This window comes from Streptomyces sp. NBC_00086 (assembly GCF_026343255.1).
Classification (GTDB): Bacteria; Actinomycetota; Actinomycetes; order Streptomycetales; family Streptomycetaceae; genus Streptomyces.
Window position 1 is genome coordinate 6,149,503 of sequence record NZ_JAPELZ010000001.1, and the last position, 228,032, is coordinate 6,377,534.

Annotated in this window: 204 protein-coding genes, 2 tRNA genes and 2 pseudogenes (2 of these 208 only partly in view); 128 read left to right on the forward strand and 80 right to left on the reverse strand. The window is 72.4% G+C overall.

The window, feature by feature from the left end; all coding sequences use genetic code 11:
• The 10 genes from murD to OG276_RS27920 form a co-directional block, all read left to right on the forward strand.
• On the forward strand, positions 1–1,205 hold the 3' portion of the coding sequence (gene murD, locus OG276_RS27875; RefSeq protein ID WP_266909439.1) for a UDP-N-acetylmuramoyl-L-alanine--D-glutamate ligase. 265 nt of this gene lie to the left of the window's left edge; 1,205 of the gene's 1,470 nt are visible here — the last part of the coding sequence; its start codon lies off the left edge, out of view; the stop codon is at positions 1,203–1,205.
• Between the two features lie 227 nt (positions 1,206–1,432).
• Positions 1,433–2,746 (forward strand): putative lipid II flippase FtsW, encoded by a 1,314-nt coding sequence (gene ftsW / locus OG276_RS27880; protein WP_266913164.1) that lies wholly within the window; start codon positions 1,433–1,435, stop codon positions 2,744–2,746.
• Positions 2,747–2,752: 6 nt separating this feature from the next.
• Positions 2,753–3,847 (forward strand): undecaprenyldiphospho-muramoylpentapeptide beta-N-acetylglucosaminyltransferase, encoded by a 1,095-nt coding sequence (murG, locus tag OG276_RS27885; RefSeq protein WP_266909440.1) that lies wholly within the window; start codon positions 2,753–2,755, stop codon positions 3,845–3,847.
• 31 nt (positions 3,848–3,878) lie between these two features.
• On the forward strand, positions 3,879–4,754 hold the full coding sequence (locus OG276_RS27890) for an FtsQ-type POTRA domain-containing protein (RefSeq protein ID WP_323182367.1): 876 nt from the start codon (positions 3,879–3,881) through the stop codon (positions 4,752–4,754).
• Between the two features lie 280 nt (positions 4,755–5,034).
• Positions 5,035–6,234: a cell division protein FtsZ gene (gene ftsZ / locus OG276_RS27895; protein ID WP_243330151.1), complete on the forward strand. Its 1,200-nt coding sequence runs from the start codon at positions 5,035–5,037 to the stop codon at positions 6,232–6,234.
• On the forward strand, positions 6,231–6,962 hold the full coding sequence (pgeF, locus tag OG276_RS27900) for a peptidoglycan editing factor PgeF (protein ID WP_266909441.1): 732 nt from the start codon (positions 6,231–6,233) through the stop codon (positions 6,960–6,962). Before ftsZ ends, pgeF begins: the two co-directional genes overlap by 4 nt.
• A gap of 3 nt (positions 6,963–6,965) precedes the next feature.
• A complete protein-coding gene (locus OG276_RS27905) occupies positions 6,966–7,685 on the forward strand; it encodes a YggS family pyridoxal phosphate-dependent enzyme (protein WP_266909442.1) in 720 nt (239 codons plus the stop codon).
• A gap of 151 nt (positions 7,686–7,836) precedes the next feature.
• Positions 7,837–8,457, forward strand: coding sequence for a cell division protein SepF (locus OG276_RS27910; RefSeq protein WP_266909443.1), 621 nt, complete (start codon positions 7,837–7,839; stop codon positions 8,455–8,457).
• 60 nt (positions 8,458–8,517) lie between these two features.
• A complete protein-coding gene (locus OG276_RS27915) occupies positions 8,518–8,814 on the forward strand; it encodes a YggT family protein (protein ID WP_112450285.1) in 297 nt (98 codons plus the stop codon).
• Between the two features lie 82 nt (positions 8,815–8,896).
• Positions 8,897–10,168 carry a DivIVA domain-containing protein gene (locus OG276_RS27920; RefSeq protein WP_266909444.1) on the forward strand — a complete coding sequence of 424 codons (1,272 nt, stop codon included), beginning with the start codon at positions 8,897–8,899 and terminating at the stop codon, positions 10,166–10,168.
• Positions 10,169–10,574: 406 nt separating this feature from the next.
• Here the strand turns inward: OG276_RS27920 and ileS are convergent, their stop codons facing one another.
• Positions 10,575–13,721 carry an isoleucine--tRNA ligase gene (gene ileS / locus OG276_RS27925; protein WP_266909445.1) on the reverse strand — a complete coding sequence of 1,049 codons (3,147 nt, stop codon included), beginning with the start codon at positions 13,719–13,721 and terminating at the stop codon, positions 10,575–10,577.
• Between the two features lie 641 nt (positions 13,722–14,362).
• On the opposite strand from ileS, the gene OG276_RS27930 reads away from it, so the two are divergent.
• The 6 genes from OG276_RS27930 to OG276_RS27955 all read left to right on the forward strand — a co-directional run bounded on the left by OG276_RS27930 (position 14,363) and on the right by OG276_RS27955 (position 20,203).
• On the forward strand, positions 14,363–15,223 hold the full coding sequence (locus tag OG276_RS27930) for a TraR/DksA family transcriptional regulator (protein ID WP_266909446.1): 861 nt from the start codon (positions 14,363–14,365) through the stop codon (positions 15,221–15,223).
• 219 nt (positions 15,224–15,442) lie between these two features.
• Complete coding sequence (gene lspA, locus OG276_RS27935; protein ID WP_266909447.1) at positions 15,443–16,006, forward strand: signal peptidase II; 564 nt, start codon at positions 15,443–15,445, stop codon at positions 16,004–16,006.
• Positions 16,007–16,093: 87 nt separating this feature from the next.
• Positions 16,094–17,035 carry an RluA family pseudouridine synthase gene (locus tag OG276_RS27940; protein ID WP_266909448.1) on the forward strand — a complete coding sequence of 314 codons (942 nt, stop codon included), beginning with the start codon at positions 16,094–16,096 and terminating at the stop codon, positions 17,033–17,035.
• On the forward strand, positions 17,032–17,526 hold the full coding sequence (locus OG276_RS27945) for a GNAT family N-acetyltransferase (protein WP_266909450.1): 495 nt from the start codon (positions 17,032–17,034) through the stop codon (positions 17,524–17,526). Before OG276_RS27940 ends, OG276_RS27945 begins: the two co-directional genes overlap by 4 nt.
• 248 nt (positions 17,527–17,774) lie before the next feature.
• Positions 17,775–19,367 carry a Na+/H+ antiporter gene (locus OG276_RS27950; RefSeq protein WP_266909451.1) on the forward strand — a complete coding sequence of 531 codons (1,593 nt, stop codon included), beginning with the start codon at positions 17,775–17,777 and terminating at the stop codon, positions 19,365–19,367.
• Positions 19,368–19,504: 137 nt separating this feature from the next.
• The gene (locus tag OG276_RS27955; protein ID WP_266909452.1) at positions 19,505–20,203 is read left to right on the forward strand and encodes a DUF4328 domain-containing protein; all 699 of its coding nucleotides are present in this window, start codon (positions 19,505–19,507) and stop codon (positions 20,201–20,203) included.
• A 40-nt stretch (positions 20,204–20,243) separates the two neighbouring features.
• On the opposite strand, the gene OG276_RS27960 is transcribed toward OG276_RS27955, so the two are convergent.
• Complete coding sequence (locus tag OG276_RS27960) at positions 20,244–21,296, reverse strand: SDR family NAD(P)-dependent oxidoreductase (RefSeq protein ID WP_266909453.1); 1,053 nt, start codon at positions 21,294–21,296, stop codon at positions 20,244–20,246.
• The gene (locus tag OG276_RS27965; protein ID WP_266909454.1) at positions 21,293–22,507 is read right to left on the reverse strand and encodes a glycosyltransferase; all 1,215 of its coding nucleotides are present in this window, start codon (positions 22,505–22,507) and stop codon (positions 21,293–21,295) included. Before OG276_RS27965 ends, OG276_RS27960 begins: the two co-directional genes overlap by 4 nt.
• A gap of 73 nt (positions 22,508–22,580) precedes the next feature.
• Between OG276_RS27965 and OG276_RS27970 the strand changes: the two genes are divergently transcribed.
• Together OG276_RS27970 and OG276_RS27975 are read left to right on the forward strand one after the other, a co-directional pair.
• Positions 22,581–23,267, forward strand: coding sequence for a response regulator transcription factor (locus OG276_RS27970; protein ID WP_266909455.1), 687 nt, complete (start codon positions 22,581–22,583; stop codon positions 23,265–23,267).
• On the forward strand, positions 23,264–24,691 hold the full coding sequence (locus OG276_RS27975) for a cell wall metabolism sensor histidine kinase WalK (protein ID WP_266909456.1): 1,428 nt from the start codon (positions 23,264–23,266) through the stop codon (positions 24,689–24,691). The genes OG276_RS27970 and OG276_RS27975 overlap by 4 nt, the downstream gene beginning before the upstream one ends.
• Positions 24,692–24,773: 82 nt before the next feature.
• On the opposite strand, the gene OG276_RS27980 is transcribed toward OG276_RS27975, so the two are convergent.
• Together OG276_RS27980 and OG276_RS27985 are read right to left on the reverse strand one after the other, a co-directional pair.
• On the reverse strand, positions 24,774–25,604 hold the full coding sequence (locus tag OG276_RS27980) for a PIG-L family deacetylase (RefSeq protein WP_266909457.1): 831 nt from the start codon (positions 25,602–25,604) through the stop codon (positions 24,774–24,776).
• 238 nt (positions 25,605–25,842) lie between these two features.
• A complete protein-coding gene (locus OG276_RS27985) occupies positions 25,843–26,835 on the reverse strand; it encodes a ScbA/BarX family gamma-butyrolactone biosynthesis protein (protein ID WP_266909458.1) in 993 nt (330 codons plus the stop codon).
• Positions 26,836–27,218: 383 nt separating this feature from the next.
• Here OG276_RS27985 and OG276_RS27990 point away from each other — a divergent pair, with 383 nt between their 5' ends.
• The 4 genes from OG276_RS27990 to OG276_RS28005 all read left to right on the forward strand — a co-directional run bounded on the left by OG276_RS27990 (position 27,219) and on the right by OG276_RS28005 (position 30,744).
• Positions 27,219–27,914 carry an HAD family phosphatase gene (locus tag OG276_RS27990; RefSeq protein WP_266909459.1) on the forward strand — a complete coding sequence of 232 codons (696 nt, stop codon included), beginning with the start codon at positions 27,219–27,221 and terminating at the stop codon, positions 27,912–27,914.
• A gap of 75 nt (positions 27,915–27,989) precedes the next feature.
• The gene (locus OG276_RS27995) at positions 27,990–28,757 is read left to right on the forward strand and encodes a glucose 1-dehydrogenase (protein ID WP_266909460.1); all 768 of its coding nucleotides are present in this window, start codon (positions 27,990–27,992) and stop codon (positions 28,755–28,757) included.
• 142 nt (positions 28,758–28,899) lie between these two features.
• Positions 28,900–29,685, forward strand: coding sequence for a ScbR family autoregulator-binding transcription factor (locus tag OG276_RS28000; RefSeq protein ID WP_266909461.1), 786 nt, complete (start codon positions 28,900–28,902; stop codon positions 29,683–29,685).
• A 279-nt stretch (positions 29,686–29,964) separates the two neighbouring features.
• The gene (locus OG276_RS28005) at positions 29,965–30,744 is read left to right on the forward strand and encodes an AfsR/SARP family transcriptional regulator (RefSeq protein WP_266909462.1); all 780 of its coding nucleotides are present in this window, start codon (positions 29,965–29,967) and stop codon (positions 30,742–30,744) included.
• 216 nt (positions 30,745–30,960) lie between these two features.
• On the opposite strand, the gene OG276_RS28010 is transcribed toward OG276_RS28005, so the two are convergent.
• Positions 30,961–31,302, reverse strand: coding sequence for a helix-turn-helix transcriptional regulator (locus OG276_RS28010; protein ID WP_266909463.1), 342 nt, complete (start codon positions 31,300–31,302; stop codon positions 30,961–30,963).
• Positions 31,303–31,504: 202 nt separating this feature from the next.
• Between OG276_RS28010 and OG276_RS28015 the strand changes: the two genes are divergently transcribed.
• Positions 31,505–33,001 (forward strand): MFS transporter, encoded by a 1,497-nt coding sequence (locus tag OG276_RS28015; RefSeq protein ID WP_266909464.1) that lies wholly within the window; start codon positions 31,505–31,507, stop codon positions 32,999–33,001.
• Positions 33,002–33,135: 134 nt separating this feature from the next.
• A complete protein-coding gene (locus OG276_RS28020; RefSeq protein ID WP_266909465.1) occupies positions 33,136–34,638 on the forward strand; it encodes an FAD-dependent monooxygenase in 1,503 nt (500 codons plus the stop codon).
• Positions 34,639–34,744: 106 nt separating this feature from the next.
• Here OG276_RS28020 and OG276_RS28025 read toward each other — a convergent pair whose 3' ends face one another.
• The 3 genes from OG276_RS28025 to OG276_RS28035 form a co-directional block, all read right to left on the reverse strand.
• The gene (locus OG276_RS28025) at positions 34,745–36,442 is read right to left on the reverse strand and encodes an FAD-binding oxidoreductase (RefSeq protein WP_266909466.1); all 1,698 of its coding nucleotides are present in this window, start codon (positions 36,440–36,442) and stop codon (positions 34,745–34,747) included.
• Positions 36,443–36,496: 54 nt separating this feature from the next.
• Positions 36,497–37,468 (reverse strand): amidohydrolase family protein, encoded by a 972-nt coding sequence (locus OG276_RS28030; protein ID WP_266909467.1) that lies wholly within the window; start codon positions 37,466–37,468, stop codon positions 36,497–36,499.
• Positions 37,469–37,533: 65 nt separating this feature from the next.
• Entirely contained in the window at positions 37,534–38,025 is a 492-nt protein-coding gene (locus tag OG276_RS28035) for a cupin domain-containing protein (protein WP_266909468.1), read from the reverse strand.
• Positions 38,026–38,307: 282 nt separating this feature from the next.
• On the opposite strand from OG276_RS28035, the gene OG276_RS28040 reads away from it, so the two are divergent.
• The 10 genes from OG276_RS28040 (at position 38,308) to OG276_RS28085 (ending at position 50,664) form a co-directional block, all read left to right on the forward strand.
• Positions 38,308–39,450: a 3-deoxy-7-phosphoheptulonate synthase gene (locus OG276_RS28040; protein ID WP_266909469.1), complete on the forward strand. Its 1,143-nt coding sequence runs from the start codon at positions 38,308–38,310 to the stop codon at positions 39,448–39,450.
• A gap of 17 nt (positions 39,451–39,467) precedes the next feature.
• Positions 39,468–40,268 carry a 2,3-dihydro-2,3-dihydroxybenzoate dehydrogenase gene (locus tag OG276_RS28045; protein WP_266909470.1) on the forward strand — a complete coding sequence of 267 codons (801 nt, stop codon included), beginning with the start codon at positions 39,468–39,470 and terminating at the stop codon, positions 40,266–40,268.
• 110 nt (positions 40,269–40,378) lie between these two features.
• The gene (locus OG276_RS28050) at positions 40,379–41,035 is read left to right on the forward strand and encodes an isochorismatase family protein (RefSeq protein ID WP_266909471.1); all 657 of its coding nucleotides are present in this window, start codon (positions 40,379–40,381) and stop codon (positions 41,033–41,035) included.
• A complete protein-coding gene (locus OG276_RS28055; RefSeq protein WP_266909472.1) occupies positions 41,032–42,909 on the forward strand; it encodes an anthranilate synthase family protein in 1,878 nt (625 codons plus the stop codon). The genes OG276_RS28050 and OG276_RS28055 overlap by 4 nt, the downstream gene beginning before the upstream one ends.
• Positions 42,897–43,235, forward strand: coding sequence for a hypothetical protein (locus OG276_RS28060; protein ID WP_266909473.1), 339 nt, complete (start codon positions 42,897–42,899; stop codon positions 43,233–43,235). Before OG276_RS28055 ends, OG276_RS28060 begins: the two co-directional genes overlap by 13 nt.
• Positions 43,236–43,358: 123 nt before the next feature.
• Entirely contained in the window at positions 43,359–45,557 is a 2,199-nt protein-coding gene (gene tkt, locus OG276_RS28065; protein WP_266909474.1) for a transketolase, read from the forward strand.
• Positions 45,554–46,831 carry a 3-phosphoshikimate 1-carboxyvinyltransferase gene (aroA, locus tag OG276_RS28070; protein ID WP_266909475.1) on the forward strand — a complete coding sequence of 426 codons (1,278 nt, stop codon included), beginning with the start codon at positions 45,554–45,556 and terminating at the stop codon, positions 46,829–46,831. Before tkt ends, aroA begins: the two co-directional genes overlap by 4 nt.
• The gene (locus OG276_RS28075) at positions 46,828–48,081 is read left to right on the forward strand and encodes a 3-hydroxybenzoate 6-monooxygenase (protein WP_266909476.1); all 1,254 of its coding nucleotides are present in this window, start codon (positions 46,828–46,830) and stop codon (positions 48,079–48,081) included. The genes aroA and OG276_RS28075 overlap by 4 nt, the downstream gene beginning before the upstream one ends.
• Positions 48,078–49,262, forward strand: a complete 1,185-nt coding sequence (aroC, locus tag OG276_RS28080; RefSeq protein ID WP_266909477.1) for a chorismate synthase — start codon at positions 48,078–48,080, stop codon at positions 49,260–49,262. Before OG276_RS28075 ends, aroC begins: the two co-directional genes overlap by 4 nt.
• A gap of 178 nt (positions 49,263–49,440) precedes the next feature.
• A complete protein-coding gene (locus OG276_RS28085) occupies positions 49,441–50,664 on the forward strand; it encodes a transposase (protein WP_266909478.1) in 1,224 nt (407 codons plus the stop codon).
• A 22-nt stretch (positions 50,665–50,686) separates the two neighbouring features.
• Here the strand turns inward: OG276_RS28085 and OG276_RS28090 are convergent, their stop codons facing one another.
• Positions 50,687–52,654 (reverse strand): helix-turn-helix domain-containing protein, encoded by a 1,968-nt coding sequence (locus tag OG276_RS28090; protein ID WP_266909479.1) that lies wholly within the window; start codon positions 52,652–52,654, stop codon positions 50,687–50,689.
• A gap of 146 nt (positions 52,655–52,800) precedes the next feature.
• On the reverse strand, positions 52,801–53,829 hold the full coding sequence (locus OG276_RS28095) for a mechanosensitive ion channel family protein (protein ID WP_266909480.1): 1,029 nt from the start codon (positions 53,827–53,829) through the stop codon (positions 52,801–52,803).
• A 50-nt stretch (positions 53,830–53,879) separates the two neighbouring features.
• Here OG276_RS28095 and OG276_RS28100 point away from each other — a divergent pair, with 50 nt between their 5' ends.
• Positions 53,880–54,449 (forward strand): dienelactone hydrolase family protein, encoded by a 570-nt coding sequence (locus OG276_RS28100; protein WP_266909481.1) that lies wholly within the window; start codon positions 53,880–53,882, stop codon positions 54,447–54,449.
• Positions 54,450–54,553: 104 nt separating this feature from the next.
• Here the strand turns inward: OG276_RS28100 and OG276_RS28105 are convergent, their stop codons facing one another.
• From OG276_RS28105 to OG276_RS28125, 5 genes are all read right to left on the reverse strand, one after another.
• Complete coding sequence (locus OG276_RS28105) at positions 54,554–55,492, reverse strand: zinc metalloprotease (RefSeq protein WP_266913168.1); 939 nt, start codon at positions 55,490–55,492, stop codon at positions 54,554–54,556.
• Between the two features lie 222 nt (positions 55,493–55,714).
• Positions 55,715–57,394 carry an alkaline phosphatase gene (locus OG276_RS28110; RefSeq protein WP_266909482.1) on the reverse strand — a complete coding sequence of 560 codons (1,680 nt, stop codon included), beginning with the start codon at positions 57,392–57,394 and terminating at the stop codon, positions 55,715–55,717.
• 108 nt (positions 57,395–57,502) lie between these two features.
• Entirely contained in the window at positions 57,503–58,300 is a 798-nt protein-coding gene (locus OG276_RS28115) for a DsbA family protein (RefSeq protein ID WP_266909483.1), read from the reverse strand.
• A 73-nt stretch (positions 58,301–58,373) separates the two neighbouring features.
• Positions 58,374–59,063 carry a hypothetical protein gene (locus OG276_RS28120; RefSeq protein ID WP_266909484.1) on the reverse strand — a complete coding sequence of 230 codons (690 nt, stop codon included), beginning with the start codon at positions 59,061–59,063 and terminating at the stop codon, positions 58,374–58,376.
• Between the two features lie 50 nt (positions 59,064–59,113).
• A complete protein-coding gene (locus OG276_RS28125) occupies positions 59,114–60,439 on the reverse strand; it encodes a DUF2252 domain-containing protein (RefSeq protein ID WP_266909485.1) in 1,326 nt (441 codons plus the stop codon).
• 171 nt (positions 60,440–60,610) lie between these two features.
• Here OG276_RS28125 and dnaE point away from each other — a divergent pair, with 171 nt between their 5' ends.
• Positions 60,611–64,156: a DNA polymerase III subunit alpha gene (dnaE, locus tag OG276_RS28130; RefSeq protein WP_266909486.1), complete on the forward strand. Its 3,546-nt coding sequence runs from the start codon at positions 60,611–60,613 to the stop codon at positions 64,154–64,156.
• Between the two features lie 94 nt (positions 64,157–64,250).
• Here dnaE and OG276_RS28135 read toward each other — a convergent pair whose 3' ends face one another.
• Positions 64,251–64,421, reverse strand: a complete 171-nt coding sequence (locus OG276_RS28135) for a hypothetical protein (protein ID WP_266909487.1) — start codon at positions 64,419–64,421, stop codon at positions 64,251–64,253.
• A 223-nt stretch (positions 64,422–64,644) separates the two neighbouring features.
• Between OG276_RS28135 and OG276_RS28140 the strand changes: the two genes are divergently transcribed.
• The 4 genes from OG276_RS28140 (at position 64,645) to OG276_RS28155 (ending at position 68,694) form a co-directional block, all read left to right on the forward strand.
• Positions 64,645–65,982: an NYN domain-containing protein gene (locus tag OG276_RS28140; protein ID WP_266909488.1), complete on the forward strand. Its 1,338-nt coding sequence runs from the start codon at positions 64,645–64,647 to the stop codon at positions 65,980–65,982.
• Between the two features lie 91 nt (positions 65,983–66,073).
• Positions 66,074–67,048, forward strand: a complete 975-nt coding sequence (locus tag OG276_RS28145; protein ID WP_266913170.1) for an ABC transporter ATP-binding protein — start codon at positions 66,074–66,076, stop codon at positions 67,046–67,048.
• Positions 67,045–67,950: an ABC transporter permease gene (locus tag OG276_RS28150; protein ID WP_266909489.1), complete on the forward strand. Its 906-nt coding sequence runs from the start codon at positions 67,045–67,047 to the stop codon at positions 67,948–67,950. Before OG276_RS28145 ends, OG276_RS28150 begins: the two co-directional genes overlap by 4 nt.
• Before the next feature lie 51 nt (positions 67,951–68,001).
• Positions 68,002–68,694 carry a hypothetical protein gene (locus OG276_RS28155; protein WP_266909490.1) on the forward strand — a complete coding sequence of 231 codons (693 nt, stop codon included), beginning with the start codon at positions 68,002–68,004 and terminating at the stop codon, positions 68,692–68,694.
• 134 nt (positions 68,695–68,828) lie between these two features.
• Here the strand turns inward: OG276_RS28155 and ybaK are convergent, their stop codons facing one another.
• From ybaK to OG276_RS28170, 3 genes are read right to left on the reverse strand one after another with little or no spacing between them, the layout of a single operon-like run.
• Positions 68,829–69,317: a Cys-tRNA(Pro) deacylase gene (gene ybaK, locus OG276_RS28160; RefSeq protein WP_266909491.1), complete on the reverse strand. Its 489-nt coding sequence runs from the start codon at positions 69,315–69,317 to the stop codon at positions 68,829–68,831.
• Between the two features lie 10 nt (positions 69,318–69,327).
• Positions 69,328–70,065, reverse strand: coding sequence for an LON peptidase substrate-binding domain-containing protein (locus OG276_RS28165; protein ID WP_266909492.1), 738 nt, complete (start codon positions 70,063–70,065; stop codon positions 69,328–69,330).
• A gap of 34 nt (positions 70,066–70,099) precedes the next feature.
• Positions 70,100–71,704 carry an oxidoreductase gene (locus tag OG276_RS28170; RefSeq protein WP_266909493.1) on the reverse strand — a complete coding sequence of 535 codons (1,605 nt, stop codon included), beginning with the start codon at positions 71,702–71,704 and terminating at the stop codon, positions 70,100–70,102.
• A gap of 182 nt (positions 71,705–71,886) precedes the next feature.
• Between OG276_RS28170 and hisD the strand changes: the two genes are divergently transcribed.
• From hisD to OG276_RS28215, 9 genes are read left to right on the forward strand one after another with little or no spacing between them, the layout of a single operon-like run.
• Positions 71,887–73,209, forward strand: a complete 1,323-nt coding sequence (hisD, locus tag OG276_RS28175) for a histidinol dehydrogenase (RefSeq protein ID WP_266909494.1) — start codon at positions 71,887–71,889, stop codon at positions 73,207–73,209.
• Positions 73,206–74,348, forward strand: coding sequence for a histidinol-phosphate transaminase (locus OG276_RS28180; protein ID WP_266909495.1), 1,143 nt, complete (start codon positions 73,206–73,208; stop codon positions 74,346–74,348). The genes hisD and OG276_RS28180 overlap by 4 nt, the downstream gene beginning before the upstream one ends.
• Positions 74,345–74,938 (forward strand): imidazoleglycerol-phosphate dehydratase HisB, encoded by a 594-nt coding sequence (hisB, locus tag OG276_RS28185; protein WP_215035049.1) that lies wholly within the window; start codon positions 74,345–74,347, stop codon positions 74,936–74,938. The genes OG276_RS28180 and hisB overlap by 4 nt, the downstream gene beginning before the upstream one ends.
• A 1-nt stretch (position 74,939) precedes the next feature.
• Positions 74,940–75,107: a hypothetical protein gene (locus OG276_RS28190; RefSeq protein WP_266909496.1), complete on the forward strand. Its 168-nt coding sequence runs from the start codon at positions 74,940–74,942 to the stop codon at positions 75,105–75,107.
• Positions 75,104–75,754: an imidazole glycerol phosphate synthase subunit HisH gene (hisH, locus tag OG276_RS28195; RefSeq protein ID WP_266909497.1), complete on the forward strand. Its 651-nt coding sequence runs from the start codon at positions 75,104–75,106 to the stop codon at positions 75,752–75,754. The genes OG276_RS28190 and hisH overlap by 4 nt, the downstream gene beginning before the upstream one ends.
• Positions 75,754–76,488 (forward strand): bifunctional 1-(5-phosphoribosyl)-5-((5-phosphoribosylamino)methylideneamino)imidazole-4-carboxamide isomerase/phosphoribosylanthranilate isomerase PriA, encoded by a 735-nt coding sequence (gene priA / locus OG276_RS28200; RefSeq protein ID WP_266877054.1) that lies wholly within the window; start codon positions 75,754–75,756, stop codon positions 76,486–76,488. Before hisH ends, priA begins: the two co-directional genes overlap by 1 nt.
• Entirely contained in the window at positions 76,485–76,901 is a 417-nt protein-coding gene (locus OG276_RS28205) for a RidA family protein (protein ID WP_266909498.1), read from the forward strand. The genes priA and OG276_RS28205 overlap by 4 nt, the downstream gene beginning before the upstream one ends.
• Positions 76,898–77,653 carry an imidazole glycerol phosphate synthase subunit HisF gene (gene hisF / locus OG276_RS28210; protein WP_266909499.1) on the forward strand — a complete coding sequence of 252 codons (756 nt, stop codon included), beginning with the start codon at positions 76,898–76,900 and terminating at the stop codon, positions 77,651–77,653. Before OG276_RS28205 ends, hisF begins: the two co-directional genes overlap by 4 nt.
• A 29-nt stretch (positions 77,654–77,682) precedes the next feature.
• Positions 77,683–78,909 carry an MFS transporter gene (locus OG276_RS28215; protein WP_266909500.1) on the forward strand — a complete coding sequence of 409 codons (1,227 nt, stop codon included), beginning with the start codon at positions 77,683–77,685 and terminating at the stop codon, positions 78,907–78,909.
• Between the two features lie 129 nt (positions 78,910–79,038).
• Here OG276_RS28215 and OG276_RS28220 read toward each other — a convergent pair whose 3' ends face one another.
• Entirely contained in the window at positions 79,039–79,671 is a 633-nt protein-coding gene (locus OG276_RS28220; protein ID WP_266909501.1) for a TIGR03085 family metal-binding protein, read from the reverse strand.
• 84 nt (positions 79,672–79,755) lie between these two features.
• Between OG276_RS28220 and hisI the strand changes: the two genes are divergently transcribed.
• The 11 genes and pseudogenes from hisI to lgt all read left to right on the forward strand — a co-directional run bounded on the left by hisI (position 79,756) and on the right by lgt (position 89,079).
• Positions 79,756–80,145 (forward strand): phosphoribosyl-AMP cyclohydrolase, encoded by a 390-nt coding sequence (gene hisI, locus OG276_RS28225; RefSeq protein WP_266909502.1) that lies wholly within the window; start codon positions 79,756–79,758, stop codon positions 80,143–80,145.
• 31 nt (positions 80,146–80,176) lie between these two features.
• Positions 80,177–81,667, forward strand: coding sequence for an anthranilate synthase component I (locus OG276_RS28230; RefSeq protein ID WP_266909503.1), 1,491 nt, complete (start codon positions 80,177–80,179; stop codon positions 81,665–81,667).
• Between the two features lie 14 nt (positions 81,668–81,681).
• On the forward strand, positions 81,682–82,356 hold the full coding sequence (locus OG276_RS28235; protein ID WP_266909504.1) for a TIGR02234 family membrane protein: 675 nt from the start codon (positions 81,682–81,684) through the stop codon (positions 82,354–82,356).
• Positions 82,357–82,535: 179 nt separating this feature from the next.
• On the forward strand, positions 82,536–82,787 hold the full coding sequence (locus tag OG276_RS28240; RefSeq protein WP_266909505.1) for an HGxxPAAW family protein: 252 nt from the start codon (positions 82,536–82,538) through the stop codon (positions 82,785–82,787).
• Between the two features lie 62 nt (positions 82,788–82,849).
• Positions 82,850–83,320, forward strand: coding sequence for a DUF2752 domain-containing protein (locus OG276_RS28245; protein ID WP_266909506.1), 471 nt, complete (start codon positions 82,850–82,852; stop codon positions 83,318–83,320).
• 162 nt (positions 83,321–83,482) lie between these two features.
• Complete coding sequence (trpC, locus tag OG276_RS28250; protein ID WP_243330285.1) at positions 83,483–84,292, forward strand: indole-3-glycerol phosphate synthase TrpC; 810 nt, start codon at positions 83,483–83,485, stop codon at positions 84,290–84,292.
• Between the two features lie 9 nt (positions 84,293–84,301).
• A complete protein-coding gene (gene trpM, locus OG276_RS28255) occupies positions 84,302–84,511 on the forward strand; it encodes a tryptophan biosynthesis modulator TrpM (RefSeq protein WP_250743802.1) in 210 nt (69 codons plus the stop codon).
• Between the two features lie 196 nt (positions 84,512–84,707).
• Entirely contained in the window at positions 84,708–85,973 is a 1,266-nt protein-coding gene (gene trpB, locus OG276_RS28260) for a tryptophan synthase subunit beta (protein ID WP_266909507.1), read from the forward strand.
• The gene (trpA, locus tag OG276_RS28265; protein WP_266909508.1) at positions 85,970–86,782 is read left to right on the forward strand and encodes a tryptophan synthase subunit alpha; all 813 of its coding nucleotides are present in this window, start codon (positions 85,970–85,972) and stop codon (positions 86,780–86,782) included. Before trpB ends, trpA begins: the two co-directional genes overlap by 4 nt.
• A gap of 122 nt (positions 86,783–86,904) precedes the next feature.
• Positions 86,905–87,690: pseudogene (locus tag OG276_RS28270) on the forward strand (DsbA family protein); the annotation flags it as partial.
• A 330-nt stretch (positions 87,691–88,020) separates the two neighbouring features.
• Complete coding sequence (gene lgt / locus OG276_RS28275) at positions 88,021–89,079, forward strand: prolipoprotein diacylglyceryl transferase (RefSeq protein ID WP_266909509.1); 1,059 nt, start codon at positions 88,021–88,023, stop codon at positions 89,077–89,079.
• 133 nt (positions 89,080–89,212) lie between these two features.
• Here the strand turns inward: lgt and OG276_RS28280 are convergent, their stop codons facing one another.
• The 7 genes from OG276_RS28280 to OG276_RS28310 form a co-directional block, all read right to left on the reverse strand.
• Positions 89,213–90,034, reverse strand: coding sequence for a CoA ester lyase (locus tag OG276_RS28280; RefSeq protein WP_266909510.1), 822 nt, complete (start codon positions 90,032–90,034; stop codon positions 89,213–89,215).
• Positions 90,031–91,206 carry a CaiB/BaiF CoA-transferase family protein gene (locus tag OG276_RS28285; protein WP_266913172.1) on the reverse strand — a complete coding sequence of 392 codons (1,176 nt, stop codon included), beginning with the start codon at positions 91,204–91,206 and terminating at the stop codon, positions 90,031–90,033. The genes OG276_RS28280 and OG276_RS28285 overlap by 4 nt, the downstream gene beginning before the upstream one ends.
• A gap of 98 nt (positions 91,207–91,304) precedes the next feature.
• Entirely contained in the window at positions 91,305–92,210 is a 906-nt protein-coding gene (gene rbsK, locus OG276_RS28290; protein ID WP_266909511.1) for a ribokinase, read from the reverse strand.
• On the reverse strand, positions 92,207–94,198 hold the full coding sequence (locus OG276_RS28295) for an ADP-ribosylglycohydrolase family protein (RefSeq protein ID WP_266909512.1): 1,992 nt from the start codon (positions 94,196–94,198) through the stop codon (positions 92,207–92,209). Before OG276_RS28295 ends, rbsK begins: the two co-directional genes overlap by 4 nt.
• 695 nt (positions 94,199–94,893) lie before the next feature.
• A complete protein-coding gene (locus tag OG276_RS28300) occupies positions 94,894–96,081 on the reverse strand; it encodes an ADP-ribosylglycohydrolase family protein (RefSeq protein WP_266909513.1) in 1,188 nt (395 codons plus the stop codon).
• Positions 96,078–97,295, reverse strand: coding sequence for an ADP-ribosylglycohydrolase family protein (locus tag OG276_RS28305; RefSeq protein WP_266913174.1), 1,218 nt, complete (start codon positions 97,293–97,295; stop codon positions 96,078–96,080). Before OG276_RS28305 ends, OG276_RS28300 begins: the two co-directional genes overlap by 4 nt.
• Positions 97,296–98,464: 1,169 nt before the next feature.
• A complete protein-coding gene (locus tag OG276_RS28310; protein WP_266909514.1) occupies positions 98,465–99,451 on the reverse strand; it encodes an ADP-ribosylglycohydrolase family protein in 987 nt (328 codons plus the stop codon).
• 268 nt (positions 99,452–99,719) lie between these two features.
• On the opposite strand from OG276_RS28310, the gene OG276_RS28315 reads away from it, so the two are divergent.
• From OG276_RS28315 to OG276_RS28325, 3 genes are all read left to right on the forward strand, one after another.
• Entirely contained in the window at positions 99,720–100,451 is a 732-nt protein-coding gene (locus OG276_RS28315) for a VIT1/CCC1 transporter family protein (RefSeq protein ID WP_266909515.1), read from the forward strand.
• Between the two features lie 375 nt (positions 100,452–100,826).
• Positions 100,827–105,365 (forward strand): glutamate synthase large subunit, encoded by a 4,539-nt coding sequence (gene gltB, locus OG276_RS28320; RefSeq protein WP_266913176.1) that lies wholly within the window; start codon positions 100,827–100,829, stop codon positions 105,363–105,365.
• A complete protein-coding gene (locus OG276_RS28325) occupies positions 105,358–106,818 on the forward strand; it encodes a glutamate synthase subunit beta (protein ID WP_266909516.1) in 1,461 nt (486 codons plus the stop codon). Before gltB ends, OG276_RS28325 begins: the two co-directional genes overlap by 8 nt.
• Before the next feature lie 131 nt (positions 106,819–106,949).
• On the opposite strand, the gene OG276_RS28330 is transcribed toward OG276_RS28325, so the two are convergent.
• Positions 106,950–107,732 (reverse strand): GntR family transcriptional regulator, encoded by a 783-nt coding sequence (locus OG276_RS28330; protein ID WP_266909517.1) that lies wholly within the window; start codon positions 107,730–107,732, stop codon positions 106,950–106,952.
• Complete coding sequence (locus OG276_RS28335; protein ID WP_266909518.1) at positions 107,729–108,277, reverse strand: GntR family transcriptional regulator; 549 nt, start codon at positions 108,275–108,277, stop codon at positions 107,729–107,731. The genes OG276_RS28330 and OG276_RS28335 overlap by 4 nt, the downstream gene beginning before the upstream one ends.
• 149 nt (positions 108,278–108,426) lie before the next feature.
• Here OG276_RS28335 and OG276_RS28340 point away from each other — a divergent pair, with 149 nt between their 5' ends.
• The 3 genes from OG276_RS28340 (at position 108,427) to OG276_RS28350 (ending at position 112,510) form a co-directional block, all read left to right on the forward strand.
• Positions 108,427–108,816: an ATP-binding protein gene (locus OG276_RS28340; protein WP_266909519.1), complete on the forward strand. Its 390-nt coding sequence runs from the start codon at positions 108,427–108,429 to the stop codon at positions 108,814–108,816.
• Positions 108,817–108,992: 176 nt separating this feature from the next.
• Positions 108,993–111,554: a molybdopterin-dependent oxidoreductase gene (locus OG276_RS28345; protein ID WP_266909520.1), complete on the forward strand. Its 2,562-nt coding sequence runs from the start codon at positions 108,993–108,995 to the stop codon at positions 111,552–111,554.
• Positions 111,551–112,510 (forward strand): xanthine dehydrogenase family protein subunit M, encoded by a 960-nt coding sequence (locus OG276_RS28350; RefSeq protein WP_266909521.1) that lies wholly within the window; start codon positions 111,551–111,553, stop codon positions 112,508–112,510. The genes OG276_RS28345 and OG276_RS28350 overlap by 4 nt, the downstream gene beginning before the upstream one ends.
• Before the next feature lie 15 nt (positions 112,511–112,525).
• Here OG276_RS28350 and OG276_RS28355 read toward each other — a convergent pair whose 3' ends face one another.
• Positions 112,526–113,524 (reverse strand): GlxA family transcriptional regulator, encoded by a 999-nt coding sequence (locus OG276_RS28355; RefSeq protein WP_266909522.1) that lies wholly within the window; start codon positions 113,522–113,524, stop codon positions 112,526–112,528.
• 111 nt (positions 113,525–113,635) lie between these two features.
• Here OG276_RS28355 and OG276_RS28360 point away from each other — a divergent pair, with 111 nt between their 5' ends.
• From OG276_RS28360 to OG276_RS28370, 3 genes are all read left to right on the forward strand, one after another.
• The gene (locus OG276_RS28360; RefSeq protein ID WP_266909523.1) at positions 113,636–114,553 is read left to right on the forward strand and encodes an NAD-dependent epimerase/dehydratase family protein; all 918 of its coding nucleotides are present in this window, start codon (positions 113,636–113,638) and stop codon (positions 114,551–114,553) included.
• A gap of 118 nt (positions 114,554–114,671) precedes the next feature.
• Positions 114,672–114,878, forward strand: coding sequence for a hypothetical protein (locus OG276_RS28365; protein WP_266913178.1), 207 nt, complete (start codon positions 114,672–114,674; stop codon positions 114,876–114,878).
• On the forward strand, positions 114,875–115,960 hold the full coding sequence (locus tag OG276_RS28370) for a hypothetical protein (protein WP_266909524.1): 1,086 nt from the start codon (positions 114,875–114,877) through the stop codon (positions 115,958–115,960). The genes OG276_RS28365 and OG276_RS28370 overlap by 4 nt, the downstream gene beginning before the upstream one ends.
• Positions 115,961–116,043: 83 nt before the next feature.
• Here the strand turns inward: OG276_RS28370 and OG276_RS28375 are convergent, their stop codons facing one another.
• Positions 116,044–116,511, reverse strand: coding sequence for an SgcJ/EcaC family oxidoreductase (locus OG276_RS28375; protein ID WP_266909525.1), 468 nt, complete (start codon positions 116,509–116,511; stop codon positions 116,044–116,046).
• A gap of 96 nt (positions 116,512–116,607) precedes the next feature.
• On the opposite strand from OG276_RS28375, the gene OG276_RS28380 reads away from it, so the two are divergent.
• Positions 116,608–117,102 carry a MarR family winged helix-turn-helix transcriptional regulator gene (locus OG276_RS28380; RefSeq protein WP_266909526.1) on the forward strand — a complete coding sequence of 165 codons (495 nt, stop codon included), beginning with the start codon at positions 116,608–116,610 and terminating at the stop codon, positions 117,100–117,102.
• Between the two features lie 109 nt (positions 117,103–117,211).
• Positions 117,212–118,609 carry a DUF1906 domain-containing protein gene (locus OG276_RS28385; protein WP_266909527.1) on the forward strand — a complete coding sequence of 466 codons (1,398 nt, stop codon included), beginning with the start codon at positions 117,212–117,214 and terminating at the stop codon, positions 118,607–118,609.
• Between the two features lie 19 nt (positions 118,610–118,628).
• Here OG276_RS28385 and OG276_RS28390 read toward each other — a convergent pair whose 3' ends face one another.
• Genes OG276_RS28390 through OG276_RS28405 form a run of 4 tightly spaced genes read right to left on the reverse strand, consistent with a single transcriptional unit; the run spans position 118,629 to position 122,818 of the window.
• Complete coding sequence (locus OG276_RS28390; protein ID WP_266909528.1) at positions 118,629–119,150, reverse strand: pyridoxamine 5'-phosphate oxidase family protein; 522 nt, start codon at positions 119,148–119,150, stop codon at positions 118,629–118,631.
• A gap of 36 nt (positions 119,151–119,186) precedes the next feature.
• Positions 119,187–119,915 (reverse strand): VWA domain-containing protein, encoded by a 729-nt coding sequence (locus tag OG276_RS28395; protein ID WP_266909529.1) that lies wholly within the window; start codon positions 119,913–119,915, stop codon positions 119,187–119,189.
• A 51-nt stretch (positions 119,916–119,966) separates the two neighbouring features.
• Positions 119,967–121,157: an acyl-CoA dehydrogenase family protein gene (locus tag OG276_RS28400; protein WP_323182368.1), complete on the reverse strand. Its 1,191-nt coding sequence runs from the start codon at positions 121,155–121,157 to the stop codon at positions 119,967–119,969.
• Positions 121,154–122,818 (reverse strand): FadD3 family acyl-CoA ligase, encoded by a 1,665-nt coding sequence (locus OG276_RS28405; RefSeq protein WP_266909530.1) that lies wholly within the window; start codon positions 122,816–122,818, stop codon positions 121,154–121,156. The genes OG276_RS28400 and OG276_RS28405 overlap by 4 nt, the downstream gene beginning before the upstream one ends.
• A 121-nt stretch (positions 122,819–122,939) precedes the next feature.
• Here OG276_RS28405 and OG276_RS28410 point away from each other — a divergent pair.
• Positions 122,940–123,329: pseudogene (locus OG276_RS28410) on the forward strand (flavin reductase family protein); the annotation flags it as partial.
• Positions 123,330–123,376: 47 nt separating this feature from the next.
• Here OG276_RS28410 and OG276_RS28415 read toward each other — a convergent pair.
• Entirely contained in the window at positions 123,377–124,015 is a 639-nt protein-coding gene (locus OG276_RS28415; RefSeq protein ID WP_266909531.1) for a PadR family transcriptional regulator, read from the reverse strand.
• A gap of 124 nt (positions 124,016–124,139) precedes the next feature.
• Here OG276_RS28415 and OG276_RS28420 point away from each other — a divergent pair, with 124 nt between their 5' ends.
• The 3 genes from OG276_RS28420 to OG276_RS28430 are packed head-to-tail and all read left to right on the forward strand — an operon-like array spanning position 124,140 to position 126,937.
• On the forward strand, positions 124,140–125,270 hold the full coding sequence (locus tag OG276_RS28420; RefSeq protein ID WP_266909532.1) for an LLM class flavin-dependent oxidoreductase: 1,131 nt from the start codon (positions 124,140–124,142) through the stop codon (positions 125,268–125,270).
• A gap of 3 nt (positions 125,271–125,273) precedes the next feature.
• Positions 125,274–126,050: an SDR family NAD(P)-dependent oxidoreductase gene (locus tag OG276_RS28425; RefSeq protein ID WP_266909533.1), complete on the forward strand. Its 777-nt coding sequence runs from the start codon at positions 125,274–125,276 to the stop codon at positions 126,048–126,050.
• Positions 126,047–126,937, forward strand: a complete 891-nt coding sequence (locus tag OG276_RS28430) for an alpha/beta hydrolase (protein ID WP_266909534.1) — start codon at positions 126,047–126,049, stop codon at positions 126,935–126,937. The genes OG276_RS28425 and OG276_RS28430 overlap by 4 nt, the downstream gene beginning before the upstream one ends.
• Positions 126,938–126,952: 15 nt before the next feature.
• Here OG276_RS28430 and OG276_RS28435 read toward each other — a convergent pair.
• Positions 126,953–127,027, reverse strand: a tRNA-Ala gene (locus OG276_RS28435).
• 67 nt (positions 127,028–127,094) lie between these two features.
• On the opposite strand from OG276_RS28435, the gene OG276_RS28440 reads away from it, so the two are divergent.
• Positions 127,095–127,421: a hypothetical protein gene (locus OG276_RS28440; protein WP_266909535.1), complete on the forward strand. Its 327-nt coding sequence runs from the start codon at positions 127,095–127,097 to the stop codon at positions 127,419–127,421.
• Between the two features lie 44 nt (positions 127,422–127,465).
• The gene (locus OG276_RS28445; protein ID WP_266909536.1) at positions 127,466–127,813 is read left to right on the forward strand and encodes a hypothetical protein; all 348 of its coding nucleotides are present in this window, start codon (positions 127,466–127,468) and stop codon (positions 127,811–127,813) included.
• Here OG276_RS28445 and lepB read toward each other — a convergent pair.
• The 5 genes from lepB to OG276_RS28470 all read right to left on the reverse strand — a co-directional run bounded on the left by lepB (position 127,794) and on the right by OG276_RS28470 (position 132,471).
• A complete protein-coding gene (gene lepB, locus OG276_RS28450; RefSeq protein ID WP_266913182.1) occupies positions 127,794–128,513 on the reverse strand; it encodes a signal peptidase I in 720 nt (239 codons plus the stop codon). The genes OG276_RS28445 and lepB overlap by 20 nt on opposite strands.
• A gap of 163 nt (positions 128,514–128,676) precedes the next feature.
• The gene (locus OG276_RS28455) at positions 128,677–129,834 is read right to left on the reverse strand and encodes an acetyl-CoA C-acetyltransferase (RefSeq protein WP_266909537.1); all 1,158 of its coding nucleotides are present in this window, start codon (positions 129,832–129,834) and stop codon (positions 128,677–128,679) included.
• A gap of 15 nt (positions 129,835–129,849) precedes the next feature.
• Entirely contained in the window at positions 129,850–130,485 is a 636-nt protein-coding gene (locus OG276_RS28460; RefSeq protein ID WP_266909538.1) for a TetR/AcrR family transcriptional regulator, read from the reverse strand.
• 25 nt (positions 130,486–130,510) lie between these two features.
• Positions 130,511–131,326, reverse strand: a complete 816-nt coding sequence (locus OG276_RS28465) for an SDR family oxidoreductase (protein WP_266909539.1) — start codon at positions 131,324–131,326, stop codon at positions 130,511–130,513.
• On the reverse strand, positions 131,323–132,471 hold the full coding sequence (locus OG276_RS28470) for an acyl-CoA dehydrogenase family protein (RefSeq protein WP_266909540.1): 1,149 nt from the start codon (positions 132,469–132,471) through the stop codon (positions 131,323–131,325). Before OG276_RS28470 ends, OG276_RS28465 begins: the two co-directional genes overlap by 4 nt.
• Before the next feature lie 46 nt (positions 132,472–132,517).
• On the opposite strand from OG276_RS28470, the gene OG276_RS28475 reads away from it, so the two are divergent.
• The 3 genes from OG276_RS28475 to OG276_RS28485 are packed head-to-tail and all read left to right on the forward strand — an operon-like array spanning position 132,518 to position 135,500.
• Entirely contained in the window at positions 132,518–133,372 is an 855-nt protein-coding gene (locus OG276_RS28475) for an enoyl-CoA hydratase (protein WP_266909541.1), read from the forward strand.
• Positions 133,372–134,517, forward strand: a complete 1,146-nt coding sequence (locus OG276_RS28480) for an acyl-CoA dehydrogenase family protein (RefSeq protein WP_266909542.1) — start codon at positions 133,372–133,374, stop codon at positions 134,515–134,517. Before OG276_RS28475 ends, OG276_RS28480 begins: the two co-directional genes overlap by 1 nt.
• Entirely contained in the window at positions 134,517–135,500 is a 984-nt protein-coding gene (locus OG276_RS28485; protein ID WP_266909543.1) for an acyl-CoA dehydrogenase family protein, read from the forward strand. The genes OG276_RS28480 and OG276_RS28485 overlap by 1 nt, the downstream gene beginning before the upstream one ends.
• Here OG276_RS28485 and OG276_RS28490 read toward each other — a convergent pair.
• Genes OG276_RS28490 through OG276_RS28500 form a run of 3 tightly spaced genes read right to left on the reverse strand, consistent with a single transcriptional unit; the run spans position 135,482 to position 137,425 of the window.
• On the reverse strand, positions 135,482–135,865 hold the full coding sequence (locus OG276_RS28490; protein ID WP_266909544.1) for a DUF2568 domain-containing protein: 384 nt from the start codon (positions 135,863–135,865) through the stop codon (positions 135,482–135,484). The genes OG276_RS28485 and OG276_RS28490 overlap by 19 nt on opposite strands.
• A gap of 56 nt (positions 135,866–135,921) precedes the next feature.
• Positions 135,922–136,716 (reverse strand): class I SAM-dependent methyltransferase, encoded by a 795-nt coding sequence (locus OG276_RS28495; RefSeq protein ID WP_266909545.1) that lies wholly within the window; start codon positions 136,714–136,716, stop codon positions 135,922–135,924.
• Positions 136,717–136,771: 55 nt separating this feature from the next.
• The gene (locus OG276_RS28500; RefSeq protein WP_266909546.1) at positions 136,772–137,425 is read right to left on the reverse strand and encodes a response regulator transcription factor; all 654 of its coding nucleotides are present in this window, start codon (positions 137,423–137,425) and stop codon (positions 136,772–136,774) included.
• Between the two features lie 228 nt (positions 137,426–137,653).
• Between OG276_RS28500 and OG276_RS40855 the strand changes: the two genes are divergently transcribed.
• The 4 genes from OG276_RS40855 (at position 137,654) to OG276_RS28530 (ending at position 142,306) form a co-directional block, all read left to right on the forward strand.
• Positions 137,654–138,808: a peptidoglycan DD-metalloendopeptidase family protein gene (locus tag OG276_RS40855; protein WP_323182369.1), complete on the forward strand. Its 1,155-nt coding sequence runs from the start codon at positions 137,654–137,656 to the stop codon at positions 138,806–138,808.
• Between the two features lie 149 nt (positions 138,809–138,957).
• Positions 138,958–140,163 (forward strand): sensor histidine kinase, encoded by a 1,206-nt coding sequence (locus OG276_RS28520; RefSeq protein WP_266909547.1) that lies wholly within the window; start codon positions 138,958–138,960, stop codon positions 140,161–140,163.
• A 127-nt stretch (positions 140,164–140,290) separates the two neighbouring features.
• Positions 140,291–140,494, forward strand: a complete 204-nt coding sequence (locus OG276_RS28525) for a cold-shock protein (protein WP_112447913.1) — start codon at positions 140,291–140,293, stop codon at positions 140,492–140,494.
• Between the two features lie 120 nt (positions 140,495–140,614).
• Positions 140,615–142,306: a DEAD/DEAH box helicase gene (locus tag OG276_RS28530; RefSeq protein WP_266909548.1), complete on the forward strand. Its 1,692-nt coding sequence runs from the start codon at positions 140,615–140,617 to the stop codon at positions 142,304–142,306.
• A gap of 86 nt (positions 142,307–142,392) precedes the next feature.
• Here the strand turns inward: OG276_RS28530 and OG276_RS28535 are convergent, their stop codons facing one another.
• The 5 genes from OG276_RS28535 to OG276_RS28555 are packed head-to-tail and all read right to left on the reverse strand — an operon-like array spanning position 142,393 to position 146,844.
• Complete coding sequence (locus OG276_RS28535; RefSeq protein WP_266909549.1) at positions 142,393–143,325, reverse strand: tyrosine-protein phosphatase; 933 nt, start codon at positions 143,323–143,325, stop codon at positions 142,393–142,395.
• Between the two features lie 31 nt (positions 143,326–143,356).
• Positions 143,357–144,463: a nitronate monooxygenase family protein gene (locus OG276_RS28540; protein WP_266909550.1), complete on the reverse strand. Its 1,107-nt coding sequence runs from the start codon at positions 144,461–144,463 to the stop codon at positions 143,357–143,359.
• A gap of 4 nt (positions 144,464–144,467) precedes the next feature.
• Positions 144,468–145,220 carry a CoA-transferase subunit beta gene (locus OG276_RS28545; protein WP_266909551.1) on the reverse strand — a complete coding sequence of 251 codons (753 nt, stop codon included), beginning with the start codon at positions 145,218–145,220 and terminating at the stop codon, positions 144,468–144,470.
• A complete protein-coding gene (locus OG276_RS28550) occupies positions 145,217–146,068 on the reverse strand; it encodes a CoA transferase subunit A (protein ID WP_266909552.1) in 852 nt (283 codons plus the stop codon). The genes OG276_RS28545 and OG276_RS28550 overlap by 4 nt, the downstream gene beginning before the upstream one ends.
• On the reverse strand, positions 146,065–146,844 hold the full coding sequence (locus OG276_RS28555; protein ID WP_266909553.1) for an enoyl-CoA hydratase family protein: 780 nt from the start codon (positions 146,842–146,844) through the stop codon (positions 146,065–146,067). The genes OG276_RS28550 and OG276_RS28555 overlap by 4 nt, the downstream gene beginning before the upstream one ends.
• A 56-nt stretch (positions 146,845–146,900) precedes the next feature.
• On the opposite strand from OG276_RS28555, the gene OG276_RS28560 reads away from it, so the two are divergent.
• Positions 146,901–147,665: an SDR family oxidoreductase gene (locus tag OG276_RS28560; protein ID WP_266909554.1), complete on the forward strand. Its 765-nt coding sequence runs from the start codon at positions 146,901–146,903 to the stop codon at positions 147,663–147,665.
• Between the two features lies 1 nt (position 147,666).
• Entirely contained in the window at positions 147,667–148,575 is a 909-nt protein-coding gene (locus OG276_RS28565; RefSeq protein WP_266909555.1) for an SDR family oxidoreductase, read from the forward strand.
• A gap of 153 nt (positions 148,576–148,728) precedes the next feature.
• Here the strand turns inward: OG276_RS28565 and OG276_RS28570 are convergent, their stop codons facing one another.
• Complete coding sequence (locus OG276_RS28570; RefSeq protein WP_266909556.1) at positions 148,729–149,406, reverse strand: hypothetical protein; 678 nt, start codon at positions 149,404–149,406, stop codon at positions 148,729–148,731.
• A 257-nt stretch (positions 149,407–149,663) separates the two neighbouring features.
• Here OG276_RS28570 and OG276_RS28575 point away from each other — a divergent pair, with 257 nt between their 5' ends.
• The 6 genes from OG276_RS28575 to OG276_RS28600 are packed head-to-tail and all read left to right on the forward strand — an operon-like array spanning position 149,664 to position 154,903.
• On the forward strand, positions 149,664–150,446 hold the full coding sequence (locus tag OG276_RS28575; RefSeq protein WP_266909557.1) for a 2-keto-4-pentenoate hydratase: 783 nt from the start codon (positions 149,664–149,666) through the stop codon (positions 150,444–150,446).
• 15 nt (positions 150,447–150,461) lie between these two features.
• A complete protein-coding gene (locus tag OG276_RS28580) occupies positions 150,462–151,364 on the forward strand; it encodes an acetaldehyde dehydrogenase (acetylating) (protein WP_266909558.1) in 903 nt (300 codons plus the stop codon).
• On the forward strand, positions 151,361–152,398 hold the full coding sequence (gene dmpG, locus OG276_RS28585; RefSeq protein WP_266909559.1) for a 4-hydroxy-2-oxovalerate aldolase: 1,038 nt from the start codon (positions 151,361–151,363) through the stop codon (positions 152,396–152,398). Before OG276_RS28580 ends, dmpG begins: the two co-directional genes overlap by 4 nt.
• A gap of 51 nt (positions 152,399–152,449) precedes the next feature.
• Positions 152,450–153,589, forward strand: coding sequence for a Rieske 2Fe-2S domain-containing protein (locus OG276_RS28590; RefSeq protein WP_266909560.1), 1,140 nt, complete (start codon positions 152,450–152,452; stop codon positions 153,587–153,589).
• Entirely contained in the window at positions 153,589–153,819 is a 231-nt protein-coding gene (locus OG276_RS28595) for a hypothetical protein (protein WP_266909561.1), read from the forward strand. Before OG276_RS28590 ends, OG276_RS28595 begins: the two co-directional genes overlap by 1 nt.
• Entirely contained in the window at positions 153,812–154,903 is a 1,092-nt protein-coding gene (locus OG276_RS28600; RefSeq protein ID WP_266909562.1) for a ferredoxin--NADP reductase, read from the forward strand. Before OG276_RS28595 ends, OG276_RS28600 begins: the two co-directional genes overlap by 8 nt.
• 143 nt (positions 154,904–155,046) lie before the next feature.
• Here OG276_RS28600 and OG276_RS28605 read toward each other — a convergent pair whose 3' ends face one another.
• Positions 155,047–155,940 (reverse strand): IclR family transcriptional regulator, encoded by an 894-nt coding sequence (locus OG276_RS28605; protein WP_266909563.1) that lies wholly within the window; start codon positions 155,938–155,940, stop codon positions 155,047–155,049.
• Positions 155,941–156,184: 244 nt separating this feature from the next.
• On the opposite strand from OG276_RS28605, the gene hsaA reads away from it, so the two are divergent.
• The 5 genes from hsaA (at position 156,185) to OG276_RS28630 (ending at position 161,423) form a co-directional block, all read left to right on the forward strand.
• Entirely contained in the window at positions 156,185–157,354 is a 1,170-nt protein-coding gene (gene hsaA / locus OG276_RS28610) for a 3-hydroxy-9,10-secoandrosta-1,3,5(10)-triene-9,17-dione monooxygenase oxygenase subunit (protein WP_266909564.1), read from the forward strand.
• Positions 157,351–158,220, forward strand: coding sequence for a 4,5:9,10-diseco-3-hydroxy-5,9,17-trioxoandrosta-1(10),2-diene-4-oate hydrolase (gene hsaD / locus OG276_RS28615; RefSeq protein WP_266909565.1), 870 nt, complete (start codon positions 157,351–157,353; stop codon positions 158,218–158,220). Before hsaA ends, hsaD begins: the two co-directional genes overlap by 4 nt.
• Positions 158,221–158,296: 76 nt before the next feature.
• Positions 158,297–159,202, forward strand: coding sequence for a VOC family protein (locus OG276_RS28620; RefSeq protein ID WP_266909566.1), 906 nt, complete (start codon positions 158,297–158,299; stop codon positions 159,200–159,202).
• Positions 159,190–159,699: a flavin reductase family protein gene (locus OG276_RS28625; RefSeq protein ID WP_266909567.1), complete on the forward strand. Its 510-nt coding sequence runs from the start codon at positions 159,190–159,192 to the stop codon at positions 159,697–159,699. The genes OG276_RS28620 and OG276_RS28625 overlap by 13 nt, the downstream gene beginning before the upstream one ends.
• A complete protein-coding gene (locus OG276_RS28630; RefSeq protein WP_266909568.1) occupies positions 159,696–161,423 on the forward strand; it encodes an FAD-dependent oxidoreductase in 1,728 nt (575 codons plus the stop codon). Before OG276_RS28625 ends, OG276_RS28630 begins: the two co-directional genes overlap by 4 nt.
• Here OG276_RS28630 and OG276_RS28635 read toward each other — a convergent pair.
• Positions 161,420–162,064, reverse strand: coding sequence for an HAD family acid phosphatase (locus tag OG276_RS28635; protein ID WP_266909569.1), 645 nt, complete (start codon positions 162,062–162,064; stop codon positions 161,420–161,422). The genes OG276_RS28630 and OG276_RS28635 overlap by 4 nt on opposite strands.
• A 258-nt stretch (positions 162,065–162,322) precedes the next feature.
• On the opposite strand from OG276_RS28635, the gene OG276_RS28640 reads away from it, so the two are divergent.
• Positions 162,323–162,535 carry a hypothetical protein gene (locus OG276_RS28640; protein ID WP_266909570.1) on the forward strand — a complete coding sequence of 71 codons (213 nt, stop codon included), beginning with the start codon at positions 162,323–162,325 and terminating at the stop codon, positions 162,533–162,535.
• A 4-nt stretch (positions 162,536–162,539) separates the two neighbouring features.
• Here the strand turns inward: OG276_RS28640 and OG276_RS28645 are convergent, their stop codons facing one another.
• Positions 162,540–163,433, reverse strand: a complete 894-nt coding sequence (locus OG276_RS28645) for a hypothetical protein (RefSeq protein WP_266909571.1) — start codon at positions 163,431–163,433, stop codon at positions 162,540–162,542.
• Positions 163,434–163,585: 152 nt separating this feature from the next.
• On the opposite strand from OG276_RS28645, the gene OG276_RS28650 reads away from it, so the two are divergent.
• From OG276_RS28650 to OG276_RS28680, 7 genes are all read left to right on the forward strand, one after another.
• Positions 163,586–164,359, forward strand: a complete 774-nt coding sequence (locus OG276_RS28650; protein ID WP_266913186.1) for a serine protease — start codon at positions 163,586–163,588, stop codon at positions 164,357–164,359.
• Positions 164,360–164,636: 277 nt separating this feature from the next.
• A complete protein-coding gene (locus OG276_RS28655) occupies positions 164,637–165,296 on the forward strand; it encodes a response regulator transcription factor (RefSeq protein WP_266909572.1) in 660 nt (219 codons plus the stop codon).
• Between the two features lie 751 nt (positions 165,297–166,047).
• A complete protein-coding gene (locus tag OG276_RS28660) occupies positions 166,048–167,235 on the forward strand; it encodes a sensor histidine kinase (RefSeq protein WP_266909573.1) in 1,188 nt (395 codons plus the stop codon).
• 1,317 nt (positions 167,236–168,552) lie between these two features.
• Entirely contained in the window at positions 168,553–168,912 is a 360-nt protein-coding gene (locus OG276_RS28665; RefSeq protein WP_266909574.1) for a chorismate mutase, read from the forward strand.
• 46 nt (positions 168,913–168,958) lie between these two features.
• Complete coding sequence (gene pepN / locus OG276_RS28670) at positions 168,959–171,502, forward strand: aminopeptidase N (protein ID WP_266909575.1); 2,544 nt, start codon at positions 168,959–168,961, stop codon at positions 171,500–171,502.
• A 1,487-nt stretch (positions 171,503–172,989) separates the two neighbouring features.
• Positions 172,990–174,390: an aminotransferase class V-fold PLP-dependent enzyme gene (locus tag OG276_RS28675; RefSeq protein WP_266909576.1), complete on the forward strand. Its 1,401-nt coding sequence runs from the start codon at positions 172,990–172,992 to the stop codon at positions 174,388–174,390.
• A complete protein-coding gene (locus OG276_RS28680) occupies positions 174,387–175,796 on the forward strand; it encodes a lysine N(6)-hydroxylase/L-ornithine N(5)-oxygenase family protein (protein ID WP_266909577.1) in 1,410 nt (469 codons plus the stop codon). The genes OG276_RS28675 and OG276_RS28680 overlap by 4 nt, the downstream gene beginning before the upstream one ends.
• 40 nt (positions 175,797–175,836) lie before the next feature.
• On the opposite strand, the gene OG276_RS28685 is transcribed toward OG276_RS28680, so the two are convergent.
• Entirely contained in the window at positions 175,837–177,648 is a 1,812-nt protein-coding gene (locus tag OG276_RS28685) for a bifunctional UDP-sugar hydrolase/5'-nucleotidase (RefSeq protein ID WP_266909578.1), read from the reverse strand.
• Between the two features lie 140 nt (positions 177,649–177,788).
• Here OG276_RS28685 and OG276_RS28690 point away from each other — a divergent pair, with 140 nt between their 5' ends.
• Both OG276_RS28690 and pyk read left to right on the forward strand, forming a co-directional pair.
• Complete coding sequence (locus tag OG276_RS28690) at positions 177,789–178,490, forward strand: SIMPL domain-containing protein (protein ID WP_266909579.1); 702 nt, start codon at positions 177,789–177,791, stop codon at positions 178,488–178,490.
• A 146-nt stretch (positions 178,491–178,636) separates the two neighbouring features.
• A complete protein-coding gene (pyk, locus tag OG276_RS28695; protein WP_266909580.1) occupies positions 178,637–180,064 on the forward strand; it encodes a pyruvate kinase in 1,428 nt (475 codons plus the stop codon).
• A 16-nt stretch (positions 180,065–180,080) separates the two neighbouring features.
• Here the strand turns inward: pyk and OG276_RS28700 are convergent, their stop codons facing one another.
• Entirely contained in the window at positions 180,081–180,653 is a 573-nt protein-coding gene (locus OG276_RS28700) for an alpha/beta hydrolase (protein WP_266909581.1), read from the reverse strand.
• An 86-nt stretch (positions 180,654–180,739) separates the two neighbouring features.
• Between OG276_RS28700 and OG276_RS28705 the strand changes: the two genes are divergently transcribed.
• Complete coding sequence (locus OG276_RS28705; RefSeq protein WP_266909582.1) at positions 180,740–181,357, forward strand: TetR/AcrR family transcriptional regulator; 618 nt, start codon at positions 180,740–180,742, stop codon at positions 181,355–181,357.
• 101 nt (positions 181,358–181,458) lie between these two features.
• Positions 181,459–181,917: a MarR family winged helix-turn-helix transcriptional regulator gene (locus OG276_RS28710; protein WP_266909583.1), complete on the forward strand. Its 459-nt coding sequence runs from the start codon at positions 181,459–181,461 to the stop codon at positions 181,915–181,917.
• Here the strand turns inward: OG276_RS28710 and OG276_RS28715 are convergent.
• Both OG276_RS28715 and OG276_RS28720 read right to left on the reverse strand, forming a co-directional pair.
• Positions 181,914–182,636 (reverse strand): helix-turn-helix domain-containing protein, encoded by a 723-nt coding sequence (locus OG276_RS28715; RefSeq protein WP_266913188.1) that lies wholly within the window; start codon positions 182,634–182,636, stop codon positions 181,914–181,916. The genes OG276_RS28710 and OG276_RS28715 overlap by 4 nt on opposite strands.
• 152 nt (positions 182,637–182,788) lie before the next feature.
• Positions 182,789–182,861, reverse strand: a tRNA-Leu gene (locus tag OG276_RS28720).
• 99 nt (positions 182,862–182,960) lie between these two features.
• Here OG276_RS28720 and OG276_RS28725 point away from each other — a divergent pair.
• Positions 182,961–183,620 carry an ANTAR domain-containing response regulator gene (locus OG276_RS28725; RefSeq protein ID WP_250744985.1) on the forward strand — a complete coding sequence of 220 codons (660 nt, stop codon included), beginning with the start codon at positions 182,961–182,963 and terminating at the stop codon, positions 183,618–183,620.
• An 88-nt stretch (positions 183,621–183,708) separates the two neighbouring features.
• On the opposite strand, the gene OG276_RS28730 is transcribed toward OG276_RS28725, so the two are convergent.
• The 8 genes from OG276_RS28730 to OG276_RS28765 all read right to left on the reverse strand — a co-directional run bounded on the left by OG276_RS28730 (position 183,709) and on the right by OG276_RS28765 (position 193,350).
• The gene (locus OG276_RS28730) at positions 183,709–184,425 is read right to left on the reverse strand and encodes an ABC transporter ATP-binding protein (RefSeq protein ID WP_266876958.1); all 717 of its coding nucleotides are present in this window, start codon (positions 184,423–184,425) and stop codon (positions 183,709–183,711) included.
• Positions 184,422–185,324 carry an ABC transporter ATP-binding protein gene (locus tag OG276_RS28735; protein ID WP_266913190.1) on the reverse strand — a complete coding sequence of 301 codons (903 nt, stop codon included), beginning with the start codon at positions 185,322–185,324 and terminating at the stop codon, positions 184,422–184,424. Before OG276_RS28735 ends, OG276_RS28730 begins: the two co-directional genes overlap by 4 nt.
• 5 nt (positions 185,325–185,329) lie before the next feature.
• Complete coding sequence (locus tag OG276_RS28740; RefSeq protein ID WP_266909584.1) at positions 185,330–187,054, reverse strand: branched-chain amino acid ABC transporter permease; 1,725 nt, start codon at positions 187,052–187,054, stop codon at positions 185,330–185,332.
• Between the two features lie 5 nt (positions 187,055–187,059).
• Entirely contained in the window at positions 187,060–187,992 is a 933-nt protein-coding gene (locus OG276_RS28745) for a branched-chain amino acid ABC transporter permease (RefSeq protein WP_266909585.1), read from the reverse strand.
• Between the two features lie 122 nt (positions 187,993–188,114).
• Positions 188,115–189,353 carry a branched-chain amino acid ABC transporter substrate-binding protein gene (locus tag OG276_RS28750; protein WP_266909586.1) on the reverse strand — a complete coding sequence of 413 codons (1,239 nt, stop codon included), beginning with the start codon at positions 189,351–189,353 and terminating at the stop codon, positions 188,115–188,117.
• Between the two features lie 541 nt (positions 189,354–189,894).
• Positions 189,895–190,293, reverse strand: a complete 399-nt coding sequence (locus OG276_RS28755; protein ID WP_266909587.1) for a hypothetical protein — start codon at positions 190,291–190,293, stop codon at positions 189,895–189,897.
• A gap of 258 nt (positions 190,294–190,551) precedes the next feature.
• Complete coding sequence (locus OG276_RS28760; RefSeq protein ID WP_266909588.1) at positions 190,552–191,025, reverse strand: PaaI family thioesterase; 474 nt, start codon at positions 191,023–191,025, stop codon at positions 190,552–190,554.
• Positions 191,026–191,079: 54 nt separating this feature from the next.
• A complete protein-coding gene (locus OG276_RS28765; protein WP_266909589.1) occupies positions 191,080–193,350 on the reverse strand; it encodes an FdhF/YdeP family oxidoreductase in 2,271 nt (756 codons plus the stop codon).
• A gap of 415 nt (positions 193,351–193,765) precedes the next feature.
• Between OG276_RS28765 and polA the strand changes: the two genes are divergently transcribed.
• Positions 193,766–196,489: a DNA polymerase I gene (gene polA / locus OG276_RS28770; protein ID WP_266909590.1), complete on the forward strand. Its 2,724-nt coding sequence runs from the start codon at positions 193,766–193,768 to the stop codon at positions 196,487–196,489.
• Between the two features lie 38 nt (positions 196,490–196,527).
• Here polA and OG276_RS28775 read toward each other — a convergent pair whose 3' ends face one another.
• The gene (locus tag OG276_RS28775; RefSeq protein ID WP_266909591.1) at positions 196,528–197,421 is read right to left on the reverse strand and encodes a DUF4184 family protein; all 894 of its coding nucleotides are present in this window, start codon (positions 197,419–197,421) and stop codon (positions 196,528–196,530) included.
• A 174-nt stretch (positions 197,422–197,595) separates the two neighbouring features.
• On the opposite strand from OG276_RS28775, the gene OG276_RS28780 reads away from it, so the two are divergent.
• The 3 genes from OG276_RS28780 (at position 197,596) to OG276_RS28790 (ending at position 200,367) form a co-directional block, all read left to right on the forward strand.
• Positions 197,596–198,963, forward strand: coding sequence for a lytic murein transglycosylase (locus tag OG276_RS28780; RefSeq protein ID WP_266909592.1), 1,368 nt, complete (start codon positions 197,596–197,598; stop codon positions 198,961–198,963).
• A 271-nt stretch (positions 198,964–199,234) separates the two neighbouring features.
• A complete protein-coding gene (locus tag OG276_RS28785; RefSeq protein ID WP_243338278.1) occupies positions 199,235–199,375 on the forward strand; it encodes an SPW_0924 family protein in 141 nt (46 codons plus the stop codon).
• 14 nt (positions 199,376–199,389) lie between these two features.
• Positions 199,390–200,367 (forward strand): DUF3068 domain-containing protein, encoded by a 978-nt coding sequence (locus OG276_RS28790; protein ID WP_266909593.1) that lies wholly within the window; start codon positions 199,390–199,392, stop codon positions 200,365–200,367.
• On the opposite strand, the gene hrpB is transcribed toward OG276_RS28790, so the two are convergent.
• Both hrpB and OG276_RS28800 read right to left on the reverse strand, forming a co-directional pair.
• The gene (gene hrpB, locus OG276_RS28795; RefSeq protein ID WP_266913192.1) at positions 200,357–202,864 is read right to left on the reverse strand and encodes an ATP-dependent helicase HrpB; all 2,508 of its coding nucleotides are present in this window, start codon (positions 202,862–202,864) and stop codon (positions 200,357–200,359) included. The genes OG276_RS28790 and hrpB overlap by 11 nt on opposite strands.
• A gap of 19 nt (positions 202,865–202,883) precedes the next feature.
• The gene (locus OG276_RS28800; RefSeq protein WP_266909594.1) at positions 202,884–203,732 is read right to left on the reverse strand and encodes a class I SAM-dependent methyltransferase; all 849 of its coding nucleotides are present in this window, start codon (positions 203,730–203,732) and stop codon (positions 202,884–202,886) included.
• Positions 203,733–204,090: 358 nt separating this feature from the next.
• Between OG276_RS28800 and rpsA the strand changes: the two genes are divergently transcribed.
• The 5 genes from rpsA to OG276_RS28825 all read left to right on the forward strand — a co-directional run bounded on the left by rpsA (position 204,091) and on the right by OG276_RS28825 (position 208,685).
• On the forward strand, positions 204,091–205,608 hold the full coding sequence (gene rpsA, locus OG276_RS28805) for a 30S ribosomal protein S1 (protein WP_266876946.1): 1,518 nt from the start codon (positions 204,091–204,093) through the stop codon (positions 205,606–205,608).
• Between the two features lie 181 nt (positions 205,609–205,789).
• Entirely contained in the window at positions 205,790–206,728 is a 939-nt protein-coding gene (locus OG276_RS28810; RefSeq protein WP_266909595.1) for a PAC2 family protein, read from the forward strand.
• A gap of 61 nt (positions 206,729–206,789) precedes the next feature.
• Entirely contained in the window at positions 206,790–207,401 is a 612-nt protein-coding gene (coaE, locus tag OG276_RS28815) for a dephospho-CoA kinase (protein WP_266909596.1), read from the forward strand.
• A gap of 110 nt (positions 207,402–207,511) precedes the next feature.
• The gene (locus tag OG276_RS28820; RefSeq protein WP_266909597.1) at positions 207,512–208,231 is read left to right on the forward strand and encodes an alpha/beta hydrolase; all 720 of its coding nucleotides are present in this window, start codon (positions 207,512–207,514) and stop codon (positions 208,229–208,231) included.
• A gap of 58 nt (positions 208,232–208,289) precedes the next feature.
• Positions 208,290–208,685: a tetratricopeptide repeat protein gene (locus OG276_RS28825; RefSeq protein ID WP_266909598.1), complete on the forward strand. Its 396-nt coding sequence runs from the start codon at positions 208,290–208,292 to the stop codon at positions 208,683–208,685.
• A 27-nt stretch (positions 208,686–208,712) separates the two neighbouring features.
• On the opposite strand, the gene OG276_RS28830 is transcribed toward OG276_RS28825, so the two are convergent.
• Positions 208,713–208,970: a DUF6343 family protein gene (locus tag OG276_RS28830; RefSeq protein WP_266913194.1), complete on the reverse strand. Its 258-nt coding sequence runs from the start codon at positions 208,968–208,970 to the stop codon at positions 208,713–208,715.
• 76 nt (positions 208,971–209,046) lie between these two features.
• The gene (locus OG276_RS28835) at positions 209,047–209,703 is read right to left on the reverse strand and encodes a hypothetical protein (RefSeq protein ID WP_266909599.1); all 657 of its coding nucleotides are present in this window, start codon (positions 209,701–209,703) and stop codon (positions 209,047–209,049) included.
• A 147-nt stretch (positions 209,704–209,850) separates the two neighbouring features.
• Here OG276_RS28835 and OG276_RS28840 point away from each other — a divergent pair, with 147 nt between their 5' ends.
• The 3 genes from OG276_RS28840 (at position 209,851) to OG276_RS28850 (ending at position 215,513) form a co-directional block, all read left to right on the forward strand.
• Positions 209,851–211,212: a helix-turn-helix transcriptional regulator gene (locus OG276_RS28840; protein ID WP_266909600.1), complete on the forward strand. Its 1,362-nt coding sequence runs from the start codon at positions 209,851–209,853 to the stop codon at positions 211,210–211,212.
• 219 nt (positions 211,213–211,431) lie between these two features.
• Positions 211,432–214,308, forward strand: a complete 2,877-nt coding sequence (locus tag OG276_RS28845; RefSeq protein WP_266909601.1) for a DEAD/DEAH box helicase — start codon at positions 211,432–211,434, stop codon at positions 214,306–214,308.
• The gene (locus tag OG276_RS28850; RefSeq protein ID WP_323182370.1) at positions 214,305–215,513 is read left to right on the forward strand and encodes an SWIM zinc finger family protein; all 1,209 of its coding nucleotides are present in this window, start codon (positions 214,305–214,307) and stop codon (positions 215,511–215,513) included. Before OG276_RS28845 ends, OG276_RS28850 begins: the two co-directional genes overlap by 4 nt.
• Here OG276_RS28850 and OG276_RS28855 read toward each other — a convergent pair.
• The gene (locus OG276_RS28855) at positions 215,494–216,039 is read right to left on the reverse strand and encodes a hypothetical protein (RefSeq protein ID WP_266909602.1); all 546 of its coding nucleotides are present in this window, start codon (positions 216,037–216,039) and stop codon (positions 215,494–215,496) included. The genes OG276_RS28850 and OG276_RS28855 overlap by 20 nt on opposite strands.
• A gap of 163 nt (positions 216,040–216,202) precedes the next feature.
• On the opposite strand from OG276_RS28855, the gene OG276_RS40860 reads away from it, so the two are divergent.
• Complete coding sequence (locus OG276_RS40860; protein WP_323182371.1) at positions 216,203–216,898, forward strand: chaplin; 696 nt, start codon at positions 216,203–216,205, stop codon at positions 216,896–216,898.
• Here the strand turns inward: OG276_RS40860 and OG276_RS28870 are convergent.
• Entirely contained in the window at positions 216,891–217,565 is a 675-nt protein-coding gene (locus OG276_RS28870; protein WP_266909603.1) for a DUF2293 domain-containing protein, read from the reverse strand. The genes OG276_RS40860 and OG276_RS28870 overlap by 8 nt on opposite strands.
• Before the next feature lie 141 nt (positions 217,566–217,706).
• Here OG276_RS28870 and OG276_RS28875 point away from each other — a divergent pair, with 141 nt between their 5' ends.
• Entirely contained in the window at positions 217,707–218,096 is a 390-nt protein-coding gene (locus OG276_RS28875; protein WP_266909604.1) for a cupin domain-containing protein, read from the forward strand.
• A gap of 28 nt (positions 218,097–218,124) precedes the next feature.
• On the opposite strand, the gene OG276_RS28880 is transcribed toward OG276_RS28875, so the two are convergent.
• Positions 218,125–219,570: a WGR domain-containing protein gene (locus tag OG276_RS28880; RefSeq protein ID WP_266909605.1), complete on the reverse strand. Its 1,446-nt coding sequence runs from the start codon at positions 219,568–219,570 to the stop codon at positions 218,125–218,127.
• 92 nt (positions 219,571–219,662) lie between these two features.
• On the opposite strand from OG276_RS28880, the gene OG276_RS28885 reads away from it, so the two are divergent.
• Positions 219,663–220,337, forward strand: a complete 675-nt coding sequence (locus tag OG276_RS28885) for a uridine kinase (RefSeq protein WP_266909606.1) — start codon at positions 219,663–219,665, stop codon at positions 220,335–220,337.
• Positions 220,338–220,577: 240 nt separating this feature from the next.
• Positions 220,578–221,228: a hypothetical protein gene (locus OG276_RS28890; protein ID WP_266909607.1), complete on the forward strand. Its 651-nt coding sequence runs from the start codon at positions 220,578–220,580 to the stop codon at positions 221,226–221,228.
• A 46-nt stretch (positions 221,229–221,274) separates the two neighbouring features.
• Here OG276_RS28890 and OG276_RS28895 read toward each other — a convergent pair whose 3' ends face one another.
• Together OG276_RS28895 and OG276_RS28900 are read right to left on the reverse strand one after the other, a co-directional pair.
• Positions 221,275–222,204, reverse strand: coding sequence for a carbohydrate kinase family protein (locus tag OG276_RS28895; protein ID WP_266909608.1), 930 nt, complete (start codon positions 222,202–222,204; stop codon positions 221,275–221,277).
• Positions 222,201–223,175, reverse strand: a complete 975-nt coding sequence (locus tag OG276_RS28900; RefSeq protein ID WP_266909609.1) for a pseudouridine-5'-phosphate glycosidase — start codon at positions 223,173–223,175, stop codon at positions 222,201–222,203. The genes OG276_RS28895 and OG276_RS28900 overlap by 4 nt, the downstream gene beginning before the upstream one ends.
• Positions 223,176–223,868: 693 nt before the next feature.
• On the opposite strand from OG276_RS28900, the gene OG276_RS28905 reads away from it, so the two are divergent.
• Positions 223,869–224,246 carry a cupin domain-containing protein gene (locus OG276_RS28905; protein ID WP_266909610.1) on the forward strand — a complete coding sequence of 126 codons (378 nt, stop codon included), beginning with the start codon at positions 223,869–223,871 and terminating at the stop codon, positions 224,244–224,246.
• Here the strand turns inward: OG276_RS28905 and OG276_RS28910 are convergent.
• The 3 genes from OG276_RS28910 to OG276_RS28920 all read right to left on the reverse strand — a co-directional run bounded on the left by OG276_RS28910 (position 224,243) and on the right by OG276_RS28920 (position 227,184).
• Entirely contained in the window at positions 224,243–225,547 is a 1,305-nt protein-coding gene (locus OG276_RS28910; RefSeq protein ID WP_266909612.1) for an MFS transporter, read from the reverse strand. The genes OG276_RS28905 and OG276_RS28910 overlap by 4 nt on opposite strands.
• Positions 225,548–225,689: 142 nt before the next feature.
• Positions 225,690–226,259 (reverse strand): methylated-DNA--[protein]-cysteine S-methyltransferase, encoded by a 570-nt coding sequence (locus tag OG276_RS28915; protein WP_266909614.1) that lies wholly within the window; start codon positions 226,257–226,259, stop codon positions 225,690–225,692.
• A 40-nt stretch (positions 226,260–226,299) separates the two neighbouring features.
• Complete coding sequence (locus tag OG276_RS28920) at positions 226,300–227,184, reverse strand: glycerophosphodiester phosphodiesterase family protein (protein WP_266909616.1); 885 nt, start codon at positions 227,182–227,184, stop codon at positions 226,300–226,302.
• Between the two features lie 244 nt (positions 227,185–227,428).
• Between OG276_RS28920 and uvrB the strand changes: the two genes are divergently transcribed.
• Positions 227,429–228,032: the beginning of an excinuclease ABC subunit UvrB gene (uvrB, locus tag OG276_RS28925; RefSeq protein ID WP_266909618.1), read on the forward strand. The gene runs 1,556 nt beyond the window's last position; the window shows 604 of its 2,160 coding nt (coding positions 1–604); it begins with the start codon at positions 227,429–227,431; its stop codon lies beyond the right edge, outside the window.

Sequence of the window (228,032 nt, forward strand, 5' to 3'; positions counted from 1 at the left end):
TGTTCGCGGCAGCCGCCGCGGCCGGCGTGGACGTGGTCGGCGACGTCGAGATCGCGTGGCTGCTGCGCGAGGTCGCCGAGGACCAGCGCGCCGCCCGGTCCGGTGAGCCCCGCAGGGAACCGGCCCCCTGGCTGGCGATCACCGGAACCAACGGCAAGACCACCACCACCCAGATGCTCGCCTCGATCCTCAAGGCGGCCGGGCTGCGCACCGCGGCCGTCGGCAACATCGGCACCCCGATCATCGACGTGGTGCTCGGCGAGGAGCAGTACGACGTACTCGCCGTCGAGCTCTCCAGCTACCAGCTGCACTGGGCGCCCTCGGTGCGCCCCCACTCCGCGGCCGTCCTGAACCTGGCCCCGGACCACCTCGACTGGCACGGCTCCATGGAGGCGTACGCCGCCGACAAGGGCCGGATCTACGAGGGCAACACGGTCGCCTGCGTCTACAACGCCGCGGACAAGGCCACCGAGGACCTGGTCGTGGAGGCGGACGTCGAAGAGGGCTGCCGGGCCATCGGCTTCACCCTCGGCGCCCCCGGACCCTCCATGTTCGGCGTCGTCGACGGCATCCTCGTCGACCGCGCCTTCGTGGAGAACCGGCAGAAGAACGCCCAGGAACTCGCCGAGGTCGCGGACGTCAACCCGCCGGCCCCGCACAACATCGCCAACGCCCTCGCCGCCGCGGCCCTGGCCCGCGCCTTCGGCGTGGAGCCGCGCGCCGTCCGCGACGGACTGCGCGACTTCCGGCCGGACGCCCACCGGGTCAGCCACGTGGACGAGGTGGGCGGGGTCACCTACGTGAACGACTCCAAGGCCACCAACACCCACGCCGCGGAAGCCTCCCTGGCGGCCTTCGAGCCGGTCGTCTGGATCGCCGGCGGCCTCGCCAAGGGTGCGACCTTCGACGAGCTCGTACAGAAGGCGGCCAAGCGCCTGCGGGGCGTCGTACTGATCGGCGCGGACCGGGCTCTGATCGCCGAGGCACTGGCGCGACACGCCCCGGAGGTCCCTGTCGTGGACCTCGAACGGACCGACACTGGGGCGATGCTCGCGGCGGTCCGGGAAGCGGCCCGGCTCGCGGAGCCCGGCGACACGGTTCTGCTGGCACCTGCCTGTGCCTCGATGGACATGTTCGCGAACTACGGCAAGCGTGGGGACGCGTTCGCCGACGCGGTGCGCGAACTGGCCTCCGAGCGGGCCTAGGAACGACCCCTGGGGTCCGGCTCGACCCAGGGGCGGGTTCCCTCCGGCCGGCCGGCTGCTCGCCCCGTACGAGTTGGAGGGGAAGATCACAGATGCCGGCCAAGCAAGTGCTGCCGGGGCGGCGGCCGTCCGACGACAGGACCGCCAAGGCTGCCCAGACTGCTAAAGAGGGCAAGGGCACCAAGGGAGCCAGACCCGGCGCACCCAGAGCGCCCAGGGCCGGCCGGATGCTGGGCCGGGGGAGCGCCGCGGCACGTCCGAGGCGGCCCGCCGGGGGCGGACCGCTGACCCGGCTGCGGCGCACGCAGCGGCAGTTGCGCCGGGCCTGGGACCGGCCCCTCACGGCGTATTACCTGATCTTCGGCAGCTCGCTGCTCATCACCGTGCTCGGCCTGGTGATGGTCTACTCGGCCTCCATGATCAAGGCGCTCCAGCTCGGCCTGGGTGACGCCTACTTCTTCAAGAAGCAGTTCCTGGCGGCCGCGATCGGCACCGGACTGCTGCTGCTCGCCTCCCGGATGCCCGTCAAACTCCACCGGGCACTGTCCTACCCGGTGCTCACCGGCACGCTCTTCCTGATGGTCCTGGTCCAGGTGCCCGGGATAGGAGTGTCGATCAACGGCAACCAGAATTGGATCTCCCTTGGTGGTCCGTTCATGCTCCAGCCCAGTGAGTTCGGCAAACTGGCACTGATCCTCTGGGGCGCCGACCTGCTGGCACGCAAGGGCGAGAAGGACCTGCTGAGCCAGTGGAAGCACCTGCTGGTGCCGCTGGTCCCGGTCACCTTCCTGCTGCTCGGGCTCATCATGCTGGGCGGGGACATGGGCACCGCGATGATCCTCGGAGCCATCCTGTTCGGCCTGTTGTGGCTGGCCGGGGCGCCGACGCGGATGTTCGCCGGGGTGCTGGCCTTCGTGGGCGTGCTCGTCGCCCTGCTCATCAAGACCAGCCCGCACCGCATGGACCGGCTCCAGTGCATCGGAGTGACCGAGCTGCCCGAAAACGGGCTGTGCTGGCAGGCGGTCCACGGAATCTACGCCCTCGCGTCGGGCGGATGGTTCGGTTCCGGGCTGGGTGCCAGTGTGGAAAAATGGGGGCAACTGCCAGAGGCCCACACCGACTTCATCTTCGCCATCACCGGTGAGGAACTGGGGCTGGCGGGGACGCTGTCGGTGCTCGCCCTGTTCGCGGCCCTAGGCTATGCGGGTATCCGCGTGGCCGGACGCACGGAGGACCCCTTCGTACGGTTTGCCGCGGGAGGCGTGACCACCTGGATCACGGCGCAAGCCGTGATCAACATCGGTGCGGTGCTCGGTCTGCTGCCGATCGCCGGGGTCCCGCTCCCGCTGTTCTCCTACGGTGGGTCAGCCTTGCTGCCGACCATGTTCGCGGTCGGACTGCTCATCGCCTTCGCGCGTGAGGAGCCGGCGGCACGGGCGGCGCTCGCGATGCGGAGGCCCAAGAACGGCCGGCCGCGGACCGGGCAGAGATGGAAGTCGATGAGACGGCGCGTCAAGAAGCGTCCGTCCGGAGAGCGGTGAATTTCGGTGCATGTCGTACTCGCCGGTGGGGGGACCGCCGGCCACATCGAGCCGGCGCTGGCCCTCGCGGATGCCCTGCGCAGGCAGGACCCTTCCGTGGGCATCACCGCCCTCGGCACCGAACGCGGACTCGAAACCCGCCTGGTGCCCGAGCGCGGCTACGAGCTGGGACTGATCCCGGCCGTTCCGTTGCCCCGTAGGCCCACACCCGAGCTGATCACCGTCCCAGGACGGCTGCGCGGCACCATCAAGGCCGCGGAGGAGATCCTCATCCGCACCAAGGCCGACTGCGTCGTCGGCTTCGGCGGCTACGTGGCCCTGCCCGGCTACCTCGCGGCCAAGCGCCTCGGGGTGCCGATCATCGTCCACGAGGCCAACGCCCGGCCCGGACTGGCCAACAAGATCGGCTCCCGGTACGCGTTCGCCGTCGCGGTCTCCACCCCCGACAGCAAGCTGCGCGGTGCCCGCTACGTGGGCATCCCGCTGCGCCGCTCCATCTCCACCCTCGACCGGGCACTGGTCCGCCCGGAGGCGCGCGCCGCCTTCGGCCTGGACCCGAACCTGCCGACGCTGCTGGTCTCCGGCGGCTCGCAGGGCGCCCGGCGCCTCAACGAGGTGATCGAGCAGGTCGCGCCGACCCTCCAGCGCTCCGGGGTCCAGATCCTGCACGCGGTCGGCCCGAAGAACGAACTGCCGCGTGTCGACAACATGCCCGGGATGCCGCCGTATGTGCCGGTACCGTACGTGGACCGGATGGATCTCGCGTACGCCGCCGCCGACATGATGCTCTGCCGCGCGGGCGCGATGACCGTCGCCGAACTGTCCGCCGTCGGGCTGCCCGCCGCCTACGTCCCGCTGCCCATTGGCAACGGCGAACAGCGGCTCAACGCCCAGCCGGTGGTCAAGGCCGGCGGCGGCCTGCTCGTGGACGACGCGGAACTGACGCCCCAGTGGGTGCTCAGCCAGGTCCTCCCGGTCCTCGCCGACCCGCACCGCCTGTACGAGATGTCCCGCGCCGCCGCCGAGTTCGGCCGCCGGGACGCCGACGACCTGCTCGTCGGCATGGTGTACGAGGCGATCGCAGCCAACAGAGCCCGCTGACGCGGGAAGCACCGACGCAGGAGGCACAGGAGTGGCCGGAGCGAGCACCGCGCAGCGTGGCGGCCCCGGAGCCGCCGGGGAGGGCTCCGGCCCGCTCAGGCGGCCGGGGGCGCCCAAGCCCCCCAAGTCGTCGAAGCCGCCCAAGGGATCGGGCCCCGGGGGATCCCGCGGTCCGCGCCCCGGCGGACGGCTCCCGGGAGGGCTGCGCCGGGGACCCCTCGTGGTCGCCGGCCTGGTCCTCGCCCTGCTCCTGGCCGCCGGCTGCACCTGGATCCTCTACGGCTCCTCCTGGCTCCGGGTCGAGAAGGTCACCGCCGCCGGCACCGAGGTCCTGACCCGGGACCAGGTACTGGCGGCGGCGGCCGTTCCCGTCGGCGCACCCCTGGTGTCCGTGGACACCGACGAGATCGAGGCCCGGATCCGCGGCCGCCTGTCGCGCATCGATTCGGTCGATGTGGTGCGGGCCTGGCCGCACGGAATCGGGTTGAAGGTGACGGAACGCAAGCCCGTTCTGCTCATCAAGAAGAACGCGCAGTTCGTGGAAGTGGACGCTTCCGGTGTGCGATTCGACACGGTCGGACAAGCACCGACAGGTGTTCCGCTCCTCGAACTGAGCTCGAAGCAGTCTCCGAGCGGCCGCCGATTCGACGAGGAACGGCTGCTGCACGAGGCCGTCGCCATCGCCGGCGTCCTCCCGGAATCCGTCCGCAAGGAGACCGTGCAGGTCAAGGTCCGGTCCTACGACTCGGTGGTACTGGAGTTGACCGGCGGCCGGACGGTGGTCTGGGGGAGCGGCGAACAGGGCGCGGCGAAGGGTCGCGCGCTGACAGCGCTCCTGAAGGCCTCGCCCAAGGCTGACCGATTCGACGTGAGCGTCCCCACCGCCCCGGCGGTGTCCGGTAGTTGACGTCCGGTCGAACAGCGTCGCACCCTGGTTGGCCACCGATACGGGTGATCACATAGGGTGAAAAGAAAAACGGGAGGTTCGGCGTGTTCGTTGAACACGCGCTACTTGTCGACTTAGTGTCCTGTTCGGAAGAGTCCAAGGAACAGACACACTCATAACCCTAAACTTCAGGGTTAGGGTTCGGGTCGGCGTGTACGGACCGTCCCAATTTCGGCATCAGTCGTCGCACCGCAGGCCCGCGAGGCGAACGACACGTAACTCGAGGCGAGAGGCCTTCGACGTGGCAGCACCGCAGAACTACCTCGCAGTCATCAAGGTCATCGGTGTCGGCGGCGGTGGTGTCAATGCCATCAACCGAATGATCGAGGTCGGTCTCAAGGGCGTCGAGTTCATCGCCATCAACACAGACGCCCAGGCGCTGTTGATGAGCGACGCCGACGTCAAGCTCGACGTCGGTCGCGAACTCACCCGGGGTCTTGGCGCCGGCGCCAACCCGGATGTCGGCCGCAAGGCGGCAGAGGACCACCGCGAGGAGATCGAGGAGGTCCTCAAGGGGGCCGACATGGTCTTCGTCACCGCCGGTGAAGGCGGCGGCACCGGAACCGGCGGCGCACCTGTCGTCGCCAACATCGCGCGCTCGCTGGGCGCCCTGACGATCGGTGTGGTCACCCGGCCGTTCACCTTCGAGGGCCGGCGCCGCGCGAACCAGGCCGAGGACGGCATCGCCCAGCTCCGCGAGCAGGTCGACACCCTCATCGTCATCCCCAACGACCGACTGCTGTCCATCTCGGACCGCCAGGTCAGCGTGCTGGACGCCTTCAAGTCGGCGGACCAGGTCCTGCTGTCCGGCGTCCAGGGCATCACCGACCTCATCACGACCCCGGGTCTGATCAACCTCGACTTCGCGGACGTCAAGTCCGTGATGTCCGAGGCGGGCTCGGCCCTGATGGGCATCGGCTCGGCCCGCGGCGACGACCGCGCGGTGGCCGCAGCCGAGATGGCGATCTCCTCGCCGCTGCTGGAAGCGTCCATCGATGGCGCCCGTGGCGTGCTGCTCTCCATCTCCGGTGGCTCGGACCTCGGTCTCTTCGAGATCAACGAGGCCGCGCAGCTGGTGAGCGAGGCGGCGCACCCCGAGGCGAACATCATCTTCGGAGCCGTCATCGACGACGCGCTCGGCGACGAGGTACGGGTCACCGTCATCGCGGCCGGGTTCGACGGCGGACAGCCCCCGGCCCGCCGCGACAACGTCATCGGCGCGGCCTCCACCAAGCGCGAGGAGCCGGCCCCGGCTCCGGTCCGTGCCGCCGAGCCGGCCCGCCCGGCCTTCGGCGGACTCGGCTCGGTCACCCCGCGCGAGGAGCCGGTCCGCAGCGAGCCGGTCCCGGTCGCCGAGGCTCCGGCCCCGCAGGTCCCGACGGCCCGGCCGTACCAGGACAGCCCGGCCGAAGAACTGGACGTTCCGGACTTCTTGAAGTGACCCTGGAGCAGTACAGCGCGAGCGGCGCCCACTTCGCCTTCACCGACCGGTGGGGCGGGGTGAGCGCCGTTCCGTACGAGGAGCTCAATCTCGGCGGCGCGGTCGGAGACGACCCGGCCGCCGTTCGCGCGAACCGGGCCGCCGCGGCGAAGGCGCTGGGCATCGCGCCGGACCGGGTGGTCTGGATGAACCAGGTGCACGGCCGCGAGGTGGCGGTGGTCGACGGCCCGTGGGGCCCGGACCAGCAGATCCCCGCGGTGGACGCGGTGGTGACCGCCCGTCGGGGGCTTCCCCTCGCGGTCCTCACAGCCGACTGCACGCCCGTCCTGCTGGCCGACCCCGTCGCCGGCATCGCGGGAGCCGCCCATGCCGGGCGGCCCGGGCTGGTCGCCGGAGTCGTGGGCGCCGCCGTCGAGGCGATGGTCTCGCTCGGGGCCGACCCCGCGCGCATGGTGGCCCGTACCGGACCGGCGGTGTGCGGGCGCTGCTACGAGGTTCCCGCCGAGATGCGGGAAGCGGTCGCCGAGGTGGTGCCGGCCGCGTACGCCGAGACCAGCTGGGGGACACCGGCCGTCGACGTGGTCGCCGGGGTGCACGCGCAGCTCGCGCAAGCGGGGGTGGCCGACCTCGGGCGGTCGCCGGTCTGCACACTGGAGTCGCGGGACCACTTCTCGTACCGCCGCGACCGGATGACCGGGCGGCTTGCCGGATATGTCTGGTTGGACTGAAGAATGACGGATCGTAAGTCCGAGCTCGCCGAGAACCTCGCGCGGGTGGAGGGGCGGATCGGGGCCGCCTGCGCGGCCGCCGGGCGCAAGCGGGAAGAGGTGACCCTCATCGTGGTCACCAAGACCTACCCGTCGAGCGACGTACGACTGCTGGCGGACCTGGGTGTCCGTCACGTGGCGGAAAACCGGGACCAGGACGCGGCCCCCAAGGCCGAGGCCTGTGCGGATCTGCCGCTCACCTGGCACTTCGTCGGCCAGTTGCAGACGAACAAAGTCCGTTCCGTGGCGGGATACGCGCATCTCGTGCAGTCCGTCGACCGCCCCAAGCTCGTGGCAGCCCTCTCGGCGGCCGCGGAGGGCGCCGGACGGGAACTGGGCTGCCTGGTGCAGATCGCCCTCGACGCCGAGTCGGGCGAACGGGGGGCCCGCGGTGGCGCGGCGCCCGAGCAGCTCGCCGAGTTGGCGGACCTCGTGGCGGCGGCCCCGGGGCTGCGCATCGACGGCCTCATGACGGTCGCTCCGCTGGCCGGGCGCTACGCGGGACGCGAACAAGCGGCCTTCGAGCGGCTGGTGGAATTGTCATCCCGCCTGCGCGCGGACCATCCGGCTGCCACGATGGTGTCGGCCGGGATGAGCGCAGACCTGGAACAGGCCGTTGCGGCCGGTGCGACACATGTACGCGTCGGCACTGCGGTACTCGGCGCGAGACCCCGGCTCGGGTAACGTCGCGAAGAAAGTCGGACCACAGCAGAAAATATGGTCATTTCCGCTGATGAGCGGACAGGCCACGTGGATCGCGGGCAGTTGGTGACATTCGTGACACGGCGATACACCTGCGACAGGGCGATCCACCACAGAGCGGAGGACTCAGAGAATGGCCGGCGCGATGCGCAAGATGGCGGTCTACCTCGGCCTCGTGGAGGACGACCGGTACGACAACCCGGGGTACGACCCCGACGACGAGTTCGAACCCGAGCCGGAGCCGGAGCGATCGCGCGAGCGGGATCGCCGGCAGCAGCCCGTTTCGCATCAAACGCCCGTATCGGACGAACCGGTACGAGTTGCCCAGCCTCCGGCACCAAGAGAACCCATCTCAATGCCGGTTGAAAACGGACGTCCTGCGCGAATCGCCCCCGTGGCGTCCATCACACCCGAACGCTCGAATCTGGAGAAGAACGCCCCCGTGATCATGCCCAAGGTCGTCTCCGAGCGGGAGCCGTACCGCATCACGACGCTGCACCCCCGGACCTACAACGAGGCCCGTACCATCGGGGAACACTTCCGTGAGGGCACTCCGGTGATCATGAATCTCACGGAGATGGATGACACGGACGCCAAGCGTCTGGTCGACTTCGCCGCAGGTCTCGTCTTCGGTCTGCACGGCAGCATTGAACGCGTGACACAGAAGGTGTTCCTGCTGTCTCCTGCTAACGTCGATGTCACGGCGGAGGACAAGGCCCGCATCGCGGAGGGCGGGTTCTTCAACCAAAGCTAGACCGATCCGTCAGATACGGGACCGGGTACAGGGCGGAAGCAGGGGAGAGGGAAGCGCGGGATGGGCGTAGCACTGCAAGTGGTTTACATCGCGCTGATGTGCTTCCTCATCGTGCTGATCTTCCGACTGGTCATGGACTACGTGTTCCAGTTCGCACGTTCATGGACACCCGGCAAGGCGATGGTGGTCGTTCTGGAGGCCACCTACACTGTCACCGATCCACCGCTCAAGCTTCTTCGGCGGCTCATCCCGCCGTTGCGTCTCGGGGGCGTGGCACTCGACCTGTCCTTCTTCGTTCTGATGATCATCGTTTACATCCTCATCAGTTTCGTGAGCACCGCTGCGAGAAGCGTGTGAACGATGAGCTTCCCCGCAGGCGCGGGGACAGTCCCGATACGGTCCTGCCGACTGCCGACGACTACGTAGAGGTGAAGAAGACATGCCGCTGACTCCCGAGGACGTGCGGAACAAGCAGTTCACGACCGTCCGCCTGCGAGAAGGCTATGACGAGGACGAGGTCGACGCCTTCCTCGACGAGGTCGAGTCCGAACTGACGCGCCTGCTGCGCGAGAACGAGGACCTGCGCGCCAAGCTGGCGGCCGCCACGCGTGCCGCCGCGCAGAACCAGCAGCAGGGCATGCGCAAGCCGGACCCCCAGGACGGTGGAGGCCAGCGTGGCCCCGGAGCCCCCGTGCCCGCGGCCATATCCGGCCCCCCGCAGCAGCAGCCCCAGATGGGTCCGCCGCAGCTTCCGGGTGGCCCGCCTCAGCTTCCGGCCGGCCCCGGTGGGCACGGCCAGCAGGGTCCCGGCCCGATGGGCAACCCCATGCAGCAGCACACCATGGGTGGGCAGCAGCAGATGGGCCAGCAGGGCATGGGTCAGCAGGGCATGGGCCAGCAGGGCATGGGCCAGCAGGGTCCCGGCCTGATGGGCGGCCCGATGCAGGCACAGCAGCAGCAGTCCATGGGTGGCCAGAACCCGCTCGGCCAGCAGATGGGCCAGCCGATGGGGCAGCAGATGCAGCCCATGGGCCAGCAGATGCAGCCGATGGGCCAGCAGATGCACCAGCAGCCGCAGCAGCTTCCGCAGCAGGGTCCCGGTGGCGACAGCGCCGCCCGCGTCCTGTCGCTCGCGCAGCAGACCGCCGACCAGGCGATCGCGGAGGCCCGCTCCGAGGCCAACAAGATCGTCGGCGAGGCCCGGTCGCGCGCCGAGGGCCTGGAGCGGGACGCCCGCGCCAAGGCCGACGCGCTGGAGCGGGACGCACAGGAGAAGCACCGCGTCGCGATGGGCTCCCTGGAGTCCGCCCGCGCCACGCTGGAGCGCAAGGTCGAGGACCTGCGGGGCTTCGAGCGTGAGTACCGCACCCGCCTGAAGTCCTACCTGGAGTCGCAGCTGCGCCAGCTGGAGACGCAGGCCGACGACTCGCTGGCTCCGCCGCGGAACCCCGCCGGTCCCGCGCTGCCGCCGTCGCCGACCCCGTCGATGGCTCCGGCCGGTGCGATGCACTCCATGGGTGGCCCGTCGATGGGTGGCCCGTCGCCGATGGGCGGTCCGTCCCCGATGGCCCCCTCCTACGGTGGCGGCCAGCAGCAGATGTCCCCGGCCATGACGCAGCCGATGGCTCCGGTGCGGCCGGCTGCTCCGCAGCCGATGCAGCAGGCGCCGTCTCCCATGCGGGGCTTCCTGATCGACGAGGACGACAACTAAGCGGCATCATCCGTCGGCAGACGGTACGGGCCGGGCCCGGTTCCCCTTCGGGGGCACCGGGCCCGGCCCGTTTCCGTACCCGGACGGTGCGAGGCCCCCGCGGGCCGGGCGCACGCCGCTGCGCGGGGCGGAAGTCCCCTACCCGCCCTTCCACCGTTCCCAGGGTCGGCCCTGACCCGCGCCTCAAACGCCGGACGGGCTGAAAGCAGGGGGCCCGGGCTGCGCCCGGACCCCCTGGGGCTCCGCCCCAGACCCCGCGCCTCAAACGCCGGCGGGGCTGGATGTGGCCAGCGTTTGAGGCGCGGGTCCGGGCAGCGCCCGGGGAACGGCGGAAGGGCGGGTAGGGGAAACGCGAAACGGCCCGCACCCCCCGGGGAAGGGGGCACGGGCCGCTTCGGGCCGGGGGCTACGCCTTGCGGAGGCGGAAGGTGAGGCCCAGGGGCTCGTCCGTGAACGGGTCGCCGTACGTGGCGTCCGCCTCGCCGGAGGCGTAGTCCGTGGCCAGGACCTCGTCGGCGATCAGCGAAGCGTGGTCGGTCAGCGCTGCCACCAGCTCGGGGTCCGACGAGGACCAGCGCAGGGCGATGCGGTCCGCGACGTCGAGGCCGGAGTTCTTCCGGGCCTCCTGGATCAGGCGGATCGCGTCACGGGCCAGGCCCGCCAGACGCAGCTCCGGGGTGATCTCCAGGTCCAGGGCGACCGTCGCGCCGGAGTCGGACGCCACCGACCAGCCCTCGCGCGGGGTCTCCGTGATGATGACCTCCTCGGGGGTGAGGGCGACGGGCTCGCCGTTCACCTCCACCGAGGCCTCACCGGAACGCAGGGCCAGGGACAGCGCCGCCGCGTCGGCCGCGGCGACCGCCTTCGCCACGTCCTGCACGCCCTTGCCGAAGCGCTTGCCCAGCGCGCGGAAGTTCGCCTTGGCCGTGGTGTCGACCAGGGACCCGCCGACCTCCGAGAGGGAGGCCAGCGAGGAGACGTTCAGCTCCTCCGTGATCTGCGAGTGCAGCTCGGGGGAGAGGGTCTCGAAGCCCGATACGGCGACCAGCGCACGGGACAGCGGCTGGCGGGTCTTCACGCCCGACTCGGCGCGCGTCGCGCGGCCCAGCTCCACGAGGCGGCGTACCAGCTGCATCTGCTGGGACAGCGCCGGGTCGATGGCCGAGGCGTCCGGGACCGGCCACGTGGTCAGGTGCACCGACTCCGGGGCGTCCGGGGTGACCGGGACGATCATGTCCTGCCAGACCCGCTCCGTGATGAAGGGGGTGAGTGGGGCGAGGAGGCGGGTGACCGTCTCCACGACCTCGTGCAGGGTGCGCAGCGCGGCCGCGTCGCCCTGCCAGAAGCGGCGCCGCGAGCGGCGGACGTACCAGTTGGAGAGGTCGTCCACGAAGGAGGAGAGCAGCTTGCCGGCGCGCTGGGTGTCGTAGGACTCCATCGCCTCCGTGACCTCGGTGGTGAGGGTGTGCAGCTCCGAGAGCAGCCAGCGGTCCAGGACCGTGCGGTCCGCGGGCGCCGGGTCGGAGGCCGAGGGGGCCCAGTTCGACGTGCGTGCGTACAGGGCCTGGAAGGCGACCGTGTTCCAGTACGTGAGGAGCGTCTTGCGGACGACCTCCTGGATCGTGCCGTGGCCGACGCGGCGCGCCGCCCACGGAGAGCCGCCGGCCGCCATGAACCAGCGGACGGCGTCCGCGCCGTGCGTGTCCATCAGCTGGATCGGTTCGAGGGTGTTGCCCAGGTGCTTGGACATCTTGCGGCCGTCCTCGGCGAGGATGTGGCCCAGGCAGACCACGTTCTCGTAGGAGGACTTGTCGAAGACGAGGGTGCCGACCGCCATCAGGGTGTAGAACCACCCGCGGGTCTGGTCGATGGCCTCCGAGATGAACTGCGCCGGGTAGCGCTTCTCGAAGATCTCCTTGTTCTTGTGCGGGTAGCCCCACTGCGCGAACGGCATCGAACCCGAGTCGTACCAGGCGTCGATGACCTCCGGCACGCGCACCGAGGTGCGGGTGCAGCCCTCGGCCGTGCAGGGGAAGGTGACCTCGTCGATGTACGGGCGGTGCGGGTCCAGGTTCGACTGGTCCGTGCCCGTCAGGTCGCTCAGCTCGGCCAGGGAGCCCACGCAGGTGAGGTGGTTGTCCTCGCAGCGCCAGATGGGCAGCGGGGTGCCCCAGTAGCGGTTGCGGGACAGCGCCCAGTCGATGTTGTTGTTCAGCCAGTCGCCGAAGCGGCCCTGCTTGACGGAGTCCGGGAACCAGTTGGTCTTCTCGTTCTCCCGCAGCATCGCGTCCTTGACGGCGGTGGTGCGGACGTACCAGGACGGCTGCGCGTAGTAGAGCAGGGCGGTGTGGCAGCGCCAGCAGTGCGGGTAGCTGTGCTCGTAGGCGATGTGCTTGAAGAGCAGGCCGCGCGCGTCGAGGTCGGCGGTCAGCTTCTCGTCGGCCTTCTTGAAGAAGACGCCGCCGACGAGCGGGACCTCCTCCTCGAAGGTGCCGTCGGGGCGGACCGGGTTCACGACGGGCAGGCCGTACGCGCGGCAGACCGCGAGGTCGTCGGCGCCGAAGGCGGGGGACTGGTGGACCAGACCGGTGCCGTCCTCGGTCGTGACGTACTCGGCGTTCACGACGTAGTGGGCGGGGGCGGGGAACTCGACCAGGTCGAAGGGGCGCTGGTACGTCCAGCGCTCCATCTCCTTGCCCGTGAAGGACTCGCCGGTGGCCTCCCAGCCCTCGCCGAGGGACTTCTCCAGCAGCGGCTGGGCGACGACGAGCTTCTCTTCGCCGTTGGTCGCCACGACGTAGGTGACGTCGGGGTGCGCGGCCACCGCGGTGTTGGAGACCAGGGTCCAGGGGGTGGTCGTCCAGACGACCAGCGCCGCCTCGCCCGCGAGGGGGCCGGAGGTCAGCGGGAAGCGGACGTAGACCGAGGGGTCGACGACCGTCTCGTAGCCCTGGGCCAGCTCGTGGTCCGAGAGGCCGGTGCCGCAGCGGGGGCACCAGGGCGCGACGCGGTGGTCCTGGGTGAGCAGGCCCTTGTTGAAGATCTCCTTCAGCGACCACCACACGGACTCGACGTACTCGGGGTCCATGGTGCGGTAGGCGTCGTCGAGGTCGACCCAGTAGCCCATCCGGTTGGTGAGCTCGGTGAACGCATCGGTGTGGCGGGTCACCGACTCGCGGCACTTGGCGTTGAACTCGGCGATGCCGTACGCCTCGATGTCCTTCTTGCCGTTGAAGCCCAGTTCCTTCTCGACGGCGAGCTCGACGGGCAGGCCGTGGCAGTCCCAGCCGGCCTTGCGGGCCACGTGGTAGCCGCGCATGGTGCGGAAGCGGGGGAAGACGTCCTTGAAGACGCGGGCCTCGATGTGGTGCGCGCCGGGCATGCCGTTCGCGGTGGGCGGGCCCTCGTAGAAGACCCACTCGGGGCGTCCCTCGGACTGCTCCAGGGTCTTGGCGAAGGTCTTGCTCTCGCGCCAGAAGTCGAGGACGGCGTGCTCAAGGGCAGGCAGGTCGACCTGGGCGGGTACCGGGCGGTACTGCGGCGGTGTGGTCATGAGGCTGAACTCTTCCTCCGGCGGGGTGTCACTTCCGTCCGGAGGGACGAGAACCATGCCCTGAAGATCAGGGACTGCTCCCGCGGTACCACCCTCCTTGGCCTGCGGACCTGCGGTCCGTCGGCCCCCTCATTGGGGTGCGAAGCCGGTTCTACTCGCCCTACGGGAATCCCGGTGGGCTTTCTTCCGGCGGCTCCGGGGTGATCCTTCGCATCGCGCTCGCCCCCGGGCTCTCACCGTCCCCGGGTCGCTCCTGGCTGCGTCCGACGCTACTCGTCCCCATCCATGCTTCTCGCTGGGCCCAGTGTACGGGCCGGGGGGCGCGTCGGCAGACCGGTTTACGGGGCGTGGCGCGAGGGTCCGGGCGGGGCGCGGACCGGGGTCTGGACCCGGGCTCGGACCGGGGCTCGGACCGGGCTCCGACCCGGGCTCGGACCGGGATCGGATTGACCCGAATGGGCCGACGGGCCGCTCCGGGGTGCGGTGGGGTGGGTGGGGCGGATTACCGGGCTCCCCGCTGGGCACAACGGATGCAGGTTGACCTCGATGGACGCGTGCCCCGTTGCCGCGGGGCCGGAGCCGATTTATCGTTCCGGCACGATTCGCGAGCAATGATCACAGTATGTGAAGGGGCCGCGGCCATGGTGGCGAAGAAGACCGCCGGGAGTACTGCCAAGAAGGCTGTCGGGAAGGCTGCGGAGAAGCCGGCGCAGGAGCCGGTGACGGAGATGGTGTCGGCGGTGGCGGCTCCGGATCCGGAGGCCGGACCGGTGGAAGGGGCTGCCGCCGGGAAGAAGGCGGCGGCCGCGAAGAAGGCGGCCTCGAAGACGGCGGCGGCCGGGACGAAGGCCGCCGGCGCGAAGAAGGCGGCAGCCGGGAAGGCGCCCGCCGAGGAGACGGCCGCCGTCAGGAAGACGGCGGTCAAGAAGACCGCCGCGAAGAAGGCCACGGCCAAGACGGCCGGGGCCGAGGGGGCGGCGCAGGCCGCGCACGAGACGGGAGCCCGGAAAGTGGTTGCCAAGAAGAGCACCGGCACGGCCAGGAAGACGGCCACGGCCGCGACCAGCGGGCTGCCCAAGGCGCGGGGCACGGCGGGCCTGGCGCCCGGCGAGCTCGCCGTACGGCCCGGCGAGGACCCCTGGACCCCGGCGGAGGTCTCCGAGGCGCGGACCGAGCTGCAGAGCGAGGTGCTGCGGCTGCGCGCCGAGCTCCAGGCCTCCGACGCGGCCATCTCCGGGCTGATGCGGGACTCCGGCGACGGCGCGGGCGACGACCAGGCCGACACCGGGACCAAGAACATCACCCGGGAGTCCGAGCTCGCCCTCGCCGCGAACGCCAACTCGATGCTGGAGCAGACCGAGCGCGCGCTGGAACGGCTGGAGGCGGGCACGTACGGCCTCTGCGAGAACTGCGGCCAGCCCATCGGCAAGGCACGGATGCAGGCGTTCCCGCGGGCCACGCTGTGCGTGGACTGCAAGCAGAAGCAGGAGCGGCGGCACTGAGCGGGAGCCGGGCGGAGGCCGTGAGGGTGCCGTGAGGGCGCCTGGCGGGCGCCGCAGGGCCCCGGGCCGGTGCCGGTGGGCTCCGGTCGAGGTCCGGCCGGGGCGGCGGCCGAAGGGCGCCCTGACGTACTCTCGTGTCTCGTCAGGGTCCAGGCACCTGGCGGGTCGGCGGCGCGGTGCCGTCCAACAACCTGGTTCGAGCTAGTTCGAGGGACTCACGTGGCAGAGGCGGAGCGCATCATCGGTACGCCGGAGGTCGGGGACGACGGCACCCAGCCCGAATCCGCGGCGCCCAAGGGGCGGCGGCGGATCGTCGCGCTGCTCGTCGTGGCGCTTCTCGCCTATCTCGTCGACCTGGGCAGCAAGATGCTGGTCGTCGCGAAGCTGGAGCACCAGCCGTCGATCCAGGTCATCGGAGACCTGCTGAAGTTCGACGCGATCCGCAATCCCGGCGCGGCCTTCGGCTTCGGCGAGGCCTTCACGATCATCTTCACCTGCATCGCGGCCACCGTCATCGTGGTGATCGTGCGCCTCGCGCGGAAGCTGTACAGCCTGCCCTGGGCCATCGCGCTGGGCCTGCTGCTGGGCGGGGCGCTGGGCAATCTGACCGACCGGATCTTCCGCTCGCCGGGCGTCTTCCGCGGAGCGGTCGTCGACTTCATCGCACCCGCCCACTTCGCCGTCTTCAACCTCGCGGACTCGGCGATCGTGTGCGGCGGGATCCTGATCGTCCTGCTGTCCTTCAAGGGCCTGGACCCGGACGGCACCGTCCACAAGGACTGACCCGGCAAGCGGGCGGCGGGCTGATCGCGGGCTGATCGGGGGCTGATCGCGGGAATGGTCTTCTGTCGAGTCCTGCATACTCGACAGGTGAGTACGATTCCCGAGATCCGCACCCTGCCCGTACCCGATGGCCTAGAGGGCGAGCGCGTCGACGCCGCAATCGCCCGTATGTTCGGTTTTTCCCGGACGAAGGCGGCCGAACTCGCGGCTGCGGGAAAGGTGCTGGTCGACGGCAGTGTCGTCGGGAAGTCCGAGCGTGTGCACGGTGGCGCCTGGCTCGAAGTCGAGATGCCCGAGCCGCCGCGGAAGGTCGAGCTCGTCGCCGAACCCGTCCCCGGCATGGAGATCGTCCATGACGACGACGACATCGTCGTCATCATGAAGCCGGTCGGCGTCGCCGCCCACCCCAGCCCCGGCTGGACCGGCACCACCGTCATCGGCGGCCTCGCCGCCGCCGGCTACCGCATCTCCACCTCCGGCGCCTCCGAGCGCCAGGGCATCGTGCACCGGCTCGACGTCGGCACCTCCGGCCTGATGGCCGTCGCGAAGTCGGAGCGCGCGTACACCTCGCTGAAGAACCAGTTCCGCGAGCGGATCGTCGACAAGCGCTACCACGCGCTGGTGCAGGGCCACCCGGACCCGATGAGCGGCACGATCGACGCGCCGATCGGGCGGCACCCCACCGCCGACTACAAGTGGGCCGTGACCCAGGAGGGCAAGCCCTCCGTCACCCACTACGACCTGATCGAGGCCTTCCGCGCCGCCTCCCTGCTGGACATCAAGCTGGAGACCGGGCGCACGCACCAGATCCGCGTGCACATGGCCGCGCACAAGCACCCCTGCGTCGGCGACCTGACGTACGGCGCCGACCCGACCGTCGCGAAGCGCCTCGGGCTCACGCGGCAGTGGCTGCACGCGGTGCGGCTCGGGTTCGAGCACCCGTCGGACGGGCAGTGGGTCGAGTTCGCGAGCACGTACCCGGCGGACCTGCAGAACGCGCTGGACGTGATCCGCAAGGAGAGCGAGTGACCGGCGGCGCCGGCGGTGCCGGCGCTGTCGGCGCTGTCGTCGTGCGGGTCGTCGACAACGAAGCGGACCTGAAGGCCTGCTTCGCGGTGCGGACCGAGGTCTTCGTGGTCGAGCAGTCGGTGCCGGAGTCGATCGAGTACGACGCGTACGACGAGATCGCGCTGCACGTGCTGGCCGAGGGGCCGGACGGGGTGCCGCTGGGCACCGGCCGGCTGCTGTACGGGCCGCGGGCCCTGGGCAAGACGGGCTCCGCGGAGGTCGGCTCGCTCGGGCGGCTGGCCGTCTCCAAGGCCGCGCGCGGGCTCGGGGTCGGGGTCGCGCTGGTGCGGGCGATCGAGACGGAGGCGGGTCGGCTGGGGCTGTCCGCCGTCGATCTGGGTGCCCAGACCCATGCGATGGGGTTCTACGAGCGGCTCGGGTACGAGGCCTACGGGCCGGAGTTCGAGGACGCGGGTATTCCGCACCGGTCGATGAGGCGCGCCCTGCCGTAGCCCGGGCAGGGGTGCAAGCGGCCCTGCGGGGCCGTCCCCTGCCCGCCCTTCCGCCGTTCCCCGGGCTCCGCCCAGACCCGCGCCTCCAACGCCGGCGGGGCTGAAAGACCCCCCGGGGCTCCGCCCCGGACCCCGGTCCTCAAACGCCGGACGGCTGAAAACACAAGCGGCGGTGCGGCCGGATCGGCTGCGCCCGACACGCACCCCGGTCCGCCTCGCCGGGCGCAGTGGGCTGGCAGGGTGTGGGAGTGGATCAGCTCCTGCTGTTGTTCGTGTTGTTGCTCGGGGCCGTGGTGACGGTGCCGCTCGGGGACCGGCTGGGGTTGCCCGCGCCGGTGCTGATGACGCTCGGCGGGGTGGTGCTCGCCCTGGTGCCCGTCGTGCCCAATGTCGACATCCCGCCCGAGTTCATCCTGCCGCTGGTGCTGCCCCCGCTGCTGTACGCCTCCGTGCAGCGGACCTCCTGGCGGCAGTTCGCCGCCAATGTGCGGCCCATCCTGCTGCTGGCCGTCGCCCTTGTCTTCGTGACCACCGCGGCCGTCGCCTTCACCGCGCACGCCCTGGTGCCGGGGCTCTCGATCGCCGCGGCCGTCGCGCTCGGCGCGCTCGTCGCCCCGCCCGACCCCGTCGCCGCCACCGCCGTGGCCGGATCGCTCGGGCTGCCCCGGCGCATGGTGTCGATCCTGGAGGGCGAGGGGCTCTTCAACGACGTCACCGCCATCGTGCTCTACCACGTGGCCATCGCCGCCGCCGTCAGCGGCACCTTCTCGTGGCCCGAGGCGCTCGGCGAGTTCGTGCTGTCGGCCGTCGTGGCCGTCGCCGTGGGGCTCGGGCTCGGCTGGGCCGCCAACCGGCTCATGGGGCGGCTCGGCGATGCCACGCTCCAGATCGGGCTGACGCTGCTGGTGCCGTTCGTGGCGTACGTACTGGCGGAGGAGTTCCGGGGCTCCGGGGTGCTGGCCGTGCTGACCACGGCGCTGTTCCTCGCCGAATACGCGACCGACGCCGACGACGTGCTGGGCCGGCTCGCCGGGCACACGTTCTGGGAGGTCGTCGACATGCTGGTCACCGGTGTCGCCTTCGGGCTGATCGGGCTGGAGCTGCACCACGTGTTCGGGGCGGCGAGCGGTCGCGCCTGGGAGATGGCCGGGTGGGCGGCGGTTGTGGTCGGGGTGGTGGTCGGCGTACGGCTGGTGTGGCTGCTGCCGGCCGGCTGGCTCGCGAAACGGCTTCACTCGCGGCGCGACTACGAGGAGGAGATCCCGCTGAGCTGGCGGGAGTCCGTGGTGATGTGGTGGGCGGGCATGCGGGGAGTGGCCTCCGTGGCGCTGGCGCTCGCCCTTCCCTTCGAGACGGACGCGGGGGATCCCTTCCCGGCCCGGCAGGAGATCGTCTTCATCGCCTTCGCCGTGATCATGACCACCCTGGTGCTCCAGGGGCTGACCCTGCCGTGGCTGGTCCGCCGGCTCGGCGTGGAGGCCGACTCGGACGCGGAGGCGGAGATCGCCCGGGCGCTGGCGATCCGCGCCGCCAAGGCCGCGAAGCGGCGGCTCAAGGAGATCGAGGAGGTGGAGGACCTGCCCGAGGACCTGGTGGAGGTGCTCTACCGCAGGGCGTACGACGTGGGCGCCAGGATCAGCCCCGACATGGTCGACGAGGAGCGGCGGGAGGCGTACGCGAAGCGGGTGGAGCGGATCCGCGACGTGCAGCGCATCCAGCGGGAGATGATGTCCGCCGCCCGGCACGAGGTGCTGGCCGCGCGCAGCGAACCCGGAGCCGACCCGGAGATCGTCGACCGGGTGCTGAGGCACTTGGACGTGCGCAGTCTGCGCAGTCCGTAGCCGTGGATTTCCTCGTTCGCCCGCGCAATGGGAAGGCGTAGACGCTGGGCTCGGGCATGGCTTATCTTCGGTCGGCTCGGGCCGCCCGAAGGGTGGCCCCTTTACGTGTCATACGTTCCCGTGGGGGGTACTTCGTCATGTCCCAGTTGTCCGCGACGCCACTGCCGCAGTCTGTCGGGGGGCTCCGTTCCCCGGAGGGCCTGGCGAGGGCGCTGACCGTGCTGCTGTCCCTCGAAGCCGGTGTCGGGCTCCTGTCGGCCGGGTCCGGCTTCTACGCCCGGCAGCTGATGGAAGACCTGATCGCCGATCCCGGGAGCGTCGCCGAGGACCGCCTCGACCAGGTCGACAACTTCCAGATGGTGCTCGCGTCCGGGTGGAATCTCCTCGGGCTGGCGCTGGGCGTGGTCTTCCTCGTGTGGTTCCACCGGGTCCGCCTCAACGGCCAGGTGTTCCGCCCCGACGGCTTCAGTCAGAGCGCCGGCTGGGCCATCGGCGGCTGGTTCGTCCCGATCGCGAACTTCGTGCTCCCGTACCGGGTGGCGCTGGAGACCTGGGAGGCCAGCGTCCAGAACGCGCCCGACGGCTCCTTCCGCCGGATCTCGTCTTCCCCGGTGACCGCCTGGTGGGTGCTGTACTCCTTCAGCTGGGTGCTCGGGATCTACCTCCGGCTTCAGGACCAGCCGGAGAGCGCCGAGGAGTTCAGCGAATACTTCGCCCTCGGCGCGGCGGCGGACCTGACCACCGTGGCGGCCGCCGTGCTCGCCGTCCTCTTCGTGCGCAAGCTGACCGCGCTGCAGGGGGTCAGGGCCGCTCACGGGCCGAACGCCGCCGCCTGACCCGGCGGCCGGACGTGGTTCCGGCCGCCGGGGCCCCGCCTCAGACCTGGTAGCGGTCCGGGGCGAAGAGGTGGAGGTGGGCGGCTATCCACTCCGAGGTGCGGGTCAGACCCTCCTGGAGGGAGACCTCGGGCTTCCAGCCGGCCCAGTCGCGGGCCCGGGAGTTGTCCGACAGCAGGCGCTGGACCTCGCTGCCCGGGGGACGCAGCCGGGCCGGGTCGACGACGACCTCCGCGTCCCGGCCCGATGCCGTGATCAGGGCCCGGGCCAGGTCGCCGACGGAGATCTCCTCGCCGGTGCCGAGGTTGACCACCTCGCCCAGGGCCCGGTCGCACTCCGCGACCGCGAGGAAGCCGGCCGCGGTGTCGGTCACGTAGGTGAAGTCCCGGGTCGGGGTCAGGGAGCCCAGGCGGATCTCCCGGGCGCCCGAGTGGAGCTGGGCCAGGATGGTGGGGATGACCGCGCGGGCGGACTGGCGCGGGCCGTAGGTGTTGAAGGGCCGGACCACCGTCACCGGCAGCTCGAACGCGTGGTGGAAGGAGAGCGCCATCATGTCGGCGCCGATCTTCGAAGCGGAGTACGGGGACTGCGGCTGGAGCGGGTGGCTCTCGGAGATCGGGGCCGTCAGGGCCGTCCCGTAGACCTCGCTGGTGGAGGTGTGGACGAGGCGGCGCACGCCGTGGCGGCGGCAGGCCTCGGCCATGTTCTCCGTACCGGTGACGTTGGTCTGGACGTACGCGCCGGGCGAGGCGTAGCTGTACGGGATCCCGATCAGCGCCGCCAGGTGGAAGACCGTGTCGCAGCCGGCCACCGCGTCGCTGACCCGGCCCGCGTCGCGGACGTCGCCGGCCCACATCTCCACCGGGCCGCCCGGGTCGGCCAGGTACCGGGCCAGGTGGCCCTTCTCGGCGTACGGCTTGTAGTGCACGAAGGCGCGCACCTTCGCGCCGCGCGCCACCAGCAGGTCGACGAGGGTGGAGCCGATGAAGCCCTCGGCGCCCGTGACGAGGACGGTGCGGCCGGTCCAGTCTGCGGGGGTGCGCGCCGGGGTCAGCGTGAGCGTGGGGGTGGGGGTGGGGGTGTGCGTGGTCATACGAGCTCCAGGGGAGTGGGGGAGAAGGAGGGGAAGCCGGCGACCCGCAGGACCTGCGAGGCCAGCAGGTCGGCGGCCCGTGCGTGCGGGCCGGGGTCGGCCGCCCCGGCCATCGCCGCCAGCCGCGCCGGGTCGGCCAGCAGTGGGGCGAGCAGCTCCGCGAGGCGGCCGGCCGTGGCCTCGGCGTCCGCCAGCAGCAGGCCGGCGCCCGCGTCGGACAGCACCCGGGCGTTGTGGGTCTGGTGGTCGCCCGGGGCGTACGGGTAGGGGACCAGCACCGCGGGGACGCCGGTCGCCGCGAGCTCCGCCACCGTCGCCGAGCCCGCCCGGCACACCACCAGGTCGGCGGCCGCGTAGACCAGGTCCATCCGGTCCAGGTAGGGCACGGCGCGTGCGATCCGATGCCCGCCCGAGGCGGCCAGCCCGGCCACGGTGTCCGCGAGCGTCGCCGGCCCCGTCTTGATCAGCAGCTGCACGTCCTCCCGGTCCTGCCAGGCGGCCGCCAGCCCGGCCGCCGCCGCGGTCAGGCGCACGGCGCCCAGGCTGCCGCCGTTGAACACCACCAGGCGCCGCGCGTCCGGCACCCCGAGCTCCCGCCGGGCCCCGGCGCGCAGCACCGCCCGCTCGGGGCGGGTCAGCCGGGCGAGGTGCGACAGCTCGGCGGAGATGGGCATTCCGGTGGTCAGGGCCCGGGCCCCGCCCGCCAGGTGCTCCCGGCTGCGGTCGAAGGCCACCGCCATGTGCGGGGTGAGGCGGGCCGCGAACTGGTTGGCCCGGCCCGGTACCGCGTTGGACTCGTGGATGACCGCCGGCAGCCCGGCCAGCCGGGCCCCGAGCACGGCGGGCGCGCTCGGATAGCCGCCCATGCCGACGGCCACCTGCGCTCCCTGGGCCCGGATCACGGCCCGTGCCTGCCCGGCCGAGCGCATCAGCGCTGCCGGGAGGAGGAAGCGCTTGGCGCCCAGCGCCGGGTCGAAGGGGATCATGTCCACGGTGTGCAGCCGGTAGCCGGCGGCCGGGATCAGCTCGGTCTCCAGGCCGCGTTCGGTGCCGATGAACGAGACCACGGCGTCCGGGACGGCGGCGCGCAGCGCCTGGGCCAGGGCGAGGCCGGGATAGATGTGGCCGCCGGTGCCACCCGCGCCGATCACGACGGACAGCGGCCGGTACGGGGACCGGGGCGAGGCGGAACGTGAGGGGGAGGAGGTCATGGACGCAAGCCTTCCGGTGCGCCCTAAGAAGGTTCTAAGAGGTTCTCCCGGAGCATTTGGGAGGCTTTGCCGCATGCAGCGGATTCTGGTGGTGGACGACGAGCCCGAGGTGCGGGCCGCCGTCGAGGACGGCCTCGCCGTCGAGGGGTACGAGGTGCGCGGCGCGGCCGACGGGCTGGCCGCGCTCTCCGAGGTGGCGCTCTGGCAGCCGGACGCGGTGGTCCTCGACGTGATGATGCCGGTGCTGGACGGGCTCGCCGTGTGCCGGCAACTGCGCGCGGTGGGCGACCGTACGCCCGTCCTCGTCCTCACGGCCCTGGACGCGGTGAGCGACCGGGTCGACGGGCTGGAGGCGGGCGCCGACGACTACCTGGTCAAACCGTTCGCGCTCGACGAGCTCGTGGCCCGGGTGCGGGCCCTGCTGCGGCGTGCCGCCCCCGACGAGCAGGCCGGGGGAGCGCCCGTGCTCGCGTACGGGGACCTCGTCCTCGAACCCGCCACCCGCACCGGGCGGCGCGGCGAGCGGCCGCTGGAGTTCAGCCGCACCGAGTCGGCGCTGCTCGAACTGCTCCTGCGCCACCCCGGGCAGGTGCTGCCGCGCGAGCTGATCCTGGAACTGGTGTGGGGCCGCGACTTCGGGCCGGACTCCAACTCCCTGGCCGTCTACGTCGGCTACCTGCGCCGGAAGCTGGAGGCCGGCGGTGAGCCCCGGCTGGTGCACACCGTGCACGGGGTCGGCTACCGGCTGGACGCCGCGTGAGCCGGCGGGGGCTCGGAGCGCGGTGGCGGCGCAGGCGGCCGCTGCGGACCCGGCTGGCGCTCGCCGTCACGGCGGCGGTGGCCTTCGTCGCGCTCGGCGTGTGCACCGCCGCCTTCCTGGAGGGGCGGGCCGCGCTCTACCAGCAGCTCGACCTGAGCCTCACCCAGGCCGCCCGGCTCGCCGCGAAGCAGTACGGCGACTCCCCGCCCGGGACCGCCGCCTGGGACTGCCGGTACCTGGCCGCGCCCGCCTGCGTCCAGATCGTCCCGGCCGAGGCGCGCAAGGACCCGGCCGGCGGGGAGGGTGCGTACCGGATGCCCGTGGCCCCGGCCACCCGGCTGGTGGCCTTGCGGGAGCGGGCCCCCTTCTACACGGACATCGTCGTCGAGGGGCATCCCGCGCGGATGCTCACCACCGACTTCCTCAAGGGCCGGGCCCTCCAGGTCGCCGTGCGCTCCGACTCGGTGGAGACCGGCATCGACCGGGCCGCCCGCCGGCTCGCCGTCACCGCCGCCGCCGGGGTGTTGCTGGCCGCGCTGCTCGGTTACTGGGTCGCGCGGACGGGTCTGGCTCCGGTCACCCGGCTCACCGCCACCGCCGAGCGGATCGCCGCCACCCGGGACCCGAGGCACCGGATCGAACTGCCGCCTCCGGGGCGCGGCCGCGAGGACGAGGTCACCCGGCTCGCCGGGAGCTTCAACACCATGCTGGGGGAACTGGAGCAGTCCGTCACCGCGCAGCGCAGGCTCGTCGCGGACGCCTCGCACGAGCTGCGGACCCCGCTGACCGCACTGCGGACGAACGCGGAGCTGCTGGCGCGGGGGGACCGGCTGACGGCGGAGCAGCGGGAGCGGGCCTCGCTGGCGCTCGGGCGGCAGTTGCGGGAGGTGACGGGGCTGGTCAACGACCTGATCGAGCTGGCCCGCGACGAGGAGCCGCAGCTGCTGGTGGAGCAGGTGCGGCTGGCTCCGCTGGTGGAGTACTGCGCGGGGGCCGCGCGGGCGCACTGGCCGGGGGTGGCCTTCCGGGTGCGGGCGCCGTCCCCGTCCCGGGAGGAGGGGGAGGTGGTGGAGGTGGTGGTCCCCGGGGTGCCGGCGCGGCTCAGCCGGCTGCTGGGGAACCTGCTGGACAACGCGGCGAAGTTCAGCCCGGCGGGGGCGGAGGTGGAGGTGGCGCTGGCCGTTCGGGGGGACGGCCGCGCGGAGCTGACCGTACGGGATCACGGGCCGGGGATCGCGGAGGCGGATCTGCCGTACGTCTTCGACCGGTTCTACCGGGCGGGGGCGGCGCGGGCGCTGCCCGGGTCGGGGCTCGGGCTGGCGATGGCCCGGCAGATCGCCCGGGCCCACGAGGCGGAGCTGGTGGCCGAGGCCGCCCCGGGCGGGGGCGCGCTGTTCCGGCTGACGTTCGCGGCCCCGGGGTAGGCCGCCTCCTTCGGATCCTGCCCTGCCCTGCCCGCTGCCCTGCCCCTCCTCGGGGCCCTCACCGCGCCCGGGCGGGAAGGGGTCAGCGCAGGCCGGCGAAGAGGTCGTTCTCGGGTACGGCCGCGCCGGTGGAGTCCTTGACGCGGACGAAGGTCTCCGTGCCCATCAGCTCGCCGAACCTCTCCTTGCCCATCTTGAGGAAGAAGATGCTCTCGCCCTGGCTGGCGTGCGCGGCCAGCGCGTCGTACTTCTGACCGCTGAAGGCCAGGGTGTCCACCCAGGTGGTGATCTCGTCGTCGGGGAGGCCGATCTCGGCCAGCGCGGCGGTCTCGGCGGGATCCGGCTCCGGCATGTCCTCGAACTCCTGCATGATCTCGCCGAACTGCCGCACCGCGGAGCGGGGCATCGCCGTCCAGTACACCTTCGGCGTCAGCGAGGTCATCTCCAGCGCCGCCATCGTGATCCGGTGGGCCTGGATGTGGTCGGGGTGGCCGTAGAAGCCGTTCTCGTCATAGGTGACGACCACGTCGGGTCGGTAGTGCCGCATGAGCTCCGCGAGCCGGGCGGCGCCCTCCTCCACGGGGGTCTGCCAGAAGGATCCGGGGGCGTCGTTGCTCGGCCAGCCCATCATTCCGGAATCGGCGTAGTCCAGCGTCTCCAGGTCGCTGACCTTCAGGACGCCGCAGCTCGCGTCGAGCTCTCGACGGCGCATGGCGGCGACGGCCGCCGGATCGTGCCCGGGGCCGCCCGGCTTCGTGCCCCCCGGTCCGTCACCGCAGCGGCCGTCGGTACAGGTCACGAGAACCGTGCGGATGCCTTCCGCCGCGTACCGCGCGAGGACCCCGCCGGTTCCGGTGGCCTCGTCGTCGGGGTGGGCGTGCACTGCCATGAGCGTCAAGGGCCGGTCAGCCATGAAAAGAGTCCTCCTGCGGACGTACGTCTTGGTCCGGGTGCGCGGCGGACGTGCCGCGGTCCCGGGGCCCGGATCCCGGTGGGGCGGACGACCTCGCGGTGTCCGTGTTCCCCGCCCGTGCGGCGCCGGTCCCTCGGTCCGTACAACCGCGGCGGCCGTACCGGGTGTTCCCGGTACGGCCGCCCGGTGTCCGCAGGAGGGGCCGTGGCGGCCGTCAGTACGGCCGCCACGGCACCCGTCAGTACGGCGGCGGAACGGATCCGACCGGCTCGGTGACGACGACGGCCTCGAAGACCCGCTCGCCGTCCTGGAAGCCCGTGACCCGGACCGACCGGGCCGCGGTGCCGCCCAGTTCCGCCGAGACGGGTTCCGCGTGGATCCACAGCGGGGTGCCGAACTCGGCGTAGCGCTGGTAGGTGCTCATGACGGAGACCGGCATGACGCCGGCTTCGGCGTCGATGGTCACGGCCTGGCGGGCGGCCTCCAGGAGGACCATGCCGGGCACGTGGTCGCCGACGTGGTCGAAGAGCACGGGGTGACGGATGTCGTAGCGCAGTTCCCAGACCCCCGGGGCGGAGGACGCGGAGAGGACGACGTCGAAGGGGGAGAACCGGCCCACCTCGGCGGGCGCGACCGGGGCGGACCCGAGCACCGATTCCGGCTCGGTGGCCAGCTGCTTGGCGCGCAGCCGCTCGTAGACGGCAGGAGAGGTGACGGTGTAGCCGACGCGCCCGGTGGCCACGACCCGCTCATCCTGACGGATCACCACCTCGTAGGTGAGCGCCGTGAGCCGGCTGCCCCGACGGCGTATCTCGGGGCAGGTGACGATGAGGTCGAGGTCCGCGGGGGCCCCGCCTATGACGAGTTGCTCGGGGACGGTGGAGTACTCCAGCGACCAGAGCAGGAACTGGTGTCCGATCGGTACCTCGAAGGCCTGGTGGGCCAGGTACGCGCCGACCTGCCGGATGGTCTCGGCGATCAGCATCGGGTCGTAGTGGGTGCCCGCCACGGGGGTGAAGAAGCTGTGGCCGCGGGGCCATTGGGCCTTGATGTGGAAGCGGTCATCGGCGATGCGGCACATGCCGGTCAGGAAGACCTCGGCGACTGCCGCCCGGTGGACGAGTGCCCTCGGAACCGTGGCGGCCAGCTTGTTGTCCGTCTGGGCGTGACACGCGCAGTGCTCGGCCGGAGTAGACGTGGTGAAGTCCGTCGGTTCCAGGGTCGTGATCATGAAGTCCCTCATCGTGGACGAGTACAGCAAACCTCTACGGGGGTCAGAGTACGTACTTCCGAGTTTGATTATGGGATCGATCTTGACCGAAGCGCACCCCCGCGTCCGTGCAGAGTGACGCAAGGCACAGGACAAATTGCCGCCGGGGTGGATGAGTTGCGGTGAATGCTCGCCATCACACCATTTTGTGGCGTGAGTTATCGGGCATGATCGAGATCATCCGGCCTGGCGAGAATCAACTGACGTCCGGTATCTTTCCCGGTGCAGAGCAACGCGGATACTGCTGGGTATTTTTCGGGGGGCTACCGAGTGCACTCGCGTCGCGGCTGATTCGGAGTCCAGAAAACGTCTGCGCCGGCCCTCCCCCGCGTGATCGGAGCGCCATGCGCCCCCTGCAGCACCTGCGGCTCGCCGCCCTGAACATCGACGGTGTCCTGCTCAACGACACCTTCAGCCCGGTCATTCACGGGTTCATCACCCGCCGGGGCGGAACCTACGACGGCGAGGTGGAGCGCTCGATCTTTTCCCAGCCCAGGGCGGTCGCGGCGCCGGCCCTGGCCAGGGCCGCCGGGGTCGACTGGCCCCCGGAGCGCGTGCTGGAGGCGTACTTCGAGGAGCGGGCCGCCTATCTGGCCGAGCACCCGCTGCACGTGATGGACGGGGTCGAGGAACTCCTGCTGCGGCTCCGGGGCCTCGGGCTGCAGACCGTTTGCTACGGCGGCCTCGACAAGGAGCACTTCGACCGCTACCTGGGGCACGTCGCGCACCTCTTCGACGGCCCCGGTTACATCAGCACGGACACCTTCCGCCCGGGCATCCACGAGATCACGGTCGACTGGTTCGGCCTCGACCACTCCCAGGCGCTGTTCGTGGACGACGTGGCACGTGTGGCCGCGGCTGCCCTTGACCTGGGTGTTCCCTTCATCGGGCACCCCAGTACCTTCGAACACGGCTTCCAGGGGCACCAGATGCGCCAGGCCGGGGTGCGGAACCTGGTCGGCTCGCTCGGCGAGATCGACGAGGAACTCCTGCGTGCGGTGGACGCGCGGGCCGGTGCGGGCACCAGCCGCGCGGCCTGAAGCCGAAGCGGCCGCCGTACCCACCGGTGCGGAGCGGCACACCGAGTGCGAAGGCGTGAAATGAAGGGAACGGACATGCAGGGGAACGGTCTACTGGAGGGCAAGGTCGCGCTGATCACCGGCGCGAGCAGCGGCATCGGCGCCGCGGCCGCCCGGGTGTTCGCGCGGGAGGGCGCGCGGGTGGTGCTCGCCGCCCGGCGCGAGCAGCGGATCAAGGAGCTCTCCGAGGAGCTGCGGTCGCAGGGCGCGCAGGCGGCGTACGTGGTGACGGACGTGACCCGGCGCGGCGACGCGGAGGCCGCCGTCGCCCGTGCGGTCGAGGAGTTCGGCCGGCTGGACTGCGCCTTCAACAACGCCGGCTGGGGCGTGGGGCGCACGCCGCTGCACGAGATGGGCGACGAGCTGTACGACGAGATCATGGAAGTCAACGTGCGCGGGGTGTGGAACTGCCTGCGCCCGGAGATCGCCGCGATGCTGGAGACCGGCGGCGGGGCGATCGTCAACAACAGCAGCGTGGGCGGGCTGCTCGCCACCCCGGTGGCGGCCCCGTACGTCGCGGCCAAACACGCGGTCATCGGGCTGACCAAGGCGGCCGCGGCCGAGTACGGGGCCCAGGGCATCCGGGTGAACGCGGTGGCGCCCGGCACCACCCGCACCGAGGTGGTCGAGCAGTGGTTCGCGGCCGTGCCCGGCATCGAGGCCCAGCTGCACGCGGGGACGCCGCAGCCGCGTACCGCGGAGCCCGCGGAGATCGCCGAGGCCGCCGCCTGGCTGTGCAGCGCGAGGTCCTCTTTCGTCACGGGTGTGACGATGCCGGTGGACGGCGGGTTCTCCATGGTGTGAAACTGCCCTTGGTAAGAACGTACCCGAGGGCATGTAAAGCACCGGTGTACGAGGGATGGCGGGGGAGATAAGACTCATCCGCTGATTGCCCCGGAAATGGGGGCGCAGTGGCATGACGCACCGGGCGGAGAGGTCGCATCACATGAGGACAGAACGACCGCAGGTCAAGCAGGACCGGGCGGTGCGCACCCGCCGGGCGATCCTGGAGGCGGCCGCCGTGGTGTTCGAAGAGCGAGGCTATGAATCGGCCAAGCTCTCGGACATCGTCAACATCGCCAAGGTGACCAAGGGTGCGCTCTACTTCCACTTCGACTCGAAGGAACACCTCGCCCAGGCGGTGATCGACGCCCAGGTGGCCTCGGCCCCGACCGCGATGCCCCAGGCATTCAAGGTGCAGGAGTTCGTCGACACCGGCATGATCTTCTCGCACCGGTTGCGGCACGACGTCCTGATGCGGGCGAGCGCGCGGCTCACGCTGGACCAGACCGGCCTGAGCCTCGACCGGGCCTCTCCTTACGAGGCGTGGATAGAGCTTCACCTCTCCTTGATGACGGAGGCCAAGGCCCGCGGCGAGCTGTTGACGACCGTGGACCCCATCGTGCCGGCGCGGCTGATCGTGGGGTCCTACGCGGGGCTCAACATGATGTCCCACATGCTCGGCATGGACATGGACGAGCAGGTTTCGGCCCTCTACACCCATGTCATGCCGAACCTGGTGGTGCCGTCCCTGGCGATCCGGCTGGACACGGCCCCGGGCCGGGGTGCGAGGGCGCTGTACGGACCGCAGGGGACGCACCCGTGTGATTACGGCTGCGCCTCGGGCGTGCCCCGGCCGCCGGTGGCGGTCACCGAGGACGAGCCGTGGACCTCGTCGGCCCGGGCGGCCGGTGTGCACGAGGAGATCCGCGCGGGTGGGGCACGCGCCTGACGGTGCCGTAGCCGTAGCCGTAGCCGTAGCCGTAGCCGTAGCCGTAGCCGTAGCCGTAGCCGTAGCCGTAGCCGGCGCCGGCGCTGACGGATGTGCGGATGCCCGGACGGGCCCGGAAAGGGTCATTGGTCCGGTGCATCCGCATGTGCGCGTCCGCGCGTGCGGGAGTCTCGATCCGTGTGTTCTGCATACCGGCCAACCATCCCTTGCAAAAAATCCTTCTGGGTATTATTTTTCTGACGCCCAGCGTCGCTGTGTCTTGCCTCCAGGGAGGGAACCGTGGACATTGACGTACTCGGAGGGCTGCGCGTCACCGAGAACGGGGTTCCCATCGCGGCTGCCACCCCGCAGGCCCGCCACGTACTGGCGGTCCTCGCGGCCCATGCCGACCAGGTCGTACCCCTGTCGGTACTGGCCGACGAGCTGACCAGCTGCGCCCCGCCCGAGCACACCCGGGCCGTCGCCCACGCCGCCGTGCGCATGCTGCGCGAGCAGCTCGCGGGCGCCCTGCAGTCCGGTCCGGGCGCGGTACGGACTCCCGACACGGTGCTGTCGGCGGTGCCCGGCGGGTATCTTCTCGACACCGGTGGCGGTCGGTGCGACTTCCGCGAGTTCGAGCGCGAGGCGGGCGCCGGCTACCGGGCCATTTCCTGCGGAGACTTCGAGAAGGCGGCCCGCCGGCTGCGCGGCGCCCTGGACCTGTGGTCCGGACCGGCCTTCGCCGGGATCGACGCGGGCGCCTGGCTGGGCGAGCGCATCGCGGCCCTGGAGGAGACCCGGCACGCCGTTCTCGGCCAGTGGGTGGAAGCCGGACTGGCGCTGGGCCGCCACTGCGAGCTGGACGCCGAGCTCTCGGCCCTGCTCGTACGGCACAGTGGCCACGGACACCTCGACGAGCGGTACTTCGCCGCCCTGCGCCGTTCCGGGCGGCGCGTCGGACCGCAGCGCGGCCCTTCCCTCGCGGCGGAGCGGCGCTCGAACGGCGGACCCGCGACGGTGGTCTGGGCCGCCGGCCGCACCGCCCTGCTGGGCACCGCCCCGGCTCCCCGGGCGGCCTGACCGCCGCGTCCGCCGCGTCCGGCTCCGGGCCGTGTTCGGCCCCGGGCCGGTTCCGCGCGTCCGGCCCGGGGCCGGTTCGCCGCGTCCGGCCCCGGACCGTTTGAGCGCGTCGGCCCCGGGTCGTTTCAGCAGGTCGGGCCCCGGGTCCGCGATGTCTCCGGGCGTCCGGTCCGCGACGCCGTGGACCGGACGCCCGGACCGGACAGACGGTGAGGATCAGCCAGTGGTGCGGGCGCTGTCCGCGCGGGGGAGTGCGTCGACCGAGATCGCGCCGAGGACCGCGTCCAGCAGTCCGGGGAAGCGCACGTCGAGATCCTCGCGGCGCAGGGACAGGAGCAGCTCTCTGCCGGACGGGCGCTGCCAGATGAGGCCGCCCTCGCGCAGTACCCGCCAGTGGTGGGTGAGCGTGGATTTGGAGACGCCTTCGAGCAGGCTTCCGCACGGGTACTCGCCGCCGGCCGCCAGGGCGCGGACCACGGTGAGTCGCATGGGGTTGCCCAGCGCGGTGAACACGTTCTCCAGCTTGATCTGGTCCCTGGTCGGGTGGTTGACAGTCATGCCTTCAAAAGTAACTCGTATGTCCAAGGATGGTCGAACAGTTGCTGGTCAGTCCTTGTGCGCGAGCCTCCGGGGACCGTTCGCGACCTGACACACCCTCCGGGTCCGGTTGACAGGCACCTCGGAACCGTACGACTATCCGTGAACAGTAATTGTACGTACACAGTCGTACTGTTGAGTCCTGGAAAGGTCGCCACTCCCCATGTCTGCCACCCGTTCCGCCTCCCCGTCAGGCACGGGGACTCCCCGCCTCGGCTGGATTCTTGCTCTCCTGGCCTTCGCCCAGCTGATCATTTCCCTGGACTTCAACATCGTCTACGTGGCCCTGCCGGAGATCGGCGAGGAGCTGGGCTTCACCGACCAGTCGCTCCAGTGGGTGGTCAGTGCCTACGCGGTGCTCTTCGGCGGCTTCCTCCTGCTCGGCGGCCGCGCGGCGGACCTGCTCGGCAAGCGCAACATGTTCGCCCTCGCCCTCGGCCTGTACGCCGTGTCCTCGCTGGTCGGCGGCTTCGCGGGCAACCCGGAGACGATGATCGCGGTCCGCGCGGTGCAGGGTCTGGGTGGCGCTCTGCTCTTCCCGGCCACGCTGTCGCTGATCAACACCCTGTTCGCGGAGGGCAAGGAGCGCAACAAGGCGCTCGCGATCTGGGGCGGCGCCGGCGCCTCCGGCCTCACCCTCGGCTCGCTCCTCGGCGGCGTCCTCACCGGCGCCTTCGGCTGGGCCTCGGTCTTCTTCGTCAACGTTCCGCTGGCCGGAATCGTGCTGATCGCCGCCCTCGCCGTCATGCCGCGCGACACGAAGGCCACCGAACGCCGCAGCTTCGACCTGCCGGGCGCCATCACCGCCACGCTCGGTGTGACCCTGCTGGTCTACGTGCTGGTCCAGGGCCCCGAGAGCGGCTGGGCCTCCGCCGAGATCATCGTCAGCGCCGTCGTCGCCGTGGCCCTGCTCGCCCTCTTCGCCTTCATCGAGGCGAAGAGCAAGGACCCGCTGATGCCGCTGCGCCTCTTCGGCAACCGCAGCCTCGCGGTCGGCATGGCCGTCACCTTCATCTTCATGGGCACCTTCAGCTCCCTGCCGTACTTCCTGACCGTCCTCTTCCAGAGCGTGCACGGCTTCACCGCCCTGGAGACCGGTCTCGCCTTCCTCGTCCCCTCGCTCTCCATCGCCGCGGGCACCCAGATCGGTGAGCGGATGGCCACCCGCACCGCGACCCGGACGACCCTGGTCACCGGCCTCGTCGTCGGGGCGATCGGCACCGCCGTCCTCGCCTACTCGATCTCCGCCGACGCCGGCTACGCGAGCGTCGTCCCCGGCCTCGTCATCGCGGGCATCGGCCAGGGCATCACCTGGACCGGCATGTGGATCGCCGCCGCCTCCGGCGTGGCCCCGCACGAGCAGGGCATCGCCTCCGGCATGGCCTCCACCACCCAGCAGATCGGCGGCGCGGTCGGCCTCGCCATCCTGATCGCCATCGCCAACGCCCACATCGACGGCCTCGCCGGCGACGCGCTCAAGACCAGCATGGCGGACGGCACCCAGACCGCCGTCTACATCGCCGCCGCGGGCATCCTCCTCGGCGCGCTCATCTCGCTCGCCCTCCCCGGCAAGCCCGCGGCCGCCCCCCAGCCCCCCGTCCAGGGGACCCCGGACCAGCGGGGTGAGGAGCACACCGTCAGCTCCCCCGCCAAGGTGTGATCTCGTCACCACCGCTGGACGGAGGGGAAGCGGCGCACGACCTGCCCGCTTCCCCTCCGTCATGCCCAAGACGCCAAGACGCCCGCTGCGCCCACTTCACAGCACAGCACCACCCAGCAACCTGGAGGTCCCCCATGTCCCTGGACACCGACGTCGCCGTGGTCGGCGGTGGCCCGGTCGGCATGCTGCTCGCCGCCGAGCTCGCCCTGTACGGCGTACGCGCCACGGTCCTGGAACACCTGCCCGAGCCCACCGGGGAGTCCAAGGCCGGCACCTTGCACGCGCGCACCGCGCAGACACTGCACCGGCGCGGCCTGCTGGGCGCCGTACAGCCCGGAGCGCACAAGTCCCTGGGGCATTCCCGCGGGCCGGTGCCGTTCCACTTCGGCGGGATGTTCGAGCTCGACCTGTCGGCGGTCGTCCACGAGGGCCCCGCCATGGTCGGCAGCCCGCAGGCCTACGCCGAGCAGGTCTTCGCCCGGCGGGCCACCACGCTCGGCACCCGCGTCGAACGCGACAGCGAGGTGGTCGGCCTCGACCAGCACGAGGACCACGTCACGCTGACCGTCCGGAACGAGGCCGGGGCCGAGCGGACGCTGACGGCCGGCTGGGTCGTCGGATGCGACGGAGCGCGCAGCTCCGTACGCAAACTCAGCGGCATCGACTTCCTGGGCACCCCCGCGACGGTGGGCGCGCTGATGGGCGAGGTCGAGCTGCTCGACCCGTACGGCGCCCCGTCCGGCTGGCAGCGCAACTCCCGCGGCTGGACGCTGATCTGGCTCAACCCGTACGGCCGCAGCCGGGTCTCCACCTACGACTTCCGCGGGCCGCACGCGGACCGGAGCGCGCCCGTCACCCTCGACGAGATGCGGGACGAGGTCGAGCGCATCGCCGGGTACCCCGTGCCCATGGCCAACCCCCGCTGGCTGACCCGTTTCAGCGACGCGGCCCTCCAGGCCGAGCGCTACCGCACCGGACGGGTCCTGCTCGCCGGCGACGCCGCGCACGTCCACTTCCCGGCCGGCGGCCAGGGTCTGAACCTGGGACTCCAGGACGCGGTCAACCTGGGCTGGAAGCTCGCCGCGCAGGTGCAGGGCTGGGCCCCCGAGGCGCTGCTCGACACCTACCACGCGGAGCGCCACCCGGTCGCGGCCAAGGTGCTCTACAACGTCCGCGCCCAGGTCGCGCTGATGAACCCGGATCCGCGCACCGACGCGCTGCGCGAGCTCTTCACCGAGCTGATGCACATGCCCCAGGTCAACGAGTACCTCAGCGGGATGATCAGCGGCACCGCGGTGCGCTACGACATCGGCGACCCGGCCGACCCCATGGCCGGGCTGCTCGCCCCCGATCTCCCGCTCAAGACCGGCGACGCCCAGACGGGCCTGGCCGAGCAGCTGCACGGCGGGCGGCCACTGCTCCTCGACCTCGGCGGTCGCGGCGACCTGCTCGAAGCGGCCCGGCCCTGGGCCGACCGGGTCACCACGCTCTCCGCGGTGACCGACGTGCGCACCCCCGGCGCGCTCCTGGTCCGTCCCGACGGCTACACGGCGTGGAGCGCGGCCGGCGGCCCGGACGACGTGCGGGCCCTGACGGCGGCGCTGCGCGCCTGGTTCGGCGCACCGCTCCAGCGATGAGCCCCGGGAGCCGGCGGTGAACCGGAGAACGAGAGGGGCCCGCCCGGCACGCGATGTGCCGGGCGGGCCCGCCGTCGTGCCCCTCTTCCTGCGGGGGCCGGACGGACTACGGGAGCCGGACGGACTGCCCGTGGTTGAAGCGGTTCGCCGGGTCGTACTTGGCCTTGATCTGCTGCAGGCGCGGGTAGTTGGACCCGTAGTACAGCGTGTACCAGGGCACTCCCGACGTGTTGTGGGCCGGGTCGTTCAGGTCGATGTCGCAGTAGTTGATGTAGCAGCCGTCGGTGACGTCGTCGAGCACGGGGACGCCGCCGGTCGTCTTGTACGTCTCCTCGTACAGCTCGCGCAGCCAGGAGATGTTGACCGCGTCGTCGGCCGCGGACGGCCAGTAGCTCTGGAAGAGCAGCTTGAAGACCGAGTCCCGGTGCACGGTGGCCGTGGCGCCGGGGCTGACGCTGTTCACGTTGCCGCCGTAGGAGCTGAGCAGCACCATCGCGCCGGGGTTGTGCAGGTCGGTGCGGTTGAGGTGCTTCCAGAAGGCGGCGATCTGCGCGTCGGTCACGTTCTTCTTGTGGAAGGCCGACTTGTAGTCGCCGCGCAGCGTCGGGTCCACCAGGGTGCTGTTGGTGGTGCCGAGGTAGCGGGTGGCCTGCAGCCACCCCATGCGCTGCGGGGTGAAGTACTCCGGCATCGGGCCGTGCTCGCCCATGGCCTTGGTGACCGGACCGTGCGGGATGTCGACGCCCTCGGTGACCGCCGCGAGGAAGTCCTCCAGGAGCTGCTCCGCGCCCGGCACGGTGGCGTCCAGCTGGGTGAGCAGGCCTATCTCGCCATTGGACTTGTGGTTGAGCTTCAGGAAGCTCATCAGGCTTCCGTACTTGCCGCCGGGAGCCCCGTTGGCGACGTGCCAGGCGCCGAAGTTGCGGGTGAGGCGGGTGAAGGCCGCCTCGGTGACCTGGTCCCACTTCCAGGAGATGGCGCTGATGAACACCTCGGCCGGCGGCTTGACGAGCGACTGCTCCGGCGCCGTGCCCGTGGCCTTCGGCGACCGGAACCAGTAGCGGGTGATGACGCCGTAGTTGCCGCCGCCCGCTCCCGTGTGCGCCCACCACAGGTCGCGGTGGGGGTCGGTCGCCTCGCGGGTCGCGAGGACGGTGCGGGCGGTGCCCGCCGCGTCCACGGTGACGACCTCGACCGCGTAGAGGTGGTCGACGATCAGGCCGTGCTCGCGGGCGAGCATGCCCCAGCCGCCGCCGCTGACGTGGCCGCCGGCGCCCACGGAGTAGCACATGCCGCCGGGGACGGTCACGCCCCAGACCTTGAACAGCCGCTCGTAGACGTCCAGCAGGGTGGCGCCCGCCTCCACGGCGAAGGCCTTGTACGTGGAGTCCCAGTAGACGGAGGTCATCTCGGACATGTCGAGGACGATCTGGGTGTCCGCGTTGAAGACGAAGTCCTCGTAACAGTGGCCGCCACTGCGCACGGTGAGCTTCTTCTTGGCCCGGGCGGCCTCCTGGACGACCGCGAGGACCTGAGCGGTGGAGTCCACCACCCGCACGCTCTCGGGGCGGCCGGTCCAGCGCTGGTTCATGCCGCGCACGAGGTCCCGGTAGCGCGGGTCGGTCGGGGAGACCTTCGCCGCGGGGAACTCCGCGGCCGGTCCGGCCGCGGGGCCCGTCGCGGAGTCGGCGGCCCGTGCGGTGAGGGCGCCGCCCGCGGTGATCGCCGCGCTCGCGCCGACGACCGCCGCCGCGTTGCCCAGAAGCCGCCTGCGGCTCCACTGGCCGTTCGATACGTCTGTCATCGCTGTTGGCAAACCTTTCGTGGAATGTGCGTGGTGACGCGGTGTCCCGAGGCGTCAGGAGGCCTTTTCGATCCGCTCGGACAGGCGGGGCAGGAGGCTCAGCGCGTTGGTCCGGCCGATGGCCGCGCGCTCCTCGCCGGACCACCCCGGGAAGGCGCGGAAGCCCTCGGTGTTCTCCGTGGTGTGAGCGGCGGGCATGAAGGGGAAGTCGCTGCCGAACAGGATGTTCCCGGTGCCGGCGAGCTTGGTGAGCGCCGGAAGGGCGTACTCGGTGGCGGACATGGCGATGTCGTAGTGCAGGCGCCCGAGCGAACCGATGAGGTCCTCGGGCGCGCGGTCCTTGAGGTACGCGCCGATCGTCGGCCCGTACGTCATCCGCTGGGCCAGGAACGGCAGGGTGCCGCCCGCGTGGGACAGGATCAGCCGCAGACCGGGCAGCCGGTCGAGGGTCCGGTTGAACAGCAGGCTGGCGACCGTGCGGGTGGTCTCGAAGGTGAACTCGTAGAGCGACGGCGGCAGATCGAAGGTGGCGAGGTCCTTCGACGGCGGGGTCATCGGGTGCACGTGGACCGGCAGGCCGCGCTCGGTCAGCTCGGCGAGGAGCGGCTCGAACTCGGGGTCGCCGAGGTAGCGGCCCTCGTAGCTGGTGAGCAGTCCGACGCCGTCGAGCCCCAGCTCGTCGATGGCGTAGGCCAGTTCCTCCCGCGCCGCGGCCACGTCGGGCAGCGGCAGGACCGCGAAGGCACCGAAGCGGCCGGGGTGCAGACGGATCAGCTCGGCGAAGTACTCGTTGACCCGGCGGGCGAGCTTGCGGCTCTCGTCGCCTTCGAGGAAGGTCACGCCCGGAGCGGTGATGGACAGCACGGCCGCGTCGATGCCGTGCCGGTCCATGACCTCCAGGCTCTCCTCGGGCGTCCAGGTCGGGTAGTCCACGCCGGGGATGGCCGTCTTCCCGCCGAGCGCCTCGGCGTAGACGGGGGGAATCGCGTGGTGGTGAACGTCAATCAGTCCGTGCGGTCCGGGCATGGGGGCTCCATCGTTAATGGTTCGTGAATAGCTTGTCGCCTTCTCGGAAGGCGTTCACATGAAATTTACGAGAGATATTCATCGCCATACTGTCCGGCGACCCTGAGTGCCCGCTCCACGTCCAGCTCGTATTGGCCGGCCGGTGGCATCGGTGCATTGTCGTCGGCCGAGACTCCCGCGCCGAGAAAGAATCCGTCCTTGCCGCCGGGCATGAACATAATGAGAAGTTTCGATGGCTCGTCGCTGACGTTCTTGAACGAATGGACGCTGCCGCGGGGCACGTGGATGAAAGAGCCTGAGTTCAGCTTCAGCTGCTCGGTTCCGTCGAACATGTCCACCTTTCCCTCAAGGACGTAGAACGCCTCCTCCTCGTGGTGGTGGATATGTGGCGGCGGGCCGCCACCCGGTGGGACCAGCGCTTCCATCATGAAGAAGTGCTTTCCGGTGTTGTGCTCGCCCGATTTGATCGTGTACTTGTCGCCGAATGCCCAGCGGCTCGGACCCTCGCCCGGGGGTACGTGAACGATCTTGCGCGACCACTGTTCTTCGAAACTCAAGGCGCCGCTCCGTCCTCTGCTTTTTCGGGCCACCCGTCCTGTCCCGGAATGGCCCAGCAGAGTGTCCGCCGGGCGCCGGGCCGGGACAACAGCGGGCGGAACAGTAAGTCATGTCCAAACGGATATTCGACGCCATCTGACATAGTCCCGCGATCGCCTTTGATCCTCCTCGCCCGCTTCGTACAGAGTCGGCGGCGGCCGCTTTCCCGAACTCGATCGGAGGCGGCCTCACTTCACCCCAGGAGGTACCAGGTGAACGGTGTCCACGAATTCCTCCGATCCTTGCCAGCCGCTCAGCAGCCACAATGGGCGGGACACGCGGAGCTCGGGCGGGTACGGGAGGAACTGGCTTCTCTGCCCCCGCTCGTCGACTCCGAAGACGTCGACGGACTGCGCGCCCTGCTCGCCGAGGCCGCTGAGGGCCGCATCCAGATCATCCAGTCCGGCGACTGCGCCGAGGACTGGGCCGAATCCTCCGCGGACAGCGTGGCCCGCAAGGCCGGCCTGCTGGAGGTGCTGGCGGGCACGATGAAGATGATCTCGCACAAGCCCGTGATCCGGGTGGGCCGGATAGCCGGCCAGTACGGCAAGCCGCGCTCCAAGCCGACCGAGATCGTCGGAGGCGTCGAACTCCCCGTCTACCGGGGCCACATGGTCAACGCCCCCGAGCCCGACCCGGAGCTGCGCAAGCCCGACCCCACCCGCATGCTCACGGGGTACGAAGCCGCGCGGGGCGTCATCGAAGGCCTCGGCTGGCACCGGGACGAGCGGAGCCCGCGCCCCGACACCACCGTGTGGACCAGCCACGAGGCGCTGCTGCTCGACTACGAACTGCCCATGATGCGGACGCGGGCCGACGGCCGGTTACTGCTCGCCTCGACCCACTGGCCGTGGATCGGCGAGCGCACCCGCCAGGTCGACGGCGCGCACGTCGCACTGCTGGCCGCGGTGTCGAACCCGGTGGCCTGCAAGGTCGGCCCCGGCATGACCACCGACGAGCTGCTGGCCCTGTGCCTCGCGCTCGACCCGGACAAGACGCCCGGCCGCCTGACCCTGATCGCACGCATGGGCGCCGACACGGTCGGCGAGAAGCTCCCCCCGCTGGTCGCGGCGGTCCGGGAGGCCGGCCACCCGGTCATCTGGCTGACCGACCCGATGCACGGGAACACCGTCAGCGGCCCCGAGGGCCTCAAGACGCGCCTCGTGAAGACCGTGGTGCGCGAGGTCCTGGAGTTCCACCGCGCCGTCACCGGGGCGGGCGGTGTCGCCGGCGGAATCCACCTGGAGACCACGCCCGACGCGGTCACCGAGTGCGTGGCCGACCAGGACCGGCTGCACGAGGTCGGCAACAAGTACACGAGCTTCTGCGACCCGCGCCTCAACCCGCGGCAGGCCGTCGCGGTGGCCGCCGCCTGGCTCGGCTGAAGGGGACGGGGACAGTGATGTACGGAGTGGAAACGACGGACAGCGGGATCGCATTGGTCACCGGTGCGGCCGGCGGCATCGGCGAGGAGGTCGTACGCATCCTGGCGGAGCGCGGCCTGACCGTCGCGGCCGTGGACCGGGACGCCGACGCGCTCGGCGACACCGTGGCCAAACTGCGGGCCGAAGGGCTCAACGTCGAGGCGTTCCCCTGTGACGTGACCGTCTCGGCCCGGGTGGACAGCCTGGTCGACACCGTGGAGCAGGTCCTGGGGCCCGTGCGGTACCTGGTCAACTCCGCCGGCGTACTGCGCCTGGGCCAGGCCGTGTCCCTGTCCGACGAGGACTGGGCGGCCACCTTCGCGGTCAACACCACCGGCGTCTTCCACGTCTCGCGCGCCGTCGTCGGCCGCATGGTGGAACGCCGCTCGGGAGCGGTGGTCACCGTCGCCTCGAACGCCGCCGGCACGCCCCGGACCGGGATGGCCGCCTACGCGGCGTCCAAGGCGGCGACGGCCATGTTCACCAAGTGCCTGGGCCTGGAGGTGGCCAGGTACGGAATCCGGTGCAACGTCGTGGCCCCCGGATCCACCGCCACCCCGATGCTGACCTCCCTCTGGGCGGACGGCGGCGCGGACGGCAGCGGCGAGCGCGGCTCGATCGACGGCATCGCGGACGAGTTCCGGGTGGGCATCCCCCTCGGCAAGCTGGCCCGCCCCCTCGATGTGGCCCAGGCGGTGGCGTTCCTGCTCTCCGACCACGCCTCCCACATCACCCTGCACGACCTCACCGTCGACGGCGGCGCCGCCCTCGGCGTCTGACCCGCCGCCGCCCCCGCACCGACCCGGCACCGCCCCCGCATCGACCCGGCACCGAGCCCCTGCCGAAGGCCACACCCCGAGCCCACACCCGAGCGAGAGGAAGGACGACCATGGCGGGAATTCCGCCCATCGATCCGTACCCCATGCCCTCCGAGGGAGACCTCCCCGTCAACACCGCCGACTGGACGGTCGACCCCGACCGGGCGGTGCTGCTGATCCACGACATGCAGCGCTACTTCCTGCGCCCGTTCCCCGAGGGCGAGTCCCCGGTCGGCGACCTCGTGCGCAACGCGACGCTGCTGCGCGAACAGTGCGCCGCCCTCGGCATCCCGGTCGCGTACACCGCGCAACCCGGCGGCATGTCGGAACAGGAGCGCGGTCTCCTCAAGGACTTCTGGGGCCCCGGGATGAAGGTCTCGCCCGAGGACCGCCGGGTGGTCGACCCCATCGAACCGGGCCCCTCCGACTGGGTGTTCACCAAGTGGCGCTACAGCGCCTTCTTCAAGTCGGAGCTGCTGGAGCGCATGCGCTTCCAGGGCCGCGACCAGCTCGTCGTCTGCGGTGTGTACGCCCACGTGGGCGTGATGGCGACGGTCGTGGAGGCCTTCACCAACGACATCCGGTCCTTCCTCGTCGCGGACGCCGTCGCCGACTTCTCCGAGGCGCAGCACCGGTTCGCCCTGGACTACGTCGCCCAGCGCGCGGGGGTCGTCAAGACCACCAAGTCCGTGCTCGCCGAGCTCACCGCGCCGGGCGGTGCCCGGTGACCCCGGACCTGCTGAACCGGGTGCTCACCGGCCGCGCACCGGCGTACGCCCTGCTGTACCGCCCCGAGACCACCGGTCAGGAGCTCCTGGAGGTGCTGCTCGGCGAGGTGTCGAGCGTGGAGACCCTCGCCGAGATCCCCGTGCCGCAGGGCCCCGCCGCGGGCCCGCGGCACGAGACCCTGGCCATCGTCCCCTACCGGCAGATCACCGAGCGGGGGTTCGCCGGCACCGACGACGGCGAACCGCTGATCACCATGACGGTCGGCGAGCAGGCGGTCCTCCCGCTGGCCGATGCGCTGCGCAGGCTCCCCGACGAGCCGGTCACCCTGACCGGCGGCCACTTCGACGTGGACGACGACGCGTACGCCGGAATGGTCCGCGAGGTCATCGAGCGCGAGATCGGCAACGGCGAGGGCGCGAACTTCGTCATCAAGCGCTCGTTCGTCGCGGAGATCACCCACTACTCCCCGGCCGGCGCGCTCTCCTTCTTCCGGCGGCTGCTGGAGCGGGAGTCGGGCGCCTACTGGACCTTCCTCGTCCACACCGGGGACCGCACCTTCGTCGGCGCCAGCCCCGAGCGGCACGTCAGCCTGCACGACGGCACCGCCGTGATGAACCCGATCAGCGGCACCTACCGCTACCCGGCCGCGGGCCCCGACCTGCCGGGCGTGATGGCCTTCCTCGCCGACCGCAAGGAGGCGGACGAGCTGTACATGGTCGTGGACGAGGAACTCAAGATGATGGCCCGGATCTGTGAGGGAGGCGGCCGCGTCGTCGGCCCGTACCTCAAGGAGATGGCCCGCCTCGCCCACACCGAGTACTTCATCGAGGGGCAGACCTCCCGCGACGTACGGGAGATCCTGCGCGAGACGATGTTCGCCCCCACCGTCACGGGCAGCCCACTGGAGAGCGCCTGCAAGGTGATCAACCGGTACGAGCCGGAGGGCCGCGGCTACTACAGCGGCGTCATGGCCCTCATCGGCCGGGACGCCGACGGCGGCCGCACGATGGACTCCGCGATCCTCATCCGCACCGCCGACATCGCGGCCGACGGCCGGGTGCGCATCGGCGTCGGCGCGACCCTCGTACGGCACTCCGACCCGCTGAGCGAGGTCGCCGAGACCCGGGTGAAGGCGGCCGGACTGCTGTCCGCGCTCGAAGCGGGCGGCGCGAGCCGTTTCGCCCGGCACGCCGACGTCCGGGGCGCCCTGGAGGAGCGCAACGAGGGCATCGCCGGATTCTGGCTGCGCAAGACCGCCGAGCGGTCCCGGCCGGTGCCGGAGCTGGCCGGCCGCAGTGTGCTCATCATCGACGCCGAGGACACCTTCACCTCGATGATCGGCCACCAGCTGGCCTCCATGGGGCTGAAGGTGACGGTCAGCCGTTTCGACGAGCCGTACGACACCGGCGCCCACGACCTCGTCGTCATGGGCCCGGGTCCCGGCGACCCCGGCGAGACCGCACACCCCAAGATCGCGCACCTGCGGGCGACGGTCTCCCGGCTGCTGGGCGAGCGGCGGCCGTTCCTCGCCGTCTGCCTCAGCCACCAGGTCCTCTCCACCCTGCTCGGCCTCGACCTCGTCCGCAGGACCGTGCCCAACCAGGGTGTCCAGCGGCAGATCGACCTGTTCGGCGCGCCGGAGCGGGTCGGCTTCTACAACACGTTCGCGGCGCGGCTGGCCGAGGACAAGTTCGAACACCCGCGGGCCGGGATCGTCGAGGTCAGCCGCGACGTCGAGACCGGTGAGGTGCACGCCCTGCGCGGACGGGGCTTCGCCTCGATGCAGTTCCACGCCGAGTCGGTCCTCACCGAGGACGGCGTACGGATCACCCGCGACCTGCTGATCGGAGTGGTGCGCTCGTGCGAGCGGTAATCGTCTGGTGGGACCTGAAGGAATCCGAGCAGACCATCGACTCGCTGCGCGGGTTCCTGCGCGACGAGGCGGTCGACCGGTTCAGTCAACTGGCCGGTCTGCGGCTGAAGTTCTGGATATCCGACCGGGAGACCGACCGCTGGGGAGCGGTACTCCTGTGGGAGTCCGCCGAGTCGGCCGCGCTCGCCGCGGCCCTGCCCAACCGGGCTGCGGAACTCATCGGCTACCCGCCCACCGAGCGCTCCTTCTTCGACGTGGAAGCCACCGTCGAGGGCGTCTTCTCGCTCGACCGGCTCGCCGGCCGCGGCCTGGCCCTGGAGGGCTGAGCGATGCCCGGACCGGGGGAGGGGCCGGGCCCGGCCCGGGCGAGCTCATCGGCCGCCCCGCCCGAAACCACGCCCACGCCCCCTCCCGCCTCCAGACAAGCCACAAGGAGCCCTGACCGTCCGGTGAACACCCAGGCGAGCACCAGCAACCCCGCCTTCGAGTGGTCCGCACTCGACCGGCAATCCGTCGATGTCGCACGCGCCCTCGCGGTCGACGCAGTCGAGAAGGCCGGGCACGGCCACCCGGGCACGGCCATGAGCCTGGCCCCGGCGGCGCACCTCCTCTTCCAGCGGCTGCTGCGCCACGACCCGGCGGCCCCCCGCTGGACCGGTCGCGACCGCTTCGTCCTGTCCTGCGGACACTCCAGCCTCACCCTCTACACCCAGCTCTACCTCTGCGGCTACGGCCTGGAGCTCGACGACCTCAAGGCGCTGCGCACCGAGGGCAGCCTCACCCCCGCCCACCCCGAGTACGGGCACACCCCCGGCGTGGAAACCACCACGGGCCCCCTCGGCCAGGGCCTCGGCAACGCCGTCGGCATGGCCATGGCCGCCCGCCGCGAGCGCGGCCTCTTCGACCCGGACGCCGCCCCCGGCACGTCCCCCTTCGACCACACCGTCTGGGTGTTCGCCTCCGACGGGGACCTCGAAGAAGGCATCAGCCACGAAGTCGGCTCGCTCGCCGGACACCAGAAGCTGGGCAACCTCGTCGTGCTCTGGGACGACAACCGGATCTCGATCGAGGACGACACCTCCATCGCAGTGTCGGAGGACGTCCTCGCCCGCTACGCCGCCTACGGCTGGCACGTCCAGCAGGTCGACTGGACCCGGACCGGCTCCTACGAGGAGGACGTGCCGGCCCTGCACGCGGCGCTGGCCGCCGCCCGCGAGGAGACCGGCCGTCCCTCGATCGTCGCGCTGCGCACGATCATCGGCTGGCCCGCCCCCACCCAACAGAACACCGGCAAGATCCACGGATCCGCGCTGGGCGCCGGCGAGGCGGCCGCGGCCAAGGCCGCCATGGGCCTGGATCCGCAGGCCTCCTTCCAGGTCCCCGCCGAGGTGCTCGCCCACGCCCGCGAGGTCGCCGACCGTGGGCGCGCGGCCCGCGCGGAGTGGGACAAGCGCTACCAGGACTGGCGCGCGGCCCGGCCGGAGCACGCGGCCCTCTTCGACCGGGTCGACGCCAAGCGGCTGCCCGAGGGCTGGAGCGACGCGCTGCCGGAGTTCACCGCGGGCGGCGAGATGGCCACCCGCAAGGCCTCGGGCGAGGTGCTGAACGCGCTGGCCGGCGTACTGCCCGAACTGTGGGGCGGCTCCGCGGACCTCGCCGAGTCCAACAACACCACCATGAAGGGCGAACCCTCCTTCATCCCCTCGGAGTTCGCCACCCGGGCCTTCCCGGGCCACCCCTACGGCCGCACGCTCCACTTCGGCATCCGCGAGCACGGCATGGGCGCCGTCCTCAACGGCATCGCCCTGCACGGCGGAACCCGGCCCTACGGCGGCACCTTCCTCGTCTTCTCCGACTACATGCGCCCGGCCGTGCGCCTCGCGGCCATGATGAAGCTGCCCGTCACCTACGTCTGGACCCACGACTCCATCGGACTCGGCGAGGACGGCCCCACCCACCAGCCGGTCGAGCACCTCTGGTCGCTGCGCCTGATTCCCGGCCTCGACGTGGTCCGCCCGGCCGACGCCAACGAGACCGCCGCCGCCTGGCGGGCCGTCCTGGAGCGCGACGACCGGCCCGCCGGACTCTGCCTGACCCGTCAGAACGTCCCCGTCCTGCCCGACCCCGGTGCCGACGCCGTGGCCCGGGGCGGCTACGTACGAGCCGAAGCCGAGGGCGGCCGGCCCGAGGCGGTCGTCCTGGCCACCGGCAGCGAGGTCCACATCGCGCTCGCGGCACGCGAACTCCTGCAGCGCGACGGCATACCGACCCGGGTCGTCTCGCTGCCCTGCCTGGAGTGGTTCGCCGAACAGCCCCGGGAGTACCGCGACTCGGTCCTCCCGCCGCGACTGCGCGCCAGGGTCTCGGTGGAGGCCGGCTCCACCCTCGGCTGGCACGCCCTGACCGGCGAGGCGGGCGAAGCCGTCGGCATCGACAGCTTCGGCGCCTGTGCCCCGTACCGGTCCCTGTACGAGCAGCACGGCCTCACCGCGGAGCGGGTCGCGGCGGCCGTCCGTACGAGCATCGCCCGCGCCGCCGAGCAGCACCCGGCGCCCGCGTCCGAGGGGCCGTCGCCGGGGTCGCCGGGGTCGCCGGGGTCGCCCAAGTCGCCGAAGTCGTCGGAGCCGTCGCAGGAAGGAACCCGATGACCACGGGGACCCTCGCCGGTACGGGCCGCGCGGCCCGCATCCCGGGTTCGAAGAGCATCACCAACCGCGCCCTGCTCCTCGCGGCGGCGGCCGACGGCACCAGCACCCTGCGCGCCCCCCTGATCAGCGAGGACACCACTGCCTTCCGCACCGCCCTGACAGGTCTCGGAGTCCAGGTCACCGCGACCCCCCACGACGAGTTCTGGGAGGTCGGCGGTCTCGCCGGAGCCCCCGCACACGGCGGCCGCGTCTGGTGCGCCGACGCCGGGACCGCGGCCCGCTTCCTGCCGCCCTTCGCCGCGGCCGGCCACGGCTCGTACGTGTTCGACGGCTCGGAGCAACTGTGTGCCCGCCCGCTCCGCCCGCTCGCCGACGCCCTGGCACGGCTCGGCGCGCGGGTACGGACCCGGGACGGGGACACCCTGCCCTTGCGGATCGAGGCCGACGCGCTCGACGGAGGCGAACTCGCCGTCGACGGCGGGCTGAGCAGCCAGTTCCTGAGCGGACTGCTGATGGCGGCACCCCTGCTGCGCACCCCGCTGACCGTGACGGTCGGCGAGCTCGTCAGCCGCCCGTACATCGACATGACCATCGTCCTGATGCGCCGCTTCGGCGCACGGGTCACCGAAGACGCGCCGGGTGTGTTCGAGATCGGCACGGGGGGATACCGCGCCACCGACCTCGTGATCGAACCGGACGCCTCCACCGCCTCCTACGTCTTCGCGGCCGCGGCCGTCACCGGCCGCTCGGTCACCGTGCCCGGCCTCGGGCGCGACAGCCTCCAGGGAGACCTCGGCTTCGTCGACGTCCTGCGCACCGCCGGAGCCGAGGTGGAGATCGGCGATCACGCGACGACGGTCACCGGCACCGGCCGGCTCCGCGGCGGGTTCGACGTGGACATGGGCGCGATCTCGGACACCTTCATGACGCTCGCCGCGATCGCACCGCTCGCGGACGCTCCCCTCACCATCCGCGGCATCGGGCACGCCCGGCTCAAGGAGTCGGACCGGATCGCGGCGGTCGCCCTGAACCTCGCCGCGTGCGGAGTGCGCGCCGAGACCGGCCGGGACTGGATCACCGTGCATCCGGGCGAGGTCCGCCCCGCCCGGATCGCCTGCCACCGCGACCACCGGATCGCCATGGCGTTCTCCGTGCTCGGACTGCGCGCGCCGGGACTCCACCTCGACGATCCGGCCTGCGTGGGCAAGACCTTCCCCGGCTTCCACGCCGAACTGGCCCAGCTGTTCCCCAAGACACAAGGAGAACGAGGATGACGGACGTACTCGTCGCCGGCGGCGGCATCGGCGGACTGGCCACGGCACTGAGCCTGGCCGCCCGCGGCCACCGGGTGACCGTGCTGGAGCGCCGGCCCGAGTTCGCCGAGCTCGGCGCGGGGATCCAGCTGGGTCCCAACGCCTTCCACGCCCTCGACCGGCTCGGTGTGGGCGGGGCCGTGCGCGACCGGGCCGTCCTCATCGACGAGCTGCGCTTCATGGACGCCACCAGCGGGGAGAGCGTCGCGCGGATGCCGCTGACGGGCGCCTACCGGGAACGGTTCGGCAATCCGTACGCGGTCGTCCACCGGGGCGACCTCTACCAGCCGCTGCTGGACGCCTGCCAGGCCGCGGACGGAGTCACCCTGCTGGCCGGGCATTCGGTCATCCGGTACGAGCAGACGGCCGACGAGGTCACGGCGATCACCGGCACCGGGCAGCGGTTCACCGGGGACGTGCTGATCGGAGCCGACGGCATCCGATCGGCCTTACGCCGCCAGCTGATCGGGGACGGGGACCCGCGGGTGTCGGGCCACACGATCTACCGGTCGGTCATCCCCATGGAGAAGGTGCCCGAGGAACTGCGCTGGAACAGCGTGACCCTGTGGGCCGGACCCAAGTGGCACTTCGTGCACTACGCGATCGGCGGCGGCGAGTTCCTGAACCTGGCCGCCACCCGCGACAACGGCGCGCGCGAGGCGCTCGTCGGGCTGCCGGTGGACCGGGATCACGTACTGGGCGAGTTCCCGGAGCTGGGCGACGCGGTCCGGCGGCTGCTGGAGCTCGGTGAGGAGTGGAAGACCTGGGTGCTGTGCGACCGTGACCCGGTCGAGGGCTGGACGGACGGCCGGGTGGCGCTCATGGGCGACGCGGCGCATCCGATGCTCCAGTACGCGGCCCAGGGCGCGTGCATGGCGCTGGAGGACGCGGTCGTCCTCGGCGAAGTACTGGACGGCAACGGCGACGGCAACGGTGACGGCGGGGCCGCGGTCGGCCGGGACGTCGCCGGCCGGCTGGCACGGTACAACGAGCAGCGGCGCGACCGTACGGCCAAGACCCAGCTGGTGGCACGGGAGATGGGCGCGCAGCTCTACCACCCGGCCGGCGAGGCGGCGGCGGCCCGCAACCGGATGCTCGCCGGGTACAGCGCGGACGACCTGTACGACACGGTGGCGTGGCTCCACGGCTCCCGTGACTTCACGGCGGGGCCGGCGCGAGCCGCCGAACTCGTCGAGGGAGGGGTCCGTTGAGCAGGCTGCGCTGGCTGACCGCCGGGGAGTCGCACGGACCGGCGCTGGTGGCGACGCTAGAGGGGCTTCCCGCCGGTGTTCCGGTCACCACCGCTCTGGTGGCCGGGCACCTGGCCCGGCGCCGGCTCGGCCACGGGCGCGGTGCGCGGATGAAGTTCGAGCAGGACGAGATCACCTTCCTCGGCGGGGTCCGGCACGGGCTGTCGCTGGGCTCTCCCGTGGCGGTGATGGTCGGCAACAGCGAGTGGCCGAAGTGGCGGACGGTGATGTCGGCCGACCCGGTGGATCCGTCGCTGTCGAAGGAGGCCGGCCGGGGCGCCCCGCTGACGCGTCCGCGTCCGGGTCACGCGGATCTGGCGGGGATGCAGAAGTACGGGTTCGACGAGGCCCGGCCGGTTCTGGAGCGCGCCAGTGCGCGGGAGACGGCCGCGCGGGTCGCGCTGGGGGCGGTCGCCAGGTCCTTCCTGAAGGAGGCCGCCGGGATCGAGATCGTGTCGCACGTGGTGGAGCTGGCGGGGGCCAGGGCCCCGTACGGGGCGTACCCGACGACGGCCGACGTGGAGAAGCTCGACGCGGACCCGGTGCGGTGCCTGGACGCGGACGCGAGCAAGGCGATGGTCGCGGAGATCGACCGGGCCCACGGGGACGGCGATACCCTGGGAGGTGTGGTCGAGGTCCTGGCGTACGGCGTACCCGTCGGGCTCGGCTCGCACGTCCACTGGGACCGGCGCCTGGACGCGCGCCTGGCGGCGGCCCTGATGGGCATCCAGGCGATCAAGGGCGTCGAGGTCGGCGACGGCTTCGCACTCGCCCGGGTGCCCGGCTCGAAGGCGCACGACGCGATCGTCCCCACCCCCGAGGGTCTCAAGCGCACCTCCGGCCGCTCCGGCGGCACCGAGGGCGGGCTGAGCACCGGCGAGCCGCTGCGGGTGCGGGCCGCGATGAAGCCCATCGCGACGGTGCCGCGGGCGCTCGCGACGGTCGACGTGGTGACCGGAGAGGCGACGGTGGCGCACCACCAGCGCTCGGACGTGTGTGCCGTGCCGGCGGCGGGGATCGTCGCGGAAGCGATGACCGCCCTCGTGCTGGCGGACGCGGTCGTCGAGAAGTTCGGCGGGGACTCGGTCCCCGAGACCCGCCGCAACGTGCGGTCGTACCTCGGCAACATGCGGTTCATCTGACCCTCGCCGACCGCACCCCGGCCACCCCCCACACCCCTTGTGCCGCAAGGGGTGTGGGGTCCCGTCACCACCCCCGGCCGCAGGCAGGTGGCCGGCGCACCTCCCCCGCAGGGGGGTCCCCGGGCGACGGTGGGACTGCATTCGAAGCAGCCTAGGGGGGCCTGTGGTGACCACCGCCATGAACACCATCGTCCGAAGGGAACTGTCCGTCGTGGGTGCGCGGGAGGGCCGCGACACCGCGGTCCGGATCCGGCGCGACCCGATCAGGGAAATCACCGAAGACCTGTGTGCCACCGTCTTCGCCTCGCTCCGCCGCAAGGACCAGCGGGAGAAGGCCCAGCACTACGTACGGGGACTGCTGGCCACCTCGGGGCGCAAGTCCATCCGCAGCATCGCCGCCCACGTCGAGGGGGACGCCGCCGAACAGAGCCTGCACCACTTCATCTTCAGCTCCACCTGGGACTGGCAGCCCCTGCGCACCGCGCTCTCGGAATACCTGGAGAGCACCACCCCGCTGGCGGCCTGGGTCGCCCAGCCGATGGCGATCCCCAAGGGCGGCGAACACTCGGTCGGCGTCGGCCACCACTTCGACCCGCACCAGGGCCAGATGTTCCGCGGCCAGCAGGCATTCGGCACCTGGTTCGCCTCGGCCGAGGTGGCCACGCCGGTCGGCTGGCGGCTGTTCGTACCGGACGGCGAGAACAACGCCGAAGCCTCCGCCAATTCGGCGCGCCGCACTGTCGCCGACCCCGGCACCGGTCCCGCCCCCGCACACCACACCTCGTACGAGGAGTGCGCGGCCAGCGGTGTCATCGAGACCGTCAAGGCCGCCGCGATGCCCGCCCACCCGGTCGTCCTCGACGTCCCCAACATCGGCACCCGCATGACGATGAACCGCTTCGCCGAGGCCCGCATCCCCGTCCTGGCCCGGATCAGCCCCGCCGGCCGGCTGCTCGTCACCGACCCGGCGCTGCCCGGCTACGGCGCCGGCCCGCTGAACGCCGAGGACATCCTGCAGTCCCTCAAGGGGCTGCGCGCGCCCGTGGAGTGGGCCGACCCGGCCAACCCGTCGGCGCGCCGCAGCACCCTCGCCGTCGCCGTCGGCGTGATGATCCCCGACCCGTCGGCGGCGCGGCGCCGCCAGCTCGTGCTGGTCGGCGAGTGGACCGACCCGCACCGGCTGCCGTCCCAGCTGTGGATCACCGACCTGACCCGGCTGTCCGCGGGCCGCCTGCTGCGGCTGACCAAGCAGGCCCCGCGGGTGGCGCTCACCTCCCAGCACAGCGGCCAGGAGCTGGGACTGCGCGACTACACCGGGCGTTCCCTGCACGGCTGGCACCGGCACGTCACCCTGGCCTCCATCGCCCACGCCGCCCACAGCCTCGCCGCGGCGCGGCAGTAGCCTCCCCCGCCCGCCCCGCTCCTCACCCCATGCGCGGGGCGGGCCCGGACCCGGGCCCGAACCCGGGCCCGGATTCGGTGCGCCGTTCGTGCAGTACGTCGCGGGCCTTGCGCAGCCGCAGCGCCATCTGGATCTCCAGGGCCCGGTCCGGCCTCTGCCAGTGCGGGCCGAGCAGCTCCGTGATGCGCGCCAGGCGGCGCGAGACGGTGTTGGCGTGGACGTGCAGCGCCTCGGCCGCACGGGTGGGGCTGCCGCCCGACTCGAAGTACGAGTCCAGCGTGCGGGTCAGCTCCGTGACGCGGGTCCCGTCGTAGTCCAGGACCGGGCCGATCGTCGACCCGATGAACGCCTCCACGTCATGGTCGGTGGACAGCAGCAGTCCCAGGAAGCCCAGTTCGCTCAGCGAGGCGGTTCCGCCGGCGCCGTCGAGGGCCGTCAGGGCGTCCAGGCAGCGCACGGCCTCCGCGTACACCTGGGCCACCTCGCGGGCGCTGCGCGAGGGCCCGGCGGCCCCGGTGGACACCGGGTGCCCGAGCAGCGGTGACAGCTCGGCCGACACCTGGCGGGCGGCGGCCGAGGCGTCGTCGCCGGGGACCACGAGCACGATGCAGCCGCGGCGCACGCCCTTGAGTCCGTTCATCCGATGGGCGTACGAGGAAGCCCAGGCCACCGCCCTGCCCAGCTCCCCGCCCTCCGGCCGGGCCACCACCACCACATGGGGGCGGTCCAGCTCGATCCCCAGGCGCCGTACGCGCTCCAGCAGGTGACGGTCGGAGCGGGTCGGCCGGTCCAGCAGCTCCTGGAGCAGTTCCTCGTGGACCGGGCCCTCGGCGGCGGCGGTGCCGCGCTGGATCAGGATCAGCGAGGCCACGGTCTGGGCGGCCATCCGCAGGAGCCGTACGTCCTCGACCGTCAGCGGCGCCGAGGCGTGCAGCACCAGGGCGCCGAGCTCCTCGGCGCCGGCCAGCACCGGGGCCAGCCACACGTCGCCGGGCAGTTCCACGGGCCGCAGCCCGTGGGCCGTCAGGGCCGCCCGCGCGACGGCCTCCTCGTCGAGGTCCGCCGGCAGCTCACCGGTGGAGACCAGCACCCGCCCACCGGGATCCCGGACCTGGACGACCGCGTCCAGCGCGTCCGCGGCCGCCCGCGCCAGCGCCGACAGGCTCGCCCCGTCCAGCACCAGGCCGGCCAGCCGGGCGTGGCACTCCCACAGGTAACGGACCCTGGTCAGGGTGGAGTTGGTGTGGGATCCGAACCGCTCCAGCTCGGCGACCTCCTCCTGGGTCTGCTCCAGCAGGCGCGCCTTCTCGATGGCGACGGCCGCCAGGTCGGCGAGCGAGAGCAGCAGCCCGATCTCGTCCGGGGTGAAACGGCGTACGTCACGCTGGGCGCCGTACAGGGCGCCGAGCGTGGAGTTCCCGTTGCGCAGGGGCACGGCGATGATCGCGTGCAGTCCCTCGGCCCGGGCCACGGTGTCGATGCCGGGGCCGTGCGGGACCGTGTCGTCGTTCAGGTAGTCGGCGCTCCACAGGGGAGCCCGGCGGGTCTGGGCGGCGCTGCCCAGCCCCGTGCCCAGCTCCATCCCTATGTTCTGCGTGGTGGTCTCGCCCTCACAGGTGCGGACGTAGCCGGTGCCGTCCGGGCGGTTGAGGGACACCCAGGCCATGTCGAGGCCGAGCAGGCGCCGAGCCCTCCGGTTGATCACGCGGAGCAGGCCGTCCAGGTCGTACGGCGAGGTCAGGTCGTGCGCGGTGTCCACCAGCGCGGCCAGGGAAGCCTGTTGCTGCCGGCCGATCACGGCGTTCGCGCGCACGGCCCCGGCCAGCTCCAGGGCCCGGGTAAGCTCGGCGACCTCCGCCTCCCCGGCCCCGGATCTTCGGGCCTCGTGCAGCAGGGCCTCGAACAGGCCGGGCGGAGCTTCCTGCGCGAGGAGCTCCAGCACGGCCAGCGCGCCGGACCCTCCCCGGTGGGAACCGATCTCCGGTGCCATGCGTGTCTCCCCTCGTCTGACCAGCGCAAATCAAGCCAGCTCCCCGAACCTAGGTTCCGTCCGCCGAAGGGTCAAGCGGGGCCTGTCCTTTGCGGCCGGCAAGACGGTGCGGGGGAGCCAACTCCCGTGCCCTACCTGCCTGTACGTCAGGGGGCGGGCGGGTGAACCGCCTCCGCCGTGACGATGCGGGGCAGGGCGTACGGGTGGTGCGCAGTCAGCCAGGTGATCAGGCGTTCGCGGACCGCGCAGCGGACGGTCCAGACGGCGTCCCCGTCCTTCGCCGTGACCACCGCGCGGACCAGGATGGTGTTCGGGGTGGTGTCGGTGACCGCCAGGGAGCCGGTGCGGCCGTCCCATTCCGGGATGTCCTCCAGGATCCGCTGGAGCTGCTCGCGCATCAGGTCCACCGGGGCGCTGTGGTCCAGGTGCCAGAACACGGTGCCCGTCATCTGCGCGCCGCCGCGCGACCAGTTCTCGTAGGGTTTGCTCGTGAAGTACGAGACCGGCATCGTGATCCGGCGCTCGTCCCAGGTGCGGACGGTGAGGAAGGTGAGGGTGATCTCCTCCACCGTGCCCCACTCCTTGTCCACCACCACCGTGTCGCCGATCCGGACGGTGTCGCCGAAGGCGATCTGGAGTCCGGCGAAGAGGTTGCCGAGTGCGGCCTGCGCCGCGATGCCCGCCACGATGCCGAGCACGCCGGCCGAGGCCAGCATCGAGGTGCCGACCGTCCGCATCTCGGGGAAGGTCAGGAGCATCGCGCCGAGGGCCACCACGATCACCACCGCCGTGACCACCCGCTGGATCAGCGTGACCTGGGTGCGGACCCGGCGCACCCTGGCCTGGTCGGAGGCGTCGGCCGCGTAGCGGGCGTACGTGGAGTCCACGATCGCCGTCGTGATGCGGATCAGCAGCCACGCGGCCGCGGCGATCAGGATCAGGGTCAGCACGTGCCCGGGGCCGTCCGCGCGCCGCCGCACGGCCTGGAGCAGGGAGGTGGCCAGGACCACCAGGAACGGCGGGCGGCAGCGGCGCAGCAGCCCCCACAGCGGGGTCTCGCTGTGCCGGGCGTCGGCGCGGCGCAGCAGCAGGTCCAGCAGCCAGCCCGCGAGCAGGGTGACGGCCAGGGTGCCGGCGACGGCCGCGATCGGGCGCAGGAAGGAGTCCGTGTCCATGCAGGCCAACGTAACCGGAGGGGGTGCGCCGAAACTGGCACGATGGGGGCATGAACATCATGCTTTTCCATTCGACCTACGGGCTGCGGCCCGCCGTGCGGGAGGCGGCCGACCGGCTGCGCGCGGCCGGGCACCAGGTCCAGGTGCCGGACCTCTTCGAGGGGCGCACCTTCGAGACCGTCGAGGAGGGCATGGCCCACCAGGAGGAGATCGGCCGCGACGAGCTGCTCAAGCGGGCGATCCTGGCCTCGGCCCCGTACTCCGACCAGGGCCTGGTCTACGCCGGCTTCTCCTTCGGGGGCTCCATCGCCCAGCACCTGGCGCTCGCCGACGAGAAGGCGCGCGGGCTGCTGCTCCTGCACGGGACGGCCGACCTGGAGGAGGGCGTCTACGTCGACGAGCTGCCGGTGCAGCTGCACATCGCCGACCCGGACCCCTTCGAGCCGCACGACTGGCTGACGGCCTGGTACCTGCGGATGCGCAAGGCCGGGGCGGACGTGGAGGTCCACGGTTATCCGGGGGCCGGGCACCTGTTCACCGACCCGGGACTGGACGACTACGACGCCGAGGCGGCGGAGCAGGCCTGGTCGGTGGCCCTCGCCTTCCTCGACGGTCTCTAGGCCGGTCTCTCGGCCGGTCTCTCCGACGGTCTTCGGGCGGAACACGGCAATGGGGCCCCGCGTGCGGGGCCCCATCGTCATGACTGCGTCAGAGCGCCGGAGCGTCAGCCGCGGTAGGCCGTCCACATGCTCTTCATGCGGGCCACCTGGCCCGCGGTGAACTGGTACATGCAGTTGTCGTACGTGTAGTCCATGAAGTTGTGGATCGGGTCGACGCCCGCCTTGCTGGCGCAGGTGTCACGGCCGGTCGGGCACTCGAAGGCCGCGCTCTTCTCGGCCGGGGTGTCCGAAACGGAGTCGCCCGCGCCGTTACAGCCGCCCTGGAAGGTGTGGTAGAGACCCATCCAGTGGCCGACCTCGTGGGTCGCGGTGTCGCCCTCGTTGTAGTTGGCCGCGGAGCCGCCCGGCAGCGAGGTGTCCAGGACGACCACGCCGTCCATCTTCGGCTGGGAGGCGTAGGAGCTGGGGAAGGTGGCCCAGCCCAGCAGCCCGCCGGAGAGGTTGGCGGTGTAGAAGTTCAGGGCGTTCGCCCCGCCCTTGCGCAGGGTGTTCTTCATGGTCTTCTCGGCCGTGGAGCCGGAAGCCAGGTTGTACCAGCTCGCGTTGTCCGTGTAGTCGGTGCCCGCCAGGGTGAACTGGTAGGTGCTGTCGACGTTTCCGGTGCCCTGGCCGGCGTAGGCCGCGTTGAGGACCGCCAGCTGCTTGCTGATGTCGGTGGCCGTCAGCTTTCCGGTGGTGCCGGAGTGGATGACGTGGAAGTACACGGGGATGCTGGTGGCGGCCTCGGCGGCGCGAAGGCTGCGGTGCTCCTTCGAGATCTTGTCCAGCTTCGCCTTGAGGTCGGCGTCCATGGCCTTGGACTGGGCCTCGGTGACCTCGTTCGGCTCGGCCGCGTGCTGGTCCTTCGGGCGCGCCACACGGGCGTTGGCCGCGGCGCCGGTCTCCTCGGCGCACACCTCGGCGCCGGTCTTGGCGGCGGCGACCGTGGTGGGGGCGGCGAGCGGGGTGAAGGCCAGGGTGCCGGCGAGTACGGCGGTACCCATCAGGCGGCGGCGAAGAAGGGGGGATATGCGGGCAAGAGCGCGCACGTGTGCTCCTCGCGAGTGGGGGGTAGAGCGGGAGGGATCTCCTCGGCTGGCGGGAATCTTACGTGCGCATGTCATAAACAGGTCAAGTGCTCTACGTAAAAGATTTGTTGCTTCTGATGCCAAAGGGGCGCCTGGTCTACGCCAAGCGCCCCTCCGGACGGGAAATCCGACGGTGCGTCAGCGCACCGGCCGGTCCGCCCGCTCGACCTTCTGGGTCCCGTTCAGCGTGCGGTACGAGCGGGCCCAGGCGGCCGTGGCGTCCTGGCGCCGCTTGTCCGAGACCACGTAGTAGTCCATCTGCGAACGCTCGGCCGTCACGTCCAGCACGCCGTAGCCGTGGGCGTCCATGTCCAGCCACTTCACGTGCCGGTTGGCGGCCTTGATGGCCGTTTCGGCCACCAGCGAGGCCGTGTCGGCCGGTACGTGCAGCAGGTCGTCGATGTTGTCGGAGGTCACCGAGGTCACCACGAACTCCACGCCCGCCGACCGCGACCACGGGTAGGTGGCCGCCGTCACCGGGACGTCGTTCGCCCAGGCCATGTGGATGTCACCGGTCAGGAAGACGGTGTTGCGGACGGAACGGTCCGTCAGGTGCCCCAGCAGCTCCCGGCGGTCGTCCGTGTACCCGTCCCACTGGTCCACGTTGATCGCGAGGCCGCCCGCGGGCAGGCCGAGCAGCTCGGCGAGGGGAGCCAGCAGGTGCGCGGGCAGCGAGCCGAAGGCCACCGGCGAGATCATCACCGAGGTGCCCACCAGCTTCCAGGTGGCCTGCGAGCCGGCCAGCCCGGCCTTCAGCCAGTCCAGCTGGGCGCGCCCGGTGATGCTGCGCTCCGGGTCGTCCACCGCGCCGCTGCCGATGCCCGCCTGCTGCGAGCGGAAGGTCCGCAGGTCCAGCAGGTGCAGGTCGGCGAGGGTGCCGAAGCGCAGCCGGCGGTAGACGGTGCCCTCGGTGGAGGTGCGCACCGGCATCCACTCGAAGTACGCCTGGCGGGCGGCGGCCGCTCGGGCCGCGAAGGAGCCCTCGGTGGCGGCATCGTGGTTCTCGGCGCCGCCGGCCCAGGTGTCGTTGGCGATCTCGTGGTCGTCCCAGATCGCGATGACGGGGTGGGCCTGGTGCAGGGCCTGCAGGTCGGGGTCGGTCTTGTACTTCCCGTGCCGGGTGCGGTAGTCGGCCAGGGTGAGGATCTCGTGCAGCGGCTCGTGCTGCCGTACGACGTACTTCGCCTCGGGGTAACCGCCGCTCTTGTACTCGTAGATGTAGTCGCCCAGGTGCAGTACGGCGTCCAGATCGGCCCGCGCGGCCAGGTGGCGGTACGCGGAGAAGTAGCCGGCCTCCCAGTTGGCGCAGGAGACCACGCCGAAGCGGATCCCGGCGGGCGCGGTCGTGACGGCGGGGGCGGTACGGGTGCGGCCGGCCGGGGAGACGGTGGCGCCGGCGGTGAACCGGTACCAGTAGGCCGTCTGCGGGCGCAGGCCCCGTACGTCGGCCTTGACGGTGTGGTCGGAGGCGGCGCTCGCGGTGACGGAGCCGCTCGCGACGATCCGGGAGAAGGCCTTGTCCTCGGCGATCTCCCAGCCCACCGCGACGGCCGGGCCCGCGCCGGAGCCCGGTACGGCCGCGGCGGTCGGGGTGACGCGGGTCCACAGCAGGACCCCGTCGGGGAGCGGGTCGCCCGAGGCGACGCCGTGCAGGAAGGAGGGGGTGTCTTCACCGGTGGCGGCGTGGGCGGCTTCGGCACCCAGCGCGGCGATCGGGACGAGTGCCGCCGTGGCCGCCGCGGCCAGGACGACCGTACGGCGGCGGGGAGCCGGCAGGGAGGCCGATTCCGGGGCGGAGGGGGAGAGTTGACTGGTCACGGATGATCATATTACCGGCGGGTATTCGCTCCGGACCAGACCCGTGGAAGCAACGGACGGGCGAACTCTGGGAGTTCGCCCGTCCGTCGGTGATCCAGCCTCAAAGCCTCAGCCGGCGATGGCCTTGTCGATCGCCGTCGTGAACGCCTCGGGCGTCTGCGGCAGCGGGTCGATCTTCTTGCCGTCCATCTTCAGCGTCGGCGTGCCCTTCGCACCGCTCTTGTCGAAGGTCTTCGACATCTCCAGCGCCCACCGGTCGTAGGTGCCCTCGTCGAGCGCCTTCTTGAACTCGGCGTTCCCCTTGAGCGCCGGGACCTGGTCCGCGACGAGGAGCAGGTAGGCGTCCTTGGCGAACTTGTCGTCCTTCTCCTCCGGGTGGTTCGCCGCGGAGTAGAGGGCCGTCTTGTACTCCAGGAACGCCTCGGGGCTGACGTTGAGGGCCGCGCCCAGCGCGCTCAGGGCGTTCTTGGAGCCGCTGCCGGGGAAGCCGTTGTCCAGGAAGGTGGCCCCGATGAACTGGATCTTGTACTTGCCGGCGTCGACGTCCTTCTTGACCTGCGGGCCGACCGCCTGCTCGAAGCTCGCGCAGACCGGGCAGCGCGCGTCCTCGTAGAGCTCCAGGGTCTTCTTGGCGTCGGCCTTGCCGATGACCACCGTCGTGCCGTTCTCGCCCGAGGTGTTCTTCGGCGCGACCACGGGGGCGTCGGCGGCCTTCTCCCAGGCGCTCGGCTTGTTGGACTGGACGACGGCGTAACCGACGCCGCCGGCCAGGGCGAGGGCGGCCACGACGCCGCCCGCCACGAACACCTGCCGGCGGACCTTGGCCTTCTTGGCCTGCTGCTCGCGCTCGATGCGCAGCTTCTCGCGGGCCGCCGCCTTGTTCGCCTGGCTGTTGCGTGCGCTCATCGTTCTCTCCGTGGGGTGTGGCTCCGCTGTGGAGCCGGCTGTCAGGGGGGACTGGAGGGACTGCCCTCGGACCTCAGGCGCGAGCGAACGCGCCGGGTACGCGAGGAGGTCCCCGCCGTCCCACGGAGTGCACGGGGAAGCGGGTACGGGCCACCGTGCTCGCGAGCGCCGCCCGCGGCGAGCGCCGCACCGGAGCCAGGATCCGCGCCGCACGGGCCGAGGCCATCCGCAGCGGCCGGAAGGCGCAGGCGGACGCGGCGCGCAGCAGCCGGCCGAGGGCCCGCTCCCCGCGGTGCAGCCACAGGGAGGCGAGCAGTCCGACCGAGACGTGCGCCCCCAGCAGCAGCCAGGGGGCCCACGGTCCGGGAGCGGCCAGCAGCGCGGCCGGGTCGGCGGGCCCGCCCACCTCGGCCAGTGACCCGCCCACCGGGCTGCCGCCGCAGAAGTCGGCCAGCCCCATGGCCCGCAGCGGACCCGAGACGGGGCCGCCCGCGGGGCCGTAGCAAAGGTGCTGGCCCGAGGTCAGGACGGTGTCGGCGGCCAGTTCCAGGGGGACGAGCAGCCCGGCGATGTGACCGAGGCCCCGCTCGCGTCCGGCCAGGGCGAAGGCGATCGCGAAGACCGCGACGAAGGCCCCTCCCACCAGGGCGGGAGGCAGCGGCACCCGGGACATCAGGACGTGCGAGCCCGTCGAGAGCAGCACGACGACCGCGCTGAACAGCGCGGCCCGCAGCCCTCGGAGTCCCACCCCGGATATGTCCATCGTCGCGAGTGTGCCATGCGTCCCTGTGAGGACGGGCCGAAGGTCCCCGCCTAGGCCAGGATCCGGCCGTTGCGGAAGAGGTCCACGAAGATCTGGTGGTCGGCCCGGGCCCGGGCGCCGTAGGCGTGCGCGAAGTCCACCAGCAGGTCCGCGAAGCCCTCCTCGTCGGCGGCGATGGCCGCGTCGATGGCCCGCTCGGTGGAGAACGGGACCAGCGTCTGGCCGCTCTCCTGCGCGTCCGCCGCGCCGTGCATGGTCGCCGTCGCCCGGCCCAGGTCGGCGACCACGGCCGCGATCTCCTCCGGGTCGTCCAGGTCCGACCAGTCCAGGTCCACCGCGTACGGGGAGACCTCCGCGACCAGCTGCCCGGCCCCGTCCAGCTCGGTCCAGCCGAGCCACGGGTCGGCGTGCGCCTGCAGGGCCCGCTGGGAGATCACGGTGCGGTGCCCCTCGTGCTGGAAGTACTCGCGCACCGAGCGGTCGGTGACGTGGCGGGACACGGCCGGGGTCTGCGCCTGCTTGAGGTAGATCACGACGTCGTTCTCCAGGGCGTCGCTGTGCCCCTCCAGCAGGATGTTGTACGAGGGCAGGCCCGCCGAGCCGATTCCGATGCCCCGGCGGCCCACCACGTCCTTGACCCGGTAGGAGTCCGGGCGGACCAGGGACTCGTCGGGAAGGGTCTCCAGGTACCCGTCGAAGGCGGCGAGCACCTTGTACCGGGTGGCCGCGTCCAGCTCGATGGTCCCGGGGCCGGGGGAGAAGCGGCGCTCGAAGTCACGGATCTCGGTCATCGAGTCGAGGAGCGAGAAGCGGGTGCGGCGGCGGGCGTCGCGCAGGGCGTCCAGCAGCGGACCCTCGGCGGTGTCCAGGGTGAAGGCGGGGACCTCGTCGTTCTTGGCGCCCGTCGCCAGCGCGTGGATGCGCTCCCGGTAGGCGGCCGCGTAGATCCGTACCAGCTCGCTGATCTGGTCGTCGCTGAGCGCCTTGGTGTAGCCGAGCAGGGCGACGGAGGCGGAGAACCGCTTCAGGTCCCAGGTGAAGGGGCCGACGTAGGCCTCGTCGAAGTCGTTGACGTTGAAGACCAGCCGGCCCTGGGCGTTCATGTAGGTGCCGAAGTTCTCGGCGTGCAGATCGCCGTGGATCCACACCCGGCCGGTGCGCTCGTCCAGGTACGGGCCGCCGTGCCGCTCGCGCTCCAGGTCGGCGTAGAAGAGGCAGGCCGTGCCCCGGTAGAACGCGAAGGCCGAGGCCGCCATCTTGCGGAACTTGACCCGGAAGGCCGCGGGGTCGGCGGTGATCAGCTCGCCGAAGGCGATGTCGAACACGTCGAGTATCTGCTCGGCGCGCTGCTCGTCGGTCGTCTCGGGAACCGCCATGGCGGGTGCCTCCAGGTGGTGCGGTGGATCGGCGTTTTTGATCGGGCGCCGCGGACACGCGTCCTTGGGTCTGCAACGGACGAAGGTACCCGTCGGTGCCCGGGAACTGTCACTCGGGCCACGTAGGATTCATAGCTGCCGCCCCTCTCTCCCCGCCCGGAGGCCCCCACCGTGACCAAGACGCCGTTCACGCACCTGCACGTCCACACCCAGTACTCCCTGCTGGACGGTGCCGCGCGGCTGAAGGACATGTTCAACGCGTGCAACGAGATGGGCATGACGCACATCGCCATGTCCGACCACGGCAACCTGCACGGGGCGTATGACTTCTTCCACACGGCGAAGAAGGCCGGGGTCACGCCGATCATCGGCATCGAGGCCTACGTCGCCCCCGAGTCCCGGCGAAACAAGCGGCGCATCCAGTGGGGCCAGCCCCACCAGAAGCGCGACGACGTCTCCGGTTCCGGTGGTTACACCCACAAGACGATCTGGGCGGCGAACTCCACCGGCCTGCACAACCTCTTCCGGCTGTCCTCCGACGCGTACGCCGAGGGCTGGCTCACGAAGTGGCCGCGCATGGACAAGGAGACCATCAGCCAGTGGTCGGAGGGCCTGATCGCCTCCACCGGCTGCCCCTCCGGCGAGCTGCAGACCAGGCTGCGCCTCGGCCAGTTCGACGAGGCCCTGAAGGCCGCCTCCGAGTACCAGGACATCTTCGGCAAGGACCGCTACTTCCTGGAGCTGATGGACCACGGCATCGAGATCGAGCGCCGGGTCCGCGACGGGCTCCTGGAGGTCGGCAAGAAGCTCGGCATCCCGCCGCTGGTGACGAACGACTCGCACTACACGTACGCCCACGAGTCGGCCGCGCACGACGCCCTGCTGTGCATCCAGACCGGCAAGAACCTCTCCGACCCGGACCGCTTCCGCTTCGACGGCACCGGCTACTACCTGAAGTCCACGGAGGAGATGTACGCCGTCGACTCCTCGGACGCCTGGCAGGAGGGCTGCCGCAACACCCTCCTGGTCGCCGAGCAGATCGACACCACCGGCATGTTCGAGGCCAAGAACCTCATGCCGAAGTTCGAGATCCCGGAAGAGGGCTTCACCGAGGTCACCTGGTTCAAGGAGGAAGTGCGGCGCGGCATGGCCCGCCGCTACCCCGGAGGCGTCCCCGACGACCGGCAGAAGCAGGCCGAGTACGAGCTGGACGTCATCATCCAGATGGGGTTCCCGGGCTACTTCCTCGTCGTCGCCGACTTCATCATGTGGGCCAAGAAGCAGGGCATCGCGGTCGGCCCCGGCCGAGGCTCCGCCGCCGGCTCGATCGTCGCGTACGCCATGGGCATCACCGACCTCGACCCGATCACCCACGGCCTGATCTTCGAGCGCTTCCTGAACCCCGAGCGCGTCTCCATGCCCGATGTCGACATCGACTTCGACGAGCGCAGGCGCGTCGAAGTGATCCGGTACGTGACCGACAAGTACGGCGACGACAAGGTCGCCATGATCGGCACGTACGGAAAGATCAAGGCGAAGAACGCCATCAAGGACTCGGCGCGAGTCCTCGGCTACCCGTACGCCATGGGCGACCGGCTCACCAAGGCCATGCCCGCCGACGTCCTCGGCAAGGGCATCGACCTCAACGGCATCACCGACCCCTCGCACCCGCGCTACGGTGAGGCCGGCGAGATCCGGGCGATGTACGAGAACGAGCCTGACGTCAAGAAGGTCATCGACACCGCCCGCGGCGTCGAGGGCCTGGTCCGCCAGATGGGCGTGCACGCCGCCGGCGTGATCATGTCCAGCGAGCCGATCGTCGACCACGCGCCGGTCTGGGTCCGGCACACGGACGGCGTGACCATCACGCAGTGGGACTACCCCCAGTGCGAGTCGCTCGGCCTGATCAAGATGGACTTCCTGGGCCTGCGCAACCTCACGATCATGGACGACGCCGTCAAGATGGTGAAGGCCAACAAGGGGATCGACCTCGATCTCCTCGGCCTGCCGCTCGACGACCCCAAGACCTTCGAACTGCTCGGCCGCGGCGACACCCTCGGCGTGTTCCAGTTCGACGGCGGGCCCATGCGCTCCCTGCTGCGCCTGATGAAGCCCGACAACTTCGAGGACATCTCCGCCGTCTCGGCCCTGTACCGGCCGGGCCCGATGGGCATGAACTCGCACACGAACTACGCCCTGCGCAAGAACAAGCAGCAGGAGATCACCCCGATCCACCCGGAGCTGGAGGAGCCGCTCAGGGAGATCCTCGGCGTCACCTACGGCCTCATCGTGTACCAGGAGCAGGTCCAGAAGGCCGCCCAGATCATCGCCGGCTACTCGCTCGGCGAGGCCGACATCCTGCGCCGCGTGATGGGCAAGAAGAAGCCCGACGAACTGGCGAAGAACTTCGTCATCTTCGAGGCCGGCGCCAAGGAGAAGGGCTTCAGCGACCAGGCGATCAAGGCGCTGTGGGACGTCCTGGTCCCCTTCGCCGGCTACGCCTTCAACAAGGCCCACTCCGCCGCGTACGGCCTGGTCTCCTACTGGACCGCCTACCTCAAGGCCAATTTCCCGGCCGAGTACATGGCGGGCCTGCTCACCTCGGTCAAGGACGACAAGGACAAGTCCGCGATCTACCTGAACGAGTGCCGCCGGATGGGCATCAAGGTGCTCCCGCCGAACGTGAACGAGTCGGAGGCGAACTTCGCCGCCCAGGGCGACGACGTGATCCTCTTCGGCCTCACCGCCGTGCGCAACGTCGGCACCAACGTCGTCGAGTCGATCATCAAGAGCAGGAAGGCCAAGGGGAAGTACTCCACCTTCCCCGACTTCCTCGACAAGGTCGAAGCGGTCGTCTGCAACAAGCGCACCGTCGAGTCCCTGATCAAGGCCGGGGCCTTCGACGAGATGGGCCACACCCGCAAGGGCCTGGTCGCCCACCACGAACCGATGATCGACAACGTGGTCGCCGTCAAGCGCAAGGAGGCCGAGGGCCAGTTCGACCTCTTCGGCGGAATGGGCGACGAGGGCGCGAGCGACGAGCCCGGGTTCGGCCTCGACGTGGAGTTCTCCGACGTCGAGTGGGAGAAGGCCTACCTGCTCGCCCAGGAGCGCGAGATGCTCGGGCTCTACGTCTCCGACCACCCGCTCTTCGGCCTGGAGCACGTGCTCTCCGACAAGACCGACGCCGGCATCTCCCAGCTCACCGGCGGCGAGCACGGCGACGGCGCGGTCGTCACCATCGGCGGCATCATCTCGGGCCTCCAGCGCAAGATGACCAAGCAGGGCAACGCCTGGGCCATCGCCACCGTCGAGGACCTGGCCGGCTCCATCGAATGCATGTTCTTCCCCGCGACCTACCAGCTCGTCTCCACCCAGCTGGTCGAGGACACCGTCGTCTTCGTCAAGGGACGCCTGGACAAGCGCGAGGACGTCCCCCGGCTGGTCGCCATGGAGATGATGGTCCCCGACCTCTCCAACGCCGGCACCAACGCCCCCGTCGTCCTCACCATCCCGACCGTCAAGGTCACCCCGCCGATGGTGACCCGGCTCGGCGAGATCCTGCGCCACCACCAGGGCAACAGCGAGGTGCGGATCAAGCTCCAGGGGCCGCGCACCACCACCGTGCTCCGGCTCGACAAGCACCGGGTCAAGCCCGACCCGGCGCTCTTCGGCGACCTCAAGGTGCTGCTCGGCCCCTCCTGCCTGGCCGGCTGACCAGTCCCTTTCCGCCCACGCGCTGCCCGCTCCGCACGCCGGAAGGCCCGCCCCTGTCGACGGGGGCGGGCCTTCCGGTGTACGCGGGGAGTCGTCAGTTGTGGCCGAACTTCTTTTCCCTCTTCTTGCCGGCCATCTGCAGCGGACTCGGGGCCGCCGGGGCGGAGGCCGGGGGCGAGGATTCCATCGAGGTCTTCGCCGGATCCTGTGCGGCCGAGCGGTCCTGTGACTTGGCAGGCTGCTGGCGGTTCTTGTTCTTGGCCATGGAATGCCTCCGTGGGGGGTGTAGGGGCCAGGGCCGCCTTCACACTCACACAGCGCCGTAAACGGCGCATTTTGGATCATTACCGCGCGTAGTCGGGGCTCCTGTCGGGGAACTCTGAGAGATACGCCACGCCGATGATCGAGTTCCGGCCGTCAAGGCCGTTGCCGTCGGGCAGACTCGGGGAAACCGCGAAAGACACAGAGGACCCCCAGGGAAGAAGAGGGTGGTACGCGTGGACCGCTGCGTCGTCCTGGTGGACGCCGGCTACCTGCTGGGCGCCGCCGCGAGCCTCCTCGCAGGAGAACCGTCCCGCTCCCGGATCACCGTCGACCATGCGGCGCTCATCCAGGGCCTGCGCGAACGCGCCGAAGCCGACACCGAGCAGCCGCTCCTGCGGATCTACTGGTTCGACGGCGCACCCGACCGGGTGCCCCAGCCCGAGCACCGGCGACTGCGCGTCATGCCCCGCGTCACCGTCCGCCTCGGCGCCCTGACCCGCAGCGACGGCCGCTGGGCCCAGAAGGGCGTCGACGCGGCCATGCACGCCGAGCTCACCGAGCTCGCCCGCAACCGGGCCTGCTCGGACGTCGTACTCGTCACCGGCGACGGCGACCTGCTGCCCGGCCTGATGTCCGCCAAGGAACACGGGGTCGCCGTCCACCTGTGGGCCGTCCAAGCCGCCGACGGCGACTACAACCAGTCCGAGGACCTCGTCGCCGAAGCCGACGAACGCCGCGTCCTGGACCGCACCTGGATCACCCGCGCCGTCCGCGCCCGCGACCTCACCGGACTCTGCGCCCCGGCGCCGGCCCCGCGCCCCGAGATCGCCGCCATCCTCTCCGCACCGCTGCCCGAAGCCGCCCTCGCCGAAGCCGCCCGCGGCAACGGCAACGGAACCCGGCCCCCGGCCCCCGTGGAGCCCGAGGAGGGCGGCGTGGCGGCCACCGCCGGGGCCACCACCGCCAACGGCAAGACCGTCCCGACCCCGAAGGACCTCGCGGGCGCCCTGCGCGCCCCCGGCACCGCCGCGCCCGCCCCCGGGCCCGGCCCGGCCCTCGGGGCCGCCCCGGCCGGCAGCGCCCTGCGGTGGTCCTCCGACAAGGGGTGGATCGACCGCGGCGGACCGCTCGGCGAGCCCGCCGAGACCGCCTCGCTGCCCACCCTCGCCCAGCTCACCTCCGCCGAGCAGCGCTGGGCGGACCGCGAGGAGGACATCACCACCGTCGGCGGCGACCCCTTCGAGGTCGGCCAGGTCTTCGCCCGGCGCTGGATGGAACGGCTCCCGGAGACCGTGCACCTCCAGAAGCTCGCCACCATGTACCCGCGCATCCCGCACCGGATCGACGGCGAGCTGCTGCGCTACGCCGCCCGGTTCGGACTCCTCGCGCACAAGGACGACCAGATCGACGAGCACGACCGCTACGCCATCAGGGCCGGCTTCTGGCGCGAGATCGACGTGCGGGCGGCCGCGGAACACGTGGCCGGCGCCGGATCGCCGGCCGGACCGGCCCCCGTCGGCGCCCCCGTCGCGGTGGCCCCGGCGGCCCCGGCAGCCGAGTAGGGGCCAGAACCCCGTAGGCTGCTCCCTCGTGAGTACGGGGACAGCACAGGCGGATACGGACACGGCAGGGGCCGCGGGACCGGCTCCCGACGTGGTCTGCGCGGTACGCGACCTGGTCAAGACCTATCCCGCGGTACGTGGACGGCGCGGGGCCCCGGCCCTGCCCGAGACCCGTGCCACCGACGGGATCTCCCTGGACGTGCGGCGCGGCGAGATCTTCGGGCTGCTCGGCCCCAACGGCGCCGGCAAATCGACCCTGGTCCGCCAGCTCACCGGCCTGCTGCGGCCCGACTCCGGCTCGGTGACCCTGCTCGGCCACGACCTCGTGCGCCACCCCGACCGGTCGGCCCGGCTGCTCTCCTACCTCGGCCAGGAATCCACCGCCCTCGACGAGCTCACGGTCTCGCTGGCCGCCGAGACGACCGGCCGGCTGCGGGGCCTCGGCCTGCGCGAGGCGCGGACCGCACGGGACTCCGTACTGGAAGAACTCGGGCTCACCGGGATCGCCGGCCGCCCCCTGAAGAAGCTGTCCGGCGGGCAGCGGCGCCTCGCGTGCTTCGCCGCCGCACTGGTGGGGGAGCGGCCCGTCCTGGTGCTCGACGAGCCCACGACCGGCATGGACCCGGTGGCCCGGCGGGCCGTCTGGGCAGCCGTCGACCGGCGCCGCGCCGAGACCGGCGCCACCGTGCTGCTGGTCACCCACAACGTCATCGAGGCCGAGACCGTCCTCGACCGGGTCGCCGTCATCGACCAGGGCCGGGTCATCGCCTGCGACACCCCGGGCGGGCTCAAGGCCAGGGTGTCCGGCGAGGTCCGGCTCGAACTGGTCTGGCGCGAGTCCGCTCCGCTGGGTTTTCCCGAGGTCGCGGAGCTGCGCGAGCTCGCAGTGGAGACGGGGCGGCGCTGGGTGCTGCGACTCGGGCCCGACGAGGCGCGGGCCGCCGTGGCCGCGGTGACCGGCGGCCCGGCCTTCGCCGCCCTCGACGATTTCACGCTGGCCACGCCGAGCCTGGAGGACGTGTACCTCGCGCTGGGCGGGAAGATGAAAGGGCTGGTGAAGTCGTGAGCGATCGTCCGGCAGGCGCTGTCGCGCCGATCGGGGCCGCGTCGATGGTCGGCACGCCCACCAACGGCGTGCTGACCGCCACCGCCACCTCACCCGCGACCTCCGGGCAGGGCGCCGCCTCGCCGAACGCGGTCCGACAGCTCGCCACCGCGCCGCTGGCACCCCGCGCCCGGTTCTTCCCGGCGCTGGCCGCCGTCTACCGGGCCCAGCTGTCCCGCGCGCGGGTCTCGCGGATCCCGCTGCTGTTCGTGGCCACCTTCCAGTCCGTCGGGATCATGATCCTGATGCGGGGCGTGGTCGACGGGGGCTCCGAGGCGCGGGCCGTCGTCGCCGGTTCCTCCGTGCTGGTCGTCGCCTTCGTCGCGCTGAACCTGCTCGCGCAGTACTTCGGGCAGCTCCGGGCCAGCGGCGGGCTCGACCACTACGCCACCCTGCCGGTGCCGCCCGCGTCCGTGGTGCTGGGCGCGGCCGCCGCGTACGCCTCCTTCACGCTGCCCGGCACGCTGGTGACGGCCGTCTTCGGCAGCGTGCTGTTCGGGCTGCCGATGGGCGGCCTGTGGATCCTGGCCGCCGTGGTGCCGCTGGCCGGCGCCGCCCTCGCCGGGCTCGGCGCGGCGCTGGGCCTGCTGGCCCCCCGGCAGGAGCTGGCCACCCTCGCCGGACAGCTCGGCATGTCCGCGGCCCTGCTGCTGGGCGTGCTGCCGCCCGAGCGGATGCCGGACGTCATCGTCTGGGCGCGGGACCTGCTGCCGTCCACGTACGGAGTGGAAGCCTTCGCCCGCACCTTCGAGCCGCACCCCGACTGGGCGGCGGTCCTCCTCGACCTCGGCGTGTGCGCGGGGGTGGGGGTGCTGTCCCTCGCCGTCGCGACCTGGGCCTATCGGCGGGCAGCGGTCCGCTGACGCCCGCCGGCGCCGATCGTTAAATCAAACACTTCCTGGCACGATGTGGGAGTGACCGAAGCCGTGACCCCTTATGACAAGCCCGACCAGCCGCCGTCGGAAGCGCCTTCGGCTCCGCCCGCGCCCGCGTCCGAGCCCGCCTTCTCCCCGTCCGACATCCGCGACGGGGCCGCCATCGCCCTCGTGATCGGCGTGGCCGGTGTGCTCCTCGGACTGCTGTGGGTCTGGCTCGCACCGCGCGTGCAGTACGTCTCCAACGGCGAGGCCGTGTTCCTGCGGGACACCGAGAGCGAGGCCCGCATCGGGTCCGACGCGACCTTCCTGCTGCTGTCGGTGGGATTCGGCGTGCTGAGCGCGCTGGCGGTGTTCCTGTGGCGCCGGAGCGGGGGTGCGGCGCAGGTGGTCGGGCTCGCGGTCGGGTCGGTCTTCGCCGCGCTGGTCGGCTGGCGCGTGGGCCTGTGGCTGGGCCCGTCCTCCGACCTGGTGGCGGCCGCCCGCAAGGCGGGCAAGGGGGTCCCCTTCGAGGCCCCGCTGGAGTTGCTCGCGCACGGGGCGCTGCTCGGCTGGCCGATGGCCGCGGTCGTCGTCCACCTGGGCCTGACGGCCCTGTGGGGTACGCGGGATCCGGCGCCGGAGCTCGCGATGTGGCCTTCGGCGTATTACCAGGCCCCCGTCGATTCCGCCGTCTCCCCGGCCTCGTCCCCGTCGTCGGACCCGTCCGGTACGGAGCCCCCGCGGCCGTAGCCCCGGCCGGGACGGGCGGGCCCTGCGGGGCGAAGTCCCCTACCCGCCCTTCCGCCGTTCCCCGGGCTCTGCCCGGACCCGGAAAAGATCGCCTCAAACGCCGGCGGGGCTGGATGCATCCGGCCCCGCCGGCGTTACGCGCGGGCGATCGGGGCCAGGGTGGCCGCGGTCAGGGTGGTGAGGGTGGCCGCCGGGAGCTCGACCTCCAGGCCGCGGCGGCCCGCCGAGACGCAGATCGTGGGGAAGCCGGAGGCCGAGGCGTCCAGGACCGTGCGCAGGCGCTTGCGCTGGCCCAGCGGGGAGATGCCGCCCAGGACGTAGCCCGTGGTGCGTTCCGCCAGGGCCGGATCGGCCATCGCCGCGCGCTTGCCGCCCACCGCGGCGGCCAGGGCCTTCAGGTCGAGGCTGCCCGAGACCGGGACCACCGCGACCACCAGGGAGCCGTCCACGTCCGCCAGCAGCGTCTTGAAGACCTGCGCGGGGGAGACCCCGAGGGCCTGGGCCGCCTCCTCGCCGTAGGACGGGTGGGCGGGGTCGTGCTCGTAGGCGTGCACGGTGAAATCGGCGCCGGCCGCCGTCAGGGCCACGATCGCCGGAGTGCCCGCCGGCTTCTTCTTCGCCATGGGTCCTTCGTCAGTTGGGGCTCGTCGGCGCGCGCGTGAGGTCCACGGCCGGGAGCGAGGGGAGATGGCGGATGACGGCCGTCTCGGCGCGCAGCAGCTTCAGCTCCTCCGCGAGGCGGGTCGCCGTGTCCGGGGCCTGGAGCAGGCGCTGCTTGGCCGGGATGTCCAGCACCGCGGCCGCCGCGACCAGGTAGGAGACCACCGAGGGCTCGTCGGGGAGGTCCATGCCGGTCAGGGACCGCTCGCGGGCTCCCGCCAGCCGCTTCTGGTACGTGCGGAACGCCCGCAGCACGCCCTCGGCCAGCGCGCCCGCGCCGTCGCCCGCGTCCTCCGGGAGCTCCTCCAGCTCCGCCACGAGGAACGGGCCGGAGGCGTCGACCGACAGCAGCCGGACCCGGACCGTGCCGGTCGCCATCACCTCGAAGCTGCCGTCCTCCCGCTCCCGGATCGAGGCCGCGTCCGCGATGCAGCCCACCCGGTGGAAGGCCTGGACCGGGTCCGCGCCGAAACCGGCGGCCGGCCCGCGCTCGGGCACGGCCGTCTGGTCGGGCAGGCCGGGCGCGGTCGGGGCGACTTCCCGGCCGTCGCGGATCGCGACGACCGCGAAACGGCGGGGCTCGTCCTCTCCCGCCTTCAGCAGCTCGCGCATCATGGCGCGATAACGCTCCTCGAAGATGTTCAGCGGGAGCACGAGTCCCGGGAACAGCACCGAGTTCAGCGGGAAGAGGGGCAGGCGAACGGTGGTCACGAGGCACAGGGTAGTGGCCGTGGCCCGGGGATCGTTATCCCCGCCTCAGGACGCGGGAAGCGCCCGCCGCCACCGTCGTCGCCAGGATCCAGCCGAGGATGACCAGGGCGGCCGTGCCCCACTGCCAGCCGCCCCGCAGAATCCACTGGTCCTGCTGGCCCAGGTCGATCACCGGGAGCAGCAGGTCCAGGGCGAACAGCACGGAGTTCCAGTCCGGGTGCTCCTGCGCCTTGAGCGGCGGCGGCTCGCCGTGCACCTCGAAGAGCACGGCCCCGGCCGCCCACAGCACGGCCATCCACAGCGCCGCCCGCCCCGGCCGGTAGCCGTAGACCACCGTCCAGTCCTGGAGGTACCCCCACGCGCGCAGCGCCGGCGGCAGCGTGGCCCGCCGGCGCCGCTGTTTGGCCACCAGCACCTCGCGGGCGTCCGCGTCCTCCCCGGAGGCCCGCAGGACCGCGGCGAGCCGCTCGTACGGTTCCGGGGAGTACTCGGGGGTGGCCGCCTCGACCCACTCCAGCCGGCGGGCCGGCGGGAAGAGGCCCCGGGGCGCCAGGTTCTCGTAGGCGAAGCCCTCGATGGACAGCCGGCCCGGGCGGGCCGGCCAGCTGGCGGCCGTGTCCACGAGCTTGACCACCCGCGAGCCCGACAGCACCACCCGGCCCCGCTCCGGCCGCTCGCCCACGAACCGCAGCTCCGGGGTGTGGATGCGGCGCAGCGCGACCTCCTGGTCCTCCGTGAGGGTGAACCGGGCCCCGTAGAAGTCCACGGCGTCCCCGAAGCGGCCGTCGTCCAGCCGCAGGCCGCCCACGCACTCGAAGTGCTGCGCGGGCTCGCCCCGCAGCGGGGTGTGGCCCTGCCCGTAGGGGGGAGTGGCTGAACCGGGGTCGCCCGAGGTGTAGTCCAGGGCGATGGAGGTGAGGTAGAGGGTGCGCTCGACGGTGAGCTGCGGGGCGTTCAGCGCCCGCTTGCCGGCCGGGTTGCTCAGGCGGGCCCCGCGCAGGCTCATCGACACGCCGACCGTGGCGCCGCGCAGGCTCACCTCCCCGTAGGTCTGCAGCAGCTCGCCCTGGAAGTCCTGCGCCACCGACATCCCGTCGGCGGCCAGTGCCCGCCCCTTGGCGTCGCGCTGCACCACCGCCTCGCTGATCAGCAGGTCGGTGCCGATCTGCGCGTCCGTGAGCCGGATCCCGCGCGCCACCCGGCAGCGCGGCAGGTGCAGGTCGCCCTCCGTCTGCAGGCGGGCCGCCTCCAGCCGGGGTATCGCGCAGTTGACCAGGCGCAGCGTGCCGAAGCGGGTCTCCGAGAGCTGCACCTCGCCGTCGAAGCGGCAGGACTGGAGCTCCACGTACGGGGTGACCGTGCCACCGGAGAGGTCGAGGCGGCCGGTGATCCGCACGCCGCGCAGCTTCAGGGAGGCCACCCGGCCCGGCACCGGGCCCGGCCCGTGGAGCAGCAGGAGTGCCACCACCGCCGCGCGGACGCTGCGCTCGGGGCCCCAGACCCGGTCGGCGTGCGGATCGTCCCGCTCGGCGGTGCGGGCGCTGAGATCGCAGACGCTGCCGGTCCGGTACGCGTCCCACATGAGCCGCTCGGGGCCGGTGAGATCGGCCGGTTCCCCGTTCGGTCGTGCTTCGGCCATGGCGGCCCCCCTCCGCTCGTACGCACGGACTCCGCCGCGCGGCCCCTCCCGCTTGAACGCGCGGACGAGCCGCGCGCAACTGCACGCTAGAGGGCCTCCGTGACATCGGGAAACGTCCGTGGCCTGTATCAGCCAGTGATACGGACGAACGGCGGCGCGAAGCGGTCTGAGAGAATTGGCAGGTGATCTCTCGTATCGACCTGCGCGGCGACACCCTCCCCGAGGGTGGCGCCCTGCGCGATCTGCTGCCCCGTGCCGAGTTCGACGTAGAAGCCGCCCTGGAGAAGGTGCGGCCCATCTGCGAGGACGTCCACCATCGTGGAACGGCGGCGCTGATCGAGTACGCGCAGAAGTTCGACGGTGTCGAGCTGGAGCAGGTCAGGGTGCCCGCCGAGGCGCTCAAGACCGCTCTCGACGAGCTCGACCCGGCCGTCCGCGCCGCCCTGGAGGAGTCGATCCGGCGCGCCCGGATCGTGCACCGCAGCCAGCGCCGGTCCGAGCACACCACCCAGGTGGTCCCCGGCGGCACGGTGACCGAGAAGTGGGTTCCGGTGGAGCGCGTGGGGCTGTACGCCCCGGGCGGCCGCTCGGTGTACCCCTCCTCCGTCGTCATGAACGTCGTCCCGGCCCAGGAGGCGGGCGTCGAGTCCATCGCGCTCGCGTCCCCGCCGCAGGTCGACTTCGACGGGCTGCCGCACCCGACGATCCTCGCCGCGTGCGCGCTGCTCGGTGTCGACGAGGTGTACGCGGTCGGCGGGGCCCAGGCCGTCGCGATGTTCGCGTACGGCACCGAGGAGTGCGCCCCCGCGAACATGGTCACCGGCCCCGGCAACATCTGGGTCGCCGCCGCCAAGCGCTACTTCACCGGCAAGATCGGCATCGACACCGAGGCCGGCCCGACCGAGATCGCGGTCCTCGCCGACTCCACGGCCGACCCGGTGCACGTCGCCGCCGACCTCATCAGCCAGGCCGAGCACGACCCGCTGGCCGCCGCCGTCCTCGTCACGGACTCCGCGGAGCTCGCGGCCGCCGTCGAGAAGGAGCTGGAACCGCAGGTCGCGGCCACCAAGCACATCGAGGACCGGATCAAGCCCGCGCTGGCCGGCCGCCAGTCCGCGATCGTGCTGGTCGACAGCCTGGAGGACGGCCTCAAGGTCGTCGACGCGTACGGCGCCGAGCACCTGGAGATCCAGACCGCCGACGCGGCCGCCTGGGCCGCCCGCGTGCGCAACGCCGGCGCGATCTTCGTCGGCCCCTGGTCCCCGGTCTCGCTCGGCGACTACTGCGCCGGCTCCAACCACGTGCTGCCCACCGGCGGCTGCGCCTGCCACTCCTCGGGCCTGTCCGTGCAGTCCTTCCTGCGCGGCATCCACATCGTCGACTACACGCGCGACGCCCTCGCCGAGGTCACCCACCACGTGGTGACCCTGGCCGAGGCCGAGGACCTGCCCGCGCACGGCGCGGCTCTGAAGGCACGATTCGGGTGGAAGGTTCCCCAGGCATGACCCGCACCACTGACAGCGCGGACGGCGCGGCCGTCATCGGCATCGACGACCTCCCCATCCGGGACGAGCTGCGCGGCAAGACCCCGTACGGCGCCCCGCAGCTGGACGTGCCCGTCCAGCTCAACACCAACGAGAACCCGTACGGGCTACCCGAGGCACTGGTCAGCCGCATCGCCGAGCGGGTCGCCGAGGCCGCCCGCACCCTCAACCGGTACCCCGACCGGGACGCCGTCGAGCTGCGCACCGAGCTGGCCGCCTACCTCACCCGCACCGGCAAGCACCCGGTCGCGCGGGAGAACGTCTGGGCCGCCAACGGCTCCAACGAGGTCCTCCAGCAGCTGCTGCAGACCTTCGGCGGACCCGGCCGCACCGCGATCGGCTTCGAGCCCTCGTACTCGATGCACGCGCTGATCGCGCGCGGCACCGGGACCGACTGGATCTCGGGCCCGCGCAACGAGGACTTCACCATCGACGTGGAGACGGCCGAGCGGGCGATCGCCGAGCACGCGCCCAACGTCGTCTTCATCACCTCGCCCAACAACCCCACGGGCACCGCGGTCGGGGCGGAGACGGTCCTGGCCCTCTACGAGGCCGCGCAGGCGGCCGGGCCCAGCCTGGTCGTCGTGGACGAGGCCTACGTGGAGTTCAGCCACCGGGACTCGCTGCTGCCGCTGATCGAGGGCCGCCCGAACCTGGTGGTCTCCCGGACCATGTCCAAGGCCTTCGGCGCCGCGGGCCTGCGCCTGGGCTACCTGGCCGCGCACCCGGCCGTGGTCGACGCCGTACAGCTCGTACGCCTGCCGTACCACCTGTCGGCCGTCACCCAGGCGACCGCGCTGGCCGCCCTGGAATTCACCGACACCCTGCTCGGCTACGTCGAGCAGCTCAAGGCCGAGCGCGACCGCCTGGTCACCGAGCTGCGGGGCATCGGCTTCGAGGTCACCGACTCCGACTCGAACTTCGTACAGTTCGGCCGGTTCGAAAACTCCCACACCGCCTGGCAGAACATCCTCGACCAGGGCGTCCTGGTCCGGGACAACGGCGTGCCGGGATGGCTGCGGGTCACCGCGGGCACCCCGGCCGAGAACGACGCGTTCCTGGAAGCGGTTCGCGCACTGAAGAAGGAGCAGCACGCATGAGCCGCATCGGACGGGTCGAACGGACCACGAAGGAGACCTCGGTCCTCGTCGAGATAAACCTCGACGGCACGGGCAAGGTCGACGTCTCGACGGGCGTGGGCTTCTACGACCACATGCTCGACCAGCTCGGCCGCCACGGCCTCTTCGACCTCACGGTCAAGACCGAGGGCGACCTGCACATCGACAGCCACCACACCATCGAGGACAGCGCGCTGGCGCTCGGCGCCGCCTTCAAGCAGGCCCTCGGCGACAAGGTCGGCATCTACCGCTTCGGCAACTGCACCGTGCCGCTCGACGAGTCCCTCGCCCAGGTGACCGTCGACCTGTCGGGCCGCCCGTACCTCGTGCACACCGAGCCCGAGAACATGGCGCCGATGATCGGCTCGTACGACACGACGATGACCCGGCACATCTTCGAGTCCTTCGTCGCGCAGGCCCAGATCGCCCTGCACATCCACGTGCCGTACGGCCGCAACGCCCACCACATCGTGGAGTGCCAGTTCAAGGCGCTGGCCCGGGCCCTGCGCTACGCCGCCGAGTTCGACCCGCGCGCCGCCGGGATCCTGCCCTCCACGAAGGGCGCCCTCTAGCGTGAACGGGCTCAACACGATCCTGATCGTCCTCGGCCTGTTCCTGGCCGGAGGCGTCTACTCCTTCAAGAAGCAGGAGATGCCCGCCTCGGTCATCGCCCTGCTCGCCATCGGCTCCGTGATGTGCCTGGTCGCCGGAGTCCTGCGGATCCAGGGAATTTGGGAATGAGCGCAGTCAGCCCCACCAAGAAGGTCGTGGTCTTCGACTACGGCTTCGGCAACGTCCGCTCCGCCGAGCGCGCCCTCGCGCGCGCCGGCGCGGACGTGGAGATCACCCGCGACTACGACAAGGCCATGGACGCCGACGGACTCCTCGTCCCCGGTGTCGGCGCCTTCTCCGCCTGCATGCAGGGGCTCAAGGACGCGCGCGGCGACTGGATCATCGGCCGCCGGCTCTCCGGCGGCCGCCCGGTCATGGGCATCTGCGTCGGCATGCAGATCCTCTTCGAGCGCGGCATCGAGCACGGCGTGGAGACCGAGGGACTGGACGAGTGGCCCGGCACGGTCGGCCCGCTCCAGGCCCCGATCGTCCCCCACATGGGCTGGAACACCGTGGACGCGCCGACCGACAGCCAGGCCTTCGCCGGCCTGGACGAGGACGCCCGCTTCTACTTCGTGCACTCCTACGCGGCCCACGACTGGTCGCTGGAAGTCACCAACCCGCTGATCAAGGCCCCCAAGGTCACCTGGGCCACGCACGGCGAGCGGTTCGTCGCGGCGGTGGAGAACGGGGCCCTGTGGGCCACCCAGTTCCACCCCGAGAAGTCCGGGGACGCCGGCGCCCAGCTCCTCACCAACTGGATCGAGACCCTGTGATGACGACGTCGAAGAAGCTCGAACTGCTCCCCGCCGTCGACGTCCGCGACGGCCAGGCCGTCCGCCTCGTGCACGGCGTCTCCGGCAGCGAGACCTCCTACGGCTCCCCGCTCCAGGCCGCCCTCGCCTGGCAGTCCGCCGGCGCCGAATGGCTGCACCTGGTCGACCTGGACGCCGCCTTCGGCACCGGTGACAACCGCGCGCTCGTCGCCGAGATCACCGGCGCCATGGACATCAAGGTCGAGCTGTCCGGCGGCATCCGCGACGACGCCTCGCTCGCCGCGGCCCTCGCCACCGGCTGCACCCGCGTCAACCTCGGCACCGCCGCCCTGGAGACCCCCGAGTGGGCCGCCAAGGCCATCGCCGAGCACGGCGACAAGATCGCCGTCGGCCTCGACGTACGCGGCACCACCCTCAAGGGCCGCGGCTGGACCAGCGAGGGCGGGGACCTCTACGAGACCCTCGCGCGCCTGGACTCCGAGGGCTGCGCCCGCTACGTCGTCACCGACATCGGCAAGGACGGCACCCTCACCGGCCCCAACCTGGAGCTGCTGAAGAACGTCTGCGCCGCCACCGACCGGCCCGTCGTGGCCTCCGGCGGCATCTCCTCCCTCGACGACCTGCGCGCACTGGCCGGGCTCGTCGGGGCCGGCGTCGAGGGCGCCATCGTAGGCAAGGCCCTGTACGCCAAGGCGTTCACGCTCGAAGAAGCCCTGAAGGTGGTCTCCGCATGAGTTCCGAGAACGGTTCCGCGAACAGTTCCGACGTCCGACGCATCTCCTCCGGCGGCGCCTACGAGGACGTACTCGGCTACTCCCGCGCCGTCCAGCTCCCCCATGGGCTGGTCCTGGTCTCCGGCTGCACCGGGGCCGACGCGGGCGGCCCGTACGACCAGACCAAGAAGGCCTTCAGCGTGGCCTTCAAGGCGCTGGAGCAGGCCGGGCTCGGCCCCGAGCACGTGGTCCGCACCCGGCTCTACCTCACGCACGCCCGTGACGTGGACGAGGTCGGCCGCGCCCACAGCGAGCTCTTCGACAAGATCCGCCCCGCCTCGACGCTGATCATCGTCAACGGGTTCGTGGACCCGAGCATGGTCGTCGAGGTGGAGGTCGAGGCCTTCGGCCCCGTCGCGGGAGGCTCGGCATGACCCTCGCCGTACGGGTGATCCCCTGCCTGGACGTGGACAACGGCCGCGTGGTCAAGGGCGTCAACTTCCAGAACCTGCGCGACGCCGGCGACCCGGTCGAGATGGCCAAGCTCTACGACGCCGAAGGCGCCGACGAGCTGACCTTCCTCGACATCACCGCGTCCTCCGGGAACCGGGAGACCACCTACGACGTGGTGCGCCGCACCGCCGAGCAGGTCTTCATCCCGCTGACCGTGGGCGGCGGCGTCCGCACCGCCGACGACGTGGACAAGCTGCTGCGGGCCGGCGCCGACAAGGTCGGCGTCAACACCGCCGCCATCGCCCGGCCCGAGCTCATCCAGGAGATCGCCGAGCGCTTCGGCCGTCAGGTGCTCGTCCTGTCGGTCGACGCCCGCCGCACCGCCTCCGGTTCCTTCGAGGTGACCACCCACGGCGGCCGGCAGAGCGCCGGCATCGACGCCGTCGAGTGGGCGCACCGGGCGGCCGAGCTGGGCGCCGGGGAAATCCTGTTGAACTCGATGGACGCGGACGGTACCAAGGACGGCTACGACACCGAGATGATCGCGGCCGTGCGCAAGCACGTCACGGTCCCGGTGATCGCCTCGGGCGGCGCGGGCAAGCTCGCGCACTTCCCGCCGGCGATCGCGGCGGGCGCCGACGCGGTGCTCGCGGCGTCGGTGTTCCACTTCGGAGACCTGCGCATCGGCCAGGTCAAGGACGCGCTGAGGGAAGCGGGCCACCCGGTCCGCTGAGGCCGGCTTTCGCCCGTGGGGGGCTCGCAGTGAACGGGAACGTCTGGCGGGACGCCAATGTCCTGCGCTGGCTGGCCGCCTACGGGGCTTCGCTCGTCGGGGACGGGGTCTACTTCCTCGCCCTCGGCTGGGCGGCCGCCCAGACGGCCGGCCCGGCCGAGGTCGGCCTGGTGATGGCGGTCGGCGCGATACCGAGGGCCCTGCTCATGCTGGGCGGCGGGGTGATCGCCGACCGCTTCGGGCCCCGGCTCGTGGTCATCTCCTCCGACGCGGTGAGGTGTGGCGTCGTCCTGGCCTTGGCGCTCGTCCTGGCCCTCGGCTCCCCGGGCCTGTGGGTCCTGGTGCTCGTCGCGCTGGTCTTCGGCATCGTGGACGCGCTGTTCATGCCGGCCGTCGGCGCGCTGCCGCCGCGGATCGCGGGGCCCGGGCAGCTGGTACGGGTCCAGGGGCTGCGCAGCCTCGCCGAACGCGTCGGGCACACCGCCGGGCCGCCGGTGGCGGGGCTGGCGATGGGGCTGGGCGGGCCGGCATCGGCCTTCGCGGTGGCCTCGGCGCTGTTCGGGGTGTCGCTGGTACTGCTGATCGCGGTACGGATCGCCCCGCTGCCGGCTCCGGACCCCGGCTCGGCGCCCCCGCCCGGGGAGAGCCTCTGGGGGCAGCTCCGCTCGGGACTCGCCTACATCCGGCGGCACGGGCTGATCGGGCCCCTGGTCCTGTCCGGAGCACTGAGCCAGCTCGGCACGTCCGCGCCGATGACGCTGGGGCTGATCCTGGTCTCGGAAGAGCGTGGCTGGGGGCCGGGCGGGGTCGGCTGGATCATCGGCGGGATGGGCCTGGGCGCGGCGTCGAGCGCGCTGGTGCTGACCCTGATCCCGAGGTTCCCGCGGGCCGGGGCGATCCAGAACCTCACCCTGATCATCGGCTCGGCGGGCATCGGCGGCCTCGTGCTGGCGCCGAACCTGCCGGTGGCGGTGGGGCTGGCCGTGCTGACGGGGCTGGTCTGCGGGATCTGCGGCGGCCTGGCCATCGCCCTCATCCAGACGGCCACGGACCCCTCCTACCTGGGGCGGGTCAGCTCCGTGATGGCCTTCACGGCGGTCGGCCTGGCCCCGCTGGCCTACCCCGTCTTCGGCTTCGCCGCCGATGTGTGGGGCGTGACCCCGGTCTTCCTCGCCGGGGCGGCGGTGAGCATGGCGGGCGCGATAGTCGGCACCTCGGCCCCCGCGGTCCGCCGCGCGGAACTCGCCCTGGCCTGAGCCCTGCGGGGCCGTCCCCTCCCCGCAGGGCCGACCCGGCCGCACCCGCCCACCGGGCCCCGAGCCGCGACGGCAGGGGCGACACCGCCGCCCGCCCACCGCCGGACGGAGTCCCGCGTCAGGAAGGCATCACACGCCCAGCTGCGCCGCCGTGAGCTTCGCGATGGCCTCCTTCGGGCCGTCCAGTTCCACCGCGGCAGCGTCCTGGCGGCCGAAGCAGAACAGGGTCAGTTCTCCCGGCTCGCCCGTCACCGTCACCACCGGCGCCCCCTTGTGCGCCACCGCCGTCTGGCCGTTCGGGCGGCGCAGGACCAGGCCCACGGGGGAGCGGCGGCCCGTCAGCCGGGCGAGCTTCTCCAGGCGGGACCAGAGGGAGTCGGAGAAGACCGGGTCCAGGGCGCGCGGGGACCAGTCCGGCTGGGCCCGGCGGACGTCCTCGGAGTGGACGTAGAACTCCACCGCGTTCGCCAGCTCGTCGATCTGCTTCAGCGAGTAGACGGACATCTTCGGCGGGCCGGTCCGGATCAGCTGGATGAGTTCCTCGTACGGCTTGGCCCCGTACTCCTCCATCGCCTTGTCCAGGCGCGCCTTCAGCACGTTCAGCAGCAGTCCGCCCGCCGCGTCCGGGCGACGCTCCCGGACCACCACGTGCGCGGCGAGCTCCCGGGTCCGCCAGCCGTCGCACAGTGTCGGCGCCTCCGGGCCCGCCGACTCCAACAGGTCGGCCAGCAGCAGTCGTTCACGCTTCGCATGGGTAGACATGCGGGCCAGCCTACGGCCGGAACCCGCCCGGTGCCTGCCCATCAGGCGGACAGGGATCCATGATCGTCCCCCCGGCCCGGCACAATGGCTCCCATGAGTACGTCCTCCCTCGATCCCGCCATCGCCGCCCGCCTCAAGCGCGCCGCGGACGGTCTGGTCCCGGCCATCGCCCAGCAGTACGACACCGGTGAGGTGCTCATGCTCGGTTGGATGGACGACGAGGCCCTGCACCGCACCCTGACCACCGGCCGCTGCACGTACTGGTCGCGCAGCCGTCAGGAGTACTGGGTGAAGGGCGACACTTCCGGCCACTTCCAGCACGTGAAGTCCGTCGCGCTCGACTGCGACGCCGACACCGTGCTCGTCCAGGTGGACCAGGTCGGCGCGGCCTGCCACACCGGTGCCCGGACGTGTTTCGATGCCGACGTGCTCCCCCTGGCCGGTCCCTCCGGCCCCACCGCCGAAGCCGAATAGCCGAAGCCGATCACAAGTAAGGTCCCACGCCATGGATCTTGAGACGTTCCGCAAGCTCGCGGCCGACCGCCGCGTCATCCCCGTCAGCCGCAAGCTGCTGGCGGACGGGGACACGCCCGTCGGGCTCTACCGCAAGCTGGCCGCAGAACGCCCCGGGACATTCCTCCTGGAGTCCGCCGAGAACGGCCGCTCCTGGTCGCGCTACTCCTTCGTCGGCGTCCGCAGCGCCTCCACCCTCACCGTCCGGGACGGCGAGGCCCACTGGATCGGCACCCCGCCCGTCGGCGTCCCGACCTCCGGCGACCCCCTGGAGGCCCTGCGGCAGACCGTGGAGGCCCTGCACACCCCCCGGGACCTGGCCTCCGGCATGCCGCCCTTCACCGGCGGCATGGTCGGCTACCTCGGCTACGACATCGTGCGCCGCCTGGAACGCATCGGCGAGCACACCGAGGACGACCTGCAGCTCCCCGAGCTGACGATGCTGCTCACCTCCGACCTGGCGGTCCTGGACCACTGGGACGGCACCGTCCAGCTCATCGCCAACGCCATCAACCACAACGACCTCGCCGCGGGCGTGGACGAGGCGTACGCGGACGCCGTCGCGCGCCTCGACGCCATGGAGGCCGACCTCGCGCGGCCCGCCCCCTACGCGCCGATGCCGCTGCCCGACTCCGAACTCCCGGAGTACTCGGCCCTGTGGGGCGGCGAGAAGTATCAGGCCGCCGTGGAGGACGTGAAGGAGCGGATCCGGGCCGGAGAGGCCTTCCAGGTGGTGCCCTCGCAGCGGTTCGAGACCCCGTGCAGCGCCTCCGCGCTCGACGTGTACCGGGTGCTGCGGGCCACCAACCCGTCCCCGTACATGTACCTCTTCCGCTTCGAGAACGGCTTCGACGTCGTCGGGTCCAGCCCCGAGGCGTTGGTCAAGGTCGAGGACGGGCGGGCCATGGTCCACCCCATCGCCGGCACCCGGCACCGGGGCGCCACCCCGCAGCAGGACAACGAGCTCGCCGACGAGCTGCTGGCCGACCCCAAGGAGCGCGCCGAGCACCTCATGCTCGTCGACCTCGGCCGCAACGACCTCGGCCGGGTCTGCGAGCCGGGATCGGTGGAGGTCGTCGACTTCATGAGCATCGAGCGGTACTCGCACGTCATGCACATCGTCTCCACCGTCACCGGGCGGGTCGCCGAGGGGAAGACCGCCTTCGACGTGCTCACCGCCTGCTTCCCGGCCGGCACCCTGTCCGGGGCGCCCAAGCCGCGCGCCATGCAGATCATCGAGGAGCTGGAGCCCACCCGCCGCGGGCTCTACGGCGGCTGCGTCGGCTACCTCGACTTCGCCGGGGACTCCGACACCGCCATCGCCATCCGCACCGCGCTGCTGCGCGACGGCAAGGCGTACGTCCAGGCCGGCGCCGGGGTCGTCGCCGACTCGGTGCCCGAGCTGGAGGACGCCGAGTGCCGCAACAAGGCCGCCGCGGTGCTCCGCGCGGTGGCAGCGGCGAACCGCCTCCACGGCGCCTGAACCCGTAGGGGATAGTGGGGTACGTGAGTGCCGTACCCCCGCCCCGAACCGAAGACGCCGATGCCGCCGCCGAGCCCGAGGCCCCCTCGGGCCGCGGCGGCCGCCGCAGCGTGGCCGTCGCCCTGCTGCTCGGCGCCCTCGGCGCCACCGTCGTCCTGCTCGCCTCCGGCCGCGTCTGGGCCCGGGGCGTCGCCGCCATCGGCGGCGGCTCGCTGCCGGTGACCGCCGACGGGCGGGCCGTCACCGGCCTGCCCGCCGCGCTGGCCATCGTCGGGCTCGCCGCCCTGGTCGCCGTCTTCGCCGTCCGCGGCAGGAGCCGGCTGCTGGTCTCGGCGCTGCTCGCCCTGAGCGGCCTGGGCGCCGGGGCCGCCGCCCTGGCCAACGCGGACGGCCGGCGCGCCCTGGACGCGCAGGCGGCCCGTACGACGGCCGACACCGCGGCCCACGTGGCCGGCCTGACCCACACGGCTTGGCCCTACGTGACGGCCGCCGGCGGGGCGCTGATCCTGCTGGCCGGACTGCTGGCTCTGCGCTTCGGGAGCACCTGGCCCACGATGGGCGGCCGCTACGAGCGCGACGGAAGCCCGCGCCCCCGCAAGGCGGCCGTGGTGGACCCGGACCGGCCGGAGGACTTGTGGAAGGCTCTGGACCGGGGCGAGGACCCCACCGGCCCGGACCCGGCCCCCTGAACCCCGCCTCCTGACCCGGGACCCGAATCCCCGGCCCCGAATCCCCGGACCCGGAGCCGACCCCGTGAACGAGGCCGCCGCCTGGTACGGGACAATGACCAGCGAGCGTTCGGCAGAGCGCCGTTCGACACAGCACGTGCGGCGTGCGACAGAGCACACCCGAGTACGAGGAGCAACTCATGGCGGGCACTAGCCACGGACACACCCCGGCCGCCTGGACCGGTGTCACCATCGCAGTCATCGGTTTCTGCATCTCCGGTGCCTTCATGGTGCTGGCGAACCCGCTGGGCTTCTACGCGGGCCTCGTCGTCGTCGCCATCGGCGGTGTCGTGGGCGCGGCGATGAAGGCCGCGGGCATGGGCGCACCGAAGGCCGCGCACCAGGACCTCGCCGAGGTCATCGCCGCGAACCGCGTCGCCGCCAAGGTCTGACCAGGCGGTAGCCGGCACGTGGTTTTCGAAAGGCGCGGCCCTGTCGGGCTGCGCCTTTTGTCATGAGCGGAGAGAATCAGCGGGTGGACGCCTCCTCCGGAACGACCGATCTCGCACCGCCTCCCGCGCCCGTCTCCCGGGCCGGCCGGCTGGTGCGTCCGGCGCTCACGCTGGGCGCGGCCGCCGCGGCCCTCGCGTACGTGGGGACCGTGGATCCGAACGAACCAGGGCACTATCCGGCCTGCCCGCTGTTCCGGCTGACCGGGGTCCTGTGCCCCGGCTGCGGAGGGCTGCGGAGCGCGCACGCGTTCGCCCATGGCGATCTCGTGACAGCTATCGGGGCAAATGCCCTGGCGGTCGCCGGGTACTTCTTCTTCGCCGGCTTCATGGTCCTGTGGCTGGTTCGCGCCTACCGGGGGGTACCGGCCCCGAGGCTCGTCGTACGGCCGGTGTACTGGTGGGGGATCGGCGCTGTGGCCTTGGTCTTCTCGGTTGTCCGGAACCTGCCCATGGGCTCTTTCCTGGCGCCCTGAGGTGTAGCTGAAGTAAAGATTCCGAATGTCCATTTAATGGGACGCCGTCAACCGCGTGCGGAGGGCAAGGCGTCCTGCGGATACCATTTGAACTGCTGACCTTGCAGTTGTACGTGTCTGCAAGGCGGCCGACCGTCATCGACCCGGAAGGGGGCCGCTCGCGTGAGTGTGCTCGACGAGATCATCGAAGGGGTCCGCGAAGACCTTGCCGAACGGCAGGCGCGCGTCAGCCTCGACGAGCTCAAGGAGCGTGCCGCCAAGGCGCCCCAGGCCAAGGACGGCGTCGCTGCCCTGCGCGGCGACAGCGTCAAGGTGATCTGCGAGGTCAAGCGCTCCAGCCCCTCCAAGGGTGCGCTGGCCGCCATCGCCGATCCGGCCGGGCTCGCCGCCGACTACGAAGCGGGCGGTGCGGCGGTCATCTCCGTCCTCACCGAGCAGCGTCGTTTCGGTGGCTCGCTGGCCGACCTGGAGGCCGTCCGCGCCCGCGTGGACATCCCGATCCTGCGCAAGGACTTCATCGTCACGGCGTACCAGCTGTGGGAGGCCCGCGCCTACGGCGCCGACCTCGTGCTGCTGATCGTCGCGGCCCTGGAGCAGGAGGCCCTCGTCTCCCTCATCGAGCGGGCCGAGTCCATCGGTCTCACCCCGCTCGTCGAGGTCCACGACGAGGAGGAAGTGGAGCGCGCGGTCGCCGCCGGCGCCAAGATCATCGGCGTCAACGCCCGCAACCTCAAGGACCTCAAGGTCGACCGCTCCACCTTCGAGCGCGTCGTCGGAGAGATCCCGGCCCACATCGTCAAGGTTGCCGAGTCCGGCATCCGCGGGCCGCACGACCTGATCGCCTATGCGAACGAGGGCGCCGACGCCGTCCTCGTCGGGGAGTCCCTGGTGACCGGCCGCGACCCGAAGTCGGCCGTGGCCGACCTCGTCGCCGCCGGCGCCCACCCCGCCCTGCGCCACGGGCGGAGCTGACCCGCACCGATGGCCCGAAACCGCCCCTCCGTCCGCACCCGACCGGGCTCCGGCCTGGCCGGTGTGCCGACGGCGCACGCGCCCCTGGCGCGCGGCTGCCGCCCTCGCGGCTGCCGCGCCCCGGCCCGGCGCGTGCGGGGGCGGCGGGTCCGGTACGTGATCGGCTCCGAGCCCGGTCAGGTCAACGGCATGCGATGGCGACCCGGAGTCGCGTCGTAACGAGGCCCGCCGGACGGTGTACGTCGTACACCCGTGTCCGTCGGCGTCCTCTTACGGTCCGTCCCCCGAGCCGCCGGCTCCGGGGCGGGCCGCTCCGCACCCTCGTACGCCCATGCCCCAGCGGGGTGTGCGCGCCCGGGGCGGACGGCGCAATACGGTGAAGACATCCGCGTCGCATCCGTAGGAGTACCTGGGCATGTCCAGCGCCAGCAGTTTCTTCATCCCGGACCCCGAGGGTCACATCCCCAACGCCGAGGGCTACTTCGGCGACTTCGGCGGCAAGTTCATCCCGGAGGCGCTCGTCGCCGCCGTGGACGAGGTCGCCGTCGAGTACGAGAAGGCCAAGGGCGACCCGGCCTTCGCGGCCGAGCTCGACGACCTGATGGTCAACTACACCGGCCGCCCCAGCTCCCTCACCGAGGTGCCCCGGTTCGCCGAGCACGCAGGCGGCGCGCGGATCTTCCTCAAGCGCGAGGACCTGAACCACACCGGCTCGCACAAGATCAACAACGTGCTGGGCCAGGCGCTGCTCACTAAGCGCATGGGCAAGACCCGCGTCATCGCCGAGACCGGCGCCGGCCAGCACGGCGTGGCCACCGCCACCGCCTGCGCCCTGTTCGGCCTCGAGTGCACCATCTACATGGGTGAGATCGACACCCAGCGCCAGGCCCTGAACGTGGCCCGGATGCGCATGCTGGGCGCCGAGGTCATCGCGGTGAAGTCCGGCTCCCGGACGCTCAAGGACGCCATCAACGAGGCGTTCCGCGACTGGGTCGCCAACGTGGACCGCACCCACTACCTCTTCGGTACGGTCGCCGGCCCCCACCCCTTCCCCGCCATGGTCCGCGACTTCCACCGGGTCATCGGCGTCGAGGCCCGCCGCCAGATCCTGGAGCGCGCCGGACGCCTCCCCGACGCCGTCGCGGCGTGTGTGGGCGGCGGCTCCAACGCCATCGGCCTCTTCCACGCCTTCATCCCGGACGCCGGCGTCCGCCTGGTCGGCTTCGAGCCCGCCGGACACGGTGTGGAAACCGGCGAGCACGCGGCCACCCTGACCGCGGGCGAGCCCGGCATCCTGCACGGATCGCGCTCCTACGTCCTGCAGGACGAGGAGGGCCAGATCACCGAGCCGTACTCCATCTCGGCCGGTCTGGACTACCCGGGCATCGGCCCCGAGCACTCCTACCTCAAGGACGCGGGCCGCGCCGAGTACCGCGCGGTCACCGACGACCAGGCGATGCAGGCCCTGCGGCTGCTCTCGCGCACCGAGGGCATCATCCCGGCCATCGAGTCCGCACACGCCCTCGCGGGCGCCCTGGACCTCGGCAAGGAACTGGGCAAGGACGGCCTGCTCGTCGTCAACCTCTCCGGCCGCGGCGACAAGGACATGGACACCGCCGCCCGCTACTTCGACCTGTACGACGCAGAGACCACCGGCAGCACCGAGGGGGAGACCAAGTGAGCGGCACCATCGAACTCCTGTCGGCGACCCTCGCGAAGGCGAAGTCCGAGGACCGCGCGGCCCTCGTCGCCTACCTCCCGGCCGGCTTCCCGACCGTCGACGGCGCCATCGAGGCCGTCAAGGCCGTCATCGCCGGCGGCGCGGACGTGGTCGAGATCGGCCTCCCGCACAGCGACCCGGTCCTGGACGGCGCGATCATCCAGACGGCCGACGACATCGCCCTGCGCGGCGGTGTCAAGATCGCCGACACGCTGCGGACGGTCCGCGAGGCGTACGAGGCGACCGGGGCCCCGATCCTGGTCATGACGTACTGGAACCCCATCGACCGCTACGGCGTCGAGCGGTTCACCGCCGAGCTCGCCGAGGCGGGCGGCGCGGGCTGCATCCTGCCCGACCTGCCGGTCCAGGAGTCCGCGCTGTGGCGCGAGCACGCGGCCAAGCACGGTCTCGCGACCGTCTTCGTCGTGGCTCCCAGCAGCAAGGACGAGCGCCTCGCCACCATCACGGCGGCCGGCTCCGGCTTCGTCTACGCCGCGTCCCTCATGGGTGTCACCGGCACCCGCGAGTCCGTCGGCAACCAGGCCGCCGACCTGGTGCGCCGTACCCGCGCCACCAGCGACCTGCCGGTCTGCGTGGGACTGGGCGTCTCCAACGCCGCCCAGGCCAAGGAGGTCGCAGGCTTCGCCGACGGCGTGATCGTCGGCTCCGCCTTCGTGAAGCTGCTGCTCGACGCGCCGGACCTGCCCGCCGGGCTGGCCGCCGTCAAGGCGCTGGCGGGCGAGCTCGCCGAGGGCGTACGCCGGAGCTGACGGGGTGCGCGTTCGATCGGGCAGCCGGACCCCTGAGCGGGTTCTGTAGCCCGATCGGGTGGAAGTAGGGGCAGGGAGGCACGAGAGTGCCTCCCTGCTTCGTTTGGCCGAACGTGAGCGACATGAACGACGGTGCGAACCGCGATGCGACGAAACGATCGGCCCGCGAGCGACTCCAGGTGGAGCGCGAGAAGCAGAAGGCGAGGGACAAGCGCCGGCGGACCCTCGTCGTGTCGGCGGCGGTGGTCGGCGTACTCGGGCTGGCGGCCGTCGTCGGCCTGATCGCGGCGAACGCCGGCAAGGGCGGCTCCTCCGCCAAGGGCGGCCCGCTGGTCGCCCCGTCCGGAGCCACGGGCAAGGACGCGCTCGCCATCCAGACCGGCAAGGGCGAGGCCCCCTCCACGCTGACCGTGTGGGAGGACTTCCGCTGCCCGGCCTGCAAGGCCTTCGAGACCAATTACCGGGACACCATCCACGAGCTGGAGGCCAAGGGCCTCCTCAAGGTCGAGTACCACCTCGTCACCCTGATCGACGGGAACATGGGCGGCACCGGCTCGCTCAAGAGCGCCAACGCGGCCGCCTGCGCACAGGACTCCGGGAAGTTCGCCCCGTACCACGACGTGCTCTTCGACAACCAGCCCGAGGAGACCAACGACGCCTACGGCAAGAACGCCAAGCTGCTGGAGCTCGCCGGGAAGGTCGACGGACTGGACACCGCCGAGTTCCGCACGTGCGTCGAGGACGGGACGCACGACAGCTGGGTGAACAAGTCGCAGGACGCCTTCCGCACGGGCAAGTTCCGCGGGACCCCGACCGTGCTGCTCGACGGCAAGGACATCTTCGGGGACCAGGCCAACCCGCTGACCCCGCAGAAGCTGAAGGAGAAGGTGGAGGCGGCCGGCAAGGGCGGCCCGGGCGGAGTCAAGGGCTCCCCGTCCCCGTCGGCATCCGGCTCCCCGGCCAAGTCCAAGTCCGGAACCGGGTCCGGGGCGCCGTCCGCGTCCGCTTCCGCTTCCGGCTCGGCGAAGGCCTCCTCCGGCCGCTCGGCCGCGCCCTCGGCCCAGGCCTCTTCGGCACGCTCGGCGGGACGGTCGGCCACGGCCGGTTCGGGCTCCGCCGACGCCTCCCCGGACCACGCCGGGATGCCCATGGACCACTGAGGGCCGTCTCGATTCGGGAGCAGCTTGCCGGGCGGGTTGCGGTCCCCACCGTCCGGCAAGGTAGCGTCGGCTCTTGCCATGAACCTTGCCTTCATTCCCAGTCCGTCGACGGGCGTGCTCCATCTCGGGCCGATCCCGCTGCGCGGCTACGCGTTCTGCATCATCATCGGCGTCTTCGTCGCCGTCTGGCTCGGCAACAAGCGCTGGATCGCGCGCGGCGGTAAGCCGGGCACGGTCGCGGACATTGCCGTGTGGGCGGTGCCGTTCGGCCTGGTCGGCGGTCGCCTCTACCACGTGATCACCGACTACCAGCTCTACTTCGGCGAGGGCCGTGACTGGGTCGACGCCTTCAAGATCTGGGAGGGCGGCCTCGGCATCTGGGGCGCCATCGCGCTGGGCGCGGTCGGTGCCTGGATCGGCTGTCGCCGGCGGGGCATCCCGCTGCCGGCCTGGGCCGACGCCCTGGCTCCCGGCATCGCGCTGGCCCAGGCCTGCGGACGCTGGGGCAACTGGTTCAACCAGGAGCTGTACGGCCGCGCCACCGATCTGCCGTGGGCGGTGGAGATCACCGACGGCCCGAACCGGGTCGCCGGGACCTACCACCCGACCTTCCTCTACGAGTCCCTGTGGTGCGTCGGTGTCGCCCTGCTGGTGATCTGGGCCGACCGCCGCTTCAAGCTCGGACACGGGCGGGCGTTCGCGCTGTACGTCGCCGCGTACTGCGTGGGGCGCGGCTGGATCGAGTACATGCGGGTCGACGAGGCCCACCACATCCTCGGCCTGCGGCTCAACGTCTGGACCTCGATCGTCGTGTTCGTGCTCGCCGTGGTCTACCTGGTGCTGTCGGCGAAGCTGCGGCCGGGCCGCGAGGAGGTCGTCGAACCGGACGCTGACGCCGGCGCCGTGGCCGGCGCCAAGGACGGGGACACCCCGGCCGGGGACGGAGCAGCCGAGGGCGACGAGGCCAAGTCCGAGGCCAAGTCCGACGCCGAGGCCAAGGACAAGACCGAGGACGAGACCGGCGCCAAGGACGGGGACAAGCCCGCGGGTGAGGTCGCCGCCGAGGCCGGGGACGAAGTCGCCGCCGAGGGCGGAGCCGACGGCAAGGCCGAGGCCCCCGGGGCCAAGAAGCTCTGACCGGAGCAACGGTCGAACGGGAGGGGCGTCGCGCACACCGCGCGGCGCCCCTCCCGTTTCGCGTGCGCCGGGTGGCGCGGGGCCGCGCCGCCGGCGGGCCGGCGGGCCCCGTGCCCGGGGCGGGCGGCCACCGTCAGGACAGCACCGGTGCGTCGCGGCGGGACAGGGCCACGACCCGTTCCGCGCCCGCCAGCATCGCCGGGTCGACGAAGCGGCCGTCGGGGAGGGCCACCGCGCCCGGGGTGCGGCGGGCCGCGGCCACGATCTCCTCGGCGGCGCTGACCTCCGCCGGGCCGGGCAGGTAGGCCCGCTCGATCACCGGGAGCTGGCGCGGGTGGATCGCCGCGCGGCCCAGGAAGCCGAGGGCGCGGCCCCGGGCGCAGGAGGCCGCCAGTGCCTCCAGGTTCCGGATGTCGGGGAACACCGACTGGGCCGGCGGCGCCAGCCCGGCCGCGCGGGCCGCGACCACCACCCGGGAGCGCGGCCAGTCCAGGCCCGACTCCGCGGTGACGCCCAGGTCGGCCCGCAGGTCCGCCTCGCCCAGGGACAGGCCGCGCAGGGCGGGGTGCGCGCGGGCGATCTCGTAGGCCCGTTCCACGCCGATCGCCGATTCCAGCAGGGCGTACAGGGCCACCCCGGGGGTGCGGTCGGCGGTGGCGACGATCTGCTCCGGCGAGGAGATCTTCGGCAGCCGCAGTCCGGCGAGTCCCGGGAGCCCGCCCAGCGCGCTGAGGTCGGCGCCGCCCCAGGGGGAGTCCAGGGCGTTGACGCGGACGTGGACCGGTACCGGATGCCGGTCGCCGAGCCGTTCGGCGGTGGCGGCGCGGGCGTACTCCTTGCGGGAGGCCGACACCGCGTCCTCCAGGTCCACGATGACGGCGTCGGCCCCCGCGTGCAGGGCCTTCGACACCACCTCGGGGCGGTCGCCGGGTACGTAGAGCCAGGTCAGGATCACAGCGCCCCCTCCGTGCGGAGGGCGCTGACCTCGGCGGGGGAGAGGCCGATCTCGGCGAGGACGGCATCGGTGTCCGCGCCGTGCGGGCGGCCCGCCCAGCGGATCGAGCCCGGGGTCTGCGAGAGCCGGAACAGGACGTTCTGCATGCGGATCGGGCCCAGCTCCGGATCCTCGACCTCGGTGATGGTGTCCAGGGCCGCGTACTGCGGATCGGCCATGACGTCCCGTACGTCGTAGACCAGCGCGACCGCGGCCTGGGCCTCCTCGAAGGCGGCCGTCACCTCGTCCGCCTTGTGGCGGGCGATCCAGCCGCCGACCGCCTCGTCGAGCACGTCCGCGTGAGCGGCCCGGCCGGAACCCGACGCGAACCACGGCTCGGAGATCAGCTCCGGCCGGCCCACGAGCCGCATCACGCGCTCGGCGATGGACTGGGCGGAGGTGGAGACCGCCAGCCAGCGGCCGTCCAGACTGCGGTACGTGTTGCGGGGCGCGTTGTTGGTGGAGCGGTTTCCGGTGCGCGGCTGGACGTAGCCGAGCTGGTCGTACCAGAGCGGGTGCGGGCCCAGAACGGTCAGGATCGGTTCGATGATCGCCAGGTCCACCACCTGCCCGTGTCCGGTGCGGTCCCGCCCGGCGAGCGCCGCCATCACGGCGTACGCGGTGGTCAGCGCCGCGATCGAGTCCGCGAGCCCGAACGGCGGCAGGGTCGGCGGCCCCTCCGGCTCCCCGGTGATCGCCGCGAAGCCGCTCATCGCCTCCGCGAGGGTGCCGAAGCCGGGACGGTGGGCGTACGGGCCCTCCTGGCCGAAGGCCGTCACGCGGGTCAGGATCAGCCGCGGGTTCGCGGCGGACAGCTCGGGCCAGCCCAGACCCCAGCGCTCCAGGGTTCCGGGGCGGAAGTTCTCGATCACCACGTCGGCGGTGGCGACCAGGCGCAGCAGGGTGTCCCGGCCGCCGGGCCTGGACAGATCGAGGGTCATCGTCCGCTTGTTGCGGCCGAGCAGCTTCCACCAGAGGCCGATGCCGTCCTTGGCGGGACCGTGGCCGCGGGAGGGGTCGGGGCGGGTCGGGTGCTCGACCTTGACGACCTCGGCGCCGAAGTCGCCGAGGAGGGTGGCGGCGAGGGGACCGGCGAAGAGGGTGGCGAGATCGAGGACGCGGAGCCCGCGCAGGGGCGGGAGGGAGGGGGCGCCGGTGCCGGTTTCGGGTTCGGTTTCGGGGTCGGTCCCGGGCCCGGCCCCCGTCGCGGTGGTGTGCTGGCCGGTGGGGGTCACGAGGCGGCTCCGGAGCGGGCGAAGGTGTCGGTCTGGGAGCGGGTCGGCATCGAGTCCTGGGCGCCGGGGCGCTGTACGGACAGGGCGGCGGCTGCCGAGGCCCAGCTCAGGGCCTCGGGCATCGGCCGGCCCTCGCCCAGGGCCACGGCGAGCGCGCCGACGAAGGTGTCCCCGGCGGCGGTGGTGTCCACGGCCCGTACGCGCGGCGCGGGCACGGTCCGCGGCTCGCTGCCGCGGGCGGCGTACAGCACCCCGGCCGCGCCGAGGGTGACGACCACCTCCGGCACGTCCTGGAGCAGGGCCGCCGCGGCCAGGCGGACGTCGGTGAGCCCGGTGAGCGCGGCGGCCTCGTGCTCGTTGGGGACCAACAGGTCGGTGGCGGCGAGGAGTTCGGCGGGCAGCGGCTGGGCGGGGGCCGGGGTGAGGATGGTCCGGACACCGTGCGCGCGGGCGGCGAGCGCGCCGGCGAGCACGGCCTCCAGGGGCAGTTCGAGCTGGAGGAGCAGGGAGTCGGCGGCGCCGATGCGGGCGTCGTCGCCCGGTTCCAGGGAGGTGACGCGGGCGTTGGCGCCGGGGATGACGATGATGCTGTTGCCGCCCTCGTCGTCCACGGTGATGTGCGCGGTGCCGCTGGCGCCCTCGACGGTGCGCAGGGCCGCCGTCTCCACCCCTGCGCCGGCGAGCGCGGAGCGCAGCCGTACGCCGAACTCGTCGGCCCCGACCGCACCGATCATCACCACCTCCGCGCCGCAGCGGGCCGCGGCGACGGCCTGGTTGGCGCCCTTGCCGCCGGGAACGGTGCGGAACTCGCGGCCGGTGACGGTCTCCCCGAGGCGGGGGGCCTTGGAGACGTAGGCGACGAGGTCCATGTTGGTACTGCCGAGCACGGCGATGGCCGTCATGAGCGGGCTGCCTCCTGTGCGGTGAGGTGGGCGAGGGTGTCGAAGCCGATGCCGTCGAAGCCGGGGACGGTGGTGGCGAGGCGGTTCTTCAGCGGGGCGGTCCAGCGGTGCGGGATGGCGTCGGGGGAGCCGGCGATCAGTCCGGCGAGGGCGCCCGCGGTGGCGCCGTTGGAGTCGGTGTCCCAGCCGCCGGAGACGGCGCGGCAGACGGAGTGGGTGAAGTCCCCGTCGGCGTGGGTGAGGGCGGCGGCGATCACGGCGGTGTTGGGAACGGCGTGGACCCAGTGGTAGTGGCCGTAGCGGGCGTGGAGCAGGTCCACGACGGTATCGAAGTCGGCGGCGGTGGCGTGCGCGTCGCAGGCCGTCCGGATCCCGAAGCGGACGGCCTCGGCGAGGCGGGAGCGGGGCGGTACGACGGCCAGGCCGGCCCGGAGCGCGGTGTGCACGTCGGCCCGGCCGGTGGCCGCGGTGGCGGTGGCGGCGGCCACGAACGTGGCGGCGTGGACGCCGTTGCCGGTGTGGGTGAGGGCGGCGTCCCGGTACGCCTGGGCCGCGGCGGCGGCCGGGGCGCCCGGGTTGGTCCAGCCGTGGACGTCGGCGCGGATCAGGGCGCCGATCCATTCGCGGAAGGGGTTGTGGTGGGTGGCGGTCGCCGGGGGCTCCAGCCCCTGGAGGAGATTGCGGTACGCGACCCGCTCGGCCGTGAACGTACGGCCGGCCGGGAGCTCGTCGAGCCACAGCCGGCCGACGTCGGCGGTGGTGAAGCCCTTGCCGTGGCGCTGGAGGAGGAGCAGCCCGAGGAGGGGGTAGTTGAGGTCGTCGTCCTCGGGGGTGCCGTCGATGTTCTCGGCGAGGGAGGTGGGTGCGGAGCGGCGGTTCCAGGGGTGGGCGGCGAGTACCTCCGGTGGTACGCCGCGTTCGGTGAACCAGTCGGCCAGGGGCCAGTTTCCGGCGGCCCGGGCCAGGGTGCGGATCCCGTGCAGGGGGAGCTTCTCCACGGGCTTGCCGAGGACGCAGCCGACGGCGCGGCCGAGCCATGCGGCCTCCAGCCGCCGCCGCAGGGCGGTGTCCTGGGCGGCCGGTCCCGGCCGGGCCCCTGCGAAGCCGGCGCCGGGTCGGGACCCGGGTCGGGACCCGGGTCGGGCCTCGGGTCGGGCCTCGGGTGTGGCCTCGGGGCCGGGCCCGGGGGCAGGCGTGGCCTTGGGTCCGGCCTCGGCGCTGGGGCCGCTCTCGGCGCTGGGGCCGCTCTCGGCCCTGGGTCCGGCCTCGGCCCTGGGTCCGGCCTCGGCCCTGGGTCCGGCCTCGGCGCTGGGTCCGGCCTCGGCGCTGGGTCCGGCCTCGGCGCTGGGTCCGGCCTCGGCGCTGGGTCCGGCCTCGGCGCTGGGTCCGGCCTCGGCCCTGGGTCCGGCCTCGGCCCTGGGTCCGCTCTCGGCCTGGGGCACGGTCCGGGACCCGGCCCCGGGCATGGACTCTGCCTTGGGCACGGACTCCGTCTCAGGCGCGGTGCCGGTCCTGGCCTCAGGCGCGGGTCCGGTCCCGGCCCCGGCCTCAGGCGCGGGTCCGGCCTCAGGTACGGACTTGGGTGCGGCCCCGGTCTGTGGCACGGCCTCGGCTCCGGCTCTGGGCGCGGCCCCGGCCCCGGCCCCGGCCTCGGCCTCGGCCTCGGGTTCTGGGCGGTGGGGCGGGGTGAGGGAGGGTTCCCCCGCCCCGCCCCTTCCCGAAACCAGGGGCAGGCCCCTGGACCCCGGGTCACCGGAGCCGTCTCCACCTGGTTCGGGGGGTGAGGGGAGGGCCGCCAGGGCCGTCAGGAGGTCGGTGGCCAGGGCTCGGAGTTCCGGCGGGGCCGGGGTGGGGGAGGCGCCCGCCCGGGCCGGCGCGAGGTGGCCGCCCGCCGCCAGCCAGACGCGCAGCAGCGGCTCCGCAGCCTCTCCGCGGCCGTCCTCGGCGGCCTGCCGGAACTCGTGGCCGACCAGATCCTCGGGCTGCACCCAGGTGAGCCGGACGGGCCCGCCGGGCCCGGATCCGGGTGGCGGGGCCGTTCCGCCGCTCTGGGGGGACCGTCCGGGTCCGGGGACGGGGCCCGTCTCGTCGTTCGGGGCGGGCCGTCCGGGTCCGGGGGTGGGGGCCGTTTCACCGTTCGGGGCGGGCCGACCCGGTCCGGGGGTGGGGCTCGTCCGGTCGTTCGGGGCGGGCCGGTCCGGTCCGGGGGTGGGGGCCGGTACGCCGTTAGGGGCGGGCGGACCCGGGGGCACGGGGTCCAGGGGCTCGCCCCTGGTTTCGGGAAGGGGCGGGGTGGGGGAATTCCCGCCCCCGGCCCCGCCCCCGGCCCGGCCCGGGTCGGAGGCGGGCGCAGGCGGGGCCGAGCCGGGCGTCCCTGCTCCCGTGGCTCCGTGGTGGCCCAGGCCCGGGGCCGGGCCCGAGGGCGGGGAGGTGGGTGTTGGCGGGGCCGCGGGTGTGGCCTGGGTTGGGGAAGGCGGCCGGGGTGCGTGGGTGCTCGGGTCCCCGTGCGGGGGTGGGGAGGTGGGTGTTGGCGGGGCCGCGAGTGTGGCCTGGGTTGGGGAAGGCGGCCGGGGTGCGTGGGTGCTCGGGTCCCCGGGCGGGGGCGGGGGCGGGGAGGTGGGCGTTGGCGGGGCCGTCGGTGTGGCCCGGGCGGGGGAGGGGGGCGGCGCCGGCCAAGTGGGGGTCATCGGGGGGCCGTCAGGGTGGCGAAGGCGGCCTCGTGGGTGCGGCGGCGGGAGTGGTCGCGGGTGAAGATCTCCCGGGTCACCGAGGCCAGAGCCGACGCCGGGGCGCGCAGGTCCAGGCGGCTGGCCTCCGCGACCCGGTCCGCCCAGGCGGGCGGGACCGCGGCCCCGCCCGACAGGGCGCCCGCGATCGCACCGGCCATGGTCGCGATGGAGTCGCAGTCCCGGCCGTAGTTGACCGCGCCGAGCACGGAGGTCTCGTAGCAGCCGTCGGCGACGAGCAGCATGCCGAGCGCCACCGGGAGTTCCTCGATGGAGTGCAGGCGCGAGGGGCGCCGTGCGCCCAGGGAGGGGGCGCGGTAGTCCGGGCCGACCGAGTCGTACGGGGCGACCGCCGCCCGCAGGGGGGCCAGCGCCGACTCGAAGTCCCGGTGGCGGGCGGCGACTTCGCACACCGCCGCGATGGCCGCGCGGGTGCCGTCCTTGGCCAGGGAAAGGGCCGTTTCGACCACCGAGGCCGCCGTCGCACCCGGCACGCAGGCCGCCGCCACCGCCGCCGCGAACACGCCCGCCGCCTCCCGCCCGTACGAGGACTGGTGCGCGCCCGTGACGTCCAGCGCCTCCGCGTACGCCCCGGCCGGATTGCCCGCGTTGACGAGCCCGACCGGCGCCATGTACATCGCCGCGCCGCAGTTGACGATGTTGCCGTTGCCCGCCTCCCGCGGGTCCGCGTGGGCGTAGTGCAGCCGGGTCACGATCCACTTCTCGGCGAGGAAGATCCGCTGGAGGGGGAGGGCGTCCGCCTCCAGTTCCGGGATCCAGCGGGGGACCGTCATCAGGTCCGGCACCAGGTGCTCGGCGATCGCGTACGCGTCCAGGTGGTCCCGTACGGCCTCGTAGACCCGTACCAGCGCGTGCGTCATCAGGGTGTCGTCGGTGACGTGGCCGTCGCCCTTGTGGTACGGCGCGATCGGGCGGGCGGTGCGCCAGTCCTCGTGCCACGGGCCGACGATGCCGCGCACCCGGCCGCCGTGCCGCTCCACGATCTGTTCCGGGGTCCAGCCCTCCACCGGGCCGCCCAGCGCGTCGCCGACGGCCGCGCCGACGAGGGCGCCGGTGATCCGGTCGTCCAGGGAGGGGGAGGTGGGGGTCGAGGTGCTCTGGGGGAAGGGGGTCAGGGTCGTCATGTCCGGGGCTTTCCTTGGGGCTTGGGTGAGGTGAGTTCCGTACGGGTGAGCAGTGCGGCCAGTTCGACGAGGTCGGTGCCCGCCAGGCGGGGGAGGGCGCAGCCGGAGAGGGTGCGGCACGCTTCGCGCCAGGCGGCGGGGAGCGAGTCGCCGCCGCCGAGGGCGCCGGTCAGCGCGCCGGCGAGGGCGGGGGCGGAGTCCGCGACGCGCGACAGGCAGGCGGCGGCCGGGACCGCCTCGCCGACCCGGCCGCGGGCGGCGGTGGCGAGGGCGAGGGCCACGGGGACGGTTTCCGCGGCGGCGATCCCGTAGCTGTAGACGTGGTCGACGATCTGGTGCTCCAGGAGCGGGACGATGGCGAAGGCCCCGCCGGTCGCGGCCGTCTCGGCGCGGGCGAGTTTCACCGCGTGCCGGGCGTTGCGGCCGATCTCGGTGGACTCCGGCAGCTGCGCGAGGGCGGCGTCGACGGCGGCGTCGGTGTCGGAGGCGGTGCAGGTTCCGGTGCTCGCGAGGGCGGTGGCGATGGCGGCGGCCATGGCGCGGGCGCCGTGGACCCCGTCGCCGTCCTGGGTGTAGCGGGCGTCGAACTCGGCGAGGTCCGCGGCGGCCTCGGGGTCCCCGGGATGGACGACGGCCAGGACGCAGGCCCGGATGCAGGCGGCGTCGTCGAAGTAGTGCGGGTTGTCGTGGCCGGTGGCGGGCGGGCGCAGGCCGGCGGCGAGGTTGCCGAGGCCGGCGCGGACGGAGATCCGGGCGCGCAGGGGCAGGACGGCGGACTCGACCTCGGGCGCGCGTTCCGCCGCCGCGGCGACCTCGCTGGCCAGGGCGTTCCAGGCCAGGTCGATGGCGGCGCGCATGCGGCGGGACCGGGAGAGGTCGCTGAGCAGCACGCCGGCGGCGGTGAGGACGGACTCGGCGGCGAAGGCGGCCCACTCGGCGTCGTCGGAGGGGCCGAGGCGCAGCGGCTCCGGGGGCTGGTTGAGGGCGATGGGGACGGGGAGGGTGGTGGTGGCGTTCTGCTCGGCGAAGGTGTCGAGCTCGCGGGTGAGGCGGCGGGTCCACTCGGGCATGCGGCTGGCCCGGTGGCGGGCGGCGGGCCACCCGGCGGCGTCGCCCGCGGCGAGCCCGAGCAGCAGCCCCTCGATCCGGCGGGGCCCTTCGGGGGCGGGCCCGGGGGCCGGCGCGGTACGGGGCTCGGCGGTGGCGGTGGCGATGGCCGTGGCCGTGGCCGTGGCCGTACGGGGCTGCGCGTCCCGCGGCGCGGGTCCCGGCGGGGACGTGTGGGGCGGGGCGTCGGCGGGTCCTGACGGGGCGGTGAGCGGGCCGCCCGTGACCTCCGCCGGGGCGGTGCGGGCCGCGGGGCCGGGGTTGGTCCAGGCCCCTGGCGGGGCGCTGCGGGCCGCCGTGCGGGGCGGGGTGCCGTCCGGGCCCGGCGTGGCTTCCGCCGGGGCGGTGCCGGGCCGCGCGGTCCCGCTCGCGGCGCCGGTCGCCGGGGCGTCCCGGCCGGAGGCGGTCCCCTTCCGGGGCGGGGTGTCGCCCCCGGTTCCCCGGCCGGGCGCGTCCACCACCACCGCGCCGGCGGTACGGGGCTGCGTGCGAGGCGGGGCGTCGTGCCCGGTGGGGGCCGGCTCCGGGGCGGGGGGACTCTCCCCGTACCCGCCCCTTCCCGAAACCGGGGGCAGGCCCCCGGGCCCCCGGACCGGCGCCGGTGCCTCCGCCGGCCCGGGGGCGGCGGTCGCGGCGCGGAGGAACCCGGGCACCGGCGTACCGGCGATCCCCGGGCCCCGGGCGGGCTCGGGGCGACCGCCCGCGGGGGCGACGGCCCCGCCCGCCTCCCGGCCGTCGGCGGGCCGGGTCGGGGTGTCGTCCTCCGGGGTCCGCTCGGTTCGGGCGTCGGCCCGAGCGGCGTCCTGGCGGGTGGCCGGCCCGGTCGGGGTGTCGCCCTCCCGGGTCCGAGCGGCCTCCCGGTCGTCGGCCGGCCTGGTCAGGGTGTCGTCCTCCGGGGTCCGCTCGGTCCGGGCGTCGGGCTGAGCGGCCTCCCGGTCGTCGGCCGGCCGGGTCAGGGTGTCGTCCCCCGGGGTCCGCTCAGACCGGGCGTCGGGCCGCGCGGCGTCCTGGCGGGTGGCCGGCCCGGTCGGGGTGTCGCCCTCCGGGGTCCGAGCGGCCTCCCGGGCGTCGGCCCGAGCGGCCTCCCGGCCGTCGGCCCGAGCGGCCTCCCGGCCGTCGGCCGGCCGGGTCAGGGTGCCGTCCTCCGGGGCCCGCTCAGACCGGGCGTCGGCCCGCGCGGCGTCCTGGCGGGTGGCCTTCTCGGGTGCGGTGTCGTGTGGGGGAGGCGGGTTGGTGGGAAGCGGGGTGGTGGGGGGCGGGGTGGTCGGAGTCAGGGTCATCGGGGGGTCTCGGTTTCCGGGGTGAGGAGGTCCGCGATGTCCAGGACGTGGTAGCCGCGCATCGAGGGGAGGCAGCTTCCGCGGACCGGGCCGATCACCGAGGACCAGGCGGCCGGGATGGCGGGGGCGCCGGACATGGCGCCGGCGAGCGCGCCCGCCACGGCCGCCGTGGTGTCCGCGTCGCGGCCCATGTTGACCGCCATGAGGACCGAGGAGGCGAAGTCGCCGCCGCACGCGGCGAACGCGCCGAAGGCGAGGCCGACCGCCTCGGGGGCCAGGTCCGTCCAGGGGTAGCCGCCGATGACCACCGCCGAGCGGACCGCCCGCTCGCCGCGCGGGGCGGCCGTCACGGCCCGGCGCAGGGAGCGGGCCGTCCAGGAGTCGGAGGGGATGACGGAGAGGGCCGCCGAGATGACGGAGGCCGCGGAGCCCCCGGCCATCGCCGCGGCGACCCCGGCCGCGACGGCCTGGCCGCCGTAGATGCCCTCGCCGTCGTGGCTGACGCAGCCGTCGATGGCGACGAGCCGGGCGGCTTCGGCCGGGCGGCCCGCCGCGAAGACGCCGAAGGGGGCCGCCCGCATGGCCAGACCGTCCGACCAGGCGTGCCGGTGCTGGGCGGAGATGGGGGCCGCCAGCCCCCGGCGGAGGTTCTCCAGGGTGCCGCGTTCCGAGAAGCCCGCACCGCGGAACGGGCCTTCGTCCAGGTCCGCGATCCAGTGGTGCCACGCCCGTTCGACGTGGGCGACCGTCAGCGCCGACCCGTGTCGGGCCAGCAGCAGGCCCGAGAAGATCGCGTACTCCGTATCGTCCGTGCCCGCCGGGTCGTCCGAGACGAAGCCCTCGATCCGGCCCCACTTCGCCCGGATCTCCGAGGGCTTCATGTTCTCCGCGGGGGCGCCCAGCGCGTCACCCACCGCGAGTCCGAGAAGAGCGCCCCGGGCCCGTTCGAGGAGGACCTGCGGATTGCATGCAATCAGCTCCATGGCGCGCCTCTCCACTTGATGGGACTCATATTGAGCCCTTGGGGGATTTGTGCCATGGCATGTGGTTTGTCGCTCGTCGCGAAACACCCGCCGCAGGTCCCCGTCACCCGGTCGCCGATCCCCAAAACCCCAGGTAAGTACGGCCTTCCTTGCTGGCGGGCGGCAAAAATCGTGCGTAGTTTCGAGGTGTTCAGGGGGAGTGGGTGTCCGCGCGTCGTCCATGGCACAGCTCTGTGCACCCACTCGTACAAAAGGGGAGATAGCCGGAATGTCCATCATCGATATCGAAGCGCCGCTTCACACCGCCCACCGCACCAACCACACCCACCGTGACGTCAACGGCGGATGGCTGCGCCCGGCGGTCTTCGGTGCGATGGACGGGCTCGTCTCCAACCTCGCGCTGATGACCGGTGTGGCCGGCGGCGCCGTCGCCCCGCACGTCATCGTCGTCACCGGCCTGGCCGGCCTCGCCGCCGGAGCCTTCTCCATGGCGGCGGGGGAGTACACCTCGGTCGCCTCGCAGCGCGAGCTCGTGCTCGCCGAACTGGACATAGAGCGCCAGCAGTTGCGCAAGCACCCCATCGACGAGATGGAGGAGCTGGCCGAGCTCTACGTCTCGCGCGGCGTCGAGCCGGCGCTGGCCCGCGAGGTGGCCATGCAGCTCTCCCGCGACCCGGAGCAGGCGCTGGAGATCCACGCCCGCGAGGAGCTCGGGATCGACCCGGACGACCTGCCGTCGCCGATGGTCGCCGCCGTGTCCTCCTTCGGATCGTTCGCGCTCGGCGCGCTCGTCCCGCTGCTGCCCTACCTGCTCGGCGCGACCGTCCTGTGGCCCGCGGTGCTCGCGGCCCTGGTGGGGCTCTTCGCCTGCGGCGCGGTGGTCTCCCGGGTCACGGCCCGCTCCTGGTGGTACAGCGGGCTGCGCCAGCTCGTCCTGGGTGGCGCGGCCGCGGGTGTGACGTACATCCTGGGAACCTGGATCGGTGGAGCCGTAGGCTGACCGTGCAGGGAGTGAGACACTATGCAGTAGGCAACATAAGTAGTCAGTTACTCGGCGGTTTCGATCCTGTGTCCGCCGGGCATCAGACCCTGGGCGCCGGGCAATGAGGCCCGCCCCGTACCGGGACCTTCGTCCCGTGTCCCGATGCCGGACACCTGCGAAAGTCCCCTCTTGTCTGCTCCGTGCAGTGTCCGCATGCTGGAATGACATATCCGCTTCGCGGGATTGTCGTCATCATGTAATCTGCACGAAATTTCGCAGAGGGCCAACGTCGTCCCTCGGCTATGCACATATGCCACGACGACGACGGGAGAGCCGATGCGTTCCGCATCCACGCACTCCGCGACCGGCCTCAGCAACACCGCCTGGTCGCCCATGGACGGTCGCCCCGCCCAGCAGGGCATGTACGACCCGCGCAACGAGCACGACGCCTGTGGCGTCGGCTTTGTGGCCAACCTCACCGGCGAGGCCAGCCACACGCTGGTCGAGCAGGCGCTGACCGTATTGCGGAACCTCGAGCACCGAGGCGCCACCGGATCCGAGCCCGACTCGGGCGACGGCGCCGGCATCCTCTCCCAGGTCCCGGACGCGTTCCTGCGCGACGTGGCCGGTTTCGACCTTCCCGAGGCCGGCGCGTACGCCGTCGGCATCGCCTTCCTCCCCGCCGACGGCACCGCACAGGCCGTCGCCGTGGAGCAGATCGAGGCCATCGCCGCCGAGGAGAACCTCACGGTTCTCGGCTGGCGCGAGGTTCCGGTCACCCCCGACCTGCTCGGCAACGGCGCCCGCGCCACCATGCCGGCCTTCTCGCAGCTGTTCGTCAGCAACGGGACCTCGGGCATCGAGCTGGACCGCAAGGCCTTCGTGCTGCGCAAGCGCGCCGAGCGCGAGGCCGGGGTCTACTTCCCGTCGCTCTCGGCCCGCACGATCGTCTACAAGGGCATGCTGACCACCGGCCAGCTGGAGCCCTTCTTCCCGGACCTCTCGGACCGCCGCTTCGCCTCCGCGATCGCCCTGGTCCACTCCCGGTTCTCGACGAACACCTTCCCGTCGTGGCCGCTGGCCCACCCGTACCGCTTCGTCGCGCACAACGGCGAGATCAACACGGTCAAGGGCAACCGGAACTGGATGCGGGCCCGCGAGTCCCAGCTGGCCTCCGGCCTCTTCGGCGAGGGTGCCCTGGAGCGGATCTTCCCGATCTGCACCCCGGACGCCTCCGACTCGGCCTCCTTCGACGAGGTCCTGGAGCTGCTCCACCTCGGCGGCCGGTCCCTCCCGCACAGCGTGCTGATGATGATCCCGGAGGCGTGGGAGAACCACACCTCCATGTCGCCGGCCCGCCGCGCGTTCTACAAGTACCACTCCACGCAGATGGAGCCGTGGGACGGCCCCGCCTGCGTCACCTTCACCGACGGCACCCAGGTCGGCGCGGTCCTCGACCGCAACGGTCTGCGCCCCGGCCGCTACTGGGTCACCGACGACGACTTCGTCGTGCTCTCCTCCGAGGTCGGCGTCCTGGACATCGACCCGGCCAAGGTCGTCCGCAAGGGCCGCCTGCAGCCCGGCAAGATGTTCCTCGTCGACACCGCCCAGAAGCGGATCATCGAAGACGACGAGATCAAGGACGCGCTGGCCGCCGAGCACCCGTACGCCGAATGGCTGGAGACGGGCGAGATCGAGCTGACGGACCTGCCCGAGCGTGAGCACATCGTGCACACCCACGCCTCGGTCACCCGCCGCCAGCAGACCTTCGGCTACACCGAGGAAGAGCTCCGCGTCATCCTCGCGCCGATGGCCCGCAGCGCCGGCGAGCCGCTCGGCTCCATGGGTACGGACTCCCCGATCGCGGCCCTGTCCGAGCGCCCCCGGCTGCTCTTCGACTACTTCACCCAGCTCTTCGCGCAGGTCACCAACCCGCCGCTGGACGCCATCCGCGAGGAGCTCGTCACCTCGCTGCTGTCCTCGCTCGGCCCGCAGGGCAACCTGCTGGAGCCGACCGCCGCGTCCTGCCGCAGCGTCACCCTGCCGTTCCCGGTGATCGACAACGACGAGCTGGCCAAGCTCATCCACGTCAACGCCGACGGCGACATGCCGGGCATGAAGGCCGCCACCCTCTCGGGCCTGTACCGGGTCTCGGGCGGCGGTGCGGCCCTGGCCGCCCGCATCGAGGAGATCCGCGGCGAGGTCGACGCGGCCATCGAGAACGGCGCGCACCTGATCGTCCTCTCGGACCGTCACTCCGACGCCGAGCACGCGCCGATCCCGTCGCTGCTGCTCACCTCGGCCGTGCACCACCACCTCATCGCCACCAAGCAGCGCACCCAGGTGGGCCTGCTGGTCGAGGCCGGCGACGTCCGCGAGGTCCACCACGTCGCGCTGCTCATCGGCTACGGCGCGGCCGCGGTCAACCCGTACCTCGCCATGGAGTCCGTCGAGGACCTCCTCGCCGCGGGCACCTTCCTGTCCGGCCTGGAGCCGGAGCAGGCCATCAAGAACCTGATCTACGCGCTCGGCAAGGGCGTCCTGAAGGTCATGTCCAAGATGGGCATCTCCACCGTCGCCTCCTACCGCGGCGCGCAGGTCTTCGAGGCCGTCGGCCTGAACGAGGAGTTCGTCGCGGCGTACTTCGCGGGCACCGCCACGAAGATCGGCGGCGCCGGCCTGGACGTCATCGCCAAGGAGGTGGCCGCGCGCCACACCAAGGCGTACCCGGCCTCCGGCATCGCGGCCACGCACCGCGCGCTGGAGATCGGCGGCGAGTACCAGTGGCGCCGCGAGGGCGAGCCGCACCTGTTCGACCCGGACACGGTCTTCCGCCTGCAGCACGCCACGCGCAACCGCCGGTACGACATCTTCAAGCAGTACACGGACCGGGTGAACGAGCAGTCCGAGCGCCTGATGACGCTCCGCGGGCTCTTCGGCTTCAAGTCCGAGCGCGAAGCCATCTCCATCGACGAGGTCGAGTCGGTCGCCGACATCGTCAAGCGCTTCTCCACCGGCGCCATGTCGTACGGCTCCATCTCCAAGGAGGCGCACGAGACCCTCGCCATCGCCATGAACCAGTTGGGCGCGAAGTCCAACACCGGTGAGGGCGGCGAGGACCCGGACCGCCTGTACGACCCGGCGCGCCGCTCCTCCATCAAGCAGGTCGCCTCCGGCCGCTTCGGTGTCACGAGCGAGTACCTGGTCAACGCGGACGACATCCAGATCAAGATGGCGCAGGGTGCCAAGCCCGGCGAGGGCGGCCAGCTGCCCGGCCACAAGGTCTACCCGTGGGTCGCCAAGACCCGGCACTCCACCCCGGGTGTCGGCCTGATCTCCCCGCCGCCGCACCACGACATCTACTCCATCGAGGACCTGGCTCAGCTGATCCACGACCTCAAGAACGCCAACCCGGTCGCCCGCATCCACGTGAAGCTGGTCTCCGAGGTCGGCGTGGGTACGGTCGCGGCCGGTGTCTCCAAGGCCCACGCGGACGTCGTGCTCATCTCCGGCCACGACGGCGGTACGGGCGCGTCCCCGCTCACCTCGCTGAAGCACGCGGGCGGTCCCTGGGAGCTCGGCCTCGCCGAGACCCAGCAGACCCTCCTGCTCAACGGGCTGCGCGACCGCATCGTGGTCCAGACGGACGGCCAGCTCAAGACCGGCCGCGACGTCATCATCGCCGCGCTGCTCGGCGCCGAGGAGTTCGGTTTCGCGACCGCGCCGCTCGTCGTCTCCGGCTGCGTCATGATGCGCGTCTGCCACCTGGACACCTGCCCGGTCGGCATCGCCACCCAGAACCCGGTCCTGCGCGACCGCTTCTCCGGCAAGCCCGAGTTCGTCGTCAACTTCTTCGAGTTCATCGCGGAGGAGGTGCGCGAGCTCCTCGCCGAGCTGGGCTTCCGCACGATCGAGGAGGCCGTCGGCCACGCCGAGCTCCTCGACACCAGCAAGGCCGTCACGCACTGGAAGGCGCAGGGTCTCGACCTGGAGCCGCTCTTCTACGTGCCGGAGCTGCCCGAGGGCGCGGTCCGCCACGCCCTGATCGAGCAGGACCACGGTCTGGAGAAGGCGCTCGACAACGAGCTCATCCGCCTCGCCGCGGACGCGCTGAACGCCGACTCGGCCGAGACCGCGCAGCCGGTCCGCGCCCAGGTCGCGATCCGCAACATCAACCGCACGGTCGGCACCATGCTCGGCCACGAGGTCACGAAGAAGTTCGGTGGCGCGGGCCTGCCCGACAACACCATCGACCTGACCTTCACCGGCTCCGCCGGCCAGTCCTTCGGCGCCTTCCTGCCCAGCGGTGTCACGCTGCGCCTCGAGGGCGACGCCAACGACTACGTCGGCAAGGGCCTCTCCGGCGGCCGCGTCGTGGTCCGCCCGGACCGCGGCGCCGACCACCTGGCCGAGTACTCGACCATCGCGGGCAACACGATCGGCTACGGCGCCACCGGCGGCGAGCTGTTCCTGCGCGGCCGCACCGGCGAGCGCTTCTGCGTCCGCAACTCCGGCGCCCTGGTCGTCTCGGAAGGCGTGGGCGACCACGGCTGCGAGTACATGACCGGCGGCACCGCGGTCGTCCTCGGCGAGACGGGCCGCAACTTCGCGGCGGGCATGTCGGGCGGCGTCGCGTACGTCATCGACCTCGACCCGAACAACGTCAACGTCGGCAACACGGGCGCGGTCGAAGCCCTCTCCGACACGGATGCCCAGTGGCTGCACGATGTGGTGCGCCGCCACGAGGAGGAGACCGGCTCGACCGTGGCCGCGAAGCTCCTGGCTGACTGGACCGCCTCGGCGGCCCGCTTCAGCAAGATCATCCCGACCACGTACAAGGCAGTGCTCGCCGCCAAGGACGCCGCTGAGCTCGCCGGACTCTCCGAGTCCGAGACCACGGAGAAGATGATGGAGGCGGCGACCAATGGCTGACCCGAAGGGCTTCCTCACCACCCCGCGCGAGACCGCCTGCACCCGTCCTGTGGCCGAGCGCCTCCAGGACTGGAACGAGGTCTACGTTCCGGGCTCGCTGCTGCCGATCATCAGCAAGCAGGCCGGCCGCTGCATGGACTGCGGCATCCCGTTCTGCCACAACGGCTGCCCCCTCGGGAACCTGATCCCCGAGTGGAACGACTTCGCGTACCGCGAGGACTGGACCGCCGCCTCCGAGCGGCTGCACGCGACGAACAACTTCCCGGAGTTCACCGGGCGGCTGTGCCCGGCGCCGTGCGAGTCCGCCTGCGTGCTCGGCATCAACCAGCCGGCCGTCACCATCAAGAACGTCGAAGTCTCGATCATCGACAAGGCGTGGGACAACGGCGACGTCACCCCGCAGGCGCCCGAGCGCCTGTCGGGCAAGACCGCCGCGGTCATCGGCTCCGGCCCGGCGGGTCTCGCCGCGGCCCAGCAGCTGACCCGGGCCGGCCACACCGTGGTGGTGTACGAGCGCGCCGACCGCATCGGCGGGCTGCTGCGCTACGGCATCCCCGAGTTCAAGATGGAGAAGGTGCACATCAACCGCCGCATCGAGCAGATGCGCGCGGAGGGCACCAAGTTCCGTACGGGCGTCGAGGTCGGCCGCGACGTCACCGCCACGGACCTGCGCAAGCGGTTCGACGCGGTCGTCATCGCGGCGGGCGCGACGATCTCCCGCGACCTCCCGGTCCCGGGCCGCGACCTGAACGGCATCCACTTCGCGATGGAGTACCTCCCCCTCGCGAACAAGGTCCAGGAGGGCGACTTCATGGCGCCCCCCATCACGGCCGAGGGCAAGCACGTGGTCGTCATCGGCGGCGGCGACACCGGCGCGGACTGCGTGGGCACCGCCCACCGCCAGGGCGCGGCCTCGGTCACGCAGCTGGAGATCATGCCGCGTCCCTCCGAGGACCGGCCGGCCGGCCAGCCCTGGCCGACCTTCCCCATGCTGTACAAGGTCACCTCTGCTCACGAGGAGGGCGGCGAGCGGATCTACTCCGTCTCCACCACCCACTTCGAGGGCGACGAGGACGGCAACGTCAAGGCCCTCCACCTCGTCGAGGTCGCCTTCGAGGACGGCAAGCTCGTCCAGAAGCCCGGCACCGAGCGCGTCCTCCCCGCGCAGCTGGTCACCCTGGCGATGGGCTTCACCGGCACCGACCAGGAGAACGGCCTCACGGCGCAGTTCGGCCTGGCGATGGACGCCCGCGGCAACATCGAGCGCGACGCCTCCTACGCGACCAACGTCGACGGCGTCTTCGTCGCCGGCGACGCCGGCCGCGGCCAGTCGCTGATCGTCTGGGCCATCGCGGAAGGCCGCTCGGCCGCCCGCGGCGTGGACCGCTTCCTGACCGGCACCAGCGCCCTCCCGTACCCGGTCAAGCCGACGGACCGCTCGATCACCGTGTAACACGCAGTACCTGCAGAACCCCTCCTCCGGGAGGACCCCTCATACGGTCCGTACAACGAAGTACGGCACTCGACACAACGCCCGCCACGTCCCCGACCAGGGGTGGCGGGCGTTGTGGCGTTCCGGGGTGGTCAGGCTTCGGGCGCGAACTCGTACTGGAGCTCGTACAGGTGGCCTGCCTTCACCATGACGGTGACCTCGATCGGCTGTCCCTCCGCGCCGTAAACCGCACGGAGGGTCCGCAGGACGGGGAGGTCGCCGGGTAGCCGTAGGGCGGTGTACTGCTCCTGCGTCGCGACGCGGGCGGAGAGCCGGTCCATGCTGTGGCGGGGTGGGAAGCCGAGTTCCGTCAGCAGGGTCGGAGTGCCGCCCCGGATCCGGCGGGGTTCCGCGAGGGCGGTGCCGCGCGCGAGGTCCGGCGGGTAGTACGAGCTCACCAGCTCGGCGGGTTCGCCCTCGATGGTGATCAGCTGGCGTCTGCACACGGCCGCACTGCCCTCGGGGAGGCCGAGAGCGGCGGCGACATCACCGACGACGGACACCTCTTCCACTGCCAGCAACGTGCTGTGTGCCGCGCGGGCCGGTTCCGATGCTTCGGTGAGCCATGGGTAGGACGCCCCATCCACGGCGGGCGTGAGGGAGCCTGAAGGGCGGACGGTCCGCTGCCGGGTGTCTCGTACGGTCACTGCCGCGCCCGCACGGCCCAGAGCCAGTCCCTCGTCCTTGAGGAGCCGGACGGCCTTCTGGATCGTTGCGTTGGAGGCGTCGAACCGGGATTTCAGCTGTGACGTCGAAGGCAGCTTCGATCCGGGTGCGAGGTCGCCGTTCATGATCTCGTCCCGCAGATCGGCGGCGATGCGGGCATGGAGCGGCCGGGGGTCGGGGCCTGCGGCTTCGGAACTGGACAGGGTCATGCGACCTCGATGTCGATCTCGTACCGCAACTGCTGGCGTCCGGCAGGCATGACCATCACGTCGGCCTGAATCGGCCGGCCCGCCGAGTCATAGGTGGTCCGGGCGAGTTGGAGGATCGGCTCGAACGGCCCGAGGCCCAGATGCTCCCGCTCCTCGGAGCCGGGCATCCGGGCCGTCACGTTCTCGACGGCCCGTACGCCGATGTGTCCCAGCGAGGCCAGCAGGGTCACCGCGCCGCCCCGGATCTTTGCCGTGCCGGCCAGAGGGGTGCCCGCGGCGATGTCGGCAGGGTAGTAGGTGTCGGTCAATTCGGTTGGCTCGCCGTCGAGTTCGATGATCCGGCGGCGGACGATGACGGATTCCCCGCTTGTGAGGTCGAGCATGCGGGCGACCTCGGCCGGGGTGTCGGCCGCGCCGGCGTGCAGGATGCGCTGCGCGCCGCGGCGGCCCGCTGCCTCAGCCTCGGCGGTCCAGGCATCGGAGTCCCCGTCGGGGCGAGGGGTCAGGTACGGCATCGACGTGCCGGTCCATCCGCTGCCGCTCACGGTGCCTCCCGAGTGTCCGTCGCTGTCTGCCGGTGCCCACGTTAAGCGACGCCTCCGCGCTATCCCAGCCTGCAAACCTTGCCGCTTTTCGCGAATAGCGATACGTTCTGTGAGGCCTTGGAAGCTCAGCGTTAAGGCGGTGGGGTGCTATGTCCTTGTCCCGGCAGCAGCGGTTCCCTCGGGCCCGTGCCTCGGTGCGCGCGGCCCGTCAGTTCGTGGGAGACACGCTTGGTGATTGGGGCGTGTCCGAGCGGCGCGACGACATACGGCTCTGTGTGTCCGAGCTCGCCACGAATGCCGTTCTGCACGGGGTCCCGCTGGGGCGGGAGTTCGCCGTGCGTCTGGAGTGGGCGGGCGGGATCGTGACGATCGAGGTGCGCGACAGCGGCCCGGGTCGCCCCGTCGTGGAACAGCCCGACCTCGGTGCCCGGAGCGGCCGGGGGTTGTGGTTGGTGGTCGAGCCTGCGGACGAGTTCCGGATCCGCGACGAACGGGTGGGCAAGGTGATCCGGGCCGGATTCAAGGTGGCCTCGGCGTGAGGTGAGTGACTGGGACACAGCGCCCGCCACGTCCCCGACCAGGGGTGGCGGGCGTTGTGGCGTTTCGGGGTGGGTGTGCCGAACTGCGGGGTGGGCCGTGGCGGGTTATCAAGGGGGTGAAGGCGAGCCCGGATGGTGTGGGGGTCGTCGCCCCCCACGGTTGAGGAGTGCGTCTCGTGGAGTTCGAGGTCAATGGCGTCCCGTGTGTGGTGGACGTGGACGATGATCCGGCTGCCGTGGAGGTGGTGCGGGAGCAGTTGGGGCTGACGGGGACCAAGCTGGTCTGCGCCGGCGGGGTCTGCGGGGCGTGCACGGTGCAGGTCGACGGCGAGCCGCGGGTGGCGTGTCTGACGCCGGCGGTGCGGCTGGCCGGGAGGCGGGTGACGACGGTGGAGGGGCTGGCCGGTCACCCGGTCGGGCGTGCCTTCGCCGGTGAGGACGCGCTCCAGTGCGGTTACTGCACGCCCGGGTTCGTGGTCGAGGCGGCCGCGTTCTTCGAGCGGTGGCGGGCCGCGCACGGGCGGAGCAGGCCGGGGCGGGAGGAGATCGCGGAGGCGCTGGCGGGGCACCTGTGCCGGTGCGGGGCGTACGAGGGGATCTTCAGTGCCGTGGCGGCGGCCTGTGCGGGGGACTACGACGGGGAGGTGCCGGCGCCGCCGCGCGCCGAGGCTCCCGAGAAGGTCGACGGGTCGGCCCGGTACACCACCGATCACCGGCCGGAGGGGCTGCTGGAGGGGGTGATCATCCGCTCGCCGCACGCGCACGCGTACGTACGGTCCCTGGAGGCGGGGGATCTGGCGCTGGTGCCGCTGCTGCCCCCCGACGGAGTGGTGCGGTACGTCGGGCAGCCCGTGGCGGCGGTCGCCGCGGCGGACCGGGCCTCGGCGCGGGCGGCCGCCGGGCGGGTCAAGGTGGAGTACGAGGTGCTGCCGGCCGCCCTCGACGTGAGCCGGGCCCGGGCCGGCGAGGGGCCGCTGGTCTACGAGGACAAGGCGTCGCGGAAGCTGGCGCCCGGGTCGGGGGAGGCTCCTCAGCTGACGCCCGCGCGCTGGCGCGGGAACCGGCGGGGACCCTCCGCCATGAGCAAGCGGCCCGCCACGGCCGTGCGCCGGATCACGGAGGCCCGTAAGAACAGCCCCGAGCGGGTGGTCGAGGGGCTGTTCACGACCGCCGCGCAAACCCACACCCCGCTCGAACCGCACGCCTGCCTGGCCCGCTGGGACGAAGGCACCCTCCACCTGGAGGTGTCCACGCAGTCGGTCAAGCAGGTGGCCGTACTCGCCGCCGAGCGCTTCGGCGTGCCCCTCGAACGGGTGGTGGCCCGGGCCGTCCACGTCGGCGGCGGCTTCGGCTGCAAGATGGGGCTGACCTCCGACGTGATCGCCGCGGCGGAACTGGCCCGGCTGCACGGCGCCCCCGTACGGGTGGTGCTGGACCGGGACGAGGAGCTCACCGACGGCGGGTACCGGCCCGGCACCCGGATCCGGCTGGCGATGGCCGCCGACGCCACCGGCGGGCTGAGCGCGCTGGCCATGGACGTGGACACCGACGGCGGGGTCTCGGTGGGCGGCACCGTCGCCGCGCTCGCCCGGTTCATGTACGGCAAGGCCCCGCGCCGGCTACGGGACTTCGACACCGTCACCCACCGGCCGCCGGGCGCGCCCTTCCGCGGCCCGGGCGGACCCACGATGTGCTGGGCCCTGGAACAGGCCGTCGACGAGATGGCCCACCGGCTGGGAGAGGATCCGATCGCCCTGCGGCGCCGCTGGGACGGCAACCCGAAGCGCCACGCGCTGTACGACCTGGCCTCCGCCCTCCCGGCCTGGGCGGGCACCCGCGGCGGCACCGGGCGCTTCCGCCGGGGCGTCGGCGTCGCGGCGGCCAACTGGCTGTACTTCCTCGACCCCGTCACCGAGGTCGAGCTCACCGTCGAGGACGGGATCGTCGTCGCCCGCTGCGCCGTGCAGGACATGGGCACGGGCTCGCGCACCGTACTGCGCCGCGCCGTCGCCGAAGGGCTCGGCGTACCGGAGGAGAGGGTGCGCGCCGAGGTCGGGCACAGCGACACCGTCCACGGCCCGACTTCCGGCGGCAGCCGCACCACGCCGTCGATCGTGCCCGCCGCCGCGGACGCCGCCGCACGGCTGCGCGAGGCGCTCGGCGGCGGTGACGGCGACGTGGCCTCCCGGCTGGGCATGGCGCACGGCGTACGGGTCACCGGCCGGCGCACCCGGGACCACCGGGGCTTCGTGACCCCCCTCAACCTGACCATGGGTGGCGTGGCGATCGGCCGCGGCTTTACCGGATCGGTGCAGGTCGCCGAGGTGGAGGTGGACACCCGGCTCGGCCGGATCCGCCCGCTGCGCGTGTGGAGCGGCATCGCCGCGGGCCGCATCCACGAGGAACGGCTCGCCCGCAGCCAGTGCGAGGGCGCTGTCGTCCAGGGCGTCGGCTACGCCCTGTTCGAGGAGCGGCGCACCGACCCGGCCACGGGGCGGGTGCTGACCGACAACCTGGAGGACTACCGCATCCCCGGCATCGGGGACACCCCCGAGATCACCGTCCACTTCCACCAGGAGGGCTTCGACCACGTCCCCGGCGGCGGAGTCGGCCTCGGGGAGATCTCCACCCTGCCCACCGCGGCCGCCCTGGCCAACGCGGTCCACGACGCCACCGGCTGGCGCCCGTACGACATGCCCATCCGCCCCGACCGCCTCCTGGAAGGACTGGGTACGTGAGCACCGAGCCCACCCTCACCGACCTCTCGGCCGCCGTCCTGGCGCGCGGCGGGGAGCTGCGCGCCGGCGGAACCGACACCACCGCCCGGCAGCGCTCCGGCATCGCCCCGGGCCCGTTCACCGACCTCGACGGTGCGGGCAGCCTGCGCGGCTGTACGCCACTGCCCGACGGCGGGCTGCGGATCGGCGCCCTGACCACGCTCGCCGAGCTGACCACCGACCCGCGGGTACGCTCCGGCTGGCCCGCCCTGGCGGTGTCGGCCGGGACCGCGGCGACCCCGCAGATCCGCGCCGCCGGCACGCTGGGCGGCAACCTGCTCCAGCGCAACCGCTGCTGGTACTACCGCAATCCGCACTTCAGCTGCCTCCAGAAGGGCGGCTCCGGCTGCCCCGCACGCGAGGGCGACCACCACTTCGGTGTGGTCAGCGGCGACGGCCCGTGCGTCGCCCCGCACCCGTCGACCCTCGCGATGGCCCTGCTCACCTACGACGCCGGGGTCGAGGTCCACGGCGAATCGCCGCGCGGCGTCGCCGAGTTGTACGGGGACGGCGACCGGCTCCACCAGGCCGACCACCTGCTGGCACCGGACCGCATCCTCACCGCGGTCCTGCTGCCGCCGCCCCTGCCGGGCGAACGCGCCGCCTGCCACCGGGCGACCAGCCGGGCCCACGGCGAATGGCCCCTGGTCGAGGCCACCGCCCGGCTCGCACTGGACGGCGCCACCGTCACGCACGCCGCCGTCGCGGCGGGCGGGGTGGCACGGGTTCCGCTGCGGCTGCCGGAGGTCGAGGCCGCCCTGATCGGCCGGGAAGCCACCCCCGAAGCCCTCGCGGCGGCGGCCGCGACGGTACTGGCCCGCTGCCGCCCACTACCGCAGACCGGGTACAAGACCACCCTGTTCCGCGACACCGTCCTGGAGGTGCTGGAGCGGGCCGCCGCCCCGACCCGGTCGTAGGGCCGAGCACCCGCCCTACGGCTGCCGGACCCGTGCCATGGTCCGGTAGGCGGTCGGGGTGAGGCCCGTGGAGCGGACCAGGTGGGTACGGAGGGAGTCCGCCGTGCCGAGGCCGCTCCGGGCGGCCACCTGGTCCACGGGGAGGACGGTCGTCTCCAGGATCTCGCGGGCCCGGTGCAGGCGTTGGTGCAGGAGCCACTGCAGGGGGCTGAGACCCGTCTCCGAGCGGAAGCGGCGGGTCAGGGTGCGCACGCTCAGGCCCGCGTGCCGGGCCAGGTCGGCCAGGGCGGTCGGTTCGTGCAGGCGGGCCAGGGCCCAGGCGCGGGTCGCGGCGAGGGAGGTGCCGCGGTCGGCCGGGAGCGGGGTCTCGATGAACTGGGCCTGACCGCCCGGCCGTACGGGGGCCGCGACCACCAGGCGGGCGGTGCCGTTCGCGACGGCGGCCCCGTAGTCGCAGCGCACCATGTGCAGGCACAGGTCGATCCCCGCGGAGAGCCCCGCCGAGGTCAGCACCCCGCCGTCCTCGACGAACAGCACGCCCGGCACGAGGTCGACCGCGGGGAAGCGCTCCCTGAACTCCTGCGACATGCTCCAGAAGGTCGTGGCGCGGCGGGAGCCGAGGAGACCGGCCTGGGCCAGGACGAACGCGCCGGTGCAGATGGACGCGATGCGCCGGCCCTGCGCGGCGGCGGTCCGCAAGGCGTCCAGTACGCGCGGGTCGGCGCTGACCCGGGCGCCCGTCCCCGTCACCATCACCGTGTCGGCCCGCTCGATCGCCTCCAGGCCGTGGCGCACGACGATGTCGATGCCGATCGCCGCGGCGACGACGCCGGGGGCGGGGGTGCAGACCGTCACCTCGTAGGCCGGGTCCTCCCCGATGCGCGTCGCGCCGAAGACCACCTCCGGGATCGACAGGTCGAAGGTGGTCACCGGGGGGACCGCGATGACCGTCACGCGATGCGGGCGGTGGGCCGCAGGGGCGGAAGCGGGACCGTGTGCGGGAGGAGTCGTCATGGCTCGAATCTCCGGACGGCTGGCATTCGGGCCACTACTGTACGGCGCCGCACCGGGCGAGGGTTGATCCATCGCGTGAACAACTCGCGCCCTCGACAGGGGAGTACAGCCATGTCCGTGCACGTCGTCACCGGCGCCGGCCCGATCGGCACCGCCACCGCCCGCCTGCTCGCCGCGTCCGGCGAACAGGTCCGTGTCATCACCCGCAGCGGCGGCGGGCCCGAGCATCCGCTCGTCGAGCGGGTCGCCGCCGACATCACCGACACCGACCGCCTCACCGAACTGCTCCGCGGTGCGCGCACCCTCTACAACGCGGCCGCTCCCGCCTACCAGGACTGGCGCACCGCCTTCCCGCCGCTGGCGGCCTCCCTGCTCACCGCCGCCGGGCGGACCGGCACGGACTACGTGATGCTGGGCAACCTCTACGGGTACGGATCCGCGGCGCAGCCCCTGACCCCCGGTCTGCCCCTGCGGCCGACCTCGGACAAGGGGCGGGTGCGCGCCGCGATCTGGGAGGAGGCCCTGGCCGCCCACGAGGCCGGGCGCGTGCGCGCCGCCGAGGTCCGGGCCGGCGACTTCCTCGGCGAAGGCGCGCTCTCCCTGTTCACCTGGACGGTCGCCCCCGCCGTCCTCGCGGGCACGGAGGCGGCGCTCCCGGTCGGCCTGGACGAGGCGCACGCCTGGTCCTACGTGGGCGATGTGGCCCGCACCCTCGTCGCCGTCGGCGGCCGGGAGGACGGCTGGGGCCGCGCCTGGCACGTGCCGTCCACCTCGGAACTGTCCATCCGGGCCTTGGCCGCCCGGCTCGCCGCAGCCGCGGGTGCGCCGGACCCGCGGCTCCGGCGGATGACGCCCGGGGAACTGGCCGAGCTGGTCGCCCGGGACGCCGTCATGGCCGAGGTCCCGGAGATGGCGTACATGTACGACGGGGCGCTGCGCCTCGACGCTTCCGAGACCGAGACCGTGCTCGGCGTACGGGCCACCGCGCTCGACCTCGTCCTCAAGGAGCTGGTGGAGAGCGGGAGCTGATGCCCCCGGGCGGCCCTACCCGCAAGTATTGACTATTAGTCAATTCGGGCCCACGCTCGACGCGAGCCGTCGTGTCGTCTCTGGTGTGGGAGGTCGTCCCGTGCGTACAGATGAGGAAATGGGCCGCTTGAGCGGGGAGTTGGGGGGCGCCCGGCCCCCCGCGTCGTTCGCGGAGCTGGATGCCGGGGAGCTCGTACGGCTCGCCGAGGCGCTCAAAGCGGAGCGGGCGCGTCAGGCCGAAGGCCTGAACCAGGCCGCCGAGGAGGCGCTGGGGCTGGTCCCCGCCCTCGCACGCGGGGCCGTGCGCAAGGTGCTGTTCCGGTGAGCCGCGCCGAAGTGGAGAAGATCGCCCGGCTGGTGGGCGCGGAAGCCGGGGAGCTCGGCTTCCTGCGCGGGCTGCCGGACGAGGACGTACGGGCGTTCCGGGAGCAGGTCAGCGGCGTACTGAACGACGGCGCACCCGAGATGCTCGACCGCATCGCCGCCGCGACCAAGCTGGTGCCGGCCGGGGTGGCGGCCGCCATCTCGCAGAAGGCGCTCGGACCCCGGCTGGCCGCCGGCGTGGCCGGCCGGCTGGAGGCGGGCCGGGCCGCCGCCATCATCGAGAAGCTGCCCGTCTCCTTCACCGCCGAGGCCTGCGGACACCTGGACCCGCGGAAGATCTCCGGCATCGTCGACCGGCTCGACGAGGGGCTCGTCGTACGCATCGCCACCACCCTCGCCGAGAACCGCGACCACCTCACCATGGGTCGGTTCGTCGGCCACATGCGGGACCAGGTGCTCCGCCGGATCCTCGACCAGGTCGACGACGCCGTCGTGCTGCGCGCCGGTTTCTACGTGGACCTGCCCGAGCGGCTGCCCCGGATCCTGGAGCTCATGGGCGACGACCGCCTCGGCGCGGTCGTACGGGCAGCTGCCGCCGAGGGGCTCTGGGAGGAAGCCCTCGGGGTCGCCGCGATGGTCGGCGGCGACCAGCGGCTGCGGATCGCCGAGCTCACCGCCCGCCTCGGCGCCGCCGAACTCGACTCGCTCGTACGGGTGACGCACGCCGAAGGCCTGTGGGAGTCGCTGCTCCCGCTCGTGGCGCTGCTCGGCGAGGAGGACCGGCTCGCGGTGGCCCGGCTGGACTCCCTGCGGGACCCGCTCGTGCTGGCCGGGGTGGTACGGGCCGTCGTGGCGACCGCGCTGTGGGGCGCCTTCCTCCCGCTGGTCGGCGTCCTGCCCGAGGAGGCGCGCAAGGTGGTGGCCGATGCCGCCGCCGGACTGGGCGACGCGGAGCTCGACGGACTGGTGCGCGAGGTCGGCGAGCAGGACCTGTGGGAGCTGGTGCTGCCGCTCGTCGAGCTGATGGAGGAGGCGGGGAAGGAGCGGATCTTCGCCCTGCCGGCCTTCCAAGACCAGGAGTAGGGGAGGGGGAGGAAGGAGAGGGGGAAGGAAGGGGAGAAGGAGGGGGCGGGAGCCGGCGTGGCCGCCCCCGTCCTCCCGCCCGGTCAGCGCTCGGCGGCCGGGACGAGGCCCGGGGCGAACCGGTAGGACACGGCCTCCATCAGGGGCTTGCGCTTGGTGTTCTGGAAGGCGGCGATCCGCCATGACCCGTCCGTGTCGCGGACGAGGGTGTACGTCTGGATCTTGGTGAGCTTCTGCGGGCGCTTGCCCTTGTAGGTGTCCCCGCGGCCGTTGACCACGGCCGCGTCGGGCCCGTAGAAGCGGATGTCGAGGATCTCGTCCGCCAGCCGGGTGCCCTTGAGGAAGCCGGCGAAGAGGGCGCGGTGGCTGTCCGCGATGTCGCGGCGGCCCCGGTAGAAGGTGCCGACGTAGGTGACGTACGTGGCGTCCTCGGTGAACAGCTCGCCGTACGCCTCGGCGTCGTGGCGCTCCCAGGCGGAGACGAGCCGGTCGAGCACGGTCCGGACGGAGGCCGAGGCGGAGGCGATGGACTCGCTGGTGGGCTGCTGCATGACGGATCACTCCCCATTTGGCTAGACTGGCGCAGATACTGAGCGAACGCAGTATCTGCATGCGTGCAGATATAAAGGTAGGAGGCGATCCCGAACATGGCAACAGGCAGCGGTGGTCCGGATGCGCACACGGTCTTCCGGCACTACCTGGACGCCGTCGGCCTCCAGGGGCTGGCCAGTGCCGAGGCGGCCGGTCTGCACACCTCGGAGTGGTACGCCCTCAGCCTCATCACCCTGGAGGGGGGCCTGTCCTCCGGCGAGCTCGCCACGCGCACCGGGCTCACCACGGGCGCGACGACCCGGCTCATCGACCGCCTCGAACGGGCCGGTTACGCCCGCCGGGCCGCCGACCCCGGGGACCGGCGCCGGGTCATCGTGGAGCCCGTGGCGGACGCGCTGGACCGGGTCGAGGACGCGGTCGCACCGGCCCGCCGGCACATCGCGGCCGTGATCGGCTCCTACACCCCGGAGCAGCAGGCCCTGCTCTTCGACTACTTCGCCCGCGCCGCGCCCGCGTTCCGCGCGGCCACGGAGGAGATCCGCGGCGCCGCCGCGCCCCGCCGGAGCAAGGGCCGCCCGGCGGTGGAGTAGGAGAGCGAGGGGGGCGTCCGCGGTGAGGTGCGGCCGTCACGTCAACAGGTGACGCAGGGCTCTCGTGCCTCTGCGTCAACACCCGGGCCTTCTGGTAACAGTGGGTCACATGCTCCCCTCCCACATGATGTTGAGCTGCCTGCTGGGCGCCGCGCTGCTCGCTCCCGTCCCCCTCGGGGCCGCCGACGGCCCCGTCCCCGACGGCCGCACCGTCGACTACCGCGGGCTGCGCCTCACCGTCCCCGCCGACTGGCGGGTCGTCGACCTCGACCGGAACCCCGACGCCTGCCTGCGCCTCGACCTGCCCACCCTCTACCTCGGGCACGCCGGCGCCCAGGGCGAATGCGGAGCCGCCCGCGCGGCCGCCCCCCGCTCCGACACCCTGCACCTGGAGCCGCTCGACGGGGCCCCGCCGCGCGCCGACATCCCCACCGTCGGGGGCGACGAGGGCGACCCCCTGCCCAAGGTCCGGGGCGACAGCAACGAGATCCGCTACGCCCTGCGCCGCGCCGGGGTGATGGCCACCGTTTCCTACGGGTCCACCCCCGAGGCCGTCCGCGCGGTCCTCACCCGGGCCCGCGCCCTCACACCCCCGGCCGCCCCCGGCCCGGTCCCCGTCGATCCGGTCGGCACCGTCGGCGGGGGTCCCCGTACCACCGTCCAGACGCCCTTCACCGGCGAGGGCTTCGACGCCTGCACGGCCCCCACCCAGCGCACCATGAACGCCTGGCGGACCGACTCGCCCTTCGGCGCCGTCGGCGTCTACATCGGCGGCCGCGCCCGCGCCTGCGCCCAGCCGCAGCTCACCGCCGGATGGGTGAGCCGGCAGGCCGAGGCGGGCTGGCACCTCATGCCGATCTGGGTCGGCCCCCAGCCCTGGAACAGCTCCTCCACGGGGCTGTCCACCGACCCCTCGGAGGCCAACGACCAGGGCCGGGCCGAGGCCGAGGGCGCGGCCCACGCGGCCGCGGCACTGGGCCTGGCCGAGGGCACGGTCCTCTACAACGACCTGGAGAACTACTCGGACCGGGCCACCTGGGACGCCCCGGTCGTCGCCTACCTCACGGCCTGGACGGTCCGCCTGCACGAACTGGGCTACGGCGCCGCCGCCTACGTCGCGGCGAGCTCCGGGGCCAAGGCGCTGAGCGCCCACTACGCCCAGGCCCCGGACGCCATGCCCGACGTGCTGTGGGTGGCCCGCTGGAACGGCGCCGCCTCCGTCACCGACGCCGACCTGGGCCTGCCCGCCGGTACGAGCCAGTGGACGGGGGGCCGCCGCGCCCACCAGTTCCGGGGGGACCACGACGCCACGTACGGGGGCGTGACGCTCAACATCGACCGGAGCTGGCTGGACGTCGGCGCGCAGACCCCGGCCCCGGCCAAGGCCCCGAAGGCCCCGAAGGCCCCGGGCAAGACGCCCAAGGCCCCGAAGGCCTCGGGCAAGACCCCGGCCAAGGTTCCGGCCAAGGCTCCGAAGGTCCCGGCGAAGACCCCGGCCAGGGTCTAGTGCCGTGACCAGCACGGGCTCAGCCCGCCGCGGGCTCCTCGCGGGCCGGCTCGTCGTCGTTGCCCCGGCGCAGGGTGCGCAGCCCGTGCTCCGGGGTCCACGAGCGGACCACCAGGTCGTCGCCCTCGACGCCGACGTGCACCACCTCCGTCAGCTCGGCGCGGAACAGGTCGAAGGGGTGCGGGGTGTCGTTCTCCTCGGCCTCCTCCGCGTACCGGTGGAGCTCGGGCTGCTCCACGATCTCCACCGCGCGCCCGGAGATCCGTACGTCCCCGTCGGGCATGGTCTCGCCGGCGCCCGGGTTGGTGTGCAGGGCGAAGCGCCCGTCGCGCCGCAGGTCCTTGCCCTTCATCGAACCCGGCATCATGCCCAGCCACAGCTCGCCGCCGCGGATCTCGACGTTGAGTCCGGTCGCGCGCGGGGAGCCGTCCTTGCGCAAGGTCGCCAGGACGTGGTGCGGGAACTGAGCGAAGCGGGCCTGTACGGCCGCCGCGAAGTCCGGTTCCGCCTTTTCGAATACGGCCCAGTTGTTCGTCGTCATACGTCCATCAAAGCGCGAGGGGGTGACAACCGCCGGTCAGGCGCGCACGATTCCCGCCGCCCGGGCCGCCGCCAGCCAGCCCGGGAACTCCCCGACCAGCCGGTCGTACAGCTCCGGGTCGGGGACGGTCCGCGGGTCCGGGCCGGCGTGGAAGTAGCCGGCGTTGTCCACGACCCGCTTGGCCGGGACGGGCAGTTCGTCCAGCCGCCGCAGGAAGTCGAACTGTGAGCTGCGCGTGTTGCCGAAGCCGACGAACTGCCAGAAGAGCGGCAGCCGGGCCGCCTTGCACAGGTACCTCTCGGCGGCGAGCTTGTTGATGGGACCGCCGTCGGTCTGGAAGACGACGAGCGCCGGGGCGGTCGACCCCGAGTCCAGGTAGTGGTCGATCACCGCGTCCATCGCCGCGTGGTAGGCCGTCTTGCCCATGTGGCCGAGGCCGGCGGCGATCGCGGTGACCCGCCCCTCGTGGCCCGCGAGGGAGATTTCCTCCAGCGCGTCGACCTCCGTGGAGAAGAACACGACGGGTACGCGGGCGTCGTCGTCCAGGTGCGCGGACAGCCCCAGCACCCGGTCGGCGAGGGCCTGCACGCTGCCGTCGTCGTAGTACGGGCGCATCGAGCCGGAGTAGTCGAGGACCAGGTACACCGCGGCGCGTCCGCCCTCCAGGCCGTGCTTGCGGAGCGAGGTCCCGGCGCTCTTGTACAGGCTCACCAGCGCCGGGGCGGTCTCTTCGATCTTCCGGAGGTTTATCGCACTGCCCGTCATGGGCCGAGCGTACGACAGCGGCCGTTCCCCGTGCCCCCGGTCGCCGGCGCGTCACCCGGTCGGGAGGAACCCCAGCCGGGCCGCCAGCCGTTCCCTGTGCGCGGAGGGAGAGCCGAAGAGCTGGGCCGAGCCGTGGGCCCGTTTGAAGTACTCGTGCGCCTCGTGCTCCCAGGTGATGCCGATGCCGCCGTGCAGCTGGATCATCTCGCCCGCCACGTACGCGTAGGCCTCCGAGCAGGCCGACTTGGCGGCGGCCGCCAGGTCCGGGGCCGCGTCGGCGGCGGCCGCCGCGAGCGAGAGCGAGCGGGCCCCCTCCACCGCGGTGTGCAGGTCGGCGAGCCGGTGCTTGACCGCCTGGAAGGAGCCGATCGGCCGCCCGAACTGCACCCGCTCCTTCGCGTACCGGACCGTCGCCTCCAGCGCGCGCGCCGCCGCCCCCGTCTGCTCGGCGGCGAGCGCCGTGCAGGCCAGGTCCCGGACCCGGGCGAGGACCCCCGCGCCGTCGGCCGAGAGCAGCCGGGCCGGGGTCCGGTCCAAGGTCAGCTCCGCGAGGGGGCGGGTGCGGTCCATCGTGGACCGTACGGTGAAGGCCGCCGGCGCGGCGAGGAGCTCGAACAGCCCGAGCGGGCCGGTGTCCCGGCCCGCGCCGGGGGCCGGGGCCGTCCTGGCGAAGGCCAGCAGCAGGGACGGTTCCGCCGGCCCGGCCAGGACGTACCGCTTGGTGCCCGTGAGGAGCCAGTCGGAGCCTGCCGGCTCGGCCCGGGCCGCGAGCTCGTGGGCCTCCCAGCCCCCGCGCGGGACGCCGGGCCCGGGCGCGGCCCCCGTCACGGGCCCGCTGCTCGCCCCCGGGTCCGGATCGGCCTCCCGGGAAGGCCGGGGCGCCTCCCCGCCGGCCGGGGACTCCGCCCAGGCCAGGGCGCCCACGACCGTGCCCTCCGCCAGGTGCGGCAGGTGCTTCGCGCAGGCCTCCCGGTCGCCGGACGCGAGCAGCGCCCCCACGGTCAGCACCGCCGAGCCCAGGTACGGTACGGGGCTCAGCGCGCGCCCCAACTCCGCCATGACCACCCCGACTTCGGCCTGCCCGCAGCCCAGCCCGCCGTACTCCTCGGGGACCGCCAGCGCGGCGGCGCCGATCTGCGCCGTCAGCGGAGCCCAGGCCGTGTGGCCCGGGTGGCGTGCCAGGACGGCCCGTACCGCGTCCCGGAGTTCTTCGTGCTCCGCGGTCGGCTCCAGCGGCCTCATGCCGACTCCCCTCGCGCCGTGCGGCGCAGCTCCGTCTTCAGCAGCTTGCCGCCCGCGTTGCGCGGGAGCTCCTCCAGCCGGGTGAACCGGCGCGGCACCTTGAAGTTGGCCAGTCGTTCCCGGGTCCAGGCGGTCAGCTCCTCGGAGGTGACCGGCCCGGTGGTGACGACGTAGGCCACCCCGACCTCGCCGAGCCGCTCGTCGGGGGCGCCGACGACCGCCGCGTCGGTGATGGCGGGGTGGGTCAGCAGCACGTTCTCCACCTCCGCCGGATAGGCGTTGAAGCCGCCGACCACGTACATGTCCTTCAGCCGGTCGGTGATGGCGAGGTAGCCCCGCCCGTCCAGCACGCCGATGTCCCCGGTGCGCAGCCAGCCGCCGGGCAGTACGGCTTCGGCGGTGCTCGCCGGGTCGTCCAGGTAGCCGGGGGTGACGTGGTAGCCGCGGACCTGCACCTCGCCCGGCTCCCCGGCGGGCAGTACGGCGCCGAGCGGGTCGGTGATCCGTACCTCGGTGTCCGGCAGCGGCGGGCCGACGGTGTGGGCGAGGGTCCAGGCGTCGGCGTCGGTGGGGCAGACGGACACGACCCCGCCGGACTCGGTGAGCCCGTACGCGGTGAACACGTCGGGCGCCCCCAGTTCGCCGCGGATCTCCTCGACGAGGGAGGTGGGCACCGAGGCGGCTCCGGTGCCGGCCAGGCGCAGTGCGGACAGGTCGTGGGCGGCCCGCGCCGGGTGGCGGATCAGGCCGTGGAAGACGGTCGGCGGGCCCATCAGGCAGGTGACGCGCTCGGCGGCCATGCGGTGCAGGATGCGGTCGGTGTCGTAGACGGCCTCGGGGAGCATGGTGACCCCGCGCAGGAGGCAGGCGAGCACGCCCGCCTTGTAGCCGAAGGTGTGGAAGAAGGGGTTGACCAGCAGGTAGCGGTCGCCGGGGCGCAGGGAGACGAGGCCGGACCAGGAGGCGTAGAGCCGGACGGTCTGGCCGTGGGTGGTCATCACCCCTTTGGAGCGGCCGGTGGTGCCCGAGGTGTAGAGGACGTCGCTGAGGTCCCCGGGGCGTACGGCGGCCGCGCGCGCGGCCCGCTCCGCTTCGGGGACGGCCTCGCCGGCCTGCAGGTACGCCTCCCAGGAGACGCTCCCGGGCGGGCCGTCGGCACCGGTCGGGAGGCTCTTCTCGCGCCCGTCCCGCAGGATCACCGTCGAGGCGAGCGCCCCGAGGGCCTCGCCGGAGGCGTGCAGGTCGCGGGCGTAGTCGGTACCGAGGAACCCGCGCTCGGTGAACAGGACGCGGGCGCCGCTGCGCCGGATGATGTCGGCGGCCTCGGCGGGCTTGTAGCGGGTGTTGACCGGTACGAGGACCGCTCCGGCGCCGACCGCGCCGAGGGCGGCGGTGATCCACCGGCGGCTGTTGGGCGCCCAGATCGCGACCCGGTCGCCGGGGCGGATGCCGTGGGCGATGGCGGCGCGGGCGGCCGCGGAGATCTCGGCTGCGAGGCGGGCGAAGGTCCAGCGGACCTCTCCGTCGGCGAGCGCCTCGCGCTCCCCGTACGCGGCGGCGGCGTACTCGGGGAGCCGGGCGAGCGTGGCGGGCGGCTGCGGCAGCGGCTGCGCCTGCGGCTGTTGCTGTTGCTGTTGTTGAGGCGGGGGTGGTGGTGGCATCGGACCCTCCCTACTTGACGAGCGAGCGTGGGCGGTATCCAATCACAGGTGTTTCGGTTAGGCATATACCTAGTAGAAATAATCAGGGAGGGTTCTCATGAGGGAGGAAGCCATGTCCGACATGAAGTCGGTCCTGTCCAGCTTCTGCACCGGTGTCGCCGTCATCACGGCATGCGGAGCCGACGGCCGTCCCGTGGGGATGGCCGTGCAGTCCTTCTCGTCCGTGTCCCTGGATCCGCCGCTGGTCTGCTTCTGCCCGGCGCGCACGTCCACCACCTGGCCCCGGATCCAGGCGGCGGGGGCCTTCGCCGTCAACATCCTCGCCGCCGACCAGCAGGAGCTGTGCCGCCGGTTCGCCGTGACCGGGGGCGACAAGTTCGCCGGGGTCCCCTGGCGGGCCGGCGGCAACGGCGCGCCCCTGCTCGACGGGGTCCTCGCCACCGTCGAATGCGGCGTGGAGGCCGTCCTGGACGGCGGCGACCACGCCATCGCGCTGGGCCGGGTCACCGCCCTGACGGCGCACCGCGAAGGGGCGCCGCTGCTCTACTTCCGGCGCACCTACGGGCGCTTGCCGGGCTTGCCCGGCGCCGAGTCCGGGTCGGGGGACGCGCCGCGCGCCCTCTCCAGCTCCGCGATGTCGTCGAGCATGGCCCCCGCGAGGTCGCGCTCGGAGGCGTAGTACCGCTCGGCCCACTTGAGGGTGAGCGTCGGGTACGCCCACGAGGCCTCTTCCCTGGCCCCGTCCGCGTCGGCCACCGCGCGCCGCCGCATCTTCTCCGCGAACTCCTGGTGCTGTACGAGGACTTCGCGCATCTGCTCCGGCTCCAGCAGGTGGCCGAGCCACAGCCGCAGCATCGGCCCGTGCTTGAGCACCGGCGGGTCGACGGGTGCCTCGCGCGCCCAGCGCCGTACGGCCGTCATGCCCTCCTCGGTGATCCGGTACACCCGCTTGTCGCGGGTGCCGGTCTCCTGGGCGACCATCCGCGAAGAGGCGTAGCCGGCCTTCTCCAGCCGCTTGAGCTCGCCGTAGATCTGGCTGAAGGACGGGCTCCAGTAGAAGAAGCGCAGCGACCAGTCCGACCACTTCTTCAGGTCGTAACCGGAGAGCTCCTCGCCGAAGGAGAGCAGCCCGAGCACCGCCCAGCTGGTCGCGGGGAGCGTGCGGCCGTTCGCCTCTTCTGTCGCCTCGTTCGTCACGCAGCGCAGTCTACGACCGGTCTTCGCGGCGCCCTTCCCCCGGCGGGGTATGACTGCTAGAAGTATTCCTATTCGAAATACATCACCGATGTGCCGTGCGCAGCGCACGGCTGGGAGGCACCCCGTGAAGTTCTCGATGATCTTCGAGGCGCAGCTCGTCGACCCGACGCCCGAACGCGAGCGCCAGGTCATCCACGACTGCGTCGAACAGGCCGTGTTCGCCGAGGAGATGGGCTTCGACCGGATCTGGGCCGTGGAGCACCACGCCCTCACCCAGTACGCCCACATGAGCGCCTCCGAGATCTTCCTGACCTGGGTCGCCGCCCGGACCCAGAAGATCCGCATCGGCCACGGCGTCGTCACCATGCCCTTCGGCTACCAGCACCCCGTCCGCGTCGCCGAACGCGCCGCCATGCTCGACGTGCTCTCCGGCGGCCGCGTGGACATCGGCGCCGGCCGCGGCGCCACCCGCCAGGAGATGTCCATGTACGGGGTCCGCCCCGAGGACACCTACCCGCAGATGGAGGAAGCGCTGCGGATCTTCTCCTCCGCCTGGCGCGAGGAGAAGTTCGAGTGGCACGGCTCCATCGACATCGGCCCCGGCGCGATCCTGCCCCGCCCCGTCCAGGACCCGCACCCGCCGCTCTTCATGGCCTGCTCCAAGCACGACACCCTCAAGCTCGCCGCCGAACTGGGCATCGGAGCGCTCGTGATGGGCTTCGCCGGCGCCGACGACGTCCGCACCATGCGCAAGGTCTACGACGAGGCCATCGCCACCCGCAGCGGCGACCGCTTCGTCTCCACCGAGGTCAACGACCACCTCTCCGCACTCTGCCCCACCATCGTCCTCGACGACGCCGAACGGGCCCTGCGCCTGGGCACCCGCGGCCAGCGCTTCTTCGCCGAGTCCATCGCCCACTGGTACGGCAACGCCCCCGAGCCCACCGGCTACTCCGAGGACGAGACCGCCGAGGAGCACGTGGCCGCGCTGGACAAGGGCCGCGAGGAACTGGTCGCCAGGCTCCACGAGGCGAACATCCCGGCCCGCCCCATAGACACCGGCACCTACAACGCCGAGCATGCCTACGGCAACGCCCAGACGGCCATCGCCTACGTCGAGCAGCTGCGCGAGATCGGCGTCGACGAGGTCATGTGCCTGATCCAGATGGGCACCGTCCCGCAGGAGGCCTGCATGGAGACCATCCGCCAGTGGGGCGAGACCGTCATCCCGCACTTCCGCGCCCTGGAGGGCTGACCGGTGAACACCTCCCTCGACGCCGAGGTCCTCAACGCCGAGGTCCTCAACGCCAAGGTCCTTAACGGCAAGGTCGTCGTCATCACCGGCGCCGGACGCGGCCAGGGCGCGGCCGAGGCCCGGCTGTGCGCCGAGGCCGGCGCGCGGGTCGTGGTCACCGACATCCGGGAGGAGGAGGGCCGCGCGGTGGCCGCCTCCCTCGGTGACCAGGGGCTGTACGTACGCCACGACGTGGCCGACGCCGACAGCTGGGCGGAGGTGGTCCACGAGGCCGTACGCGCCTTCGGCACGGTCTCCGCCCTGGTCAACAACGCCGCGCTGTGGCGCACGGCCCACGTCGAGCGCCAGGGCCTCGAAGACTTCGAAGCCCTGCTGCGCGTCAACCTCCTCGGACCGTTCCTCGGCATCCAGGCGGTGGCCCCGGTGCTGCGCGCCGCCGGCGGCGGCTCGATCGTCAACGTCTCCTCCACCGCCGGACTGGTCGGCATCCCGGGCCACGCGGCGTACGGCTCCACCAAGTTCGCCCTGCGCGGGCTGACGAAGTCGGCCGCACTGGACCTGGCGGGGGACCGGATCCGCATCAACTCCGTGCATCCGGGGGCGATCGACACCCCGATGGTCAGCGAGGCCGTCGCGGGACGGGATTGGTCGCACCTGCCGCTGGGGCGGATCGGGCGGCCCGAGGAGGTCGCGGAGCTGGTCCTCTTCCTCTGCTCGGACGGGTCCTCCTACATCACGGGCGCGGAGTTCACGGTCGACGGCGGGATGACCGCGCGATGAGCGCCGCCGACCGGCTGTCCCCGGCGGCCCGCCGGCTGTGCGACGCGATGGCGGCGGTCTTCCCAGGCCCGGGCGACGCGGCGGCCCTGCGGGCGGCCGTGGCCGGCTCCCCGGGAGGCGGCGTGGAGGTGGCCTCCGTACGGGACGCGGTCGCGGACGGGGTCCCCGTCCGGATCTACGACCCCGCGCCGGGCGCGGGGGACCGCCCGCTGGTGGTGTTCTTCCACGGCGGGGGCTGGGTGATGTGCGGCCTGGACACCCACGACGCGCTCTGCCGGGCGCTGGCCGTGGCCTCGGGCGCGGTGGTGGTCTCCGCGGACTACCGCCTCGCCCCCGAACACCCGTGGCCGGCGGCGCCGGACGACGCGCTGACCGTGCTGCTCTGGGCCCGGGCGCGGGCGGCCGAACTGGGCTGCGACCCCGCACGGATGGTCGTCGCCGGGGACTCCAGCGGAGGCAACCTCGCGGCCGTGACGGCCCTGCGGGCCCCCGGACTGATCGCGGGCCAGCTGCTGTTCTACCCGGCGCTGGACGCCTCGATGGGCCACCCCTCGGTGGCCGAGTTCGCGGAGGGCCACTTCCACACGGCCGCGCACATGGCCTGGTACTGGGACCAGTACGGCGGCGACCCGGCCCACCCCCACGTCTCCCCGCTGCGGGCCCCCGACCTCTCGGGGCTGCCGCGCACGCTGCTGGTCCTGGCCGACTGCGACGTCCTGCGGGACGAGGGCCTGGCCTACGGGCGAAGGCTGGGGGAGGCCGGAGTCGACTGCGGGATCCAGCTGCTCCCCGGAGTCTTCCACGGCTTCCTCGGCCTGCCGCTCCCCGCCGCGGCCGCGGCGATCGGGGCGGCGGGGGCGTGGGTGGCGGCGACGGGCGCGAAGTAGGGGGAGGGGGAGGGGGGCTGGGCGGCCGGATTCGAACCGGCGTCCTCCTCCATGCTGTGTAGGCGCACTACCTCTGTGCTACGACCCAGCCCTTGCCCCGGATCCTAGGTGCGGCCCCGCCGGACGCGCACACGAATATCCCCGGCATGATGTGCGCATGTCGATATCGGTCCCGGGGGTTGCGCTGCGCAACTCCCTCGCCCTCGCTGCGGAGTTCGCCGCCGCCCTGCTGATGCGCGGCTCCCAGCCGCACTGGCTGCCGATCCTGCTGGCGCTGGTCGCCCTCGTCTCCGGCCTGCCGCACGGCACGGAGGCCGGCTTCGTGCACCGGATCGTGCTGGCGCTCGGCGCGGTGGCGATCGCCCTGTCCGCAGCCCGAGCCCTGGACGCCCCCGACCCGCTCCTCTGGCAGGCCCTGACCGGAGCCCTGCTCCTGACCCAGACGGTCTCCCTGACCCGCCTCTCCCGCCGCCGCGCCGCCTGAAAAGCGCTGGTCAGGGCCGTGGTCACCCGTCTACGCTGCGCCCCATGTCCCCTACTACGACGCTGTGGCGCCCGACGGGCCCCGTGGAACTCGGCCTGGTCCGTGACCTCGACTGGCGTGCCTGGCCGCCGCGACTGCCGGAGCAGCCGATCTTCTACCCCGTGCTGAACGAGGACTACGCGGTCCGCATCGCCCGTGACTGGAACGTCAAGCACAGCGGCGCGGGATACGTGACGCGGTTCGAGGTGGACTCGGTGTTCCTGGAGCGGTACCCGGTCCAGCAGGCCGGCGGGGAGACCATCCTGGAGCTGTGGGTTCCGGCGGAGGAGCTGGACGAGTTCAACGCGCACATCGTGGGGCGCATCGAGGTGGTCAGGGAGTTCCGCCCCTGATCCCCGGCTGCCCGAAGGTCTCCGGGACAGGCAGGCCCGCCCAGCGGGTGAGCGGCCAGGCGACGACCACGGCCCGGCCGACCACTTCCTCGACCGGCACGAACCCGTGGGTCTTCGGGTCGTTCAGGTGATAGCGGGAGTCGGAGGACTTCTGGCGGTGGTCGCCCATGACCCAGAGCTTTCCCTCGGGCACGGTGAGCGGTCCGAACGGCTTGTCTCCGCACGGGGTGTTCCCGGGGAAGACGTACGGCTCGTCCAGTGCCTTGCCGTTGACCTCGACCGGTCCGTTCCCGTGGCACTCGACCGTGTCGCCGCCGACCGCGATGACCCGCTTGATCAGGTCCTTCTCGTCGGCCGAGGGCATCAGGCCGATGGCGGAGAGGGCGTTCTGGACGGCGTTGCGCTCCGGGACGGGCTCGTCGGCCAGCCAGTCGCTCGGGTCGTGGAAGACGACGACCTCGCCGCGTTCGGGCTTCGAGCCGAACCAGGGGGTGAGCTTGTCGACCAGGACCCGGTCCCCGCGCTGGAGGGTGTTCTGCATCGAGACGGAAGGGATCGAGAACGCCTGGAACAGGCACGTCTTGATCCCGAACGCCAGCACGAGGGCGATGGCGACGAGCAGCGGCAGCTCCTTCCAGAGGGGGCGCCGCCCGGACCCGGACCCGGACCCGGACCCGGTGCCGTCGCCCGTGGTCGGCATGCGGGCGGCGTCCGGATCCCGGGAATCGGTCTGCGCGTCCGGTGGGTCGCCCATGGGGGCCTCCGATCGTTTGTCGATCAGGCCACGAAACACCATGGGGCGGTTTGCCGGCCGTAAAGACGGCCCCCGGAGCAGTGCCCCGGGGGCCGACTTCCGGCGGGAGCTACAGCCGCTCGATGATGGTGACGTTGGCCTGGCCGCCGCCCTCGCACATGGTTTGGAGGCCGAAGCGGCCGCCCGTGCGCTCCAGTTCGTGCAGCAGGGTCGTCATCAGCTTGACGCCCGTCGCGCCCAGGGGGTGGCCCAGGGCGATCGCGCCGCCGTTGACGTTGACCCGCTCCGGGTCCGCGCCCGTTTCCTTCAGCCAGGCCAGGGCCACCGGGGCGAAGGCCTCGTTGATCTCGACCAGGTCGATGTCGGAGAGGGACATGCCCGTCTTCTTCAGGGCGTACGCCGTCGCCGGGATCGGCGCCGACAGCATGCGGATCGGGTCCTCGCCGCGGACCGACAGGTGGTGGATGCGGGCCCGCGGGCGCAGCCCGTGTTCCCGTACCGCCCGCTCCGAGGCCAGCAGCATCGCCGCCGCGCCGTCCGAGACCTGGGAGGAGACCGCCGCCGTGATGGTCCCGCCTTCCATCACCGGCTTGAGGCCCGCCATCTTCTCCAGGGTGGTGTCGCGGCGCGGACCCTCGTCCACCGACACCGACCCGTACGGCACGATCTCCCGCTCGAAGCGGCCCTCGTCGATCGCGCGCAGCGCCTGCTGGTGGGAGCGCAGGGCGAACTCCTCCATGTCGAGGCGGGAGATGCCCCACTTCTCGGCGATCAGCTGGGCCCCGTAGAACTGGTTGATCGGGGAGTCCCCGTACCGCGCCCGCCACCCCTCCGAGCCCAGGTAGGGGCCCTCGGTGAAGCCCAGGGGCTCGGCCGCCTGCCGCGAGGCGAAGGCGATCGGGATCATCGACATGTTCTGGGTGCCGCCCGCGACCACCAGGTCCTGCGTGCCGGACATGACGCCCTGCGCCGCGAAGTGCACGGCCTGCTGCGAGGATCCGCACTGGCGGTCGATGGTGACGCCCGGGACCTCCTCGGGGAGCCCCGCCGCCAGCCAGGCCGTCCGGGCGATGTCGCCCGCCTGCGGTCCCACCGTGTCGAGGCAGCCGAAGACCACGTCCTCCACGGCCGACGGGTCGATCCCGGACCGTTCGACGAGGGCCTTGAGGACGTGCGCCCCCAGGTCGGCCGGGTGGACCTCCGACAGGCCTCCCTTGCGCCGCCCCACGGGGGTGCGTACCGCTTCGACTATGTAGGCCTCGGGCATCAGAACTCCTCAGGGTTACGTGCGTGTGGCGATGCCGTCCAGGACCATCGACAGGTACTGGCGGGCGATCTCCTCGGGGCTGTGCTGGCCGCCCGGCCGGTACCAGGACGCCGCCACCCACACCGTGTCGCGCACGAAGCGGTAGGTGAGGCGGATGTCCAGGTCGGCGCGGAAGACCCCGTCCGCGACCCCGCGCTCCAGCGTCCCCAGCCACGCCTTCTCGAACTTGACCTGCGAGTCGGAGAGGTAGTGGAAGCGGGGCTGGACCGACAGGGTCCGGGACTCCTTCTGGTAGATGGCGACCGCGGCGCGGTGCCGGTCGATCTCCCGGAACGATTCGGTGACGAGGGCCTCGATGGTCTGCCTGGGTCCGAGACCGGCGGCGAGGACGGTGTCGTACCCCTCCCACAGCTCGGTCAGGAAGGCGGAGAGGATCTCGTCGAGCATCGATTCCTTGGAATCGAAGTGGTAGTAGAGGCTGCCGGCGAGCATGCCGGCGGCGTCGGCGATCTTGCGGACGGTGGTGGCGTTGTAGCCCTGCGCGGCGAAGACCTCGGCGGCGGTGTCGAGGAGTTCGCGGCGGCGTTCGGGCGACGCCGTCACCTGGGGCTTCTTCTTGGCCGTCGATGAGATCGGCTTGTTCGTTGGCACCCGGCCATTCTCGTCATAGGTCGCCCTACGCGTGCTGACTGCTGACCGACACGGTCTCGCCCGTCATGTACGACGAGTAGCCGCTGGCCAGGAACACGATGACGTTGGCCACCTCCCAGGGCTCGGCGTACCGGCCGAAGGCCTCGCGGGAGGTGAGTTCGGCGAGCAGCTCCTCGCTGGTGACCTTCACCAGGTGCGGGTGCATGGCCAGGCTCGGCGCGACCGCGTTGATCCGTACGCCGAACTCCGCCGCCTCCAGCGCCGCGCAGCGGGTCAGCGCCATCACCCCGGCCTTGGCGGCGGCGTAGTGGGCCTGCCCGGTCTGCGCGCGCCAGCCGATGACGGAGGCGTTGTTGACGATCACCCCGCCCGTCCCGGAGGCCTGCATGGAGCGCATCGCGGCGCGGGTGCAGCGGAAGGTGCCGTTCAGCGTGACGTCGAGGACGCGGGACCACTGGTCGTCGGTCATGTCGACGAGGTTCGCCGTGCCGCCGAGCCCGGCGTTGTTGACGACGAGGTCGAGGCGGCCGTGGAGCCGCTCGGCGAGCGCGAAGAAGGCGGCCACCTGCTCCTCGTCGGTGACGTCGCAGGGCAGGGAGGCGACCCGGTCCGCGCCGAACTCGGCGGCCAGCGCCTCCTCGGTCTCCTTGAGCCGCCGGGCGTGCGCGTCGCCGATGAGCACGCGGGCCCCCTCCTCCAGGAAGCGCCGTGCGGTGGCCCCGCCGATGCCGGCCCCGGCGGCCGCGGTGATCACGGCGCTCCGGCCGGTCAGCAGCCCGTGCCCGGCCACGTACTCGGGTGCGTTGCGGAGCACGTTGCGGGACTCTTCCGGTGCGTTCATGCCCGGACCTCCTTGGGAAGGCCGAGGATGCGCTCGGCGACGATGGTGCGCTGGATCTCGTCGGAGCCCGCGTAGATGGTGTCGGAGCGGGAGAAGAGGAAGAGCCGCTGCCAGTCGTCGAGGTCGTACGGGTCCCCGTGCGCCCCCGCCGCCGGCAGCGAGGCGGCTCCGCAGACGTCCATGGCGAGCTCGCCGAGGTCCCGGTGCCAGCGGGCCCAGTAGAGCTTGGCCGTGGACGGCGCGACCCCGGGCCGCAGCGCGGAGGCGCGCATGGTCTCCAGGCCGATCCAGGCCCGGACGAGCCGGTCGCGGATCAGCGGATCGGCCATCGCGCCGTTGCGCTTCGCCAGCGCGGCCAGGTCTTCGAGCTCGCGGCGGAAGCCGACCTGCTGGCCGAGGGTGGAGACCCCGCGCTCGAAGCCGAGGGTGGCCATGGCGACGGCCCAGCCCTCGCCGGGCGCGCCGACGACGTGGGCGGCGTCGGTGCGGGCCCCGTCGAAGAAGACCTCGTTGAACTCCGAGGTCCCGGTCAGCTGCACGATGGGCCGGACCTCCACCCCGGGCTGGTCCATCGGGACCAGGAGGTAGGACAGCCCCGCGTGCCGGCGGGATCCCGGCTCGGTGCGGGCGACGACGAAGCACCACTGGGAGGCGTGGGCCAGGGAGGTCCAGATCTTCTGGCCGTCCACCACCCACGCGCCGTCCACCAGGGCGGCCCGGGTACGGATGTTGGCCAGGTCCGAGCCGGCGTCGGGCTCGCTGTAGCCCTGGCACCACAGCTCCTCCACGGCCCGGATGGGCGGCAGGAAGCGCCGCCGCTGCTCCTCGGTGCCGTGGGCGATGAGGGTGGGGCCGAGGAGCTGCTCCCCTATGTGGTTCACGCGCGCGGGCGCGTCGGCCAGCGCGTACTCCTCGTGGAAGGCGATCTGCTGCTCGGTGCTCGCGCCGCGGCCGCCGTACTCGACGGGCCAGCCCACGCAGGTCCAGCCGTGCGCCGCCATGTGCCGCTCCCAGGCGAGGCGTTCGGCGAAGGCCTCGTGCTCCCGGCCCGGTCCGCCGCGGCCCTTGAGGGCGGCGAACTCACCGGTGAGGTGGGTCCGTAGCCAACTCCGAACCTCGGTGCGGAACTCCTCGACGCTGCTCATGGCCGTACGTTAACCTACCAAACACTTGTTAGGGAAGGATGCAGCGATGCCCGGAGAGATGTCCGACGAAACCCCCGTGCTCTACGAGCGCCGCGGACCGGTCGCGTACGTGACCATGAACCGCCCCCGGTACCGCAACGCCCAGAACAGCGCGATGACCTACGCCCTCGACGACGCCTTCTACCGCGCCGCCGACGATCCCGCGGTCAAGGTCGTCGTCCTGGCCGGGGCCGGCGAGCACTTCTCGGCGGGCCACGACATCGGCACCCCGGAGCGCGACGCGCACCTGCCCTTCGAACGCCGGGCCGGCCTGTGGTGGGACCACTCCCAGCGCTCCGGCGCCGAATCCCGCTTCGCCCGCGAATCCGAGGTCTACCTCGGCATGTGCCGGCGCTGGCGCGAACTGCCCAAGCCCCTCATCGCCTCCGTCCACGGCGCGTGCGTGGCCGGCGGGCTGATGCTCGCCTGGGTCTGCGACCTGATCGTGGCCAGCGAGGACGCCTTCTTCGCCGACCCCGTCGTCCGCATGGGCATCCCCGGCGTCGAGTACTTCGCCCACCCGTGGGCCATGCCCCCGCGCATCGCCAAGGAATTCCTCTACACCGGCGACCGGATGCCCGCCCGCCGCGCCTACGAGATCGGCATGGTCAACCGTGTCGTCGAGCGGGCCGAACTGACGGAGGCCACCGACCGGCTCGCCCTGCGGATCGCCGAGATGCCCTCCTTCGGACTCGCCCTCACCAAGCGGGCCGTCAACCAGGCCGAGGACCTCCAGGGCCTGCACACCGGCATGGACTCCGTCTTCGGCCTGCACCACCTCGCGCACGCCCACAACGCCGAGACCGCGGCGGACTCGCTCGGCGGCATGAACATTTCGGCGATGAAGGAGGCGAACAGCTGATGGACCTGAACCATGCGGCGGACGTGGAGGCCTTCCGGGCCGAGGCGCGCGACTGGCTGGCCGCCCACGTGCCCGCCACCCCCCTGCCCTCCCTGGAGACCCGCGAGGGCTTCGCCGCCCACCGGGAATGGGAGGCGCTCCTGCACTCCGCCCGCTGGTCGGTGGTGTCCTGGCCCGAGGAGTACGGCGGCCGCGGCGTGGACATCGAGCACTGGCTGGTCTTCGAGGAGGAGTACTGGGCCGCCGGCGCACCCGGCCGGGTCTCCCAGAACGGCATCAACCTGCTCGCCCCCACCCTCTTCGACCACGCCACCGACGAACAGCGCGCCCGCGTCCTGCCCTCCATGGCGAGCGGCGAGACCATCTGGGCCCAGGCCTGGTCGGAGCCCGAATCCGGCTCCGACCTCGCCTCCCTGAAGTCCCGCGCCGTGCGCACCGAAGGCGGCTGGCTGCTGTCCGGGCAGAAGACCTGGTCCTCACGGGCCGCCTTCGCCGACCGGGCCTTCGGGATCTTCCGCACCGACCCCGAAGCCCCCAAACCCCACCAGGGCCTCACCTATCTGATGTTCGACCTGCACGCCCCCGGGGTCACCGTGCGGCCCATCGGCCGCCTCGACGGCAAGCCCGCCTTCGCGGAACTCTTCCTCGACGAGGTCTTCGTCCCCGACGCGGACGTCATCGGGGAGCCCGGACAGGGCTGGCGGATCGCCATGTCCACCACCGGCAACGAGCGCGGGCTCACCCTGCGCGCCCCCGGCCGCTTCCTCGCCGCCGCCGACCGCCTCGTCGAGCTGTGGCAGAGCCACGGGGACCCCGCCGACACCGCGCTGCGCGACCGGGTCGCCGACGCGGTCGTCGGAGCGCGCGCCTACCAACTGTTCACCTGGGCCAACGCCTCCCGCTTCGCCGCCGGCGAGACGATCGGCGCCGAGTCCAGCCTGAACAAGGTGTTCTGGTCCCAGTACGACATCGCCCTGCACGAGAGCGCCCTCGACCTGCTGGGCCCCGACGCGGAACTCGCCGACGGCGCATGGGCCGAGCCGTGGATCTTCTCCCTCGCCGGCCCCATCTACGCGGGGACCAACGAGATCCAGCGCGACATCATCGCCGAGCGGCTGCTCGGCCTCCCGAAGGGCCGCCGCTGATGCGCTTCCTGCCGACCGAAGAACAGTCGGACTTCGCCCGCACCCTGCACGGCCTGCTCGCCGCCTCGGACGTCCCCGCGGCGGTACGGGCCTGGGGCGCGGGCGACCACACCCCCGGCAGGGCCCTGTGGGCGCGGATCGCCGCCACCGGACTGTTCGCCCTCGCGGCCGACGAGGCCCACGAAGGCATGGGCCTGATGCCCCTGGAGATGGCGGGCGGCTTCGTGGAACTGGGCCGCGCCGGGGTCCCCGGCCCGGTGGTGGAGACGGCCGCCGCCGCCGTACTCCTCACCCGGCTCGGCGACGAAGCACTGGCCAAGCGGTTCCTCCCCGGGCTGGCGGCGGGGGAGACCTCGGCCACCCTCACCCTGCCCGGCGCAGGCCCGTACGCCCTGGACGCCGACGCGGCCACCCACCTCTTCACGGTGTCGGCGGCCGGCGAGCTACGGCTGGCCGCCGGAGCCGGCCCGCTGCGCACCTCCATCGACCCCGCCCGCCGCCTGGCCCTCCCGGACGCCGGCGGCGAACTCCTCGCCGCGGGCCCCGCGGTGATCACGGCGGCCCGGGACGCCGCGGACTGGGCCCGGCTGCTGACCGCCGCCCAGTGCCTCGGAACGGGCGAGGCCCTTCTCGCGCGCACGGTGGAGTACGCGAAGCAGCGCACCCAGTTCGGCACGGCGATCGGCGGCTTCCAGGCGGTCAAGCACCGGCTGGCCGACACCCTCATCGGCCTGGAGTTCGCCCGGCCCCTGCTGTGGGCGGCCGCGCTCTCCCTGGCCCCCGGGGAGGTCGCCGCGGCGAAGCTGACCGCGGGCGAGGCGGCGTACGCGGCCGCCATGACCGCGCTCCAGCTCCACGGCGCCGTCGGCTACACCGAGGAGCTCGACCTCTCCCTGTGGCTGCGCAAGGCCCGCCCACTGCGCGACGCCTGGGGGAGCCCCTCGCAGTGCCGGGCGGCGGTGCTTCAGGAGCGGTTGCGGTAGTAAGCGGAGAGAGCCGTGTTCACGACCACGGCCACCGCGAACCACAGGGCCGGCTGCCGCTGCCCGAGCGCGAACAGCGCCAGGGCGGCGGCGCCGAACACCACCGCCTTCACCCCGAGCTGAGCGGCGAGCGGGACGGCGTACCGGGCCTTCGGCGCGGCGAACATCCCCCAGAGCACGGCGGCGGCGGCCGGCGCGGCCACCGCCAGAGCGAGGGAGCCCGCCCAGCCGACGTCCCGGCTGAAGCCCCACCAGGCGAGCACGACCAGGATCAGCAGCTCCAGCAGGAAGGCGAGCCCTTCGTTGACGAGGAAGAACGCGTGGACGGGCGGAGACAGCCGGGAAGACGGCGGAGTGGGCGACATGGCGGTCAGCCTCACGTGGCCGGGGCGCAATCCGCTAGGGCTGCGACCGCGCCGTCTCAGATGACGGCCACGCTGAGCGTGACCACGTAGGGCTCTTCCACCACTCCGTCCGGAAAGACCGGATCCAGCCGCTCCCGCTCGGCGTCCAGGAACTCCCACGTCCCGGCCTCGCCCAGCAGCAGGAACGCGGAGTGGCTGGCCAGGTTCGCCAGGTGCGCCTCCAGCGGGATCCGCCGGGACCACGCGACGGTCCGTGTGGCGAAACCGGAGTCGAGGCCGCGCGGCAGCGTGCGGTAGCCCAGGGTCTGGGCGCTCCCGCCGACCGCGCCGGCCCCGCCGGTGACCGCGCCGCCCGGGCCGTCGGCCGCGAAGAAGGCACGGATCCGCTCGCCCTGCTCCGCGACCCAGCCGGCCGACTCGTCCAGGTCGTTCCACCAGATCGCCAGCGCCCCGCCGGGCTTCAGCACCCGGCGGGCCTCGGGCACGGAGTGCGCCGGATCCGTCCAGTGCCAGGACTGGGCGTACGTCAGGAAGTCGAAGGCGGCCCCGGCCAGCGGCAGCCGGTCCCCGTCCCCGCGCACGATCGGGATCCCCGGCCGGGTGCGCCGGAACTCCGCCGCCATCCCGTCCCCGGGCTCCACCGCCACCACCTCGGCTCCCCGGGCGCGCATCGGCGCCGTCCCGATCCCGGTCCCCGCACCCACGTCGGCCACCCGGGCCCCGGCGAACCGGCGCCCGGCCAGCTCCTCGACGGCGTCGTACAGCGCCTCGGGATAGCCGGGCCGGTGCTGCCCGTAGAGAGCGGCGGCGCTGTCGAAGGACCGGGCCCGGGACCGGGGAGTCGTCGTCATGGGCGCCATTGTTTTCGATCACGCACGTCCCGGCCAGACCCCTTCGGGACAGTGGTCACGCGGCGCGGACCAGCCCCGCCTCGTAGGCGAGGATCGCGGCCTGGGTCCGGTTCGAGAGGTCGAGCTGCGTCAGGATCCGCGAGACGTACGTCTTCACGCTCGCCGGGGACAGGTGCAGCGCCTCGGCTATCTGCAGGTTCGTCCGGCCCTCGCCGACCAGCGCGAGGACGTCCCGCTCACCGGGGGACAGGGTGGAGAGCTGTTCCGCGTGGTCGGGCGCCTCGGTGCGGCTGTCCGCCCGTTCCAGCAGCACCCGCATGACCCCGGGAGCCAGCGCGCTGCCGCCCGCCGCGACCGTACGGATGCCGGCGAAGAGCTCCTCGGGGCGCAGGTCCTTCAGCAGGAACCCGGCCGCTCCGGCCCGCAGCGCGTCCAGGACCAGGTCGTCCGCCGTGTAGCCGGTGAGGACGAGCACGCGCGGCGGATCCGGCAGCCGCAGCAGCTGCAAGGTCGCCTCCAGGCCGTCGACCTTCGGCATGACCAGGTCCATCAGCACCACCTCGGGCCGGTGCGTCCGCGCCAGCGGCACGGCCTCGGCGCCGTCGGCGGCTTCCGCGACCACCTCGATGTCGGGCGCGCTCGCGAGCAGGGTCACCAGGCCCGACCGTATGAGGCTCTGGTCGTCGACCACCATCACGCGGATCGTCATGTGACCCACCTCCCCTGAATCCCCGTCTTATTGCGGACATTACCGCCATATAGGGACTTAAGTCCGCCCAACCCTCCCTCCCCAGTCCCCTTTTGCTGCCCCGCTTGTCCTCTTTCGGCGACTTCGGCGACCCCCCGTCTTCCCGGACGGTGGTTACCGAGGCCGAACGCGCCACCGCTTCACCCGGTGCACCGGCCTCCGCAATGTCCCCGAAGTCAGGAACTCCGCATGTCTTTCCCGTCTGCTCGTACCCTCGCCGGTCTCGTTGTCGCCGGTATCGCCGCACCCGCCGCCGTGGGTCTCGTGGCACAGCCCGCGTCCGCCGCGTCGGTCGGCACGTGGGACAAGGTCGCCCGGTGCGAGTCCACCAACGACTGGAGCATCAACACCGGCAACGGCTACTACGGCGGCCTGCAGTTCTCCTCCGGCACGTGGGCGGAGTTCGGCGGCCGGCAGTACGCCAACCAGGCCAACCAGGCCACCAAGGCGCAGCAGATCGCCATCGCCGAGAAGGTCCTGGCGACCCAGGGCCCCGGCGCCTGGCCCTCCTGCGGCAAGCTCGCCGGCCTCCAGCGCGGCGGACCGGCCCCCGAGGCCCCCAAGGCCCCGGCCAAGGGCACCTCGACCGCCGGCAAGAACACCGAGACCCCGGCCGCTCCGAAGCGCGCCCAGGGCGCCCACAGCTACACCGTCGTCAGCGGCGACACCCTCGGCACCATCGGTTCCGAACTGGGCGTCAGCTGGCAGACCCTCTACTCCGAGAACCGCTCGGTGATCGGGTCCAACCCGCACATGATCCTCCCGGGCCAGCGCCTCGCGTACGGCTCCGGCGGCTCCTCCGACTCCGGCAGCAGCACCCCGGCCGCGCCGAAGTCCTCCAGCTCGTCGAGCTCGTCCGGCTCCTCGAAGTCCTCGAAGTCCTCGGACTCCTCCGGCTCTTCCGAGAGCGGCTCCAAGAGCAGCTCCAAGAGGAGCGGCGCCAAGGGCGTCCTGCCCGTCTCGGGCGGCAGCATCTCCGCGCGCTACCACCAGTCGGGCGGCTGGGCCGCCGGCTACCACACCGGCATCGACTTCGCGGTGTCCACCGGCACTCCGGTCCGGGCCGCGGCCGCCGGCACCGTCGTCTCCTCCGGCTGGCAGGGCGCGTACGGCAACGCCGTGGTCATCAAGCACGACGACGGCCGCTACACCCTGTCCGCCCACCTCTCCTCGGCGACCGCCTCCGAAGGCGAGCGCGTCTCCGCCGGCGAGCAGGTCGGCCGCTCCGGCAACACCGGCAACTCCACCGGCCCGCACCTCCACTTCGAGGTGCGCTCCAGCAACAGCTACGGCGCCGACGTCAACCCGGTCACCTGGCTGAACGGCCTCGGCGTCTCCCTGTAGGCGACGCGGGCAACGAGCCGGTCCGCAACGGGCCGGCTCACCGAGAACGCGTCCCCCCGGGATGCCCCTTCGGCGGAAGGAGGGCAACCTGGGGGGACGTTTTGGCATGCTCTGCGCACTTTTGTGCGCCGACGGGGGGTGGTGGAGTCATGCAGGCCGTGCCCGGTCGCGCCGGACAGCTGCTGGAACGGGGTCTGCGGACCCTGACCGGGGAGAGCGGCGGGGCGCCGGACCCCGTGCGCGCCCGCCGCACCGACCTCTGGCTCGCGCTGCTCTGCGGACTGCTCACCACCCTCAACCTCCACGACGTCCACCGCTTCGGCCTCGTCACCGACTACCCCACGAGCCTGGCCGCCGGCTGGCTCGCGGCGCTCTCCCTGCTCTGGCGCCGCTCCCACCCGTGGATCCCGGCCCTCGCGGCCACCGCCGCCACCGTCATATCCGACGACCGCGGCCCCCTCGTCTTCGCCGCCTACGCCCTGGCCGCGTACGGCCGCACCCACCGCTGGGGCGGGATCCTGCTCATGGCCGTCGCCTACGCCGCCACCCGGGACCTGTTCCTGCCGCTCGGCTACGCAGGGCGCGACCCCGCCTCCTTCGTCCTCGGCTCCATCCTCGTGCCCGCCCTCTACGGGGAGACCGTGCGCCGCAACCGGCACGTCATGACCGCGCTGCGCGAGCGGGCCCGCCAGGCCCACGCCGCCGTGGACCAGGCCGCCGACCTGGCCGTCGTCCAGGAACGCACCCGTTTGGCCCAGCGCACCCACGACGGGCTCGGCCACCGCCTCACCGCCCTCACGATGCAGGCCGCCGCCCTGCGCCTGGACGCGGAGGCCGATCCCCGGGTCCGCGAGGCCGCCGGCGCCGTGGAGGAATCGGCGCGGGCCGCGATGGCCGAGGTCAGGGAGGTGCTGGACATGCTGACCGACCCCGCGGGCAGCCGTGCGTACACCTCGCCCGTGGACGTGGGCCGCTTCCTCGGCTCCCTGGCCCGGAACATGCGGGCCACCGGCATGGAGATCACCCACCACACGCAGCCGGGCCTGGGGCCCTTCCCGGCGGCCGACGGGCGCCTCCTGCTGCGGATCGCCCGCGAGGGGCTCACCAATGCGGCGAAGTACGCCCCCGGCTCCGCCGTTCGGATGAATCTTTACGCCGAGGAGGGGGAGGTTCGCCTCGATGTGGTCAACACCGCCCCGGAGGGGGAACGGATCGTCCTCGACTCCGGCGGCATGGGCATTCCGGGGCTCCGCCGCGCCCTCACGGAGGTGGGCGGGAAGCTGCGCGCCGGACCCACTCGCGACGGAGGTCACAGGCTCGCGGCGACACTCCCCGACCGACGTGTGCTAGCTTAGAGCTCGTTGCAGTTGTGGTACCCATGAACTTTATGTGCGCCTGACGGGAATGCTCCGACAGGCGCTTTTATTGTTTTGCCGGAATCTCCGGATGGGGCCCTTTGCCGCCTATTCAGGAGATTCAAAAATGGCACTTGGCACCGTGAAGTGGTTCAACTCGGAAAAGGGCTTCGGCTTCATCGAGCAGGACGGTGGCGGCCCGGACGTCTTCGCCCACTACTCGAACATCGCCACCCAGGGCTTCCGTGAGCTCAACGAGGGCCAGCGCGTGTCCTTCGACGTCACCCAGGGCCAGAAGGGCCCCCAGGCGGAGAACATCCTCCCCGCCTAAGGCAGTCAGCACGCCGGGGTCCGCACCGAGTAGGTGCGGGCCCCGGCTTGTCTGCTGTTTCGAACCATTTGTTTGCAGTGCTTTGTGTAGTACCTGCCGGTTTCAGGAGGGCTTTCTCGCATGACCAGCTCCAGCTCCGCACGACCCAGCCGCCGCCCCACCCGGGGTCGAGGTGCGGCTCAGGGACGTCCGAAGGCTGGCGCGGGACGGCAGAAGTCCGCCCCCGTAGCCAGGCCCCAAGAATTCACCATGCCCGAACCGCTGACCCCGGCCCTGCCGCCGGTGGACTCGTTCGGCGACATGGACATGCCCGAGGCGCTGCTGAAGACCCTCGCCGCCCAGGGTGTGACCGAGCCGTTCCCGATCCAGGCCGCGACCCTGCCGAACTCCCTCGTCGGCCGTGACCTGCTCGGCCGCGGCCGTACCGGCTCCGGCAAGACGCTGGCCTTCGGCCTGGCCCTGCTGGCCCGCACCGCCGGCCGCCGCGCACAGCCGAAGCAGCCGCTCGCACTGGTCCTCGTACCGACCCGTGAGCTCGCGCAGCAGGTGACCGACGCGATGTCCCCGTACGCCACGTCCGTCAACCTGCGGATCACGACCGTCGTCGGCGGCATGTCGATCAACCGGCAGTCCGGCGCCCTGCGCCGCGGCGCCGAGGTGCTCGTCGCCACCCCCGGCCGCCTGAAGGACCTCATCGACCGCGGTGACGCCGACCTCTCCCAGGTCTCCATCACGGTCCTCGACGAGGCCGACCAGATGACCGACATGGGCTTCATGCCGCAGGTCACCGCCCTGCTCAAGCAGGTCCGGCCCGACGGGCAGACCATGCTGTTCTCGGCGACCCTCGACAAGAACATCGACAAGCTCGTCAAGATGTTCCTGACCGACCCGGTCGCCTTCTCCGTCGACCCGTCCGCCGGTGCGGTCAGCACGATGGAGCACCACGTCCTGTACGTCATGGACGAGACCGACAAGAAGGCCGTGGCCACGCGCATAGCCGCTCGCGACGGCCGGGTGATCATGTTCGTCGACACCAAGCGCGGAGTCGACCGCATGGTCAAGAAGCTCCTCGCCGACGGCGTCCGCGCCTCCGGCCTGCACGGCGGCCGCTCGCAGCCGCAGCGCAACCGGACCCTCGACTGGTTCAAGACGGGCGAGGTCACCGCGCTGGTCGCCACCAACGTGGCCGCGCGAGGCATCCACATCGACGACCTCGACCTCGTCGTCAACGTGGACCCGCCGACCGACCACAAGGACTACCTGCACCGCGGCGGCCGTACCGCCCGTGCCGGCGAGTCCGGCAGCGTCGTCACCCTGGTCCTGCCCGACCAGAAGCGCGACATGACCCGCCTGATGTCGGACGCCGGGATCTCCCCGCACACCGCGCAGATCAAGTCCTCCGACGAGGAGCTCGCGCGCATCACCGGCGCCAAGGAGCCCTCGGGCATCCCGGTCGTCATGGACGTGCCGCAGGCGACCCCGCCGCGTCAGCGTTCCGCCGGCCAGGCCGGCGGGGGCTCGGGCTCCGGCGCGCGCCGCCGCTCGGGCGGACCCCGTACGGGCTCCGGCACGGGCGCGGCTCCGGCAGCCGGGGGCGGCCGCGGCCGTCGCACCGGTGGCGGCGCCGCCGGGCAGGCTCCGGCCTCCGGCTCCGGCCAGGCCCGCCGTGGCCAGGGCGGACAGGGCGGCTCCACGGGCGGCTCCGGCGAGCGCGCCCGGCGTACCGGAGGCGCACCCTCCGGTGGTGCGGCGGCGGCTTCGGCCCGCAGCCGCGTGGGTGGCGCCGGCCAGGGCCGTCGCCGCTCCGCCTGATCCGAGAAGCGGAAGTACGTTCGAACCACTGCGCCGGGCGGCACACGCCGCCCGGCGCAGTGGTGTTTTCCGGGTCCGGCCCGTGCCTAGCGGACCATCTTCACCTGGAGCTTCGCCAGGGTCCGCAGGTCCAGGCCGAGGCCGTCGGTGAGGTAGCCGTAGAGGCTGCCGTAGTCGGCCTCCATCTGCGCGGTCGCCGCGTCCAGGTAGTCCTGGCGGACCTCCTGGAGCGGGATCAGCAGATCGGGGTTCTGCATCCGGCCCGACGCCTTGACGCCCGCCCGCACCTGGGCGTCGTACGCCGCGCGGAAGGTGTTCGAGGCCAGGTAGTCGCGCTCGGCCGTGGCCTTCGGCACGGCCAGGGCGTTCAGCAGGACGTAGCTCATCCAGCCGGTCCGGTCCTTGCCCGAGGTGCAGTGGTACAGCAGCGGGCCCTGGTTGCCGTCGGCGATCTCGCGGAGGGTGGTCGCGAACTGCGCCCGGTTCCCGGGGTTGGTCACGAACGCGCGGTACACGTCGCGCATGTACGCCTCGGCGCGGCCGCCGCCGAGCATCTGCTCCTGCTTCACGGGATCACCGCTGCCTATCGCGGACATCAGCAGCCCGTACAGGCCGTTGTCGTTGACCGGGCGTGCGGTGGAGGTCAGACCGGCGGGCAGCTTGTCGGCCCCGTCGTACTGGACCTCCATGGGGATGCGGAAATCGAGGACCTTTTTGAGGCCCAGACCGCCCACGGCTGTGATGTCCGAGGCGGTCAGCTTGCCCAGCGCGTCGGCGCGGTAGACCAGTCCCTGACGAACCTGGCCTCCCGTCCACGTGCGGTAGCCACCGAGGTCGCGGACGTTGACCGCGCCCTGGAGGGGGATCTGGCGGATCGTTTCCGCCGGCTGCGTGTGCGTGTGGTGACGCGAGGCGGAGGCGCTGTCGGCCGGCGCGGCGTACGCGGCGGCGGGCAGGGTGCCGATGGCGAGGGCGGAAGCGAGCACCGCGGTCGCCAGGCGGATTCTGGCACGGCTCATCTGGGGCAACTCCTGTAACGGAGAAGGGGAATCACCCTGGTGGTGGCAGGGTGCCGAGCGGGTGTGGGGGGAGGGGGAGAAGCTGTGGGGGCGCGAGGCCGGCCAGCCGGTCCAGCACGGCGTGGGCCTCGGCCATGACGCGGGTGACGAGCTCCGCACAGGACGGAAGATCCTCGATCACGCCCGCGACCTGGCCCGATGCCATGACACCGAGGTCCGTACGGCCCTCGACCATGGACGCCTTGAGGAGCATGGGGGTGTTCGCGGCGAGCAGCACCTGGCTCCAGGACAGGTCCTTGCCGTGTTTCATCGCGAGGCCGTCCCGGACCATCTCCGCCCAGGTCAGACCCGAAAGCTTCTTGAATCCGGCCGCGTGCCGCACCGCCTTGGCCAGCGCCTTCGCCCGCCCGGCCCGCTCCAGGGAGGCGACCAGCTCGCTGCGCAGCATCCGGTGCGGGAGCCCGTCCACGGCCGTGGTGACGGTGACGTCCTTCACGGTCGCCTTCAGGTACTCGGCCTTCACCGCGTCCGGGACCGTCGAGTCGGAGGTCAGCAGGAACCGGGTGCCCATGGCGATGCCCGCCGCCCCGTAGGCCAGCGCCGCCACCAGACCGCGGCCGTCGCTGAACCCGCCCGCCGCGATCACCGGGATGTCCACCGCGTCGACCACCTGCGGCAGCAGCACCGTCGTGGCCACGTCACCGGTGTGCCCGCCGCCCTCGCCGCCCTGCACGATCACCGCGTCCGCGCCCCACGCCGCGACCTTCTCGGCGTGCCGGCGGGCCCCGATCGAGGGGATCACGACCACGCCCGCGTCCTTGAGCCGCGCGATCAGCTCCCTGGACGGGGCCAGCGCGAAGGAGGCCACCCGTACGCCCTCGTCGATGATCAGCTGCGCCCGCTCGGCCGCGTCCCCGGCGTCCGCGCGCAGATTGACCCCGAACGGGGCGTCCGTACGGGACTTGACCTCGTGGACCGCCGACCGCAGCTGCTCCATCGTCATGGTCGCCGAGGCCAGGATCCCGAGCGCGCCCGCGTTCGCCGCCCCGGACACGAGGCGCGGACCCGCGACCCAGCCCATGCCCGTCTGCACGATCGGATGCTCGACACCGACCAGCCTGGTGAATGCCGTCTCCATCGGCTCAGACCCGCACTTCGCGGTCGCGCAGACCCTTGGGGTCGATGACCTCGCGGATCAGCCGCAGCTCCTGGGGCGTCGGCTCCCGCGTGTACGGGACCTCCGCGGGGAGGTCCAGCTCGAAGCCGGTCGCCGCCCGGACCTGCTCCACCGTGACCCCGGGGTGCAGGGAGACCAGGCGCATGGCGTGGTCGGGGCCGGAGAAGTCGAAGACGCCGAGATCGCTGACCACGCGGGGGAGCCGGTGGAAGCGGCTCACCCCGGCCGCCTCCGCGCGGTCGTAGCCCACGCCGCTCACCATGTCGACGCGCTCGACGAACACCCGGGTGGAGTGCTTGGGGATCCAGTAGCTCACCGGATTGTTCAGGGTGTTCACCGGGGCGCCGCGCACTCCGAGGAGCTGGCGGGCCGGCTGCTCCCAGTCCCCGATGCAGGAGATGTTCTGGTTGCCGAACCGGTCGATCTGGCTGGCGCCCATCATCACGTGCCGGCGGCCGCCGGTGACCATCGTCAGGTGACGGCGGTAGGGGAGCCAGCCCTCGGCCGAGCCGTCGAGCCCGACCAGCAGGGCTTCGCCGTCGGTCAGCAGCAGGTCGGGGGAGAAGGTCCGCTTCGCGAGGCGGGCCCCGAAGGAGGGCACCAGGCCCATCGGGCTGGCCAGCACCTCGCCGTTGTCCCGCCAGGCCTCGGCGCAGGCGATCACGCAGTACTCGGCGCGGGTGACCGCGGCCGTGGTCGTCGTGGAGGGCGTGCTCACTTCTGCTCCTCGTGCCAGGCCTGGACGGCCGACTGGTAGGCGTGCTCGCTGCCGCCGGAGAGGAAGCGCTCGGCGAACTCCGGCCAGGGGGTGGTCGCGTACAGCTTCTGGAAGGCCTCGTCGCGGTCGTAGTCGGGGGCGCAGGAGGTGAAGTGCGCGCCGTTCGGGGTCTCCACGACCCCGGTCACCGAGTGGCGGCTGACGAGCAGGGACTGCGGGGGCCCGGATTTGGCGAGCTCGGCGGTCTCGACGATCTGCTCGCAGGAGACGTAGGCGGCGTCGGCGGCCTCGCAGAAGAGGTCGTCGAAGTAGGGGTCCGGGCCCAGGTACTGGGCGTTGCCGAGCCGGTCGGCGCGGTTGAGGTGGACCAGGGCCGCGTCCATGCGCAGGGCGGGGACCGCCACGAACTCCTCCCCGTCGGCGTACGGGGAGGTGACGGTGCGCAGCTCGGGGTTGACGCGCATGACGTCGGAGCCGAGGCCGGCGCGGACGGGCAGGAAGGGCATCCGGTTGACGGCCGCGTGCAGGCCCCACATGAACATGGCCTCGTCGAGCTCGGTGAGGGCGAAGGCGCCGCTCTCGCGGGCGGCCCGGTAGTGCGGCTCCAGCGGGATGGAGTCGAGGGTGACGAAGGGGGTGACCAGCTTGCGGATCCGGCCGGCGGCGGCGAGCAGGCCGACGTCGGGGCCGCCGTACGAGATCACGGTGAGGTCGGTGATCTCGGAGCGGAGCAGTGCGCGCACCAGGGCCATGGGCTTGCGGCGCGAACCCCAGCCGCCGATGCCGATGGTCATTCCGCTGCCGAGGCGGCCGACCGCCTCTTCGGGGGTCATGCTCTTGTCGGTCATGCCGATTCCGCCTTTGCTCCGGTGGTTCCGGTCGGTCCGCTGCTGCCGAAGGTGTCGCGGACCCGGTCGGCCACGCCGCTGAGGTTGGCCTCGAAGGTGAAGCCCTGCTCGAAGCGGTAGCTGCGGCGCACGTCCACGGGGTCGATGCCGTTGATGGCCGCCTTGGCGAGCCGGATGAGGTACCCGTCCTTCTTCGCGATCTCGGCGGCCAGCTCCAGGGCGGCCGCCCGCAGTTCGCCCGGCGGGACCACCTTCCACACCGAGCCGTGGGCGTGCAGTTCCGCGGCGGTGGCGGTGCGCGAGGTGTAGTACAGGGTCCGCATGAGGTGCTGGGGGACGAGCCGGGCCAGGTGGGTGGCGGCCCCGAGGGCGCCCCGGTCCAGTTCCGGCAGTCCGAAGGTCGCGTCCTCGGAGGCGACGATGGCGTCGGCGTTGCCGACCAGGCCGATCCCGCCGCCGAGGCAGAAGCCGTTCACGGCCGCCACGACCGGGACCTCGCACTCGTAGACGGCGGCGAAGGCCTCGTAGCAGCCCCGGTTGGCGCCGATGAGCGAGGCGTGGCCGGTGTCGCGCTGCATCTCCTTGATGTCGACGCCGGCGTTGAAGCCGCGGCCCTCGGCGGCCAGCACCACGCACCGGACCTCCGGGTCGCGGCCGGCCGCGCGCAGGGCGTCGGCCAGGTCGTACCAGCCCTGCACGGGCAGTGCGTTGACGGGCGGGAAGTCGACTGTGACGAGTGCGATGCCCTTGTCGGGGCTTGAGGTGGAGACACCCATGAGCGGATCAGCTACCTTTCCACCAAACATTTGTTAGGTGAGGAAGGTAGCAGCCGATGGAGCTCAACGGGAGGGTTGTCGTCGTCACCGGCGGAACCCGGGGCGTCGGCGCCGGGATCGCGCGGTCGTTCCTCGCGGCGGGGGCCGAAGTCGTCGTCTGCGCGCGCCGGCCACCGGAGGAACCGGTCGCGGTCGAGGGCCGTACGGCGTCGTTCACCGCCGTCGACCTGCGCAATCCGGCCGCCGTGCAGGACTTCTTCGGCGCGGTCGCCAGGCGCCACGGGCGGCTCGACTGCCTGGTCAACAACGCCGGCGGAACCCCGTACCGGCTGCTGGGGGAGGGCGAGGCGGAGCGCCACGCACGGGTCGTCGAGCTCAACCTCATCGCCCCGATGACCGCCTCGGTCGCCGCGTACCCCTGGCTCCGGGAGACCCGGGGCTCGATCGTCATGATCGGCAGCGTCAGCGGGACCCGGCCCTCGCCGGGCACCGCGGCCTACGGGGCGGCGAAGGCGGGCCTGGAGAACCTGGCCCGCTCCATGGCCGTGGAGTGGGCCCCCGAGGTACGGGTCAACTCGCTGGTCCTGGGCATGGTGCGGACCGAGCTCTCGCACCTGCACTACGGCGACGAGAGCGGGATCGCGGCGGTCGGCGCGACCGTACCGCTGGGGCGGCTGGCGGAGCCCTCGGACGTGGGCGAGGCGGCCGTCTTCCTGGCCTCCGACCGGGCCGGGTACGTGAGCGGGGCGAGCCTGCTCGTCCACGGGGGCGGCGAGCGGCCGGCGTTTTTGGATGCGGCAACTGCGAACAAGGAGAGCTGACATGGGACTTGCCGAAGGCCGTGTGGTCATCGTGACGGGCGCCGGGCGGGGGCTGGGCCGGGCCCACGCGCTGGCCTTCGCCGAGGAAGGGGCGCGGGTCGTGGTCAACGACCTCGGCGTCGGCCTGGACGGGCTGCCCGGGCCGGAGAGCCCGGCGGCTCAGGTCGTCGCCGAGATCCGGGCCATGGGCGGGGAGGCGGTGGCGCACGGCGGCGACATCGCGACGGCACAAGGCGCGGCCTCACTGGTCGAGACGGCCGTCTCGACTTTCGGGCGGCTGGACACCCTCGTCAACAACGCGGGGTTCCTGCGCGACCGGATGCTCGTTAACCTCGACGAGGACGACTGGGACGCCGTGATGCGGGTCCACCTGAAGGGGCACTTCCTGCCGCTGAAGCACGCGGCGGCGTACTGGCGGGCCGAGGCGAAGGAGGGCCGGCAGGTCGCCGCGCGGGTCGTCAACACCTCCTCCGGGGCGGGGCTGCTCGGGTCCGTGGGCCAGGGCAACTACAGCGCGGCCAAGGCCGGGATCCTCGGGCTGACCCTGGTGTCGGCGGCGGAGATGGGCCGCTACGGGGTCCAGGTCAACGCGATCGCCCCCGCGGCGCGGACCCGGATGACCGAGCAGACCTTCGCGGACACCATGGCCGCCCCGGAAGCCGGGGCCTTCGACGCGATGGCCGCGGAGAACGTGTCCCCGCTGGTGGTGTGGCTCGGCTCCGACGCCTCCGCCGGGGTCACGGGCCGCGTCTTCGAGGCGGAGGGCGGCCGCATCACGGTCATGGAGGGCTGGCGGCCGGGGCCCACGGCCGACTGCGGAGCGCGGTGGACTCCGTCGGAGGCGGGCGAGGCGACGACGAAGCTCCTGGCGGAGTCGGAGCGGCCGCAGCCGGTGTACGGGGCGCGCTGAGACCGGGGCTGCCGAGGCCGGGGAGGGCGCTGGCTGCGGGCCCCGGCCCGCCGATCGGGCCTGTGGACCCCGGGTGGGAATCGCGGTCCGGCCCGCTCCGCGCCGACCGAGGCTGCGGGGCGGGTCGGCGCGGAGCAGGGCGGGGCCGCTGCGTCAGCGGGTGGCGGGCTTCGGCGACGGCGTCGGCGTCGGTGTGGGGGTCGGCTTCGGGGCGGGGGCGGCCGGTTCCACTACGAAGTCGTACTCGTGGATCGTCCCCGCGTGACCGCAGACGCCGTCCGCGCCGGCGTACCGGGCGAACTCGAAGGCGAAGCCGTCGCCGGCCTTCGACCGGCGGTCGGCCATGACGCGCATGCGGACGTCGGAGCGGGCGCCGGGCTTCAGGACCCCGGAGACGGTGGCGAAGTCGGACACGCGCGTGGGCGTCGGCCGCCACTTCTTCGCCGCCCGGTCGTACCACTGGACGGTGAGCCCGAGGCGCGCGGAGGGGACGCCGGCTCCCCACGCCGAGACGTCGACGTTCGCCCCGACGGCCTTCAGCGGGCTCGTGGAGACGTTCACCGTGCGGAACGTGAAGGTGGACCAGGTTCCCGCGACGAGCCGGGTGGGGAAGCCCAGCAGCTCGGTGGTGATCCGGTCGGCTTGGGTCCAGGACGTGCAGGACGCGAACGGGTCGGAGGCCGCGGGCGCCGGCACGGGCGCCGTCACGGCCGTCCGAGCGGCAACGGTGGCAGCAGCGACGGCAGCGTTGGCGGGTGTCGCGGTCAGGAGTACGGCAGGCGCCACGACGGTCGTCGCGGCCAGGGTCGCCAGGGTGCGGCGAAGGTTCATCGGTCTCTCTCTGCTGGTGGTGGCCACGGTGCCGATCCGGACGCTCCGGCGGCACCGGCGGCTCGCGCGCGGTGCGGTGGTGCGTGCGCGAGCCGTAGGCAAGACCCCGGAAGAGCCTGCGGGGTTGCCCGCGCCCCACGGATTTCCGTCCGGACGGGCCTTTCCCGGTGGCCGGGAAAACGCCCTCCCGGCGCCGGACGCGGGCCGTCTAGCCTCGCCGCACCGAACCCGCCTCCACCGCACGCAAGGACCCGCACATGCTCTCGGACCGCCACCGGCTTCAGGTCGCGCAGCAGCTGCGATCCGCCGAGCACGGGCGGACGCCCGTCGCACCGCTCGGCGCCCGCTTCCCCGGCATCGACACCGAGGACGCCTACGAGATCCAGCTCCTCAACATCCGCCACCGCCTCGCGGCCGGCGACCGCGTCACCGGGCACAAGGTCGGACTGTCGTCCCCCGTCATGCAGGCCATGATGGGCGTCGACGAACCCGACTACGGGCACCTGCTGCACTCCATGGAGCTGTACGAGGACACCCCGGTCCCCGCCGCCGCGTACTGCGCGCCGCGCGTCGAGGTCGAGGTCGGCTTCGTGCTCGGCGAGGACCTCCCCGGCGAGGGCTGCACCGTCGCCGACGTGCTGGCCGCCACCGAGCGGGTCGTCCCGGCCCTGGAGCTCATCGACAGCCGGATCGCCGACTGGCGGATCACCATCGCCGACACCATCGCCGACAACGCCTCCTCCGCCGGATACGTCATCGGTGAGGGACGCGACCCCCGCGCGCTGGACCTCAAGGCCGTCGACGCCACCTTGACCAGCGGATCCGACACCCTGGCGAGCGGCCGCAGCGACGCCGTGCTCGGCGATCCGGCCGCCTCCGTCGCCTGGCTGGCCCGCACCGTCGCCCGCTTCGGGGTCCAGCTCCGCAAGGGCCACCTGATCCTGCCCGGGTCCTGCACCCGCGCCGTGGACGTGGCCGCCGGGCGGACGTACACCGCCGACTTCACCGGGCTCGGCCCGGTGTCCCTCTCCTTCATCTGATCCATCTGAGGTGCCATGACGAACACGCCGAAAGCGACCGCCGCCATCGTCGGCTCCGGGAACATCGGGACCGACCTGCTCTACAAGCTCCTGCGCTCCCCGCACATAGAACCCCGCTGGATGATCGGCGTGGACCCCGACAGCGAGGGCCTGGCCCGCGCCCGCCGCGCCGGACTCGAAGCCTCCCACGCGGGCGTGGACTGGCTGCTGGCCCAGGACGAACTGCCGGACCTGGTCTTCGAGGCCACCTCCGCCTACGTGCACCGCTCCAACGCCCCGCGCTACGCCGAACTCGGCATCAAGGCCGTCGACCTGACCCCCGCCGCCGTCGGTCCCGCGGTCGTCCCGCCCGCGAACCTGACCGCCCACCTCGACCGGGCCAACGTCAACATGATCACCTGCGGTGGCCAGGCCACCATCCCCATGGTGTACGCCGTCTCCCGCGTGGTCCCCGTCGCCTACGCGGAGATCGTCGCCTCGGTGGCCTCCGTCTCGGCCGGCCCGGGCACCCGCGCCAACATCGACGAGTTCACCCGTACCACCTCCCGGGGCATCGAGGAGATCGGCGGCGCCGCCCGCGGCAAGGCCATCATCATCCTCAACCCCGCCGATCCACCGGTCATCATGCGCGACACCGTCTTCTGCGCGATCCCCGCCGACGCCGACCGCGAGGCCATCGCGGCCTCCGTCAAACAGGTCGCCGCGGACGTGGCCTCGTACGTACCCGGCTACCGGCTGCGCACCGAGCCGCAGTTCGACGACCCCTCCCCGCTCAACGGCGGCATGGCCCGGGTCGCGATCTTCCTGGAGGTGGAGGGCGCCGGGGACTACCTGCCGCCCTACGCCGGAAACCTCGACATCATGACCGCCGCCGCCACCAAGGTCGGCGAGGAGTTCGCGAAGGGACTGCAGGCATGACGGACCGCCCGAGCTACTCCGACACCCTCGACATCCGGATCACCGACTCCTCCCTGCGCGACGGCTCGCACGCCAAGCGCCACCAGTTCACGGGCGAGGACGTACGGTCGATCGTCTCCGCCCTCGACGGCGCGGGCGTCCCCGTCATCGAGGTCACGCACGGCGACGGACTCGGCGGGTCCTCCTTCAACTACGGCTTCTCCAAGACCCCCGAGCAGGAGCTCATCAAGATCGCCGCCGAGACGGCGCGCCAGGCGAAGATCGCCTTCCTGATGCTTCCGGGCCTCGGCGTGAAGGACGACATCCGCGCCGCCCACGCCAACGGCGGACAGATCTGCCGGATCGCCACCCACTGCACCGAGGCCGACATCTCCGTCCAGCACTTCGGGCTCGCCCGTGAGATGGGCCTGGAGACCGTCGGCTTCCTGATGATGGCCCACTCCACCACCCCCGAGAACCTGGCCCGCCAGGCCCGGATCATGGCCGACGCCGGCTGCCAGTGCGTGTACGTGGTCGACTCGGCCGGCGCCATGGTCATGGACGAGGTCACCGCCCGGGTCGCGGCGCTCGTCGCCGAGCTCGGCCCCGACGCCCAGGTCGGCTTCCACGGTCACGAGAACCTCGGCCTGGGCGTGGGCAATTCGGTCGCCGCCGTCCGCGCCGGCGCGCTGCAGATCGACGGCTCCACTCGGCGCCTCGGCGCGGGAGCCGGGAACACGCCCGTCGAGGCCTTCGCCGCCGTCTGCCGCAAGATGGGCATCCGCACCGGCATCGACGTCCTGAAGATCATCGACGCGGCCGAGGACGTGGTCCGCCCCGTCATGGACGACGAGTGCACCCTCGACCGCATGGCCCTGCTCATGGGCCACGCCGGCGTCTACTCCAGCTTCCTCAAGCACGCCTACCGGCAGGCCGAGCGCTACGGGGTCTCCGGCGCGCAGATCCTCCTGCGCGCGGGCGAACGCCGCCTCGTCGGCGGCCAGGAGGACCAGCTCATCGACATCGCGCTCGAACTCGCCGCCGAAGCCCGCTAGTCACCCCCCATCCCCGCGCAGCACACCCACAACGAAGTGGAGGGCCACCCCGTGACCGCAATCGAAGAAGAGCCCCGCGTCATCGAAGCCGCCGCCGTGCCCGCGAGGTTCGCCCGCGGCTGGCACTGCCTGGGACTCGCGGCCTCCTTCAAGGACGGAACCCCGCACGAGATCCAGGCCTTCGGGACCAAGCTCGTCGTCTTCCAGGGGGCCGACTCCGGCGAGCTGAGCGTCCTGAACGCCTACTGCCCCCACATGGGCGGCAACCTCGCCCACGGCACCGTCAAGGGCGACACCGTCGCCTGCCCCTTCCACGACTGGCGCTGGTCCGGGGACGGCCGCTGCGCCGCCATCCCCTACGCCCGCCGCGTCCCGCCCCGCGCCAGGACCCGCGCCTGGACCACCCTGGAGCAGAACGGCCAGCTCTACGTCTGGCACGACCCGGAGGGCAACCCGCCGCCGCCCGAGGTCACGATCCCCGTCATCGAGGGCTTCGGCGACCCGGAGTGGAGCGACTGGAGCTGGAACTTCCTGCGAGTCGAGAACTCCAACTGCCGGGAGATCGTCGACAACGTCGTCGACATGGCGCACTTCTACTACGTGCACTACGCCTTCCCGCACTACTTCAAGAACGTCTTCGACGGCCACGTCGCCACCCAGTACATGGAGTCCACCCCGCGCGGAGACGTGGACCTCGGCACCCTCTCCACCGGCGGCGGCCTGCGCTCGGACGCCTCGTACTACGGCCCCTCCTACATGATCGACAAGCTGTGGAGCGACATCGGCGGCGGCGTCGAACTCGAATCGGTCCTCATCAACTGCCATTACCCGATCGACGAGAACAGCTTCATGCTCATGTACGGCACCATCGTCAAGAAGCTCCCCGGCATGAGCGACGAGCAGGCCGCCGAAGCCGCCCGCCTCACCTCCGAGGGCCTCGCCGTCGGCTTCGAGCAGGACGTCGAGATCTGGAAGAACAAGACCCGCATCGACAACCCCCTCCTCACCGAGGAGGACGGCCCCGTCTACCAGCTCCGCCGCTGGTACGAGCAGTTCTACGTGGACGCCGCCGACGTCAAGGACGAGATGGTCCACCGCTTCGAGTTCGAGATCGACACCGCCCGCGCCACCGCCGCCTGGAAGGCCGAGGTCGCCGAGAACCTCGCCCGCCGCGCGGCCGGGACCCCGTGATGACCCCCGTGGTGTGCGGGGAGTGCGGCACGCAGGTGCTGTGCGAGAAGTTCAGCCCCGCCCACACCCAGGTCCAGTGGACCGACGAGGCCGCCGCGGTCTGCCCGCGCATCGCCGCCGCAGCCGGTGCGGGCCGCCCCAGCGGCCGCGTCCGCTCCTGCGAGGTCCTGCGCGCGGGCATCGAGGCCGCCGTCCTGGCGGGCCGCCTGGAGGTGCCGGCCGATGTCTGACACCGATGGTCGTACGAAGGACCGCGCCGCGGGAGTGCCCGGCCCGGCCCCGGCCGTCGCCCGGGGCGGAGCCACCAGCAGGCTGCTGGTCCGCGTCACGGACCGGATCCAGGAGACCCCCGAGGCGGTCTCCCTCGTACTCGACGCGGAACTCCCGTACCGCCCCGGACAGTTCCTCACCGTCCGGGTGCCCTCGTCGAGTGGGGCGGGCGGCGAGGCACGCTGCTACTCGCTGGCCGGCTCCCCGTACGCCGGGGACCCGCTGCGCATCACCGTGAAAAGGGTCCCCGGCGGCCTCGGATCCGGCTGGCTGTGCCAGGACGTGGGCATCGGCGACGCGCTGGAGATCCTGCCCCCCGCCGGCACCTTCACCCCGCCCGACCTGGACCGGGACCTGCTGCTCGTGGCGGGCGGCAGCGGGATCACCCCGGTGCTGTCGATCGCGAAGTCGGCGCTCGTGGCCGGCCGGGGCCACGTCGCGCTGGTGTACGCCAACCGCGACCCCGGCTCGGTGATCTTCCGCGACGAGCTGTGGGGGCTCGCCGAGGAGCACCCCGGGCGGCTCACCGTCGTGCACTGGCTGGAGACCCTCCAAGGACTGCCGACCGCCCCGCAGCTGGGCCCGCTCCTGGCCCCGTACGCGAGCCGCGAGGCCTACCTGTGCGGGCCCGCTCCGCTGATGGACGCGGCGGAGACGGCGCTGCGGGCCTCGGGCGGCCGGGGCCGGACGATCCACCGGGAGCGGTACTTCTCCCTGAGCGGGGACGTCTTCGCCCCGGCGGGCGCGCAGGACACCGCCTCCACGGGCGGCGCCACCGCCGAGGTGGAGTTCGAGGGGGCCGTGCACACCGTGGAGTGGCCCGCCGGGACCCCGCTGCTCGACGTCCTGCTCGCCGCAGGCGTCCGCGCCCCGTACTCCTGCCGCGAAGGCGCCTGCAGTGCCTGCTGCTGCCGGGTGCTGGAGGGCGAGGTCAAGATGGTCCGCAACGAGGTCCTGGCCCCCGAGGACCTGGCCGAAGGCTACGTCCTGGCCTGCCAGGCCCTGCCGCTCGGCGACCGCGTCCGCATCAGCTACGACGGCTGAACGGCTCCGCTGAACGGCTCCGCCGAACGGCACCGCCGCTGGACGATTCCGCCGACGGCCCCGACGAACGATTACGGGCCCGGCCCCCTGGCGAGGGGTCGGGCCCGTAATCGTTCACTCGTGCGTTGGGGTACCACTACCCACTACATCCACTCGCTGAACCGCAGCCACCCCATCATGTTGTCCATCGCCTGCGCCGAGACCGCCGGCTCCAGGTCCCGCGCCGGCGCCGCCGCGGCCCGCCCCGGCCGGCCCGGCCCGTACAGCTCCCGCCACACCGACCGCGCGCAGGCCAGTACCGCCGGCGCGAGACGGGCCGTCTCCCGGTCGCCCCGGCAGGAGGACACCGACACCGCGGCCACGGCCCGCCCGGCGCCCCGCAGCGGCGCGGCCACGCAGGAAATGCCCCGGAAGCTCTCCTCCCGGTCGTACGCCACCCCGCGCTCGCGGACCGCCGCCAGCTCCGAACGCAGCGCGAGCGGCCGGATCAGGGTGCGCGCGGTGCGCGGGCGCAGCCCCTGCGCGAGGACGTGTTCCACCGCGGCGGGCTCGCTGAACGCGAGGATCGCCTTGCCGGCGGCCGTGCAGTACGCGGGCATCCGGCCGCCGACCCGCGAGGGCACCGTGGTGGCCTCCGAACCGCCGATCCGCTCCAGACACACCACCTCGGCCCCGTCGAGCACCGACAGGTGCACCACCCGGCCCGTCTGCTCGTGCAGCGCGTGCAGCAGCGGCAGCGCGGCCCGGCGCAGCCGGTTGTGGTGGGAGGCGAGCGCGCCCAGCTCCAGCATGCGCATGCCCATGCGGTAGTCCCGGCCCTCACGGTCCAGCCAGCGCAACTGCACCAGCTGGTCGAGGATCCGGTGGGCGGAAGAACGTGGGATTCCGGAGCGGCGCACGACCTCGGTGAGCGACAGCCGCGGCTGTGGACCCTCGAAGGCGCCCAGCACCTTCGCGGCCTTCTCCAGCAGCGAAAGCGGTGCGAGCTCGGTCTCCGCGACCTGCTCCATGACCTGCTCCATGACCTGGTCGAGCACGAGAAAACCCCCTGCGTGAGGCGTTGGGGCGACCCTGCCACGCGCCCCCGGCCGGAGGGAAGCACCCGGAGAGGTCTATTTCATTCAGTAATACTTCAAGTAGTCGTTTCAGTGAGTTCGGAGAAGTTCCGAGGAGCTTCCCGCTCAGCGGGAACAGCTCGTTCCGCGCCCGGCACGGCCCGGCGTACGTTCCTCGCCATCGATCCCGAACACCCGAAGATCCTTGATCTGAGAAGGGGACACCATGAGTGACGAAGAGGTCCTCGCAGCGGTCCGCGCCCTCGCCCCCGCCCTCCGCGAGCGCAGCGCAGAGGCCGAAACCCTGCGCAAGGTCCCCGAGGCGAGCATCAAGGAACTCGCCGCCACCGGCTTCTTCCGGCTGCTCCAGCCGAAGGCCCACGGCGGGTACGCCGCCGACCCCGCCCTCTTCTACGCCGCCGTCAAGGACATAGCCAAGGCCTGCGGCTCCACCGGCTGGGTCGCCTCCGTCGTCGGCGTCCACCCCTGGCACGTCGCCCTCTACGACCCCCGCGCCCAGGAAGAGGTCTGGGGCCAGGACCGCGACACGCGGATCTGCTCCTCCTACGCCCCCACCGGCAAGGTCACCCCCGTCGACGGAGGCTTCACCCTCACCGGCCGCTGGCACTTCTCCTCCGGCTGCGACCACGCCGACTGGGCCCTGCTCGGCGGACTCGTCACCGACGCCGAAGGCCGCCCCGTCGACATGCGGACCTTCCTGATCCCGCGCTCCCAGTACCGCATCGACGAGGTCTGGGACACCGTCGGCCTGCGCGGCTCCGGCTCCAACGACATCGTCGTGGAGGAGGTGTTCGTCCCCGAACACCGCGCGCTGAGCTTCGGCCCCGTCACCGCCCTCCAGGTACCCGGCCACCGCCTCAACCCCGAGCCGCTCTACCGGCTCCCCTACGCCTCCGTCTTCACCACCACCATCTCCACCCCCATCGTCGGCATCGCCGAAGGCGCCTACGAGGACTACGTCACCGCGACCCGCGAACGCTTCCGCATCTCCTACGGCCAGCAGGTCGCCGAAGACCCCTTCGCACAGGTCCGCATCGCCCGCGCCGCCAGCGACATCGACGCCTCCTGGCTCCAGCTCCAGCGCAACGTCTCCGAGCTCTACGCCCTCGCCGAACGCGGCGAGGAACTCCCCACGCCGCTGCGCACCCGGGCCCGCCGCGACCAGGTCCTCGCCACCGAGCGCTGCGTCGCCGCCGTCGACCTCCTCATGGAGAACGCGGGCGGCAGCGCCATGCGCACCGGCCCCAACCCCGTCCAGCGCGCCTGGCGCGACGTCCACACCGGCCGCGGCCACGCCGCCAACGACCCGGAGCGGGCCCTGGTCCTGTTCGGGCAGGGCGCACTCGGCCTCGACATCCAGGACACCATGCTGTGAGCGCGCAGGGATTCACGTACGAGAACACCTCCCGCACCGCCAAGGCCGGCGGGATGACCCTGCACTACCACGTGGCGGGACCCGTCCAGGAGGCTGACGCCCCCGTCGTGATCATGCTGCACGGCGGCGGGCCCGGAGCCTCCGGCTGGTCCAACTTCGGCGGCAACCTGCCGCACTTCGCCGAGCACTTCCGCACCCTGCTCGTCGACCAGCCCTGCTACGGCCGCTCCGACAAGCCGGAACCCGACCGCGACTACTTCGGTTTCAGCGCGAACGCCGTCCTCGCCCTCATGGATGAACTCGGCATCGAGCGGGCGCACCTCATCGGCAACTCCCTCGGCGGAGGCACCGCCACCCGCCTCGTCCTGGACCACCCCGAACGCGTCGGCAAGCTCCTGCTCATGGGCCCCGGCGGGATCTCGCTCAACCTGTTCTCGGCCGACCCCACCGAAGGCATCAAGCGGCTCTTCGAGTTCAGCCTCGCCCCCGAGCCCACCCGCGAGCAGATGCGCACCTTCCTCACCACCCTCGCCCACGACCCGGCGATCGTCACCGACGCCCTCGTCGAGGAGCGCTACGCCCAGGCGATCGACCCCGAAGCCAGGCTCGGCAACGCCCGCATGGGCGCCTCCTTCGCGAAATGGCCCGAGGCCGCGATGCTCTGGCGCGAAGCCCACCGCATCAGCCGCCCCGTCCTGCTGACCTGGGGCCGCGAGGACCGCGTCAACCCGGTCGACGGCGCCTTCCTCGCGCTGAAGACCATCCCCGACGCCCGCCTGCACGTCTTCCCGCACTGCGGGCACTGGGCGCAGACCGAGGCCGCCGACGAGTTCAACCGCCTCGCCACGGACTTCTTCCTCCACTGATCCCAGCGCTGCTTCCCGCACCGATCCCCGTAGCGATTCCCGCACCGATCCCCGCATCCCACCGAGGAGTTCCCGCATGGACATCCGCGCACTCGGCTACCTCCGCATCGAGACCGCAGACCTCGCCGCCTGGCGCACCTACGTCCTCGACATCCTCGGCATGGCCGAAGCCGAAGGCACCACGGACACCCGCCTGAACGTCCGCATCGACGACCGCACGCACCGCTTCCAGTTCGTCGCCGGCGCCCAGGACCGGCTGCTCGCCGCCGGATTCGAAGTGGCGAACGCCCGCGCCCTCGAAGACGCCGCCGCCGAACTGGAGGCCGCCGGCCACCCCGTCAAGCAGGGCGACGCCGAGACCCTCGCCGACCGCCGCGTCCAGGGCCTCGTCCACTGCGAGGACCCCAGCGGCAACCCCCTGGAGATCTACTGGGGCCAGGCCCAGGACCACACCCCGCTCGCAGCCCGGTACGGCAACCGTTTCGTCACCGGTGGCCGCGAGGGCGGCCTCGGCCTCGGCCACGTCGTCCTGCCCGCCGCCGACACCGAGGCCACCCTGGACTTCTACGAGAACCTCCTCGGCTTCCAGCTGCGCGACTCGATGCGGCTGCCCCCGGTCGCCGTCCCCACCGGCAAGCCCGGCCGGGACTTCTACTGGATGCACTTCCTCAGCCCCAACCGCCGCCACCACAGCCTCGGGCTCTACCCCGGCGCGCTGCCGCCCGGCATCGTCCACTTCATGGTCGAGCTGGAGACCCTCGACGACGTCGGCTACTGCCTCGACCGCATGAACAAGGCGGGCATCCCCATCGCCTCCACCCTCGGCCGGCACTCCAACGACCACATGGTCTCCTTCTACGCCCAGGCCCCCGGCGGCTTCCAGGTCGAGTGCGGCTGGGACGGCCTGCTCGTCGACCCCGCCACCTGGACCGCGAAGGAGATCACCGCGGACAGCTTCTGGGGCCACCAGTGGAACGGCTGACCCCCGCGGACCCCGCCGCCGTCGACCCCGCCGCCTTCCGCGAGGTCCTCGGCGCCTTCGCCTCCGGCATCACCGTCGTCGCGGCCGTCGCGGACGACGGCCGCCCGGCCGGGCTGGCCTGCCAGTCCTTCGCCTCCCTCTCCCTCGACCCGCCGCTGGTCCTGCTCTGCGTGGGCAAGGGCTCCTCCAGCTGGCCCAAGGTGCGGGCCGCCGGCCGCTTCGGCGTCAGCATCCTCGCGGAGGAGCAGCGCGCCGTGTGCGAGGCGCTGGGCCGCCGCGGCGAGGACAAGTTCGCCGGCGTCGACTGGGAACTCTCCGTCCACGGAGCCGTCCGCGTCAGCGGCGCCCTCGCCACCGTCGACTGCGCCCTCGAAGAGGTCCACGAGGCGGGCGACCACTACCTCGTCACCGCCCGGGTCCTCGAACTCGGCGCCCGCGACGGCGGATCACCCCTCCTCTACTACCGCAGCGACTACGCCACGGGAGCCTTCGGATGACCACCGAGCACACCGCCGAACATCTCACCGAGCACCCCATCGAGCACGCCATCGAGTACGCCTACGACGTGGTGGTCGTCGGCTCCGGCGCCGCCGGATTCGCCGCCGCCGTCACCGCACGCCTGCGGGGCCTGAGCGTCCTCGTCGTGGAGAAGACCGATGTGTACGGGGGTTCCACCGCGCTGTCCGGCGGCGCGATCTGGGTCCCCGGCAACTTCCACCTCGACCGCGCCGGCCTCGCCGACACCCGCGAGAAGGCCCGCGCCTACCTCGACGCCACCGTCGGCGACCGGGTCCCGGCCGCCCGCAAGGACGCGTACCTCACCCACGGGCCGCGCATGGTCAGGGAGTTCCACGACCGCACCGAGATCCGCTTCATGTACACCCCCGGCTACTCGGACTACTTCCCCGAGGCGCAGGGCGGCATGGCGCAGGGCCGCTCCATCGAACCGTGCATCGTCGACTTCAAGCGGCTCGGCGTACTCGGCGCCTCCATGCGCCGGGCCGGACTGCCCACGTACGGGCTGACCATGACCTCGTACGACTTCCGCTTCCTGAACATGGTCAGCCGGACCTGGGCGGGCAAGAAGACCTCCGTCAAGGTGGGCCTGCGCGCGGTCAAGGCGCTGGCCACCGGCCGCAAGCTGCTCTCCCTCGGCGAGGCGCTCATCGCCCGGATGCGGCTCTCCCTGGACGCGCTCGGCGGCGAACTGTGGCTGTCGGCGCCCCTGACCGGCCTGGTCACGGACCCGGCCGGCCGGGTGACGGGCGTACGGGTCCTGCGCGCCGGGCGCGAGGTGACCGTAGCGGCGCGGGGCGGGGTGGTGCTGGCCTCGGGCGGGTTCTCGCACGACCAGGCACTGCGCGAGAAGCACCTGCCCGCGCCCACCTCCACGGTCTGGACGCACGCCTCGGAGGGCCAGACCGGCGACGCCCTGAAGCTCGGTGAGGAACTGGGGGCCGCCACCGATCTGCTGGACAAGGTCTGGGGCGCGCCGTCGGTGTGCCCGCCGGGGGAGAAGCCCTTCTTCCTCGTCGCCGACCGGGGCATCCCCGGCATGGTCATCGTCAACGAAGCGGGGGAGCGCTACGCCAACGAGGCCCTGCCGTACCACGCGTTCGTGGACCGGATGTACGCCGCCGACCGGCCCGACGCCAGGACGGTGCCGTCCTGGCTGATCCTGGACGCCCGCTCCAAGGCCCGGTACATCTTCGCCGGACTCTTCCCCGGCCAGCCCTTCCCCAAGAAGTGGCTGGAGAGCGGCTTCCTGAAGAAGGCCGACACCGTGGAGGAACTGGCCCGGCAGATCGCCGCCCCCGGCCTGCCCGCCGCGATCAGCCGCTTCAACTCCTTCGCGGAGGCGGGCACCGACAAGGACTTCGGGCGGGGCGAGAGCGTCTACGACCGCTACTACGGCGACCCGACGCTGCCCAACCCGAACCTGGCGCCGATCGAGAAGGGCCCCTTCTACGCGGTCCCCGTCCATCCCGGGGACATCGGCACCAAGGGCGGCCTCGTCACCGACACCGACGGCCGGGTGCTCCGCGAGGACTCCACGCCGATCCCGGGGCTCTACGCCTCCGGCAACTGCTCGGCGGCGGTGATGGGGGAGACCTACCCGGGGCCGGGCGCGACGATCGGCCCCGCCATGGCCTTCGGCTGGGCCGCCGTCAACGCGATCGCCGCCGGGCCGGAGCAGGGCGCCTCGGCCGTCTCGGACTAGGAGAGCTTGCCGCCGTAGTCCGGCAGCTTGACGGTGCGCTCGGCGTGGCCGCCGACCAGGTCGCTCTGGTTGTTGCCGATGTTGGCGATGATCGTGTAGCCGCGCGCCTCGATCTCGGCCCGCTTGGCCGTCTTGTAGGCGCTGACCTCGCCGAACAGGGCGGGCAGATCGCGGACGTACAGGCCCGAGACCGGGTAGCCGACCGCCTTGAGGTTGCGCTCGGTGAGGGAGTAGACGATCCCCGGGCGGGCGGTGACGAAGAAGATGGCGACCCCGCGGTCGCTCGCGTACCGGGTCAGGTCGCGGACCTGGGCGATCGCGGGGGTCGGGGAGGTCCAGAACCAGTGGAAGTCCGTCTCCAGCGAGGAGTTGTCGATGTCGAGGACGATCGCCGGCTTCTCGCCGGCCGGCGAGGCGGCGATGCGCTGCTCGATCCCGGGGCGGGCCGCGTCGATGACGGTGGACACGTCGCGCTGCCAGCCGGCGTAGTCGATCCCGAGGAACACGGCGTTGCCGCCGGGGGCGGAGGCGGTGACGGCGGAGGGGGCCGCCTGGGCCGAGGTGGCGGGAACCAGGGCCAGTACGGCGGCTGCGGCAATGGCCACCGCGGCGGCCGTGGTACGGGTGCGGGTGCTGCGCATGGGGGACGCTCCTCGATCACGTATTGGCATGTACGTGATCAGGTTGGGGATCATCCGCCGTCATGTCTACTGGCCGGTAAGTAACTTTTCATGGCCGCGCGGTGAACCTCCGTCACGCATCGCCCGCGACGCGTCCCGCATCGCGCCGGGTGTCGCGGTCCGGCATCGTGCGGCACGGCCCGCAGCGGGCCCGGAGGGGTGTGCGCGTCGCCGGCGGAGGGAGGTGTTCCGACCTTGCGTGCCGGGCAGAGCGCCCGTATGAGCGAAGGCGTCATTGCCCTGATCGTCGTGTTCGGGACCATCGTCATCTGGAGCGTGATCTACGTCGTGGCCCACCGCTCGACCTATAACGGTCAGAGTTACGGGACGGTCAGCCGCAGGAGCAACAGTGACAGCGGGGGTGGTGACGCGGGCTGCGGCGGGGGAGCGGGCTGTGGCGGCGACTCCGGGGGCTGTGGCGGCGGCGACTGACCGCTCAGGTGTCGCAGTCCAGCACCGTGCGGCACAGTCCGCAGCGCGCCCGGAGGGGGCCTCGGCCCGCGGGCAGTCGCAGTCGCTGTCCGCACACCGGGCACGGGAAGCTCACGCGCAGCCGGCCCGCGTGCTCCTCGAAGCCGTACGGGGCCCCGGGCGGGGCGGCCCCGCTCCGGCGGGCCGCCGCGTACCGCAGCCGCTCCGCCCGGCGCGCGGCCGCGAGGGGGGCCCGGCGCAGGTCCCGGTCTGCCTGGGCGCGGCCGCGCACGTACGCCTCGTAGGCCTGCGGACTGGTGAACCACGCGGAGAGGTCCTCGCCGCCGAGGAAGCGGCCGCGTCTGGCGAGCACGTAGCCGAACTCCTCCGGGGTGAGGTAGCCGAGCTTCTGGTGGGTGAGCTCGTCCTCCCGGTAGGCGTCGAGCAGCAGCCAGCCGGGGCCCAGGTAGGCGGCGGCGGTGTCGGTGAGGATCTCGTTGTCGACGGTCGCGGGGAAGCGCAGGTCCAGGCGGTGCAGCAGCACGTGCGCGACCTCGTGGGCGAGGGCGGCGGCCAGATCGCGGCGGTGGACGCGGAAGCGGTCGTTGACCTCGACGAAGTACTCGGGCCCGGCGGTCAGTTCGACGGTCGCCGCTTCCTCCATCGGCCGGAAGCCCACGATCAGGCGCGCGTCGGGCAGCCGCAGCGCGCGGACCATCGCGGAAGCCACCCGGTGGGCGCCGAGGTGCAGGTCCTCGGAGGCGGGGAAGGCCGCGTCGGCAGGGTCGAAGGCGGTGTCGTAGGCGCGGATCCCGTCGGCGGACAGCCGCCGGAACAGCGCGGTGACGGCCGCGCGGACGGTCTCCAGATGAGGAAATCCGTGCTCGATCGGGCTGCTGCGCCGCCCGTTGTGCGTCATGGGGCCCCTCCGGCCGGAAGTTGTCCGAAAACGCGTTCTTGAAGCCCTCCGTGCGGGTGGTGTGTCATGTCCCCGTCACCCGGACGGTCCAACCCGCCCGGCCCGGGGTGACGCGCACGGCCCAACCCCCCACGAAAGGCAGTGTGTCGACTGTGTCCAGCCTCGTCACCACCCTCAAGCGCGTCCTCGCCGTCGGAGCGGTGGCCCTCGCGGCCGTCAGCCTCCAGCCCGGCACCGCAACCGCCGGCACGGCCCCCGTGGTCGGCGGAACCCGCGCCGCCCAGGGGGAGTTCCCCTTCATGGTCCGGCTCTCCATGGGCTGCGGCGGCGCCCTCTACACCCAGCAGATCGTGCTCACCGCCGCCCACTGTGTCAGCGGCTCCGGCAACAACACCTCCATCACCGCCACCGCCGGAGTCGTCGACCTCAACAGCTCCAGCGCCATCAAGGTCAAGTCCACCAAGGTCCTCCAGGCCCCCGGCTACAACGGCACGGGCAAGGACTGGGCCCTGATCAAGCTCGCGCAGCCCATCAACCTCCCCACCCTCAAGATCGCCGACACCAAGGCCTACGACAACGGCACCTTCACCGTCGCCGGCTGGGGCGCCACCCGCGAAGGCGGAGGCCAGCAGCGCTACCTGCGCAAGGCCACCGTCCCCTTCGTCTCCGACGCCTCCTGCAAGGCCTCGTACGGCAGCTCCCTCGTACCCGCCGAGGAGATCTGCGCCGGCTTCGACGCGGGCGGCGTCGACACCTGCCAGGGCGACTCCGGCGGCCCCATGTTCCGCCGGGACAACGCCAACGCCTGGATCCAGGTCGGCATCGTCAGCTGGGGCGAGGGCTGCGCCCGCCCCGACTACCCCGGCGTCTACACGGAGGTCTCCACCTTCGCGGCGGCGATCAAGAGCGCGGCCGCCACGCTCTGACCTCCCCCCGGCCCTGCTGCCCTCCGCCTTCCGGCCCCTCCGACAGGGGCCGGAAGAATGAGGCGCGATGCCCCACATGTCCGTAAGGTCGACCGCAGTACCGTGAGGCCGGAACGATGCCGTTCCGGCCTTGCGGCATGCTCCCGGCGGTCTGCTGTGCGGTTGCGGGCCAAGGCGCCCGCAGGTCCCATGGAGAGATCCCACCGGGTGGGAATGCCGGAAATGCCGGGGAAGCCGGGACGGCGCAGGCAACGGGCGACAGTGGGGCAGGCGGCGCATGACGATCAGAGTGATCATCGCGGACGACCAGGAGATGGTCAGGACCGGCTTCCGGATGATCCTCGAAAGCCAGCGGGACATCGAAGTGGTCGCCGACGTCGAAGACGGCGAAGCAGCCCTCGCGGCCGTCGCCGAACACCGGCCCGACGTCCTGCTCCTCGACATCCGCATGCCCAAACTCGACGGACTCGAAGTCACCCGCCGACTCTCCGGCCGCGAAACCCCCCGCATCGTCATCGTCACCACCTTCGACCTCGACGAGTACGTCCACGCGGCGCTCCAGGGCGGAGCGTCCGGCTTCCTCCTCAAAGACGCGAGCCCGGCCATGCTGGTTGAAGCGGTACGGGCGGCAGCCGTCGGAGACTCCCTCGTCTCACCCGCCATCACCGTCCGGCTGCTGCGCGAAATGGCCCACCGCACCCCGGCCGCCGCCGCGGCCGCCCGCCGCCCGGCGGAACCCCTGACGGACCGCGAACGCGAGGTCGTACGCTGCCTCGCGCGCGGGCTGACCAACGCCGAGATCGCGGGAGAGCTCTTCGTGTCCCTCTCCACCGTCAAGACCCACCTGGCCAACGTCCAGGCCAAACTCAACGCCCGCAACCGTGTGGAAATCGCCGCCTGGGCCTGGGAAAGCGGCCTCGCAGGCACCCCGGCGTGACCCGGCCCCACCGGACGGCGAAACAGCCCCGACGGGGTTCGGGAGGTGCGTGGCGTGGCTGGCCGGGCCGGTCGCGTGGTGTGGGGCAGGACCAGCCCCCCCGGGGCTCGGGCGTAGCCCGGCCGTACCCGCGCTGCCTGTCGCGTGCCGCGGGGTTGAACCTGTGCCGTTGCTGTTGGGGTGCCGCGGGGTTGAACCCGTGCCGTTGCTGTTCGGGTAGCGCGGGGCTGAACCTGTGCCGTTGCTGTTGGGGTGCCGCGGGGCTGAGCCCGTGCCGTTGCTGTTCGGGTAGCGCGGGGCTGAACCTGTCCCGTTGCTGTTGGGGTGCCGCGGGGCTGAGCCCGTGCCGTTGCTGTTCGGGTAGCGCGGGGCTGAACCTGTCCCGTCGCTGTTCGGGTGCCGCGGGGCAGAACCCGCCCCGTCGCTGTTCGGGCACCGCTTGGCACAACTCGCCGAGCCGTTCGCTCGCAGCCGGGCAGGACCAAGCCCTTTGCCGTTCGGACGCCGACCGCCAAAATCAGCCTCGCCGGCGTTTGAGGCGCGGGGTCTGGGGCGGCGCCCCAGGAAGCCGGCGCACGCCGTTCCCGACGACACCGGGCCCCACGGGTAGGGCCGGCGCCCGTGCGAACCGCGGTCTCCGCCTGCGTCGAAGCCCGCACACCTCCGGCGGAGCCGCCCGGCCCACGGGCGGAGCCACCCGCATGGAGCCCCGCACCACCGGCGGAGCCACCCGCCCGCTCCGGGGCACCGCATGAGCCCCCTGGGGCCATGGGCCCGCCGCCACCCCTACGCCGCGGACTGGATCCGCATCATCCTCTCGCTCACCCTCCTCTCCCTCGTCACCTTCGAGGGCGTAGTCCTCGCCCGCCAGCCCAGCACCCCGCACGCCGCCGTCTGGGTGTCCGGCATCCTCGTCTGCCTCAGCGCCGCGCCCTGGCCGGGCATCCCGCTCCTCGCCCGCGCCTGGTTCGCCTCCGCCGTCACCTGGACCGTCACCCTCTCCCTGCTCTTCAGCAACCTCCCCCTCGTCGTCTGGGGCGGCGGCGAGGCCGTCGCCCTGCTCGTCCTCCTCACCCAGGTCCTGCTCCGCGCCCCCGCCCGCACCGCCGCCGTCCTCGGCCCCCTCCTCGCCCTCGGCTCCATGGCCGCGCCCGTCCGCGACGCCGACCCGGGCCGCTTCACGCTGCTCTTCTCCGTGCTCGCCGTCGTCGTCACCGCGTACTCCCTGCTCCTGCGCCTGCAGTCCGTCCAGCGCGTCCGCGAGCTGCGCGCCGTACGCAGCGCCGAGCGCCTGGAACTGGCCCGCGAGCTCCACGACCTCGTCGCCCACCACGTGACGGGGATCGTCGTCGAGGCGCGCGCCGCCCGCTACACCAACGTCTCCGCCGAACGCGCCGGCGAGATCTTCGGCCGCATCGAGACCGCCGGCGACGAGGCGCTCGGCTCCATGCGACGCCTGGTCAAGATCCTCCGCGAAGGCGCCGCGGACACCGACCCGGAGACGGGCAAGGCCACCAACAAGGCCGGCCCCGTCGGCACGGCCCCCGTCGCGGGCCTCCGGGAGATCCGCGGGCTGACGGAACGGTTCGCCGCCACCGGCCCGCCCGTCGTCCTCTACGTGGAGGAAGGCCTGGAGGCCCGGCTCCCCGCCGACGTCGCCGCCACCGCCCACCGCATCGTCCTCGAAGCCCTCACCAACATCGGCAAGCACGCCGCCACCGCCACCGCCGTCCGGATCGGCCTGCGCACCGTCCCGGCCGGCCTGGAAGTACGCATCGCCGACGACGGCGGCCGCCCCGCGAAACTCTCCGAGAACGCCCGAGGCGGCGGCTACGGCCTCGTCGGCATGGCCGAACGCGCCGAAGCCCTCGGCGGCTCCCTCACCGCAGGCCCCGCCCCCGAAGGCGGCTGGCTGGTCACGGCGGTCCTACCCCTCTAAACCATCGGACCGCACCGCCCGACACGACACGTCCCCGCACTGCGGGGCAGTACGCCCAGCCCCGTAAAGCCCCGGCAGCACACGGAAACCGGCACCGGACGCCCCACCCCTGCCCGACAAGATCCCAAAGCCCCAGCCGCCACCCGCCACCCCAAACTCCCGCCGCAACCACATGCCCCGCCCGGCCCCGCCCGGCCCGGCCTCGCCCGCCTCGCCCGGCCCCGGCCTGGCCTCGCCCCGCCTTGCCCGGCCCCGGCCTGGCCTCGCCCCGCCTTGCCCGGCCCCGGCTTGGCCTCGCCCCGCCTTGCCCGGCCCCGGCCTGGCCTCGCCCCGCCTTGCCCGGCCCCGGCCTGGCCTCGCCCGCCTCGCCCGCCTCGCCCGCCTTGCCCGGCCTTGCCTGGCCTCGCCCGGCCTTGCCTGGCCTCGCCCGGCCTTGCCTGGCCTTGCCTTGCCTGGCCTTGCCCGGCCTCGCCCGGCCTCGCCCGGCCTCACTCCGGCCTCGCCTTGCCCGCCTTGCCCGGCCTCACTCCGGCCTCGCCTCACTCCGCCTCGCCTCGCCCGGCCTCACTCCGCCCCGCCCTGCCCCGCCCCGCCCGGCCCCACTCCGGCCTCGCCTTGCCCGCCTGGCCCTGCCCCGCCTCGCCTCGCCCCAGCCCGCCGCGTGCCGCGCCGCCCCGCCAGCCTGGGGTCCTGCCTGCCTGCCTGCCGCTTTGCCTGCCGGGCCCCGACGCTCTGCCTGCCCCTACTACTGGCGCCCCACCCGGGGCCACCCGCGCGACCGCGCCACGATGCGCGCCCTGTCGGACCGAGCATGCGCACGCCCGGTCGCTCCCCGTACCCGTCTGCTCCGCCCGATCGTGCCGCTCGGGCGCCTAGGCCCAGCACTCGTCACCGCGTAGGGCCGGTACACGGCTACGCTCCTGGCCGCACCACCCCGGCGGCCCTGCCCGGTCGCCTGCCCGAGTCCGTACCCGGCGGGGCTGTCGGCGGGCTGCCCCGGCCGTCTTTCCCGGGCCCGGACCTGTCAGCCCTGCCCCCCGTGCCGGGTCCCCGTGCCGGGTCCCCGTACTCGTCCGCCCTGTCCTGCCCGGGAAGCAGGACCCGCCCAGCCGCCCCGACGGGCACCCGCCGCCGCAGGTCAAGGGCGGGCTCGGGGCACCGGGGACCGCGGAGCCACCCTCGGTGGGGCCGTGCGCCCCGTACCAGGCGAGCTCCCCCCGCCCTCGGCGCGCACCAGCGCGTCAGCGCGTCAGCGCCCCGTCTCAGTGGCCGATCGGCCGACGAACCGAACGTGCGCGCCAAGTATTCTCGTTGACCATGAACACCAGGGACATCGACGAGAACGTCACCGCCGAGCTGGCCCGGCTCAGGGACAGCATCGACAACATCGACGCGGCCGTGGTCCACATGCTCGCCGAGCGGTTCAAGTGCACGCAGCAGGTCGGCCACCTCAAGGCCCGCCACCAGCTGCCCCCGGCCGACCCGGGCCGCGAGGCCAGCCAGATCGCCCGGCTGCGCCAGCTCGCCGGGAACGCCAAGCTCGACCCCGCCTTCGCCGAGAAGCTCCTCAACTTCATCATCGCCGAGGTCATCCGCCACCACGAGACGATCGCCGCAGGCGAGGGCGAGGGCGAAGGCGAAAGCGACGGCGACGGCGAAAGCGAAGGCCGGGAATAGAAGCCGGGGCCCGGCTCCGGCACCACCATCCGGCAGCATGGGCCCCATGTCCGCACTGACGCGCAACGAAGCGCAGATCCGAGCCCGGCTCCTCGACGTCCGGCACTACGAGGTCGCCCTCGACCTCACCACCGGCGACGAGACCTTCGAGTCCCAAACCGTCATCCGGTTCACCGCCCGCGCCGCCGGCGACACCTTCGTCGAGCTGAAACCGGACGAACTGCGCTCCGCCGCCCTCGACGGACACCCCCTGGACCCGGCCTCCCTCGCCGACGGCCGCCTCCCCCTCACCGGCCTCACCGAGGGCCCCCACGAGCTCCGCGTCGCCGCCCGCATGCGCTACTCCCGCACCGGCGAAGGCCTGCACCGCTTCACCGACCCCGCGGACGGGGAGACGTACGTCTACACCCAGATGTTCCTCGACGACGTCCAGCGCGTCTTCCCGGCCTTCGACCAGCCCGACCTCAAGGCCGTCTTCGAGTTCACCGTCACCGCCCCCGCACACTGGACCGTCCTCGCCAACGGCGTCACCACCCGCATCGGCGAACGCCCAGCCGACAGCGGCGGCGACGACGGCTCGGGCGACGGCACCGCAGCCGCCTCCGAAGCCGGCATCTGGACGTCCGCCCCCACCCCCGTCATCTCCACCTACCTCGCCGCCGTCGCCGCAGGCCCCTGGCACAGCGTCCGCACCGAACACGCCGGGCTCCCCTTCGGCATCCACTGCCGCCGCTCCCTCGCCCCCCACCTCGACGCCGACGCGCAGGAGATCCTCGACCTCAGCACCGCCTGCTACGACCGCTTCCACGAGAAGTTCACCGAGCCCTACCCCTTCGACTCCTACGACCAGGCCTTCGTACCCGAGTTCAACGCCGGCGCCATGGAGAACCCGGGACTGGTCACCTTCCGCGACGACTACGTCTTCCGATCCGCCGTCACCGACTCCGAACGCCAGCGCCGCGCCGTGACCATCGCGCACGAGATGGCCCACATGTGGTTCGGCGACCTCGTCACCCTCAGCTGGTGGGACGACATCTGGCTGAACGAGTCCTTCGCCGAGTTCATGGGCTACCAGACCCTCATCGAAGCCACCCGCTTCACCGAGACCTGGACCGGCTTCGGCATGGACCGCAAGCCCTGGGGCTACGACGCCGACCAGCGCCCCTCCACCCACCCCGTCGCCCCGGACGCCGCCTCCGTCCCCGACACCGCCTCCGCCCTCCTCAACTTCGACGGCATCTCCTACGCCAAGGGCGCCTCCGCCCTGCGTCAACTCGTCGCCTGGCTCGGCGAGAAGGACTTCCTGGCCGGCATCAACACCCACTTCGCCCGCCACAAGTTCGCCAACGCCTCCCTCGCCGACTTCGTCGACTCCCTCGCCGCCCACACCGACCGCGACGTCCACACCTGGGCCGCGACCTGGCTGCGCACCACCGGCGTCGACACCCTCACCCCCCGGCTCGAAGAGAGCCACGGAGGCTGGACCCTCACCGTCGACCGCACCGGCGACCGCCCCCACCACATCGCCGCCGGCCTCTACGACCGCGCCCCCGACGGCGTCATCGAACCCCGCGAGGTCCTCGCCCTCGACGTCCCCTCCGACGAGATCCTCTCCGTCAGCGGCCAGCGCCCCGACCTCCTCGTCCTCAACGACGGAGACCTCACCTACGCCAAGGTCCGCCTCGACGCGACCTCACTCGAAACCGCCCTGCGCTCCATCTCCCGCATCCCCGACCCGCTCACCCGCGCCGTCGTCTGGAACTCCCTGCGCGACATGGTCCGCGACGGCGAACTGGGCGCCGCCGACTACCTGGCCACCGCCGAAGCCCACATCCCCGACGAAACCGACCTCGCGATCGTCCAAGGCGTCCTGTCCTTCACCCGCGCCCAGATCGCCGACCGCTACATCACCCCCGACCGCCGCGGCGACGCCCTCACCACCCTCACCACCATCGCCCGCGACCTGCTGCGCCGCACCGAGGACGGTTCCGACCCCGGCCTGCGCCTCGTCGCCGTCCGCACCCTCGCCGACAGCGCCACCCAGCCCGACACCATCGCCGGCTGGCTCGCCGACGGCACCGTCCCCGGCGGCCCCGAACTCGACCCCGAACTGCGCTGGCGCATCCTCGCCCGCCTCTGCGTCCTCGGCGCCGCCGGCGAGACCGAGATCGACGAAGCCCTCGCCGCCGACCCCAGCGCCGCCGGCCGCGAAGGCGCCGCCCGCTGCCGGGCCGCCCTCCCGACGGCCGAGGCCAAGGCCGCCGCCTGGGAGCGCCTCTTCCACGACGACTCCCTGTCCAACTACCTCTTCACCGCCACCGCCCAAGGCTTCTGGCAGCCCGAACAGACCGACCTGCTACGGGACTACGTACCCCGCGCCTACGCCGAAGCCGTCACCCTCGCCGCCCGCCGCGGCCCCGCCATCGCCGACGCCGCAGGCCGCTGGGCCCTCCCGGGCCACGAGATCACCGAAGCCAACCTCCAGGCCGGCCACACCGCCCTGACCGCCCCCGACATCACCCCCCTGCTCCACCGCAAACTCGTAGACCACCTCGACGACCTCTCCCGAGCCCTACGAGCCCGCCACTAGGTCGTCTTGCGTCGTCCGGTGCCGTGCCTCCACGCGCTGCCGGGGTGCCCGGGTACGTCCAGTACGCGGGCACCCCGGCAGCGCGGCGAGGCACGGTGCCGGGCGGCACGGGCCAGGCAAGATCCGAAGAAGCCGACCTAACCCCCACCCCCACCAGGGGCGGGGGGCCACCCACCCCCGACCCCACCCAAGAACCCGACGGCGCCCCGCCCGACCCCACCCGGCCCGGGAACCGACCGCGCCCCGCCCGCCCGCGCCTACCCGGCCTGCTCCACCCGGCCGTGTCCGCCCGCCTGCTCTGCCTGCTCCACCCGGCCGCGTCCGCCCGCCTGTCCTACCTGCTCCACCCCGCTGCGCCCGGCCGCGCGCGCCCACCTGCACGGCCGGCCCGCCCGGCCGTGCTCGCCCCGCCCGACCACATCCCGCCCGAGAATCGGCGGAGTCCGCCCGCTTGCACGGCCCGCTCCACACCACCGCGCCCGGCCCGGCCGACCGCACCCCTGCCCGGGAGTTCGGGGAACCCCGCCCGTACCGTCCGCCCCCACGTGATCCGTCCTGCCTCCACCGTCCTGCCCGCGGCCCGCTCCACACCGCCGCGCCCGGCCCGGTCGACCGCACCCCTGCCCGGGAGTTCGGGGAGCCCCGCCCGTACCGTCCGCCCCCACGTGATCCGTCCTGCCTCCACCGTCCTGCCCGCGGCCCGCTCCACACCGCCGCGCCCGGCCCGGCCGTACCCACCCCCGCCCGGGAGCCGACGAAGCCGCGCCCGGCCGCCCGCTCCGCCCCCGCTTGCTTCGCCCTGCCTTCACCGCCCTGCCCGCTCCCCACCGCCATCGGTCGGCCGCGCCCCGCTCGGCCGCGCCCGCCTGTCCTGCCGGCTGCGCCCCACTGCGTCCGGCCGGGCCCGTCCTGCCGGCTCGACCCCGCTTCGCCCGGCCGCACCCGCGCTGTCCGCCCCGCTATGCCCGGCTGTGCGCGTCCCACCTGCACGGCCCGCCCGCCTGGCCGCGCTCGCCCCGCCCGGTCGCGTCCGCCCCGTTGTTCCGGGCCCTCGGGCCTGCCGGTCCACCGGCCGCGCCCGCCCCCACCTGCACGGCACCCGCACCCTCGCCCGGAACGCCGTGGCGTCGGCCAGTGCGCCGATCAGCGGCGCAGCGTAGAAGCCCCACTCGCCCCGCCCAACGGCCCGGGCGCCGACGGATCCACCACCTCGTCGACCGCAGGCGGCGGCAGTGCCGGTGTCCCCGGACCGGACACACCGGCAGCCACGCGAAGCCGAGCGGCACGCGCCGAGTAGCCGCGGCCACATCCCCCCGCCCCAGTCGACGCGCGTACTCCTCCTTCTCGGCCACCCCCCGACGGCTTGAAATCGACCACGCATAAACCCGGGCGGTTACCCCATTCGGGTCGGATCGTTGTACCCCCGGGTCCCCGACCCAACAGAGCGGCACCATCCGCCGCCGAACCGTTCCCGTGAGGACAACCGCATGACAGCGCCCCCCGGCACAGGCAGACGCGGCAACTCCCCGCTCGCCGGCGGACCCCACGGCCCCGACGCCCTGCAACCACTCCTCGCCACCGTCCTCGACGCCCTGCGCACCGGAGCCCAGGCCCGCGGCGGACCGCTCCCGGCCGGCGGACCCGAGGCCGTCACCGCCCGCGTCACCGCCGCACTGGGCGAAGTGCTCCCCGACCACGGACACGGCGACCACGAAGCCCTACGGACCCTCGTCCACACCCTCACCGCCGGCGCCGCCGACCCCGCCGACCCCCTGTGCGCAGCCCACCTGCACTGCCCGCCCCTCGCCGTCGCGGCCGCCGCCGACCTCGCCGCCAGCGCCCTCAACGCCTCCCTCGACTCCTGGGACCAGGCCCCCGCCGCCTCCACCCTCGAAGCGCTCCTGACCCGCACGCTCGCCGCCGAGTTCCACAACACCCCCCACCCCGACGCCGTCCTCACCACCGGCGGCACCGAAGCCAACCACCTCGCCCTCCTCCTCGCCCGCGAACGCCACGGCCCCCACCTCACCGTCCTGCACGGCGCCAACGCCCACCACTCCATCCCGCGCGCCGCCTGGCTCCTCGGCCTGCCCCCCGCCCGCAGCCTCCCCACCCCCACCGGAACCCTCACCCCCGCCACCCTCGCCGAGGCCCTCGCCACCACCACCGGCCCCGTCCTCGTCACCGCCACCGCCGGCACCACCGACGCCGGACTCATCGACCCCCTCGACGCCCTCGCCGACCTCTGCGACCACCACGGCGCCGACCTCCACATCGACGCCTCCTACGGCGGCCTCCTCCACCTCAGCCCCCGCCACCGCCCCAAACTCGCCGGCCTGCACCGCGCCCGGTCGATCACCATCGACCTCCACAAACTCGGCTGGCAACCCATCGCCGCCGGACTCCTCACCGTCCCCGACACCACCCTGCTCGCCCCCCTCGCCCACCAGGCCGACTACCTCAACGCCCCCGACGACACCCAAGCCGGCCTCCCCGACCTCCTCGGCCGCTCCCTGCGCACCACCCGCCGCGCAGACGCCCTCAAAATCGCCGCCACCCTGCGCTCCCTCGGCCGAGACGGACTCACCCACCTCATCGACCGCACCTGCGCCCGCGCCGACCAGCTCGCCCGACTCCTCGAAGCACACCCCGCCTTCGAACTCCACGCGGCGCCCACCATCAGCACCGTCCTGTTCCGGCCCACCCACGCCGACGACACCGCACTGGCCACCCTGCGCCGCACCCTCATCCAGGGCGGCACCGCCGTACTGGGCCGGGCCACCGCCGACGGCCGCCTATGGCTCAAGGCCACCCTGCTCAACCCCCACACCACGGCGGGGGACCTGGACGCCCTCGTGAACCTCCTGGAAGGCAGCACCCACCGATGACCGCCCAGCTCGATGCACCCCACGACCTCGTCGGAATCGGCATCGGCCCCTTCAACCTCTCCCTCGCGGCCCTCGCCCACGGCCTGCCCCAACAAGGCGCCGCAGAACTCGCCACCGCCTTCTACGACCAGCGCCGCGACTTCCGCTGGCACCCCGGACTCCTCATCGACGGAGCCACCCTCCAAGTCCCCTTCCTCGCCGACCTCGTCACCCTCGCCGACCCCACCAGCCCCTGGTCATTCCTCAACTACCTCAAGCACAAGGAACGCCTCTTCCCCTTCTACTTCGCCGAGAGCTTCCACATCCAGCGCGCCGAATACGACGCCTACTGCCGCTGGGTCGCCGGCCGCCTGCCCGGACTCCACTTCGGCCACCAGGTCGACGCCGTCCGCTGGAACCCCGAACGCGACCTCTTCGAAGTCGACTTCACCCAAGTCGACGCCGACGGAGAAGCCGAAGCCCTCGGCCGCACCTACACCCGCAACCTCGCCCTCGGCATCGGGACCGCCCCCTACGTCCCCGAACCACTGCGCCCCCTCGCCGAAGCCCCCACCGTCCCGGTGATCCACTCCTCCGAGTACCTCGACAACCGGCAGCGCATCCTCGGCGCCGACCACGTCACCGTCATCGGATCGGGCCAGTCCGGAGCCGAGGTCTTCCTCGACCTGCTCCGCTCCCGCCCCGCCGGCCGCGAACGCCTCACCTGGCTCGCCCGCACCCCCTCCTTCGCCCCCATGGAGTACTCCAAGCTCGGCCTGGAACACTTCACCCCCGACTACACCCGCTACTTCCACTCCCTCCCCGAACCGGTCCGCGACCGCCTCGTCCCCGCCCAATGGCAACTCCACAAGGGCATCGACGCCGCCACCATCGCCGCCATCCACGAGGAGCTCTACCGCCGCACCCTCGACGGAGGCTGGCCCGACGCCGTCCTCACCCCCGGAGTCAGCGTCCGCACCGCCGGCCGCGTCGCCACCACCAAGGTCGAACTCCACCTCGAACACGTCGACCAGGGCACCCGGTCCCGCCTCACCACCGACGCCGTCATCCTCGCCACCGGCTACCGCGAACGCCCCCTCGGGGGGCTCCTCGCCGGACTCGACCCCTACCTGCGCAAGGACTCCTCCGGCCGCCCCCGCATCGACGACCGCTACCGGATGATCACCGACCCGGCCGTCACCGGCAGCGTCTTCGTCCAGAACGGCGAACGCCACACCCACGGCGTCGGAGCCCCCGACCTCGGCCTCGCCGCCTGGCGCAGCGCCGCCATCCTGAACACCCTCACGGGCAAAGATGCCTACCCCCAGCCCACCCGCACGGCCTTCACCACCTTCGGCCTCGAACAGCGGGAGCACACCCGGCCCCAACCCGCCGGCGAACTGCTCCCACTGGTCGAGCATCCGTAAGGAGAAACGTTTAGAAGACCACCGTTCGCAAGAGCGCCGCTTAGAAGACCGGTGCCCCGGCTCGGGTCAGCCGCCAGTCCACCGACGCGAACTGCGCCGGGTCCACCGTCCCCTTCGCCTTCACCCACTGGATGATCGTGTTGCGTATTTCATCCGAGTTGGCCCACAACTGCTTCGCCTGCGGCACGTGCGGGAAGTTCCCGCCACCCGCAGCCCGGTAGTTGTTCACCGCCAGCACGAACTGCGCCGCCGGATCCACCGGCTTCCCCTGGAAGGACAGCCCCGAGATCCGGGCACCCACCGGCTCGGAGATGTCGATGTCGTACGTCAACCCGTACACGGCGTCGTAGTTGTAGTCCGGCGTGCCCTCCGCGTTCGTCAGCTTCGCCGGATCCACCACGTCACCCGGAGCCGTCCGCACGAAGTACCTCGCCGAATACTCCAGGTACTCCTTGATCTGCGCACCCGTCAGCAGCCGTGCCTCCAGCGTGTTCTCGAACGGATACAGACCCGCCGCATCCCGGATCGTCACCTGCCCGGCCGGAATCGCCGCCGTCCGCGAGAAGCACGAAGCCTGCGACAGCACCGGCAGCGCAGCCCACTCCGTACCCGCCAGCGCACCCCTCACCGTCTCCGCCTGCACGTGGTTGATCAGATCGATGATCGCCACGTCCTTCACCGGACCGTCCACCGAGGACATGGCCTGCGTCGACGTACCGATCACCTGGTTCACATACGCCACGACCTTGCGGTGCTCGTCCGACAGCAGCCCCACGATCTCCGGGTCCTCCACCGCCGTGTTCGAGTTCAGCACCCGGGCCGACACCTTCGACACCGACCAGCAGCCCTTCACCCACGTCAGCTCGAAGTCGAACAGCGTCAGCCGCTGCCCCCACTTCAGCGGCTCGGACAACACCACGTCCTTGCCCGTCGCCTTGTTCCGCACCCGGTACTCCGGGATCTCCGTATGGGCGTGCCCCACCAGGATCGCGTCGATCCCCGGCACCTGCTCCGCCACCAGACCCGCCGCGTTCTCGATGTGCGGCAGCTGGTCCCCGTAACTCGACGTGCCGCTCGAACCCGAATGAGCCGACACGATCACCACGTCCGCACCCAGCGACCGCAGCCGCGGCACGTACTTCGCGGCCTGCTCCTCAAGACCCGGGAACGTCATCTTCCCCTGCACGTTCGCCTTGTCCCAGATCGCGATCCCCGGATTCGTCAGACCCAGCACCGCCACCTTCACGTCCCGCCCATGCGGCGTACGCAACCGGTGCATGCTGTACGGGGGGAACGCCGGCCGCAACGTCTTCGCATCCAGCGCGTTCGCCCCCAGCAACGGGAACTCGCACTGCTCCTCGAACTTCCGCAGCACCGGAATGCCGTAATTGAACTCGTGGTTCCCCAGCGCCGCCGCGTCATAACCGATCGCGTTCATCGCCTGCGCCATCGGATGAACCGGACCACGCCGCGCCGTGATCGGATCCACCTTCGCGTAGTAGTACGACAGCTGCGTCCCCTGAATGGTGTCCCCGGCGTCGATCAGCAGCGTGTTGCACCGCCCCTTCTCCGCCCGCACCTGGTTCACCAGCGTGGAGATCTTCGCCAGACCGACGTCGTTGTGCGCCTTGTCGTCGAACTCCTTGTCCGTGAAGTAGTCCCAGTTGAAGACGTTCCCGTGCAGGTCCGTCGTCCCCATCACCGTGAACGCGTACGTCCTCGCTCCCGCCGCCGAAGCGCCGCCGGCCACCGCCTCAGCCGCGGCAGCCGGGGTGCTCGTGGCCCCCGCCAACGCCACGGCCGCACCCGTCGCAGCCGAAGTACCCAGAAACGTCCTACGGTCCAAAGCCATGCCATCTCCCCTTGTGAGGTGCGTGTACACAGATAGGCAACGCGCGTAGATTCTGACCCAGCAGTAACAAGCCGCAACACCCCCACCAGGTTTCGATCCGATGACCAGCCCCGTACGAGCAGCAGTGCGACAGTGAATCCATGACCCAGGACCCCTCGCACCAGCCCTACGGAACCCCCGAAGTCCCCCGCGTCGCAGTCCGCGGCGAAGCCACCCTCGAAGTCGACCCCGAGATCGCCCGCATCGGCATCACCGTCAGCGCCCGCGGCACCGACCGACGCACCGCCCTCGAAGACCTCACCCGCCGCAACAACGCCGTCCTCGACCTCGTCAAAAGCTACGGCGACCCCGTCGAAAAACTCGAAACCGGCGCTTTCTCCATCACCCCCGAACTCACCCGCCACGGCCGCGGCGAACGCATCCGCGCCTACCACGGACGCGTCCACCTCACCGCCGAACTCAACGACTTCACCACCCTCGGCGAACTCACCACCCGCCTCGCCGACCTCGAACTCACCCAGGTCGACGGACCCTGGTGGGCCCTGCGTCCCACCTCACCCGCCCACGGTGAAGCCCGCCGCCAAGCCGTACTCGAAGCCGTCCAGCGCGCCCGCGAATACGCCGCCGCCCTCGGAGCCGAACTCGCCGCCCTCGTCGAACTCGCCGACCTCGGAGCCGAGAACGCCCCCGCCCCCTTCCAGGCATCCGGCGCCGCGATGCGCACCATGGCCTTCAGCGCCGCCGAAGACGCAGGCGCCCCCGCCCTCGACCTCGAACCCCAGCGCCAGACCGTCTACGCACAGGTGAACGCACGCTTCACAATGACCCCTCCCCGCCTCTGAAAACCCGAACAATCGGCGCCCCGGGGGTGCTCATCAGAGCACCCCCATGCACATTCAACAATTGTCAACAACCTTTTGCTCAAAGGTTGTTGAGTGGACACCCGGAACCAATTTCCTACTGCCTGGTAGGGGCATACGCTCGCTCCATGCGCCGAGCGAAAATCGTATGTACCCTGGGCCCCGCCACCGACTCATACGACCAGATCAAAGCCCTGGTCGAAGCCGGAATGGACATCGCCCGCTTCAACCTCAGCCACGGCACCTACGCCGAACACGAGGACCGCTACCAGCGAGTCCGCAAGGCCGCCGACGAAACCGGCCGCAGCGTCGGCATCCTCGCCGACCTTCAAGGTCCGAAGATCCGCCTGGGCCGCTTCCGCGAAGGCCCCGTACTCCTTGAACGCGGCGACGAATTCACCATCACCGTCGAAGACCACGAAGGCGACCGCCACACCTGCGGTACCACCTACAAGGGCCTCGCCGGAGACGTCTCCACGGGCGAACGCATCCTCGTAGACGACGGCCGCGTCACCCTCGAAGTCACCGCCGTCGACGGACCCCGCGTCCACACCCGCGTCATCGAAGGCGGCATGGTCTCCGACAACAAGGGACTCAACCTCCCCGGCGTCGCAGTCTCCGTACCCGCCCTCTCCGAAAAAGACATCGAAGACCTCCGCTGGGCCCTGCGCATCGGCGCCGACATCATCGCCCTCTCCTTCGTCCGCAGCGGAAGCGACATCGAAGACGTCCACCGCATCATGGACGAAGAAGGCCGACGCCTCCCCGTCATCGCCAAGGTCGAAAAGCCCCAGGCAGTCGAAAACATCGACGACATCGTCGCCGCCTTCGACGGCATCATGGTCGCCCGCGGAGACCTCGGCGTCGAAATGCCCCTGGAACAAGTCCCCATCGTCCAGAAGCGCGCCGTCAAACTCGCCAAGCGCAACGCCAAGCCGGTCATCGTCGCCACCCAAATGCTCGACTCGATGATCGACAACTCCCGGCCCACCCGCGCCGAAGCCTCCGACGTCGCCAACGCCGTCATCGACGGCACCGACGCCGTCATGCTCTCCGGCGAAACCAGCGTCGGCAAATACGCCATCGAAACCGTCCGCACCATGGCCCGCATCGTCGAAGCCGCCGAAGAAGACATCCTCGCCAAGGGCCTCCCCCCGCTCACCGAGCGCAACAAGCCCCGCACCCAAGGCGGAGCAGTCGCCCGCGCCGCCGCCGAAATGGGCGACTTCCTCGGCGCGAAGTTCCTCGTCGCCTTCACCCAGAGCGGAGACACCGTCCGCCGGCTCTCCCGCTACCGCTCACCCATCCCCCTCCTCGCCTTCACCCCCGACCCCGCCACCCGCTCCCAGCTCAACCTCACCTGGGGCGTCGAAACCTTCCTCGGCCCCCACGTCGACTCCACCGACGCCATGGTCGCCCAGGTCGAAGAAGAACTCCTGCGCATCGGCCGCTGCGTACCCGGCGACGTCGTCGTCATCACCGCCGGCTCACCCCCCGGCGTCAGCGGATCCACCAACCTCGTCCGCATCCACCACATCGGCGACGCAGTCCGCTGACACCGCCCGCAAGCGGCTACAGCACCTCACGTATAAGACGCACCGCGTCGGGCAACACCAAACGGCTCTCACCCGTACTCGGGAAGTGCCCGCCCGACGCGGTCACCCGCGCCTCGGCCCCCAGCTCCCTCACGAACCGCAACACGTGCTCACCCGTCGCCTCCCCGGTCACCGGGTCATCGGCCGCATGCAGCACACGGAACTCCCGCGCAGCCTTCCGGATCCGCTGCCAGTCGAACTCCGGCGAGAAGAACGGCGCCAACGCGTCATACCCCACCTCCCCGGACATCGACGCCACGAACACCACCCCCGCGAACGCCCCCTCGGCCTCGGTGTCGTGCTCCTGCAGCAGCCGCAGCACATTCACCCCACCCAGACTGTGACCCACCAGCACCGTCTCACCAGCCGGCGCACCCCCCACCGCCGCCTCCAGCTCCTTCAGCCACACACCTGGCTCCGGAGCGAACGGCTCGGGGAAATTCGGGATCCGCACCTCGTGTCCCTCGGCAGCGAACTCCTCACCCGTCGCCGCATACCAATGCTCCCCGGCACCCATCCCGTACCCGTGCGCGATCACGATCTTGCCCATGGCTCCGCCCCTCGTATCCCTAGGTCGATCCTTCAATCGAAACGCTACGCCGCGTTTCGATAAAACGCTAGGGCTATCGTGAAGCCGTGTCAATCACTCCTTCGAGCAACTCTTCGAGCAACCCGCCCCGCACCGGCGGCCGCCTCCGCAACGAAGACGCCCACCACTCCGTCCTCGAAGCCACCGCCGCACTCCTCGTCGAAAACGGCTACGGCGCCCTCACCATCGAAGGCGTCGCCAAGCGCGCCAACGTCGCCAAGAGCACCGTCTACCGCTGGTGGAAGTCCAAGCCCGCCCTCGTCATGGACGCCTACGCCCACGAAACCGCCGCCCGCGTCCCCGAACCCGACACCGGCACCCTCACCGGCGACCTCACCGCCTTCGTCACCGACCTCTACCGCATCGGCCGCGACCCTGTGCGCGCGAAAGCCCTCACCGGGCTGATGGCCGAAGCCCAGCTCGACCCCGCCTTCACCGAACCCTTCCGCGCCTGGGTCGCCACCCGCCGCGAGGTCGTCGCCACCCTGCTGACGAGGGCGATCACCCGCGAGGAACTCCCCACCACCACGGACCTCGACCACGCGGTCGACCTGGTCTTCGGCCCCTTCTGGTACCGCCTCCTCATCGCCCACGCCCCCCTCGACCCCGCCGACGCGGAAGCTCACGTGGTGACGGTCCTGCACGGCCTCACGGGCCGCGGCTGACGGCGGCGTTGCCCCAACTCGACCCGGGCGCAAGGAACATCGGTGGCCGACGCGCCGCAACGCCTTGACCTCAAGCTTGGTTGAGGTCGTAGCTTTCCCGTATGACCATCAAGGAGTACACACAGGACCAGCTCGCGGCCCAGCCCATCGGCTACTGGGCCCGCGAGGCCGCCAACCTCGTGATAGGCGGCCTCAGGGCCGCGCTGGCCGAGGAGAACCTCACCCAGCCCCACTGGTGGACCCTCAACCACGTGACGGCCGCCCCGGCCCACTGGAAGCGCGCTGCCCTCACCGAGAAGCTCACCCCGTACGACGACCAGGACACCGACTTCGACGCGGTCTACGACGACCTGGCGGCCCGGGGCTGGCTCACGGAGACGGACGGCACGCTGACCCTGACCGAAGCGGGCGAAGCCGGCCGGGCCCGCGCGCACGACCGCAACGCGAAGGTGCACGCGCGGCTGCGGCAGGGCGTCGACGACGCGGCGTACGCGGCGACCATCGACGTTCTGCGGCGCATGGTGGCCAACCTGGGCGGCAGCGGCGACCTGCCGGGCTAGTACTTCGGCCCGATGTGGGCGTCCATGAGTGCGACGGACGCCTTCCTCGCGATGGACACGTTGAAGGGGTCGCTGCCGCGGGCGAGGATCGTCCACTGGACGCCGACCTTGGCGAGGGTGTCCGTACAGAGCTTCCGGATGTCGTCGGACTTGTTGGTGAAGAAGTACCGGGGGTACTCGTAGCGCTTGCCGTTGCGGACGGTCCAGTTGGTGACCCGGCACCCGTCGGAGTGGATCAGCCCCAGGACGAACTCCCACGGGTGGGCGTCGACGATGGCCTGCTGCCAGTCCGCCAGGGCGATGCGGCGGTCATGCTTCTTGCCCGGTCCGTGCTGCGGGAACATGCACGTCCAGTGGTGGGTGTAGGACTCGACCTCTACGCAACCCTGCCGCTGGACCCGTCCCACCTTGGGGAGGGACATGACGAGGAGCATCGCTGCTTCGGCTGCGTCGATGAGGCCGGGCCAGGAGGCGTCGCAGTAGACGGACAGGTGGTGCTGTTTGTGCTTGGAGATGATGTGGCCGTCGCCGAGGTAGAGCCCCAGGAGATAGGCGTACGCGGGCTGGTCGACTTCGCGGCCGGTGCATCTCGGGCAGTCCGTTGGGCGGACGTACGCCTCACCTCGGTGTCTTCGGTCCTCGGAGCGCCACCAGCCGATGGTGCCGCGCGGTATGCCCAGGTGTTCGGCGACCACTCGATTGGTCACGCCCCGGCGCATCAGTAGGACTGCTTCTTCGCGTATCGAAGGATTGTGCTCCACGCTCGGGAGCTTCGTCGCTGTTCGTCCAGTTGGTCGCAATTCGAAGCTGCGTTCACTGTGACGAGTGAAGATCCTAAAATCGCTTGGCGACCTTGGAAACGAAGGAGAAGTGCCCCGAGTCGGATTCGAACCGACGCTGAATGGGTTTTGAATCCATGGCCTCTGCCGCTGGGCTACCGGGGCCCCTTCGAAACAAAGGATACCTAATACCCTCCGTGTCACAAACATACAGGAGCTAGGTAGGCTCGGGGGAGCTGAATCGCCTTGCACCAAGGAGCCCCCGTGACCGCCGAGCACGAGTCGACGCCCACGCCCGACGCCGACCAGTCGCACGTTCCGCCGCTGACGACGCGCGTCGTCATCGCCGAGGACGAGGCGCTCATCCGTCTCGACCTCAAGGAGATGCTCGAAGAGGAGGGCTACGCCGTCGTCGGTGAAGCCGGAGACGGGCAGACCGCCGTCGAGCTGGCCCGGGAGCACCGTCCCGACCTGGTCATTCTTGATGTGAAGATGCCCGTCCTCGACGGGATCTCCGCCGCCGAGAAGATCGCGGAGGAGTCCATCGCCCCCGTGCTGATGCTCACCGCGTTCTCGCAGCGGGATCTCGTGGAGCGGGCGCGGGACGCCGGCGCCATGGCGTACCTCGTGAAGCCCTTCAGCAAGAGCGACGTGGTACCGGCCATCGAGATGGCCGTGTCGCGCTTCGCCGAGCTCCGTGCGCTGGAGAAGGAGGTCGCCGACCTCTCGCTCCGCCTGGAGACGCGCAAGCTCGTGGACCGCGCCAAGAGCATCCTGCAGACGCAGTACGGGCTCTCCGAGCCGGCCGCCTTCCGGTGGATCCAGAAGACCTCCATGGACCGCCGCATGTCCATGCAGCAGGTCGCCGAGGCCGTCATCGAGGACGCCGAGGAGAAGAAGGCCGCCGCCGGCAAGGGCGAGTAGCAGCCTCTAGTACGGCAGTACGGCAAACAGTGAGGCCCCCTCCGGATCCAGGATCCGGAGGGGGCCTCACTCGTACGCGGGGTGGGGCTCAGTCCTCGCCGAGGTACGCCTTGCGGACGTCCTCGTTGTGCAGGAGCTCCTGGCCGGTGCCGGACAGGACGATCTTGCCGATCTCCATCACGTGGGCCGTGTCGGCCAGCGAGAGGGCTGCCTGGGCGTTCTGCTCGACCAGGAGGATCGTGGTGCCGGTCGCCTTGAGTTCGGCGATCGTGGCCATGATCTTCTGCATCATCAGCGGGGAGAGGCCCATGGAGGGCTCGTCCAGCATGAGCAGCTTGGGCTGGCACATGAGGGCGCGGCCCATGGCGAGCATCTGCTGCTCGCCGCCCGAGAGGGTGCCGGCGGCCTGCTTGCGGCGCTCTCCCAGGATGGGGAAGAGGTCGTAGGCGCGCTGGATGTCCTTCTCGATGCCTTCTTTGTCCGTACGGAGGAAGGCGCCGAGCTGGAGGTTCTCGGTGATCGTCAGCCGGGGGAAGATGTGGCGTCCCTCGGGGGAGTGCGCCAGCTTCATGGAGACGATCTTGTGGGCGGGGACGCCGGCCAGGGGCTTGCCGTCGAAGGTGATGCTGCCCGCGGTGGGCTTGAGGAGCCCGGAGAGGGTGCGCAGGGTGGTCGTCTTGCCGGCGCCGTTGGTGCCGACGAGGCAGACGATTTCGCCTTCGTTGACTTCGAAGGAGATGCCCTTGACGGCTTCGATCTTGCCGTAGGCGACCTTGAGGTCTTCGACCTTGAGCAGTGCGGTCACTTGGCCTCTCCTTCCGTGTCCGTGCTGGTGGTGCTGTCCGCGGTCTCTTCGGCGGCGGGGGCGGCGGCTTCGGCGGCCTCGACCGCGGCAACCTCCTCCGCGCCGGGGGCGCCTTCGAAGGGTTCGCCGAGGTAGGCGGCGATGACGCGCTCGTCGCCCTGGACCTCGGAGGCGGTGCCTTCGATGAGCTTTTCGCCCTGGACGAGGCAGGCGACGCGGTCGCAGAGGTTGAAGATGAAGCGCATGTCGTGCTCGATGACGAGGACGGCGATGCCCATGTCGCGGATCGCGAAGATGAGTTCTTCGGCGGCGCGGGTTTCCTGCGGGTTCATGCCGGCGGTGGGCTCGTCCAGGAGGATGAGGCCGGGGTCGCTGGCCAGCGCGCGGGCGATTTCGAGCTTGCGCTGTTCGCCGTAGGGGAGGTTCTTCGCGAGGTGTCCGGCCTTGTGCTGCAGGCCGATGAACTCGAGGAGTTCCATGGCGCGCGCTTCGCTGGCGGCTTCGGCCTTTTTGAAGCCGGGGCCGCGCAGGAGGGCGGACCAGAGGCCTTCCTTGGTGCGGGTGTGGCGTCCGACGAGGACGTTCTCCAGCACGGTCATGTTGTGGAAGAGCCGGATGTTCTGGAAGGTGCGGGCGACGCCTGCTGCGGTGACCTTGTGGGGCGTGGGCGGCAGGACGGTGCCCTTGTAGCTGACGGTTCCCTCGGTGGGGACGTACAGCCCGGTGAGGCAGTTGAAGAAGGTGGTCTTGCCGGCGCCGTTGGGGCCGATGAGGCCGACGATCTCGCCGGCGTTGACCTTGAGGTCGACGCCCTTGACGGCGGTGAGGCCGCCGAAGCGCATGGTCACGCCGCTGGCTTCGAGGACCGTGGTCTTCGTGGTGGTGTCCGTGGTGGTCATGTTGTTCACGCCCCCGCCTTGGCGGTGGCCAGGTCCGTGGGGGCCTGGTCAGTCGTCTCGTCGTCGTGGAACTCGAGCTTCGCGCGCTTGTTGGCGATGAGGCCTTCGGGGCGGAAGCGCATGAGCAGGATGAGGGCGATGCCGAAGGCGAGGAGCTGGTAGTCCTGGAGGAAGGCCAGCTTCGCCGGGATCAGGAAGAGGAGTGCGGCGCCGAGGATGGGGCCGCGGATGGTGCCCATGCCGCCGAGGATGACGGCGGCGAGGAGGAACGCGGAGTTCGGCGGGACGGGCCCGGCGAAGACGTAGTTCTCGGGGACGACCGTGCTGTTGACGTGTGCCTGGACGGTGCCGGCGAGGCCGGCGAGGGTGGCGCCGAGGGCGAAGGCGATGAGCTTGACCTTGAAGCCGTTGATGCCCATGGCTTCGGCGGCGGTCTCGTCTTCGCGGATGGCGACCCAGGCGCGGCCGATGCGGCTGTTGCCGGCGCGGGCGAAGATCACGATGACCAGGGCCATCACGAGCAGCATCAGGAAGTAGTAGTTGGCGTAGGCGCCGAGGATGATGCCGCCGACGTCGTGGGATTCCCCGAAGTTCCACCCGAAGAGTTCGAGGTGGGGGATGTTGGGGATGCCGTTGGGGCCGTTGGTGATGTCGGGGCCGGACTGGCCGTCGAGGTTGCCCATGGCGATGCGGAAGATTTCTCCGAAGCCGAGGGTGACGATGGCCAGGTAGTCGCCGCGCAGGCGGAGGGTCGGTGCGCCGATGACCACGCCGAAGATGAGCGAGGCGAGGGCGCCGACGATGACCGCTGCCCAGAAGGGCAGTTGGATGCCGAACGCGGAGGCGGTGGATCCGGAGACCAGGGCGGCGGCGTAGGCGCCGACGCCGAGGAAGGCGACGTAGCCGAGGTCGAGGAGGCCGGCGAGGCCGACGACGACGTTGAGGCCGAGGGCGACGGTCGCGAAGATCAGGATGTTGACCGCGATGAGCGTGTAGGTGTCGCCGCTCTGCTGGATGAACGGGAAGGCGATCGCGGCGGCGGCGGTCCCGATGAGGGTGACCTGCCGGTTCTTTGCCGTGATGCTGCTGAACCGGTCCAGGAGGCCCGACTTGAGCAGGCCGAAGGCGGCGAAGCCGAGGGTGATCAGGTAGGCGACGAAGAGCTGCGGCTCGTTGTCGTTGGTGTCGATGCCGAAGGTGACCACGTAGAGGCCGAGGGCGAAGACGCCGGTGATGATGAGGATCTCGGCCCAGGAGGGCAGCGGCTTGGCGGGGGCCGCCTTGTGGCTGTCGTCGGGGAGCTTGAAGGCGGCGAGGGCCGCGATGAGCGAGCCGACGAAGGCTACGTAGGCACCGGGGTCGAGGTCGGCGATCTTGCCGAGGACGACGACGATGGAGATGACCGTGAATCCGGTGGCCAGGAAGTTGCCGAGGGTCAGGAACTTGACGGCCTTGTGGGATCCGGCGGGCGTCAGCCAGCGGAAGCCCTTGACGCCGAGCGCGGAGAGCGCGAAGGCGAGGCTGAGGACCGCTCCGATGAGGGTGACGTACTGGAGGCTGGCGGGGCTGCCGTAGTAGGTCAGGTCACCGGGGAAGTCGGGGGTCCACGTCCAGGCCAGGAAGGCGCTGACGATGGTGATGAGGCTGCCGGCGGCGACTGCGTAGAGCAGTGCGGCGGGGGCGGGGCCCTGCTTGGCCGGGGCGGTCTGCGGGGTGGTGTTGGTGGTCATGGTTCTCACGCCCGATCCGCGACGCGCTCACCGAGCAGGCCTTGTGGCCGCACGAGGAGGACGACGATGAGGAGTACGAAGGCCCAGACGTTGGACCAGGCTCCACCGCCGAGCTGCTGCATGCCGGGGATCTCTTCGATGTATGCGATCGAGAGGGCTTCGGCGAGGCCGAGGACCACGCCGCCGACCATGGCGCCGTAGATGTTGCCGATGCCGCCGAGGACGGCTGCGGTGAAGGCCTTCAGTCCGAGGATGAAGCCCATCTCGAAGTTGATCTGGCCCTTGTCGACGCCGTAGGCGACGGCTGCGACGGCGGCGAACGCGGCACCGATGGCGAAGGCCATGACGATGATGCGGTCGGTGTTGATGCCCATCAGCTTCGCGGTGTCGGGGTCCTGCGCGGTGGCCTGCATGGCGCGGCCGCTGCGGCTCTTGGAGACGAAGACGCCGAGGGCGAGCATGCACAGGGGTGCGAGGACGAGGACGAAGGCGTCCGCGCGCTGGATGGAGAGGCTGTCGGTGATCTTGAAGGCGGCTCCCTTGAACTCCGGGAAGCTGACTGCCTTCTTGGCGTCCGGGTAGAACTGCCAGACGAGCTGCTGGAGCGCGATCGAGAGGCCGATTGCGGTGATGAGCGGGGCGAGCCGGGGTGCGCTGCGCAGGGGACGGTACGCGAAGCGTTCGGCTGCGGTGGCCACGGCGACGGAGGCGAGTGCGCCTCCGACGATCATGACGGGTATCGCGATCAGCAGGGATGTGCCGGTCGGGAGGGCGGTGTACGCGGTGAGTGCACCGAACCCGCCGATCATGAATATCTCGCCGTGGGCGAAGTTGATGAGCTGGACGATCCCGTACACCATGGTGTACCCGATGGCGATGAGGCCATAGAGAGCACCGAGGGACAGGCCGTTGGCCAGCTGTTGCGGCAGTTCGTGCACCGCAGGGCCTCCGATGAGCGTGTCGGATAAGACTCCGCGCGAGGGCGCTGTTGCGCCCTCGCGCGGCTGGTTCTTTGGGGAGGGTGGGCCTGGTCGGACGGACCGGGCCCGGTACTACTGGATTACTGGTTGAACGTGTCGCTCTTGACGTCGACCCACTTGCCGCCCTCGACCTTGTAGACCGTGAGCTGCTTGTTGGTGGTGTCGCCGTACTGGTCGAAGGCGACCTTGCCGGTCACGCCCTCGAAGGAGACCTTGCCGAGAGCCTCGACGACGGCGGCGCGGCCACCGTCGGCCGGGAGCTTGCCGTTGTTGGCGGCGACGACGGCCTTGACGGCCTGGATGATGGACCAGCCGGCGTCGTAGGAGTAGCCGCCGTAGGCCGCGTAGGGGTCCTTGTAGCCGCCGGCCGCGTAGTCGGCGATGAAGGTCTTGGCGGTGGGGAGCTTCTCGACCGGGTAGCCGATGGAGGTCGACAGGTCGCCCTCGTTGGCCTCACCGGAGGCGCTGATGAAGGCGGGGTCCTGGATGCCGTCGCCGCCCATGAGCGGGATGCTGGCGCCGGCCTTCTTGATCTGGTCGGCGAGCAGGCCGCCCTCGGGGTACTGGCCACCGAAGTAGACGGAGTCGGCGCCGGAGGACTTGACCTTGTCGGCGGTGGAGGAGAAGTCGGTCTCCTTCACGGTGACGTGGTCGGTGCCGGCGACCTCGCCGCCGAGCTTCTTGAACTCGTCGGAGAAGATCGCGGCCAGGCCGGCGCCGTAGGTCTGCTTGTCGTCGACGACGAAGACCTTCTTCTTGCCGGCGTCCTTGAAGAGGTACTGGGCGGCGAACTTGCCCTGGACCACGTCGGTGGCGGCGGTGCGGAAGTAGGTCTTGAAGGGGCGCTTGAACTCGCCCTTGCCCCAGTTGTCGCCCTGGCTGAGCGAGGGGTTGGTGTTGGCGGGCGAGACCTGCGCCAGGTTGGCGGAGGCGAAGACGCCCTGCATCTGCTGGGCGACGCCGGAGTTCAGCGGGCCGACGACACCGACGACCTCCTTCTTGCCGACGAGCTTGGTGGCGTTGGCCTGACCGGAGGCGGGGACCGCCTGGTCGTCGAGGGCCTCGACCTTGAACTCGATGCCGGGAACCTCGTTGTTCTTGTTGGCCGTTTTGGCCGCGAGGTCGACAGAGTTCTTGATGCCCTGGCCGAGCGCGGAGAGCGAGCCGGTGAGCGGGGCGTCCACACCGATGACGACGACGGTCTTGGCTCCGTCGGTCTTGTCCGTGGTCTTGCCCTCGTCGCGGGATCCGCAGGCGGTGAGGGTCAGTGCACCGGTGGTGAGGACGGTGGTGAGGACGAGCAAAGAACGGTGTCGCACGATTCTTCCTTTCCCTGGCGCGGCCGCCTCAGGTGAGGTGCCGAATGTTCGCCGGGCCGCACTGGGAGGTCCACGGCCGTGCTGAGTCGCACCTTTCGGCGCGGTGACTGGCCGTGACTCTAGGCCGAGGTGGCGAATGCGGGGAGGCGGGAAAGGAGGATGTGACGCTCTTGTTATGCCAAGGCCAAGAATGTGCGGCGGGAGTACGGACAGATCGGGCTTTTAGCGACCTCGGGGTTTGACCACATGCTGAGAAATCCCCGTTCCTCTAAGGGGCTTGAGGGCCTCATGGTCCTGTCATAGATCAAAACGGGTCGAATGTTGCAGCGTGTGGCCGAAAGAATCCATCGAGTGGCATTCAGGAACGTAAAGGCCTGATTCTGCAAGGTATGGACATGACGCAGGGTAGCGAAAAAGCGTGATCGACTTCGGTCTCCGGATCTTCCGGAGAGGGCGCAAAGGCCTCTCGACCTGCGAAGGGGTCGTACGTCGACAAGTGACCGGAAGCCGGACATGGCATGCACGATTCCGGTCATCCGGCTCACTGCGGAGGGCGCCAGTTCTCGGAGCTCCGGGTGGCTCCGTCCTGCTCGGTGCAGCGCTGCGCCACGAGCCGGTCGATCAGCTCAAGTCCCTTTTCCTGCCCGTGGGTTCGCTCCTCGGCCCGGCCGGCGGCGACGGCTTCCTCGTGGATCGCGTACTGATCATTGGACAGGCCCTTCTGCTCCCAGTCCAGCCCCGACCACTTGCTGCCCTTGAGGGTCTCTTTCGCCCAGTACGAGACCAGGGCGGTGCAGATCTGGGCAGGTGAGGAGGGGCTTGGCTCGGCAGCGGAAGACGTCGGGGCGGCGTGCGGGGCGGAGTTGGAACATCCGGGCAGGAGCAGCGCGGCGAGGGCGGCGGCGACGTACGGGAGCGTTGTGCGCGGCGTGGTCCCCATGGGGGGACGGTAGGCCGTCACCATCGGTGACACAACAGCCCGTGGCGGAACGTGCGCGGACTGGCGGATTCCGGGCGGGTGGCGGGGTTCCGGGGGCGGGGGCGGGGCGTTCGGGGCGTGCCCGGGGGGTTCCGGCGGGTGCGGCGCGGGCCCGAGGTCGTGCCCGTGAAGGCGGTGCCGGCCCGCGGGCACGGCGCGGGCCCGGCTCCTGCCCCTCGCGGGGCGGGATCCGGGCCCGTGGGCCGTGCCTCGCCGGGGTCAGGCCCCGGGGGCCGCTTCGACGTCGCGCAGCAGGCAGGTCAGGCGGGCGGTGCAGACCCGGCGGTCCTGCTCGTCGGTGATGACCACCTCGTAGGTGGCGGTGGAGCGGCCCCGGTGCACGGGGGTCGCGACGCCGGTGACCAGGCCGGACCGGGCGCCGCGGTGGTGGGTGCAGTTCAGGTCGACGCCGACGGCGACCTTGGTGATGCCGCCGTGCATCATCGCGCCGACCGAGCCGAGGGTCTCGGCGAGCACGGCGGAGGCCCCGCCGTGGAGGAGTCCGTAGGGCTGGGTGTTGCCCTCGACGGGCATGGTGGCGACCACGCGCTCGGCGGAGGCTTCGAGGATGCGGATGTCCATCCGCTTGCCGAGGTCGCCCGCCGAGAACAGCGCGGGCAGGTCGATGCCCAGGGCCGTGTACTCGTCGAGGACCTCCTGCGGGAACTTCACCGCGTGCTGCTGCTCGCCCATGGGCCGACTCCGTTCGTCAACGCTCGTTAACCATCTTGTCCTGGAGTCGTTCTATCAGGCCGGTTCGAAGCGCACGACGACGGACTTGCTCGCAGGGGTGTTGCTGGTGTCCGCCGTGGAGTCGAGGGGGACCAGCACGTTGGTCTCGGGGTAGTAGGCGGCGGCGCAGCCGCGGGCGGTCGGGTAGTGCACGACGCGGAAGCCGGGGGCGCGCCGCTCCACGCCGTCGCGCCACTCGCCGACGAGGTCCGTGTACGAGCCGTCGGCGAGCCCGAGCTCGGCGGCGTCCTCGGGGTTGACCATGACCACGCGGCGGCCGCCGGTGATCCCGCGGTAGCGGTCGTCGAGGCCGTAGATGGTGGTGTTGTACTGGTCGTGGCTGCGCAGGGTCTGCAGGAGCAGGCGTCCCGGCGGGAGGTGCGGGTACTCCACGGGTGCGGCGGTGAAGTTCGCCTTGCCGGTCTTCGTGGGGAAGCGGCGTTCGTCGCGCGGGGCGTGCGGGAGCTGGAAGCCGCCGGGGCGGGCGACGCGGGCGTTGAAGTCCTCGAAACCGGGGACGACGCGGGAGATCCGGTCGCGGATGGCCGCGTAGTCCCGCTCGAACTCCTCCCAGGGGGTCTTGGAGGCCTCGCCGAGGACGGCGCGGGCCATGCGGGCCACGATCGCGGGCTCGGAGAGCAGGTGCGGGGAGGCGGGGGCGAGGTTGCCGCGGGAGGAGTGGACCATGCCCATGGAGTCCTCGACGGTCACGAACTGCTTGCCGCCGGCCTGGACGTCCTTGTCGGTGCGGCCGAGGGTGGGCAGGATCAGGGCGCGCTTGCCGGTGACCGCGTGGGAGCGGTTGAGCTTGGTGGAGACGTGCACGGTCAGGGAGGCGCGGCGGATCGCGGCTTCGGTGACCTCGGTGTCGGGGGTGGCGCCGACGAAGTTGCCGCCCATGGCGAAGAGGACCTTGGCCTCGCCGTCGCGCAGGGCCTGGATGGAGCGGACCACGTCGAAGCCGTGCTCGCGGGGCGAGGTGATCTGGAATTCGCGGTCGAGGGCGTCGAGGAAGGCCGGCGCGGGGCGCTCGAAGATCCCCATGGTGCGGTCGCCCTGGACGTTGGAGTGGCCGCGGACGGGGCAGACGCCGGCGCCGGGGCGGCCGATGTTGCCGCGCAGGAGCAGCAGGTTGACGACCTCGCGGATGGTGGCGACGGAGTGCTTGTGCTGGGTCAGGCCCATGGCCCAGCAGACGATGGTGCGCTTGGAGGCCAGGATCATGGCGAGGGCGCGCTCGATGTCGGGGCGGGTGAGGCCGGTGGCGGTGAGGGTCGCGTCCCAGTCGGTGTCCTTGGCGGCGGCCGCGAACTCCTCGTAGCCGTGGGTGTGTTCGCGGATGAACTGCTCGTCGGTGGCGCCGCCCGCCTCGATGACCAGCTTGTTGAGGAGGCGGAAGAGGGCTTGGTCGCCGCCGATGCGGATCTGGAGGAACAGGTCGTTGAGGGCGGTGCCCTTGAGCATGCCGAGGGGGGTCTGCGGGTTCTTGAACCGCTCCATGCCGGCCTCGGGCAGCGGATTCACCGAGATGATCTTCGCGCCGGCCGACTTGGCCTTCTCCAGGGCGGAGAGCATGCGCGGGTGGTTGGTGCCCGGGTTCTGCCCGGCGACGATGATCAGGTCGGCCTGGTGGAGGTCTTCGAGGGAGACGCTGCCCTTGCCGATGCCGATCGTCTCGTTCAGTGCGGAGCCCGAGGACTCGTGGCACATGTTCGAGCAGTCGGGGAGGTTGTTGGTGCCGAACTCGCGGACGAACAGCTGGAAGAGGAAGGCCGCTTCGTTGCTGGTGCGGCCGGAGGTATAGAAGAGGGCCTCGTCGGGGGAGTCGAGGGCGCGCAGCTCCTCGGCGATCACCGCGAAGGCCCGCTCCCAGCTGACCGGCTCGTAGCGGTCGGCGCCGGCCTCCATGAGCATCGGCCGGGTGATCCGGCCCTGCTGGCCCAGCCAGTAGCCGGAGCGGGTCTCCAGGTCGGCCAGCGGGTGCGCGGCGAAGAACGCGGGGGTGACCCGGCGCAGGGTGGCTTCTTCCGCGACGGCCTTGGCGCCGTTCTCGCAGAATTCGGCGGTGTGCCGCTTGTCGCCCTCGGGCCAGGCGCAGCCGGGGCAGTCGAAGCCGTTCTTCTGGTTGACCTTGAGGAGGGTGCGGGCGGTACGGGCGAGCCCCATCTGCTCTTGCGCGATCTTCAGGGTGTGCCCGATCGCGGGCAGGCCGGCGGCCGCGTGCTTGGGGGGCGTCACCTGGGGTGCGTCCTGTACGGGATCCCCTGCGGGCGGCTTGGTGGCCATGTCGCTCCCCTTCGAGCGTGTGTGCGAGTGCAGCACATAGTGCCGCACTTCCGATCCTTTCACGGTCGCCGGGTGGGCGGGAGGGCGGTACGGAGCGTCCGCAGGCCGGGCGGGTGCGCCGGGGGCGGCCGCTGTGACGGATGCGCCGGGGGGAGCCGGACGGGGCTGCCCGGGCGAGTCGCGGGGGAGGCCCGGTGGGAGGCGGCGGCCGGGCCCTTGCGGCGGACCGGCCGTGGACGGGCCCCGCAGCGGACTGGCCCCACGAAGGGCGCTGGATGGGTGGCGGATGGGCCGGTGGCCGGCCTCCGGGGGCGACGGCGGTCGGGCCCGCGCGGGGCCGGGCCCGGACGGCTGCCCACCGACCGGGTGACCACCGGCGCCGGAATTGTCAGCGCGGCGGCCTAGGATCGGGGGCGTGGCAGATTCAGCATCGAAGAAGACCGACCAGCCGACCGCAGCGGGCCGCCCCCGCCTGATGCTCATGGACGGGCACTCCCTGGCGTACCGGGCGTTCTTCGCGCTGCCCGCGGAGAACTTCACCACCGCGACGGGGCAGCCGACCAACGCCATCTACGGGTTCGCGTCGATGCTGGCGAACACGCTGCGCGACGAGGCGCCCACGCACTTCGCGGTGGCGTTCGACGTGTCCCGCAAGACGTGGCGCTCGGCGGAGTTCCCCGAGTACAAGGCGAACCGTTCCAAGACCCCCGACGAGTTCAAGGGGCAGGTGGAGCTGATCGGCGAGCTCCTCGACGCGATGAGCGTGCCGCGCTTCGCGGTCGACGGCTTCGAGGCCGACGACGTGATCGCGACCCTCGCCACGCAGGCCGAGGCCCTCGGCTTCGACGTGCTGATCGTCACCGGCGACCGGGACTCCTTCCAGCTCGTCTCCGAGCACACCACCGTGCTCTACCCCACCAAGGGCGTCTCCGAGCTGACCCGCTTCACCCCCGAGAAGGTCGAAGAGAAGTACGGGCTCACCCCCCAGCAGTACCCGGACTTCGCGGCGCTGCGCGGCGACCCGTCCGACAACCTCCCCGGCATCCCGGGCGTCGGCGAGAAGACCGCCGCCAAGTGGATCACCCAGTTCGGGTCCTTCGCGGAGCTCGTCGAGCGCGCCGAAGAGGTCAAGGGCAAGGCCGGGCAGAACTTCCGCGACCACCTGGACGCCGTGAAGCTCAACCGGATCCTGACCGAGATGGTCAAGGACGTCGCCCTGCCCAAGACCCCGGCAGACCTGGCCCGCGCCCCTTACGACCGGACGGCCGTCACCGGAGTCCTGGACGTACTGGAGATCCGCAACGCCTCCCTGCGCGAGCGGCTGCTCGCCGTGGACCCGGGCGCAGCCGAGGAGGAGGCCCCGGCCCCGGTGGCCGCCGCCGTGGAGCTGGACGGTTCCGTGCTGGGCGCCGGCGAGCTCGCGCCGTGGCTGGAGAGCCACGCGGGCGCCCCGCTCGGCATCTCCACCGTCGACACCTGGGCGCTCGGTGCCGGCAACGTCTCCGAGATCGCGCTCGCCTCGGCCGGCGGCGCCGCCGCCTGGTTCGAGCCGTCCGCGCTGGACGAGGCCGACGAGCGGGCCTTCGCCACCTGGGCCGCCGACGCCGCCAAGCCCAAGGTGGTGCACAACGCCAAGGCCCTGATGCGGGTCTTCCCCGAGCACGGCTGGACCCTGGCCGGGGTCGCCATGGACACCGCGCTCGCCGCTTACCTGGTCAAGCCCGGCCGCCGCTCCTTCGCGCTGGACGTGCTCTCCCAGGAGTACCTGCACCGGGAGCTGGCGCCCGCCGCCGCCGACGGGCAGCTCGCCTTCGGCGCCGACGACACCGCCGAGGCCGAAGCCCTGATGGCGCAGGCCCGCGCCGTCCTGGACCTCGGCGACGCCTTCGCGGTGAAGCTGCCCGAGGTGGGCGCGGCCGAGCTGCTCCACGACATGGAGCTGCCCACCTCCGAGCTGCTGGCCCGCCTGGAGCGGGCCGGCATCGCCGTGGACCGCAGCCACCTCGAAGCGATGGAGCAGCAGTTCGCCGCGGCCGTGCAGCAGGCGGTGAAGGAGGCACACGCGGCGGTGGGCCACGAGTTCAACCTCGGCTCGCCCAAGCAGCTCCAGGAGGTCTTCTTCGGCGAGCTGGACCTGCCGAAGACGAAGAAGACCAAGACCGGCTACACCACGGACGCCGACGCGCTCGCCTGGCTGGCCACCCAGACCGACCACGAACTGCCCGTGATCATGCTCCGCCACCGGGAGCAGGCCAAGCTGCGCGTCACCGTCGAGGGCCTGGTCAAGATGATCGCCGCCGACGGCCGGGTGCACACCAGCTTCAGCCAGACCGTCGCCGCGACGGGCCGGCTGTCCTCCACCGACCCCAACCTGCAGAACGTGCCGGTGCGCACGGACGAGGGCCGGGCCATCCGCCGCGGCTTCGTCGTCGGCGAGGGCTACGAATCCCTCATGACCGCCGACTACAGCCAGATCGAGCTGCGCGTCATGGCCCACCTCTCCGAGGACGAGGGCCTGCTCGAAGCCTTCCAGTCGGGCGAGGACCTGCACACCACCGTCGCCTCCCAAGTGTTCGGCGTCGAGCGCTCCGAGGTCGACGCCGAGATGCGGCGCAAGATCAAGGCCATGTCCTACGGTCTGGCCTACGGGCTCTCCGCGTTCGGCCTCGCCCAGCAGCTGAACATCGAGCCCGGCGAGGCCCGCGGCCTGATGGAGACCTTCTTCGAGCGCTTCGGCGGGGTCCGGGACTACCTGGGCCGGGTCGTCGAGGAGGCCCGCGCCACCGGCTACACGGCCACCGTCTTCGGCCGCCGCCGCTACCTCCCGGACCTCAACAGCGACAACCGCCAGCGCCGCGAGGCCGCCGAGCGGATGGCGCTGAACGCGCCGATCCAGGGCACCGCCGCCGACATCGTCAAGGTCGCGATGCTGCGCGTGGACAAGGCGATCACCGGGGCCGGGCTGAAGTCGCGGATGCTGCTCCAGGTCCACGATGAAATCGTGCTGGAGATCGCGCCCGGAGAGCGTGAGCAGGTGGAGGAGCTGGTGCGCCGCGAGATGGCCGCCGCCGTCGACCTGCGGGCCCCGCTGGACGTGTCCGTGGGCGTCGGCCCCGACTGGGAGTCCGCCGCGCACTGATCCGTGGCCCTCGTGGCCCGGGCAGCGCCCGTCCCCGCCTAAGTGGTGGGGACGGGCGTTCCCTTTTTCTCCGCCGAGTCCGAGTCGGCGTCCGAGTCGGACTCGGCGTTCGGGTTCGAGCGGTCGCGGACCCGCCGGTGCGGCAGGCGCACGAGGATCCCGTACAGCAGCAGCCCCACGGCGAGGCCGCCGCCCGCGCCGAAACAGACGGTCGGGATGATGTCGAGCGGCGTGCGGATCCGGTCGAAGTAGGTGAAGAAGCGCAGCACGCGCCAGGTGATCCCGACCGCCACGCAGACGAGGACCAGGGCGAGCGCGCCCCACACCTCGGCCCGGCCGAGCACCGGGACGGACGCGGGGGCGGGCGAGTCGGGCAGCCGGCGCAGTGCGGTCGCCGTGAACCAGACCAGGAGGCAGGCCGCGAGCGCCGAAGTCCCGTACTGCAGGTACGAGTAGAGGGGCAGTCCGAGGGCGAGCGGCTCGCCCAGCTCCGGCAGGATGCGCGTCCCGAAGCGGTCGACGTGCGTGAAGGCGTCCCACACCACGTGCGTGAGGGAGCCGATGGCCGCCGAGAGGTAGAACCAGAGGGCCAGCGCGGGCAGTCGGCGCCCGCGCCATTCCTCGCCCCGGACGAAGGCGTGCACCCTGCCCTGCCGGCCGCGCGGCAGGAGCGCGATCAGCGGTTCGCGCAGCAGCAGCCAGCACGCCGCGAGGACGGCGGTCAGGGCTGCGTCGGCGGTCAGGACGCCGGGCAGGGAGTGCGTGAAGGTGCTGTACGGCCTGAGGCCCGGCACCACGACGTCGACGAAGTAGAGGGTGTCCGGAGCGAACGACCCGAGGACCAGGGCCGATCCGACGAGGGGGCCGCGCGCACGACCGGACCGGCGGATGGCCGGAAGTACGGCGGCCGCGTGGCTGAGAGTGAACGGCATGGGACCTTGTCTCGGAGGGCTCGGCTCTTCGACCGGTGCGGGCGCCCGGTGCGTCCAGTATGGGTGGCCTGCGGAACTCATGAGGAAATCGTGAAATCCCGCTCACGATGCGTGCCCTGTTCAGCGAGTTGACGTAGGGTCACGCGGACGTCGAGGGGGAGGGGGGTCCGGCTCATGACGGCTCGGATTCGAATACCGGCAGGCGCGTCCGCGGGGATACCGGCGCGCTTCGGCCGGGTGGTGCGCAAGAGCGGGGCCGCCGTGCTCCTCTCCGCTCTCGTGGCCGGCGTGCTGACCGCCTCGCAGGGACCGCTCGCGGTCGGTGCCGACGCGTCCGCGGTCGCGGAACCCGCGCCCGCCCCCGAGGACTCCGCCGGGGACGGCTCCTACTTCACCGCGCTGCCGCCGCTGGTGAGCCCCGAGCCGCCGGCCGTGCTGCTGCCCGAGGGCGGGGCGACGCCGCCGCCCGTGGCGCAGGCCGCCGCGGATCCGGGGGCGCGGGGCGGGCCCGTGGCCATGGGCGGGGCCGAGGGCGCGCAGGGCATACCGGCGAGCGTGCTCGCCGCGTACCGGGGCGCGGAGCAGGCGGTCGGCAGGAACGACCCCGGATGCGGACTGCGCTGGCAGCTCCTCGCGGCCATCGGCAAGGTCGAGTCCGGGCAGGCGCGCGGCGGCCAGGTCGACGCCTCCGGTACGACGCTGCGGCCGATCCGGGGGCCCGTGCTCGACGGCAACGGCTTCGCGAACATCTCCGACACCGACGGCGGAGCCTACGACGGTGACTCCCGCTACGACCGTGCGGTCGGGCCGATGCAGTTCATCCCGTCCACGTGGGCCTCGTGGGGCCAGGACGCCAACGGCGACGGCCGGCGCGACCCCAACAACGTGCACGACGCCGCGCTCGCGGCGGGCCGTTACCTGTGCGCCGGTACGCGTGACCTGCGGGTGGACGCGGATCTGGACCGGGCCGTGCTGTCGTACAACCACTCCTCGGCGTACCTGCGGACGGTGCGGTCCTGGTTCACGTACTACCTGAAGGGCACGCACGAGATCCCGGACGGCCGTGGCGGCGGCAGTGGGACCGGTGGCGGCGGCGACCCGGTGGTCACACCTCCGAAGCCGGGCCCGGATCCGATTCGGACACCGAAGCCGAAGCCCACGCCGTCGCCGAAGCCGACCCCTTCGCCCACGCCTACGCCGAAGCCGACGCCTACTCCTTCGCCCACGCCGACGCCTACCCCGAGTCCGACGCCCACTCCGACTCCGAGTCCGACCCCGACCCCGACCCCGACTCCGAGTCCGACGCCCACACCGACGCCGAGCCCGACTCCCACGCCGAGCCCCACGCCTTCACCGACACCGACCCCGACTCCCAGTCCGACTCCGACTCCGACTCCGAGTCCCAAGCCCACCCCGTCGCCGACGCCCGAGCCCTCTCCGAAGCCCACCGCTTCGGTCTCCCCGTCGCCGAAGCCCAAGCCGTCGCCCAAGCCCTCACCGTCCGCGTCCGCCGCCACTCCGGCGCCCACGCCGACCCGCTGACGCGCACCGGAGCCCCGCCCCTGAGCAGGGGCGGGGCTCCGGCACGACCCCGCACCGCCTGGACCGAGGTGCGGGGTCGCGCCATGGGGGGCCCCGCCCCGTCCCGCTCCCTCGGGGTGGAACGGGCGACCTCGTGTCCGCTCCGCCACCGCCCCGACACGGGTCGCCGCGAGGTCCCCGCGCGAGCAGTGGCGCAAACGGTTCTCATCTGTCACCCGCATTGCTACGGTGCCACCGCCCTGACACCCCATCAGATTCCGGAGGCCCCGGCATGCGCGCATTCGTCGCCGCCGCCAGCGGTCTCGTCCTCGCGGTGCTCCTCGTCTTCGCCATCACGGCGACGGGGGCGCCGGAAGGCAAGACCTCACCGAAGCCCCTGCTCACCACCGCGCCCGCCGCGCCCGGAAAGTAGAGGAGGGCCCGGCCATGCGACGCAGAGCAAGCCTCGTCCTGCTAGCCGTAGCCGTGTTCTGTGCAGCCCTCGCACCACTGCTGCGCTGGTACGCGTACCCCAGACTCGCCAAGATCCCGCCGAGCCAGTACCAGGAGATGGTGCTGGAGGCGAAGGACGCGACCCTCATCGACTACGCCACCATGCAGCCCAAGAAGGTCGACAAGGTCACCATCGTCCAGACCCTCAAGGGAAACGTCGAGGCGTCGCGGGAGATCGAGGCCAGCGCCGGCAAGGACGTCGTGGTCTGGGACACGCTGACCCACATCATGGGCCCGGACGGGAAGATGGTCTCCCAGATACCGGAGCGCTACATCTTCGACGCGCACAGCCAGGACCCGGTGCACGCCACCGGCGAGGCGGTGGACGGGGACCCGGTCAAGCGCGAGGGCATCGAGTTCAAGTGGCCGTTCTTCACCGAGCCGCGCGACTACCTCTACTTCGACCAGCAGACCCGCACCTCCTCGCCCATCCACTACGTGGGTCCGCGCACGTTCAAGGGCGTCGACGTCTACTACTTCGAGCAGACCGTGCCGTGGACGAAGGTCGGGCTGCCGAAGAAGATGCCGTTCGATGGCATCGACCCGGCGACGTTCGAGCAGAGCACCGGAACCAGCCTCTGGTACACGACCAAGGCGAAGTTCTGGGTCGACCCGGTGACCGGGGCTCCCGTCAACGCCGAGCAGGAGATCCAGCAGGAGATGCGCGGCGGGACCATCGCGGGCAGCGCGCCCGAGGGGAAGCTCACCGTCTTCGCCGGGCACGTGAAGATCCGCGAGGACTACAGCGACTACACCGTCGACCTGGTCAAGTCGAACCGGGTCATGGTCCTGGCCCTGCACACGTACGCCCCGATCGGGCTGGCGGCCGGCGGGCTCGCGCTCTTCGCGCTCGCCCTGCTGCTGGAGGCGCGCAGTCGGCGCCCCGAGCGCGAGGGGCCGCTCAGCGCTTGAGCCGGGCGTTGGTGTGCCGGGTGGGTTCGGCGGTCGCCGGATCCTCGGGCCACGGGTGCTTGGGGTAGCGGCCGCGGAGCTCGGCACGGACCGCGCGGTAGCCGCCCTGCCAGAAGGAAGCCAGGTCGGCGGTGACCGCGGCGGGCCGGCCGGCGGGCGACAGGAGATGGACGAGTACGGGAACCCCCGCGACCCGGGGGGTCTCGGCCAGCCCGAACAGTTCCTGGAGCTTGACCGCCAGTACGGGCTGTCCGTGCTCGGCGGCGTAGTCGACGCGGATCCGCGACCCGCTGGGCACCTCGATCCGCTCGGGGGCCAGCTCGTCGAGCCGGGCGGCCTCCCCGGTGGCCCAGGGGAGCAGCCGGTTCAGCGCCTGGCCCGCGTCGATCCGCGCGAGGTCGCCGCGGCGGCGGGCCCGCGACAGCTCGGGCTCCAGCCAGTCGTCGGCCCGCTCCAGCAGCTCACCGTCGTCCGCTACGTCGGGCCACGGCGGGCCGAGCGTGCGGTGCAGGAAGCCGAGCCGGGCCCGCAGCGCCTGCGAGTCAGGTGTCCAGCGCAGCAGGCCGAGCCCGTCGGTGCGCAGCCCGTCGAGCAGGGCGTCCCTGACGAGGTCCCGGTCGGGGGTGCGCAGGGGCCGTGCGGCGAGCTCGATGGCGCCGAGCCGTTCCACGGAGCGGGCGACGAGGTCGCCGTCCTCCCAGTGGACCTCCTCGCCGGAGCGGAAGAGGTGGCCGGCGGCGGCGCGGGCGGTCTCCTCGTCGATGAGGGCTCCGAGCCGGACGCGGGCGGACGCCGAGTGCGGGGGCCTGTCGGCGACGGCCACGGCCAGCCAGGGCGCGTTGCGCAGCGCTGACCCCTCCGCGAGTTCGGCCCCGGTTCCGGAGGCCATGAGGAAGGCCCCCTGGCCCTTGGCCTTGGCGACCCGCTCCGGGAACGCGAGCGCGGCGACGAGCCCGGCGGCGGTGTCGTCGGGGAGGGAATGCCCCGCAGGGCCGCCTTCCGACGCCGCGCGCTCCAGGCGGCGGGCCTCCGTGCGCCAGCGGGGGGCGTAGCCGTCGCCACCAGCGCGGGCACGCCGCCAGGCCGCGGCCAGGTCGTCCCCGTACTCCCGCGGCGGCTCCTCGCTCAGCAGGGCCACCAGTTCCGACGCCCGCCGGGCCCCCAGCGCGGCGGAGCCGTCGAGGAGGGCCCGGGCGAGGCGCGGGTGCAGGCCGAGCCGGGCCATCCGCAGCCCCCGGGGCGTCGGCCGGCCCGCCGGGGACACCGCGCCCACCGCGAGCAGCACCTCGCGCGCCGCGGCCATCGCTCCGGCCGGCGGCGGATCGAGCAGGGCCAGACCGGTCGCGTCCGGGTCGCCCCAACAGGCGGCCTGGAGGGCGAACTGCGCGAGGTCCGCGATCCGGATCTCGGGGGAGGGGTACGCGGGCAGCCGCCCGTCCTCCGCTTCGGCCCAGCAGCGGTACACCGTGCCCGGGGCCTCGCGCCCGGCCCGGCCCGCGCGCTGGCGGCCGGCCGCGCGGGACGCCCGTACGGTGGCCAGCGCGCCCAGGCCCCGGGCGTGGTCGACCCGGGGTTCGCGGGCCAGCCCCGAGTCCACGACGATCCGTACGCCGGGCACGGTCAGGCTGGACTCCGCGACGGCGGTGGACAGGATGACGCGGCGGTGCGGCGCGGGGGACAGCGCCGCGTCCTGGACGGAGGCCGGAGCGCGGCCGTGTATCTGGAGGACCTCCGCGTCGACGGCGCCGAGCTGCCCGGCGACCCGGGCGATCTCACCGACGCCGGGCAGGAAGCACAGGACGTCGCCGGAACGTTCCGCCAGCGCTCGCCGCACCACCGAGGCCACGTGCGTCAGCTGCGCGGGATCCACCCGCATCCCGTGCGGCGGCCGCACCGGGCGGGCCGGCGGGGCCCACACGGTCTCCACGGGGTAGGAGACCCCGGCGGCTTCCACGACGGGGGCGTCCCCCAGGACGCGGGCCCAGCCGGCCGCGTCGGTGGTCGCCGAGGCCGCGAGGATCCGCAGCTCCGGGCGCAGGGTCTCGCGTACGTCCAGGAGGAAGGCGGCGACCGTGTCGGCGTCCAGGTGCCGCTCGTGGCACTCGTCCAGGATGACCAGGTCGGTGCCGGACAGCTCCTGGTCCCGCTGGAGCCGCTGGAGCAGCACCCCGGTGGTGACCACCTCGATCACGCTGGACGGCCCGACCACCCGCTCGCCGCGCACCGTGAAGCCCACGGAGGCGCCGACCTGCTCGCCGAGCAGCCAGGCCATCCGGCGGGCCGCCGCGCGGGCGGCGATCCGGCGGGGTTCGGCGACCACGATCCGGCGGCGCGGCCCGTCCCCCACCAGCCCCGCCAGCACCAGCGGCACCAGCGTGGTCTTGCCGGTCCCGGGCGGGGCACAGAGCACGGCCGCGCCGTGGGCGTCGAGCGCCGAGACGAGGGCGGGCACGGCTTCCCGTACGGGAAGGGAGTCGAGGTCGGCCCTGCGGATCACGCGCTGTCCCGTCACCGGCTCAGTCCCGCTCGCACACGAAGATCGCCGTACCGGGGATGAGGTTGCCGCGCAGCGGGGACCAGCCGCCCCACTCCTGGCTGTTCCACACGGGCCACTCCGGCTCGACCAGGTCGACGAGGCGGAAGCCGCCCGCGACCACGTCCCGTACCCGGTCGCCGATCGTGCGGTGGTGCTCCACATATACGGCGCGGCCCTGCTCGTCCTGCTCGACGTACGGGGTGCGGTCGAAGTAGGAGGCGGAGACGGACAGCCCCTCGGGGCCCGGCTCGTCGGGGAAGGCCCAGCGGACGGGATGGGTGACGGAGAAGACCCAGCGGCCGCCGGGGCGCAGGACGCGGCGCACCTCGCGCATGACGTTCACGGGGTCGGCGACGAAGGGGACGGCCCCGTAGGCGGAGCAGGCGAGGTCGAAGGAGCCGTCGCGGAAGGGGAGGCGGCCGGCGTCGGCTTCGACCAGGGGGACGTCGTCGCCGATCCGCAGGGCGTGCTGGAGCTGGCGGTGGGAGAGGTCCAGGGCGACGGGGCGGGCGCCCTGGGCGGCCAGCCAGCGCGAGCACTGGGCGGCGCCGGCGCCGATCTCCAGGACGTCCTTGCCCTTGAGGGAGGCGGCGGGGCCGAGGAGGGCCGCTTCCGCCTCGTCCAGGCCCTCGGGTCCCCAGACGAACCGGTCGTCGCCGAGGAACGCGCCGTGCTCGCTCTGGTACTCGTCGGCGTTGCGGTCCCACCAGCCGCGGCTGGCGCGGCTGCTCTCCGCTTCCCCTGCGTCACGCCGCGTGGCCTCGGAGTCGTCCTCGGCGGCCGATCCGGCTTCGTACGCTTCTTCGGGGGCGTAGTCCTCTTGGTTCATGGGGCCCGTCGTCGTAGTCTGCGAATGTCTGCGGAAAGCGGGCTGGAAGGGCCATCGGCGCCTGCCCGCCCGCCAATTGTGCCGGTTGTGCGGTGATCTGCCCGGGGTGTGCGCCTTCGCGCATTGACCCTGTCCGGCTGCCCCCGTATGCTACAAGTTGCGCTGCGAGCCTGTGCTCCTCAGACCTAGCAGGCTGCGCTTGTATCTGTTGATGTCCCCTCGGTTTTCGAGGCCCCCACCCCGCACTTCGCGGAACTGGGGCTTCCTTGGCTGTCCGGCTTCTTCGGCAGATGCCGATAAGGGCTCCCGGCGTAGCAGTACCTACGACTTTCTGTCCGTAACCGGAGCCCTTACCCACATGACGAGCAGCACCGAGACCACCGCCACCACCCCGCAGGTTGCGGTCAACGACATCGGTGACGAGGCCGCGTTCCTCGCCGCGATCGACGAGACGATCAAGTACTTCAACGACGGCGACATCGTCGACGGCGTCATCGTGAAGGTCGACCGTGACGAGGTTCTCCTCGACATCGGTTACAAGACCGAGGGCGTCATCCCGAGCCGCGAGCTCTCGATCAAGCACGATGTCGACCCGAACGAGGTCGTCAAGGTCGGCGACGAGATCGAGGCACTTGTTCTCCAGAAGGAGGACAAGGAAGGCCGTCTCATCCTGTCCAAGAAGCGCGCGCAGTACGAGCGCGCCTGGGGCACGATCGAGAAGATCAAGGAAGAAGACGGCATCGTCACCGGTACCGTCATCGAGGTCGTCAAGGGTGGTCTCATCCTCGACATCGGCCTCCGCGGCTTCCTGCCGGCCTCCCTCGTCGAGATGCGTCGCGTCCGCGACCTCCAGCCCTACGTGGGCAAGGAGCTCGAGGCGAAGATCATCGAGCTGGACAAGAACCGCAACAACGTGGTCCTGTCCCGCCGTGCCTGGCTTGAGCAGACCCAGTCCGAGGTTCGCCAGACGTTCCTCACCACCCTGCAGAAGGGTCAGGTCCGCTCCGGCGTCGTTTCCTCGATCGTCAACTTCGGTGCCTTCGTGGACCTGGGTGGCGTCGACGGTCTCGTCCACGTCTCCGAGCTGTCCTGGAAGCACATCGACCACCCGTCCGAGGTTGTCGAGGTCGGCCAGGAAGTCACCGTCGAGGTCCTCGACGTCGACATGGACCGCGAGCGTGTCTCCCTGTCGCTGAAGGCGACGCAGGAAGACCCGTGGCAGCAGTTCGCCCGGACGCACCAGATCGGTCAGGTCGTCCCGGGTAAGGTCACCAAGCTGGTTCCGTTCGGTGCGTTCGTCCGCGTGGACGAGGGCATCGAGGGCCTGGTCCACATCTCCGAGCTGGCCGAGCGCCACGTGGAGATCCCGGAGCAGGTCGTCCAGGTCAACGACGAGATCTTCGTCAAGGTCATCGACATCGACCTTGAGCGTCGCCGGATCTCGCTGTCGCTGAAGCAGGCCAACGAGTCCTTCGGTGCCGACCCGGCGTCGGTCGAGTTCGACCCGACCCTGTACGGCATGGCCGCGTCTTACGACGACCAGGGGAACTACATCTACCCCGAGGGCTTCGACCCCGAGACCAACGACTGGCTCGAGGGCTTCGACAAGCAGCGCGAAGCCTGGGAGGGCCAGTACGCCGAGGCGCAGCAGCGCTTCGAGCAGCACCAGGCTCAGGTCATCAAGAGCCGCGAGGCCGACGAGGCCGCCGCTGCCGAGGGTGCGGCCGCTCCGGCCGCGGGCAGCAGCAGCAGCGCCGGTGCGGGCATCTCGGGTGGTTCGTACTCCTCCGAGGGTGCGGACGAGACCTCTGGCGCCCTGGCGTCCGACGAGGCCCTCGCCGCGCTCCGCGAGAAGCTGGCCGGCGGCCAGAGCTGATCGCAGCAGCACGGCGTGAGCCGAGCTGATCTTCACCGGTAAGGCCCGTCCCCTCAGGGGGGCGGGCCTTACCGCTTTGTGTGGCCGGGCCGGGCGATCTCGTGAATGCCGTCAACTGGGGAATGGTCGCGGCTCCTTGGACGTTCTTGCCAGAGAACGCGGCGGAGGAGGAGTGGTGGCGGTGCTTGATCCACAGGGTTTGTACGAATGGGACGCCAAGGGCCTGGCGGTGGCCGACCTGGCGCTTGCCCAGGACTCGGCCGGGCTGGTCATGCTCTACCACTTCGAGGGGTACATAGACGCGGGTGAAACCGGCGAGCAGATCGTCGAGCGGCTGCTCGACACGCTGCCCCACCAGGTCGTGGCCCGGTTCGACGCGGACCGTCTGGTGGACTACCGGGCGCGCCGTCCGCTGCTGACGTTCCAGCGCGACCACTGGACGGAGTTCGAGGAGCCCCTGCTGGAGGTGCGCCTCGTCCAGGACGCCACAGGCGCGCCCTTCCTGCTGCTGTCGGGCCCCGAGCCCGACGTGGAGTGGGAGCGCTTCTGCGTCGCCGTCCGGCAGATCGTCGAGCGCCTGGGCGTGCGGCTCTCCGTCAACTTCCACGGCATCCCCATGGGCGTCCCGCACACCCGGCCCGTCGGGATCACCCCGCACGGCAACCGGACCGACCTCATGCCGGGACACCGCAGCCCCTTCGACGAGGCCCAGGTCCCCGGCAGCGCCGAGTCGCTGGTCGAGTTCCGCCTCGGTCAGGCCGGGCACGACGTGCTGGGCGTCGCCGCCCACGTACCGCACTACGTGGCGCGCTCCCCGTATCCCGACGCCGCGCTGACCGCCCTGGAGGCGATCACCGCCGCGACGGGGCTGGTCCTGCCGTCGGTCGCGCACGCGCTGCGCACCGAGGCGCACCGCACGCAGACGGAGATCGACCGGCAGATCCGGGAGGGCGACGAGGAACTGGTCAGCCTGGTGCAGGGGCTGGAGCACCAGTACGACGCGGCGGCGGGCGCCGAGACCCGGGGCAACATGATCGCGGAGCCCGCGGAGATCCCGTCGGCGGACGAGATCGGCCTGGAGTTCGAGCGGTTCCTGGCGGAGCGCGAGGGCGAGGGCTGAGGAAGCGCCTCGGGCCGGGGGTCTGTACGGGCCCCCGGGGGCGCGGGCTAGTCTGCCCGGCATGTTGAAAGTTGGCCTGACAGGCGGAATCGGCGCCGGCAAGAGCGAGGTCTCGCGGCTGCTGGCGGGGTACGGGGCGGTCGTCGTGGACGCCGACCGGATCGCGCGGGAGGTCGTGGAGCCGGGTACGCCCGGGCTCGCGGCGGTGGTGGAGGCCTTCGGGGAGTCCGTACTGGGACCGGAGGGCGGGCTGGACCGGCCCAAGCTGGGGTCCATCGTGTTCGCCGATCCGGCGAAGCTGAAGATCCTCAACGGGATCGTGCACCCGCTGGTCGGGGCCCGGTCCGCCGAGCTGGAGGCGGCCGCGGGGCCCGACGCGATCGTGGTGCACGACGTACCGCTGCTCGCGGAGAACGGGCTCGCTCCGCTGTACGACCTGGTCGTCGTCGTGGACGCGGCGCCCGCCACCCAGCTCGCCCGGCTCACGGGGCTGCGGGGCATGGAGGAGTCGGAGGCCCGGGCCCGGATGGCCGCGCAGGCCACGCGGGAACAGCGGCTGGCCGTGGCCACGCTCGTGATCGACAACGACGGGCCGCTGGAGGCGCTGGAGCCGCAGGTGCGCAAGGTGTGGGAGGACCTCACGGCGCGGGCGGCGGGCGAGGGCGGGGCGTGACGGGGGCTGCGTGACGGGGGCTGTGCGGCGAGGGCGTGCGTGACCGGGGCCGAGTGACGGGGCTGCGTGATCGGGGTGCACCGCGAGGGCCGTGTGGGGGTGCGCCGCGCATGCCGGTCAACCCGTCTATCGCGGCCGTACTCGCCCAGGTCGACGCGCACCCCGCCCCCCGGGTCATCGACAACGAGGCCGAGGTGCTGCGCGAGGTGAGCCGCCGGATGGGCGCCGGCTTCGCGCTGCCGGAGCCGATCGAGGTCGGCTCGGTGGAGGGCGGCGCCGTTCCCGGACCCGCCGGGCGGATGCCCGTCCGCGTCTACCGGCCCGCAGGCGGCGGACCCGTTCCCACGGTGGTCTTCTTCCACGGCGGCGGCCGGCTCACCGGTGACCTCGACACCCATGACGACGTCGCCCGGCGGATGTGCCGCGAGGTGAACGCCGCGGTCGTGGCCGTCGGCTACCGGCCGGCCCCCGAGCACCCCTTCCCCGCCGCTTACGACGACTGCCCCGCCGCCGCCCACCACGTCGCCGACCACATCGACGGCTTCGGTGGCCGCCGCGACCGCTTCGCCGACGTCCTGGAACTCCAGCACCTCTACACGGGCGACGACCCCGCCGTACGCGCCTCCTTCCGGGTCTCCCCGCTGCGCGCCGGGAAACTCACCGGCCTCGCCCCCGCGGTCATCGGGACCGCCCAGTACGACCCCCTGCGCGACGAGGGCGCCCGTACCTACGAGGGGCTGATCCACACCTTCCTCGACCTCTTTCCCGTCTCCCCGGCCGCCGACGCCGCGGTCACTGAGCCGTACGCCCGGCTCAAGCGGCTCGGCTGACGGAATAGCGTGCGGTGCGCGGGGCGTTGAACGGGGCTGTAGAGGGAAGGAACAGACCGTGTCCGACACCACGCCGCAGCTCCCGCCGCCGCCTCGGTCCTCGTCGCCCGAGACGCACGTCATCGACTACCGGGCCGCGGAGCAGCTCCTCGCCGCGCGCGACCCGCGCGGTGCGGTGAAGCTGCTCGACTCGGTCATAGCCGCCCACCCGGAGAACACGGCGGCCCGGCTGCTGCGCGCCCGGGCCTTCTTCGCCGCCGCCCAATTGCGGCCGGCGGAGCTGGAGTTCGAGATCGTGCTGGAGCGGGAGCCGGACAACGCCTTCGCCCACTTCGCGCTGGCCCGCACCCACGAGCGCGCCGGCCGGCCGGACCAGGCCCGCAAGCACTTCCGCCTCGCGGCCGCCCTGGACCCCCAGCCGGACTACCTGGCGGCGGCCCGCTTCGAGAAGTAGCCGGTCTGATCGGCAAGACACCAGGCCCTAGTGGCCCGGCGGCTCGTACGGAGGGATGTCGCGGCCCGGCTGGTAGTGCGGGCCCTGGCGGATGCGGCGGAGCACCACGGCCAGGTCCACGGCCGCGAGTACGGCGACGGCGGCGCAGGCCGCGGCCCACCCGGGCCGGGCGGCGAGCGAGAACGCCGCCGCTCCGGCACCGGACCAGATCAGCCCCCACAGGCTCAGCCAGAAGCGCAGCCGCAGCGCGCTGCGGGCGGTCACCGGCTCGTTTCCGGTGCGCATGGCCATCGCCGCCTCGGCGTCGTCGCCCACCCCGGCTTCCCCGTCCCTTCCATGGTCCCACCGGGGGCGCCGCGCGTCAGGGGTTGAGCTTGTTCACGGCCCTGACGGTCGTCTTCTTGAAGGCGGGGACGGGTGCGTGGGACAGGTTCCCCATCTCTCCCCACTGCACGACCGTCACGGTGGTGCCGTCGCGCCCGATGCCGAACATGTGCACGCCGGGCTCGGATTCCGGGATGGAGGTGTGCACCCCGTAGACGTGCGCGCCCTCCTCGACGGTGAGCTTCCCGTAGTCCTGCCAGGAGGCCGTACCGCCCGGGGTCTTGCGCAGCCAGTCGGCGGCGCATGCCGCCACCTTGCGCTCCAGGGCCGCCTTGAGGTTGATGGCCGCCGTGGTGGAGGACGTGCGTACGGACACCTGTACCGCGCCCGTGTCGAACTCGGTGCCGAAGTCGCGGTACCAGCTCCCGGTGGCAGGGAGCACGCCGTCCAGGCAGAACGGCGCGAACTCGGGCAGCCCCTTGGTGATCTTCCCGGCGTACCAGGGGGAGGTGGGGTGCGGGGGCAGGTCGGTGCCGGCCAGGAAGCCGGGCGCGGTGACGGCGGCCGTGGAGGTGGTGGAGGCGGTGAGGACGAGGGCGGTGGCGGCGGCCGCGGTGGCCGCGAGGACGGCGGTGGTCCGGGCGGGCCGGAAGGTCCGGGCGGGCCGGGTGGATCGGGCGGTGCGTCGGAACATGGTCGGTTCTCCCCGTGTGGTCCGTGATGGTGCGGCGGTGTCTGTGGAGAAGGCTGTACCCCGGCCCGGGCCCACGCCGACGGATCGGGACGAAGTCGGGACGGTGGAACGGCCGTACGCACCGTCAGCTGCGGGAACATCCTTGGCATGGAACGGAACTCCGGGACGGGGAGATCGGCCGAGGCGCAGGCGTTCGCGCGGTCGATGAGGGAACTGAAGGAGCGGAGCGGGCGGAGCTACGGAGCCCTCGCGCGAGGGCTCCACACGAGCACGTCGACCTTGCACCGGTATTGCAGCGGTGAGGCACTGCCCGCGGAGTTCGTCGTGGTGGACCGCTTCGCGCGGGCCTGCGGGGCGACTCCGGCGGAGGCCGTGGAACTGCACCGGGCCTGGCTGCTGGCGGATGCGCGGCGGCGGGCGGTCTCGGTCGTGGAGGCGGTGGAGGCGGTGGAGGTCGTGGAGGCGGTAGAGGCGCCGCCCGTGGATGAGGGGGGCCGGGCGGACCCGGCGGCCGGCCTGGAGGCGGTGGCCGCGGAAGCCGATGTTCCGGGGGCGCCGGTGCCGAGCCGGTCCGGGCGCCGGCTGCGGCTGGCCGGGGCGGTGGCGGCCGCGGTCGTGGCCCTCGCGGTGAGCGTCTGGTGGCTTCCGCAGACGGGTCCGGACCACCGGACACCCCAGGCCGGACCGACGGCGCCGGCCGGGGCCACGGGTACGACGGCGACGGCCGGGCCGACGACGTCGGCGACCGGGCCGGGAGGCACCGGGCCCGCGGCGACGCCGACGCCGACGCAGACCGGCCCGGCGAAGGGCTCGACGGGCGCTTCGGCCGGCGCTTCGTCGGGCGTGACGGGAACGCCGGCCGGGCCCGCGGCGACGGGCGGTCCCTCGCCGGCCTCCCCGCCCCTGCGCGCGGCCGTACGGTCGCACGTGTGGGCGGCGGCCTGCGACCACGCGTACCTCGCCGAGCCGGCGCCCTCGGCGGTGCCCCCGCCCCCGGTGGAGGCGGACGCGCCCGCGTGGGCGGCGGGGCGCGGGGCCGTCCACGCGGGGACGCAGATCGTGGAGGTCACCCTGCTGGGCACGGGCCCGGGCGTGGTGGTCCTGGAGGACTTGGAGGTACGGGTGGCCGGGCGGCGGTCCCCGCTGCAGTGGAACGTCTACCAGATGTCGCAGGGCTGCGGCGGAGGGCTCACCCCGGCCGGGTTCACGGTCAACCTGGACGCACCGCGCCCACTGGCCCGGCCGGTGGCCGGCAACAACGAGGGGGAGGCGATCGCGGCACCCGCCTTCCCGCTCCGGGTCTCGGCCACCGAACCGGCCGTCCTGCGGGTGGTGGCGAGCAGCAGCGGCTGCGACTGCGACTGGTACCTGGACCTGCGCTGGAGCGGCCCCACCGGCTCCGGCACCCTCCGCCTCGACGAGGACGGGCGGCCCTGGCGCATCTCCGCCGTCTCCTCGGACCGACCGGTCTACGGATACGCCCCCGAGCGGGGGCGCTGGGGCCGCTGAACGGCACCGCGGCCCGGGGCCAACCCCCGGCCCCCGCTCCTCGGACGCCGGAGGGCCGGATCCTCGCCGGCGTTCGAGGCGCGGGGTCCCGGGCTTCGGGAAACGTGCAGCTCAGCGGGATTGTCGGTGGGCCCGCCTAGACTCGGTGGCAGATGGGATTCGTCGGCCGCGAAGGTGACGGCGGACGTGGGGAGGGGGAGAGGGGGGAACATGATGGACATGCCGACGGCGTCGCGCGCGCCGGGGCAGTCGGGCGGGGCCGCTTCCGCCCTGCCGCGGCACGCGGCCGTGTTCCTTCCCGCCGCCGTGCCCCGCGAGAGCCGCATCGCGTTCTGGTCCCCCGACGGGGACGGCCTGCCCGCCGAAGGCGCCCCGGCCACGCTCCAGGTGGTCCGCCCCCACGGCGAGGGCATCCGTACCCGCACGGTGCCCGCCGTCACGCTGACGGTCACCGCCGCGCTGCCCGTGCTCGTCCGCGCGGTCCGCAGGCCCGCCACGCATCCCGCGACCCGGGCGTGGGGGACCGCCGCCGTCCAGGCGCTGTCCCTCGTCGCGCGGGGCCGGCTGCTGCCCGGGCTGACCCCCGAAGGCGTCGACGCCTGGCGGGTCGGGCCCCTCGACGCCGAGGACATCGCGCATCTGCGTGCGGTCGCCGCCGCCCTGCCTCCCGAGGGATACGCCACCCCGCTCGCCGGCCGCCGCCCGCTCCACCTGCCCGAACCGGAGGCGCTGGTCAGGGCGTTCCTCGACGCCGTCGCCGACAGCCTGCCCCGGACCCCCGCGGCGCCCTTCGCCGCGGGCCGGCCGTTCGCGGCCCGCGAGCCGCAGCAGGTCCCGGGGATAAGGGACTGGGCCGCGCAGGTCGCCTCGGGAGCGGACACCGGAGTCGGGATCTCGCTCCGCCTCGACCTGTCCTCCTTCCGCCTCTTCGACGAGGCCGAGACCGGGACGGAACCGGAGGAGGACGTGCGCCGCGCCGGGGCCGCCGTCGTCCAGGTGCACAGCCTCGCCGACCCGACCCTGGTCACGGACGCCTCGATGCTCTGGGCGGGCGCCGCCGCGGCCGGCTTCGGGCCCCGCGCCCGGATCGACGCCGTCCTCGCGCTGCGCCGGGCGGCCCGGGTCTGGCCGCCGCTGCTGCGGCTGCTGGACCAGCCGGTTCCCGATGTGCTGGCCCTGTCGGACCCCGAGCTCGAAGACCTGCTGGGCCGGGCCGCGACCCGGCTGGCGGAGGCCGGAGTCCTGGTCCACTGGCCGCGCGAGCTGGCTCGTACGCTGTCCGCGACCGCGGTCGTACGGTCCACCGCGCCCGGTTCCGCCACCGACGGCACCGCCTTCTTCGACGCCGAGCACCTCTTCGCCTTCTCCTGGGAGCTGGCGCTCGGCGGCGACCGGCTCACCCCGGGGGAGATGGACGCGCTCGCGCAGGCCCACCGGCCGGTCGTGCGGCTGCGCGACCAGTGGGTGCGGGTCGATCCGGAGCTGGTGCGCAAGGCCCGCAAGCGGGAGCTGGGCCTACTGGAGCCGGTGGACGCGCTGGCCGCCGCACTGACGGGGACGGTCGAGGTCGAGGTCGAGGGGGAGCCCGTGGCCGCGGTGCCGGTGGGGGCGCTGGCCGCCCTGCGGGACCGGCTGACCGGGGAGCTGGCCCCGCTGCCCCAGCCGGCCGGGCTCAAGGCCACTCTGCGCGACTACCAGGCCCGCGGTCTGGCCTGGCTCGACCTGATGACCTCGCTCGGACTCGGCGGCTGCCTCGCCGACGACATGGGCCTGGGCAAGACCGTCACCCTGATCGCGCTCCACCTGCACCGCGCCCGTCCCGAGCCGACCCTGGTGGTCTGCCCGGCCTCACTGCTCGGCAACTGGCAGCGGGAGATCGAGAGGTTCGCCCCCGGTACGCCGGTGCGCCGCTTCCACGGCGCCGGCCGCAGCCTCGACGGGCTGGAAGGCCAAGGCGGCGGGGGATTCGTCCTCACCACCTACGGAACCATGCGCGCGGGAGCGGCCCGGCTGGCCGAACAGTCCTGGGGCATGGTCGTCGCGGACGAGGCCCAGCACGTCAAGAACCCGCACTCGGCGACCGCGAAGGCGCTGCGCACGATCCCGGCGCCCGCGCGGGTGGCGCTGACCGGCACCCCCGTGGAGAACAACCTCTCCGAGCTGTGGGCGCTCCTCGACTGGACCACGCCCGGACTGCTCGGCCCGCTCACCGCGTTCCGGGCCCGGCACGCCCGGCCCGTGGAGCACCAGACGGAGGAGGACGGGGGCAACGAGGCGGCGGTCGCCCGACTGGCCGCGCTGGTCCGGCCGTTCCTGCTGCGGCGCAAGAAGTCCGATCCGGGGATCGCCCCCGAACTGCCGCCGAAGACGGAGACCGACCACCCCGTGTCCCTCACCCGCGAGCAGGCTTCCCTCTACCAAGCGGCGGTGGACGAGGCGATGGCCGTGATCGGCGCGAGCGAGGGCATCGAGCGGCGCGGCATGATCATGAAGCTGCTGGCCTCGCTCAAGCAGATCTGCAACCACCCCGCGCAGTTCTTGAAGGAGGACCAGCCCCGGATCGCGCACCGTTCCGGGAAGCTGGCCCTCCTCGACGAGCTGCTCGACACGATCCTGGCCGAGGGCGGATCCGTGCTGGTCTTCACGCAGTACGTGACGATGGCCCGGCTCATCGAGCGCCATCTGACGGCGCGCGGGATCTCCCACCAACTGCTGCACGGGGGCACGCCCGTTCCGCGCCGCGAGGAGCTCGTGGACCGCTTCCAGGCGGGCGAGTTCCCGGTGTTTCTGCTCTCCCTCAAGGCCGCGGGCACCGGGCTCAACCTCACCCGCGCCGGCCACGTCATCCACTACGACCGCTGGTGGAACCCGGCCGTCGAGGAACAGGCCACCGACCGCGCCTACCGCATCGGCCAGACCCAGCCCGTCCAGGTCCACCGCATCATCGCGGAGGGCACCGTCGAGGACCGGATCGCCGAAATGCTGGAGGCGAAGCGGGCGCTGGCCGATGCCGTGCTCGGCTCCGGCGAGACGGCGCTGACCGAGCTCACCGACCGCGAGCTGGCCGACCTCGTCTCCCTGCGCAGGCCCGGATGATCACCGCGCGCGACGACCGCCGCCGCACCTTCGAGACCGTGCCGCCGGGGGTGGAGGCCGTCAGCTGGTGGGGCCGGGCCTGGGTGTCCGCCCTGGAGACGGTGGCCCGCGACGGAGCCCGCCTGACCCGGGGGCGGACGTACGCCGCCGAGGGCCACGTCGACGCCGTCACCATCACCCCGGGCCGGATCGTGGCCTACGTACGGGGCAGCCGGCCGCGGCCATACCGCACCGAGCTGTCCCTGCCCGCCTTCTCGGACACCGAGTGGAGCGAGCTGCTCGAATCGGTGGTCGCCGATCCGACGGCGCTGGCCGCGCTGCTGGAGCGGGAGGTCCCGGAGTCCCTCTCCGAGTCGGTCCTGCCCGGTGCGGGAGAGCTCGTGCCGCGCTGCTCCTGCCCCGACGTCGCCCGCCCGCCCTGCAAGCACGCCGCGGCCCTCTGCTACCGCGCGGCCCGGCTCCTGGACGCCGACCCCTTCGTCCTGCTCCTGCTGCGCGGCCGCGGGGAGCGGGAGCTGCTGGAGGAGCTCACCCGCCGCAACGCCGCCCACGCCGCACGTGAACAGCCCGATGAGACACCGGACTTCCCCGGCGTACCCGCCCGTGCCGCGCTGGTCCGCACCGTGCTGCCGCCACTGCCCGCTCCGCTGGCGGCGCCCTCCGCCGTCGGGATGCCGCCCGCGTATCCGGCCGACCCGGCGGCCCCGGACCCGCTCGCCCTGGACCAGCTCGCCGCGGACGCGGCCGCCCGCGCCCTGGCGCTGTTGCGCACCGCCGAGGATCCGATGGCCGGGCTGAGCCGCTGGCAGGACGCCGTCCGGCTGGCCTCGGCCCATCCCACCGCCGGGCTCACCGGCGCCGCCCGCGCCCTCTACCGCGAGCTGGCCCGCGCCACGGGACGCAGCACCACGGACCTGGCCCGGGGGGCGGCCGCCTGGAGGCAGGGCGGTCTGCCCGCCCTGCTCGCCCTCGAAGAGCCCTGGGACCCGCCGGCGGGCCCCTTCGACCGGGCCCGCCCGGCGCTCCTCGCCGCCGCCCAGGGCGCGTTCCGCCCCGACCGGAACCGGCTGACGGGCACCGGCCGGCAGCTCCGGCTCGGCCGGGACGCCCTCTGGTACTCCTACGAGAACCGCCTGGGCGACGACGACTGGTGGCCCACGGGCCGCCGCCCCTCGCCGGACCCGGTCACGGCCCTGCTGGGCTGAGCCCGGCCGCCCAGCGGTCGAGGGTGGTGAAGTCCTGCGGGCGCAGGCCGTGGCGGGGGTGGATGCGCAGGAGCAGGGCCGGGGCCGGGTGGTGGGCGGCGACCCAGGCGCGGTCCCGGGGCGTGATCAAGTCGTCGACCCAGGCGAAGGGGCGGCCGGCCGCCCATTCCACGAGCGGGCGGGTCTTCCAGAAGAGGCCGTCGGGGTCGCGGGTGAAGAGTTCCGGCCACTCGATGACAGGAAGATCAGCGGGTAGTCCGATGTGCGGGGAGATCAGTGTGTTGGCCTCGTGCGTCCAGGCGGTGGCCCAGGCGATTTCGTAGGGCAGGGCCAGCAGCCGGGCGCCGTGGGCCGGGTGCAGGCGCACCCGCAGGCCGCGCCTGGTGCTGCGGGATTCCGGTGCGCGGTAGGACAGCCAGATGCTCGGACGCATCCGGTGGCTGGTGTATCCGCGGAGACCCGCGAGGCGGGACCGGAAGGGGTTGAGGGGGCCGTCCACGTCGAGGAGGAGCAGTGGGCGAGTCATGAAGTAGGGATTACCCAGTACACGATGGAGTGAAATGCCTACCGGCGCTATAACCCGAATGGGGTTACGGCGTTGTTTCCGGTACGGGTGCAAGGCCCGTGGACCCTTCCGGAAGGCAGGAAATCTGATGCGTCACAGTCGTCGGAATGGCTTGATCGCGGCGGTGGTTGCGGGGGGTGGACTCGCGGTCGCGGGTGCGGGTGGCTTCGCCTACGCCGACGCGGAGGCGGGCGGGCAGGCCGTGCGTTCGCCGGGGGTGCTGTCGGGGAACCTGCTGCAACTGCCGGTGCACGCACCGGTGAACGTGTGCGGGAACACCGTGAGCGTGGTCGGCGTGCTCAACTCGGCGGCCGGGAACCGGTGCGTCAACGCGGACCAGGGCGGCGGGAAGCCCGGCAAGCCGGGCCATCCCGGGCCGGGGTCGTCCGGCCCCTCGCACCCCTCGAAACCCGGCGCCGGAAACGGTGCGGGGAACGGCGGCCAGAGCGGCCCCGGCCGGGGTGCAGTGGCAGAGGGGCGCGGAAAGGATTCTCCGGGGCTGCTGTCCGGCAACGGGCTCCAGCTCCCCGTCCAGGTGCCGGTCAACATCAGCGGCAACTCGGTGAGCGTCGTCGGCGTCGGCAACTCCTCCGTGGGCAACACCTCCGTCAACGGCATGCCCCCGGTCGTCGGCAAGCCCGTGCAGCCGCCCGTCCGGCCGCCCGTCGCCGTGCGGCCGGTCACCCCGCCGGCCCCGCCGCGCAACCACCCCTCCGCGCTCGCCCACACCGGGGCCGAGGACCTGGGATACCTGCTGTCCGGCGGCGGCGCCATGCTGCTCGGCGGAGTGCTGCTCTACCGCCGGTTCCGGCTCAACTAGCCTGCGCGGGCGCCTCGGAACCCGCCCGCCAGCCGTCCAGGATCGCGTCGATCCGGGGCGCCAGCCGGGCCCGGGCCGCGAACCGCGGCACGCCCCCCATCAGCAGGGCGTCGTATTCGGTGTCCAGGTGCCGTACGGCCGCCCGTACCGCCGCGTACACGGCCGGCGGGTCCAGGGCCCGGCCGGCCGCGCTGCGGCCCACCCGGCCGCTGCCGCGCACCGAGGCGTGCGCGGCGATGGCCCCGGCCCGGTCGGCCGGGCACCCGGGGAACAGGCGCAGGATCTCGGCGGCGAAGGCCGCCGTGAACCGGGTGTCCTCGGCCGCGCGGCGCAGCCGGTCGCGCTCCCGCCGGCGGGCCCGCGCCTCGGCGTCCGCGAGGCAGGCCCGCTCGGCGCGGGCCAGGGCCGCGTCCTCGACGAGGATGCCGAGGCGCTCGTAGCGGCGGCGGCGCCGGTGGAAGCGCAGGACGACCGCGGACAGGGAACTGGCCTCGTGGGCCCGGCGGGTGAGGGCCGTGTCGCCGCGCGGCACGTAGACGAGGTGTCCGAGGTCGGCGCAGTCCAGGCAACGGGGCACGCCGGCCTCGCGGACGAGACGGCGCAGGGGGCCCTGCCTGCACTCCGCGCAGTGGATCTGTTTCGTAGACTCGAAAACGACCAGGCTCATGCCGAACTGATACCGCCGTTCAGGCCGTATATCACCTTGTAAGTATGGGTACTTGCGGTTTCACAGAGTCTTCCCTGACCTCATGGTGTCCTCCTACCGTGAGTCGAGTGGGCCGCGGCCGGTCCATGGAGGAGGGGAAACATGGCTGGACGGCAGGCTACGGTCGGACGCCCGAGGGTTGCGGGCAGGCGTCCGAAAGCGGAGGTGGTCTCCGACCTCGTGGTGCGGGAGGTCGAGATCCAGCCTGGCGGCTGCACCGGCTGGCACTACCACCGCGTCCCCTTGATGGCGGTGGTCAAGTCCGGCACCCTGACGCGGATCCTGCGCGACGGCACGGTCGAGGTGCATCACACCGGCACCAGCTTCGTCGAGCCCGCCGGCCGCCGTCACGTCCACCTCGGCCGCAACCTCGGCTCCGTGCCCGTCGTGCTCTGCGTGACCGCCGCCCTCGCCCAGGGCGACCCCTTCGCGCTTCCGGCGCAGGCCCCGCCCGGGGCCACGCCCTGCGCGTGCCCCACGCGGACGCGGTGAGCCCCGGCCCCGCGAACCGGGTCATCGCTCAGACGAGCCGGCGGATCTCCCCGCGCACGCGGTAGAAGCCCCCGGCCGCGGGGTGCAGGCCGTCCACCACGTACCGGGCGCCGGGCTCCCGTATCCCGCGCGGGAACTGCACGTTCCAGGAAGGGTCGAATCCGCCCGACACCACCTGTACGCGCATCCGCTGGCCCTGCTGCACGCACTCCACGACGACACCGCCGGCGGGCACCGAGGACACGGACACCGTCGCCACCGCGGCGGGGCTGGCGGCCGGGGTGAAGACGGGCAGGGCCGCCGCCGACTTCACGTCCACGGCCGTCGGCACCGACCCCTCCCGGGCGGCCGCGATCGCGGCCTCGCTCGCGTCCACGCACACCAGCGAACCGTCCGTGGTCACCAAGTACAGCCGCTCGTCCAGATACTGCATCGACAGCGCGGCCCCGCTGCCGGTGCCCAGCTTCCACAGCCGCCGCCCGTCGGCGTCGAAGCAGTACACGGACGACGCGAGGTCGCCGGCGAAGACGTGCCGTCCGTCCGGTGAGGTCGCGCACGAGTAGACCGCCGCGTCGCACCGGTACGAGGCCTCCAGCGCACCCGTCGCCTTCGACAGCCGCTCCACCGTGTTGCGGCCGGTCCCCGCGTACACCGCGTGGTCCTCCTGCCAGCCGAACAGCACCGCCCCGTTGGTCTGGGTGTGCCACAACTGCCCGCCGCCGTCCGGGGCGTAGGCCGTGACCCCCTTGCTGTGGCCGTGGTAGACGGCCCGCTCGTCCGCCCGCACCATCCACGCGTGCTCACCGGACGAGCGCCGCGACCACTGGAACTCGTCCTCGTGGTCGATGACCGTCAGCCCGCCGCCCGCGTCGGACACGTTGAGCACGCCCTCGCGGATGTCGAGCCAGAAGATGTCCACGTCGGCCGCGATGTCGTACGCCCCGAACGGAACCTTCGAGGACAGGTCGTACACCGTGCCGTCGTCGCAGCCCGCGTAGATCCAGAACTCGTCCGCCACCAGGCACTTCACCCCGTCCGGCAGCGAGTACCGGGCCAGCACCTCACCGTCGTGGCTCACCGTGTAGACGTCTCCGGCCTGGTTGCCGACCCAGCAGCGGTCCTCGTCCACGTGGATCCCGAAGGCGGAGGACCCCGTACGGAACCGCCACAGCACCGGGGCCGCCGCGCGTGCGGTGGACGGGGTCGCGGTCACCTGGCGGCGCGTCACCGACCGGGCCGCGCGGGCTCCCCGCACCGCCGGGGCGTAGCCCTTGCGGACCTTCTCCCCGATCTTCTTGGCGGCGGCGGCCCGCGCCTTCTCGGCGGTCGGGAAGGAGGAGTTCTGCAGCTGGCCGTCCGCGCCGATGCGTCCGTACCGCACGGAGACGGCGGTGCCGTCGACGGTGACCTCGTAGAACTTGTGGGCACCGCCGTCCTCCTGGGACAGCTCCAGATACGTCGTCTCCCGAGCCATGACAGACCCCTCCCCAAGGCCGGGCCACCGACCCCCTGTGCGCCGGTGATCCCTCCTGAAAAACGTTAGGGGCCACCACTGACAATGGGCTGGTGCAGCTGGAAGCGATCACATGGCAGCGGATGGCCGAGCGGCTCGCCGGTCACCTCGACGACAACGAGAAGGACGGCGGCGGGGACGGGACCGGCCCGGAGGACCGATGGCGCCGCGTGGGCATCGACGGGGCGCCCGCCGCCCGCACAGGCGTCCTCGCGGCGGAGCTCGCCGACGCGCTGCGCCTGCGCGGGCGTTCGGTCCTGGTCGTGGCGGCCGAGGGCTTCCTGCGCCCCGCCTCCCTCCGCTTCGAGTTCGGCCGCGAGGACGTGGACTCCTACCTCGACGGCTGGTACGACACGGCGGCGCTCTGGCGGGAGGTCTTCGGCCCGACCGACCCCGGCGGCACCGGCCGGGTGCTGCCCGACCTCTGGGACCCGGCCACCGACCGGGCGACCCGCAGCCCCTACGCCGAACTCCCGCCCGGCGGCGTGCTCATCGTGCACGGCCCGCTGCTCCTGGGCCACTGGTTCCCCTTCGACCTCAGCGTCCACATCGGCCTCTCCCCGGGCGCGCTCGCCCGCCGCACCGAGGAGTCCGCCCGCTGGACGCTCCCCGCCTTCGCGCGCTACGAGGCCGAGACCGGCCCCGCGGACCGGGCCGACGCCCTGGTCCGGGCCGACGATCCGCGCCACCCGGCCTGGACGGGCCTGCGCGCAGGGGGCGCCGGCTGACTCCGCGGGGCCGCCGGTGCCTGCGTCCGCGTACGTCCGCGTACGTCCGCGTACGTCTGCGTACCTCTGCCTACGTCTGCGTACTCCCGCCCCGTCACGGAGGTCCGGGAACCGCAACAGGGGGATTCCGGCAAGGTGACGATCGGTTCCGGCCATCGCTCCGGCCGGAACCGGGCGCTACGTTGACGGCACGCTTCGACGGCGGCCACCCCGGTGGCGCCTTGGCAGAGGGAGAAGGCAATGCGCGGACACGGCAATGAGGTTCCGGGCCCGAGACGGTTGCGTGCGCAGGCGGCGCTCGCAGCGCTGGCCCTGTGCGGGACCCTGGCCCTCACGGCATGCAACGGCAACGAGGAGGCCGGCGCCCCGGGAACCCCCGCGAGCCCCGCCACCAGCGCGGCGGCCACGGGCACCGCCTCGCCGTCGGCTTCGCCGTCGCCCTCCTCGGCGTCCTCGGCCACGCCGAAGAAGCCGGCCCCCACCGCCACTTCGACCGCCACCCCGGAGGGTACGAAGAAGGCGCCGACGCCCGGCCCCACCTGCGACCACAAGATGCCGATCTCGCCCGACGAGGTCGCCGTCTACCGCTACACCCCCGAGGGCGGGGTCCACAGCCTGATCGTCAAGCACGGCAACTGGGGCTGCGCCGCACCCGGCATGGACGCCGCCCCCTTCGACACGGTGGGCAAGGAGACCTTCCTCAACATCGCAGAGGACGCCAAGATCACGGCCGTCACCCCCATCATCGCCAGCCCGGTGAGCAAGCCGATCACCCTCCAGCAGCTCATCGACTGGCTGATCGCCCACCCGAACCAGGGCCGCGTCTTCCGCTACCACCTGGACAGTGCGGGCGTGATCGACTGGATGGACCAGCAGTACACGGCGTCGTAAGACCCGTACCCGCAGGCGCGGCCGTACGGTTTCCCCTCCGTGCTCCCTACGGCCGCCCGCCCAGCCGGGTCACCGCCAGCGCGGCCGCGCGGCAGCCGGCCCCCGCGGCCCACGCCGAGCCCGCTCCCGCCAGGCGGGCCGCGAGGAAGGCGCCCGTGAAGGCGTCCCCGGCGCCCGTGGAATCCACCGCCTCGGCGCTCTCCGCAGCGACCTCGGCCGTCACCCGGCCGTCCTCGGCGATGAGCGCTCCGGCCCCGCCCCGGGTGACCACCACCAACGGCACCCGCCGGCTCAGCTCAGCCGCCGCCCGCGCGACCCCGGCCGCCCCGGCCGGCCCGTGCGAGCCCGCGAGCAGCAGCGCCTCGTCCGAGTTCGGCAGCAGTACTCCGGCCCCCGCCGCGGCGGCCAGGAACCGCTCCGGACCCAGCGCGGCCAGGAACCCCGCCGAGGCCGGGTCCACGCTCACCGGTACGTCCCGGGCGCGGGCGTCCCGTAGCGCGAGCAGGGCCAGCTCCCGGCTGGCGTCGGCGAAGAACAGGTAGCCCGACAGGTGCAGATGGGCGACGCCGTCCAGCAGCCCGGGCTCCCAGTCGGCGGGGGAGAGCCGCAGCGAGGCCCCGCTGTCGGTCAGGAAGGTCCGCTCCGCGTCCTGGCCGACCAGCGCGACCACCGTCCCGGTCGGCTCGGCGGGATCGATCACCAGCCTCGGCCGCACCCCCGCGCCGCGCAGCGCCCGCTCGTGCCACCCGGCCGATTCGGCGCCGACCCGCGCGAGGAGGCGTACGTCCGGGGCGCCCGCGTGGGCGGCCCAGCAGGCCGCGTTGGCCCCGGCGCCGCCCGGCAGGGTCCTGATCCGGGCCGGGGTGTCGGTACCCGGAGCCAGTGGCTCCGCATGCACCGCCACGACGTCCGTCACCACGTCCCCGACGACCAGCAGCGCCCCCGGCCCGGCGGGAGCGGCCGGCGCCGCGGTCACGGCCGGGCCGCCCAGGCCCGGGCGATCCGGGCCCCGAGGCGCACGTTGCCCCGTACCGCCGCGAGGTTGGCCTCCAGGGAGGCGCCGCCCGTGGCGCGCACCAGGAACCCCAGCAGGAACGGGGTCACCGCCTGCCCCGTGATGCCCCGCTCCCGGCACTCCGACAGCGCCTCGGCCAGGACCCGGTCGTGGAGCTCCGGATCGAGCTGCCGCTCCCGCGCCACCGGATTGGCCACGAGCAGCGCCGACTCCGCGCCACCGAGGAGGTCCTGAGCGGCCATCACGGCCGCCACCTCCTCGGGGCGGTGCACCGTCCAGTCCACCGGCTCGCCGGAATCGGCCAGGTAGAACCCGGGGAAACGATCCGTCCCGTACCCGAGGACCGTCACCCCCAGCGTTTCCAGCCGCTGGAGCGTCGCGGGCACGTCCAGGATCGACTTCACCCCCGCGCACACCACCGTGATCCGGGTCCGCGCCAGCAGCGCGAGGTCCGCCGACTCGTCCTGCGACCGCGTCCAGTCCCGGTGTACGCCGCCCAGCCCGCCGGTGGCGAAGACCCGCAGCCCCGCCCGCGCGGCGAGGAAGGCCGTGGCCGAGACGGTCGTCGCGCCCGTCGCCCCCGTGGCGAGGGCCGGGGCCAGATCCCGGTGGCCGAGCTTGCGTACGCCCTCGCCGCCCGCGATCCGCTCCAGCCGGGCCTTGTCCAGCCCGGCGTACGCCACCCCGTCGACGACCGCGATCGTCGCCGGGACGGCTCCCTCCGCGCGGACCAGCTCCTCCAGTTCCAGACCCACGGCCAGATTGCGGGGGCGGGGCAGACCGTGGGCGAGGATCGTGGACTCCAGTGCCACGACGGGCTGCCGGCGGTCGAGCGCCTCGCGCACCTCCTCCGACAGGACCGGGACGGCGGCCGTTGCCGCAGTCGGGAGGGCGGAGGGCGCTGTGTGCTCGGATGCTGTGTGCTGTGACATGTCCCCATCCCTGGCACGCGTTCCGGGGTCCCAAACGCGCGGCCGCCGCACCGGCGTGAACCCGCCCCGGGAGCGTGCGGGCCGTCCGGGGCGCCGGCTGCGGGTGTGCCGCGGGGCGGAGTCCCCTACCCGCCCTTCGCCCGTTCCCCGGGGCTGCGCCCCGGACCCGTTGCCGGGTGCGGCGCCGTTCCCGGGGGCCGGCCCCCGGACCCCCGCTCCTCAAACGCCGGAGGGGCTGAATTTTGGCCGGCGTCAGCCAGTACGCGTGCGGGGCTGCCCCGTCGCCCCCTGGGGCTTTTCAGCCGTCCGGCGTGTGAGGACCGGGATCTGGGGCGGAGCCCCAGGTGTCCGGGCGCAGCTCGGGACCCTGCCTTCAGCCCGTCCGGCGTTTGAGGACCGAGGTCCGGGCAGAGCCCGGGGAACGGGGGAAGGGCGGGTAGGGGACCTCGCCCCGCAGGGCCCAGCCACCCGCACCCGCCCACCGGGCCCGGGGCCGGGACGGCGGTGGCGGCAGCCCCGCCGGGCCACCGCCGGACGGAGTTCGGCGCAGCGGGGCGAAGCCCAGGAGGCCCGCCAGGGCCGAGTGGTGCGAGGTCCGCGTCAAAGAATGGACAGGGTGACGGGTGGGGCGGGCGCGCGCTGGACGCTCTGGTCACCCCGGCGCGCCGGGCGTCCCGATTAGGCTCCGGGAGCATGAGCACAAGTGATCACCGTGATGCCCCCGCTTCGTTCGCCGTCTCCGTCCCGGACTTCCCCGACTCCGAGCTGGAAGTGGACGAGCTCGACCCCGCGCAGATCGTCTCCGGGAACCCCGTCGTGACCGGCAAGGTGCTGTGGGAGGCGCCGGACGGCTCGCAGGTGCGCGGGATCTGGCAGATCACCCCGGGCGTGGTCACCGACACCGAGGCGAACGAGCTGTTCGTTGTGGTCAGCGGCCGGGCCACCGTCGAGGTGGAGGGCGGCGAGACCCTGGAGGTCGGCCCCGGCTCCGCGTGCGTCCTGCGCGAGGGCGACAAGACCACCTGGACCGTCCACGAGACCCTTCGCAAGGCCTACCACATCAGCTACTAGCCGGGCCCCGTCCCGGTGTCCGTGGCCTTCACCGGACGGCGGCGCGAGGTGAACAGCGCGAGCGCCGCCATCGGCAGCAGCAGGGCGGCGGCGGCCGCGTTGAGCCAGCCGTAGCCCGCCTGGGACATGACCAGCCCGGCGACGGCGCCGCCGACTCCGGCGGCCGTGTTCATGGTGAGGTCGCCCAGCCCCTGCACGGCGGCGCGAGCGGGCTGCGGCACCGAGTCGGTCAGCAGCGCCGAGCCGGACACCATGCCGGCGGACCAGCCCAGACCGAGCAGGAAGAGGCCGACACCGCTCTGGGTGTGGTTCCCGTCGGCCGTGCCGGCGAGCAGTGCGGCGATGGAGAGCAGCCCGGCGGCGAGCCCGATCACGGACAGCCGGCCGATCCGGTCCGCGAGCCAGCCCATCACCGGCGAGAAGCCGAACATGCCGGCGATGTGCCCGCTGATGACCAGCCCGATGAGCTGGAGCCCGGCTCCGTGGTGCCCGAGGTCGACCGGGGTCATCACCATGATCGAGACCATGGTGGTGTGTGACACCGCGATGGTGAGGAGCGCGAGCCGGGCCCTGGGGGAGGCCCTGACGGCCGCGAACCCGGCGCGCAGCGAACGCCCGGCGCGGGTCTGGTCCTCGGCCGGGGCGAGCGCGCGGGCCGTCAGCAGCGGATCCGGGCGCAGGAGTACGCCGATCAGCGTCGCGGTGAGCAGGAAGATGGCGCCGGCCCATATGAAGGGCCCCGCCATCGGGGGTATGGAGGTGCCGGTGAAGCTGCGGCTGGCCGGGGCGGAGAGGTTGGGGCCCAGCACGGCGCCGATGGTGGAGGCCCAGACGACGACGGAGATCGCCCGTGCCCGGTGGTCGGGCTCGGCGAGGTCGGCGGCGGCGAAGCGGGCCTGGAGGTTGGCGGAGGAGGCGGCTCCGAAGGCGGCCATGCCGAGCATCAGCAGCGGGAAGCTCTTGATCGAGGCGGCGAGGACGACGAGGGCGGCCCCGGCCGCGCCGATCACGTAGGCCAGGACCAGGCCGGGCCGGCGGCCGCGCGCGGTCATCAGCGCGGCGAGCGGCAGGGAGACGGCCGCGGTGCCGATCACGGAGGCGGTCGAGGCGAAGCCGGAGAGCGACTCCGTGCCGCTGACCTCGGTGGCCAGGACCGGGGCGAGGGCGATGCTGATGGGCACGCCGATCCCGCCCAGCACCTGGCCGGCGATCAGTACCCCGGAGGTGCGCCGCCGCAGCCGGGGCAGGTCGGCGGCGGTGACCGTGACGGCGGGCCGGGCGGTGCCCGGCGCGGTGCTCACGCGGTCCACCTCCGACACGGATGCGGAGGGGCTGCGGGCACGGCGCAAGGTGTGGTCACCGCCGCAGTTTCGCACCCCCCGCCGGACGGGCGGAACAGGGTTTCCGGGAGGGCTGGGAGCATCGGGAGCACGGCCGTGCGCCTCAGAACAGCGGCTGGGGGAGTACCCCCTCCAGGGCCAGGAGGCGGCGCTTGGTCTCCACGCCGCCGCCGAAGCCGCCGATGCCCCCGTCGTTCTCCACGACCCGGTGGCAGGCCACCACCAGCGGCAATGGGTTCGAGCCCATGGCGTTGCCGACGGCCTGGGCCGCGCCCGGGGCCCCGGCCCGGGCGGCCAGTTCGCCGTACCCCACGACCGCCCCGTAGGGCACGGTGCGGTCCAGTTCCAGCAGGACCTGCCGGTTGAAGCCGGAGCTGAGCCGCCAGTCCAGCGGCAGCTCGAAGCGGCGCAGCGTACCGGCGAAGTAGGCGTTCAGCTGGCGTATCGGCTCGGCCAGCAGGACCTCCTCGCCCGGCGGCGGGCGCCGGGCGTCGGCGCCGAGGCGGGAGATCAGCGCGCCGATCATCTTCTCGACCCGGTCCGGTCCGGCATGGAACTCGACCTTGACCAGGCCCTCGGGGGTGGCGGCGAGGAGCAGGGGCCCGATGTCGGCGACGCCGCTGTCGACGACGGTCCATTCGAGGTGCGGCCCGCGGGGCTCAGGAGTGTCCACCCCTTCACGGTACGGCGCCCCACTGACAGCGCCGCGCCCGTCAGTAGCCGCCGACCGCTTCCCGTACGACGTCGGGGTTGTCGGTGATGATCCCGTCCACGCCCATGTCCTGGACCTTCCGGGCGGTCGCGGCGTCGTCCACGATCCAGGTGTCCACCTCCAGCGCCTTGCCGTGGGCGCCGAGCAGCCCGTGCACCGCGGCGACCCAGTCGCCGTTGATGGTGGTGTGCCAGGGGTTGATCCGGTCGGTGAACTCGGCGTACCGCGGCAGGTCGGCGAGGGCCGGGGTGCCGAGGAAGGCCGTGATCAGGTCGGGGCGCAGCTCGTGCACGGTGCGGACCGAGGCGGCGCTGAAGCTCTGGACGACCAGCCGGCGGGCCACGCGGTTCTCCTCGAGCCAGCCGGTCGCGCCCAGCACGTCCAGGGTCTGCCGTTCGATCCCCGGGTAGAGCTCCGGCTTCTTGATCTCCAGGAGCAGCCGCTGCTGGTTGCGCTGGACCCGGTTCATGTACGTCCGCAGGGTCGGGACGCGGGCGCCCGCGAACTCCTGGCCGAACCAGCTGCCGGCGTCCAGCCGGGCGATCTCCGCCGCCGTGAAGTCCTTCACCCGCCAGGGCTTGCGGTCGGGGAACACCTGCTCGACGTCGGTCGTCCGGGCCAGGGTGTCGTCGTGGATGACCACGAGCTCCCCGTCCTTGGTGCGCTGGACGTCGTTCTCCACCCAGTCGAAGCCCATCTCCATGGCGAGGTCGATCGCCTCCAGGGTGTTCTCCGGGGCGTACGCCGAAGCCCCCCGGTGGGCGTACACGATCGGGTTGGACAGCCAGTCCGGACCGGGCGCGGCCGAGGCGGTGCCCGCGGCGCACATGGTCAGGGTGAGTCCAAGGAAGGCGGCGGTGGCCGCGGCGGCGGATCGGACGTACATGCGCGTTCTCCTCGGGTCATGGGCCCTGCTCCTGCCGTCAAACGGGCGTGGAGCGGCATTCGTTGCGGCGGGGCACGGGCGGCTGTGCGTTTCCGACGCACTTTCAGGGAGAGCCGCGTACGGCGATCATGGGGTTGACGATCACCGGGCCGCCACCGAACTACGACAAACGGACCAGGCCCGCACCCCTCGGCCCGGGGCGGGCGGGCACCGAGTGTCAGTGGGTGGTCGTACGGTTGACCCCATGCGGCCCGTATCGAAGATCGAACGCACGGTGGCGCCTTTCGAGGTCGTCAGCTCCTACACGCCCAGCGGCGACCAGCCGGCGGCCATCGCCGAGCTGGAGAAGCGCATCCGTGCAGGTGAGAAGGATGTCGTGCTGCTCGGCGCGACCGGAACCGGCAAGTCGGCGACGACCGCCTGGATGATCGAGAAGCTCCAGCGGCCCACCCTGGTGATGGCGCCGAACAAGACGCTCGCCGCCCAGCTGGCGAACGAGTTCCGCGAGCTCCTGCCGAACAACGCGGTCGAGTACTTCGTCTCGTACTACGACTACTACCAGCCCGAGGCGTACGTACCGCAGTCGGACACCTACATCGAGAAGGACTCCTCGATCAACGAGGAGGTGGAGCGGCTGCGCCACTCCGCGACGAACTCCCTCCTCACCCGGCGCGACGTCATCGTCGTCGCCTCGGTGTCCTGCATCTACGGCCTCGGCACCCCGCAGGAGTACGTGGACCGCATGGTCCCCCTCAAGGTCGGCGAGGAGATGGACCGGGACCAGCTCCTGCGCCGCTTCGTCGACATCCAGTACACCCGCAACGACGTGGCCTTCACCCGGGGCACCT

Excerpts from the sequence above, each read along its gene's own strand:
- OG276_RS28330 (WP_266909517.1), bottom strand. The coding sequence starts at position 107,732 with ATGACCCTGTCCAGTTCCGAAGCCGCAGGCCCCGACCCCCGGCCGCTC.
- OG276_RS28600 (WP_266909562.1), top strand. The coding sequence starts at position 153,812 with ATGTCTGACACCGATGGTCGTACGAAGGACCGCGCCGCGGGAGTGCCC.
- OG276_RS28455 (WP_266909537.1), bottom strand. The coding sequence starts at position 129,834 with ATGCCCGAGGCCTACATAGTCGAAGCGGTACGCACCCCCGTGGGGCGG.
- dmpG (WP_266909559.1), top strand. The coding sequence starts at position 151,361 with ATGACGGACCGCCCGAGCTACTCCGACACCCTCGACATCCGGATCACC.
- OG276_RS28575 (WP_266909557.1), top strand. The coding sequence starts at position 149,664 with ATGCTCTCGGACCGCCACCGGCTTCAGGTCGCGCAGCAGCTGCGATCC.
- OG276_RS28395 (WP_266909529.1), bottom strand. The coding sequence starts at position 119,915 with ATGACGGGCAGTGCGATAAACCTCCGGAAGATCGAAGAGACCGCCCCG.
- OG276_RS27960 (WP_266909453.1), bottom strand. The coding sequence starts at position 21,296 with ATGACCACGCACACCCCCACCCCCACCCCCACGCTCACGCTGACCCCG.
- OG276_RS27990 (WP_266909459.1), top strand. The coding sequence starts at position 27,219 with ATGCGCCCCCTGCAGCACCTGCGGCTCGCCGCCCTGAACATCGACGGT.
- OG276_RS28120 (WP_266909484.1), bottom strand. The coding sequence starts at position 59,063 with ATGGACATATCCGGGGTGGGACTCCGAGGGCTGCGGGCCGCGCTGTTC.
- OG276_RS28850 (WP_323182370.1), top strand. The coding sequence starts at position 214,305 with ATGATCACCGCGCGCGACGACCGCCGCCGCACCTTCGAGACCGTGCCG.
- OG276_RS28375 (WP_266909525.1), bottom strand. The coding sequence starts at position 116,511 with ATGCAGCAGCCCACCAGCGAGTCCATCGCCTCCGCCTCGGCCTCCGTC.
- OG276_RS28790 (WP_266909593.1), top strand. The coding sequence starts at position 199,390 with ATGCGACGCAGAGCAAGCCTCGTCCTGCTAGCCGTAGCCGTGTTCTGT.
- OG276_RS28775 (WP_266909591.1), bottom strand. The coding sequence starts at position 197,421 with ATGCCGTTCACTCTCAGCCACGCGGCCGCCGTACTTCCGGCCATCCGC.
- OG276_RS28020 (WP_266909465.1), top strand. The coding sequence starts at position 33,136 with ATGTCCCTGGACACCGACGTCGCCGTGGTCGGCGGTGGCCCGGTCGGC.
- OG276_RS28655 (WP_266909572.1), top strand. The coding sequence starts at position 164,637 with ATGACGATCAGAGTGATCATCGCGGACGACCAGGAGATGGTCAGGACC.
- OG276_RS28445 (WP_266909536.1), top strand. The coding sequence starts at position 127,466 with ATGTCCCCTACTACGACGCTGTGGCGCCCGACGGGCCCCGTGGAACTC.
- hisF (WP_266909499.1), top strand. The coding sequence starts at position 76,898 with ATGACCCTCGCCGTACGGGTGATCCCCTGCCTGGACGTGGACAACGGC.
- aroA (WP_266909475.1), top strand. The coding sequence starts at position 45,554 with ATGACCACGGGGACCCTCGCCGGTACGGGCCGCGCGGCCCGCATCCCG.
- OG276_RS28310 (WP_266909514.1), bottom strand. The coding sequence starts at position 99,451 with ATGGAGCTGATTGCATGCAATCCGCAGGTCCTCCTCGAACGGGCCCGG.
- OG276_RS28090 (WP_266909479.1), bottom strand. The coding sequence starts at position 52,654 with ATGGCACCGGAGATCGGTTCCCACCGGGGAGGGTCCGGCGCGCTGGCC.
- OG276_RS28325 (WP_266909516.1), top strand. The coding sequence starts at position 105,358 with ATGGCTGACCCGAAGGGCTTCCTCACCACCCCGCGCGAGACCGCCTGC.
- hisH (WP_266909497.1), top strand. The coding sequence starts at position 75,104 with ATGAGCGCAGTCAGCCCCACCAAGAAGGTCGTGGTCTTCGACTACGGC.
- OG276_RS28025 (WP_266909466.1), bottom strand. The coding sequence starts at position 36,442 with ATGACAGACGTATCGAACGGCCAGTGGAGCCGCAGGCGGCTTCTGGGC.
- OG276_RS28355 (WP_266909522.1), bottom strand. The coding sequence starts at position 113,524 with ATGACGACTCCTCCCGCACACGGTCCCGCTTCCGCCCCTGCGGCCCAC.
- OG276_RS28645 (WP_266909571.1), bottom strand. The coding sequence starts at position 163,433 with ATGACGCACAACGGGCGGCGCAGCAGCCCGATCGAGCACGGATTTCCT.
- OG276_RS28840 (WP_266909600.1), top strand. The coding sequence starts at position 209,851 with ATGGAACGGAACTCCGGGACGGGGAGATCGGCCGAGGCGCAGGCGTTC.
- OG276_RS28665 (WP_266909574.1), top strand. The coding sequence starts at position 168,553 with ATGAACACCAGGGACATCGACGAGAACGTCACCGCCGAGCTGGCCCGG.
- OG276_RS28245 (WP_266909506.1), top strand. The coding sequence starts at position 82,850 with ATGAGCGGAGAGAATCAGCGGGTGGACGCCTCCTCCGGAACGACCGAT.
- OG276_RS28500 (WP_266909546.1), bottom strand. The coding sequence starts at position 137,425 with ATGACGATCCGCGTGATGGTGGTCGACGACCAGAGCCTCATACGGTCG.
- coaE (WP_266909596.1), top strand. The coding sequence starts at position 206,790 with ATGTTGAAAGTTGGCCTGACAGGCGGAATCGGCGCCGGCAAGAGCGAG.
- priA (WP_266877054.1), top strand. The coding sequence starts at position 75,754 with ATGACGACGTCGAAGAAGCTCGAACTGCTCCCCGCCGTCGACGTCCGC.
- OG276_RS28220 (WP_266909501.1), bottom strand. The coding sequence starts at position 79,671 with ATGTCTACCCATGCGAAGCGTGAACGACTGCTGCTGGCCGACCTGTTG.
- OG276_RS27920 (WP_266909444.1), top strand. The coding sequence starts at position 8,897 with ATGCCGCTGACTCCCGAGGACGTGCGGAACAAGCAGTTCACGACCGTC.
- lgt (WP_266909509.1), top strand. The coding sequence starts at position 88,021 with ATGAACCTTGCCTTCATTCCCAGTCCGTCGACGGGCGTGCTCCATCTC.
- rpsA (WP_266876946.1), top strand. The coding sequence starts at position 204,091 with ATGACGAGCAGCACCGAGACCACCGCCACCACCCCGCAGGTTGCGGTC.
- OG276_RS28440 (WP_266909535.1), top strand. The coding sequence starts at position 127,095 with ATGTCGATATCGGTCCCGGGGGTTGCGCTGCGCAACTCCCTCGCCCTC.
- OG276_RS28390 (WP_266909528.1), bottom strand. The coding sequence starts at position 119,150 with ATGACGACGAACAACTGGGCCGTATTCGAAAAGGCGGAACCGGACTTC.
- OG276_RS27910 (WP_266909443.1), top strand. The coding sequence starts at position 7,837 with ATGGCCGGCGCGATGCGCAAGATGGCGGTCTACCTCGGCCTCGTGGAG.
- OG276_RS27955 (WP_266909452.1), top strand. The coding sequence starts at position 19,505 with ATGTCCCAGTTGTCCGCGACGCCACTGCCGCAGTCTGTCGGGGGGCTC.
- OG276_RS28700 (WP_266909581.1), bottom strand. The coding sequence starts at position 180,653 with ATGGGCAAGATCGTGATCGCGCACGGGTACGGGATGGGTGCCGGGGAG.
- OG276_RS28710 (WP_266909583.1), top strand. The coding sequence starts at position 181,459 with ATGACCATCAAGGAGTACACACAGGACCAGCTCGCGGCCCAGCCCATC.
- OG276_RS28740 (WP_266909584.1), bottom strand. The coding sequence starts at position 187,054 with ATGACCACCAACACCACCCCGCAGACCGCCCCGGCCAAGCAGGGCCCC.
- OG276_RS27965 (WP_266909454.1), bottom strand. The coding sequence starts at position 22,507 with ATGACCTCCTCCCCCTCACGTTCCGCCTCGCCCCGGTCCCCGTACCGG.
- OG276_RS28360 (WP_266909523.1), top strand. The coding sequence starts at position 113,636 with ATGTCCGTGCACGTCGTCACCGGCGCCGGCCCGATCGGCACCGCCACC.
- OG276_RS28180 (WP_266909495.1), top strand. The coding sequence starts at position 73,206 with ATGACCCGCACCACTGACAGCGCGGACGGCGCGGCCGTCATCGGCATC.
- OG276_RS28465 (WP_266909539.1), bottom strand. The coding sequence starts at position 131,326 with ATGAACGCACCGGAAGAGTCCCGCAACGTGCTCCGCAACGCACCCGAG.
- OG276_RS28760 (WP_266909588.1), bottom strand. The coding sequence starts at position 191,025 with ATGGGCGAGCAGCAGCACGCGGTGAAGTTCCCGCAGGAGGTCCTCGAC.
- OG276_RS28075 (WP_266909476.1), top strand. The coding sequence starts at position 46,828 with ATGACGGACGTACTCGTCGCCGGCGGCGGCATCGGCGGACTGGCCACG.
- pepN (WP_266909575.1), top strand. The coding sequence starts at position 168,959 with ATGTCCGCACTGACGCGCAACGAAGCGCAGATCCGAGCCCGGCTCCTC.
- ybaK (WP_266909491.1), bottom strand. The coding sequence starts at position 69,317 with ATGGCGAAGAAGAAGCCGGCGGGCACTCCGGCGATCGTGGCCCTGACG.
- OG276_RS27985 (WP_266909458.1), bottom strand. The coding sequence starts at position 26,835 with ATGATCACGACCCTGGAACCGACGGACTTCACCACGTCTACTCCGGCC.
- OG276_RS28780 (WP_266909592.1), top strand. The coding sequence starts at position 197,596 with ATGACGGCTCGGATTCGAATACCGGCAGGCGCGTCCGCGGGGATACCG.
- OG276_RS28300 (WP_266909513.1), bottom strand. The coding sequence starts at position 96,081 with ATGACGACCCTGACCCCCTTCCCCCAGAGCACCTCGACCCCCACCTCC.
- OG276_RS28340 (WP_266909519.1), top strand. The coding sequence starts at position 108,427 with ATGTCCTTGTCCCGGCAGCAGCGGTTCCCTCGGGCCCGTGCCTCGGTG.
- OG276_RS28580 (WP_266909558.1), top strand. The coding sequence starts at position 150,462 with ATGACGAACACGCCGAAAGCGACCGCCGCCATCGTCGGCTCCGGGAAC.
- OG276_RS28565 (WP_266909555.1), top strand. The coding sequence starts at position 147,667 with ATGGGACTTGCCGAAGGCCGTGTGGTCATCGTGACGGGCGCCGGGCGG.
- OG276_RS28485 (WP_266909543.1), top strand. The coding sequence starts at position 134,517 with ATGCGCTTCCTGCCGACCGAAGAACAGTCGGACTTCGCCCGCACCCTG.
- OG276_RS28470 (WP_266909540.1), bottom strand. The coding sequence starts at position 132,471 with ATGAGCAGCGTCGAGGAGTTCCGCACCGAGGTTCGGAGTTGGCTACGG.
- OG276_RS28045 (WP_266909470.1), top strand. The coding sequence starts at position 39,468 with ATGTACGGAGTGGAAACGACGGACAGCGGGATCGCATTGGTCACCGGT.
- ftsW (WP_266913164.1), top strand. The coding sequence starts at position 1,433 with ATGCTGGGCCGGGGGAGCGCCGCGGCACGTCCGAGGCGGCCCGCCGGG.
- OG276_RS28820 (WP_266909597.1), top strand. The coding sequence starts at position 207,512 with ATGCCGGTCAACCCGTCTATCGCGGCCGTACTCGCCCAGGTCGACGCG.
- trpM (WP_250743802.1), top strand. The coding sequence starts at position 84,302 with ATGGCCCGAAACCGCCCCTCCGTCCGCACCCGACCGGGCTCCGGCCTG.
- OG276_RS28855 (WP_266909602.1), bottom strand. The coding sequence starts at position 216,039 with ATGACTCGCCCACTGCTCCTCCTCGACGTGGACGGCCCCCTCAACCCC.
- OG276_RS28095 (WP_266909480.1), bottom strand. The coding sequence starts at position 53,829 with ATGGACACGGACTCCTTCCTGCGCCCGATCGCGGCCGTCGCCGGCACC.
- ileS (WP_266909445.1), bottom strand. The coding sequence starts at position 13,721 with ATGACCACACCGCCGCAGTACCGCCCGGTACCCGCCCAGGTCGACCTG.
- OG276_RS28100 (WP_266909481.1), top strand. The coding sequence starts at position 53,880 with ATGAACATCATGCTTTTCCATTCGACCTACGGGCTGCGGCCCGCCGTG.
- OG276_RS28620 (WP_266909566.1), top strand. The coding sequence starts at position 158,297 with ATGGACATCCGCGCACTCGGCTACCTCCGCATCGAGACCGCAGACCTC.
- OG276_RS28640 (WP_266909570.1), top strand. The coding sequence starts at position 162,323 with ATGAGCGAAGGCGTCATTGCCCTGATCGTCGTGTTCGGGACCATCGTC.
- hsaA (WP_266909564.1), top strand. The coding sequence starts at position 156,185 with ATGAGTGACGAAGAGGTCCTCGCAGCGGTCCGCGCCCTCGCCCCCGCC.
- OG276_RS28380 (WP_266909526.1), top strand. The coding sequence starts at position 116,608 with ATGGCAACAGGCAGCGGTGGTCCGGATGCGCACACGGTCTTCCGGCAC.
- OG276_RS28050 (WP_266909471.1), top strand. The coding sequence starts at position 40,379 with ATGGCGGGAATTCCGCCCATCGATCCGTACCCCATGCCCTCCGAGGGA.
- OG276_RS28000 (WP_266909461.1), top strand. The coding sequence starts at position 28,900 with ATGAGGACAGAACGACCGCAGGTCAAGCAGGACCGGGCGGTGCGCACC.
- OG276_RS28135 (WP_266909487.1), bottom strand. The coding sequence starts at position 64,421 with ATGGCCAAGAACAAGAACCGCCAGCAGCCTGCCAAGTCACAGGACCGC.
- OG276_RS28905 (WP_266909610.1), top strand. The coding sequence starts at position 223,869 with ATGAGCACAAGTGATCACCGTGATGCCCCCGCTTCGTTCGCCGTCTCC.
- OG276_RS28680 (WP_266909577.1), top strand. The coding sequence starts at position 174,387 with ATGACCGCCCAGCTCGATGCACCCCACGACCTCGTCGGAATCGGCATC.
- OG276_RS28115 (WP_266909483.1), bottom strand. The coding sequence starts at position 58,300 with ATGAGCGCACGCAACAGCCAGGCGAACAAGGCGGCGGCCCGCGAGAAG.
- OG276_RS28550 (WP_266909552.1), bottom strand. The coding sequence starts at position 146,068 with ATGACCGACAAGAGCATGACCCCCGAAGAGGCGGTCGGCCGCCTCGGC.
- OG276_RS28890 (WP_266909607.1), top strand. The coding sequence starts at position 220,578 with ATGCGCGGACACGGCAATGAGGTTCCGGGCCCGAGACGGTTGCGTGCG.
- lepB (WP_266913182.1), bottom strand. The coding sequence starts at position 128,513 with ATGCCGACCACGGGCGACGGCACCGGGTCCGGGTCCGGGTCCGGGTCC.
- OG276_RS28105 (WP_266913168.1), bottom strand. The coding sequence starts at position 55,492 with ATGGGTACCGCCGTACTCGCCGGCACCCTGGCCTTCACCCCGCTCGCC.
- OG276_RS28015 (WP_266909464.1), top strand. The coding sequence starts at position 31,505 with ATGTCTGCCACCCGTTCCGCCTCCCCGTCAGGCACGGGGACTCCCCGC.
- OG276_RS27915 (WP_112450285.1), top strand. The coding sequence starts at position 8,518 with ATGGGCGTAGCACTGCAAGTGGTTTACATCGCGCTGATGTGCTTCCTC.
- OG276_RS28240 (WP_266909505.1), top strand. The coding sequence starts at position 82,536 with ATGGCGGGCACTAGCCACGGACACACCCCGGCCGCCTGGACCGGTGTC.
- OG276_RS28870 (WP_266909603.1), bottom strand. The coding sequence starts at position 217,565 with ATGAGCCTGGTCGTTTTCGAGTCTACGAAACAGATCCACTGCGCGGAG.
- OG276_RS28800 (WP_266909594.1), bottom strand. The coding sequence starts at position 203,732 with ATGAACCAAGAGGACTACGCCCCCGAAGAAGCGTACGAAGCCGGATCG.
- OG276_RS28635 (WP_266909569.1), bottom strand. The coding sequence starts at position 162,064 with ATGCGCAGCACCCGCACCCGTACCACGGCCGCCGCGGTGGCCATTGCC.
- OG276_RS28530 (WP_266909548.1), top strand. The coding sequence starts at position 140,615 with ATGACCAGCTCCAGCTCCGCACGACCCAGCCGCCGCCCCACCCGGGGT.
- OG276_RS28230 (WP_266909503.1), top strand. The coding sequence starts at position 80,177 with ATGGATCTTGAGACGTTCCGCAAGCTCGCGGCCGACCGCCGCGTCATC.
- OG276_RS28570 (WP_266909556.1), bottom strand. The coding sequence starts at position 149,406 with ATGAACCTTCGCCGCACCCTGGCGACCCTGGCCGCGACGACCGTCGTG.
- OG276_RS28430 (WP_266909534.1), top strand. The coding sequence starts at position 126,047 with ATGAGCGCCGCCGACCGGCTGTCCCCGGCGGCCCGCCGGCTGTGCGAC.
- OG276_RS28365 (WP_266913178.1), top strand. The coding sequence starts at position 114,672 with ATGGGCCGCTTGAGCGGGGAGTTGGGGGGCGCCCGGCCCCCCGCGTCG.
- OG276_RS28475 (WP_266909541.1), top strand. The coding sequence starts at position 132,518 with ATGCCCGGAGAGATGTCCGACGAAACCCCCGTGCTCTACGAGCGCCGC.
- rbsK (WP_266909511.1), bottom strand. The coding sequence starts at position 92,210 with ATGACGGCCATCGCCGTGCTCGGCAGTACCAACATGGACCTCGTCGCC.
- OG276_RS28535 (WP_266909549.1), bottom strand. The coding sequence starts at position 143,325 with ATGAGCCGTGCCAGAATCCGCCTGGCGACCGCGGTGCTCGCTTCCGCC.
- OG276_RS28920 (WP_266909616.1), bottom strand. The coding sequence starts at position 227,184 with ATGTACGTCCGATCCGCCGCCGCGGCCACCGCCGCCTTCCTTGGACTC.
- OG276_RS27995 (WP_266909460.1), top strand. The coding sequence starts at position 27,990 with ATGCAGGGGAACGGTCTACTGGAGGGCAAGGTCGCGCTGATCACCGGC.
- OG276_RS28400 (WP_323182368.1), bottom strand. The coding sequence starts at position 121,157 with ATGAGGCCGCTGGAGCCGACCGCGGAGCACGAAGAACTCCGGGACGCG.
- OG276_RS28785 (WP_243338278.1), top strand. The coding sequence starts at position 199,235 with ATGCGCGCATTCGTCGCCGCCGCCAGCGGTCTCGTCCTCGCGGTGCTC.
- OG276_RS28660 (WP_266909573.1), top strand. The coding sequence starts at position 166,048 with ATGAGCCCCCTGGGGCCATGGGCCCGCCGCCACCCCTACGCCGCGGAC.
- OG276_RS28555 (WP_266909553.1), bottom strand. The coding sequence starts at position 146,844 with ATGGGTGTCTCCACCTCAAGCCCCGACAAGGGCATCGCACTCGTCACA.
- OG276_RS28170 (WP_266909493.1), bottom strand. The coding sequence starts at position 71,704 with ATGGCCGAAGCACGACCGAACGGGGAACCGGCCGATCTCACCGGCCCC.
- OG276_RS28690 (WP_266909579.1), top strand. The coding sequence starts at position 177,789 with ATGACCCAGGACCCCTCGCACCAGCCCTACGGAACCCCCGAAGTCCCC.
- OG276_RS28495 (WP_266909545.1), bottom strand. The coding sequence starts at position 136,716 with ATGACGACGACTCCCCGGTCCCGGGCCCGGTCCTTCGACAGCGCCGCC.
- OG276_RS28630 (WP_266909568.1), top strand. The coding sequence starts at position 159,696 with ATGACCACCGAGCACACCGCCGAACATCTCACCGAGCACCCCATCGAG.
- OG276_RS28830 (WP_266913194.1), bottom strand. The coding sequence starts at position 208,970 with ATGCGCACCGGAAACGAGCCGGTGACCGCCCGCAGCGCGCTGCGGCTG.
- pyk (WP_266909580.1), top strand. The coding sequence starts at position 178,637 with ATGCGCCGAGCGAAAATCGTATGTACCCTGGGCCCCGCCACCGACTCA.
- OG276_RS28875 (WP_266909604.1), top strand. The coding sequence starts at position 217,707 with ATGGCTGGACGGCAGGCTACGGTCGGACGCCCGAGGGTTGCGGGCAGG.
- OG276_RS28755 (WP_266909587.1), bottom strand. The coding sequence starts at position 190,293 with ATGGGGACCACGCCGCGCACAACGCTCCCGTACGTCGCCGCCGCCCTC.
- OG276_RS28685 (WP_266909578.1), bottom strand. The coding sequence starts at position 177,648 with ATGGCTTTGGACCGTAGGACGTTTCTGGGTACTTCGGCTGCGACGGGT.
- OG276_RS28490 (WP_266909544.1), bottom strand. The coding sequence starts at position 135,865 with ATGTCGCCCACTCCGCCGTCTTCCCGGCTGTCTCCGCCCGTCCACGCG.
- OG276_RS28835 (WP_266909599.1), bottom strand. The coding sequence starts at position 209,703 with ATGTTCCGACGCACCGCCCGATCCACCCGGCCCGCCCGGACCTTCCGG.
- OG276_RS27905 (WP_266909442.1), top strand. The coding sequence starts at position 6,966 with ATGACGGATCGTAAGTCCGAGCTCGCCGAGAACCTCGCGCGGGTGGAG.
- OG276_RS40855 (WP_323182369.1), top strand. The coding sequence starts at position 137,654 with ATGTCTTTCCCGTCTGCTCGTACCCTCGCCGGTCTCGTTGTCGCCGGT.
- OG276_RS28385 (WP_266909527.1), top strand. The coding sequence starts at position 117,212 with ATGCTCCCCTCCCACATGATGTTGAGCTGCCTGCTGGGCGCCGCGCTG.
- trpB (WP_266909507.1), top strand. The coding sequence starts at position 84,708 with ATGTCCAGCGCCAGCAGTTTCTTCATCCCGGACCCCGAGGGTCACATC.
- OG276_RS28520 (WP_266909547.1), top strand. The coding sequence starts at position 138,958 with ATGCAGGCCGTGCCCGGTCGCGCCGGACAGCTGCTGGAACGGGGTCTG.
- OG276_RS28880 (WP_266909605.1), bottom strand. The coding sequence starts at position 219,570 with ATGGCTCGGGAGACGACGTATCTGGAGCTGTCCCAGGAGGACGGCGGT.
- OG276_RS28525 (WP_112447913.1), top strand. The coding sequence starts at position 140,291 with ATGGCACTTGGCACCGTGAAGTGGTTCAACTCGGAAAAGGGCTTCGGC.
- OG276_RS27980 (WP_266909457.1), bottom strand. The coding sequence starts at position 25,604 with ATGGCTGACCGGCCCTTGACGCTCATGGCAGTGCACGCCCACCCCGAC.
- gltB (WP_266913176.1), top strand. The coding sequence starts at position 100,827 with ATGGACGGTCGCCCCGCCCAGCAGGGCATGTACGACCCGCGCAACGAG.
- hisI (WP_266909502.1), top strand. The coding sequence starts at position 79,756 with ATGGCTCCCATGAGTACGTCCTCCCTCGATCCCGCCATCGCCGCCCGC.
- OG276_RS28765 (WP_266909589.1), bottom strand. The coding sequence starts at position 193,350 with ATGGCCACCAAGCCGCCCGCAGGGGATCCCGTACAGGACGCACCCCAG.
- OG276_RS28675 (WP_266909576.1), top strand. The coding sequence starts at position 172,990 with ATGACAGCGCCCCCCGGCACAGGCAGACGCGGCAACTCCCCGCTCGCC.
- hisB (WP_215035049.1), top strand. The coding sequence starts at position 74,345 with ATGAGCCGCATCGGACGGGTCGAACGGACCACGAAGGAGACCTCGGTC.
- OG276_RS28900 (WP_266909609.1), bottom strand. The coding sequence starts at position 223,175 with ATGTCACAGCACACAGCATCCGAGCACACAGCGCCCTCCGCCCTCCCG.
- OG276_RS28540 (WP_266909550.1), bottom strand. The coding sequence starts at position 144,463 with ATGGAGACGGCATTCACCAGGCTGGTCGGTGTCGAGCATCCGATCGTG.
- OG276_RS28595 (WP_266909561.1), top strand. The coding sequence starts at position 153,589 with ATGACCCCCGTGGTGTGCGGGGAGTGCGGCACGCAGGTGCTGTGCGAG.
- OG276_RS28085 (WP_266909478.1), top strand. The coding sequence starts at position 49,441 with ATGAACACCATCGTCCGAAGGGAACTGTCCGTCGTGGGTGCGCGGGAG.
- OG276_RS28030 (WP_266909467.1), bottom strand. The coding sequence starts at position 37,468 with ATGCCCGGACCGCACGGACTGATTGACGTTCACCACCACGCGATTCCC.
- OG276_RS28125 (WP_266909485.1), bottom strand. The coding sequence starts at position 60,439 with ATGGCGGTTCCCGAGACGACCGACGAGCAGCGCGCCGAGCAGATACTC.
- OG276_RS28480 (WP_266909542.1), top strand. The coding sequence starts at position 133,372 with ATGGACCTGAACCATGCGGCGGACGTGGAGGCCTTCCGGGCCGAGGCG.
- OG276_RS28560 (WP_266909554.1), top strand. The coding sequence starts at position 146,901 with ATGGAGCTCAACGGGAGGGTTGTCGTCGTCACCGGCGGAACCCGGGGC.
- OG276_RS28405 (WP_266909530.1), bottom strand. The coding sequence starts at position 122,818 with ATGCCACCACCACCCCCGCCTCAACAACAGCAACAGCAACAGCCGCAG.
- OG276_RS28715 (WP_266913188.1), bottom strand. The coding sequence starts at position 182,636 with ATGCGCCGGGGCGTGACCAATCGAGTGGTCGCCGAACACCTGGGCATA.
- OG276_RS28845 (WP_266909601.1), top strand. The coding sequence starts at position 211,432 with ATGCCGACGGCGTCGCGCGCGCCGGGGCAGTCGGGCGGGGCCGCTTCC.
- OG276_RS28315 (WP_266909515.1), top strand. The coding sequence starts at position 99,720 with ATGTCCATCATCGATATCGAAGCGCCGCTTCACACCGCCCACCGCACC.
- OG276_RS27930 (WP_266909446.1), top strand. The coding sequence starts at position 14,363 with ATGGTGGCGAAGAAGACCGCCGGGAGTACTGCCAAGAAGGCTGTCGGG.
- OG276_RS28735 (WP_266913190.1), bottom strand. The coding sequence starts at position 185,324 with ATGACCACCACGGACACCACCACGAAGACCACGGTCCTCGAAGCCAGC.
- OG276_RS28205 (WP_266909498.1), top strand. The coding sequence starts at position 76,485 with ATGAGTTCCGAGAACGGTTCCGCGAACAGTTCCGACGTCCGACGCATC.
- OG276_RS27970 (WP_266909455.1), top strand. The coding sequence starts at position 22,581 with ATGCAGCGGATTCTGGTGGTGGACGACGAGCCCGAGGTGCGGGCCGCC.
- OG276_RS28010 (WP_266909463.1), bottom strand. The coding sequence starts at position 31,302 with ATGACTGTCAACCACCCGACCAGGGACCAGATCAAGCTGGAGAACGTG.